General features: G+C 71.8%; 120 protein-coding genes, 1 tRNA gene and 1 pseudogene. 43 read left to right on the top strand and 79 right to left on the bottom strand.

All coding sequences use genetic code 11. The annotated features are described in order from the left end of the window. Positions 1-606: 606 nt before the first annotated feature. A pseudogene (locus tag IE247_RS17985) lies at positions 607-1,194 on the top strand (transposase); the annotation flags it as partial. A 637-nt stretch (positions 1,195-1,831) separates the two neighbouring features. Continuing rightward, complete coding sequence (locus IE247_RS17980) at positions 1,832-2,548, top strand: hypothetical protein (RefSeq protein ID WP_190124165.1); 717 nt, start codon at positions 1,832-1,834, stop codon at positions 2,546-2,548. A 15-nt stretch (positions 2,549-2,563) separates the two neighbouring features. On the opposite strand, the gene IE247_RS17975 is transcribed toward IE247_RS17980, so the two are convergent. Continuing rightward, on the bottom strand, positions 2,564-2,833 hold the full coding sequence (locus tag IE247_RS17975; RefSeq protein WP_190124164.1) for a beta/alpha barrel domain-containing protein: 270 nt from the start codon (positions 2,831-2,833) through the stop codon (positions 2,564-2,566). Between the two features lie 54 nt (positions 2,834-2,887). After that, a complete protein-coding gene (locus tag IE247_RS17970; protein ID WP_229869186.1) occupies positions 2,888-4,126 on the bottom strand; it encodes a CynX/NimT family MFS transporter in 1,239 nt (412 codons plus the stop codon). A gap of 190 nt (positions 4,127-4,316) precedes the next feature. Here IE247_RS17970 and IE247_RS17965 point away from each other — a divergent pair, with 190 nt between their 5' ends. Continuing rightward, on the top strand, positions 4,317-5,153 hold the full coding sequence (locus IE247_RS17965) for a helix-turn-helix transcriptional regulator (RefSeq protein ID WP_190124162.1): 837 nt from the start codon (positions 4,317-4,319) through the stop codon (positions 5,151-5,153). 306 nt (positions 5,154-5,459) lie between these two features. On the opposite strand, the gene IE247_RS17960 is transcribed toward IE247_RS17965, so the two are convergent. Both IE247_RS17960 and IE247_RS17955 read right to left on the bottom strand, forming a co-directional pair. Then, complete coding sequence (locus IE247_RS17960) at positions 5,460-5,648, bottom strand: hypothetical protein (RefSeq protein ID WP_190124161.1); 189 nt, start codon at positions 5,646-5,648, stop codon at positions 5,460-5,462. Positions 5,649-6,027: 379 nt separating this feature from the next. Beyond that, positions 6,028-6,771 (bottom strand): dienelactone hydrolase family protein, encoded by a 744-nt coding sequence (locus IE247_RS17955; protein ID WP_190124160.1) that lies wholly within the window; start codon positions 6,769-6,771, stop codon positions 6,028-6,030. 277 nt (positions 6,772-7,048) lie between these two features. Between IE247_RS17955 and IE247_RS17950 the strand changes: the two genes are divergently transcribed. From IE247_RS17950 to IE247_RS17935, 4 genes are read left to right on the top strand one after another with little or no spacing between them, the layout of a single operon-like run. Then, on the top strand, positions 7,049-8,932 hold the full coding sequence (locus IE247_RS17950; protein ID WP_190124159.1) for an FAD/NAD(P)-binding protein: 1,884 nt from the start codon (positions 7,049-7,051) through the stop codon (positions 8,930-8,932). Beyond that, a complete protein-coding gene (locus IE247_RS17945; protein ID WP_190124158.1) occupies positions 8,933-10,249 on the top strand; it encodes a putative PEP-binding protein in 1,317 nt (438 codons plus the stop codon). Next, entirely contained in the window at positions 10,239-10,799 is a 561-nt protein-coding gene (locus tag IE247_RS17940; protein WP_190124157.1) for a hypothetical protein, read from the top strand. Before IE247_RS17945 ends, IE247_RS17940 begins: the two co-directional genes overlap by 11 nt. Before the next feature lie 16 nt (positions 10,800-10,815). Further along, positions 10,816-11,328, top strand: a complete 513-nt coding sequence (locus IE247_RS17935) for a hypothetical protein (protein ID WP_190124156.1) — start codon at positions 10,816-10,818, stop codon at positions 11,326-11,328. Positions 11,329-11,375: 47 nt separating this feature from the next. On the opposite strand, the gene IE247_RS17930 is transcribed toward IE247_RS17935, so the two are convergent. The 7 genes from IE247_RS17930 to IE247_RS35025 form a co-directional block, all read right to left on the bottom strand. After that, complete coding sequence (locus IE247_RS17930; protein ID WP_190124155.1) at positions 11,376-12,446, bottom strand: LLM class flavin-dependent oxidoreductase; 1,071 nt, start codon at positions 12,444-12,446, stop codon at positions 11,376-11,378. A gap of 3 nt (positions 12,447-12,449) precedes the next feature. Then, the gene (locus IE247_RS17925; protein WP_190124154.1) at positions 12,450-13,316 is read right to left on the bottom strand and encodes an ABC transporter substrate-binding protein; all 867 of its coding nucleotides are present in this window, start codon (positions 13,314-13,316) and stop codon (positions 12,450-12,452) included. After that, entirely contained in the window at positions 13,313-14,092 is a 780-nt protein-coding gene (locus IE247_RS17920; protein ID WP_190124153.1) for an ABC transporter ATP-binding protein, read from the bottom strand. The genes IE247_RS17925 and IE247_RS17920 overlap by 4 nt, the downstream gene beginning before the upstream one ends. Next, complete coding sequence (locus IE247_RS17915; RefSeq protein WP_190124152.1) at positions 14,089-14,919, bottom strand: ABC transporter permease; 831 nt, start codon at positions 14,917-14,919, stop codon at positions 14,089-14,091. The genes IE247_RS17920 and IE247_RS17915 overlap by 4 nt, the downstream gene beginning before the upstream one ends. After that, positions 14,916-15,929: an ABC transporter substrate-binding protein gene (locus tag IE247_RS17910; protein WP_229869184.1), complete on the bottom strand. Its 1,014-nt coding sequence runs from the start codon at positions 15,927-15,929 to the stop codon at positions 14,916-14,918. Before IE247_RS17910 ends, IE247_RS17915 begins: the two co-directional genes overlap by 4 nt. Beyond that, a complete protein-coding gene (locus tag IE247_RS17905) occupies positions 15,926-16,963 on the bottom strand; it encodes an ABC transporter substrate-binding protein (protein WP_190124151.1) in 1,038 nt (345 codons plus the stop codon). Before IE247_RS17905 ends, IE247_RS17910 begins: the two co-directional genes overlap by 4 nt. A gap of 179 nt (positions 16,964-17,142) precedes the next feature. Continuing rightward, entirely contained in the window at positions 17,143-17,250 is a 108-nt protein-coding gene (locus IE247_RS35025) for a putative leader peptide (protein ID WP_373305575.1), read from the bottom strand. 313 nt (positions 17,251-17,563) lie between these two features. On the opposite strand from IE247_RS35025, the gene IE247_RS17900 reads away from it, so the two are divergent. Beyond that, positions 17,564-18,310: an IclR family transcriptional regulator gene (locus tag IE247_RS17900; protein ID WP_229869183.1), complete on the top strand. Its 747-nt coding sequence runs from the start codon at positions 17,564-17,566 to the stop codon at positions 18,308-18,310. A 135-nt stretch (positions 18,311-18,445) separates the two neighbouring features. Here the strand turns inward: IE247_RS17900 and IE247_RS17895 are convergent, their stop codons facing one another. The 15 genes from IE247_RS17895 to IE247_RS17825 all read right to left on the bottom strand — a co-directional run bounded on the left by IE247_RS17895 (position 18,446) and on the right by IE247_RS17825 (position 56,588). Further along, complete coding sequence (locus IE247_RS17895) at positions 18,446-20,935, bottom strand: esterase/lipase family protein (protein WP_190124149.1); 2,490 nt, start codon at positions 20,933-20,935, stop codon at positions 18,446-18,448. A 207-nt stretch (positions 20,936-21,142) separates the two neighbouring features. Then, entirely contained in the window at positions 21,143-21,958 is an 816-nt protein-coding gene (locus IE247_RS17890; protein WP_190124148.1) for an alpha/beta fold hydrolase, read from the bottom strand. Continuing rightward, the gene (locus IE247_RS17885) at positions 21,955-26,550 is read right to left on the bottom strand and encodes a non-ribosomal peptide synthetase (RefSeq protein WP_190124147.1); all 4,596 of its coding nucleotides are present in this window, start codon (positions 26,548-26,550) and stop codon (positions 21,955-21,957) included. The genes IE247_RS17890 and IE247_RS17885 overlap by 4 nt, the downstream gene beginning before the upstream one ends. A gap of 98 nt (positions 26,551-26,648) precedes the next feature. After that, a complete protein-coding gene (locus IE247_RS17880) occupies positions 26,649-26,876 on the bottom strand; it encodes an MbtH family protein (RefSeq protein WP_190124146.1) in 228 nt (75 codons plus the stop codon). A 77-nt stretch (positions 26,877-26,953) separates the two neighbouring features. Then, positions 26,954-28,690 carry an ABC transporter ATP-binding protein gene (locus IE247_RS17875; protein WP_190124145.1) on the bottom strand — a complete coding sequence of 579 codons (1,737 nt, stop codon included), beginning with the start codon at positions 28,688-28,690 and terminating at the stop codon, positions 26,954-26,956. Beyond that, the gene (locus tag IE247_RS17870) at positions 28,687-30,636 is read right to left on the bottom strand and encodes an ABC transporter ATP-binding protein (protein WP_190124144.1); all 1,950 of its coding nucleotides are present in this window, start codon (positions 30,634-30,636) and stop codon (positions 28,687-28,689) included. The genes IE247_RS17875 and IE247_RS17870 overlap by 4 nt, the downstream gene beginning before the upstream one ends. Then, positions 30,633-31,832 (bottom strand): MFS transporter, encoded by a 1,200-nt coding sequence (locus IE247_RS17865; protein WP_190124143.1) that lies wholly within the window; start codon positions 31,830-31,832, stop codon positions 30,633-30,635. Before IE247_RS17865 ends, IE247_RS17870 begins: the two co-directional genes overlap by 4 nt. Positions 31,833-31,944: 112 nt before the next feature. Further along, complete coding sequence (locus IE247_RS17860; protein ID WP_190124142.1) at positions 31,945-32,964, bottom strand: ABC transporter substrate-binding protein; 1,020 nt, start codon at positions 32,962-32,964, stop codon at positions 31,945-31,947. 35 nt (positions 32,965-32,999) lie between these two features. Next, entirely contained in the window at positions 33,000-33,833 is an 834-nt protein-coding gene (locus tag IE247_RS17855) for an SDR family NAD(P)-dependent oxidoreductase (RefSeq protein WP_190124141.1), read from the bottom strand. Further along, a complete protein-coding gene (locus tag IE247_RS17850; RefSeq protein ID WP_190124140.1) occupies positions 33,820-39,768 on the bottom strand; it encodes a non-ribosomal peptide synthetase in 5,949 nt (1,982 codons plus the stop codon). The genes IE247_RS17855 and IE247_RS17850 overlap by 14 nt, the downstream gene beginning before the upstream one ends. Before the next feature lie 43 nt (positions 39,769-39,811). Continuing rightward, on the bottom strand, positions 39,812-40,984 hold the full coding sequence (locus IE247_RS17845) for an acyl-CoA dehydrogenase family protein (RefSeq protein ID WP_190124139.1): 1,173 nt from the start codon (positions 40,982-40,984) through the stop codon (positions 39,812-39,814). Then, complete coding sequence (locus tag IE247_RS17840; protein ID WP_190124138.1) at positions 40,977-47,291, bottom strand: type I polyketide synthase; 6,315 nt, start codon at positions 47,289-47,291, stop codon at positions 40,977-40,979. Before IE247_RS17840 ends, IE247_RS17845 begins: the two co-directional genes overlap by 8 nt. Further along, the gene (locus tag IE247_RS17835) at positions 47,288-48,670 is read right to left on the bottom strand and encodes a SidA/IucD/PvdA family monooxygenase (RefSeq protein ID WP_190124137.1); all 1,383 of its coding nucleotides are present in this window, start codon (positions 48,668-48,670) and stop codon (positions 47,288-47,290) included. The genes IE247_RS17840 and IE247_RS17835 overlap by 4 nt, the downstream gene beginning before the upstream one ends. Before the next feature lie 113 nt (positions 48,671-48,783). Next, complete coding sequence (locus IE247_RS17830) at positions 48,784-55,482, bottom strand: non-ribosomal peptide synthetase (RefSeq protein WP_190124136.1); 6,699 nt, start codon at positions 55,480-55,482, stop codon at positions 48,784-48,786. A gap of 233 nt (positions 55,483-55,715) precedes the next feature. Next, positions 55,716-56,588: an aspartyl/asparaginyl beta-hydroxylase domain-containing protein gene (locus IE247_RS17825; protein ID WP_190124135.1), complete on the bottom strand. Its 873-nt coding sequence runs from the start codon at positions 56,586-56,588 to the stop codon at positions 55,716-55,718. 625 nt (positions 56,589-57,213) lie between these two features. Between IE247_RS17825 and IE247_RS17820 the strand changes: the two genes are divergently transcribed. Both IE247_RS17820 and IE247_RS17815 read left to right on the top strand, forming a co-directional pair. Beyond that, the gene (locus tag IE247_RS17820) at positions 57,214-57,849 is read left to right on the top strand and encodes a GNAT family N-acetyltransferase (protein WP_190124134.1); all 636 of its coding nucleotides are present in this window, start codon (positions 57,214-57,216) and stop codon (positions 57,847-57,849) included. 143 nt (positions 57,850-57,992) lie between these two features. Next, positions 57,993-58,610 carry a phosphatase PAP2 family protein gene (locus IE247_RS17815; protein ID WP_190124178.1) on the top strand — a complete coding sequence of 206 codons (618 nt, stop codon included), beginning with the start codon at positions 57,993-57,995 and terminating at the stop codon, positions 58,608-58,610. Positions 58,611-58,641: 31 nt separating this feature from the next. Here IE247_RS17815 and IE247_RS17810 read toward each other — a convergent pair whose 3' ends face one another. The 20 genes from IE247_RS17810 to IE247_RS17715 form a co-directional block, all read right to left on the bottom strand. Beyond that, entirely contained in the window at positions 58,642-59,967 is a 1,326-nt protein-coding gene (locus IE247_RS17810) for a glutamate-1-semialdehyde 2,1-aminomutase (RefSeq protein ID WP_190124133.1), read from the bottom strand. Positions 59,968-59,974: 7 nt separating this feature from the next. Then, positions 59,975-60,526, bottom strand: a complete 552-nt coding sequence (gene rfbC, locus IE247_RS17805; protein WP_190124132.1) for a dTDP-4-dehydrorhamnose 3,5-epimerase — start codon at positions 60,524-60,526, stop codon at positions 59,975-59,977. Continuing rightward, a complete protein-coding gene (locus IE247_RS17800) occupies positions 60,523-61,767 on the bottom strand; it encodes a polysaccharide pyruvyl transferase family protein (protein ID WP_190124131.1) in 1,245 nt (414 codons plus the stop codon). Before IE247_RS17800 ends, rfbC (IE247_RS17805) begins: the two co-directional genes overlap by 4 nt. After that, entirely contained in the window at positions 61,764-62,729 is a 966-nt protein-coding gene (locus IE247_RS17795) for a glycosyltransferase family 2 protein (RefSeq protein ID WP_190124130.1), read from the bottom strand. The genes IE247_RS17800 and IE247_RS17795 overlap by 4 nt, the downstream gene beginning before the upstream one ends. Further along, positions 62,726-64,036, bottom strand: coding sequence for an MATE family efflux transporter (locus IE247_RS17790; protein ID WP_190124129.1), 1,311 nt, complete (start codon positions 64,034-64,036; stop codon positions 62,726-62,728). Before IE247_RS17790 ends, IE247_RS17795 begins: the two co-directional genes overlap by 4 nt. Further along, a complete protein-coding gene (locus tag IE247_RS17785) occupies positions 64,033-65,316 on the bottom strand; it encodes a DUF4910 domain-containing protein (protein ID WP_190124128.1) in 1,284 nt (427 codons plus the stop codon). The genes IE247_RS17790 and IE247_RS17785 overlap by 4 nt, the downstream gene beginning before the upstream one ends. After that, the gene (locus IE247_RS17780) at positions 65,304-66,329 is read right to left on the bottom strand and encodes an NAD-dependent epimerase/dehydratase family protein (protein ID WP_190124127.1); all 1,026 of its coding nucleotides are present in this window, start codon (positions 66,327-66,329) and stop codon (positions 65,304-65,306) included. The genes IE247_RS17785 and IE247_RS17780 overlap by 13 nt, the downstream gene beginning before the upstream one ends. Before the next feature lie 3 nt (positions 66,330-66,332). Then, entirely contained in the window at positions 66,333-66,980 is a 648-nt protein-coding gene (locus IE247_RS17775; protein WP_190124126.1) for a PIG-L deacetylase family protein, read from the bottom strand. Then, positions 66,977-67,786, bottom strand: a complete 810-nt coding sequence (locus IE247_RS17770; RefSeq protein ID WP_190124125.1) for a glycosyltransferase family protein — start codon at positions 67,784-67,786, stop codon at positions 66,977-66,979. Before IE247_RS17770 ends, IE247_RS17775 begins: the two co-directional genes overlap by 4 nt. Positions 67,787-67,799: 13 nt before the next feature. After that, entirely contained in the window at positions 67,800-69,035 is a 1,236-nt protein-coding gene (locus IE247_RS17765; protein WP_190124124.1) for a class I SAM-dependent methyltransferase, read from the bottom strand. After that, entirely contained in the window at positions 69,032-70,309 is a 1,278-nt protein-coding gene (locus tag IE247_RS17760) for a glycosyltransferase (protein ID WP_190124123.1), read from the bottom strand. The genes IE247_RS17765 and IE247_RS17760 overlap by 4 nt, the downstream gene beginning before the upstream one ends. An 8-nt stretch (positions 70,310-70,317) precedes the next feature. Next, positions 70,318-71,577 (bottom strand): O-antigen ligase family protein, encoded by a 1,260-nt coding sequence (locus IE247_RS17755; protein ID WP_190124122.1) that lies wholly within the window; start codon positions 71,575-71,577, stop codon positions 70,318-70,320. A gap of 8 nt (positions 71,578-71,585) precedes the next feature. Beyond that, positions 71,586-73,541: an alginate lyase family protein gene (locus tag IE247_RS17750; RefSeq protein WP_190124121.1), complete on the bottom strand. Its 1,956-nt coding sequence runs from the start codon at positions 73,539-73,541 to the stop codon at positions 71,586-71,588. After that, positions 73,538-75,739, bottom strand: a complete 2,202-nt coding sequence (locus IE247_RS17745) for a bi-domain-containing oxidoreductase (RefSeq protein ID WP_190124120.1) — start codon at positions 75,737-75,739, stop codon at positions 73,538-73,540. Before IE247_RS17745 ends, IE247_RS17750 begins: the two co-directional genes overlap by 4 nt. Positions 75,740-75,764: 25 nt before the next feature. Next, positions 75,765-77,690 (bottom strand): asparagine synthase (glutamine-hydrolyzing), encoded by a 1,926-nt coding sequence (gene asnB, locus IE247_RS17740; protein WP_190124119.1) that lies wholly within the window; start codon positions 77,688-77,690, stop codon positions 75,765-75,767. Between the two features lie 3 nt (positions 77,691-77,693). After that, a complete protein-coding gene (locus IE247_RS17735; protein WP_190124118.1) occupies positions 77,694-79,271 on the bottom strand; it encodes a Wzz/FepE/Etk N-terminal domain-containing protein in 1,578 nt (525 codons plus the stop codon). Next, a complete protein-coding gene (locus IE247_RS17730) occupies positions 79,268-80,686 on the bottom strand; it encodes a Wzz/FepE/Etk N-terminal domain-containing protein (protein WP_190124117.1) in 1,419 nt (472 codons plus the stop codon). The genes IE247_RS17735 and IE247_RS17730 overlap by 4 nt, the downstream gene beginning before the upstream one ends. Beyond that, positions 80,683-81,972 (bottom strand): glycosyltransferase family 4 protein, encoded by a 1,290-nt coding sequence (locus IE247_RS17725; protein WP_190124116.1) that lies wholly within the window; start codon positions 81,970-81,972, stop codon positions 80,683-80,685. Before IE247_RS17725 ends, IE247_RS17730 begins: the two co-directional genes overlap by 4 nt. Beyond that, positions 81,962-83,278, bottom strand: coding sequence for a nucleotide sugar dehydrogenase (locus IE247_RS17720; RefSeq protein ID WP_190124115.1), 1,317 nt, complete (start codon positions 83,276-83,278; stop codon positions 81,962-81,964). The genes IE247_RS17725 and IE247_RS17720 overlap by 11 nt, the downstream gene beginning before the upstream one ends. 85 nt (positions 83,279-83,363) lie before the next feature. Then, complete coding sequence (locus IE247_RS17715; RefSeq protein WP_190124114.1) at positions 83,364-84,842, bottom strand: sugar transferase; 1,479 nt, start codon at positions 84,840-84,842, stop codon at positions 83,364-83,366. A gap of 830 nt (positions 84,843-85,672) precedes the next feature. Here IE247_RS17715 and lysA point away from each other — a divergent pair. From lysA to IE247_RS17695, 4 genes are all read left to right on the top strand, one after another. Next, positions 85,673-86,962 (top strand): diaminopimelate decarboxylase, encoded by a 1,290-nt coding sequence (gene lysA, locus IE247_RS17710; RefSeq protein WP_190124113.1) that lies wholly within the window; start codon positions 85,673-85,675, stop codon positions 86,960-86,962. A 177-nt stretch (positions 86,963-87,139) separates the two neighbouring features. Continuing rightward, positions 87,140-88,348 (top strand): MFS transporter, encoded by a 1,209-nt coding sequence (locus IE247_RS17705; RefSeq protein WP_190124112.1) that lies wholly within the window; start codon positions 87,140-87,142, stop codon positions 88,346-88,348. Positions 88,349-88,461: 113 nt separating this feature from the next. Next, a complete protein-coding gene (locus IE247_RS17700; protein WP_190124111.1) occupies positions 88,462-89,139 on the top strand; it encodes a tetratricopeptide repeat protein in 678 nt (225 codons plus the stop codon). Between the two features lie 6 nt (positions 89,140-89,145). Further along, on the top strand, positions 89,146-90,420 hold the full coding sequence (locus tag IE247_RS17695; protein WP_190124110.1) for a glycosyltransferase: 1,275 nt from the start codon (positions 89,146-89,148) through the stop codon (positions 90,418-90,420). A gap of 20 nt (positions 90,421-90,440) precedes the next feature. Here IE247_RS17695 and rfbD read toward each other — a convergent pair whose 3' ends face one another. The 4 genes from rfbD to rfbA all read right to left on the bottom strand — a co-directional run bounded on the left by rfbD (position 90,441) and on the right by rfbA (position 93,973). After that, complete coding sequence (gene rfbD / locus IE247_RS17690; RefSeq protein ID WP_190124109.1) at positions 90,441-91,388, bottom strand: dTDP-4-dehydrorhamnose reductase; 948 nt, start codon at positions 91,386-91,388, stop codon at positions 90,441-90,443. Then, positions 91,385-92,359: a dTDP-glucose 4,6-dehydratase gene (rfbB, locus tag IE247_RS17685; RefSeq protein ID WP_190124108.1), complete on the bottom strand. Its 975-nt coding sequence runs from the start codon at positions 92,357-92,359 to the stop codon at positions 91,385-91,387. Before rfbB ends, rfbD begins: the two co-directional genes overlap by 4 nt. Then, positions 92,344-92,967 carry a dTDP-4-dehydrorhamnose 3,5-epimerase gene (gene rfbC / locus IE247_RS17680; protein WP_190124107.1) on the bottom strand — a complete coding sequence of 208 codons (624 nt, stop codon included), beginning with the start codon at positions 92,965-92,967 and terminating at the stop codon, positions 92,344-92,346. Before rfbC (IE247_RS17680) ends, rfbB begins: the two co-directional genes overlap by 16 nt. Positions 92,968-93,043: 76 nt before the next feature. Continuing rightward, positions 93,044-93,973, bottom strand: coding sequence for a glucose-1-phosphate thymidylyltransferase RfbA (rfbA, locus tag IE247_RS17675; RefSeq protein ID WP_190124106.1), 930 nt, complete (start codon positions 93,971-93,973; stop codon positions 93,044-93,046). Positions 93,974-95,418: 1,445 nt separating this feature from the next. Between rfbA and IE247_RS34375 the strand changes: the two genes are divergently transcribed. After that, entirely contained in the window at positions 95,419-95,634 is a 216-nt protein-coding gene (locus tag IE247_RS34375; RefSeq protein ID WP_229869182.1) for a hypothetical protein, read from the top strand. 95 nt (positions 95,635-95,729) lie between these two features. Here the strand turns inward: IE247_RS34375 and IE247_RS17665 are convergent, their stop codons facing one another. Continuing rightward, positions 95,730-98,576, bottom strand: coding sequence for an AfsR/SARP family transcriptional regulator (locus tag IE247_RS17665; protein ID WP_190124105.1), 2,847 nt, complete (start codon positions 98,574-98,576; stop codon positions 95,730-95,732). 97 nt (positions 98,577-98,673) lie between these two features. On the opposite strand from IE247_RS17665, the gene IE247_RS17660 reads away from it, so the two are divergent. After that, positions 98,674-100,239, top strand: a complete 1,566-nt coding sequence (locus IE247_RS17660; RefSeq protein ID WP_190124104.1) for an MFS transporter — start codon at positions 98,674-98,676, stop codon at positions 100,237-100,239. Between the two features lie 22 nt (positions 100,240-100,261). Here IE247_RS17660 and IE247_RS17655 read toward each other — a convergent pair whose 3' ends face one another. Then, positions 100,262-101,125, bottom strand: coding sequence for a LysR family transcriptional regulator (locus IE247_RS17655; RefSeq protein ID WP_268247207.1), 864 nt, complete (start codon positions 101,123-101,125; stop codon positions 100,262-100,264). Positions 101,126-101,771: 646 nt separating this feature from the next. Here IE247_RS17655 and IE247_RS17650 point away from each other — a divergent pair. From IE247_RS17650 to IE247_RS17615, 8 genes are all read left to right on the top strand, one after another. Then, positions 101,772-109,001 carry a non-ribosomal peptide synthetase gene (locus tag IE247_RS17650; protein WP_190124102.1) on the top strand — a complete coding sequence of 2,410 codons (7,230 nt, stop codon included), beginning with the start codon at positions 101,772-101,774 and terminating at the stop codon, positions 108,999-109,001. Position 109,002: 1 nt separating this feature from the next. Next, the gene (locus IE247_RS17645; RefSeq protein WP_190124101.1) at positions 109,003-110,199 is read left to right on the top strand and encodes an FAD-dependent oxidoreductase; all 1,197 of its coding nucleotides are present in this window, start codon (positions 109,003-109,005) and stop codon (positions 110,197-110,199) included. After that, a complete protein-coding gene (locus IE247_RS17640; RefSeq protein WP_190124100.1) occupies positions 110,196-111,110 on the top strand; it encodes an SDR family oxidoreductase in 915 nt (304 codons plus the stop codon). The genes IE247_RS17645 and IE247_RS17640 overlap by 4 nt, the downstream gene beginning before the upstream one ends. A 127-nt stretch (positions 111,111-111,237) precedes the next feature. Beyond that, complete coding sequence (locus tag IE247_RS17635) at positions 111,238-111,762, top strand: flavin reductase family protein (protein WP_229869181.1); 525 nt, start codon at positions 111,238-111,240, stop codon at positions 111,760-111,762. 12 nt (positions 111,763-111,774) lie between these two features. After that, positions 111,775-112,965 carry an acyl-CoA dehydrogenase family protein gene (locus IE247_RS17630; protein WP_190124099.1) on the top strand — a complete coding sequence of 397 codons (1,191 nt, stop codon included), beginning with the start codon at positions 111,775-111,777 and terminating at the stop codon, positions 112,963-112,965. Between the two features lie 87 nt (positions 112,966-113,052). Then, positions 113,053-113,448, top strand: coding sequence for a EutQ-related cupin domain-containing protein (locus IE247_RS17625; protein WP_190124098.1), 396 nt, complete (start codon positions 113,053-113,055; stop codon positions 113,446-113,448). Between the two features lie 15 nt (positions 113,449-113,463). Continuing rightward, entirely contained in the window at positions 113,464-114,807 is a 1,344-nt protein-coding gene (locus IE247_RS17620) for a phthiocerol/phthiodiolone dimycocerosyl transferase family protein (RefSeq protein ID WP_190124097.1), read from the top strand. A 47-nt stretch (positions 114,808-114,854) separates the two neighbouring features. Further along, positions 114,855-116,261 carry an amidase gene (locus IE247_RS17615; RefSeq protein ID WP_190124096.1) on the top strand — a complete coding sequence of 469 codons (1,407 nt, stop codon included), beginning with the start codon at positions 114,855-114,857 and terminating at the stop codon, positions 116,259-116,261. A 1-nt stretch (position 116,262) separates the two neighbouring features. Here the strand turns inward: IE247_RS17615 and IE247_RS17610 are convergent, their stop codons facing one another. The 10 genes from IE247_RS17610 to IE247_RS17565 form a co-directional block, all read right to left on the bottom strand. After that, complete coding sequence (locus IE247_RS17610; RefSeq protein ID WP_190124095.1) at positions 116,263-117,486, bottom strand: helix-turn-helix transcriptional regulator; 1,224 nt, start codon at positions 117,484-117,486, stop codon at positions 116,263-116,265. After that, complete coding sequence (locus tag IE247_RS17605; protein ID WP_190124094.1) at positions 117,483-118,808, bottom strand: cation:proton antiporter; 1,326 nt, start codon at positions 118,806-118,808, stop codon at positions 117,483-117,485. The genes IE247_RS17610 and IE247_RS17605 overlap by 4 nt, the downstream gene beginning before the upstream one ends. A gap of 44 nt (positions 118,809-118,852) precedes the next feature. Then, positions 118,853-118,924, bottom strand: a tRNA-Ala gene (locus IE247_RS17600). 13 nt (positions 118,925-118,937) lie between these two features. Beyond that, the gene (locus tag IE247_RS17595) at positions 118,938-120,485 is read right to left on the bottom strand and encodes an amino acid adenylation domain-containing protein (protein ID WP_190124093.1); all 1,548 of its coding nucleotides are present in this window, start codon (positions 120,483-120,485) and stop codon (positions 118,938-118,940) included. Positions 120,486-120,504: 19 nt separating this feature from the next. Next, positions 120,505-121,230, bottom strand: a complete 726-nt coding sequence (locus IE247_RS17590; protein ID WP_190124092.1) for a thioesterase II family protein — start codon at positions 121,228-121,230, stop codon at positions 120,505-120,507. 99 nt (positions 121,231-121,329) lie between these two features. Continuing rightward, positions 121,330-122,301 carry a chlorinating enzyme gene (locus IE247_RS17585; RefSeq protein WP_229869180.1) on the bottom strand — a complete coding sequence of 324 codons (972 nt, stop codon included), beginning with the start codon at positions 122,299-122,301 and terminating at the stop codon, positions 121,330-121,332. 49 nt (positions 122,302-122,350) lie between these two features. Continuing rightward, positions 122,351-122,614, bottom strand: a complete 264-nt coding sequence (locus tag IE247_RS17580; RefSeq protein ID WP_190124091.1) for a phosphopantetheine-binding protein — start codon at positions 122,612-122,614, stop codon at positions 122,351-122,353. 296 nt (positions 122,615-122,910) lie between these two features. Further along, on the bottom strand, positions 122,911-123,897 hold the full coding sequence (locus tag IE247_RS17575) for a hypothetical protein (RefSeq protein WP_190124090.1): 987 nt from the start codon (positions 123,895-123,897) through the stop codon (positions 122,911-122,913). Positions 123,898-124,010: 113 nt separating this feature from the next. Further along, positions 124,011-125,264 (bottom strand): right-handed parallel beta-helix repeat-containing protein, encoded by a 1,254-nt coding sequence (locus tag IE247_RS17570; protein ID WP_190124089.1) that lies wholly within the window; start codon positions 125,262-125,264, stop codon positions 124,011-124,013. A gap of 193 nt (positions 125,265-125,457) precedes the next feature. Further along, entirely contained in the window at positions 125,458-126,504 is a 1,047-nt protein-coding gene (locus IE247_RS17565; protein ID WP_190124088.1) for an amino acid ABC transporter permease, read from the bottom strand. Between the two features lie 773 nt (positions 126,505-127,277). On the opposite strand from IE247_RS17565, the gene IE247_RS17560 reads away from it, so the two are divergent. The 9 genes from IE247_RS17560 to IE247_RS17520 all read left to right on the top strand — a co-directional run bounded on the left by IE247_RS17560 (position 127,278) and on the right by IE247_RS17520 (position 136,596). After that, entirely contained in the window at positions 127,278-128,213 is a 936-nt protein-coding gene (locus IE247_RS17560; RefSeq protein ID WP_190124174.1) for an ABC transporter substrate-binding protein, read from the top strand. After that, a complete protein-coding gene (locus IE247_RS17555; protein WP_190124087.1) occupies positions 128,210-129,163 on the top strand; it encodes an amino acid ABC transporter permease in 954 nt (317 codons plus the stop codon). Before IE247_RS17560 ends, IE247_RS17555 begins: the two co-directional genes overlap by 4 nt. After that, complete coding sequence (locus IE247_RS17550) at positions 129,160-129,948, top strand: amino acid ABC transporter ATP-binding protein (protein ID WP_308433243.1); 789 nt, start codon at positions 129,160-129,162, stop codon at positions 129,946-129,948. The genes IE247_RS17555 and IE247_RS17550 overlap by 4 nt, the downstream gene beginning before the upstream one ends. Before the next feature lie 38 nt (positions 129,949-129,986). After that, entirely contained in the window at positions 129,987-130,976 is a 990-nt protein-coding gene (locus IE247_RS17545; protein ID WP_190124086.1) for an ABC transporter substrate-binding protein, read from the top strand. An 87-nt stretch (positions 130,977-131,063) separates the two neighbouring features. Then, complete coding sequence (gene ssuE, locus IE247_RS17540; protein WP_190124085.1) at positions 131,064-131,621, top strand: NADPH-dependent FMN reductase; 558 nt, start codon at positions 131,064-131,066, stop codon at positions 131,619-131,621. Between the two features lie 77 nt (positions 131,622-131,698). Then, complete coding sequence (locus tag IE247_RS17535; RefSeq protein ID WP_190124084.1) at positions 131,699-132,784, top strand: LLM class flavin-dependent oxidoreductase; 1,086 nt, start codon at positions 131,699-131,701, stop codon at positions 132,782-132,784. Between the two features lie 92 nt (positions 132,785-132,876). Further along, positions 132,877-134,097, top strand: coding sequence for an LLM class flavin-dependent oxidoreductase (locus IE247_RS17530; protein ID WP_190124083.1), 1,221 nt, complete (start codon positions 132,877-132,879; stop codon positions 134,095-134,097). A gap of 22 nt (positions 134,098-134,119) precedes the next feature. Continuing rightward, positions 134,120-135,523: an NtaA/DmoA family FMN-dependent monooxygenase gene (locus IE247_RS17525; protein WP_190124082.1), complete on the top strand. Its 1,404-nt coding sequence runs from the start codon at positions 134,120-134,122 to the stop codon at positions 135,521-135,523. Further along, on the top strand, positions 135,520-136,596 hold the full coding sequence (locus IE247_RS17520; RefSeq protein WP_190124081.1) for an LLM class flavin-dependent oxidoreductase: 1,077 nt from the start codon (positions 135,520-135,522) through the stop codon (positions 136,594-136,596). Before IE247_RS17525 ends, IE247_RS17520 begins: the two co-directional genes overlap by 4 nt. On the opposite strand, the gene IE247_RS17515 is transcribed toward IE247_RS17520, so the two are convergent. Next, positions 136,591-137,613 carry a Rossmann-fold NAD(P)-binding domain-containing protein gene (locus IE247_RS17515; protein ID WP_190124080.1) on the bottom strand — a complete coding sequence of 341 codons (1,023 nt, stop codon included), beginning with the start codon at positions 137,611-137,613 and terminating at the stop codon, positions 136,591-136,593. The genes IE247_RS17520 and IE247_RS17515 overlap by 6 nt on opposite strands. Positions 137,614-137,697: 84 nt before the next feature. Between IE247_RS17515 and IE247_RS17510 the strand changes: the two genes are divergently transcribed. Next, positions 137,698-138,288, top strand: coding sequence for a TetR/AcrR family transcriptional regulator (locus IE247_RS17510; RefSeq protein WP_190124079.1), 591 nt, complete (start codon positions 137,698-137,700; stop codon positions 138,286-138,288). A 27-nt stretch (positions 138,289-138,315) separates the two neighbouring features. On the opposite strand, the gene IE247_RS17505 is transcribed toward IE247_RS17510, so the two are convergent. Next, positions 138,316-138,858 (bottom strand): class I SAM-dependent DNA methyltransferase, encoded by a 543-nt coding sequence (locus IE247_RS17505; protein WP_190124078.1) that lies wholly within the window; start codon positions 138,856-138,858, stop codon positions 138,316-138,318. 283 nt (positions 138,859-139,141) lie between these two features. Between IE247_RS17505 and IE247_RS17500 the strand changes: the two genes are divergently transcribed. The 4 genes from IE247_RS17500 to IE247_RS17485 all read left to right on the top strand — a co-directional run bounded on the left by IE247_RS17500 (position 139,142) and on the right by IE247_RS17485 (position 143,403). After that, positions 139,142-141,235: an APC family permease gene (locus IE247_RS17500; RefSeq protein ID WP_229869188.1), complete on the top strand. Its 2,094-nt coding sequence runs from the start codon at positions 139,142-139,144 to the stop codon at positions 141,233-141,235. Between the two features lie 63 nt (positions 141,236-141,298). Then, entirely contained in the window at positions 141,299-141,763 is a 465-nt protein-coding gene (locus IE247_RS17495) for a MarR family winged helix-turn-helix transcriptional regulator (protein WP_190124076.1), read from the top strand. Positions 141,764-141,770: 7 nt separating this feature from the next. Further along, positions 141,771-142,598: an ABC transporter ATP-binding protein gene (locus IE247_RS17490; protein WP_190124075.1), complete on the top strand. Its 828-nt coding sequence runs from the start codon at positions 141,771-141,773 to the stop codon at positions 142,596-142,598. Further along, positions 142,558-143,403: an ABC transporter permease gene (locus IE247_RS17485; RefSeq protein ID WP_190124074.1), complete on the top strand. Its 846-nt coding sequence runs from the start codon at positions 142,558-142,560 to the stop codon at positions 143,401-143,403. Before IE247_RS17490 ends, IE247_RS17485 begins: the two co-directional genes overlap by 41 nt. 68 nt (positions 143,404-143,471) lie before the next feature. Here IE247_RS17485 and IE247_RS17480 read toward each other — a convergent pair whose 3' ends face one another. Beyond that, entirely contained in the window at positions 143,472-143,975 is a 504-nt protein-coding gene (locus IE247_RS17480) for a histidine kinase (protein ID WP_190124073.1), read from the bottom strand. A gap of 227 nt (positions 143,976-144,202) precedes the next feature. On the opposite strand from IE247_RS17480, the gene IE247_RS17475 reads away from it, so the two are divergent. Next, on the top strand, positions 144,203-145,084 hold the full coding sequence (locus IE247_RS17475; protein WP_190124072.1) for a LysR family transcriptional regulator: 882 nt from the start codon (positions 144,203-144,205) through the stop codon (positions 145,082-145,084). A gap of 76 nt (positions 145,085-145,160) precedes the next feature. Here IE247_RS17475 and IE247_RS17470 read toward each other — a convergent pair whose 3' ends face one another. The 7 genes from IE247_RS17470 to IE247_RS17440 all read right to left on the bottom strand — a co-directional run bounded on the left by IE247_RS17470 (position 145,161) and on the right by IE247_RS17440 (position 153,855). After that, positions 145,161-146,624 carry a class I adenylate-forming enzyme family protein gene (locus IE247_RS17470; RefSeq protein WP_190124071.1) on the bottom strand — a complete coding sequence of 488 codons (1,464 nt, stop codon included), beginning with the start codon at positions 146,622-146,624 and terminating at the stop codon, positions 145,161-145,163. A 43-nt stretch (positions 146,625-146,667) separates the two neighbouring features. Next, positions 146,668-147,516, bottom strand: coding sequence for a DUF6282 family protein (locus IE247_RS17465; RefSeq protein WP_190124070.1), 849 nt, complete (start codon positions 147,514-147,516; stop codon positions 146,668-146,670). Beyond that, entirely contained in the window at positions 147,516-148,181 is a 666-nt protein-coding gene (gene leuD, locus IE247_RS17460; protein WP_190124069.1) for a 3-isopropylmalate dehydratase small subunit, read from the bottom strand. The genes IE247_RS17465 and leuD overlap by 1 nt, the downstream gene beginning before the upstream one ends. Before the next feature lie 31 nt (positions 148,182-148,212). After that, positions 148,213-149,619: a 3-isopropylmalate dehydratase large subunit gene (gene leuC / locus IE247_RS17455; RefSeq protein WP_190124068.1), complete on the bottom strand. Its 1,407-nt coding sequence runs from the start codon at positions 149,617-149,619 to the stop codon at positions 148,213-148,215. A gap of 65 nt (positions 149,620-149,684) precedes the next feature. Next, positions 149,685-150,374 carry a class I SAM-dependent methyltransferase gene (locus IE247_RS17450; protein WP_229869178.1) on the bottom strand — a complete coding sequence of 230 codons (690 nt, stop codon included), beginning with the start codon at positions 150,372-150,374 and terminating at the stop codon, positions 149,685-149,687. A 44-nt stretch (positions 150,375-150,418) separates the two neighbouring features. Then, positions 150,419-152,242, bottom strand: a complete 1,824-nt coding sequence (leuA, locus tag IE247_RS17445) for a 2-isopropylmalate synthase (RefSeq protein WP_190124067.1) — start codon at positions 152,240-152,242, stop codon at positions 150,419-150,421. Between the two features lie 275 nt (positions 152,243-152,517). Beyond that, complete coding sequence (locus IE247_RS17440) at positions 152,518-153,855, bottom strand: aminotransferase-like domain-containing protein (RefSeq protein WP_190124066.1); 1,338 nt, start codon at positions 153,853-153,855, stop codon at positions 152,518-152,520. A gap of 284 nt (positions 153,856-154,139) precedes the next feature. Between IE247_RS17440 and IE247_RS17435 the strand changes: the two genes are divergently transcribed. Continuing rightward, entirely contained in the window at positions 154,140-154,787 is a 648-nt protein-coding gene (locus IE247_RS17435; RefSeq protein ID WP_190124065.1) for a LysE family translocator, read from the top strand. Between the two features lie 20 nt (positions 154,788-154,807). On the opposite strand, the gene IE247_RS17430 is transcribed toward IE247_RS17435, so the two are convergent. The 3 genes from IE247_RS17430 to IE247_RS17420 form a co-directional block, all read right to left on the bottom strand. Beyond that, positions 154,808-155,221 carry a hypothetical protein gene (locus tag IE247_RS17430; RefSeq protein WP_190124064.1) on the bottom strand — a complete coding sequence of 138 codons (414 nt, stop codon included), beginning with the start codon at positions 155,219-155,221 and terminating at the stop codon, positions 154,808-154,810. 125 nt (positions 155,222-155,346) lie between these two features. Next, positions 155,347-157,350 carry a WD40 repeat domain-containing protein gene (locus IE247_RS17425; protein ID WP_190124063.1) on the bottom strand — a complete coding sequence of 668 codons (2,004 nt, stop codon included), beginning with the start codon at positions 157,348-157,350 and terminating at the stop codon, positions 155,347-155,349. Positions 157,351-157,465: 115 nt separating this feature from the next. Further along, complete coding sequence (locus tag IE247_RS17420) at positions 157,466-159,124, bottom strand: hypothetical protein (protein WP_190124062.1); 1,659 nt, start codon at positions 159,122-159,124, stop codon at positions 157,466-157,468. 190 nt (positions 159,125-159,314) lie between these two features. On the opposite strand from IE247_RS17420, the gene IE247_RS17415 reads away from it, so the two are divergent. Beyond that, positions 159,315-161,423, top strand: coding sequence for a restriction endonuclease (locus tag IE247_RS17415; RefSeq protein WP_190124061.1), 2,109 nt, complete (start codon positions 159,315-159,317; stop codon positions 161,421-161,423). Between the two features lie 40 nt (positions 161,424-161,463). Here IE247_RS17415 and lpdA read toward each other — a convergent pair whose 3' ends face one another. Continuing rightward, positions 161,464-162,864, bottom strand: coding sequence for a dihydrolipoyl dehydrogenase (gene lpdA / locus IE247_RS17410; protein ID WP_190124060.1), 1,401 nt, complete (start codon positions 162,862-162,864; stop codon positions 161,464-161,466). Positions 162,865-163,141: 277 nt separating this feature from the next. Here lpdA and IE247_RS17405 point away from each other — a divergent pair, with 277 nt between their 5' ends. Further along, a complete protein-coding gene (locus IE247_RS17405) occupies positions 163,142-163,540 on the top strand; it encodes a DUF6281 family protein (protein ID WP_190124059.1) in 399 nt (132 codons plus the stop codon). Here IE247_RS17405 and IE247_RS17400 read toward each other — a convergent pair. Continuing rightward, positions 163,524-164,267, bottom strand: coding sequence for a 2-phosphosulfolactate phosphatase (locus IE247_RS17400; protein WP_190124058.1), 744 nt, complete (start codon positions 164,265-164,267; stop codon positions 163,524-163,526). The genes IE247_RS17405 and IE247_RS17400 overlap by 17 nt on opposite strands. Positions 164,268-164,447: 180 nt before the next feature. On the opposite strand from IE247_RS17400, the gene IE247_RS17395 reads away from it, so the two are divergent. Continuing rightward, the gene (locus tag IE247_RS17395) at positions 164,448-165,257 is read left to right on the top strand and encodes an alpha/beta fold hydrolase (RefSeq protein ID WP_190124057.1); all 810 of its coding nucleotides are present in this window, start codon (positions 164,448-164,450) and stop codon (positions 165,255-165,257) included. A 4-nt stretch (positions 165,258-165,261) separates the two neighbouring features. Here IE247_RS17395 and IE247_RS17390 read toward each other — a convergent pair whose 3' ends face one another. Beyond that, positions 165,262-166,581: an MFS transporter gene (locus IE247_RS17390; protein WP_190124056.1), complete on the bottom strand. Its 1,320-nt coding sequence runs from the start codon at positions 166,579-166,581 to the stop codon at positions 165,262-165,264. Positions 166,582-166,618: 37 nt separating this feature from the next. Next, on the bottom strand, positions 166,619-167,950 hold the full coding sequence (gene guaD, locus IE247_RS17385) for a guanine deaminase (RefSeq protein WP_190124055.1): 1,332 nt from the start codon (positions 167,948-167,950) through the stop codon (positions 166,619-166,621). Positions 167,951-168,158 lie beyond the last annotated feature (208 nt).

The following is a 168,158-nucleotide window of genomic DNA, read 5'->3' as shown; positions in this document are numbered from 1 at the left end:
GCCGGACTCCACCTCGCCGCCATCCACATCTGGTCAGCAAGGTGATCGCTAAGAAACGGCCTAACCGCGATGGTGAAGGACTGCGCATGCGCGTGGTGCCAGTAGATGCACGTAACCAGGTAGTCCTGACCCGAGGCGTTTCCAACCTGCTCTGCGAGCATTCCCAAGCTGGCAGATCGTCGTGAAACAGGCCCGGACTGCGCTTGAGCTGGATGCCCCGTTGCCCCGTCGGCGTCGATCGACCGTGATGACGTCGACTCCGACGAACGCGACGATCTTGGTGACACCGAAGAGTGTAAATGCTGAAGGTGGTGCAGTGGCCGTCGCGCCTGCGGATGACTTTGGCCTCCAGCCCTTGAACCGGCCGACATGCAAGCTGTTGCCGTCGCGGACTCCGCCTGCAGTAGGCCCCGGAGATAGCGGGTGATCGCTAACTCCGCATGCCCATCGTCTACTTCGAGATCGAAGAGCGCTGGCCGGGGTTCGGCGTGTGTGCGATAGGTCGGTTTGGGTTTGCCCCAGAACGCGAAGACCGCGTGCGCATCGCGGTCACTGTTGACGATCAGGATCTCGTCCGGGCCGGCGAGCTTCAGCAGGAGGTCGCCCGCCCGCCCGGCCGTAGCCGGGCCGTCCCGTCCCGGCTACGGCGGTTTGGGACCACCCGCGCTGCCCCGCTACCGCGAAGCCGCCAGAGCACTGACCTCGTTTGCCGATGCCAGCACCCTCTTCGAGTCGGTCACCTGGCGGCAGGGCAGCAAGGGTGCGATGACCTCGCGGTTCGCCGTCCTCGAAGTGCGGCCTTCGGGCAAGGAAGCCGCCCGCACCGCCCAGGAGCGGGCCGGCGGACGCAGCCGGTGGGACGGTGTGCTGCCTCTGCGGACCCTGCTCGTCGAGCAGCCCGAAGAAGCCGCTGGGCCGACCGGCTACGGGATGAGCAACCTGCCGGCCACGACCCCGATCGCCGACCTGGTGCGGTGGGCGAAGGCGCGCTGGCGCGTCGAGCACGACTACCGAGAGCTCAAGCACGGCCTGGGCCTGGACCACTTCGAGGGCCGCACCTGGCGCGGCTGGCACCACCACGTCACCCTCGTCACCGCCGCACAGGCATTCCTCACCCTCAGGCGGCTCGACCCAAAAGCACACATGCCGGTCCGACCCTCTACCAGGCCCTCGACACGCTCCAGGACCTGTTGAGGTGCTGGACCGGGCACCTGCTCCACCTGTGGTCAACCCCTCACCACACGTAGAAACAGACCGAGAACCTAGCGAAGCACCAGTAGCACGCGAGGCAACCAGCCGGGCAGGGAGGCGCCCGCGCACCGACCCGTGAAAACGGACGTCCATGCGGGCACGACGGTGTTGTCCGTCGCGCCTACGCGCGACCACGGATGGCAACCCCCATGGTGGGGATGCAGCAGGTTCCCCGGCCGCATCACTGAGGCACCCGCGGCCAAGGCCGGGCGAGGGGGCAGCTGTTGGGGCCGGGAGATACGCAGAACGCGCGAAGTGGTCCGCCTGCGCCCCAACAGGCAGCTCATCACGCCAGTCGGCCGTCAGGATCGAGACTGCGGCTCCCAACCTCAGTCCCTCTGTGCTAAATTCCTAGGCAAGCTAGGGCTTTCCGGACGTTGAAGTTCTGGCCTATGGCCGATTGGTGTAATGGTGTGCGAATTCGTGCCGGTCGTTTCGCGCGATAACACGCTCGCCTGGCGAGAGTTCCTCGGTTCGATTCCGGGGTCGGCAGAGTTTATCTAGCATGGTAGATTCTGCCGACTTCGGCAATCAAGCATGGGGGGAACCCTTGGATCGCGCGAAGCTGCATAGTGCGCATGTGCGTAACGCGGTGGCTCTCGAAACATCTTTCGAGGTGGCTAGCCGTTCTTGCAAGGAAGCAATCAGGCATGGTGAGAAGCATGAGATTGTTGCGCTGACTCGAACTTGCGCACTTCTCCTCGGTGCCACTCTCGAAGATCGCCTAATGGCGATCATTAGCTCGCCCTACTTCCCTGAAGATGGCGAGCGGCGCGTCATGCAAGAGCGAAATGTGCTTGGTATGTGGAACCAGGTTCTCGTTGAGGCGTTTGCTGTCCGATACAAGGTGCCTCGCTCTAAGGTTCCCTCCGCGCTGCCGTACACCAGTGCTGCCTACTTCTCCGGCATGAAGTCGGTCCTTGACCAGTGGATGGATCCACTTATTAATGTGCGGAACAGTCTGGCGCACGGGCAATGGATTGTCGCCTTCAACGAGCAACGCAATAACGTAAACCAGGATCGGACCAAGCGTTTGAACTCTCTGACGTTGTGGCACCTTCGCCTGCAGAGCAATATGCTGAAGCATCTGGAGCGGCTAATCTTCGATCTTACAGTCACTCAATATGCTTTTGAGCGAGATTTTGATAAGCATTGGGCAAATCTTAAAGCTGCCCAAACTCGGATTTCTGTAGATAGATCAAAGGAATGGGAGCTCCTGCTTCGACGTCGCCATCAGAGAGGGAAAAAGTATGCCGGGCGGAACTATACTCGACTTACGGAAGCCGGAATTATCTAGTATTTTTCTTTCTCTTCAGGGTGGGCAGAGCGGCTTGGTGTAATCTGGTATGGCCTCATAAGGCCTATCCAGCCCATCTGTCAGTACCATGGCTGCGCCTCCGGCCAGCTTCTCGCGGCCGGCAGCGATCTCGGCCCGGCGCTGCAGCACGGCACCGACGGCTTCTGGAGTCATCCGGGCGTTGCGTGACTCCGCCCTGCGCCGCAAAATCTCCGGGCGCACCTCGGCCATACGTGCCCGCAGGTCCACACGGACTCCGGCGACGATCTCGGTAAGTATGCTCATCTGTCAACACTCTCCCCCGTTTGTGGTTCATGAGATCCCCCGCCTTCCGGACGATCAGTGCTCAGGTGACGGGGCGCTTTCTGGCACCGAAAGGGCCCGGTCGGGCTCCCGAACCTCGGCCGACCGCACCGTGCCGCGTCCGGCCACCAGCGAGACCACCGTCTGACCGGCGGCGGCGACGCACATGAACGCCAGCGGTGCCTGCCAGCCGGAACTGACTGTGTGCAGCAGCCCGAAGACCACCGGCCCGACGGCGGCCAGGAGATAGCCGATCGACTGGGCCATCGCCGACAACGCGCCCGCCCCGGCCGCATCTTGGGCCCGCATGCCGAGGAACGCCAGCGCGAGTACGAGACAGGCCCCGCCGCCCAGACCGAGGACGATGCTCCACAGCACCGCCAGGCTCGGGGCCACCAGGAGACCGAGGTAGCCGAGAAGCATGATGGCCGAGCAGATCGTCGCCAGTGCCCGCTGGTCGCCTGCCCAGCGCAGCGCGCCCGGCACCGCCAGGCTGGTGAGCACCGCGACCGCCTGGAACAGGAACAGCAGCCATCCCGCCGAGGCTGCGCTGATCCCATTGTCCTGGAAGACCTGGGGCAGCCATGTCACGACGACGTAGAAGCCGAGGGACTGCAGCCCCATGAACGCCGTGACCGCCCACGCCAGGCCGGACCTCCAGGGCAACTGATGCGGCCCACGAACCGCCCGCGAGGCAGGCGGCGCGGTCCGCATCTGGGGAAGCCACAGCAGCACGGCCACCAGCGCGGTCAGAATCCAGCAGCCCAAGGCGGTGTACCAGCCGCCCGGAGCGACCTCACTGATCGGCACCGCCACTCCGGACGCCACCGCGGCCACACCGCCCATCACCGTGGCATAAGCACTGGTCAACAGCCCTACTTTGGTGGGGAAGTCACGTTTGATGAGGCTTGGCAGCAGGACGTTCCCCACCGCGATGCCCGCTCCGATCAGCATGGTGCCCGCGAACAGACCGACCGTCGAGGGCGTCCATCGAACCGCGATCCCCAGTGTCAGCACGACGAGTGCACCGCCGAGGAGCCGCTCGCTTCCCCACCGTGCGGCAAGCCGGGGCACCATCGGAGACAGTGCGGCGAACGCCAGCAATGGCAGCGTGTTCAGCAAGCCGAGCACAGCTGGGGTCAATCCCAGGTCGGCCTGTACCTGATCCAGCAGCGGCCCGACACCTGTCAGGCTCGCCCGGAGGTTGGCCGCGGCCACGAGCAACCCCCAGACAAGCAAGACCTGTCCGGAACGCCGTGTCGATTTGTTCTCCATGACCATCATCATCAGGGCCGCGATGAGGCTTAACGAGGCCCTACTGAGGCTAGCCCTCGCAGGGCCATCCTCCGCGCCGCGCGATGAAGGGGCGAGATCCGCGCGGACAGCCTCAGGCCATCCGGATATCACCACAGGCAGTCTCGGCGAGCCACCCCAGCCCGCCCGTCAGCACCGGTAGCCTGTCGATATGGGGACACCGTTGGGGAAGTTCATTCGGACCAAGCGGGACAGCATCCAGCCGGAATGCCTGGGTCTGGAGAGACTCGGCCGCCGCCGGTCACCTGGGCTGCGCCGCTTGGACCTCGCCACCCGAGCCGGAATCAGCGTCGAGTATCTTGCCCGTATGGAGCAAGGGCGTGACCGCAACCCGTCGCCCGCAGTGATCAACTCGCTTGCCGACGCACTGTGCCTCAACTCTCCCGAGCGCCAGCACCTGCGCTACCTCGCGAAGATCGCCAGTGACGAATGTTCGGTCCTGGTCAGGCCCGTGCCACCGTCTCGGCGCGTGCGGCCGTCCGTCCTGCAGACACTCAGCCTTCTCGAACCCGGCGTCGCCGTTGTGACCAACCGGCTCGGTGACATCCTCGCCCACACCACGGGCTATCAGTCGATCACCAGAGGCACCGGGCTGCTCGACGTCGCCGAGCCGAACCTCAACATCTACTTGTTCACCGACCCTCGTTCTCGGACGTTCTTCGCAGACTGGGAAGACATCGCGGACGAGTACACTTTCGACCTGTGGCAGGCGCCGTCCCTTCAGAACCTCGAATGGCTCATCTCAGAGCTCACCCCCCTTGCCGGGCCCGAGTTCACCAACCGTCTCTTCCGTCATGCAGTACCGCGCCGCGGGGCTCTCACACTCAACCACCCGGACGGGCACCGTCTGCGACTTCTCCGTGAGACGCTCGAAATGCCCATGGATGCTCAGCAGCTCACCATCTTCCTTCCCGAGTGCGAGGAGACGGCCCAGGCCATCGACCAGCTCCAGAGACAACCCCTGGGGTTCCTGCGGTCCGTTCAGTGACCCGGTGACGCCACCTCCTCGCACCAGTTCCAGCAGAGAGGACGGCAGCCGGTCAGGTTCGCCTCCTTCTCGGCGATGCGGAACATCAGGGCGTGAGCCCCGATGCCCAGGGGGCCGAACTGAGTCTGGCCGGTGGCGGTGTAGTGAAGGACCCTGCCCGGGCAGAAGACGTCTGAGGCTGGAGAGAGCCGCCGTTCACCGCGGACCTGCTCTGGCGACATGAACCCGGCGATCCGATCACGGCTCTGGTCCGGGTGAGGAAACCATCGAAGCCGCCAGCACGTCGCGGGACGGAGTTGTCGCGCGTCACGCACAGCGCGATTGGCGCACCGGGGAGACGAAAATGCCGTGCCCCTTGACGTAGTCTTGGCCGCCGGCCGCCGGTGTGCGGTGCTCGGTCGCCGTGGTGTCGGCGATGCCGAACGGGTCACGGACAAACTGATCTCGCAGCTCGGTGTAGCCGCCCGTGGTGCTCACAACCTCCCACTGGATCACCGCGTAGAGTCGGCCCCACCCGGCTCCGCAACCAACTGGGGCCAGGGGCTGACGAGGCCACACTCCAGGAGCTCTCCAGGGTCGCGCGTGATTGGGCCCTCGAATGGGGAGAGGAGCGTCCGCGAGATCTGTGTGTCGTACTGACGACCGGTGACGCCGGAATGCGAGCCGTGTACGGTCCGGGATTCGGCTCCACATCGAAGCCCAAGTACCTTCTCACCCTGCGTGGAGATTTTTCGTTCCTCACGGACTCCGGCACCTCACGGAACGGAGTCTGGGCCGCTCTTTTCCTTTCGGTCGACTCGCCGCACATCACCGGGTACACGGTGCGCCCCGCCGGCGACGTCCCGTCGTACGACCTGGGAGAGCTGGGGCGGGTTCACCTCCTCTGAGGCTGCCCCTCCGTCACGGGCAGGCACTCGGCGAGCAGGTCGACGACATCGCGCCAGGCTCGCCGCGCGTGCCGCGGGTGGTGGCCGACGCCGGGGACGACGGGGTGGTCGACCGGCGGGTGGTGGAAGGCGTGCAGGGCGCCGCCGTAGACCGTGAGGCGCCAGTCGACGCCCGCGGCCTGCATCTCGGCGGTGAAGGCTCGCTGTTGGGCGGGCGGCATGATCGGGTCTTCCGACCCGACCCCGGCCCACACCGGGCAGCGGATGCGCGCCGCCTCGCCCGGTCGGCCCGTGGTCAGCGCGTTGACCGTCCCGATCGCGCGCAGGCCGACGCCGTCGCGGCCGAGTTCCAGCCCGACGGCGCCCCCGGTGCCGTAGCCGACGGCGGCGATCCGGTCGGGGTCGGTCCGCGGTTCGGCGCGCAGCGCATCGAGCGCCGCATGGCCGATGCCACGCATCCGGTCGGGGTCGGCGAGCAGCGGCAGGCAGCGGGCCAGCATCTCCTCGGGGTCGCTCAAGTAGCGCCCGCCGTGAAGGTCGAAGGCCAGCGCCACGTATCCCAGCTCGGCGAGAGCGTCGGCCCGGCGGCGCTCGACGTCGCTGAGCCCCGTGCCCTCCGGTCCGAGCAGCACCGCGGGCCGGCGGCCGGCGCCGGCCGGGAGCGCCAGGTGCCCGATCATCGTCAGGCCGTCGGCCGGGTACTCGACCGTACGTGTCGAAATCGTCGTCATGGGACTGGACTGTAGGGATCGTGGAGCCCGGTCCGGCCACTGTTCTGCCGCGGGCAGAGCGCGCGCCCTCCTCCGGCGCCCTCCTCCGGCGTCCGCCGCGCGCGGGAGGCGCGGGCCGTGTTCGCGTCCGCGGTGCCGTTGATCGTTCTTGGGGAGGAAGAGATCGCCCCGGCCCGTTCCGTACTTGTTTCGTGGGGCGGCATACTCCGTCAACGGACCTTCGCCCGGCGTAAGACAGCAGCGTCGGGCTCCCATCACCCAACGGGGCGGTTTCCTCATGTATCGAACACGTACACGCCCGAGAGTGCTCATCGTCGGTGCTGGTCTGGGCGGCACCGCCACAGCGATCCGCTTGCTCCGCTTCGCGCGCGCACCGCTTGAGATCGTTCTGCTCGAACGGCGATCCGAGTACCGGTCCGCCGGTGTCGCCTATCACCGTGACGGCAACCCCTGGGACCATGTGTTCAACATCCAGGCGGGGCGGATGTCGGTGTTCCGGGAGGATGTCAACGACTTTGTCCGCTGGGCCAACCACGAGGCCGACCGCCGGGACTGGCCGACGCCCTGGGCCGAGCTGGAGTTCAGCGAACAGGGCCCGGCGCCCCGCCGGATCTTCCAGGACTATCTGATCGACCGGCTGGCCGAGGCGAGACGGGAGGCATGTCCCGGCGTCGTGCTCGTCGAGGCGGACGGCGAAGCGGTCGACGTGGAAGTGCGCGGGCCGGGAGTCGAGGTGACGGTGCGGCATCCGTCCGGCACGGGCCCGCAGGACGGGCCGGGCCCGGAGCCGACCGTCATCCGTGCCGAGCACGTCGTTCTCGCGACCGGGCTCGAACTCAGGGAGCCGCCCTTCGCCGCCGAGGTGCTCACGCACTCGTCCTTCGTACGGCACCCGTACTCCGCCGACGGAGTCCGGAAGCTCGCGGCGCTCCCGCCCGGGGCGACCGTCGCGATCGTCGGATCCGTGCTGAGCGCGTACGACTCGGCGGGACTGCTGCTGCGCCAGGGGCACACCGGTCCCATCCATCTGATCTCCAGGACCGGGACGCTGTTCCGGACGTACCCCGAAGACCATGAGCACGGGGTGTTGCGACTGCCCTGTCCGAAAACGCTGCTGGAGCCCTACCGGAATCGGGAGGAGTTCCTCGCCCGGGTGCGGAGCGAGTGGGAGGCGGCGTGTGCGACGGTCGCCCGGGACCATCCCGAGGTCGCCCCGGCGGTGGTCGCGGAGCGCGTGACCAAGGCGTGGGAGCCGCATCTTCCGCAGGCCGTCGAGCAGATACCCACCAAGGAACTGCGCGCCCTCCTGGACGAGTTCAGCACCGCGATAGCAGCGCTCCGGGTCGGTGCCGTGGAGTACACGATGGAGATCATCGAGCGTGCGATGCGCCCGGCGGACGGGGCGGTGAAGCTGGTCGTCGGCAAGGTGGAGGGGGTCACACCGGCGGAGTCCGGGCGGCTGGCCGTGTCGATCGCGGCCCCGGGGAGGAAGCGGACCATCGAAGCGGACCTGGTGGTGTCCAACTTCGGCAGGGAGTGGGACTACCGCAAGGTCGGCCAGTCGCTCTGGGGAAGTCTCCTCAGAAGGGGGATCGCGATACCCCATGAGCGCACCGGGCGCGGCCTGAAGGTCGACGAACGGGGGACGCTGCTGAGCCGTGACGGCGAACCGACGGGCCCGATCTCCGCGCTCGGTGTGCTGAGGGAGGGTGACGAGATCGTGCGGAACGGCCGAACCGGCGCATTCTCGTTCAATCTCGCCGCCATCAAGAACCATTCCATCGTGGTCGCCGCGCGGGTGATCGAGCGGCTGGAAACACCTGAGGACGATCTGCTTCACCTCGAAGCGCGATCTCCGGGCGAGGTGAGCAACATAGAGGAAGCGGAACGGGACCGATTCAGGGAGGCTGTGGTGCTGGAGGTGAGGAGGCTGGCCGCGTTCACTCGGCATGAGCGGGAATTGCTCGATTCCCGGCTGGACGCCTGCGTCCGTTCCTTGGGCGGACTTCCGACCCTCCCGGTGGACAGCCCCCGTCGCGAACGTCTGACGAGGGCTGTCGTCAACAGGGCCGCAGTCGAACGACTCATCGACGTCTCCGTGACTCCACGGCAGCTGCGTCGGCAATTGGGGATAGAGAACGCCGAGAATATGGAGGATTAGTTGAACGGGCGACGGGTTCAGGGATCTCTATTGGCCGGCGGCGGGCAGGGTGTTCTCCGAGGCATCTGCAACCGCACAAGAAGACCACTTGAGGGATCAATCCTCGTCGCCCCTTCCCTCGAAGCGGGACTGTACGAAGCGATCGTGGCCGCGAGCGCGGTCGTCTGTGGTTCGGGTGGAATGACCGGGCATATGCAGTCCATCTGCCGCGGCAGGGGAATACCCGTGCTCCGTGTCGACGAGGCCGATCTGGCCGATCTGGTCGGCGAGGTGATGCTGGATCTGGAGAGCCAGTCGGTCATCATCGGGGCCGTCAGGAGCACGGGGACTCCCTCGCTGGACGATCTCGGCTCGGCATGCGCGGTCATCGCGGACCTCCAGGACATCCACACGATCAACTCGTGCGGGCCGAACGCGAAACGGGTCGACTCCTTCTTCATCAGGGAGGAGTTCCTCTGCCTGGCGGCGGGCCTGCGCCCGCTCGACTCGCTGAACGGCGGCCCTGCGGAGATCACCGCCTACGGGAGGGCCGTCGCGGACCGGCTGTGCGTCTTCGTCCAGGCGCTCCTGCCCGATCAGCGGCTGGTCCTGAGGCTTCTCGACCTCCGCTCCGACCACGCCGCCGCCGTCACCGAGCGGGCCTCGGTCCCGGTCGAGCCGAACCCTGAGATGGGTCTGCACGGCGCACGCTGGCTGCTGGGGTCGGCCGCCTACCGGGACGCGCTGCACGCGGTGCTCGACTCCCTGCGCGAACGGCTCGGCGAAGAGGCGGCCCGGGTGCACCTCTCGGCTCCGTTCCTCAACGACGAGAGGGAGTTCGCCAAACTCAGGGCGCACCTTGAGTTACCGGCCGATGTGCCCCTGTCCGCGTTCATCGAGACGCCTGCCGCGGTGCACGCCACCCCGGCGATCTGCGCCGCGGGCGCGAGCGAGCTGTTCATCGGCATGAAGGACATGGTCCAGTTCTATCTGGCGGCGGACCGGACCAACCACCTGGTGGCCGACGTCTACCAGACCCGGCACCCGGCCGTCATGGACGGAGCGCTGAGGGTGGTGGAGTCCGCGCGGGCCGCGGGCACCCCGGTGAGGGTGTTCGCCCTGGGCGCGGACCTCGCCCACTATCTGGAACGCCTGCCGGATCCGGACGGCTACATGATGTGCACCGCCGAACTCCGGCAGGTGCTCCTCCAGCCGGACCCCGACCCGGCGGCGGTCCCGGGCGGAGTCCAACTGCGCACGCAGGAAGAAGGCGTGACGCGCGGCCGACTGCTGAAATGGTCCCTCGACCTGGACCACGGAGGTTCCCATGTTGGCTGACACCGCAGCGCCGAGCCGGATACGTACCGGTATCGGCATCCTCAACAGTCGACTTCACAGCATCGGGTTGAAAATCTTCGCCGTCATCGTGCTGGCCCACTGGGCGGAGCACCTCACCCAGGCGGTCCAGATATATGTGATGGGCTGGCCGGTGCCCGAGGCCAGAGGTGTTCTCGGGATCCCGTTCCCCTGGCTGGTCACCTCGGAGTGGATGCACTACGGCTATGCCCTGCTCATGCTGGTCGGCTTCATCCTGCTGCGTCCGGGATTCACGGGCAAGTCGCGCACCTGGTGGAACGTCACCCTCGGCATACAGGTCTGGCACCACTTCGAACATCTGCTGCTGCTCATCCAGGCGCTCTCCGGCGCGTATCTGGCCGGCCGCGCCGTGCCCACGAGCCTTATCCAGCTCGTCGCGCCGCGGGTGGAACTGCACCTGTTCTACAACGCGCTCGTCACCATTCCCATGGTGATCGCCATGGTCCTGCACGCACGGGCGGACCGGGCGGACAACGCGGCGGCCCGTTGCGCCTGCGCGGTGGAGAGATGACCGGGAAGCGGACCCGATGACCGGGCCGCGGACCCGGCGGCCGTCGGGCTTCGTGTCCCTGCTGCTGCTGATCACGGCATGCGCGCTGCTGGCGGTCACACTGCCCAATCTGGGCAACGCGATACGCGCGGCGACGGCCGACGGTACCCCGGGGACCTTCACCGCGAGGGGGCTGTCCTGCGTCAAGCATCCGGGACACGAGACATGCGAGTGGAACGGATCGTTCCGATCCGTCGACGGCACCATCCTGCGCGAGCCGGTCAAGATGTACGGGAGCGACCGCGGCTCGCTGGCGGCCGGCCAGCGGGTCGCGGCTCTCGACGTGGGCGCTCCGGGACGGGTCTACCGCCCCGGCGGATCCCGTGAATGGATCTTCACCGGCCTTCTGATCGTCGGCGCGATCGGCATCCTCGTCCTGCTGGCCAGGCGGCACCTGATGCCGCCGCCCGCTGCTCCGAGGGGCGGTCCGGCGACCGCCGGCCGTCCGGTGGCGGCCCCGCTGGGCAAGGCCCCCTCCGGTCCGTCGTAGCGGCTCCGGGGCCGGGTACGGCTCCGGTCGAGTCTCCGGTTCCGCTGCTATCGCCGGACGCCCAGTGCCGGGAGAACCGTCTCCGCCACTCGGTAGGCCTCCTCCAGCAGGGGGTTGCCCGACAGGATGAAGGTGTCGACGCCGAGGGACTCGTACTCCGCGAGGCGTTCCACGACCTGGGCGGTGGAGCCGACGACCGCCGTGCCGGGGCCGGGGCGGAACAGGCTCATGCCCGGCCAGATGTTGCGGTGCTCCTCCAGGTCGCGGGCGTGGGCGGGGATTCGGCCGCCGTGCCGGAACTGGCGCTGCCAGCCGACGCCGTCCTCGGTCGCCTTCGCGCCGAGCTGCCGGGCGTAGGTGGCCTCGCTGGTGACCTTCAGCAGTTGGTCGGCCGCGGCCCATGCGGCGTCCTCGGTGTCCCGGACGATGAGATGGACGCGCAGCCCGATCCGGAGGGACCGCCCGTACGCGGCGGCCCGTTCGCGTACTCGGTCGAGTTTCTCCTTCAGCAGGTGCGGCGGCTCGGCCCAGGTGAGGTAGACGTCCACGTGCTCGGCGGCCATCTCGATCCCGGCGGGGGAGGAGCCGCCGAACCACAGGGGGATGTGCGGCTCCTGGACAGGGGGGAGTTCGCGGAGTCCCGCGCCCGCGTCGCGCAGATCGTAGTAGCGGCCCTTGTGGTCGAACACCTCGCCCGCGGTCAGCCGCTTCACGATCGACCAGTACTCGGCGCTCAGCGCGTACCGCTCGTCGTGCTCGACGTGCAGGCCGTACTCCCGCAGGGACGCGGTGGAGCCGTTGACGACGTTGAACCGCAGCCGTCCGCCGAACAGGGTGTCGAAGGTCAGAGCCATCTTCGCGAGCAGGGTCGGGGCGATCAGCCCCGGGTGGACGGCCAGCAGCGGTTTGAACCCGGGACCGGTCGACGCGGCGAGGGCGCTGCCCAGTGTCCATACGTCGTGCAGATCCGTGGCCAGCAGCGCGCCGCTGTACCCGAGCTCGTCCACGGCCCCCGCGAGCCGCTGGAGGTAGCCGAGGTCCACGGGGCGGCGGCCCTCGGGCTCCCAGGGGTAGGGGCCTTCGCGGGGGATGATGTACCAGAGGAATTCGGAGGTCATCGGTCAGCCCGCCGTACCCGCGACGGCGTGGGCGGCGGTGACCGCGCGAGGCAGGAATCCCGCGCGGTGCAGGATGTCGGCGGCTTCCTGCTGCTCGGCGAGGAACGCCTCGGTGACCGGTTCGATCCGCCGGGGCAGGGTGGCGAGGGCCCTCTCCCAGTCGTCGACGGAGCCCCCGAGGTCGCCGGCGGCGATCCGGGCCGCTTCGCCGGGGTGGGCGGCGGCCCAGTCGTCGGCCCGCTGGAGGGCGGCGACCAGGGCGGCGACGACCTCGGGGCGTCGCTCGGCGAAGTCGCGGCGGGCGAAGAACACGGAGCGGTCCGCGATGACGTCGCCGGAGCGCAGCAGGACGCGGGCGTCGCCGGACCGCAGGGCTGCGGCGAGGTCGGCGCCCTGGGTGACCCAGCCGGTGATCGTGCCGTCCGCGAGGAGCCGGGCGCTGTCCGGTCCGGCGCTGGCGGGGGTGATGTCGGCGCCGTAGGAGAGCCCGGCGAAGTGGAGTGCCTTGGCGAGCAGATGGGTCTGCCAGGACCCGATGCCCAGATGGACGGTGCCGCCCTTGAGACCGGCGATGTCGTGGACCGGTCCGTCCGCGGCGACGAGCAGGGCTCCGTGGTCGGGGCGGGGCGCGGAGACGGCGGTGTAGACGATGTCGTGGCCGTCGGCCTGCGCGCTGATCGGCGGGGTGGAGCCGGTGCCGCCGAAGTCGAACACCCCCTCGCTCAGCAGGGCGCCGGTGGCGACTCCGTCGGTGTAGTGGTGGAAGACGACGGTCTCACCGAGAGGCGCGAGGGCCCGCTGGGCGTGGTCGAGCCGCGAGAGATGGGTCAGGGTCGGGTTGTTGGGGTGGACGCCGATGGTGACGGTCATGACAGGGTCGCTCCAGTGGGGGAGGGGGCGGACGGGTGTGTCTCGTGTGCGGGGGACGCCGGGTCCCGGTGGATCTCCTGGTGCACACCGAGGTCGCCGAGGAGACGGCGGCGCAGTGCCGCGAAGGCCGGGTGCGCGGGATCGCGGGGATGGTCGATGCCGACCGGCGCGTCGGTGACCAGACGTCCGTCGCGCAGCACCGCGACCCGGTCCGCGAGCCGGACGGCCTCGTCGACGTCATGGGTGACCAGCAGTACGGCGGGCCGGTGGCGGCGGCACAACTCCCCCACGAGGTCCTGCATCCGCAGCCGGGTCAGCGCGTCGAGCGCGGCGAACGGCTCGTCCAGCAGCAGGAGTTCGGGTCGGCGTACCAGGGCGCGGGCGAGGGCGACCCGCTGCGCCTCCCCGCCGGAGAGGGTGCCGGGCCAGGCGTCGGCGTGCGAGCCGAGTCCGACCTCGCGCAGCGCCCGCAGCCCGGTCTCCCGGGTGGCGGCGCCGCGCGGCATGGCGACGACGGTGTTGGCGAGGACCCTCTTGGAGGGGACGAGCCGGGGTTCCTGGAAGACGATGGTGCGGACCTCGGGCACCAGGACCTCGCCGCCGTCGGAGCGGTCGAGCGCGCCGAGGATACGCAGGAGAGTGGTCTTGCCGCTGCCGCTGGCACCGAGCAGGGCGACGAACTCCCCCCGCGCGATGGTCAGATCGAGACCGTCGAGAACGGCCCGCTCGCCGAAGACCCGGCGCAGTCCGCGTACCTGTACGGCGGTGTCGCTCATCGGAGGGCCCCCTGTCCGCGCCACGGCATCAGGAACCGCTCCAGGAGCCGGACGATGCCGTCGGCGGTGAGCCCGAGCAGGGCGTACACGAGGATGCACACCGCGAGGACGTCGGTCCGGGCGTAGGCCTGCGCCTGGGACATCAGATAGCCGATGCCCGCGGTGGCGTTGATCTCCTCGGCGGCGACCAGCGCGATCACGCTCAGGGTCATGGACAGCCGCAGTCCGGACAGCAGCGACGGCAGCGCGCCGGGCAGCACGACCTCGCGGACGAGGGCGAGCCTGCCCATCCCGAAGGAGCGCATCGCCTCCAGGAGTTTGCGGTCGGTTCCCCGTACCCCGCCGGCGGTGCTGACGTACATGGGGAACGTCGTGGCGAACGCGATCAGCAGGATCTTCGCCGTCTCGGTGATCCCGAACCAGACCATGAACAGGGGGACCAGGGCGAGGAAGGGGATGGTCCGCATCGCCTGGAGGGAGGAGTCGAAGAGTTCGTCCCCGGATCTGCTGAAGCCGGTGACGACTCCGAGGACGACGCCCGCGACCAGTCCCAGCAGCAGCCCGGTCCCGGAGCGGGTGAGCGAGGCGGCGAGGGCGTCGGGCAGTTCGCCGCTGCCCCACAGTTCGCCGACCGCGCGGACGACGTCGGGGGGTCCGGCGAGGATGTCGGGGGTGAGCAGTCCGGTGGCGGACGCGGTCCACCAGGCGCCGATCAGCAGGAGCGGGCCCAGTGTCCGTACGGTGAGGGAGACGGCTCTCGGCCTGTCGCCGGGCAGATCGGGCAGCGGGGTGACGAGTTTCCCGGCCGGCCGGGTCGCGGTGCTCATCCCAGGGCCTCGGCATCGAGGATGTGGGGCTTGATGTCGACCGGCTGCTTGAGCACCTTCTGGTCGAGGTAGAAGTCGGCCACGGACTCGAAGCGCCTGATGGCGTCGGCCGTGATCGGCTCGACGGTGCCGCCCTCGCGCAGGATCCGGAGCTGGAGTTCCCTGGCCGTGCCGGTGACGGCGGTCGGGCCCCGGTCGGTGAAGACATTGACGTACTTCTCCGGGGCGGCCTTCTGCGCCGCGCTGCCGGTGCGGAGGTAGTCGTAGAGGGCTTTCACCACCTTGGGGTGCTTCTCGGCGAAGCCGGTGCGCACGGCGTGGAAGCTGTAGTTGTCCGAGCCGAGGGCGGCTCCGTCGGCGACGAAGCGGGAGTCGCCGCTGCCCAGTTCCGCCACGGAGTAGGCGGCCCAGGAGGCCCAGGCGTCCACCTGCCCGGTCTTGTAGACGGAAGCCGTCTGGTCGGGACGCAGATAGACGCGCTCCACCTCGCCGGCCGGGACGCCGTGCCGGGCCAGTGCCTTGAGGAGGAGATACTCGCCGGTGCCGCCCCGGTTGACGGCGACCTTGCGCCCGGCGAGATCCTTGACGGTGCTGATCCCGGAGTCCTTCCGGACGAGGATGCCCTCCCCGGCACCGTCCGGGGTGACGGTGCCGAAGAGCTTGAACCCGGGTTTCTGGGTGAGGGCGGTCACTCCGGAGGTGATGGACCCGGTGGCGATGTCCAGCTGTCCGGCGTTGAGCGCCTGGGCGGCGGGGGCGAACGGTCCGGCGCTGCCGGTCCACTCGACGCGGGCCCCGGCCCTGGCGAGCGCCCTGCCGAGGCTGCCGTCCTTCTTGCCGAGGGCGAGGACGCCCGAGTTCTTCGGGTCGGGGATGCGGACGACGACGGTGTCCTCGCCTCCCGCCGTCTTCTCCCCGGCGGTGCCGCAGGCGGTGAGCGGGAGAAGGACGGCGGTGGCGGCGGCGAGGGCCGCGGCGGTGCGCACGGCCCGGCGGGTCAGGGGATTCACTGGCGGTCCTCGGCGGTGTCGGCGGTGACGGTGTCGGTGGCGGGGCGGGGGGTCAGGCCCGCCGCTCGCCGGAGGGGTTCGGGGGCGGCCCACTCCCGTATGTCGACGGGGGCGGAGAGGAACCCGTGGGCCCGCAGGGCGTGTTCCTGCCCGGCGAGCAGGTCGAGGCGTTCGTCGGACAGGCCGATCCGCAGATCGCGGTGGCCGCGCGCCCGATAGGCGCCCGCTACGCCCGCGGCGCCCGCGCCGGTCTCCCGGCTCAGCACCCGGGCGAGGCCGTCGGGGTGGTCGGCGGCCCAGCCCGCCGCCCTGACGAGGACCGCGAGGAAACGGGTGACCAGCTCGGGATGGTCCTCCAACAGGCTCTCGCGGACGGTGATCGGACGGGGGGTGCCGTTGTTGACACGGGTGCGCCGGTCGGGGTGGTCGTCCAGCTCCACGGCGATCCGCGCGCCGTGGCGGGCGGCGGCCTCGACGGCGGTGGCCCCCTTGGCGTACACCGCGTCGACCGTCCCGGCGCGCAGGGCGTCCAGTTCCGCGGACCACTGGTCGGCGTGGGCATCGGCGGGTACGTCGACGAGGACGGCGTCGTCGAGGGTCAGCCCGGCGGTGGACAGCGCGCCCTCGAAGCCGCGCAGGGCCATCGCCCGCCAGAAGTCGATCGGCAGCGGATACCGGGGGACGGCGAGCCGCCTGCCCTTCAGGTCCCCGGCCTCCTGGACGGCGGAGTCGGCCGCGACAAGCACCACCTGGCGTTCCTCGATCCAGGTGAGGCCGATGAGCCGGGTGGGCTCACCGCGCGACCGGGTCCACAGGGCGGGGACATTGCCGCCTTCGCGGAACAGGCCGTCCAGCGCGTGGGTGTAGTGGTGGTCCCGGGCGGTGGTCGCGGGTGCGTTCTGGAGTGAGGCGACGGTGATCCCGTCGCGGGCGAACTCGTCGGCCAGCCAGCCGAGATCGGCGGCGATCCCGGTGGCGGTGGGCACGGGGCAGCGGGTGAACCACAGGGTGGCGGGCAGTGCGGAGTGCGTCATGGGCCCTTCTCGGCCGGAGAGACGGCGGTGCCCGGTGGGATGCCGGGGAATGCGCGGTACGTCGCGGGACGGATGCCGGAACGGCGGACGCCGACGGGACGCCGCCCGGCCCGGCGAGTGCGTCCGCTCGGGGGGCGTCACACGGCGGGGCGGGGCGGGGCTGGGCCGGGTCGCCGGGGTCAGCGACAGCCGGAGCTGGCGACCCGCACCAGGTCGATGTGGCGACGGCTGCTGAGGGCAGGCGTCACCGAGGGCAGCAGGGCGGTGAAGGTCCGGCGGACGGTCACGGCGGTGCTCCTCTCGACAGGCGACGGGGTCGGTGCGCAGACTCTGCCACGGCCCTTGCCTCAGGGACAAGCCGCTTCCCACATCGTGGTACATCCGGCCTCGCCCGCACACTCCTCGAATGTAGCCCCTTGCACGGCTCCAGCCCTTGGTTTCGGGCGAGTTGACTCAGGCGCCCGGGTCAGGAAAGGCTGCCACATCATGGGAAGCTCATTCGACGAAGCCCCGAACGCCCCACGTCCCGCCCGGCGTTCACGGGCCACCGCGCCACCGGCTGCCCCCGCGGCCCCGGCCGCCCCCACTGGATCACAGGCCGTGAGCCGGGCCCTCGGCGTCCTGAACTGCTTCCGCGACAACGGAACCCCGCTGAGCGCCTCGGACATCGCCCGCCGCACAGCGCTGTCGGTCTCGACGGCCCACCGGCTGGCCCGCACCCTGGTGGCGGCCGGATTCCTCGAACAGGACGCCCACACCGCCCGCTACCGCCTCGGCCCCGCCGTCACCGAACTCGGCCAGCTCTCCTACCACCAGCGCGGACTGCACCTCACCGTCCCCGAACTCGCCGACCTCGCGGCACGCACCGGGGCCACCGCCGACCTCGCCCTGCGGGACGGCGTCCACGCGCTGATCCTCGTCGGCGGTTCCGTACGCCACGACACCGGCATCGGACTCCGCCGGCCGCTCCACTCCACCGCGCTCGGCAAAGTCCTCCTCGCCTGGCCCGGCGGCGAGGAGGACCCGGTCGGCGCGCTCCCCGGGCTGGACGCCTTCACCGACCGCACCATCGTCGACCCGCGGGCCCTGCGCGCCGAACTCGACCGCGTGCGCGAGCGGGGCCACGCCGTCAACGACGGCGAGTCGGCACACGGCGTCCGCACCCTGGCGGTCCCGGTGTTCGACCACACCGAACGCGCCCGCTTCGCCCTCGCCCTGCGCGCGACCCCGGCCGTCCTCACCGACGAACGACTGCCTTGGCTCGCCGACCAGGCGCGCGCCTGCGCCACCGCGCTGGAGGTCCTTCTCCTTCCGCCGGCCGAGCGCCGCGCCCCCGCCCGGCCGTGACCGGGGGAGTGCTCATGCCCGCATACCGGGAACGGACGGCGAGGTGCCCGGCTTGCTCACGCGGCTCCCGGCGGACGGTGACACTCTGGTCGCTGGTTCCCATCGGGCTCCCAGGAACAGTGTGGTGTCTCCGAGTCAGGTGAAGAGATGTTCGTCTGCCTCGACGTATCCGAAACCTTGAAGCATGCGGACGAGGGCGCGCCGTAGCAGCAGTTGCCGTTCTGTTTTTTCCAGCATCGGAGAAGCGGTGATCGTCACTGCCATCTCGCACAGCGGACTGCGATCGGTCGGCCCCAGCGTGCTGAGGTCGATCAGAGTAGCGAGGTCGGGACGGGGTCGATCGTGGGGTCCTTCCGCGCTCAGACGCAGCTCAATCGTGGGTGCACCTGCCCACTGCTTGGCCGTGATGTCACAGGTGGCCGCCGGCAAAACGTTCGCGGCTGTAAGCCAGGCTGCTTGCAGAAGTGACTCAACCTCCTTGAGCGTCAGCGTGGTCGAGGTACCCGAGGGGAGAAGCGATGCCCAGGCGGCGGTGTCCTGGATCGTAACCTCAGCACAGGTCACTGTCTCCGACGACTGAGGCGCGTTCGGCAGAGAGGCCATGACCGCCCCGGTCAAGGCCTGCCGTCCATCAGAGGTGGCGATGGTCGCCGAGTAGCTGATGGAGTCGATCGCGTTGCGGTGCGGTCCCGGGTTCCAGTGATCCAGGGGAAGCTGTGCTCCCCTGCTCAGCGACAGCGTGGCCACCGTGAGCGCGAGGCGACTGAGGCGGAGTCCGGCCTGGAGATCACGGCGGCGAGCTGTGGTGATGGCATCCGGTGGGGTGTCCCAGGGCAGCGTTACGACGACTCGGATCCGCAACTGGGGTGCAGGCTGGGCGGCGGTCCAGTTCATGGCGGAACGTGTCAGATTGAATCCCAGCCCCACCTTGGGTTCCCATCGCCAACAGTGCTGGGCCAGGACAAGCGAGCCGGGGCCCCAGCTGCCGCCTTCGAGAGCGATGCGCTGTATGTCCGGGCCGAGTACTGCGGGGTCGGTCCCTGCGGCGGTGGGATATCCAACAGCGGCGAGCGGGTCGCTGTCTGCTGCTGAGCGCCCGGCGCTCACGAGGGCGTTCCAGAGCAGCTCACTCACGGCCATGGCTCGACCGTTTCTCAGGACGAGCGCCCAACCATGGCCGGAAGTATCGGAGTTGGCGAAGTGTTGCACGGCGGTCACGCCGGATAGATATGCCTCGGCGGTCGGAGCCCCGAGCCCCGCCGACTGCAGTTGCTCGTACGCCATGCCCAGCTCGCGTTCGTACCTCGGAAGCCCTTGGCCGACACGTAGCTTTGGGGCGATCGCGTCACCCGCTGTCGGGGAATCGGCAAAGAGTGAGGGGGAATTCGTGGCAGTGAAGGCGGCAGCCTGTTCCGGTGCGAGCATGCGCTCATTGAGGAGGCACAGGAGGGCGTCGTAGGAATGGAAGAAGGCGTCACGGAGTGTATGCAGGCGCTGCTCGTCCTTACCGCGCTGGTGCTTGCTCAGGACGAAGGTCCAGGCGTCTTCTCTCTCCTTTGCCGGCAGAACCTCAAACGCTCCGGAGTCGACACGGTCGGCGAAGAGAAGGTCAATCAGCGCTTCACTGAGCTTCATGACGGCTTGACTGCAATCCGTTGCTGCTTGGCGCAGCTCAAGATCATTGAATTCGAGGGGGTCGTTCCGGAAAGCATCGGCCGCCTCGTGGAAGAGCCGGTTGATTCGGCCGCTGACGACGAAGAAGTGCTGGGTGCGCAGTGTCTTGAGCCAGTCGGCACAAGGAGGCAGAACGTCCAAGATCCGATTGGCCTTTGCGCTGTCTCCCCATGGCCCGAGTGGTGGCTCAATCGGAGAGGGGCTCAAGGCGACAGTGTCCGGGGCTGCGGGGTCTTCCTGCCGCTGGGCGTCCAGAAGATGCTTCCGAAGAACGACGTAGGCGGCGTCCTGATGTGATGTGGGTCTGATGATGGTGGAGTGGTCTCCCGGCAGCGTGAAGACATCGGGGAAGACTCCTTGAGCGGAGGCACGAGGGACAATATTGTCCGCGTCTCCGCCGAAGACCCAGAACGGGATGCGGCACGAGGATGAGCCGGTCGCCTCCGCTCGGACGATCTGGTTGAGGACTGTGCGTTGGGTATCCTTCACATCTGGATTGAGCGGTGCCAGTGCGCATACTTGAGGGTTCCTTCGCCACCATGCGCGGCGGAGCGGCAACATGAAGTCGGAGCCGTCATTCGGGCACGCGAAGAGCATGACGCTTCGGATTCTGGTGAGTTCCTTTCCTCGCCCCTCGTTGATCATCTGCGCGAGGTACCGTTGCACGACCAGCCCGCCTTGACTGTGACCGACAAGGACCAACCGATCGTGTGTCGACATTTCGTAGCGCAAGAACGTCTTTAGGCGCCCCGCGAGATCGTTGTAGTCAGCGGTGCGACGGTCAGGTCGAAAATGGCGGAGTTTGGGTGATGCATAACCCAGTCTTTTTACCGTGATCGAAGCCAGCTCCTCGTCGGATGCCAGGAGTCGAGCGAACGGATCCCATGTTTTCTCCGACGAGAAGAGTCCATGGACGAACACCACTCCGAGACTGATGGTGTCTACGCTCACTGTGCCTCCACATGTTCCCAACGGTGCCTACGCGTTGCTTATTGTTCCGCACCGATGGCTGAGGCGGGCGTCTTCGACGAGAGCACGAGAGCCCTGCGTGGGGCGTCCGTTTTCACGGTGCGACCCACGCAGGGCGGATGTCCTCTCCTGCCTGGCTGAGGGACGCGCGATGGAGAAGCCGCTGCGGTCAGCCGGGCCCTTTCGGCGTCAGCCGCCGGTCAGGAAGTCGACCAGGATCCGGTTCACCTCGGCGGGGCGTTCCAGATAGCCGAAGTGCCCGGTGTCGGGGACGACTTCGGAGCGGGCGCCCGGTATGGCGTCGGCGATCTCCGCGCCCAGCTCCGGCGGGGAGAGGCGGTCGTCGGCGAAGGAGACCACCAGGGTCGGCGCGGTGATCCCGGCGAAGGCGGAGACGCTCGGGGGGAAGCCGGTGAGGGCTGCCGCGAACTGGGCGCGGACTCCGGCGGACGGGGTGGCGGGGGTCATGCCCAGGATGGCGAGCCAGTCCTCCGCCTCGATCTCGTCGCGGAGACTGGCGGGGGAGAGATTGGCCAGGGCGCCCAGGGCGGCACGCGCCTCGGTGGGGAGGGCCACATTGTGGTCGTGCAGAGCGATCTGGGCCTGGGAGAACACGGTGAGGGCCGCGTCGGGGCGGCCGCGTGTCGCCAGCAGGGCCAGCCGGTTCACCAGGTCGGGGCGGTGCAGCGCGAGCTGCTGGGCCACTCGGGCGCCGAGGGAGGTCCCCACCACATGGGCGGGTCCCTGGGCGACCTTCTCGATCAGGCCGGCCAGATCGTCGGTGAGATCGTCGAAGGTGAACCCTTCGGGGCAGGGCGAACTGCCGCCGACGCCGCGGGCGTCGAAGACGATCACGCGGAGGCCCGCCGCGACCAGGGCGGGCACCTGGTGGGCGCGCCAGACCCGGCCCGGGGAGCCGGCGCCCATGGCGAGTACGACGGGGTCCCCGCTGCCGAACTCCTCGTAGGCGAGGGTGATTCCGCCGAGTTCGATGGTCTCTGTCATGCGCCGTTCCTCTCGTTCTCCGCGACGGCGGCGGCGAGCGCGTCGAGCGCTCCCCGCCACAGCGCGGCCAGTTCCTTGATGTCTTGTTCGTCGCAGACGCCGGGGTCGTACCGCCACAGCGCCTCCACCACCGGCCCGTCCGGCCCCGGGTGGATCGCGCACACCAGCTCCAGCGGATACGGCTGGGCCGCGTCCGGCTCGCTGTCCTCGGGGAAGACCGCGCGGAGCGCGTCGTCGACGACCAGCGTCCACGGCCGGTCCTCGGCGGCGGTCACCACCTGGTCCAGCCGGCCCAGATAGCTGAAGAGCACCTCGGCGGGGACCTCGGCCGACTCGCCGAGCAGACCGTGGTCGAATCCGCCGCACGGCACCGCCGTCAGCTCTTCCGCGACCTTCTCCAGCAGCCCGAGCGCCGCCCGGTGGTCCTCGGCCGCGCCCCGGGGCGTCAGCCGGTTCCGCGCACCCGTGCCCGAGTCCAGGACGACCGGGTGGAAGACGTTGAACCAGCCGACGGTACGGGAGGTGTCCACGGGGCGGTCCAGGAAGGGGCCGACGAGATCGTCCCGGCGGCCGTGCCCCTCCCGTACCACGGTGAGCCCGCTGTCCGCCGGATGGCCGTGCCGCTCACGCCAGCCGGCCTCCGCGAGCGCGACCGCCGTGAGCAGCGCGTTCTCCGGGGTGGTGCGCGCGGAGCGCAGCAGCGCGCCGGTCGTGGCCGCGTCCGCCGTCACCCGGTGCGACACCAGCCGCCCCCGGGTGTGGACGGCCGGGTCGGCACTCCGGCGCGCGATCCTCGGCGCGCGCTCGAACTCCCGCGCCACCCCGGCCCAGTGGGGCAGCTGATCGCGCGACTCGGAGCCGCCGGCCCGCGCGGCCAGCGCCCGGGACCACTCGGCCATGGTGGTGCCCTCCGCGAGCAGAGGGTCCGGGGACCCGTGGGCCGCGGCGAGATCCTCCAGCAGGACGCGCAGGGAGACGATGTCCACCACCGCGTGGTGCACGGCGAGGAAGAGCCGGGCCACCCCGGTCCCCGTCTCCCGCAGGAAGACCCCCGTCATCATCGCGCCGGTCTCCGGGTCGAGCCGCTCCCACACCCGATGGGCGCTCTCCAGGACCACCGGCGGGGTCAGCCTCGGATGCTCCTCCGCCACCAGGACGCGGGGCACGGCGTCCGGTTCGGCCGGGACCAGGGCGAGCCGGCCGTCCGCGTCGAGCACGGTACGGGCGGAGAGCTGCGGATGCGCCGCGCGTACGCGCTCCAGCGCCCGGGCGGTCTCCTCCGCTGTGATGCCCGGGGGCAGGGCGATCAGCTGGGACTGCGCGAATCTCCGGTAGGAGCCGAGCCGCCGCATCCAGTCCAGCGCCGGGGTGCGCACCGGTTCGGAACCCGTCTCCCCGGGGGCGGCCGCCGACGCCGCCGCCGCGGTCACCGCGCGGGCCACCTCGGCCGGTGTGCGGTGGACCGCGATCTGCCGGGGGGTGCACTGGAGCCCGGCCCGGCGCAGTTCGCCGACGAGCGAGATGGTGGCGATGCTGTCCATGCCCCGGTGGAACATGTCGTCGTCGACGCCCAGGTGGGGCTCGTCCAGCAGGGCGCGAGCCGCCGCGAGCACCGTGCGCTCGGCGTCGGTCGCGGGCGGCCGGGAGGCTTCGGGGGAGTCCCCGCCGCCCGTGGGGCGCGGCAGGGCCCGCAGATCCGCCTTGCCGTTGACCGTCAGCGGTACGGAGTCCAGCTCCACCCACCGGGCGGGCACCATGTAGTGCGGAATACGCCGGGCCAGATCCTCCCTCAGCTCCACCGGGTCGAGCCGCCCGCCCGCGGAGCGCACCTCCTCGGCCGCCACCACATAGGCGACCAGGACACGCCCGCGCGCCTCCGGCTGCGCCACCACCACGGCCCGGGCGACATCGGGCCGGGTCTCCAGCGCGGCCACGATCTCGGCGAGTTCGATCCGGTAGCCGCGCACCTTCACCTGGTCGTCGGCGCGGCCGAGGAAGACCAGCCGGCCGTCCGCGTTGCGCCGGACCACGTCCCCGGTGCGGTAGAGCCGCTCCCCGGTGACCGGGTCCGGTACGAACCGCTCCGCGGTCAGTCCGGGCCGGGCCTGGTAGCCGCGCGCCACCTGGAGCCCGCCGAGGTACAGCTCGCCGCGCACCCCGACCGGCACCGGCCGCAGATCCGGGCCGAGCACCTGGGCGGACGACCCCGGCGCGGCACCGCCGATCTGAGGCTCCTCGCCCGCCACGACGAGCGCGTTGACGGCCTCCACGGTGATCTCCGTCGGGCCGTAGAAGTTGTGCACCCGGGTGCCCTTGAGTCCGGCGAGTACGTCCCAGGCGCTGCGGGGGATGTCCTCGCCGCCCAGCGCCAGGATGGACAGGGGGCAGTCCTCGCCCTCGATCAGCCCGGCCTCGGCGAGCCGGCCCAGCATCGAGGGGGAGGTGTCCAGCATGTCGACCCGGTGCTCGCGGATCCCCCGCACCAGCCGGTACGGATCGCGCTGGTCCTCCTCGTCGAAGAGGACCACGGTGTGCCCGCTGAGCAGGGCGAGCTGCGGCTGCCAGCTCGCGTCGAAGGCGAACGACCAGCCGTGACCGACCCGCAGCACCCGCTCGGGGTCCTCCAGCACGGGAGCGTAGATCTCCTCCCGGTGCGCCTCCAGCAGCGTCAGCAGCCCCCGGTGGGTGGCGATGACGCCCTTCGGCTCGCCCGTGGAGCCGGAGGTGAACACGGTGTGCACCGCCTGGTCCGCGGCGGTGGTCCCGGTGAGACGCCCGGTGTCCGGTCCGCCCGCGGCGGGGGCCTCGTGGCCGGTGGCGCAGCGCTCGCCCGACCACCACTCCTGCTCGCCGGGCTCGGCGACGAGCACCTGGGCGCCTGCCAGTTCGACGATGGCGGCGTTGCGTTCGCGGGGCGCGGAGAGGTCGAGCGGTACGAGGACGCCCCCGGCCTTCAATACGCCGAGCAGGGCGACGAAGAAGGCGCGGGTGCGCGGCAGCGCCACGGCGACCCGGGTCTCGGGCCCGACGCCGAGGGCGCGCAGCCGGTGGGCGACCGAGTTGGCCCAGCGGTCCAGCGTCCCGTAGTCGAGTTCGCCCTCGGCGTCGATGACGGCGGTGCGCCCGGGGTGCCGGTCCGCGGCCCGTTCGAAGGCGCGGTGGACGCCGTGGTCGGCCGGGTCGGCTGGCCGGCCGACGCCGGGTCCCTCGGCCAGCGCCCTCAGCTCGGCGGCCTCCCCGGGGAGCAGGGCGTCCAGCTCGCGGTGGGTGCGCCCGGGGTCGCGGGCGATCTCCCGCACCAGGTGGAGGAAGCGTTCGGCGAGCCGTCCGGCGTCCAGCCCGCCGAGGAGGGCGTCGACATGGTCGACGTTGACGTACAGCCGGTCGTCGAGGAGGAACGGGACCACGGTGAGCGGGTAGTGGGTGTAGCTGTCCATGAGGACGGGCGACATCGTCACACCGCCGCCGAGGTCCAGGGTGTCCCTGGCCGTTCCCTTCGGCGTGTTGTGGAAGATCATCATGGTGTCGAAGAGGTCGCCCGCGCCGGCCTCCCGCTGGATCTCGCTGAGCCCCACATAGCCGTGGGCCCGCTGCTCGGCGGCGTCGCGCTGGACGCGACGGCACAGCTCGCGAAGCGTTTCGCCGGGCCGGAGCGTGACCCGGGCGGGCACGGTGTTGATGAAGAGCCCGATGGACGACTCGATGCCCCGGACCTCCTCGGGGCGGCCGGACACGGTCACCCCGAAGGTCGTGTCCTCGCGTCCCGTCAGCCGGTGCAGCAGCACCGCCCAGGCCACCTGGGCGACGGTGTTCACGGTGAGGTTGAGCGACCGCACCCGGGCGAGGAGCGTGTCGAGCTCCGGCCCTTCCATGGAGCGCATGGTGAGCCGGGGCAGCGGGGCGACGCCGGGCGGCGCGGTGCCCGCGACCACCGTCGGCTCGTCCACCCCGGCGAGCATCTCGCGCCATCTGCGCAGCGAGCCCTGCCGGTCCTGCCGCTGGAGCCAGCCGATGTACTCGGGGTACGCGGGGGACGCCTCGACGGGTTCGCCGCCGTCCTCCTCGTAACGGTCCGCCAGCTCCCGCCAGAACAGGGGCACCGACCAGCCGTCGAGCACGATGTGGTGGAAGACCACCAGCAGCCGGTGGTGGCCGGGGGCGAGCGCGGCCAGCGTGGCGCGCAGCGGGGGCCCCTCGACCAGGTCGAAGGGCTCGTACTGCGCGGTGCGCACATACGACTGGAACTCGGGGGCGGTCATCTCCACCTCCCGCCAGGGGAAGTCCACCTCGGCGGGGACCAGCTGCACGGGGTGGGGCAGCCCCTCGTCCCAGAAGCGGGCGAGCAGATGCGGATGCCGGGCCAGTACGGCGGTGAGGGCGCGCCGGAGCCGTTCGGTGTCCAGCGGCCCGTGGAAGTCGGTCAGTACGGCTATGGAGTAGATGTCCGCCGCGCCGTCGGTCTCCGGCTCCCCGGCGTCGCCGGGCGGGCGCTCCGGTGTGCCGTGGAGCATCCTGTTGAGTGAGTACAGCCCCCGTTGCAGGGGGCCGAGTGCCAGGACGTGGGCGATGTCCTGCTTGCCTCTGGGGGCCACCGGGTGTTCCTCACCTGTCGCTGATGTGCGGTCGTTCATGGGCGGGTGCGCGTTCCTGGGCGGGGCCGGCCGCGGGGTGCCGCGGCCGGCCGGGACGGTCAGTGGGCCGCGGTGTCCGCTGCCATCGCCTCGCGCAGATTCAGCGGGCGCATGTCGGTCCAGTTGTCCTCGATGTACTGGAGGACCTCGGCGCGGGACGCCTCGCCGAAGACGGTCCGCCAGCCGGGCGGCACCTCGCGGAAGGCGGGCCACAGGGCGTACTGCTCCTCCTCGTTGACCACCGCGTGGAATCGGCCGTTCTCGTCGTCGAAGGGGTTCGTGGACATGGTGCGTTCTCCTTTGAGGGGATGAGTGGTGGTCCGGCGGCGGGCCGGGGTGGATCGGGTGGATCGGGTGGATCGGGTCAGCGGGGGGTGAGCTTCCAGGAGTCCGCCTGCTCCCGGAGTTCCACGAAGCGGCGGTAGGTGCCGTCGTGCTCCATCAGCTCGGTGTGGGTGCCCGACTCGGTCACCCGGCCCTCGTCGAGGACGATGATGCGGTCCGCGCCCCGGACGGTCTGGAGCCGGTGCGCGACCACGAGAACGGTCCGGTCCTCGGCGAGCCGCGCGATGGCCTGCTGCACCAGCCGCTCGTTCTCCGCGTCGAGGGAGGAGGTCACTTCGTCGAGCAGCACGATCGGCGCGTCCTTCAGCAGGGCGCGGGCGATCGAGACCCGCTGCCGCTCGCCGCCCGACAGGGTGGAACCGCCCTCGCCGACCCGGGTGTCCCAGCCGTCCGGCAGCCGGCCGACGATCTCGTCCACCCGGGCCAGCCGGGCGACCCGCTCCAGCTCCTCCCGGGTCGCCCCCGGCCTGGCCAGCAGGATGTTGTTCTCGATGGTGTCCTCGAACAGATACGGGTCCTGCGAGACCAGCGACAGCTGGCGCATCAGCGCCTCGGTGCCCAGCTCCCGGATGTCCCGGCCGCCCACGAGCACCGTGCCCGCGCCGGGCTCGGGGTCGTAGAAGCGGGCGATGAGGGAGAGGACCGTGGACTTGCCCGCGCCGGAGGGTCCCACCAGCGCGGTCAGCGTGCCCGGGGCGGCGCTGAAGGACAGCGAGCGGAGCACCGGCCGGCCGGGCTCGTAACCGAACTCCACCTCGCGGAACTCGACCGTGGGAGCGCCCGCTGGGGCGGCCTCCGCGGGCTCCGCCAGCGGCTCCACGGAGAGTACCTCCTGGAACCGGCGCATGCCGACCGCCGCGATCCGCAGCCCGCCCGCGACCTCCGCCACGGCGGTGAGCGGCTCGACGAACCGTACCGCGAGCACCATCACGGCCAGCAGGACCGCGATGTCCGCGTCCCCCGCGAGGGACAGATGCACGACCAGGGCGAGCACGGCCGTCAGCACGGTCTGGAGGGCGAGGAAGAGGGGGGCGCTCGCCGCCGAGCTGCCGATCACCATCCGGCGGGCCTGGGCGTCCTGTTCGGCGAAGGCCGCGCCCAGCGGGCCGCCCTCGTCGGCGCCGCGGCCGTAGGCGCGCAGCACCGGCTGCTGGGTGGCGTACTCCAGGACCTGTGCCGAGGCGCGGTTGGTGCCCGCCTCCCAGTCGTTCTCGACCCGCTCGATCACCCGCAGATACAGACGGTACGCGAGGAGCGGCAGCGGGGCGCCGATCAGCAGCGCGAGGCCGATCTCCCAGCGTATGACGAGGGTCACGGCGATGATCGTGGCCGGGGCGACGAACGCGGTGATGACCGGGGCGACGAGATGGGCGGGGGCGGTGGCCACGTCGAGGGCCGTCTTGGTGACGAGCCGGTTGACCTTCGCGGAGCGGCCCGCGCCGAACCAGCCCAGCGGGATGGTGGTCAGCGTCTCGCCCAGCCGGGTGTGGAGCAGCCGCAGCAGCCGGCTGGACAGCTCGCCCGAGCGCAGATGGTTGCGGAGGATCAGCACATGGTGGACGAGGACGAGACCGGCGAGGACGCCCGTCCAGGTCCAGGTGCGCCCCCAGTCCTCGGTGAAGACGGCGCTCAGCAGGGGGATCAGGGTGCAGCCGGCCAGGGCCTGGAGGACCGCGGCGGCGGTGATCCGCAGGAGCAGGGCGCGCAGTTGGCGCTTTCCGGTGTCGTCGAGCAGGGCGTGCAGGTCGCGGATCATGATGCTGCGGGTCCTTCCCGGCGGTCGCCGCGGTCGTCGTGGTCCGTCTCCCGTTCCCCGGCGGGGTCCGGAAGCGACGGGGTTTCCCCCTCCGAAGCGGCCGGAGCAGCCGGTTCCCCGGTGTGGGCCGCCCACAGCGCCGGGTAGAGCCCGCCGCCCCGGAGCAGTTCCTCGTGGGTGCCGCTCGCCGCGATCTCGCCGCCGTCGAGGACGACGATGGTGTCCGCGTGGCGGACGGTGTGCAGCCGGTGCGCCACCACCAGCACCGTCTTGTCGGCGGCCAGGGCGCTCAGCGCCTGCTGGATGCTGGCCTCGCTGTCGGGGTCCACGGCGGAGGTCGCCTCGTCGAGGATGAGGACGGGCCGGTCGGCCAGGATCGCCCGGGCGATGGCGATGCGCTGGCACTCGCCGCCCGAGAGGGTGGCGTCCTCGCCGACGACCGAGTCCAGGCCCTTGGGCAGCCGCTCGATCACCTCCGCGACATGCGCGGCGCGGGCCGCCCGCAGCACGTCCTCGTCGCTCGCGTCGGGCCGGGCGAGCCGGATGTTGTCGCGCAGGGACATCCGCAGCGGGGTGGTGTCCTGGAAGACGAAGCCGACGTGCTCGTACAGGTCCGCGAAGGGCAGCCGCCGCAGATCCGTGCCGTCGACGGTGATCCGGCCGCCGGCCGGGTCCTGGAAGCGCGCCAGCAGTTTCGCGAGCGTCGACTTGCCGGAGCCGGACGGGCCGACCAGGGCGGTCATCGTGCCGGGGGCGAGGGTGAGATCGATCCCGCGCAGCGCGGAGGTCTCGCCGTAGGAGAAGTCCACCGACTCGAAGCGGATCGTGGAGCCGGCCCTGGAGAGCCGGGGCCCGTGCGGGACCGAGGAGAGCTCCGGCTCGGCGAGGATCTGCCGGACCCGGTCGGCCGCGCCGCGCGCCGCGAGCAGCGCGTGGTAGTTGAAGCCCACGGCCAGGACGGGCGCGGGGATGGCGAGTCCCAGCACGATGAACGGCAGCAGCTCCAGCGGCCCGTCGAGCCAGCCCGCGTTCAGCAGGGCCGCGCCCGCCGCGGTCGTGGTCAGCAGCAGGGTCATCGGGGACAGCGCCAGCTCCATGAAGGTCGCGCCCGCCGAACTCGACCGCATCCACTCGTAGTGCTTGCTGTCGAAGTCGTCCGCGGCCTCCCGGTAGGACCGGTGGGCGCGCCCGATGGTGCCGAAGGACTTCACCTCGGTGATGCCGTCGACGAAACCGACGGTCACCGAGCCCAGCCGGCCGAGGGAGCCCGCGTACTCCACCATCTTCTCGGTGGTGCCACGGGTGGCGATCCTCAGTCCGAGCATGCCCGCGAGGACCGGCAGCAGGGTGACGGCCGTCATCAGCGGGTCGGTCAGCAGCAGATAGCCGAGGATGGTCACGGGGACCACGACGGCGGTGGTGAGTTCGGTGACCGAGTGCGCCACCAGATGGTGCAGCGCCCCCACGTCGTCCTGCACGGCCTTCTTCACCAGGCCCGAGTTGCGCTCGGTGAACCAGCCCAGCGGCACCCGGCCGAGCCTGCGCACCACCGAGCGGCGGACCGAGGACCCCAGGCGCACATCGGCCAGATGGGAGACGGTCGCGGCCGCGAGGGTGAGGACCAGGCGCAGGGCGAGCGCGCCCGCGGCGATCCCCGCCGCGGTCCACGCGGCGTCCTCGTCCACGGCCCCGCCGCTCACCCCGGGCAGCAGCACCCCGGCCAGCTCGACCAGGCAGATCAGCGGGACGACGCCCGCGAAGGCGGCGACGGCCGCGAGGGCGGCGCTGACGCCGAGCGGCCCGCGGACCGGGCGCAGCAGCGCGCCGAGGGTCGCGGGGGCGTCGGCGGGCGGTACGGGGGCGGCCGGTGCCGCCTTCGCGGGCGGGTCCTCCTCGTGCCGGCCGGCCGGTGCGGAGGCGCCTGTATCGGTGATGGTCGGGCTCACTGGGACGCTCCTCGCCGGTCGTCGGCGGCCTGGGGTACGGGGGCGGCGGGCGGCTGCCGGAACGCGAGGGTGATCAGCCCCAGCGCGAGCAGGGAGGTGACGGCGGTGGCGACGGGCAGCCAGCCCGGGCCCGCCTGGGAGACGATGACTCCGCCGAGCGCCCCGCCGATGGCGATGCCGAGGTAGCCGAAGCTCGTGTTCAGGGCCAGGGCCTGGGCGGTGAGTTCACCGGCGACCTGGTGCAGCCGGGTCTGGACGGCGGGCGAGCTGAGGTAGGCGAGCGCGCCCCAGAGGGCCACCAGCGGCAGGAAGAGCGCCGTCGGGACGGGCCGCAGCCACCACAGCGCGGCCAGGGTGAGCATCACGGCGGTGAACGCGCCGAGGCCCAGCCGGATGGTGCGGTCCGCGCCGAGCCGGTCGGTGGCGAACCCGCCCGCGAAGACGCCGACGGTCCCGGCGACGCCGAGCACGGCGAAGACGAGGCCGCGCACGCTGTCACCGGCGCTGAGCAGGCTCTGCAAATAGGGGACGAGATAGGTCAGCAGCATGATCGAGCCCATGATCGCCACTCCGCCGCCGGTGAGGGCGAGGGAGATCGGCCGGGCGGACAGCGCGCGGACCTGCTGCCGCAGGGGGAGCGGGACGGTCGGCTCGGTCGCGGGCAGGAAGAGGGCGACGAGCACCAGACTCAGCGCGCCCAGGCCCGCCATCGTGCCGAAGGTGGCCTGCCAGCCCAGGCCGGTGCCGATCCAGCTCCCCAGCGGCACGCCGAAGGCGATGGAGCCGGTGACGCCGATCGCCAGGACCGACAGATACCGTCCCCGGCGCTCGGCGGGGGCCAGCTCGGCGGTGCTGGCGAAGATCAGCGGAGTCGCCGCGGCGGCGGCCAGGGCGGCGGCGACGCGCAGCCCCACCATCACCGCGTACGAGTCGGTCGCGGTGGCGGCCAGATTGGCGGCGGTGAAGACGGCCAGCGCGCTCAGCACCACCGCGCGCCGGGCGACATGGGACAGCAGCAGTCCGGCCAGGGGTGTGACGAGCGCGATCGTCAGCGAGAACACCGTGACGAGCTGGCCGGCGACGGCCTCGGAGACCGAGAGCCCCTCGGCCACCTCGGGGAGTATCCCCGCGATCACATGATCGTCCGTGTAGAACGTGAATATCGACAGGAACAGCGCGACGAGCCACATCGGCATCGCGGTTCCTTTCCCCTCTGCCACCAATTCTCCCTGACCGGTATGGGTGTGCGGTAAATGGATCTCGACGGACCGCGGTGCCCCGGAGCGCTCCGGGGCACCGCGGGACCGACTACTTCGTCGTCTCGGAGAGATAGGTCTTCCAGACGTCCTGGACGGTCTTCTGCGAGGTCAGCTCACCCTGTCCGGAGGCGAGCGTGTTCAGGTCGTACGCGGACGCGTAGAAGGCGAATCCGGACATGCCGTACCAGATGTCGGCGTCCGGGATGACGACCTCGCCCTTCAGCTCCTTGAAGGTCGGCTTCTTCTGGAGCGCGGCCGGGTCGTAGTAGGCCCCCTTGGGGATCACGATCAGCTCGGCGTCCTGCTCGGACAGAAACTCCGAGGACAGCGGCACCGAGTAGCCCTTGACCTCGCGCCGCTGGAACTCGGGGCGGGTGAATCCGGCCTCGGCGACCAGGGTGGAGATCGGCACGTGCGGGGGCATGGTGAAGTCGTTCTGCCCGAAGGAGTTGCCGAGCAGGGAGAGCGTCTCGTCGCCCTTCTCCGCCTTGTTGGCCTCCGCTGGCTTCTTCAGGAGCGCCTCCGTCGCGGCGATCTGCCGCTTGCCGATCTCCTCCTTGCCGAAGTAGCCCGCGGTGTTGGCGACGATCTCGCGCCAGGTGCCCTCGATGGGCAGGACGACGGTGGGCGCCAGCTTGGTCAGCTTCTTGTAGCCGACGCCCGCCGGCCCGGCCGCCCCGGTGCCGACCATCAGGTCGGGTCCGTCGACGGTGAGCTTCTCCATGGCGGGGAGGGTGCCGACCGTCACATCGCGCACCTCGACGCCCCCGGCCTCAAGGATCTCCTGGGCGCGCGGCTGGGCGCTCGCCTTGTAGACGACCTTGGGCTTGATGCCGAGGGACAGGAGGGTGAGTCCGGCGACCTCGTCCAGCGCGACCACGGACTTGGGCGCGGTCGGCACGTTCAGGGTGCCGAGCGCGTGGGTGACGCTGCGGGTCGTCTTCTCGGCGGGAGCCTTCTCCCCGCCCTTGCCGCCGTCCGCACCGTCCTTCTCCGACGACGTACCGCAGCCGCTGAGGAGCAGCGGGGCCACCAGGGCCGCTGCGACAAGGACACGACGCTTGCTCATGGTTCTTCTTCTTTCGCTGATTCTTCTTGCTTGTTCTACGCGCGCGCGCCGGCGTTGCCGAGCATGCGGTTCACCCGCTGGGCGAGTGCCCTCGGCAGCCGGGAGACCGCGGCGATGAACGCCTTGTTGCGGATCCCGGGCATCGAGAACGTCTTTCCTCTTCGGAGGTCCACGAGGCACTGGTCGACGACATCGTGCGGATCCATCCACCAGCCGTCGCCGACCGTCCGCACGTCGATGCCCGCCCGTGCGTGGAACTCGGTGCGCACGAAACCGGGGGCGAGGACCATCACCCGGGTGTTCGTGCCGCGCAGGGCGTGGCTCAGCCCCTGCGAGAAGTAGAGGACCCACGCCTTGGAGGCGGCGTAGGTCGATCCCCGCCCCGGCACCAGGCCGGTGATGGAGGAGAGGTTGACGACCGTTCCGCCGCCGTTCTCCAGCATGTGGGCGACGGCGGCCCGGGTGAACTCCTGGGTGCTGGTGACGTTGACCGCGAGCTGGGCGTCCAGCGCGGCGCTCTCCACGGACCAGAAGGATCCCGAGACGCCGAACCCGGCGGCGTTCACCAGGAAGTCGACGCCCCGCCCGAGACGCTCCACGACGGCGCGGCGGTCGGCGGCGGACGCCAGATCGGCGGGCAGCACCTCACAGCGCGTCCCGTACCGCCCGGTCACCCGCTCGGCGACGGCCGACAGCCGGTCCCGGTCCCGGGCGACGAGCACCAGGGAGTAGCCGCTTCGGGCGAGCCGGTCCGCGAAGGCCGCGCCCAGGCCCGAACTGGCCCCGGTGATCAGGGCGTACCGCTCCCGTACCGGTCCGCGGACCCGGACGTACGCCTGCGGCCCCTCGGCCGGTTCACCGCTCGTCATCGCCCTCGCCCCCCAGATAGGCGTCCAGCTCGTCCTCGCTCAGCTCGGAGACCTCCCGGTACAGACCGGCGATCTCCTCCAGCCGGCCGGGGTCGGCCTCGGTGCGGCGCAGCAGGGCCGCGAACTCGGCGGCGCTGCGGGTGGAGAAGATGCCGCCGGGTCTGATGCGGGCCCCGGGCAGGATCGCCCGCAGGTCCAGCACCACCCGTGAGACGACCAGGGAATCGCCGCCGAGCAGGAAGAAGTTGTCGTCCGGCAGGACCCGGTCCACCTCCAGACGGCGGCTCCACACATCGCGGACCAGCCACTCCAGCGCGCCGTCGGACGAGCCGTCGTCGGCCGCCGTCTGTTCGCCGCTGTCGCCGCCCGCGTGCTCGCTCTCGTACGCGCGCAGCAGCGCGGCCCGGTCCACCTTGCCGTTGCGGCTGGTGGGCAGGGTGGTGACGGCGATCAGGCGCTGGGGGCGGAGCGCGGGCGGCAGCCCGGTCATGACCCAGCCCTGTACGGCGCGCGGGTCGACGCCGTCGGCCAGTACCACGAAGGCGACGAGCGCGCGCACCGTGCCGGGCACCGGCCCCGGCAGCGGGAGCACCGCCGAACGGCGCACCCCGGGGAGGCCGTTGAGGAAGGCGGTCACCTCGCCCGGCTCCACCCGGTGGCCGCGGATCTGCACCTGGTCGTCGGCGCGGCCGATGAACTCGATGAGTCCGTCGCGGAAGCGTCCGAGGTCGCCGGTGCGGAAGAACACCTCGCCGGTGTCCGGGTCCGTGCCGTGGCGGTCGCGGGAGATCCCGTCCGCGGTGAGGTAGCCGGGCGTCACCCCCACACCCGAGACGACCAGTTCGCCGCTCGCCCACGCGGGCCGGTCCCGGAAGTCGCCGTCCACCACCCGGTAGTACGTCCCGGGGATGGGCCGCCCGTACGGGACGGTCGACCAGTCGGCGCCGACGGCGTCGGGGCCGTCCACCTCGTGGGCGATGTTCCAGCCGGTGGTCTCGGTGGGACCGCCGATGCTCACCGGGCGCACCTCGGGTGCGGCCGCGCGCAGCCGGTCGAGGAGCGGCAGGGGCACCCAGTCGCCGCCGGTCAGCACCCGTCGCAGCGACGGCAGGGCGGGCGCGGCGGCGGTGCCCGCGCCGTCGAGCAGCATCTCCACCACGGCGGGCGCGGCGCACAGCGAGGTGACCTCGTGCCGGTCGACGGCGCGCGCCCACTCCTGGGCGTCGGCCTCTTGGCCGCGTCCCGCCACGACGACCGTGCCGCCCGCGCCGAGCATCACGAACAGGTCGAACAGCGAAAGGTCGTGGTGGAGGGAGGCCACCGCCAGGGAGGTGTCCGTCTCGTCGAGGCCGAGACGGTCGATGGTGTGCTCCACACAGTTGGCGAGGCCGTCGAAGGTGATCGGCACGCCCTTCGGCTCGCCGGTGGAGCCGGAGGTGAACAGGACGTACGCCCACGCGGATCCGGACCGGCCGGCCGGTCCGCCGGGCCAGGGGGTACGCCAGGACGCGCCGTCCGCGGCCGGACCGGCCCCGGCGTCGACGCGGAGCACCCCGGAGGGGACCAGCGCGCGGGTCGCCGCGTCGGTCACCGCGACCCGGACGCCGGCCTGCCGCAGCACGGCGGCGATCCGCTCGGGCGGCAGCTCGGTGTCCAGGGGCAGATAGGCCCGGCCGGTCTCCATGACGCCGAGGCAGGCCGCGTACTGCCGCCAGCCGCGCCGCACCAGGACCGCCACCGGTTCGCCGGACTCCCCGGCGGCTCGCCCGAGCGCGTCGGCGACGTCCAGCGCGACGGTACGGGCCGCAGCCGCCAGCTCGCCCCGGGTCAGGGCGGTGTCGCCGTCCACCAGGGCGGGGGCGTCGGCGTCGCTCAGGGCCCGCTCGCGGATCACCGTGTGCGGCGGCAGGCCGCGCGCGATGCGCGCGGGCCCCTCGCCGCGCTCCCGGGCCACCGTCTCCCCGACGGCCGCCACCGGAGGCTCGGACCAGGCGGAGACGGCGTCGCCGAGGGCCTCCAGCTGCGCGATCAGCAGCCGGAACACCCCGTCGACGACGGCCGGCGGGAAGAGCTCCTCCACCACGTCCCAGTTGAGCACCAGGGACCCGGCGCGCTCGCGCAGCAGCAGATCCATCCACACCTGGGGGGTCTGGCTGAGCGCGTAGGTCTCCCGCAGCCGTCCGTCGAAGATCTCGTCCACGCCGTCGCCGACGCCGAGTTCACTGGTCATGACCACGGGCGCGAGCGCCTCGGTGACACCGCCGTTGCGGCGGATGAGCTCCCGGGTGACGTCCATGCCGGTGAAGTGGCGGTGGTCCAGATCGTCGAGCAGCCGGCGCTGTACGCGGGCCGCCAGCCGGTCGAAGGCGGCGACGCCCGAGGTGTCGACCTCCAGCAGGGTGAAGGAGGCGCACTCGCCGACGATGTCGTCGACGCCGGGGTGGACCGGGTAGCGGCTCATGCTCGGCACATTGAGCAGGAACCTGGGGTCGTCCGCCCACTGCGCGAGGGCCCAGGCGTAGGCCCCGAGGACGACCGCGGTGGGGGTGAGGCCTCGGTGGGCCGCCTCCGCGCGGATCCGCGCCCAGCGCTCGGACGTGAGGGTGTGACGGCGGTTGACGAAGACCGGGGCCGCGGCCCCCGCCGGGTCCCGCAGCAGCGGCATCCGGGGGCCGGAGGGCAGGGTCTCGATCCGCTTCCGCCAGTACTCCGCCGCCCGTTCGAACTCGGGCTGCTCACGGAGCCTGGCCACCGCCGCGACGTACTCCCGGAAGGTGGGCGCGCCGGGGGCGGGGGCCAGGTCGCCGCGGAGCGCGGCGGACCAGTCGTCGAAGATCACCTGGATGCCGCGGGCGTCCGCGAGCAGGGCGTCGATGCTGACGCACATCCGCAGCCCGCGTTCGGGCAGCCGGATGAACACCACGCTGAACAGGGGGAAGACCCCCGGGGGACGGCTCTCGTGGGAGAGCCGGTCACGGACCGCGGCGGCGGCCCCCGGGTCGGCCACGGCGTCGACGATCTCGCAGACGTACGGAGTGATGTCCTCGGACCGCAGCACCCGCTGGGTCATGTTCTGCTCGTCGAAGACCGTCCGCAGCATGTCATGACGGTCGATCAGCCGCCGCAGCGCCTCCTGGACCTCCTCGATCCGGACGCCGGGGCCCTCGCGGTCCCCGTCCGGGGCCGCCTCCTCGCCCTCGTACTCCAGATAGAGATGGCAGGCCACCCCGCCGCCCTCGATGTCGCCGCCGCGTCCGATCAGATACGCCTGCTGCTGGTCGAGGAGGTCGAAGGGCTCGTACCGCTCGGCGGGCCGGGGCCGCAGGACCGGCTCGGTCTGAGGCGCGGCGGGGGCCGCCGACCGGGAGTCGACCAGCGCGGCGAGGGCGTCGAAGCGCGAGTGCTCGGCGACGTCGGGCACATTGAGCCGGATGCCCAGCCGCCGCCGTACGGCGGACGCGACCTGGATCGCGGTGAGGGAGCTTCCGCCGACCTGGAAGAAGTCGTCCTCGTCGGCGACCTCGGCGACTCCGAGGATCTCGGTCCAGACGGCCGCCAGTTCGGCCCGGGGGCCGGTCCGCGGGGTGCCGGAGGTCTCGGCGGGCAGCGCGGTGTGGTCCGGCAGGGCGGCCTTGTCCACCTTGCCGCTGGGCGTCAGCGGCAGGGCGTCCAGCAGGACCACCGAGGACGGCACTATGTACTCGGGCAGCGAGGCGCCGAGCCGCTCCCGCAGCCGGGCGGCGAGACCGTCCCCGGCGCCACGCGGTACGACGTACGCGACCAGGACATTGGTCCCGGACGCGCCCTGCCGGGCGACCGTCGCCGCGTTGGCGACCTCCGCCTGGTCCAGCAGCCGCGCGGTGACCTCGTCCGGCTCGACCCGATGGCCGCGGATCTTCGTCTGGGCGTCGGCGCGCGCCACATAGGCGAGCCCGCCGTCCGGCAGCAGCCGCACCAGGTCGCCCGTGCGGTACATCCGCGCGCCGGGCGCGCCGAACGGATCGGCGACATAGCGTTCCGCCGTCATCCCCGGGCGGTTCAGATAGCCGCGCGACAGCTGGGGGGCCGCCGCGTACAGCTCGCCGACCTCGCCCGCCGGGACCGGGCGCAGCCGGGAGTCGAGGACATGCGCCCGGCAGGTGTCGAGCAGCGGCCCGAGCGCGACCGGGCCCTTGGCGTGTCCGCGACCCCGCCGGGGCAGCGGGTAGGCGGTGATGACATGGCTCTCGGTGGGGCCGTAGTGGTTGTGCAGGGTGGTGCGCGGATGGGCTTCGAGGAAGCGGTCGACGCCGTCGTTCATCACCAGCGGCTCGCCCGACTGGTAGATGTGGCGCAGCGACGGCAGCGCGACACCGCTCTCGCCGGCCGCCCGGCACATCTCCTGGAGCATCACCTGCGGGCAGAAGAACTCGGTGACCCGCTGCCGGGCCATCAGCGCGACCAGCGCCTCCGGGTCGGTGCGCTCCTCGTCGCGCGGGAGCACCAGGCACTTGCCGGCGGCGAGCGCGGTGAGGATCTCCTGGCTGGCGACGTCGAAGTTGAGGCTCGCGAACTGAAGCACCCTCGGCTCGGTCTCCGCCGTGGCCGTACGGGTGTGCCAGTCCACCAGATTGCCGATGGCGCCGACCGTGTGCACCACGGCCTTGGGCGTGCCCGTGGAGCCGGAGGTGTAGAGGACGTACAGCGCGTCGTCCTCGCCCGTGGCGGCCCACTCCGGGTCCCCCGGCAGACCGTCCGCGTCCGCGAGGTCGATCGCGGACGTGGTCCCCGTCCCCGTGCCCGTGTACGGCGCGAGGGTCGTCCCGTCGCCGATCACCGTGTCCACGCCCGAGTCGGCGGCCATGAAGGCCACCCGCGCGCGGGGGTAGGCGACGTCGAGCGGCAGATAGGCCCCGCCGACCCGCACCACGGCGATGACCGCGGCGATCGCGTCGACGGACCGCGGCAGGGCGATGCCGACGGTTGAGCCCCGGCCGCGGCCGTGCTTGCGCAGCAGCGCGGCGATCTCCGCGGAGCGCTCGTCGAGCGCCCGGTAGGAGACGACGGAGTCCCCCGCCAGGATCGCGGGCGCGTCGGGGGTACGGGCGAACTGCCGGGCGATACGGGCGGGCAGCGTGATCGCCTCCGGCGCGGGCGGGCGCTCGCCGCGCACCAGCCGGCCGACGAGACGGTCCACGTCCTCGGGCGGGACGGAACGGATGTCGTGATCGACGACGACCGTCCCGTCCGCGCGCACCTCGACCGCCAGCGGATAGGCGTGCCGGGGGTCCTCGCTGTGCTCGGCGACGCCGACCTCGGCGTCCGGCCCGGCGGCGTCGGCGGGGATCGCCCGCACCCAGGGCCGGTCGAGCAGCAGGGAGCCGCCGAGCGGGTCCGGCGCGGACGGCGCGGGGGCGTCCGCCCCCAGGACCGTGCGCACCTCGCCGGGGCTCACCGCGGGCATCAGCGACCGCAGCCACTCGGCCGTGTCCCCGGCGACCTCGGCCTGCGGGGTCACCTCGACACGCCGCCGGCTCGGGTAACGGGCGGCCTCCTGACCGGGGGCCGCGGGCACGGCGGGGAACGGCGCGTCGCCGGGCCCGTCCGGCAGCGCCACCCGGGCGCACAGTTCGCGCGCCGCCTCGTACGGGAGGAGGGCGAGGCCCGGTGTGCGCGGGGCCGCCACCGAGACGAGATCGAGGGCGCCCCGGCCGTCGGCGGGCGCGGGCATCCGCACCACCCGCAGGGTCCAGCCCTCGCCCCGGGCGAGGGCATCGTGCCACTGCGCCGACTGCACCTCGCGGAACGCGGCGAGCGCCGCCGCCTCCCCGCGGCCGGTGAGATCCACCAACCCGGCGGCCCCGGGCGACTTGCCCGGACCCGCCGCGTCCACCCACCGGTGCGCGGGCACGGCGCCCCGCACCCGCAACACGATATGGGTCACTGGTGTCCCCATGCTCAGACCGCCTCCGTACGATGACGTGACACGAACGTGCTCCTCAGAAGATCGAAAGGTCGAGCGGGGCGCCGGTGAACCGCTCGCCCAGCGCCTCGGCGCTGGACACCCCCCGCGGTGGATGGAAGGCCAGCGCCCGGGAGGCGGAGACCAGATACGCCACCTCCGGTCCCGTGACGAAGGCGAGCCCGCCGAGCAGCTTGGCGATCCGGGCGCACAGATCGGGCAGCCGCTCCTCCACGTACAGCCGGGCCAGCAGCGCCTCGGTCATCGCCGTCTCGGCGGCGACCCCCGAGTCGAAGGTGGCCGCCGCGCGCTCGCAGGCGCTGCGGCACACGAACAGCTCGGCGGCGAGTTCGCCCAGCGCGCGGCGGTCCACCCGGGGGGCGCTCGCCGCCCGGTCGAACAGCGACTGGGCGGTGCCCAGATAGGTGCCGCAGGCCAGCACCTCGAACCAGGTCCAGGCGCGCACCTGGAGCTCGTCCATGCCCCGTTCGGGGCGGCCGCCGGGGATCACCATCGCCGCGGGGATGTGCACCTGGTCGAGGACGACCTCCTCGCTCTCCGCCGCGACGAGGACCGGGCTGTGCCAGAACGGGCGTACGCCGACGCCCTCGATGGCGGCCGGAATGACGGCCAGGGCGACCGTGCCGTCCTGCTCGTCGTCGGAGCGCACCAGGACGCTGCTGGTCAGGATGTCCATGGACCGGGCCAGACTGCACGGCTTCTTGGAGCCGTCGAGGACATAGCCGCCGTCCTCCTGGCGGGTGGCGGTGGTACGCGGCACCAGCGCGTCCGAGCCCCGGCGGGCCTCGGAGGAGGCCGAGGCGAGGAGATGGTCGCGCTGCGCCACCGACGCCAGCAGCGCCCACTGGGGGGCGTCGTCGCCGACGTGGACGCGCAGATACTCCACGAAGGACACCACCGCGAGGTGGTGCATCATCGTGCCCACGCCCAGCGACGGGGAGAGCGTCGCGAGCGCCGACTGGACCCGCAGGGCGTCACGGCAGTCGAGCCCGTGGCCGCCGTGGCGCGCGGGGATCAGCAGTCCCGGCCCCTTCGCTTTGCGGAACAGGTCCAGGACCGGACTGCCCTCGCCCTCCAGCTCCATCAGCCCGATGCCTTCGAGCTGTGTCACCAGACCCGGCAGCAGAGCGTCCGTGAAGGCCGCGTCGGCCTCCGTGAAGGCGCTCAGGCGCCGTCGCTGTTCACTCATCGCCGTACTCCTCGCTGTGCGCGGTGACCGCCGCCGGGGCCGGGGTGACCGGATGGTCCGCCGGACGGTCGGGGTGTGGTGGGTTCGTCGCGGCCGGGGCGGCCTTCGCCCCGGGGCCGCCGGATGTCGTGCCGAGCGCCCGCTCCACCCACTGGGTGAGGGCCAGCGGGGTGTTGTGCGTCCCGAAGACCTGGACGGGGACGGTCAGCCCGAGGGCGTCCCGCAGCCTTCGGCGCAGATCGACCGTGGTGAGCGAGTCGAGTCCCAGCTCGGTGAAGCTGTGATGGCGGCGCTCGCCGGCCTCGGCCGGGCTCAGATGCAGCACCTGGGACACCGCGGTCAGCACCGCCGTGTCCGGGCGGGGGGCCGCCGTCGGCGTAGCGTCCTCGACCGCCTCGACCGCCTCGACCGCTTGGGTCACCGGTGCCGGGGCGGGCACGGCGGGTACGCCGGGGCTGATCCAGAACCGGCGGTGGGCGAACGGCGTCGGCGGGAGGTCGGCCGGTTCGGCGACCGGTCCGCCGAAGGTGTCCGCCGTCCAGCCGACCGGCACCCCCCGGGTCCAGGCCAGCGCGACCGAGGAGAGGAAGTCGCGGTGGGAGCCGTGGTCGCGCCGCAGACTGCCCAGCACGACCGTGTCCGCGCCGTCCGCCAGCCCGTCCAGGGTGGCGGTGATCGGCGAGGTCAGCACCTCGTGCGGGCTGATCTCGACGAACGCGGTCCGCCGCGAGCCGGCCAGCGCCGCCACCGAGCGGGCGAAGCGCACCTCGCCCCGGAGGTTCTCGTACCAGTAGGCGGCGTCCAGTTCGGCCCCGGAGAGCCGGGCCGCCCGGGTGGTCGAGAAGAACGGGATACGCGCCTCGCGCGGGGAGATCCCGGCGAGGGCGGCCGTCAGCTCGGCCTCGACGGGCTCGACCATGGGGGAGTGGGAGGCGTAGTCCACGGCCACCATGGCGGTCCGCGTCCCCGCCGCCGCCAGCCGGGCGACGAGCGCCCGTACGGCGTCCACCGGACCCGAGACCACCGTGCTGCCGGGGCCGTTGACGGCCGCGACCGCCACCCCGCGCTCGCTCGCCGGAGCCTTCGCCAGCTCCTCGCGCGCCACCGGCCCGTCGAGGCCGATGACCGCCATGGCGCCGCTGCCCGAGAGCCGGGACAGCAGCCGGGCCCGGACGGCGACCACGCGGGCCGCGTCCGCGAGATCGAGCGCCCCCGCCGCGCAGGCGGCGGCCACCTCGCCCTGCGAGTGGCCCATCACCAGATCCGGGACCACGCCCGCGGCGCGCCACAGATCCGCCAGGCCGACCATCGTCACGAACAGCGACACCTGGATCGCTTCGAGGCCCCGGGCCCGTTCGCTGTCGTCCGCGCCGCTCAGCAGGTCGGGAATGGAGAAGTCGACATACGGGGCGAAGGCCTCGGTGCTCGCGGCGACACTGTCGGCGAACACCCGCGACTCGCGCAGCAGCCGCCGTCCCATCCCGGCCCACTGGGAGCCCTGGCCGGGGAAGACGAACGCCACGGCGCAGTCCCCGCGCACCTCCCCGAACGCCACGTGCTCCGCGCCCTCCCCGCGCCGGGCGGCGTCCAGCCCGGCGAGCAGCCCGGCCCGGTCGGCCGCGACGACGGACGCGCGGTGCGGCAGCGAAGCCCTCCCGGTCGCGAGCGTCAGCGCGGCTGCCGCGAGCGGCCGCCCCGCCGTGCCGGAGTCCTCGGCGAGCGCCGTCCGTACCCGCGCCAACTGGGCGCGCAGGGTGGCGCGGTCACCGGCGGACACGACGAACGGCAGAGCGGGGGACTCCGCCGGTACGGAGGTTTCCCCGGCCTGCGGTACGGAGGTCCGCGGTACGGAGGTCCGCGGTACGGAGGCGGCGTCGGCTTCGGCGGGCCGACCGGCCCCCGTCGCCGGGCCGGTCGCGTCCTGGCCCGGCTCCTCGATCAGCAGATGCGCGTTGGTGCCGCTCATGCCGAAGGAGGAGACGGCCGCCCGCCGCACCCGCGCCCCGCGCGGCCATGCCACCGGCTCCTCCGGAAGCCGTACGCTCTCGGGCCACTCGACCTTCGGCGTCGGGGTGTCCGCGTACCGGGTCGCAGGCAGCCGCTCCCCGTGCAGGGAGGCCACCATCGCGATCAGACCGCCTACCCCGGCCGCGGCCTGGGTGTGCCCGATGACCGACTTGAGCGAGCGGAGCAGGACCGGCGCGGCGGCGCGGTCCCGTACCCCGTAGGTGTCGATGACGGCCTGCGCCTCCACCGAGTCGCCGAGCACCGTGCCGGTGCCGTGCGCCTCCACCACGTCCACGTCCTCGGCCCGCAGACCGGCGTCGGCCAGCGCCCGGGCGATCACCCGGCGCTGGGCGGTGCCGCTGGGGGCGGTCAGCCCGTTGCTCGCGCCGTCCTGGTTGACGGCGCTGCCCCGGACGGTCGCCAGGATCCGCAGCCCACGGCGGCGCGCCTCGGAACGGCGTGCCACGACGACGACTCCCGCGCCCTCGCTCCACACCGTCCCGTCGGCCGAGGCGGAGAACGCCCGGCAGCGGCCGTCGGCGGAGAGCCCGCCCAGACGCTGGAACTCCTGGAACATCTTCGGCGTCGACATCACCGTCACCCCGCCGGCCAGCGCCAGTTCGCACTCCCCGCGCAGGAGGGAGGCGGCGGCCAGATGGACGGCGACCAGCGAGGAGGAGCAGGCGGTGTCCACGGTCAGCGCGGGCCCGGTGAGCCCCAGCTGATAGGCGACCCGGCCGGAGAGGACCGCGTTCGAAGCACCGGTCAGCTCGTGTCCGCCCAGATCGTCGCCCGCCTCCCGGGCGGCCGTCGCGTAGTCCCCGGCCATGGCGCCGAGGAAGACCCCGACGTCCTGCCCGTGGAGCGACTTGGGGTCGCACCCGGATCGCTCCAGCGCCTCCCAGCACAGCTCCAGGGCGATCCGCTGCTGCGGGTCCATCGCACGGGCCTCCCGGGGGGAGATCCCGAAGTGGGCCGCGTCGAACCCGGCGACGTCCGCCAGGAATCCCCCGTACCGGGGGAAGGGGCCGGACGCGGCCCAGGCGGGACCGCGGTCCTCGGGGAATCCCCCGAGCGCCTCCCGGTCGGACAGCGCCAGCTCCCACAGCTCCTCGGGGGAGGAGACCCCGCCCGGATAGCGGCAGGCCATGGCGGCGATCACGACCGGATCGCCGTCGGCCGCGCCCTGTGCCGCGGGTGCCGGCGCCGACCGGGAATCCTGCGGCTCCGGTACGGGCAGGGGCTCGGCCAGCCGGGCCGCGAGGGCGGCCGGGGTCGGGTGGTCGTAGACGAGGGAGCTGGGCAGCTCCCGCCCGGTGCGCGCGGAGAGTTCGGCGCGGAGCTCCAGCCCGAGCAGCGAGGTCATACCGAGGTCGGAGAGGGTGTCCGTCGCGTTCACGGAGTGCGCGGGGCGGATGCCCAGCACCTCCGCGACGGTGGCGAGGACGAGCCCCAGGACATCGCCGCCGGACGCCGCCGGGGCGACGCGAGCGGGAGCCGGCATCGGGGCCGGAGCCGGCATCGGGGCCGGAGCCGAAATCGGGGCAGGAGGGGCAGCGATGGCGGGGGCGGCAGGGGCGGCGGCGGGGGCGGTGTGCCCGCCCGGCCAGTACCGCCGGCCGGTGAACCGATGGGTCGGCAGTGCCGCCCACGGGCCGTCGCCGAGCCCGGGCAGCCGCGCCCAGTCCACGTCGTGCCCCTGGACGTGCGCGAGCACCAGCGCGTCGAGGAACGCCCCGTACCCGCCGGAGCCGTCCCCGAGCAGCGAATCGGCCGCCGGGACACCGCCGTCGGGGGTCCGGACGGCGGCGCGCGCCATCGCGGTCAGGGTCGCGCCGGGGCCCAGCTCCAGGAAGAGCGAGGTGCCGGAGTCGGCCAGCCGCTCCAGACAGTCGCCGAAGCGGACGGTGCCCCGGACATGGTCCACCCAGTAGTCGGCGGTGCGCAGCTCCCCGCCGGTGGCGAGAGCACCGCTCACATTGGAGAGCACCGGCACGGTCGGGCGGCCGTGGTCAATGTCGGCGGCGACGGCGCGGAACCGTTCCAGCACCGGGTCCATATGGGCCGAGTGGAAGGCGTGGGAGACCTTGAGCACCCTGGTGCGGTGACCGAGGTCGCCCAGCGCCCGGGCACAGGCCAGCGTCGCCGCGCGGTCACCGGAGAGCACGGTGCCCGCGGGCCCGTTCACCGCGGCGACCCCGGTCCCCGGGTGGCCGGCGGCCACCGCGCGGACCGTCTCCTCGGACGCCTCCACCGCCACCATCACCCCGCCGGGGTCGGCCTGGGCCATCGCCGCGCCCCGCGCGAGGACGAGCCGCACCGCGTCGGGCAGCGTCAGGATGTCCGCCGCGTGCGCCGCCGCGAGTTCGCCCACCGAGTGGCCGAGGAGCGCGTCGGGGACGATCCCCAGCTCCGTCACGCTCCGGTAGAGGGCGGTGCCCACGGCGAACAGCGCGATCTGGGTGTGCTGGGTGGCGTGCACCGGGGCCGAGGCCGCGTCGCCCTCGGGCGCCGGGTCGAACACGAGCCGGTGCAGGGGGAGTTCCATCAGGGGATCGGCGACGGCCGCGACCGCGTCGAAGTGCCGCGCGAAGGAGGGGAGACGGCGGTACAGCTCCGCCCCCGCCCCCGGGCGCTGGCTGCCCTGCCCCGGGAAGAGGAAGGCGGTACGGGCCCGCGCTCCCACGCCGTGCCGGACCGCCCGGTCCCGGCCGCCCTCCGCGACGGTACGCAGCCGCGTCCGCAGCTCGTCCGCGCCGCGCACGGTGAAACCGGCCCGCACCGACAGCCGCGCCCGCCGGTTGGCGAGCGTACGGGCGACCGCCGACGGTCCGTCCGTACGGCCGTCGTCCGTCGCGGTCGCGGCCCACTCCTCCAGCGCCGCGGCGCCCAGCCGCAGCGACTCCTCGCTCCCGGCGGACAGCACCACGGGGACGGGGACGAGGTCCCCGTCCTCCGTCCGGGCGGCGTCCGCCGCTTCGGACGGATCGCCCGTGTACCGGCCGAGCACCACATGGCAGTTGGTGCCGCCCATGCCCACCGAGCTGACGCCCACCGCGCTGCCGTCGCGCAGCGGGACCGCCCGCGCCGGAACCTCGATGCCCGCCGCCGCGAGCCGGCGCGCCGTCGCCCCGCCCCGGTGCCCGGCCGTGCCGGGTACGACGCCGTGCTCGGCGACCAGCACCGCCTTCACCAGCCCGAGCAGACCGGCCGCGCCCTCCAGATGGCCCGCGGTCGTCTTGACCGAGCCCACCAGGAGCCGCGCCGGGCCGCTCGCGCCCTCACGCCCGCTCCCGCTCTCGCTCTCGCCTTCTCCGAACACCCGTAGCAGGGCCTCGGCCTCCACCCGGTCGCCGACCGGGGTCCCGGTGCCGTGGAGTTCCACGTACCCGAGCCCGTCCGGCTCCACCGAAGCGGCCCGGCACGCCCGCCGGAGCGCCCGCGCCTGTCCGTCGGCGGTGGGGACGACCAGCGCCTCGCCGCCGCCGCCGTGGGTGACGGCGGTGCCCCGGAGCACCGCGTGGATCCGGTCCCCCGCTTGTACGGCGTCGGCCAGCGGGCGCAGCACGACCGCCGCGCCGCCCTCCCCTCGGACATAGCCGTCCGCTTCGTCGTCGAACAGGGTGGCCGTCCCGGAGGGGGACTGGCCGCCGAAGGAGGCGGTCGCCGTGGCCGCCTCGGTGGACAGATTCAGATTGACCCCGACCACCAGCGCGGCCGAACAGTCGCCCGCCCGCAGTGCGAGCACCGCCTGATGGACGGCGACCAGCGACGAGGACTGCCCGGTGTCCACGACCACACTCGGCCCGCGCAGCCCGAAGGCGTGGCTGATCCGGTTCGCCATGACCGACGGCGACCAGCCCGCCAGGGACGAAGGACCGATCGGACCCAGCCGTCCCGCGGCGTGCTCCATCGCCCAGTCCGCGCCCATCGAGCCGACGAACACACCGAACTCGGTGTCGCGCGGGGCCCGGGGAATCTCCCCGGCGTCCTCCAGGGCGGCCCAGCCCAGCTCCAGCGCCCAGCGCTGGTGCGGGTCCATCGTCGTCGCCTCACGTTCCGTCACTCCGAACAGCTCGGCGTCAAAACGCGCCACGTCGTCCAGGTACGAGCCCCGGACGGACCGCTCCAGCAGTCCGGCCGGGACGGCACGCGGGTCGAACCGGCCGTCCGGCGCCCGCCCGTCGGCGCGGCGGCCGTCCAGCAGCAGCCGCCACAGCTCCTCGGGCGACCGCGCGCCCGGCACCCGGCAGGCCAGCCCCACGACGGCGATGCCGTCACGGGTGTCCCACTCGCTCATGCCTCACCGCCGCCGAGGGCCGCTGTGGAGACCAACGCGTCGCCCGCCGACCCGGGCTCCGGGTCCGTCGAGACGGCCCGCACCCGGCGGGCCGCGCCCAGCACCCGGTCCGAGAGCAGACCCAGCGAGCTGAGGTTGGCGAATCCGGGGCCCTGCTCGTACCCCGCGAGGGTCGGCAGCAGCAGCCGGGGGACGACTCCTTCGAGGCCGAGGTCCTCGCCGATCCGCCGCTCCAGCGACCGCACCCCGTCGGTGGCGTCGCCGATCGCGCGCTGGACCGCCTTGCGGGCCACCGTGCCGAACAGCTCCAGGAACCAGTCGGGGCGCGCCCCGGTGGCGTCGATGACGACGTCGAACCGCAGCACGCGGTCCGCGCGGCCGGGGTTGCTCAGCACCAGCTCCGTCTGGCCGCCGTCGCGCCGCAGGGACACCACGGTGCCCTGCCGGTGCTCCACCCGGGCGTCGGTGGTGATCGCCTCGATCGCGCGGGGCGAGAACACCCCCCGGTCGGTGCGCGAGATGACATCCCTGCGGTCCTGCTCGGACAGCTCGCGCCAGCGCTCCGGCCGGGAGTACAGGGCGTTCTCGAAGTAGCCCTCGCCCCGGCTGTAGACCACCGGCTGCGGGCTGATCACTGTGGTCGAGCCCGCGTGCTCGTGCATCAGATACTCGGTGATCGCCGCGGCCGTCTCGCCGCCGCCGACCACCGCCACGCTCGGCTCCGGGGCGTCCGTGTCCAGGCCCCGCCGCCAGAAGTCCTCCACGCTGCGGGTGGCGTCGCCGGAGAGAACACCGTCGTGGGGACCCGGACCGCTGATCATCATCTGGTCCAGAAGGAGCACGGCCTCACCGCCGTCCACTCCCTCGACGGTGACCTCCCACTGGTCGCCGGAGATCTCCAGCGCGCACACCGTGCCGCGGACCAGGCAGAAGTCCATCCGGTCCGCGGCCCAGCGGAGATAGGCGGCCCAGGTGGAGTGGCGGGGGCTGGGCCGCCCGCTGTCCACCCAGGTGGCGTACTCGCCGCGCGAGACCAGGTATCCGGCCCAGCTGAACCGCTGCATCCGGGCGTTGACCTCGGCGGTCAGCGGACCGTACGCGTCGGCGGCGTACGGGAATCCCAGATCCTTCTCGGGGCTGGTGGAGAGCCGGGGACGGCCGTTGGTGCGACCGCCCACCGCCGTCCAGTTGGCCCCCACGCCATGGGGTTCGACGACCACCACGCGCGGGACCCGGACGCCCAGCTCGCGCAGGACCTGACTCTTGGCGGCCGTCGCCAGCGCCTTCGGTCCGGCCCCGACGACACCGAGCAGACCGTGCGGGTCGCGGCGGCCGGTGCCGAAGCGACGGCTGGCTTCCTCCAGGGAGAGCGGCTCCATCGATTCAGTGCTCCAGGCTTCTGTCAGAAGGGGTTCGGGTGGGAAGGGACACGGGCGCGGCGGCCCGTGCCGAGGGGCCGGGCCGGGTGCCCGGCCCGATCGGGGAGCGCATCTCAGCCACGCCCCCAACTGCCCAGCAGGGCCTGAAGGGTCTCGGTGTCGAGCCCCGAGGCCTCGGTCGCCGACACCGGCGCATCGGCCGGCCGTACGTCGGCGCGGGCCGCGTCGGCGGCCGCCGCCCGGTCGCAGGCCGCGGCCAGCTCGGCCACGGTCGGGTGCTCGAACACCATCTGCGCGGTCAGCGGCAGCCCCCGGGACCTGGCCCGGCTGGCGAGCTGCACCGAGATGATGCTGTCGCCGCCCAGGGCGAAGAAGCCGTCGGTGCGCCCGACCTCCTTGGCGTCGAGAACGTCCTCGAAGAGGGCGGCCACCGTCTCCTCGGTCTCGCCGCGCGGCGGCTCGTGCGCACCGTCGGTGCGCACCTCGGGCTCCGGCAGCGCCGGCCGGTTCAGCTTCCCCGAACCGGTCAACGGCATCGCGTCCAGCACCGTGATCACCGACGGGTGCAGATACGAGGGCAGTTCCCCGGCCAGCCGCCGCCGCACCGAGGCGACCACGGCGTCCGGGTCGGCCGTCGGATCGGCGAGCGTGATGTATCCGGCCAGCGTGGTCGAGCCGTGCACCTCATGGGTGCGGGCCGCCGCCGCGGCAACCTCGGGCGAGGAGCGCAGCGCCGTCTCGATCTCGCCGAGTTCGACCCGGATGCCCCGCAGTTTCACCTGGTGGTCGGTGCGCCCGCCGAACACCAGCCGTCCGTCCGCGCTCCACATCGCCCGGTCGCCCGTGCGGTAGAGCAGCTCCCCGGGACGGGAGGCGTACGGGTTGGGCAGGAAGCGCGTGGCGGTCAGCGCGGGCCGCCGCCAGTAGCCCCGGGCCACCTGGTGGCCCGCCGCGTACACCTCGCCGGGCACGCCCACGGGACAGAGATTGAGCCGGGCGTCGAGCACCAGCACCCGGGAGCCGTCGACGGGGGTGCCCAGATGCAGGCCCTCCTCGTGCAGCCGGCCGCGCACCACTCCGCCGCTCAGCTCGGTGGCGCCGTAGTTGTTGATGATCTCGCTGTCGGGCGCGGCGGCGCGCAGCCGCTCCAGCAGCGCCTCGGTCATCGGCTCACCGCTGGTCACCCAGCGCGGCACCGAACGCACCGCCTCCGGCGACTCGGTGAGCAGGGCGTTGATCGCCGTGGGCACGGCGGTGACCTGGCCGATCGGGTTGCCCTCGATCAGCCGGACCAGACTGCCCACGTCACGGGCCTCCTGCTCGTCCGCGAGCAGCAGCTCGGCCCCCGCGATCAGACCCGCGAGGATCTCGCACCCGCCGTCGTGGAAGCTGAGCCAGCCCTGGCACAGCCGCACATCGGGCGAGGCGATCGGATAGCGCGCGGGCTGCCAGGTGAGCCGGGCCGCGTAGGCCCGGTGGGTGCCGATGACGCCCTTGGGGACCCCGGTGGAGCCCGAGGTGTAGAGGAAGTACGCGATGTTCTCGCCGCGCGCGCGGCGGGAGACCTCGGCGGGCAGCCGCTCGGCGGGCTGCGCGGCGAGCGCCGCGACCACGTCCGGGGCGTCGAGCGTCACCCGGGGCGAGGCGGCCGAGTCGGGCAGCTCGACCGGGGCGTCCGAGCGGGTCACCACGGCGACCGGCGCCGCGTCCTCGATCATGAAGGCGAGCCGCTCGGCGGGCAGCCGCATGTCGAGCGGGAGATAGGCGGCCCCGGTCTTCACCACCGCGAGCAGCGCCACCACCATGTCCACCGACCGGGGCACGGCGATGGCCACGAACCGCTCCGGGCCCGCGCCGCGTTCGATCAGCAGCCGGGCGAGCCGGTCGCTGCGCTCGTGGAGCCGTCCGTAGTCGATGGTCTCGCCCGCGCAGTCCACCGCGGTCCGCACGGCGGCCCCCGGTTCGCGGAGCATGCTCCGGCTGCGCTCGATCAGCTCCGGGAGGGTCTCGGCCCGGTCGGCCGCGGCCCGCGGGCCGCGGCTCCACTCGTCGAGCACGAGCCGGCGCTCTTCCGCGGGGACCAGGTCGAGTTCGTGCAGCCGCCGGCCCGGGTGCTCGGCGAGGGCGGTCAGCACCAGGCCGAGACTGTCGGCGAGCCGGGTCACCGCGTCCTCGTCGTAGAGGTCGCGGCGGTAGATCATCTCGCCGTTCCAGCCGCCGGTGGCCGAGTCGGGCTCGAAGTTGACCGACAGGTCGTACTTGGCGGTCGCGGTGTACTGCGGGACCAGCCGCCACTGAAGGCCCTCGGTGCGCCGCTGGACCGACTCCTCGTCGCGCAGCTGGACCAGCACCTGGAAGAGCGGGCTGACGCTCAGCGAGCGTTCGACGCCGACGGCGTCCACGACCTGCTCGAAGGGGAGTTCGGCGTGCTCGTAGGCGTCCACCGCGCGCTCCTTGGCGCGGGTGACGACCTCCTCCAGGGTGGGGTCGCCCGACAGGTCGTTGCGTACCACGAGAAGGTTGACGAACAGGCCCACCACCTCGTCCAGCGCCTCGTCGGGCCGGTTGGCGACCGGAGTGCCGAGGGGGATGTCCTCGCCCGCTCCCCGCAGGCCCAGCAGTACGGCGACGGCGCTCTGCAACACGATGAAGGGCGTCGCCCCGGTGCGTTCCGCCAGCCGCTCGACGGCGGTGCGCACCCGTGCGTCGAACGCGAGGGGAACGATCCCTCCGGCGCTGTCCGCCTGCGCCGGGCGGGCCCTGCCGAGCAGGACGGAGGTGTCCTGCGGCAGATCGGCGAGAGCGGTGCGCCAGAACGCGCGGAGCTCCTCCGGGTCCCGGTGGCCGGCCGTGTCCGGGGCGGTGCCCGCGAGCAGTTCGCCCTGCCGGACCGCGTAGTCGGCGTACCCGAAGGGCAGCGGCGGCAGCACGGGCAGCCCGTCCGCGCCCGCGCCGCCCCGGAGCGCCTCGTACGCCCGGGTCACGTCCGCGACGATCACTCCGGCCGACACCTCGTCGCAGACGATGTGGTGGACCAGCAGCGACAGGACGTGCCGCTCGGGGCCGACGCGCAGCAGGGCGGCGCGGAAGGGGCGTTCGGCGGCGAGGTCGAAGGGGTGCTCGGCGGCCTCGGCGAGCGCGCCGGACACCTCGTCCTCGGTGAGCTCGGTCAGGGGCAGTTCCACCCCGTGGTCGGCCAGGACCCGCTGATGGCTGACGCCGTCCCGGTCGGGGAAGACCGTCCGCAGGGACTCGTGGCGGCGCAGGACCTCCTCCAGCGCGCGCCGGAGCAGCGCCGGGTCGAGCGGCCCGTCGATCCGCAGCGCGATGGGGACGTTGTAGGTGGTGCCGTCCTCCTCGATCCGGTCGACGAACCAGACGCGCTGCTGGGCGGGGGAGAGCGGCGGCTCGGCCGGCCGGGGACCGTACACCGGAGCCTGGTGGGCCGGGGCGGGCGCGCTCGTCGTGACCAGCCGGGCCAGCGCGGCCGGGGTGGCGCGGGTGAAGGCGTCCCGGACGCCGATGCGCACCCCGAGGTCGCGGCGGACGCGGGAGATGAGCCGCGTCAGCAGCAGGGAGTGGCCGCCGAGTTCGAAGAAGGAGGTGTCCGCGCCGATGCGTCTGCCGCCGACCGACGGCGCGCCGTCGATCTCGGTGACCGGGCTCGCGGCGCTCTGCCCGGGGGTGTCCGCGCCATGGGTGAGGAGTTCGGCGAAGAGCTGGGCGATCCGCCGCTCCGCGCCGTCCGCCACCGGCCGGAAGGCGGTGGACTCGTCGGCGGGGGCGTCGGGCAGCGCCCGGCGGTCGGTCTTGCCCGCCGGGGTCAGCGGCAGGGCGTCGAGGACGACGAAGGCGCTGGGCACCATGTGCGCGGGCAGCTCGGCGGCCAGGCGCGCCTTCACTCCCTCGGCGATTCCTCCGGCGTCCGGCTCCGTGCCGTCCGCGGGGGTGAGATAGGCGACCAGACGGCGGCCCGTGCCCCCGTCCTCGCGGACCACGACCACGGCCTGTCCGACCAGGGGGTCGGCGCGGAGCGCGACCTCGATCTCGCCGGGCTCGACCCGGAAGCCGCGGATCTTGACCTGGTCGTCGGCGCGGCCGATGAACTCCAGCTCGCCACTGTCGGTGAAGCGCGCCAGGTCGCCCGTGCGGTAGAGCCGGGCCCCCGGGGTCAGCGGGCTGGGCACGAAGCGCTCGGCGGTCAGGGCGGCGCGGCCGAGATAGCCGCGCGCCAGCGAACTGCCCTCGATGTACAGCTCGCCCACCTCGCCGAGCGGGGCGATCCGCAGATCGGCGTCGAGGACGAGTGCCGTATTGCCCCACTTCGGGGTGCCGATGGGGACGGTCCGGTGTCCCTGGGGGGCGTTGACGGCGTAGCCGGTGACGGACTGGGTGGTCTCGGTGGGCCCGTAGAAGTTGCCCAGGCCGAGCCGCCCGTTCGCACCGAAGCGCGTCCGCACCCGGTCCGCGAGGTCCCCGGGGAGGGCCTCGCCGCCGACGGGCAGCCAGCGCAGCGAGGGCAGCCGTGCCTCCGGCGCGGCGGTGGCCAGATAGTGCAGGAAGCTGGGGACGGCGTGGACGACGGTGGCGTCCAGCTCGGCGAGTTCGGCGAAGAGGGCGTCGAGGTCCCGCTCGACGTCGGGACTGGCCACGAGGACCTCGCCACCGGCGGCCAGCGGTCCGAAGAGTTCGCCGACGGAGACGTCGAAGGCGGGCGAGGCGAGCTGGAGCCAGCGCACGTCCCGCAGCTCGTCATGGGTGGCGGCGAAGTGGGAGAGCAGCCACTCCAGATGGTCCCCGAGGGCCGCGTGGCTGGTGCCGACGCCCTTGGGACGGCCGGTGGAGCCCGAGGTGTAGATGATGTACGCGAGATTCTCCGGCCGCAGCGGGCGCACCCGGTCCCGGTCGGTGAGGTCGCCCGCCCCGGCGAGCGCGGAGACCTGCGCGTCAAAGGCGGGCGAGGTCACCACCGTACGGGGCACGGTGGTGGACGGCACCGAGGCGTCGGTCACCGGGGAGGTGAGGAGAAGGCGCGGACCGGCGTCGGCCAGCAGCCGGGTCAGCCGCTCCTCGGGGTGGGCGACGTCCAGCGGGAGGAGGACCGCGCCGGACTTCAGCACACCGAGGGCGACGGTCGCCGCGGCGAAGGAGCGCTCCAGCGCGGAGGCCACCACGTCCTCGGGGCCGATGCCCTGTGCGGCGATCCACCGGGCCACCGCGTTCGCCCGGTCGTTGACCTCGCCGTACGTCATGGTGCCCTCGGCGCCGCGCAGCGCGACCGCGTCCGGGTGCAGCGCCGCACGGCTCTCGAACCGCTCCACCACACCGGGTGTCGGGCTGTCGAGCGGCGCGGCCGTGCCGTGGGCGAGGATCGTCCGGCGCTCCTCCGCGGTGACCAGGCTCTGGTCGCCGAGGGGCACATCGGGGTCGCTCAGCCCGGCGAGCAGGGTGCGCCGGGTCGACTCGACCAGGGAGAGGGCGGTCTGCTCGCCGACCGCCTCGGGGATGTGCTCGAAGCGGATCACCCAGCAGCCGTCGGACTCCTGACGGGCCATCACCGAGAGGGGGGCCTGCGCGATCCCGGTACGGGCGTCGAGGGACGCCGACCCGACCCCCGGGAGGCGCAGCCGCGGCCCGGCGCTCTCGATGCCGAAGCTGACCTCGACCGGCTGCACCCGGCCCGAGGCCCCGAGCAGCCGGATCGCCTCGTCGTACTCCAGATCCTGGTGGTCCAGCGCCTCCACCACGACCCGGCCCACCGAGCCGAGCGCGTCGCGGAAGGTGCGGCGCGGATCGGTGTCGAGGACCAGGAGGAGCACATTGCCGAAGTAGCCGATGGTACGAGCGGTGTGTCCGCTGTCCCGCCGCAGCACCGGGGTGCTGATCAGGGACCGCTCACTGCCCGTGTGCCGGCGCAGCGCGGCGGCGAAGGAGGTGAGAAGGACGGTGAAGGGAGTGGTCCCGGCGGTACGGGCGAGCGCGTCCAGCTCGGCGGAGCGCGCCGCGTCCAGCCGGACCTCGACCGCCTTCGCCTCGGCGGTCTGCTGATCGGCCGCGGTGCGCCGGTCGAGCCCCGCCGCGCCCGAGGCACGGGTGGTCAGGGTCTTCGCCCAGTGCCGTCGCAGGGAGGGCAGTGTGTCGCGGATCTCGCGCTCCACGGCCCGGGAGGCCTTCGGGTACGAGGTCGCCGGCGCGGGCCGGGCCCCCTGATAGGCGGCGGCCAGGTCCTCGAAGAAGACCTCCCAGCAGGCGTCGTCCCAGGCGATGTGGTGCACCACCAGCAGCAGGACGTGCCGGTCGGGCCCCTCGGCGTACACGGTGACCCGCAGCGGATGGCCGCTCTCCAGGTCGAAGGGGGTGCGCAGGCCCTCCAGCACCAGGGCGTCGACGTCCGCGCCGCGTGCGTCGGCCTCGGTCAGCGCCACGGTGTCGGGCAGATCGGGGATCGCGTGCAGCTCACCGGAGTCGGTGAGCGCGTAGCGGGTGCGCAGGATCTCGTGGTGGGCGACGACCGTACGCAGGGCGGCGGCGAGGGCCGGGAGGTCGAGCGGGCCGTCGAGGCGCAGTGCCGCGCCGACGTTGAGGGCCGCCCCCGTGGGGTCGCTCGCGTGCTGGAGCCACAGACGCTGCTGGGCCGTGCTGGTGCCGGTCGGCGCGCCGGGCTCGGCCGGCGCGTCCTGGGCGGGGGTTCCCTGTGGGGTCGCTCCCTCGCCGGCCCGGTCGGCCAGTCCGCTTGCGGCGATGCGTTTGCGCAGCGCCGCGAGCCGCCGTTCGTGATCGTCCCTGTCCCTGGCCGTGTTGCGCGTACCCACGTGCCCTCCCCTGTCAGTGACCGGCCGCGGTGGCCGGTCGTCATCGTTCGTCATCGGTCCTGCTCCGGGCGGTTCCTCGTGGCGCGGCGCCCGGTGCGCCCCACCGCACCGGCCCGCTGCGAGAGCCCGCCCGCTCCCGTTCTCGCCCTGATCGCCGCCGTCCGCCGTCCGGCGCCGGCCGCGCTGTCACGCGCGGGTCCGGCGCCGGAACGGCCTCTGCTCACGGCCTGGGCTCACCCCCAGGAGTTGACGGTGAAGCGCTCGCTCAGCGCGCGGGCGCCGATGGCGTACTCGCGCAGTTCGCCGGCCTTCTCGACGAGGAGTTCATCGCCCGAGGAGGCCGCGATGTCGGCCAGCCAGCCGTAGGTCTCCTCCGCGGGCACGTCGTAGCTGAAGTGCACTTTGGAGAGGAGGAAGAGGAATTCCTTGAAGTTCGAGCGGTCGACGACCTGCCCCAGGCCCTTGATGGCGTCCAGCCGGTCCGCCGGAAGGGCGGGGCGCTCGATGATCCGGGCGTCGGTGGAGGGCTGGTAGCGGGAGGCGTCGCGGAAGATGTCCTTCTCCTCGTACGCGCCGTCGAAGGCGAAGTCCACACAGAGCATCTGGCGGCTGTTCGGGGAGAAGTTGGCGGCCGCGTGGACCGAGCCCGCGTCCAGGAACCAGATCTCGCCGGGCCGCATGTTGATGACCGTGTCGTCGTTGGAGTGCAGGGCGGCGGGGTTCTCCTCCAGGAAGATCAGTACCCGGAAGTACTGGTCCGCGTCCCGGTCGAGCTCCACGAAGTCCCGGTGGGGGATGACGACCGCGTCCACGAGATTGCGGGTGCGCACCATCTTGATGTGATCGGTGTTGAAGGTGCTCTCCACCAGTTCACGCAGGTAGGAGCAGTGTTTGCCGTGCTCGGTGAGCTGGGCCGCCAGGTCGGTGTCGCGGTAGAGGTCGTCTCCGGCGTCACCGGTGCTGTTCCACAGGGGCAGGTTTTTCCAGTACCCGTTGCTGAACTCGTCGTAGCCCTCTTCGCCGCGGGGCAGCGAGGCGAGGTATTCGAGATCCCTGGACAGGAGCGTCTCGTCCAGGTCGATGCGTCCCAGGATGTGTGATCTCAAGACCGACATCACCTTTCGAAATCGTCTTGCGGGTCCGGTGGGTGGTCACCGTCGGGCCCGCACAGGTCAAGTACCGCGGACATGCCTCGCTCCGCGACGTCCCCCAGGGGTCTTTCCGTGCGGTTCCCGCGGTGCCGCCCCAGGAAGGGCGGCGCGGCGGAGACCGCGATGCGTTGTGGTGTTGGGGGTGTGCCGCGTGGGGCCTACCGGTCCGGCATCGACCCACGTTGGGCGGGTCGATGTGGCTTGAACGTTATGCGTGACTTGAATGTATGGCAAGGCTTACCTAAGTTGATCTTCAATATGACACGTACATCACACCCGGCGCAACCCGGGGGTGTGACGGGGGCCACTCGCAACTGGCCCTGGAGTGTGACGCCCTGACATAAGGTCGCCCACGGCGGAGTGACGGTGATCTCGTTGTCGTCCCGCCCGCCCGCCTGGAACAATCCCGGGAGCGAAGCCGACGGAGCCCCTCGCCGGGGCCCGCCCCGCGCTCGGCGTACCGCCGCCCGCGCCATGGGCCGCGCCTCGCGTCCCCACCCCACCCGGACGCGGCCGCGCCCCGGGTCGGCCCATGCCCGAACCCCACCCGACACAGCCGTACCGACCGTGGAGTATCACGTTGAATCCGACCGAGACCTATCCGGTCCTGCCCCGCTACGTCACGGACGGGCTGCCCGCCTCCTGGCTGGAGGTGCCCGCCCCGCCCACCGGCTTCACCCGGGGCGATCTGTTCTACCGGCCGGTTCGGGCGGACGGCCCCGACGTACCGATGATCTGGGAGTGGATGAACCGGCCCCACACCGCGAAGGGATGGGAGTACGACTGGCCCCTGGAGCGCTGGCAGGCCCACATCGACGCACAGCTCGCCACCGGCTACTCCCGGCCGATCATCGTGGAGCAGGACGGGCGGCCCATCGCCTACATGGAGTTCTACCGGATGGCCCAGGACGTCGTGGGGCACCACTACCGCGCCTCGGCGCACGACCTGAGCATGCACCTCGCGATCGCCGACCTCACCGACACCGGGCGCGGCCTCGGCAGCCGGATCATCGGAGAGGTCACCGACGAGTTCTTCCTCCGGGACCCCTACTGCAACGCCGTGGTCTACGAGCCCGACGCGGCGAACGCGGCCTCCCGCAGGATGATCGAGAACAACGACGCCGCCTGCCTCGGCGAGGTCCAGGTCCGCCACCGCAGGATCGCGCTCTACGCCAAGGCGCGCCAGGGCCACCCCCTCCCGCGCATGGAGGCCTGAACCCCGGCGTCCGCCGGGCATTTCCCCGATGCGCCGTCGGCCCGGCTGCCCGGCCCGTACGCTGACGAGCCGGTCGGGTCGGCGGGAGGCGGTCGGTGACCAGAGCGCGGAACACGGGGCACGCGGTGCTGCCGCCGTCGCCGATGCGCGTATGGCTCGGGCTGACCGGGGCCCTCGCCGCGCTGACGGTCGTCGTCCTCGGGGTCCGGTACGCCGGTCAGGGCCGCCCCGGCGCGGTGGACACCTGGGTCCAATCGGCGGCGGGGGGCGACCGGCCGAGGTGGCGGCGGCTCGCGCTGGCCACGGACTTCCTGGGGGAGCCCCTCGGAGCGGCGGTGCTGGTCGCGGCCGTGGTGACGGGATGTCTGCTGCTCCGGCGGCCGCGCGCGGCGGTGCTCGTCGTCGCCGGAGCGGGCCTGTCCGTGGGCGCGACGAAACTGATCAAGCCCCTGGCGGGACGCACCATCCACGACGGGCATCTGTCCTACCCGAGCGGGCACACCGCCTTCCTCACCGCGCTCGCGCTCATGGTGGCCCTGCTCGTGGCCGGCCGGCTCGGCCTCGGCAGGACGGGCGGCGCCCTGCTCGTGCTCGGCGCGGCGCTCGCCGCCGGGGCCGCCATGGGCTGGGCGCAGATCGCTCTGGGCGCGCACTATCCGACCGACGCGCTCGGCGGCTGGTGCACCGCGCTGGCGGTGGCACCGGCGACCGCGTGGCTCGTCGACCGGACGGCCGACACCGGCCGCCCGGAACGCCGCTGACGCCACTGACGTCACATCACCTGACGCCGCATCACACCCGGCGGCGGAAGACGGGCTTCACCGGCTGCCCGCCCAGCCAGGGGGCGGGGTCGGCGGCGTCCAGCGCCTTCCGGTACACCGCGCAGGCCCGGGCCACCGCCTCCACGGTGTGGTCGATGTCGGCGTCACTGAGCGCGTCGCTCACCACGAAGGAGGGGGCGAGCACCCCGCCCGCGAGGAGCTGACGCAGAAACAGGGTGCGGTACGGCTGCGAGGGCCGCAGGTTCTCGTCGAGGGTGGCGAAGACCAGATTGCTGGCCCGGCCCCGGACGACGAGGTGGTCGCCGACGCCCATGGCGGCGGCGGCCTCGCGGACCCCGGCGGCCAGCCGCTCGCCGAGGGCGTGCAGCCGCGCGGTGACGCCCTCCTCGGTGTAGGTGCTGAGCACGGCCATCGCGGCGGCCAGCGAGTGCGTCTCCGCGCCGTGCGTGGTGGACAGCAGGAACACCCGGTCGCCGGAGTGGCGCAGCCCGCCCAGCTCCATGAGATCGCGCCGCCCGGCCAGCGCCGAGACGGCGAACCCGTTGCCCAGCGCCTTGCCGAAGGTGGAGAGGTCGGGAACGACCCCGTACAGACCCTGGGCGCCCGCCTCGGACCAGCGGAAGCCGGTGATCATCTCGTCGAATACCAGGACGCAGCCGTGCCGGTCGGCCAGTTCGCGCAGACCGGCGAGATACCCGGGCGGGGGCTCGGTGTGGGTGGCGGGTTCGAGGATCAGACAGGCGATCTCGTCCCGGTGGCGGGCGAGCAGCTCCTCGGTGGCGGCCAGGTCCCCGTAGGGGAAGGCCACGGTCAGCTCGGTGGTCGCCGCCGGAATACCGGCGGACATCGGCGTGGTGCCGATGAACCAGTCGTCGACGGAGTAGAAGGGATGGTCGCCGCAGACGGCCACGCGCGGGCGTCCGGTGGCGGCGCGGGCGAGGCGCACCGCGGCGGTGGTGGCGTCGGAGCCGTTCTTCGCGAACTTCACCATCTCGGCGGTCGGCACGGTGGCGAGGAAACGCTCCGCCGCCTCGACCTCCACGATGGACGGCCGGACGAAGTTGCTGCCGCGGTCCAACTCCCGCCGCACCGCCTCGATCACGCGCGGATGGGTGTGGCCGAGGCTGACCGACCGCAGGCCGGAGCCGTACTCGACATAGCGGTTGCCGTCGATGTCCCACACATGGGCGCCGCTGCCGCGGCTGATGACGGGGGCCAGATTCTCGGGGTACTGGTCGTCGCCCTTGGCGTAGGTGTGCGCGCCCCCCGGGATCAGGGCGTGCAGCCGCTCGTTCGCCAGCCGCGACCGGGGCAGGAGGAACTCTTCGGTGTCCACGCGGACCTCACCCTTCCTTGTGCTTCAGGATCTCGGCGAGGCTCGGCGCCTCCCGGTCCCGCCGGGACATCGACACGGCCGCCAGCGGCCAGGGAATGGCCAGCTCCGGGTCGTCGAAGGCGATCGTCACATCCTCGGCCGGATCGTGCGGGCGGTCGATCCGGTACGAGGTGTCGGCGGTCTCGGTCAGCGCCTGGAAGCCGTGCGCGCACCCCGCCGGGATGTACACGGTCCACTGCGTCTCGTCGGACAGTTCGAAGAAGGCCCGGCTCCGGTACGTCGGCGAGTCGGCGCGCAGGTCCACGACGACGTCGAAGATCCTCCCGTACGAGCAGCGCACCAGCTTGGCCTCACCCGCTCCGGAGCGCAGATGCAGACCGCGCAGCACCCCCCGGGCCGAGCGGGACACGCTGTCCTGGACGAAGGCGTCCGGGTCGAGGCCCACCGAGCGGACCACGTCGGCGTCGAAGGTGCGGCAGAAGAAGCCGCGCTCGTCGGCGTACGGGGTCGGCTCGAACAGATACGCGCCGGCGATCTCGGGGACTTCGGTGACCTTCATGGAGCCTCTCGCGGAGTGTGGGTGCGGGCGTTCGCCGGGAACACGGCGGCGGTCAGGGCGGTGAACTGGCGCTCCAGCTCCCGGGCGGCGATCAGATTCCGTTCGACGAGGGTCCGCCGCAGCTCCGCCGCGCTCTTCTCCAGCGCCCGGAACTGCTCAAGCAGCCGGTCGGCGTCGACCTCGCGAGCCGGGTGGCGGTACTCGTCCAGCCCCATCCGGGCCATGAGGGCGTCGCTCTTCGCCGCGTAGCTGAGGGCGAGCGTCGGCGTGCCGGACTTCAGCGCGCAGACCAGATTGTGGTAGCGGGTCGCCACCACGGCGTCGGCCGCCGCCATCTCCTTCATCAGGTCGGCCAGCGAGGCCGTTTCGGCGGCGGTGACCAGCGGTGAGTCCACCGCGCCGAGGATCGCGTCGACCACCGTCGCGTCGGCCTCGTCGCCGATGAGCAGCCGGACCGGTCTGCCGTCCTCGGCCAGCGCGCGGACGAAGCGGGTCGTCCCGTCGAGATAGCGCCGGTGGATCTCCCCGGCCCGGGCGCGGTCGTCGTCGCCGCCGTGGAAGTCCATGACGCCGACGCAGACCGGGCCCGGCGCGTCCGGAGCGTCCGACGGGCCCGGGGAGCCCGGGGGAGTGCCTGCCCGGGGGGTCGGCAGGGCGAACGCGAGATCCGGGTGGACCTCGTCCCGCGCGGTGTCCACCCCCATCGCCCGCATCGCCTCGCGGGACAGCTCGTCCCGGTACGACCGGTACGCGGCCAGCCGTGCCGACCAGCGCACCAGGGCCCGGGTGGGCCGGCTGCCGATCGCGGCGGCCCCGACGCCGACCAGCGCGACCCGGGTGCCGAACAGCCGGCCGCTCGCGCAGAGCAGGAACAGCGAGTACGGGAAGCCCCACGGCCGCAGCGGCAGCGTGGCCTCCAGGACGCCCATGCCCGGCACGATCACCACCTCGTGCCCGCGCACCCAGGCGGCGGTGCGGAAGACGTCGACGAGTTTGCCCAGCCCCTTCCCGGCGATCGCGCCCGCACGCGACGCGGTCCGGTACTCCCCCCGGTACCAGTGCAGCCGCGTCGCCGGAATCCGGTACCGGGCCGCGACGACCTCGGGCCCGCCGCACAGCGCGTCCACCACCGCCTCGGGGTGCTCGGCGCGCAGATACCCGAGCACGGCCTCCAGCGAACCGTCGTTGCCGAGGTTGCCGGAGCCGAGCAGGCCGAACACCCCGACGCGCACAGGCGTCACACCTGCCTCCCCGTACGGTTCTCACGGCCCGCGACGAGGTCGTCGACGGAGACCGTGAGCAGCCGCGGATCCACCGGGGCGCGGTCCTCGACCCGCTCGCCCGCCCCCGGCCTGGCCCGGCTGGCCGCCCAGGCGGCCAGATGGCGGTAGCACGCGCGCCGGTCCGCCGGGGACAGCGGCGCCCGCCGGATCGCCGAGACGAAACCCCAGACGTACTCGGCGAGCAGCCGGGGCGTCGGGTGCAGCGGCCCCGCCCGGCGCGGATCGAGATTGACGCACCGGGAGCGCTTGCCCGGGTTCGCCCGCTCGGCGCGGGTGGGGTGGTCGCGGCGGAAGTACAGCAGCTCCGGCACCTGGTGGAAGGGCCCGTGCAGACCGATTTCGGCGACGAACGTCCGGTCCGCGTGGTGGTAGCTGTCGTGCGGCTTCACCCGGCGCAGCACATCGGCCCGCATCACCCCGTAGAAATCGTCGCCGCCGGGCTCGAACAGCATGCTGCGGAAGCGCTCCGGCGCGTACGGCGAGTCGGTGGCGAGTCCGTACTCGTACGGGACCTTCACCCGGCCCTCGCCGTCGATGACCGCCTGGCCGCTGTGGGCGAGGATCACCTCCGGCCGCTCGTCCAGCGCCTGAACACAGCGCCGCAACAGATCCCGGGCGTACAGGTCGTCGTGCGAGGCCCACTTGAACAGCTCGCCGCGGCACTCGGCGAACACCCGGTTGTGGTTCGGCGCGGCCCCGATGTTCCGGGGCAGCCGGAGGTACCGGACGCGTGAGTCCCGCGCGGCGTACCGGCGGCAGATGTCCTCGGTCCCGTCGGTCGAGGCGTTGTCGGAGACGACCAGCTCGAAATCCTCGTAGGTCTGGCCGAGCAGGGCGTCCAGCGCCTCGGCGAGATACTCCTCGCCGTTGTACACGGGCAGTCCGATGCTCAGCCGGGGAATGCGGCGAGACACAGTCATGACGTCCTCACTTCAGTGATCGATGCGCGTTGGTCCTCACGCGGGCCCGACCCCCCCTGCCCCCCCCACCCGGCCGAGCCGGCGACGGCGGCGGCGGCCCCGCCCCAGGCGGAGCCGACCGTGCCGGCGGCGCCCGCCCCGCCGAGTCCGCCGCCGACGTAGCAGGCGGAGGCGAAGAGCTGGCAGCGCAGACCGCGCCGGGCCGCGGCGAGCGCGCGCAGCCCGGCCGCCGCGCCGACGCCGAGGCCTGCGCCCGCGACGCCGAGCGTGGCCGGCACGATCAGCTCCGAGGCCGAGTGCCAGACGCCGCCGAGGACCAGTTCGCCGAACCGGTCGGGCACCAGCAGCAGCGCCGCGCCCCAGAGCAGCGCGGCGACGGCCTGCCCGCCGCCGAGCAGGAGACAGAACAGCCGCAGCCGGTGCGGGGCCGCTCGCAGCACCCGTGCCGCCTCCGCGACGGTGACCAGCGACAGCCCCATCAGCACGGCGAGGAACGGGCCGAGCAGCAGCTCCGCCCCCCGGACCACGCCCACCGCGCTGACCCCGACGATCAGGCCGAGGCCGTAGGCCCGTAGCTGGGCCGCGCCGCTGACACCGACGTTCTCGACCAGATACCGGTAGCCGAGGTCGCGGTGGTCGCGGAGCCAGGCGCGCGCCCCGGCCGGCCGGGGCCGGATGCCCGACTGGAGGCAGCCGTACCCCGCCGCGACCGCCGCGGCCGTGCCCCAGGCGAACACGAAGGCGACCACGCTGCCCACCCGGGCGGCCACCAGCAGCGCCGGAATGAGCGCGATGCCCCCCAGAAGGTCGTTGACGAAGGCCTTCCGCCCGGTGCCCGCGGCGAAGAACGAGAACCGCCAGGCGTCCTGGAGCAGCAGCCCCGGCAGTACGACGCCGAGCGCGGCGAACGCGGGCCCCGCGCCGCCGCCGAGACTCACCCCGGCCACCAGGCACACCGCGCCCGCGGCGGCGCCGACGCCGAGCGCGGTGCCCGTCGACCGGGCCGCCGCGGCGCGCCAGGAGGCGACCGGCACCCCGCTGAAGCGCACCATCAGCGGGTCGGTGGACACCCCCCGGGAGACGCTGAGGACCACGCCGTAGGTCACCCAGGCCAGGCTGAACAGGCCGAACGCGGCCAGCCCCAGCGAGCGGGCCACATAGACGCCCACCGCGAAGTTGGTCATGCTGCAGACCGCCTGATCGGCCAGTCCCCAGGACATCCGGCCGGCCAGGGCCCGCTTGGCGCTCGGCCGGGTCCGCCCGGCCGGGGCCTTCGTCCTCTCCCTCCCGGTGGGCATCGGTGTCATGCCTTGATCAGCCCGGCCGTGTCCAGGGCCCCGGCCGCGGCGGCGACGGTGTCGAACGGCAGCCCGGACCGCTCGGCGACGTCCAGCAGACCGTGTTCCCCGTCGGAGAGGCTGAGCACCCAGAGCATGGCCAGCTGCGCCTGTTTCGCGTCGCTGCGGCCGCCGAGCGAGTCGTACAGACCGCGCCGTCCCAGCTGCGGTTCGCCGTAGGGGCTCAGATTCAGATACCGCCGGTTGCGGTCGAGTACGCCGAACGCCTCGCGGCAGACGGCGAGGGTGTCCGCCATCGCCCGGGGGGAGACGAAGTCCGGGTTGTCCGCAGAGGTGTGGTACTCGGGGTACCCGGCGTACGGGGTCCGGCTGAGCGAGCCCACGCCGAGATCGAACCCGGGCGAGCAGAACTGCCGCTCGTCATAGCCGTACGGAGTGAACTCATTGACGCTGTGCGGGCGTTCGGAGGCGGCCAGCACATACCGCATCACCCGGTCGATCTCCGCGTCGCCGCGTCTGCTCTGCTTGTACGTCAGCCGCCCCGGGTCCCCGGCGCAGGCCAGCACCAGCCCGTGCTTGACCTTCTCCACCCGCTCCGCGTTACGGGCCAGCCAGGTGATCGCGCCGATGGTGCCGGGCGCGAAGATGAACCGGTAGGTGTAGTACGGGGTTTCCTCCGCCAGCGCCCTGGCCAGGAACGCCGCCACCGCGATGCCGGCCAGATTGTCGTTGGCGAGCGACGGGTGGCAGACATGGCAGGAGACGATCACCTCGTCGGAGACCTGCCCGGGGACGACGTGCTCGGCGTAGGTGAGATGGCCGTCCGCGAGCGTGGAGTCGACGCGCACCTCGTAATCGCCCTCCGGCAGCGCGTCCAGGGTCTCCTGGGACAGACAGAACCCCCATTCCGGCCGGTAGTAGCTGGTGCGGTACGGCACCCAGGCAGGGTGCTCCGGCAGGGTGTGCAGATGCCTGCGCAGCTCGGACAGCGGCATGGTCGCCGACACCGGCACGCTGTAGCCGAGCACATGCAGACTGGACGCGGCGAAGTCGACGACCCGCTTCCCGGTGGCGTCGGCGATGTACGCGTCCCGGATGTTCCACTCCTCGGGCACCGTCCAGTCGAGCACCGGCGTCCCGGTCGGCACCTCGTGCACCTGGAGCGGAATGTACTCGCCGACGATTCTCAGGGTGGCGCGCACCCCGTCGCCCGTGATGCTCCGGCAGAGCGGGTACAGCCGCTCCACCAGCGCGTGCATCTCTTCGCCGACCCCGGTCACCGGCGCCACCGCAGGGTCTCGTCGACGGCGCCGGACTCGGACGCCGCACGCAGCACGGCGAGGCGGGTGAAGCGCCGCTCGAAGTCCTCCGAGGTCAGCCCGTGTTCCCGGTAGGCGTCGGCGAGTTCGAGCGCGCCCCGCTTCACCGTCCACTCGCAGTCGAAGCCGGGGATCGCGGCCCGGAAGCGGGCGAAGTCCACCCGGTACGACCGGGGGTCCGCGCCGTTCTCCCCGGTGATCACCACCTTCGCGCCGGACACCGCCTCGGCGACCTGCTCGGCGATCTCGGCGACCGTGACGTTGTTGATCTCGCTGCCGATGTTGAACGCCCGGTCGTGCACCGCCTCCCTCGGCGCGGTCAGCGCGGCAGTGAAGGCCCGCGCTATGTCGGCGGCGTGCACCAGCGGCCGCCAGGGGGTGCCGTCGGAGAGCACCAGCACCTCGCCGGTCAGCAGCGCGTGGCCCACCAGGTTGTTCAGCACGATGTCGGCGCGCAGCCGGGGCGAGTGGCCGAAGGCGGTGGCGTTGCGCAGGAACACCGGGGTGAAGTCGCCGTCGGCGAGCGCGTGCAGATCGTCCTCCACCCGCACCTTGGACTCCGCGTACGGGGTCACCGGGCGCAGCGGGGCGTCCTCGGTCACCAGCCCGTCGCCGCCGGAGGCGCCGTAGACCGAGCAGGTCGACGCGTACAGGAAGCGCCGCACCCCGGCGTCGCGGGCCAGCCGGGCCAGCCGCACGGAAGCGTGGTGGTTGATGTCGTAGGTGAGGTCCGGCGCCAGCGCTCCGAGCGGGTCGTTGGAGAGCGCCGCCAGATGGATCACGGCGTCGACCCCGGCCAGGTGTCCGGCCGTGATGTCGCGCAGATCCACCCGGTGCCCGGGCGGGTCCTCGGGCGGCGGGCCCAGCACACAGTCGGCGAACAGGCCGGAGTCCAGCCCGACGACCTCGTGTCCGGCGGCCGTGAGCACCGGGGCCATCACGGTGCCCAGATAGCCCTGATGTCCGGTCAGCAGCACGCGCAAGGTTCATTCCCCCAGATCGAGAGTGAGTTTGGTGACGGCGAACGCCTCGGCGTAGCGCGTGTGGCATTCGATGCCGCGGATCCGCGCGAGGCCGAGGAAGGCTTCCCGGTCGTACCAGGGCCGGTGGTGTTGCGAGGGGTAGTGCTCCTGGAGCAGCCGCGCCTTCTCCTCGGCGGCCTCCGGCGACAGCGGCTGGTACGCCGCCGGACGGCCGAGATCGCCGTCCCACTTGACGATCTCGTAGCCGAGTACGAGGTGGTCGCGGAACGCGGTGGACATCAGCTTCGCCAGCCCGCGGTGGTCCTGGTGCGCGTCATCGGTGCGCGGGGCCAGCACGAGATCCGGCTCGGTCCGCGCGCGCAGCTCCTCGACCGCGGTTTTGGCCTCCTCCCACCGGGCCGGCAGCCGGCCGTCCGGCAGCTTGAGCACGGTCAGCCGCAGATCGGCGCCCGGGCAGAAGGCGGCGAGCGCGGCCCGCTCCTCCTCCTCCCGCTCGCCGCCGCCGCCGGAGAGCACCAGCGCGTCGACGCGGACGCCCGGCCGGGCGAGGCACATCGTCAGCAGTGTGCCGCCGGCCCCGATGGCGATGTCGTCGCAGTGCGCGCCCACCGCGACGATCCGCTCCAGCCGTCCGGCCCCGAGCCGGATCACGCGGTCCTCACGGCGCTGCCCGCCCTCGCGCCGTCCCGCTCCCACACGGCCCACGGGCGGTCGCCCCGGGCGTAGGCGGCGTCCAGCGCGGCCCGCTCCTTCACGGTGTCGGTCGGCTTCCAGAAGCCGCGGTGCTGGTGCGCCACCAGCCGTCCGCGCTTGGCCAGCTCGGCGCAGCCGTCGGCGACCAGGTCCCCGTTCTCCGGGATGTGGTCGAAGACCTCCTGACGGAGGACGAAGTAGCCGCCGTTCTCCCACAGCGGCAGTTCGCTCACCGGGGTGATGCCTCCCACCAGGCCGTCCTCGCCCAGGTCCACACAGTGGAACGAGGACTGCGGCGGCACCACCAGCATCGACGCGCCGGCGTCGCGCCGGGCGAACCGGTCGATCATCTCCGGCAGCGGGGCGTCGGTGAGCACATCGGCGTAGTTGGCGAGGAACATCTCGTCGCCGTCCAGATGGTGCCGCACCCGGCGCAGCCGCTCCCCGATCGGCGACTCGATACCGGTCTGCACAAAGGTGATCGTCCAGTCGGCGATGTCGGTGGACAGCAGCTCGGTCCGCCCGTTGGACAGCACGAAGTCGTTGGACGTCGTCTCCTCGTAGTGGAGGAAGTAGTCCTTGATGTGATGGGCCCCGTAGCCCAGGCACAGGATGAACTCCGTGTGCCCGAAGTGCGCGTAGTAGCGCATGACATGCCAGATCAGCGGCCGCGAGCCGACCATCGCCATCGGCTTGGGTATGTCGTCGGCCGCTCCGCTGCGCATGCGCAGCCCGTAACCGCCGCAGAAAAGGACGACCTTCATGCTGTGACCTCTTTCACGCTGTGCCCTCGACAATGCTCAGTTCCGGGATGGGGAAGACCAGCCGGCCGCCCCAGGCGTGCACGAACGACAGCTGCTCGACCAGCTCGGCCCGCAGATTCCAGGGGAGGACGAGCACATAGTCCGGCCGGTCGGCGGCTATCCGCTCGGGCGGCAGGATCGGCACCCGGGTCCCCGGGGTGAACCTGCCGTGCTTGTACGGGTTGCGGTCGACGGTGTACGGGAGCAGATCGGGCCGGATGCCGCAGTGGTTGAGCAGGGTGTTGCCCTTGCCCGGGGCGCCGTAGCCGACGACCGTCTCGCCGCGCTCGGCCGCCTCGACGAGGAACCGCAGCAGGTCCCGGCGCACCTTGGCCACCCGGGCCGAGAACTCGGTGTACCCGGACAGCTCCTGGAGCCCGGCCGCCTTCTCCCGGTCCAGCACCTCGGCCACTCGCGCGCTCGGCTCGCCGGCCGCCTCGGCCGGCCGGGCCCACAGCCGGACGGAACCGCCGTGCGTGGGCAGCAGCTCGACGTCCACGAGGGTGAGCCCGCCGCTCGCCAGTGCCCGGGCCGCGGAGGCGACCGTGTAGTACTGGAAGTGCTCGTGGTAGATCGTGTCGTACTGGTTCTCCTCGATCAGCGTCAGCAGATGCTGCACCTCGATGGAGACCCAGCCGTCGTCGGCGACCAGGGCGCGCAGCCCCCGGGTGAACCCGACCACGTCGGGGATGTGCGCGTACACATTATTGGCCACGACCAGGTCCGCCGGGCCGTGCCCGGCGCGGACGGCCGTGCCGGTGGCCGGGTCCAGGAACTCGGTGAGCGTGGGCACACCCGCCTCCCGCGCCGCCGCGCCGACGTTCACCGACGGCTCGATGCCGAGGCAGCGGATCCCCCGGTCCACCAGATGCCTCAGCAGATACCCGTCGTTGCTCGCGACCTCGACCACGAAGGCGTCGGGGCCGAGCTCCAGCCGCCGCACGGCGTCCGTGACGAAGACGCGCGCGTGCTCCACCCAGGAGGTCGAGTACGAGGAGAAGTACGCGTACTGCGTGAACGTCTCCTCCGGGGTGATCAGCGGAGGGAGCTGCGCGAGCCAGCACTCGGTGCAGACCCGCAGATGCAGCGGGTACGTCGGCTCCGGTCCGTCCAGTTGGTCCGCGGCGAGGAAACTCTCGCACGGCGGGGTCGCTCCAAGATCGACGACGCTTGCCATCGCCGTCGAGCCGCAGAGCCGGCATCCTGTCATCTACTGCCCCCATCCCTGCCCGCGCGGGTGTCCCGCCGCGAGCCAGTGTTCTTGTCCCCGATCGGCGGCGGGCCGTCCCCGCCGCCGGACCGACCCGCGATCGCGGTGCGGTACTCCTCCACCAGACGCTCCAGCCCGACGGCCGGGCTGAAACCCCGCTCGTAACGGTCCCGGGCCGCCCGGCCCATCTCCCGGTTGCGGACCGGATCCGCCGTGATCCGGCGCAGACAGGACGCGAGCGAGGCGGGATCCCCCGGCCGGTGCAACAGCCCGGTCACCCCCTCCTCGACGAGTTCGACGAATCCGCCGTGACCGGCGGCGACGGCCGGGACCCCCGCCGCCATCGCCTCCGCGACCACCAGCCCGAAGGTCTCCAGGGCCATCGAGGGAGCCACCACGGCGACCGCCCGCGCGAGCGCCTCCCGGCACTGCGCGGGGGTGTACAGCCCGGCGTACCGCACATCGTCCCGGCCCGCCGCCCAGGCGGTCACCTCCCGCTCCAGCGGCCCCGCCCCGGCGATCACCAGCGGCACGCCCACACCGCCCATCGCGGCGATCGAGTCCCACGCGGCCATGAGCGGCCGTACGCCCTTGGCCTCCGCGAGCCGGCCGAGAAAGAGCAGATGCTCACCGGCGTCCGCCCGGCGCGTGCCCGGATCGGGCACGAAGTTGTGCTTCACCGCCAGCCGCTCCGGCGGCATCCCGGACCGCACCAGGATGTCCCGCTGTGCCGCGGAGATGCAGAAGAACCGCTCCACGCCGGACTGCCAACGCCGCCGGTTGACGAGCAGACCGACCGCCAGAGGCACCGTCGCCAGCCGGGAGTTCCGGTAGCAGCCGTGCCGGACGGCGGGCAGCGAGGCCGCCGTCCCGACGCACTCGGTGCACTGCCGGCCGTCCCGGTGCAGTGTGCCGGGCGGGCAGACCTGGGTGTAGTTGTGCAGCGTGGCGACGGCGGGCACCCCGGCGTCGGCGCAGGCGGCCAGCACCGCGGGCGACAGCAGCGGGAAGACATTGTGGATGTGCACCACATCCGGCCGTTCGGCCCGGAGCCGGGCCGCCAGCTCCGTGCGGACCGCCGGGTTCCATGGCACCAGGAGCGGCACCGCGACCTTCCCCGGCAGGGACCGGGCGGCGATGTCGTCGCTGCGCCGTTCGAAGATCCCGACCCGGTGGCCGCCCGCGCGCAGCAGCTCCACCTCCTGGTCGACGACCATGTTCTCCCCGCTCGGCTGTGCCGAGGAGTAGCGGTTGTGCACCACGAGGACGTGCATGCCGGGGGTCACCTCCCGTCCCGCGACCATCGCGGGACCTGTCGTCGAGGGGTTTCGGGCGCCGGGAGGGACACGGCGGGGGCGGGCGCCGCCAGCAGCGAGGCGGCCAGCGCCAGATGCAGCAGATACGGCGAGGCGTCGCCCAGTCCGGCCTCGGTGTACGAGGAGATCGCGCAGTAGCTGATCAGGAAGATCGCGCAGGCTCTCGGCAGCGACGGCGGCCGCAGCAGCGCGACGCCGCCCAGCACGAGGACCATCGCCGCGACGAGGGCGAGGCCCACCAGCCCCTGTTCGAGATAGACGGCCAGCCAGCTGTTGTCGATCGGCAGCCCGCCGAACGACTTGTCGCCCAGGCCCACCCCGAACAGCATCTCCGCGGTCGTCCGCTCCTCGGCCAGCAGGGCGTCCCAGACCTTGGCCCGGCCGGTGAGATTGGAGAGGTTCTCCTGACTCTGTCCGCGCAGGAACCACGTCTGGAGCGCGGACATGAACGCGACCGCGGCCACCGTCGCGCACAGCACCCCCCAGACGAAGAACCGGCGGGCGGCGGCGCTGGTCAGCACGAGCGAGCCGATCGCCAGCGCGAGCCCGACGAGCATCCCCACCGTGGCCGTCCGGGTGTGGGTCAGCGCGAGCAGGACCAGCGACGGCACGATGATCACCGCCGCGCTCGTCCTGTCGGTCCGGCGGCCCAGGACGAGCAGCGCGGTGAGCCCGATGATCACCGCGGCGTACTGTCCGATCTGCGGCGGGGTGAGCGGCCACAACGCGCCCACCAGCCGCCCGCCGTAGTACTCGGGCATGGCCGTGCCCGGTGAGACGAGCAGCCCCGCGGCCGCCGTCCCGAGCACCGCGAAGTACAGCCGGACATGGTGCCGGACGAAGGTCATGCTCCCGTCCCACCAGCGGCTGAGCAGCCACAGGGTGCCGATGAAGAGAGCCAGCCGGGTGCAGCGGAACAGCGCGCCGAACCCGGACTCCAGGATCCCGCTGGAGATCACACTCGGCACCAGCAGCAGGGTGAGCAGGAGCACGAAGGCGCTCGGCCGGATGCGCAGCCGGAGATTGAGCGCGAGCGCCAGCGCGAACGCGGCGACCAGCGCGCCCATGGTGACCATCTGCATCAGGGAGCGGGGCAGCGGAACGACGGTCTTCGCCCCGGCCGAACCGAGGGTGTTGAGGATCAGCAGCCCCCAGACGGCCCCGACCGCCCTCGGGGTGCCCGCGGGGCGCGATTGCGGCCCGCCCGTCCCACGCTCGATGCCCATGCCCGCGCCTAACCCCGGAACCTGAGCACGGTGGTGAACTCCCCCGACAGTGCGGTGCCGTCGGCGAAGCCGGTGCCGATCAGCGCCGTGGCGGGCTCCTTGCGCCCGAAGCCGGGGGAGTACCAGCCGAGCGGCGGATCGCTCTCGCCGCGATGCGCCCGCCAGGACAGCTGCGCGGGCAGTTCGAGCACCGCGGAGCGGTCCTCGCCGTCCCGGGTCCAGGTGAGCCGCGCCCGGTTCCCCTCCAGCTCCGCGGCGATCGCCGGGCCGAGGTGGAAGGCGAGCCGCGCGGCCCGGCGCGGGCCGCCGCGCACCTCGTCGATCACGCGCAGCTCACGCGTCCCTGCGGTCAGCTCCACCCGGCGGCGGTGCACGGAGCCCCGGTAGCCGTCGTGCTCGGCGCACCAGCGGGCCACGCTCTTCCCGGAGGCGTCCGCGGCCAGGACGCGGCTGCGGGCGTGCCGGGTCCACAGGAACGGGCCGCCGGAGCCCGACTGGTCGGCGCCGTCCAGCTCCAGGGTGTTGTGGCCGAGGGTCGACCGGAAGTACCGCCGCCACTCGGGCTGCCCGTGGTAGCAGAAGGTCCCCGGGTCGGCGAGCACATCGACCCCGTCGTGCCGGACCTCCACGGACAGCGCGTCCGCGTGGGCGTGCGCGGCGATGGACAGGAAGCCGTGCGGGCCGCCGTCGCAGCGGCACCAGATCTCCCCCGGGCCGCGCAGGATGGTGAGCCCCGCGTCGGCGAAGTGCGCCGGGCGGCTCGCCGGGCGGGCCGCGGCCGGCGCCGAGGGCCGGATGAGCGCGGCCAGCAGCGGGGTGCGCACATCGGTGCCGGTCACCGCGGGCCACCAGGCGAGCCGGCCGAACACGGCGTCCCCGGTGGCCAGCAGCGAGCCCCAGCGGTCGGTGCCCGCGCCGTCCACCACCAGACCGTGCCCGTCGTCCGCGTCCCCCTGGCGCGGCGGCCGCAGCCGGCCGTCCACGACGGCCGCGAGCGCGTCGGTCATACGCAGCAGCACCAGCCGGACGGACGGCGGGACCGGCACATCGGCGGCGTCCGCCTCGGCGACCGCCGCCAGGCCGAGTTCCAGCACGAGCCCGTGGTACTCGGTGGCCAGCTCGCGGTTGAGACCGGAGCCGAAGGTGTTGCTCCGCAGATGCCGTTCCAGCGACCGCAGGCCGTCGGCGCGCCAGCGCGCCGAGGCGGGAAACCAGCCGAACGCGCAGGCCGCGGCGGTCTGCCCGGCGGCCTCGGCGATGATGTGGTTGTTCGCCGACGACCCCCGGCTGGGGAGGGCGGCCAGCCAGCGCTGATGGTGCCAGATCTGCCGCAGCGCCACCGGATTGGCCTCGAACAGCCCGGCCGCGCCCGGCCAGCCGTCGAGCAGCCGGCGGATCCACACCCAGGAGAGCAGCCGGATCCCCAGCTCGATGCCGCTGATCCAGTGCACCCCGCGCAGCGGCGGGTTGACCGCCCACCACGACCGCAGATGCTCGGCGACCCGCTCGGCGTACCGCTCGTCCCCGGTGACCGCGTAGGCGGCCGCGAGCACGGTGAGGTACTGATGCCGGGACGGCTCCCAGATCTGCTTGATGTCCCCGACCGCCTCCTCGTCCCGGTAGGGCACGTCGAAGGCGTAGCCGGACGGGGCCCGCCGTCCGGTCCTCGGGTCGTACCACCAGTCCGGGGCGGCCAGATCGTCGCGGCCGACCCCGAAGAACTCGGCGTGCCCGGCCATCAGCCGGTCCGCCTCACCGACGAGGCGCTTCACGGCGTCCTGCGGCACCGAGGCGATCGTCCCCGCGGGCAGTACCGAGGTGAACCGGGCGCCGGTCACGCGCGGGCTGTCGGGCACCGCCGACCGCCACCGCCGTCTGCGCACCGCGTCGCCCACCCGGCCGCCGACCTCCCGGGGTCCCATCCGGGACAGCCGCCGCACATACCAGCCCGCGCTCGTGGTCATCGCGCCCTCGCCAGCGTCACCGGCGCGCCGCCGGTCAGGGCGGTCCGTACGGCGAGGGTGGCCGCCGTGGTGGCGACCAGCGACTCCAGCGGCACCGGCATCGGCCCGCCGGTCCGCACGGCCCTGACGAACGCGGCCAGCTCGGCGGACTGGCCCTTGTCCCGGGCCCTGGGCAGCCGCGAGCTGACCCACCGGCCGCGTCCGGCCCCGCCGTCCGAATACACCGAGGCGCGGACGAAGTCGTCGAGCTTCAGCACCTTGCCGTCCGCGACGAGGTCCAGCGTCTCCTTGGGGAAGCCGGCCGCGCCGCTGGTGACATAGCCGATGGTGGCGGTGGACCCGTCCGGGTAGCGCAGCACGACCTGAAGGTCCTCGTCGCCGGAGGCGGCCACCGCGTACACCGAGACCGGGTCGGCGTCGAGCAGCCAGCTCACCGTGTCGATGAAGTGCCCGCCCTCACCGGCGAACCGCGAGCCCTCGGTGCCCTGCCGGAGATACCAGCTGCCGTGCCCGAGACGGCCCGCGTTGACCAGATAGCGCACGCTCGCGGGCCCGCTCCGGACCCCGAACCGCTTCCTGGCCTCCTGGAGCAGCGGCGCGAACCGGCGGTTGAAGCCCACCTGGAGCCGGTCGTTGCCGGACTCCTCCACCGCCGCGACCACATCGGCCAGCTCGTCCTGGTCGAGGGCGAGGGGCTTCTCCACGAACACCGCCTTGCCCGCGAGGAGCGCCTTGCGGGTCAGCTCGGCGTGCGAACTGTGCCGGGTCACCACGAACACCGCGTCGATCGACGGATCGCCGAGTACGGCGTCGAGATCGGTGGTCGCCCGGGCGAAGCCGAACTTCCGCCGCGCGTTCGCCGCGGAGAGCGCCGTCGTGGTGACGACCGTCGACAGCGTGACACCGTCGCGCTCCGCCAGGTGCGGCAGCAGCATCGACGTCGCGTAGTTCCCCGCGCCGACGAACGCCAGCCGCACCGGAGCCTTGGCGGACCGGGCCGGGACAGAGGCCTCGCCGCGTCGCACCGGGGGCACGGTCACCGCCGGGGCCGCCGCCTCCCCGTCCTCCTCCGGGCCGTCGGCGTACTGGAACAGCACCGCCACGGCCTTCAGCTCGCCGTCCTTCAGACTCTGATACGTCTTGACGGCGTCGTCGAAGCCGGCGATGTGCGAGATCAGCGGCTCCACATCGACCCGGCCCCGGGCGAGGAGATCGAGGAAACACGCCAGATTGCGGCGCTCGGTCCAGCGCACATAGCCGATCGGGTAGTCCCGCCCCTCGATCTCGTACTCCGGGTCATAGCGCCCCGGGCCGTACGAACGGGAGAACCGGACGTCGAGTTCCTTCTCGTAGTACGCGTTCCACGGCAGGTCCAGACGGCACTTGCCGATGTCGACGACCCGGCCCCGGTCCCGGCTCAGCCGGGCGGCCAGCTCCACGGGCTGGTTGCTGCCGCCGCCCGCGGCCAGATACACCTGGTCCACACCATGACCGTCGGTCAGCTCGGCGACGGCGGCCTCCACCTCGGAGGACGCCGGATCGCCGCAGGCCACGGCGCCCAGCCGCGCGGCGAGCGCACAGCGCTCCGGGTCGGGGTCGACCCCGACGACACGGACCCCCGAGGCGGTCAGCAGCTGCGCCACCAGCTGCCCGATCAGCCCGAGGCCGATGACCAGCGCCGTCTCGCCGAGCTGGGGCTCGCCCTGCCGCAAGCCCTGGAGGGCGATCGACCCGACCGTGCCGAAGGCCGCGTGCCGGGACGCGAGACCGTCCGGCACCGGGGCGTAGAGATTCTTCGGCACCCAGTTCAACTCGGCGTGCAGCGCGTGCTCATTGCCTGCGCAGGCCACGAGGTCGCCGGCCTTCACATCGTCGATCCCGTCGCCGACCTGCTCGACCACCCCGCACAGCGAGTAGCCCAGCGGGGTGTACGAGTCCAGCTTGCCCATCACCTTGCGGTAGGTGGCGGGCACCCCGTTGACTGCCACGCTCTGCATGACCTTGGCCACCTGGTCCGGCCGGGAGCGGGCCTTGCCCACCATCGACATCCCGGCCTCGGACACCTTCATCAGCTCGGTCCCGGTCGATATCAGCGAGTGGACGGTGCGGACCAGCACCCCGCCCGGCTTGCACCCCGGCACCGGTACGTCGAGCAGCGCCAGCTCGCCGCTCTTGTAGTTCTGCACAACCTGTTTCACCCGAACTCCAGTTGTTCTCAGCCGTCTAGTGAGCGCTCTGGCCGGAGCCAGAGATCGCGTCGCGGTACCAGTACTCAAGGGTCAGCACATGCCACAGATGCTTGGAGAAGTCCCGCTGCCCGGCGGCGTCCTCGGCGACGAGCCGCGCCAGCGCGTCACGGCGCAGAAAACCGGAGCTCACGAGCACCCCGTCGTTCACCACCTCGCGCACCAGCGGTGCCAGATCCCGGCTCATCCAGGCCCGCAGCGGGGCGCTGAACAGGCCCTTGGGCCGGTACACGATCTCCCGGGGCAGGACCGAGACGGCCGCCTCCTTGAGGGCGGCCTTGCCCTGCCGTCCGACGATCTTGCGGTCGCCGGGCACCGCGAACGCCGCCCTGACCACCTCGACGTCCACGTACGGCACCCGTACCTCCGTCGACGCGGCCATGCTGGACCGGTCCGTGTAGGCGAGGTTCAGACCCGGCAGGAACATCCGGGCGTCGGCCAGGCACATACGGTTGACGAAGTCGTCGAGGCCGTTGTCCTGATAGACGTCCGCGTGCTCGGTCAGCACGTCCTCGACCGTCCCGGCCAGGTCCGGACTGACCAGGCCGAGCAGCTCGTCCTGGTCGTACATGGTGTAGCTGCGCCGGAACGCGGTCTCCTCCGGCAGATCGGCGAAGGAGAGGAACCGCTTCGCGAAGCGCACCGACCGGTACCCCCGGCGGGACGTGGCGACCGGCAGCCGGTCCACGGCCCCGGAGATCCCGCGCCGCAGGGGCCGCGGCACCCGCTGGTAGCGCAGCGCGAGCAGGTTGGCCAGATGCTTGCGGTACCCGGCGAACAGCTCGTCGGCGCCCATCCCCGAGAGCATCACCTTGACCCCGGCCTCCCGGGCGGCCGAGCAGATCAGAAAGGTGTTGATCGCGGCGGGGTCGCCGATGGGCTCGTCCAGATGGTGTGTCATCCGGGGCAGCAGATCGAGCACGTCCGGAGCGATCTCGATCTCCCGCAGATCGACGCCGAACCGCTCGGCCACCCGTCGCGCGTAGCGCAGATCGTCCGGCATCGCCTCGAACCTGGCGTCCTCGGCGCGGAACCCGATCGTGTAGGCGGAGATCCCGGGCCGGTGACGGGCCGCCAGCGCGGTCAGCCAGCTTGAGTCAAGCCCGCCGGAGAGGAAGGTCGCCACCGGTACGTCGGAGAGCAGATGCCGCCGGGTCGACTCCTCGACGACGGCGGCCAGATCCGGCCGCTCACCGGCGAGGGCTCGCTCCCGGCCCTCGGCGGCGACGTCCCGGAGGTTCCAGTACTGGCCGCGCTCCACCCGGCCGTCGGCCCGGCACCGCAGCCAGCTCCCCGGCGGCAGCTTCTCCGCCTCGCGGAACGCGCAGCGCGAGTCCGGCACCCAGTAGTACAGCAGCGAGGCGACCAGCGCCGCGTGGTCCACCTCCAGCGACCCGCCGGTCGCGGCGGCGAGCGCCTTCAGCTCGGAGGCGAACATCAGCCCCGTGCCGCGCCGCAGCAGAAACAGCGGCTTGACGCCGAGCTGGTCGCGGGCGAGCACCAGATCACCGGTCCGCTCGTCGAAGACCGCGAACGCGAACATGCCGCGCAGCCGGGGCAGACAGTCCGTGCCCCAGCGCCGCCAGGCCTCCAACAGCACCTCGGTGTCGGAGGTGCCCCGGAAGCGCGCCCCGGCGGCCGTCAGCTCGGCGCGGAGTTCGGGCGCGTTGTACAGCTCGCCGTTGTACGTGAGGGCGAGGCCGCCCGAGACCATCGGCTGCGCGCCGGTCTCGGACAGATCGACGATGGCCAGCCGGCGGTGCCCGAGGTGCACCTCGCCGTCACCGGCGGGGTGGCTGTACCGGCCCGCCCCGTCCGGGCCCCGGTGGGCGAGGACATCGGTGAGCCGGTCGGTCACGACCTTCCCGTCCGGCCACTGGTACGTGCCTGCGATGCCACACATGTTCTACCGTGCCTCCTGGTCACTGTCGGGGACCAGCGCGGCCGGCGTCGACGGCCGCTCCGTTCGCGGCCGGCCCGTCCCGTTGTGCCGGGCCGGCCGCTCGGTCAGCGGCCGGCTCGTCCCGTTCTGCCGGGCCGGCCGTTCCTGGGGGCCGCGCGGCGCGGTGTACGGCCCGTCCCACAGCGTGCCGTCGGTCCGGTCGCCCGGATCGGCGTCGATCAGCACCACACCGATCACCGATACGCGCTGGTCGGCGAGTTGCCGCGCCACGGTGTGCAGCCAGGCGGCGCTGGCGTGCCCGGCGCGTACGACGAGCACGGTCCGGTCGCCGAGGTACTGGAGATCGGTCCACGCCGTGCCGGGCGCGACCGAGCCGACGCCGAGCCCGCGCGACTGATGCGCCACGGTCGCGGCCTTGTCGCCGCCGACCACGGTCGGTCCGTCCGGCTTCCGGCGGGCCTTGGTGAGTTCCGGGCCGGGCAGACCGTCGACGACGACCACCGGCCCCGGCCCCTCGGCCCCCAGCGCCTCGGCGAGGTTCAGGGCGATCACGCTCGTGGAGCGCGCACAGCCCAGCTCCAGCAGCGACACCGGTTCCGCCGAGCCGCGCACGGCGCGGACCAGGGTCGTCGTGAGCCGCTCCCGTGCCGCGAGGGTCCGCCCGCGCTGCCACGGCCCGGCCGGCCGATGGGGCGGACGGCGCAGCTCCGCGATGACCGAGGCGCCCAGGTTCGCCGCGATCTCCCGGCGCAGTACGGGACGGTCCGCCACCGCCGTACCGATCGCGGCCAGCGCGAGCCCGAGCCCGAGTCCGAGGACGAGCCCGATCCCGGCGCTGGTGACGGCGGCCCCGGCCAGGGAGTGCCGCACCGCGCGCGGGGCGTCCACGATCTGGGTGCCGACGACGACCTGGGGCGTGCCGGTGCGCGCCTCCGCGGCGCGCCGGTCGAACTCGGCGATCCGTGAGGTGAGTTCGGCCCGGCGGGCGAAGAGCGACTCGGCGCTCGCCGACGCTTTCGGGTCGCTTCCCGGCGGCCGGTCCCCGATCGCCTTGTTGACCTGGGTCAGCTCGTCCCGCATCCGGTCACGCTGGTCGAGCAGGGCCTGGGACTCGGCCTTCGCGGCTTCCCACATCCGCCGCACATGGTCCGCGACGAACGCGTCGGCCAGCGCCTTGGCCCGGGCCACCGCCTCCGCCTCGGTGTCGGCCGTCACATCGATCTGGAGCAGATTGTTGGTCAGGCCGGTACCCCGGTAGTCCGCCATGAAGTCTTCGGGTCTCTCCGCCGACTTGAGGGACTCAAGGGCCTTCTCGGCGATCCGGGTGGTTCCCAGCAGGGCGACATCGGTGCGGATCAGCGTTCCGCTGTCGTTCGGCTGGTCCTCCCGGTGCGCGACCAGCACCTTGGTCACCGCGCTGGGCGGCGGTGGCAGCAGGACGGCCACCGCCGCGCCGGCCAGCAGCCCCAGCAGCGCCAGGGCGCACCAGAGACGGCGGCGCCTGCGCACGGCGACCACCAGCGCCTGAAGGTCCAGCAGCGGGGTGGCTGTCGCCGACTCCGAAGTCGTGCTCGTCGTCACACCGGCTCTCCCGTCCCATGGCCGCTCGCGTGGCCGCTCGCGTGGCCGCTCGTGCCGCCGTGAACCGCGAGCGCCGGAGCGGCGCTTTCCGGAGGACGGCCCGCGGACCGTGCCGGACGGGCCCGGACCGCGCAGGCGAGGACGACGCCGACGACCTCGTGCCCGCCGTCCGCGCACGCCCCGGCGACACCGGCCAGCTCTTCCGCGGTCCAGCTCCCCGCGCTGAGCACGACCAGGGCCCCGGCCTCGGCGTCGCGGTCCGGCACCATCGGCCGGTCCACCGAGACCTCCACCACCCGCAGCACGGGATCTCCCCCGGAAGGGTCGCTCCCCGCCTCGGCGACGAGCAGCCCGGCGGCCCGGCGCGCGATCTCGTCGCCGTCCACCACCAGGACCAGCAGCCGCCGGGGCCCCGGCAGCCGGTCCTGGAGACGGGCGCACACCCGCCGGTAGCGGATCCGCCGGTCGGCCTCGTCGCCGGAGGCCCGCGGGGTCGGCAGGTCCCACCGGGTGTCGACGCCCAGCAGCCCGCGGACCCGGGCCCGCGAGCCATGGCCCCCGGGCCGGTGCGCACCCCGTTCACCGGGCACGTCGACGGTGCCCAGCAGCGTCGAGCCCAGCGCCGCCGCGATCTCCGGTTCGGTGCGCGGCCGGCGGTTCACCCGTGCGGCGGCGAGATGGCCGACGACCGTGAGCAGGAAGAACAGCAGTGCCCCGGCGGCGATGAGCTGCACCCTGGTCGGCGGCGCCTCGGCGGTCGGCCGGGCGGCCGGGCCCATGACGACCATGTTGGCCCTGCCGGAAGCGGGGTCGGCCCGCTCCAGCTTCTTCATGGCCTCCTCCAGCGAGGTGCGCAGCTTCGCGAGCGAGGTGCGGGCCTGCACGCTCTCCACGGTCCGCCCCGGATCGGCCGCTTGCGCCAGGTCCGTGATGCGGCGGTCGGTCTCCGCCACCTTCCGCCGCAGCGCCTCGGTCCCCTTGGCCGCCTCGGACTCCGCGCTGTCGCCCGAGACCCGCGCGGCGAACGCGACGAGTTCCCGGGCCACCCGGTCGGAGAGCCGCTGCGCGCGCTCGGGTGTGTCGGCCGTGCCCGAGACCGTGATGATGTTCCCGTCGGCGGCCTGGGCGCTCACCCGCTCCCGCAGCTCGCCGCCGCCGAGGCCCGTCCACCCGAGCGCGGCGGCCGCGCGGTCGACCACCGCCGAACTGGTCGCCATCTCCACCTGGGTCAGCAGCTCGCGCTCCTCCCACTGCCCCGGCAGCAGTACCGATGCCGAGGCCGTGTAGCGCGGCGGGAACAGCGCCGAGACGCCGTAGCCGACGAGCGCGCCCACCACGGTGAGAACGGTGAGAAGCCGCCGTCGCCGACGGAGAATCCGCCCGATCGTGACCAGGCGTATCGTGTCATCGCTCAACGGCGCGGCCACTTCCCTGTTCTGACCGGGGCGTCCACGTCCGCCGGCACCGGCGCGCGGTCGCGGCAGGCGGCGGCGTAGGCGGCGAGCAGCGAGGCCTGCGAGTTCCGCCAGGAGAGCCGGCCGCTGATCCGTTCCTTGCCGATCTCGCCCATCCGGGCCCGCTTCTCCGGGTCGTCCAGCAGCATCGCGATGAGCCCGGCGAATTCGGCCTCGTCGTTCGCGGCCGCGTAGACGGCGGCGTCACCGGCGGAGACCCGAGCCTCCCGGAGGTCGAACGAGACGATCGGCCGGCCCATCGCCATGTACTCCAGGACCTTGTTCATGGTCGACACGTCGTTGAGGGGATTGCGCGGGTCGGGGGAGAGGCACACGTCCGCGGTTGACAGATAGCGCACCAGGTCGGCGTCCGGGACCCGCCCGGTGAACCGCACCTGCTCATCGAGCCCGAGCCGCCGGGACAGCTCGACCATCGCGTCGAAGGCGTCCCCGGCGCCGACGAACACCGCGTGCCAGTCGGTCCGCCCCAGCTCGTCGCGTAACTTCGCGAGGGCGCGCAAGGCGTAGTCGACACCGTCCTGAGGGCCCATGACACCCAGGTAACAGAGCAGATGAGGCTTGCCCCGCTTCAGCTCCGGTTCGGGCGGTACGGGCTGGAACCGGTCGGTCTCGGGCGCGCTGCGCACCACGAAGACATCCTCCGGCCGCCGTCCGCCCCGGCGTATCGCGACATCCCGGTAGCTCTCGTTCGTGGCGAGCACGACGTCCGAGGCCCGGTAGGTCAGCCGTTCCAGCGCGCGCACGGCACGGTAGAGCAGATCCTCGCCCCGGCCGAACCGGGAGAGATACAGCTCGGGCACCAGGTCGTGCTGGTCGAAGACGAATCGCGCGCCACGCCGCTTCAGCCACAGCGCCGGCAGGAACAGCAGGTCGGGCGGGTTGCAGGCATGCACCACATCCACCGGGCCGACCTTGCGGGCCAGCCGGGCGGTGTGCCACAGCGCCGTTCCGTACTCCCGCAGATAACCGGCCGGCCCTCCGGTGGCCGCGCGCAACGGGTAGCGGAGGATCCGCACCCCGTCGATCTCCACCTCCGGCTCCGTGTCCCGCTTGCTTCCCCGGGGGCAGATGACATGCACCTTCCAGCCCGCGTCGCGCAGCGTCCTGCACTCCTGCCACACCCGCCGGTCGAACGGCACCGACAGGTTCTCCACCAGGATCAGCGCGCGCCGCTCCGCGGGCCGGCCGCCACCGGTTGTCTCGTCGAACGATGTGTCACCAGGCAAGGCCCACGTACCCCGGTTCGGTCCGGCGCGCATCCGCGTCGGGAAGGTGGATGAGATCGATGAGCACGGGACCGTCGCCATGGGGCAGGGCCGACAGCACGGCCGGATCCCTGGTCCCGATCAGACACACCTCGGCGTGCTCCAGCACCTCGTCGACGGATTCCGTGAGCAGCTGCGCGAGGTGCGGCAACCGGGTCTCGATGTACTCGCGGTTCGCGCCGAGCAGCCGGGAGAGGCTCACATGGGCATCGTGGATCCGCAGGTCGTACCCCTTGCCCAGGAGCGTCTCCGCCAGTTGCACGAGCGGGCTCTCACGGAGGTCGTCGGTGCCGGGTTTGAAGGACAGACCGAACAGGCCCACCCGCCGTCTGCCGGTGCGCTCGACCAGCTCCACCGCGCGCTGGAGATGCGCGGAGTTGGAGGTCAGCACATTGGAGAGGATGGGCACCGAGACATCGGCCCGCTGCGCCGCGTGGACCAGACTGCGCAGATCCTTGGGCAGGCAGGAGCCGCCGAAGGCGAAGCCGGGCCGCAGATAGGCGGGGCTGATGTTCAGCTTGCGGTCGGCCAGGAACACATCCATCACCTGGTGCGAGTCCACCCCGAGGGCCTGGCACACCGCGCCCATCTCGTTCGCGAAGCCGATCTTGAGGCCGTGGAACGCGTTGTCCGCGTACTTGATCGCCTCGGCCGTCGGGACCGGCACCCGGAACACCTCGCCGGGCAGGCCGTCGTAGAGCGCCGCCACCACGTCGCCGCTCGCCCGGTCGAGTTCGCCGATGACGGTCTTGGGCGGGTCGAAGAAGTCCCGCACGCTCGTGCCCTCGCGCAGGAACTCCGGGTTGACCGCGACCCCGAAGTCCACCCCGGCCGTGCCGCCGGCGTACTTCTCCAGGATCGGCACCAGAAGCTTCAGACAGGTGCCCGGCAGCATGGTGCTGCGGAACACGACGGTCTGCCGCCCGCCCCGCTCGGCCAGCGCGGTGCCGATCTGCTCGGTGACCCGCTCCAGATAGGTGGTGCACAGACTGCCGTTGGGCTCCGACGGAGTGCCCACGCAGATCAGCGACACCTCACTGCCCATGATCGCCTCGCGGACGTCGCCGGTGGCGCGCAACGCCCCGCTCGCCACGACCTCGGCGATCAGCTCGCCGATCCGTTCCTCGACCACCGGGGCCCGGCCCTCGTTGACCAGGTCGACCTTCACCTGGTTCACATCCACCCCGATGACCTCGTGGCCCATGCCGGCCAGGCACGCGGCCGACACACAGCCCACATAGCCGAGCCCGAAAACGCTGATCCTCATGCCCCGTCCCTCTCCCCAGGCAGGCCCTCCCGGCCTGCGGTCCGCGCGCCGTCGGCAGCAGCACCCCGCCGCGGTCCCCCGCGCATCAGTACGCCCCCTGTCCGCAGACCACCGCACGCAGCGTCTTCCACAAGATCACTGTGTCCAGGGCGAGCGACCAGTCCTCCACATACCGCAGGTCCAGCCGGACGGCCTCCTCCCACGGCAGATCGCTGCGCCCGCTGATCTGCCACAGCCCGGTGAGTCCGGGCTTGACCAGCAGCCGCCGCCGGATGTCCGGGCCGTACGCGGCGGACTCCTCCGGCAGCGGCGGCCGGGGGCCGACGAGCGACATCGATCCGGCGAGCACATTGAAGAGCTGCGGCAGCTCGTCGATCGAGTACCGGCGCAGCACCGCTCCCACCCGGGTCACCCGCGGATCCCGGCGGAGCTTGAACAGCAGCCCGGCGCCCTCGTTGCGGTCGGCCAGCCCGGCACGAGCCCCGTCGGCCCCGGCGACCATGGTGCGGAACTTGAGAATGGTGAACTCACGGCCGTCCTTGCCGACCCTGCGCTGGCGGTAGAACGCCCCGCCCCGGCTGTCCGTCAGCACGAGCAGTCCGACGAAGAGCATCAGCGGCGCGAACAGGATCAGCAGGATCGTCGCGCCCATCCGGTCGACGACCGCCTTGACCGCCCGGGGCGCCCCGGTGAAGGTCGGCATGCTGACCCGCAGCAGCGGGATCCCGAGCACCGCGTCGACGTGCAGCCGCGGGCCGGCCACCTCCATCAGCACGGGGGCGACGACCATCTCGGCGTCGCTGCCCTCAAGGTTCCAGGCCAGCCGCTGGAGCCGGTCCGGCGACCAGTGCGGATCCGGGGTGACCGCGACGACACGGTAGCCGTCGCGGCGTACGTGGTTGGCGACGTCCGCCAGCCGCCCGACGACCGGCACTCCGTCCACCTCGTCGCCGTCGGGCCCGAGGCCGTCCGTCGTGCACACCCCGTCCACCCGCCAGCCGAGATGCGGGAACTTACGGGCCCGGGCGATCAGATCGCGCACGGTGGCCGGGCTTCCGGCGGCGAGCACCGGTCGCAGACACCGGCCCTCCTTCCGCTGTCTGTGCAGCCAGAGCCGGAGCAGATAGCGCGTGACCATGGTGACGAGCGCGATCGCGGGGATCGCGACGAAGATCCAGAGTTTGATGTTGCGCGAGGTGAGGGCGATTCCGCCGAGCGCCAGTACGACGACCGCCGTGAACAGCGAGCGTCCGAGCCGGCGGAATTCCTCGGCCCCCTGGCCGAGCACGGCCGGGGTCCACGACCGGTTCACCGCGAGCGCTCCCAGCACCAGCAGCTCGGTGCCGAATGCGAGAATTCCCCATTTCTCGTGCCAGTCGGCCGCGTCCCGGGCCCCGAAGAAGCTGCCGATCGCCGCCACCACGAAGGCGGTGGCCACCGTGTCGCTGGTGATCACGGTACGGCGGTACCGCTCCTCCCAGTCGATCGCGGGCTGACTGATCGCCCCGTTCGCCAGACGCCCGCGCGCTGACGGGAACGGGCTGACTAATTCCCCCTGCTCCACAGAACCCCCCAGGTCACCAGTGGTTCGACGTGCTCGCACAACACGGCTGCTCCCCGGGAGACCCCCGCCCCCCGCGCTGTTCCTCCCCTTCGGGGCCCCCGCCCCCCGCGCATGACGCACCGCTTGTTCCCGTACCGTTTGAACACCCCGCCCCGGCGGCGGCGGACTCACGTGTCCTGCCGGGCTCTCGGGATGCGCGGAAGCCGTCGAAGTCCCGAGGTGCTCCCCGCACCCGGGCCCCATCGGGCTCCAAAGAATTGATCACCCCCACAGCTGGGGGACACGACTGCTGGCTGTTCGTGTGGCTGCTCGTACGAGTGTTCGTGGCGCCGGATCTATAGATCATTACTGTTCGCTTTGTGCCCGAACAGCTGAAGCACGGTCAATCTAGACCATCGGGGCCAGCGTGAGGAGGGGATGTGTGCAATTTGTGCTCAAGCTTTGAGGCCGGTTCAACCGATCAATGATCATTCAGGGTGTCTTGATCAAGAAGGCGTACCTTGCGACCTGCGCCGATGAGGGATCTCAGGGTCGCCGAACCCGGCCAACACGCCCTGTGCAAAGGCTTGTTGATGTTTCTGTGGTCGGCCGAAAAGCGTGCAGACCACACTCTTGAAACCGCCTCTCCTTCCCGTCCCCGAGGGCTCGGTCGCCGGCTTCGAGGAGTACGGGAGCGGACCGGGCCGGCCGGGGTCCGCCGGGCGGCCCGCGGCCCGCTTCCTGCGGCGCGGTGAGACCATCCGTCCGCAGTACGGACAGCTGAGCGGATTGTGCGCCGCTTGGAAGAGGATTTTCGGAGTTGCCCTCATGATCGGCGAGAAGGACTGACCATGACCTCTGTCTCCGCTGCCCCTCCCTCCCGCACGGGGGAGCTTCCCGGATCCCTCGACGGGCCGAGGCTCGCCGAAGCGGCCGCGGAGCACGGCACTCCGCTGTGGGTCTACGACGCCGCCACGATCCGGGCGCAGATCGCCCGGCTGCGGCGGTTCGACGTGATCCGCTTCGCCCAGAAGGCCTGCTCCAACGTCCACATCCTGCGCCTGATGCGCGAGGAGGGCGTGCTCGTCGACGCGGTGTCGGAGGGCGAGATCGAGCGGGCCCTCGCGGCCGGCTACCGGGTCGACGGGGCGGACGAGCCCATCGTCCTCACCGCCGACCTGCTGAACCGGTCGACGCTGCGCCGCGTCGTCGAGCTGCGCCTCCCGGTCAACGCGGGCTCGCCGCAGATGCTCGACCAGATCGGCGAGGCGTCCCCCGGCCACCCGGTCTGGATCCGCGTCAACCCGGGCTTCGGCCACGGGCACAGCCGCAAGACCAACACCGGCGGCGAGCACAGCAAGCACGGCATCTGGCACGAGCGCCTGGAGGAGAGCCTCCGGCTGGTCGACAAGCACGGGCTGGACCTGGTGGGTCTGCACATGCACATCGGCTCCGGGGTGGACTACAGCCATCTGGAGTCGGTCTGCGAGACCATGGTCAAGCAGGTCCGGCTCGCCGGACGGGACATCCGGGCCATCTCGGCGGGCGGCGGCCTCTCCGTGCCGTACGCCCCGGGCGACCCGGAGATCGACACCGACCGCTACTTCGCGCTCTGGGACGCCGCCCGCCGCGAACTCGTCTCCGAGCTGGGCCACCCCGTCCGGCTGGAGATCGAGCCCGGCCGCTTCCTGGTCGCGCAGTCCGGTGTCCTGGCCGCCGAGGTGCGCGCCCAGAAGCCCATGGGCAGCAACTACTTCGTGCTGGTCGACGCGGGCTTCAACGATCTGATGCGGCCCGCGATGTACGGCAGCAGCCACCGTGTCTCGGTCCTGGGCGCGGACGGCCGATTCCGCGCCGAGGAGTCCCGGGACACGGTCCTGGCGGGCCCGCTCTGCGAGTCGGGGGATGTGTTCACCCAGATCGAGGGCGGCGATGTGGAGTCCGTACCGCTGCCCCGCACCGAGATCGGCGATCTGGTGGTGTTCCACAACACCGGCGCGTACGGCGCGAGCATGTCCTCGAACTACAACTCCCGGACCCATATCCCCGAACTCCTCGTCGACGGGGACGAGACCACGGTGATCCGCCGCCGGCAGACGATCGCCGAGATGCTCGCGCCGGAGCTCGACCTGAAGGTCTGACCCACCGGCCCGCGCTTCCCGCGGGCGGACGGCGGCGTATCCGGCGGCGGATCCGGCGGTGTGCGCCGCCGCTTCGGGCTCCGGCCCGTGGTGTGTGGGGGCCGGATGGCTGGTCACCGCCCGGGACGCCGGGACCGGTGCGGCGGATTCCGGCGGAGCGGGCCGTACGGTGCCCGCATGGCCGCACCTCACCCCGACAGCCGCCGCCCCGGGTATCTCGCCGCGGCGGCGGTGTTCGCCGTGGGCATGGCGGGCACCACGCTGCCGACACCGCTGTACGGGATCTACCGCACCCAGATCGGGTTCTCCGAGCTGATGGTGACGGTGATCTTCGCCGTGTACGCGGTCGGCGTCATCACCTCCCTCCTGCTGGCGGGCGACTACTCCGACCGGATGGGCCGCCGCCCCGTCATCCTGTGCGCCCTCGGGCTCGCTGCCGCCGCCGATCTGTGTTTCCTCTTCGAGGCCGGTCTCCCGGCGCTCTTCGCGGGCCGGCTGCTGTCGGGGTTCTCGGCCGGGCTGCTCACCGGCGCGGCGACCGCCGTCGTCCTGGAACTCGCCCCGCCGGGCCGCGCGGCCCGGGCGGGGTTCGCCGCCACGGCCGCGAACATGGGCGGCCTGGGCTGTGGCGCGCTGCTGGCCGGAGTGCTCGCGCAGTACGCTCCGGCGCCGTCGCGACTGGTTTTCGCGGTGCATCTGGCGCTGCTGGCCGCGGCCTGCGCCCTCGCCCGGCTGCTGCCGGAGACCGTCGCGGGTCCCCGGCGGCTGTCCCCGGGCCGCCCCCGGGGGATGGCCGTGGCACCGGAGGCACGAGGGGTGTTCCCCTCGGCGGCGGTCGCCGCTTTCGCGGGCTTCGCGCTGCTCGGGCTCTTCACCGCCGTCGCCCCGAGCTTCGTGGCCGAGACGCTGGGGATCGACGATCTGGCCCTCTCCGGCGCGGTGGCCTTCTCCGCCTTTCTCGCCTCCACCCTGGGACAGTTGCTGACCGGGCGGCTGGGGGTGCGCCGGTCGCTGCCCGCCGGGTGTCTGATCCTGGTGGCCGGGCTCCTCCTGGTCGGCGCGTCCCTCGTGGCGGAGCGGCTGCCGCTGCTGCTGGCCGGTGCGCTCGTCGGCGGCTTCGGCCAGGGGCTCGCCTTCCGGGCCGGTCTGACGGCGATCGGCGCGGCCGCGCCCCCCGAGCACCGGGGCGGCACCATCTCGGCGTTCTTCGTCGTCGCGTACGCCGGTATCGCCGTGCCCGTGGTGGGGGTCGGCGCGCTGACGCTCGTGCTGGGACTGCGGAACGCGGGTCTGGTCTTCACGGCCGTGGTGACGGTCCTCGCCCTGGGCGTCGGCCTGTATCTGCTCCGCCGTCCCCCGACGGGCGAACCATCACCAACCCGGTGATATATACGTACATTCGGGTGGTCTACGGGAACCGGGCCCTCTGAGAGATGACGGCACGGCGGGCACATCGTTACCTTGACCGCCGTATACCACATCTACCCGAACGGTGATAAGTGAGAAGAATCTGGACGGGGGTAGGAGCGGCACTCGCGCTCGCCGCCGGCGCGGGCCTCTGGGCCGTCACGACGGATCCGGACCCGGCCTCGCAGGACGCCGCGTTCGACAATCTGAACGGCAACAGGCTCAAGACCGACGCCTTGTTGGAGTCCGGTCTGCTACAGGTCCGCTACCAGGACATCCCCCATGCGAAGGCCACCTTCGAACGCGTTCTGGAACTGGATCCGAAGAACAAACTCGCCTGGTACAACCTCGGCGTCCTCGCCCAGAACGAGGGCCGCCGGACGGACGCCCACAAGGCCTACGACGCGGCCCTGAAGACCGACCCGTCGTACACCTCGGCGCTCTTCAACAAGGCGCTGCTGCTGAAGACGAACGACCCCGACAAGGCGCTCGCGCTCCTGCGGCGGGCCGTCGCCGCCGACCCGAAGGCGTCCACCGCCCACTTCCACATCGGCGAGACGCTCGCCCTGAAGGGCCGCGACGAACAGGCGCGGGACGCCTACCGCCGGGCCGTCGAACTCGACACCTCCCTGCGCTCCCAGGTGCCGGAGCCCTATCGGGAGCCGGGCGACGCCGGTCCCCCGCCCGCCGAGAGTGCCGAGAGCGCCGAGAGCGCCGAGAGCGCCGAGAGCGACGAGAGTGCCGAGAACTCCGAGACCCCAGAGAGGTAGCCGCAGATGACGTCGACCGAGACACCCGCGTTCTCCGTCTTCACCCCCAGCCACCGGCCGCGATTCCTGGACGAGTGCCTGGCGACGCTTCAGGCGCAGTCCCGCCCGGACTGGGAGTGGATCGTCCTCCTCAACAACGGCGCCCGGTGGCGGCCCGAGCGGCCCGACGAACGGGTCCGCGTGGAGATCGCCGACGAGATCCGTGGCGTCGGCGCGACCAAGCGCAGGGCCTGCGAACTCGCCCGCGGCGAGATCCTGGTGGAACTCGACCACGACGATCTGCTGGCCCGCGACTGTCTGGCCGAACTGGGCAAGGCGTTCGACGAGAACCCGGACGCCGTCTTCGTCTACAGCAACACCGCCCAGATCACCGAGGACGGCGGACGGGACGACTCCCGGTTCAACGAGACGCACGGCTGGCAGTACGAGGAGGTCCTCGTCGACGGCCGGCAGCTGCTGGCCGCCAAGACCATGGCCCCGACGCCGCACAACGTCTCGTACATCTGGTACGCGCCCAACCACGTCCGCGCGTTCCGGGCGGAGGCCTACCGGCAGGTCGGCGGCTACGACGCCACCCGCTCGGTCCTGGACGACCAGGATCTGATGTGCCGCCTGTTCCAGGCGGGCGACTTCCACCACATCGAACGCTGCCTCTACCTCCAGCGCATGCACACGGAGAACACTCAGCGCGACGCGGAGGTCAACGCGCACATCCAGCGCGAGACCGTCGCCCTCTACGACAAGTACGTCGAGGCCAACGCCCTCGCCTGGAGCCGACGCCACGGGCTGCTCGCGCTCGACCTCGGCGCGGCCCACCGTAAACCGCCGGGCTATCTGGGCGTGGACCAGTACCCGGGGGAGGGCGTGGACATCGTGGCGACGCTGCCCGAACGGCTGGATCTGCCGGACAACTCGGTCGGCCTGATCCGCGCGGTGGACTTCCTGGAGCACGTGCCCGCGAAGGTGCCGCTGATCAACGAGTTGTACCGGCTGCTGGCGCCCGGCGGAATGCTGCTGACCACGACGCCCAGCTCGGACGGGCGCGGGGCCTACCAGGACCCCACGCACGTCGCGTTCTACAACGAGAACTCCTTCTGGTACTACACGGACGATCAGTACCGGGCGTTCGTCCCCGAGATCGAGGCGCGCTTTCAGAGCTCCCGTCTGGTGACGTACTTCCCCACCGAGTGGCACTCCTCGAAGAACATCTCCTACGTGGTGGCGAACCTCATCGCCATGAAGGAGGGCACCACACGCTGCGGCGGACCCCTGCTGGTCTGAGACGGCGCCCGGCCCGGCCCTCACCCTCGCGACAGGGTGAGGGCCGCGGCACGGGCGGCGGCGGCCGGCTCCGCGAACCGGGGCAACTCCAGGGCCGCCGCCAGCTCGTCCCGCCAGTCCGGCTGGCGGGACACCCCCGCGCGCACCCACCCGCCGTGCCCCAGCACCCCGTACACAGGCCGCGCCGCAGGCCTCGGAAACGCCGCCGAGCCCACTGGACGCAGCCGCTCCGGATCGAGCCCGCTCAGCCGGTACACCTCCCGGGCCAGCCCGTACCAGCTCGTGCGCCCCGCCGCCGTACCGTGGTAGACGCCCGCCGGGGCCCGCCCGGCCAGCGCGGCCCGGCCGAGCCCGGCCAGCTGCCGGGCGAGCGCCGCCGACCAGGTGGGCTGACCGTACTGATCGGCGACCACGTCCACGGTCGCCCTTACACGGGCGAGTTCGAGCATCGTGGCCACGAAGCTGCGCCCGTGGGCGCCGTAGAGCCAGGCGGTACGCACGGTGTAGCCGGTGCGCGGAAGCAGTTCGGCGACCATCCGCTCTCCCAGCAGTTTGCCCCGGCCGTACGCGTTGAGCGGCCCGGTCGGCGCGTCCTCGGCGTACGGCCGGCCTGCGCCGCCCGGAAGGACATAGTCGGTGGAGACATGCAGCAGGACCGCCCCCGTCTCGGCGCAGGCCCGCGCGAGATGCCCCGTACCCGTGCCGTTGACGGCGGTCGCGGCGGCCTCGTCCGCCTCCGCGCCGTCCACATCCGTCCAGGCGGCGCAGTTGACGACCACACGGTGCGCGGCGACGGCGGCGCGCACGGCCCGCGGGTCGGTGATGTCGAGTTCGCCGCGGGTCCGCCCGGTCACCTCGGCCCGCGGATCGGCGGCGAGTTCCGCCAGCACGTCCCGGCCGAGCATCCCGCCCGCGCCGGTCACCAGCCACGCCGTCCTCGCGTCCGCCCCCGCGTCCGCCCCCGTCATACGCGCTCCGCCCCGGCCCTCAGCGGCTCCCACCAGCGGCGGTTCTCCCGGTACCAGCGGACCGTGGCCGCGAGGCCCTCCGCGAACGGGACCCGCGGCGCGTAGCCGAGCTGTTCCCGGATCTTGCTGTCGTCCAGCGAGTAACGCAGATCGTGGCCCTTGCGGTCGGTCACCGGGGTGACCCGGTCCCAGTCCGCGCCGACGGCGTCGAGAAGCAGTCCGGTCAGCTCGCGATTGCTGACCTCGGTCCCGCCGCCGATGTGGTAGATCTCCCCGGGCTTGCCTCGGCGCAGGGCGAGTTCGATGCCGCGGCAGTGGTCGGAGACATGCAGCCAGTCGCGGATGTGGCGGCCGTCGCCGTACAGGGGGACGGTCCTGCCGTCGATCAGACGGGTGATGAACAGCGGGATGACCTTCTCGGGGAACTGGTGCGGCCCGTAGTTGTTGGTGCACCGGGTGATCACGACGTCCAGACCGTGGGTGCGATGGTGGGCGAGGGCGAGGAGATCGGCCGCGCCCTTGGTGGCGGAGTACGGGGAGCTGGGCGCGAGCGGCCACTCCTCGCTCCACGAGCCCTCGCTGATCGAGCCGTACACCTCGTCCGTCGACACCTGCACGAACCGGCCCACCCGATGGCGCAGCGCCGCGTCCAGCAGTACCTGAGTGCCGACGACATTGGTGCGGACGAAGGGCCCGGCTCCCTCGATCGACCGGTCCACATGGGACTCGGCCGCGAAGTGCGCGACGGCGTCCTGACCCGCCATCACCTGGTCGACCACATCGGGATCGCAGATGTCGCCGCGGACGAACCGGTACCCGGGACGGTGCGCGACGGAGGCGAGATTCTCCTCGACCCCGGAGTAGGTGAGCGCGTCGAGGACCGTGACCCGCGCCGTCGGATCCGCCCGCAGCCAGCCGCGGACGAATTCCGAACCGATGAAACCGGCCCCGCCGGTCACGAGGAGACGCATGCTTCTCCCCGGGTCGCGGACCGCAGCCGCCGCCGATGGGCGAGGCACTCCTCATGGGTGGGCAGCAGACCCCGCAGCCGGGCTTCCGCCAGTGTGGGGGCCGAGGCGTCCTTGTCGGACAGCTCCGGGACGATGTCGTCGGGCCACGCGATCCCCAACTCCGGATCGAGCGGGTGAATCCCGAACTCCCGGTGCGGGGCGTACCCCTCGGAGCAGAGATAGACCACGAGGGAGTCCTCCTCCAGCGCCATGAAAGCGTGGCCGAGGCCCTCCGAGAGATACACGGCCCGGTGCTCCCGGTCGTCCAGGCGCACCGCCTCCCAGGCGCCGAAGGTCGGGGAGCCGGTGCGGATGTCCACCACCACGTCGAGCACCGCCCCGCTGACGCAGGTCACATATTTGCCCTGCCCCGGCGGGACCGCCGCGTAGTGGATCCCCCTCAGGACGCCGCGCCCGGACCTGGAGCAGTTCGCCTGCTCCAGACGGAGCGGATGACCGGTCGGCCCATGGAACCGGTCGGCCCTGAACCACTCGTGGAAGCGTCCTCTCCGGTCCGTGAACACCTGTGGGCTGTCCACCCAGGCGCCTTCGATACCCAGTGGTCTCACCTGTCGCGTTCCTTTCGTCTCCGCCGACTCTCCGGCTTCCCGACTCTCTCCGGCTTCCCGGCTCTCCGGCTTTCCGTCAGACGGTCGCCACGGGCTGCCCCTGAGATCCGCCGTCCCGAGGCGATACGACGGCGCACTCGGCGTCCTGGTCCAAGAGGTCCAGCAGATACTGTCCGTATCCACTCGCGAGGAGCGGACGGGCCAGGGCGCGGAGCCGGTCGTCGTCGATCAGACCGACCCGCCAGACCGCTTCCTCCACACAGCCGATCTTGAGGCCCTGGCGCTCCTCGACGACCCGGACGAACTCCGACGCCTGGACCATGGAGGCGAAGGTCCCCGTGTCCAGCCAGGCGGTGCCCCGGTCGAGCCGGGTGACCCTGAGTTCGCCGGCCTCCAGATAGGCGCGGTTGAGATCGGTGATCTCCAACTCGCCGCGTGCGCTCGGCCGCAGTCCGCGGGCGATCTCCACGACGCGGTGGTCGTAGAAGTACAGCCCGGGCACGGCGTACCGGGACCTCGGACGGGCGGGCTTCTCCTCGATGGACAGCGCCCTGCCGGCGTCGTCGAATTCGACGACGCCGTAGGCCGAAGGGTTCGCGACCTGATAGGCGAAGACATGGCCCCCGCGCGTCCGGCCCTCCCGTGCCAGCCGGGCGCTCAGCCCCGAGCCGTGGAAGATATTGTCACCGAGGATCAGTGCGACGGATTCGTCCCCGATGAAATCGGAACCCAGCAGAAAAGCCTGGGCGATTCCTTCCGGGCGCTCCTGCGTCGCGTAATCGATACGCAGACCGAGCTGACCGCCGTCGCCGAGCAGTGAGCGGAACTGCTCCTGGTGTTCGGGGGTCGTGATGACCAGAATGTCGCTCACCCCCGCCAGTACCAGCGTGGAGAGCGGGTAATAGACCATCGGCTTGTCGAACACCGGCAGGAGCTGTTTGGAAACGGAACGGGTCAGCGGCCAGAGCCGCGATCCGGTGCCGCCGGCCAGCAGAATTCCACGCATGGGCGGTCAGGGGCGCGGTGCCCGCGCGGGCCCGCTCCCGTCCCCCTTTCGGTCCGTATGTGCGATTTCCCGCAAGGTCACCGTAGAGGAAGCGTTACGGCCTCCGTATTCCGACACGCAAATACCGCCGCTTCACCGCTTTGCGTCTCCATTCGGGTGGTGTTTTCCGTCCGTCGCGAGCCGTGTACGCGCCCGGCCTCTGTGTCTGCCGAAGATGACCCGGTTCATATGAACGTCGCACAAATGATCCGTCGGGGTGAAATTTACCTGGGCGGTGGCTGTGCGGGGCCCCGGGCCGCCCTTCACCAGGCGGCCGGAGGGCCTGTCTCCGCCATTTCTTCGCGAAAGGAATTCTGGTGAACCGTAAAACCATCGGCCGTAACCGGGTGAGAGTCATCACCGCGGTCTCGGCAGGTACCTTGGCCGCCGTGCTCAACGTCGCGCCGAGCGCGGTGGCCGTCGCCGATGCCGTCGAGCGCTCGGGCGATCGGCACAGCCTCGGCCTGCCGGGGCCGAACGGGGCCATGACGGCGAGCGGGCAGGGCTACGAGCTCGACCGGCAGGGGGGCGGCGACGGAGGCAAGGGCCCACGGGGTCCACAGGGTCCCCAGGGCCCGCAAGGTGCCACCGGCGCCACCGGCTCGCAGGGTGCCACCGGTGCCACCGGGCCTCAGGGGTCCCAGGGAGCGAACGGCACCAACGGCACCAACGGCACGCAGGGACCTCAGGGTGCCAACGGTGCGAACGGAACGAACGGCACCAATGGCGCTCAAGGGCCTCAGGGGTCCCAGGGCGCGAACGGTGCCAATGGTGCTAACGGTGCTCAGGGTGCCAACGGTGCGAACGGAACGAACGGCACCAACGGCGCTCAGGGACCTCAGGGATCCCAGGGCGCGAACGGCGCTAACGGAACGAACGGCACTAACGGCGCTCAGGGCGCTCAAGGTGCTAACGGTACGAATGGTTCTCAGGGTGCCAATGGAGCCCAGGGGGCCACTGGCGCGCAGGGCGCAAACGGCACGCAGGGACCTCAGGGCACCCAGGGTGCCAACGGCACGCAGGGCACCAATGGCGCTCAAGGTGCTCAGGGCGCACAGGGGTCTCAGGGTGCCAACGGGACCAATGGCGCGCAGGGTGCCAACGGAGCCCAGGGACCGCAGGGCACCCAAGGCACCCAGGGCGTGAATGGGACGAACGGCGCACAAGGTCCCCAGGGTACTCAAGGTGCCAACGGAACCAACGGAACAGACGGCGCTCAGGGGGCCCAGGGCGCAACCGGACCCCAGGGCACTCAGGGCGCGAACGGCACCCAAGGAACTCAGGGAACTCAGGGAACCCAGGGCACGCAGGGTGCCACCGGAGCGCAGGGTCCGCAGGGCCCGGCGACGCTGAGCACCTATGTCATCAGGGGGCCCCAGGCCGTCCCGGTGCTCATCGGCGTGGGTGTGACGTCAACGGCCAACTGCCTGGCCGGTGACGTGGCCACGGGCGGCGGCTATGACACCTTCGGGCTTCTCAGCGCGATCAACGTCATCGAGAACGCGCCGATTCCCAAGGCCGCCGGTACCCAGGCCGGGCCCGCCACCGGATGGCAGACCCAGGCCTCCGTCACACTCCTCGGCGGCGGGTTCCAGTCGTATGTGGTCTGTGTGGACCAGTAGTCCCGGCTAGTCACGGCCGGAATTGCCCATCGGTGTGGTGGAACCGCCTGAGGCGGTTCCACCACACCAGCCGCTCCGTCCCGCGACGGCGGCGGTCAGGCCCGGGGAACGAGTTCCAGCTCCGCCAGCTCTGCCAGTGCCTCCGCGGCACCGGCGGCGGGGCCCGATGAGCGGCTCTTGGCCAGGGCGCGGTTGAGATGGCGCTTGGCGGCTTCCCGGTCGCCGTCGAGACGTGCGGCGAGCCCCAGACCGATTTCGGCGCGGATCTCGCCCCGGTGGTAGGCCCGTTCGGCGGAGACGGACAGCGCGCGCTCGTACAGCTCCGCCGCCCGCCGTGCGTGGCCGCCGGCCAGGGCGGTCTGACCGAGCCAGCTCAGCGCCTCGACGACCTCGGTCCACAGCCCGAGTTCCTCGGCCACCAGAAGGGCTTCGCGGTGGAGCCGTTCCGTCCGCGCGTGGTCGCCGTTGCGTTCGGCCGCGAGCGCCAGTGACCGGGTGGCCCGGAGCTGCCCCCAGCGGTCTCCGACCTCGTGGAACAGCGCGGCACCCAGTTCCGCGTGGGATTCGCCCCGGGCCGGGGAGTGGCCGGCGAGTTCGACCAGGGCGGCGGCCTCGCCCCAGTGGTCCCGGGCGGCGCGCGCGCCGGCGAGGCTCGCCTCCACCAGACGCAGCCCCTCGTAGTGGCGGCCGTGGCCGGTCAGACCGGTGCCGACGAACCATTGCAACCGGGCCCGCAGCACCGGATCGCCGAGACCGGCCGTCGGGTCCGCACCGGCCGGGACCGGTGCGGCGTCGACCGGTGAGGTACGCAGTTCTATTCCGGCCAGCCAGGCCCGCGCCGTCCGGCGCGCGGCCGGGGCGCTCTCGCCGTCGGCGGTCAGCGCCGCCTGGAGCGATCTGCGGGCCTCGGTGAGCCTTCCGCGCAGGAACCAGTACCACGTCATCGCGTTCACCAGCCGCAGCGCGTGCCCGGCGTCGTTCCCGGTGACCGCGAGGTCGAGGGCGCGGCGCAGGTTGATCGTCTCCGCGTTCAGCCGCTCCAGACAGTGCCGCTGGTCCGGGCCGCGCAGCCGCTCGCTCTGCCGTTCGGCCAGTTCGGTGTAGCACCGTACGAACCGTGCGCGGACGGCGGCCGTCTCACCTGCCTCCGCGAGCCGTTCGGCGCAGTAGGCGGCCACCGATTCCAGCAGCCGGAACCGGCCCGCCTCACGGACCACCAGCGAGCGGTCCACCAGCCGCGACAGCAGGTCGGGCACCCGCTCGGCGCGCAGCTCCCGGTCGGCGCACACGGCCTCGGCGGAGGACAGGGTGCAGCCGTCGGCGTGCACGGCCAGCCGCCGCAGCACGATCCGCTCGTCCTCGGTGAGCAGCTGCCAGCTCCAGTCGAGCATGCCCCGCAGCGTCTGCTGCCGGGCGGGCAGCCCGCGCGCCCGCACCTCGGGCGGGGTGAACCGGCCGTCCAGAGAGGTGGCGAGCTCTTCCGGGCTCAGGGTCCGCAGCCGGGAGGCCACGAGCTCCAGCGCGAGCGGAATGCCGTCCAGCCGACGGCAGATGGCGGAGACGGCCGGTGCGTTCTCCGCGTCGAGAGTGAAGCCGGGAACCGCGGCCGCCGCCCGCTCCACGAACAGCTCGACGGCCCCGGACCGGGCCACCGCTCCGGGGTCGGTGTGCTCGGGCAGTGCCAGCGGAGGCACCGGGTGCACCACCTCGCCGGGGATCCCGAGGGCTTCCTGACTGGTGACCAGCAGACGCCCACCGGGCACCGTCGACAGTACGGCTCCGGCGAACGCGGCGACCGGCTCGACCAGATGCTCGCAGTTGTCCAGCAGGATCAGCAGGCGCTTCTCGGCCACCGCCCGGCACAGCCAGCCCACCAGATCGTCGAGGCTGGGCTCCGAGGCGGCGGTGTCGCACAACCCCAGTGTCGTGATGACCCGTTCGGCGATGTCGTCGGGGTCCGACGCCCCGCCCAGACCGGCCAGCTCGACCAGCCACACGCCGTCGGGGAACCGTTCCGCCATGTCGTGCGCCGCGGCGATCGCCAGACGCGTCTTCCCGACCCCGCCGAGGCCCGTGAGCGTGACCAGCCGGGTGTTCGAGTCCGAGTTCAGCCGGGCCCGCACCTGGCCGACCGCCTCCTGCCGGCCGATCAGCGAGGTCAGCGGGGTGGGCAGATTGGTACGGCACGACAGCGACTCGACGGTGGGCGGGGCCAGATGCGGTTCCTGGCGCAGGATCGCCTCATGCAGCGCGGCGGCGCCCGGTCCGGGCGACACCCCCAGCTCCTCTTCCAGGTGGAACCGCAGCTCCTGGAAGCTCTGTAACGCGTCGCCCTGTCGTCCGGACCGGTAGAGCGCGCGCATATGGGCCATGCGCAGCCGCTCGCGCAGCGGATGCCGCGCCACCAGTTCGCCCAGTTCGGCGGCGAGCGCGGTGTGTTCGCCCAGGGTCAGCCGCACTTCGGCGTGGTCCTCCAGGACGGCCAGGCGCAGCGCCTCCAGCCGGGCGATCTCACTGTGGGCGAAGAGGGATTCGGCGACATCGGCGTAGGCCGGGCCCCGCCACAGCGCGAGCGCGTCGGCGAACAGGTCTCCCTTCACCGCCGGCTCCTCGTGGGCGCGGGCGCGTTCGGCCAGCTCCTGGAAGCGCACCGCGTCGACCGTGTCGTCCGCCAGCAGCAGCCGGTATCCCGCGGGCTCGCGGATCACCCGCTCCCGGCCCAGCACACGGCGGAGTTGGGAGACCTTGGTTTGCAGTGTGTTGACCGACCCGTCCGGCGGATTGCCCGCCCACAGGTCCTCGATGAGACGGTCCGCCGGCACCGGTCCGCCTCCGTGGATCAGCAGACTCGCCAGCAGGGCGCGCACTTTCGCTTCGGGAACTTTGACTGGCAGCCCCGCGGCGTCCCAGACGGCCAGCGGGCCGAGCACCTCGTAGCGCATGGTCGCAGTGTATCGCCGCGGGACCGTCAGGAAATCGTGCGCGACGGTCGGCACAGTGGCCTCGCATGTTCTGGAACCCGAAAAGCATGGGAGTGCAATGAGCGCGACGACCGTACGCAGAGCCGGCCCCCGGGAGTGGGGAGGGCTGGCCGTACTCTCATTGCCCACCGTGCTGCTCGGCCTCGATGTTACCGTGCTGTATCTCGCGCTTCCCTCGCTGGCGGAGGATCTGCGCCCGAGCAGTACGGAAGCGCTGTGGATCATGGATGCCTACGGCTTCCTGATCGCCGGCTTCCTGATCACGATGGGCACGCTGGGCGACCGGATCGGACGCCGGAAGCTGCTGATGATCGGGGTCGCGGCCTTCGGCGTCGTCTCGGTGGTGGCGGCCTACTCCAACAGCACCGAACTGCTCATCGCCTCACGCGCGGCGCTGGGGATCGCCGGTGCCACGCTGATGCCGTCCACTCTGTCCCTGATCAGCAATATGTTCGCCGACGCGCGTCAGCGTTCACTGGCGATCGGTGTCTGGGCGACGTGTTTCGCGCTCGGCATGGCTCTGGGGCCGGTGGTCGGCGGCGCGATGCTGGACCACTTCTGGTGGGGTTCGGCGTTCCTGCTCGCGGTCCCGGTCGCGGTCGTCCTGCTGGTGGCCGCACCGCTGTTGGTCCCCGAGTACCGTGCGCCGCAGAGCGGCCGGTTCGACCTGCTCAGCGTTGTGCTGTCGCTGGTCGCGATCCTTCCGGTGATCTACGCGGTGAAGCGGTTCGCCAAGGAGGGCCCCGACCTCTCCACGGTCGCCGCCGTGATCGTCGGTGTGGTGTTCGGGGCGCTGTTCGTCCGGCGTCAGGGCAGCCTGGAGAGCCCGCTGCTGGACATGCGGCTGTTCGCCAACCGCACGTTCAGCGCCGCGCTGAGTGTGCTGCTCGTCGGGCTGATCGGCGTCGGCGGCTCGATGCTGCTGATCACGCAGCAGCTTCAGCTGGTCGAGGATCTGCCTCCCGTCGAGGCGGGCCTGTGGTTCGGGCCGCCCGCGCTGATGATGTTCGTGGCCGCGATCGGGGCGCCACTGGTCGCGCGCCGGGTGCCGCCGGGAATCGTGGTGGCGGCGACCCTGACGCTGTCGACGGTCGGGTACGTACTGCTCACCCAGGTGGACGCCACGGGCGGCATCGCCCTGATCGTGATCGGTTTCGGGCTGGTCTATCTGGGACTCGGGGCGATCGCGGCCCTGGGCACGGATCTGGTGGTCGGAGCGGCCCCGCCGGAGAAGGCCGGTTCGGCCTCGGCGATGTCGGAGACCGTGCAGGAACTGGGCCTCGCCCTGGGTGTCGCGATCCTCGGCAGTCTGGCCACCGCCGTCTACCGCGGCGGCATCGACGACAAGATCCCCGCCGGCACGCCGAGCGAGGTGGCCGAAGCGACGGGCGACAGCCTCGCCGGCGCGTCCTCGTTGGGGAATCAGATGCCCGTCGGCCTGCTTGAGCAGGCCAAGGAGGCGGCCACCTCCGGGTTGAACATCGCGATGCTGGTCGCCGCTGTCGGCTGCCTGGTGCTCGCGTTCCTGTCGGGTGTGGTGCTGCGGCACATCGGCGTCATCGGCGGCGACGAGCCGGAGGCCGACCAGGCCGTTCCGGAGGAACCCGCCAGGTCGGAAGTCTGAGAACGGGGAATCCGCTCCTCGGCTACTCGGTGACCTCGGCCACCACGTTCAGCGCCAGCTGGATGAAGGAGCGCAGGGCCGGATGCTGATTGTTGGACGCCCAGACGAGATAGACCGGGACGGGCGGCGCGTCCTGGATGGGTAGATAGCTGATTTCCGAGTGCGGGTGCATCCAGGCGGTGGAGGCCGGCGTCACCCCGATGCCGACGCCGGCGGCGATATAGGTCTGCCAGTCGTCGATGGTGTCCACCTCCACCGCCACCACCGGCTTTCTGCCGTCCCGCCACAGTTCGAGATTGGTGGTGCCGGAGAACGAGTTGATGACCAGCGGATATTCGGCGAGATCCGGCAACCGGATCTCGCCTTTCCCGGTGAGCGGACTGCCCGCCGGGATCGCGGCGACCCGGGGCTCCATGAACAGCAGTTCCTCGTGGAGGCCCCGGCCCTGGGTGGGGATCCGCATGATGGCCACGTCGCACAGGCCGCTCGTGAGCCCGCCCGTGGGATCGTCGACCCGTTTCAGACGCACCATCACATCCGGGTTGAGATCCTGCCATCGGCGCAGTATCTCGCTGGTGTACGCACCGGCGGCCGACCAGGCGTAACCGATGCGCAGGGCACGCACATGGTGCGCGTCCGAGCGCATGGCGTCGTCGAACGCGGTGACGGCGGCGTCGGCCTTGGCACAGAACATCTTGCCGGCCACCGTGGGCCGCACCCCTTCCGCGGAGCGCTCCAGCAGAAGCTGTTTCACATGCCGCTCCAGCTCCGCGAGCCTGCGGGAAACCGCGGACTGGGCCATGTGCGACCGGGCGGCCGCTTTCGAGATACTGCCTTCGTCGATCGCCATGAGAAAAGTTCTCAGATGGTGAATTCCAACGGTCATAGTGCTGTTCTCCGTTCACGGAGGAAATCACAGGTGGCGTGCGGAATCCTTTCCGATGTGGATTCGATGGCGACGGGGGAGAGTGTCGGGGCAGGGAGCGGTCGCGCAGAACGGAAAAGTCTGTTTCGCTCACATATTTACCATGGACCCGTAACACGATGAACGGTGGTAACGATAGATCGACCGGCGTTGTACAAGGCAAGGAAGAATGTAAACCCGGCGGCCTGTTTGGCTTGAATGCGACAGTGCCCGCAATCGGCATTTCCCGGGCCTACCTGCTGGTTTCATTGCCGAACAAATTATTCCGCATTCGGTGCGGATGGCTCATTTTCCCGTTCCGTGACGGGGCGGCGCCAGGGCGGGTGGCGCGTCGGCGCGGCCGGTCGTTCGCCCGTGGTCTGCCACGTACTGAGGGAGGCGCGGCCGCCTCGTACCGGAGCGCTCGCGCCCTGTGCGGCCGTCAACTCGATTCTACAGGGCGGGCCGTCGGGCCCCGGCCGCCCGTGCGGCGGAGCGGCCGGTGGCTACGTATTCGTTTGAAAACCCTACTCGATCACGTAGTGGCCGCAAAAGATATTTCTGGCCTAGCCTGACCGCAGGAGTTGCCTATTTCTCGTACGAATGGCAGGCGAAGGAGCGGCGTTCCATGGGGATCACAGCTGAACCCAAGATTATCGAATTGACCGGCCATCAGCGCGACATCTGGACGGCCGAGGCGCGATCGCCGGGGAACTGTCAATTCAATGTGCTGGTCCACGAGCGGCTCGGGGGCGATGTGGACAGGGCGCTGCTCGGCGAATGTCTCGGCCGCGCGTTGAGCGGACACGACGCCTTCCGATTACGGTTCGGCGAGGACGGCGACGGAATTCCCCGGGTCTGGCGCGTCTCCGAATCCCCGGACAACCGGCCGCCGTCGTTCGAGACCGTCGACCTCTCCGGCGAACCCGATCCGCACCGCGCCGCGCGGGCATGGTGCGAAAACGAACTGGGCCGGCCGCTGGACGTGAGGGGCGGGCCGTTGTTCCGGGCCACTCTGCTCATCGAGGGGCCGACCGCCGTTCATCTCGTCCTCACGGCGCACCACATCGTGACCGACGCCTGGGCGCTGAATTCGATGACCTCGCGGATACTCTCCGACTACCGCGCCCGCACGGCGCGGCAGGACGGCCCCCCGGCCCGGCGGCCGGCCGACGCGCCCTCGTACTGGGAGTCCATTCAGGAACTCAACTCGCCCTTCCACGACACGGAGCGCGAGAACGACCGCGCTTTCTACCGGAACTATCTGGCGGGGGTCTCGCCCGCGCTGTTCCCGCGGACCGGCGCGGGCCGGCCCGGCCGGGGCCGATACTCCTTCACCGTCGGCGAGGAGACCGTCGGGCGAATCCTTGAGGCGGGGGCGTCCCCCTTCCCCTATCTGCTCTCGGCGCTCGCGGTATGCCTCGGGCGCGTCCACCAGGAGGACGAGGTCGTCCTCGGTGTGCCCTTCGCCAACCGCCGCACCGACGAGGAGCGCGCGACGGTCGGCCAGTTCGCCAATAACCTGCCGCTCCGGATCCCGGTGGAGGGCGACCGGTCCCTGATCGATCTCGCCGAACGCGTCCGTGACCTGGTCGGCGAACTCAAGGAGCACGAGCGGCTCCCGTTCGGCGAGATCCTCCGGGAGGCGCCCACCCAGGGGGCCGACGGACGCCGGCTGTTCGATGTGACCGTTTCCTATCTGCGGTTTCCCCGGCCGCCGGAGATACCCGGCATCGCCCGGACGACCACCATCATGGCCCCCGTCCACGCCGCCAACGCCCTGTCGGTCATGGTGCAGGCATTCGACGACGAGCCCGGCCTGCGCGTCGACCTCGACTACGCCGACGATGTGTTCGACGGACACCTCACCGCGCGGGCACTGGCCGGGCACGTCCAGGAACTTCTGCGCCACGGACTGGAACTGCGGGAACTGCCGCTGCGGGCGCTCCCCATGCTGACCGGCGAGGAGTACGAGGACATCGTGCGCCGCCGCCAGGGCGACCTGGTGCCCTACCCGAGGGAGAAGACGCTGCACCAGCTCTTCACCGAGCAGGCGGCGCGCACCCCCGGGCTGACGGCCGTGGTCGACGACGCCTCCGGCGCCACACTGACCTTCGCCGAACTGGACCGGCTGTCCAACCAGGTGGCGCGGGCGCTGCGCGAGCACGGCGTCGGCCCCGGCGAGAGGGTCGCCATCCTCGCGGAACGCGGCCCGGAGCTGCTTCCCGGACTGCTCGGCATCCTGAAGGCGGGCGCCGCCTATGTGCCCGTCGACCCCGGCTACCCGCCCGCGCGGATCCGGCTGCTCCTGGAGGACTGCGGGGCGAAACTGGTCCTGCGCGGCGGAAACGAGATCGGGGACCCGCGAACCGATGCCCCGGTGCACCGGATATCCGAGCTGTACCGGGGCTCCGCCGAGCCGCTCGGCCCCACCTCGGGCTCCGGCGACCTCGCCTATGTCATCTACACCTCCGGTTCCACCGGACGCCCCAAGGGCGTCATGGTCGAACACCACTCGGTGGGCAACCGGCTGATGTGGATGCAGCGCCGCTATCCGATCGGCCCCGGCGACACGCTGTTGCAGAAGACGCCCATCTCCTTCGACGTATCGGTGTGGGAACTGCTGTGGTGGAGCGTCCGGGGGGCCAGGGTGGTGCTGCTGCCGCCGGGAGGGGAGAAGGACCCGAGGGAGATCGCGCGCGTCGTGCGCGAACACGGGGTGAGCGTCGTCCACTTCGTCCCGTCGATGCTCGGCCCGTTCCTCGATCTGCTGGAGGACGGCCCGGACCGCCCCGGCGACGTCGACTCCCTGCGGTATGTGTTCTGCAGCGGCGAAGCGCTTCCGCCGGAACGCGTCGCCCAGTTCAACCGGATCCTCGGCGACCGCGACGCGCCCCGACTGGTCAATCTCTACGGACCCACCGAAGCGGCGGTCGATGTGACCGCCTTCGACTGCCCGCCTGCGTCCCGGGGGCCGCTCGCCCGGGTGCCCATCGGCCGCCCCGTGGAGAACACCACGCTCTATGTGCTCGGCCGGCACGGCGGACCGCAGCCCGTCGGCGTCCCGGGGGAGCTGTGCATCGGCGGCGTCCAGGTCGCCCGGGGATATCTCAACCGCCCCGAACTGACCGCCGAGCGTTTCGTCAAGGATCCTTTCAGCCCCGGCGGCCGTCTCTACCGCACCGGTGACCTGGCCCGGCTGCTCGCCGACGGCACCGTCGAGTTCCTCGGCCGCGCCGACGGCCAGGTGAAGATCCGCGGCAACCGGGTCGAACTGGGCGAGGTGCAGAACGCGCTGGTCGCGCTGGACTCGATCCGCGACGCCGTGGTCGTCGACCACCGGCCCGGCGGCGGACGGGGCCCGGTCCTCGTCGCCTACTGCACGGCCGACGAGGACCTCGACCCCGGCCGTCTGCGCTCGGCCCTGGCCGAGGTGCTCCCCGGCTACATGATCCCGGCGCACTTCGAACGGCTCGCCGCACTGCCCCTCACACCCAACGGCAAGGTCGACCGCAAGGCGCTCCCCGCCCCGGCCGCCGACGCGCCCGACAGCGCGGACGGCGAGCCGCGCAACACCCGCGAGGCCGTGCTCGCCGACATCTGGGCACAGGTGCTCGGGACCGGCCGGGTCGGCGTCCACGCGGACTACTTCGTGATCGGCGGGGACTCGATCAGCATGCTCCGGGTGCGGGCGCTGGCGGAGAAGGCGGGCATCCGGTTCACGATGGACGACTTCGTCCGCAACCCGACCGTGGCGGCCCTGGCGGAGCGCGCCGAGATCTCCACGGGCCCGGTGCCCGGACCCGAGGACGGGGGCGATTTCGCCGCGCTCCGCCCGTTCGGACTGGTCTCCCACGTGGACCGCGCCCGCCTGGAGGCGTACGAGGACGCCTACCCGCTCACCCGGCTCCAGCTCGGTCTGCTGTTCCACAGCCGGGAGAAGAAGAACTCCACGACGTACAAGGACGTCTTTCAGTACAGCCTCGCCGTGCGATGGGAGGAATCGGCCTTCCGGACGGCCTTCGACCGACTGGTCCGGCGCCATCCGGTTCTGCGGCTGTCCTTCGCGCTCGCCGGGCACTCCGAGCCGCTCCAGATCGTCCACCCCACGGCCGAGGGCGGGCTGACCGTCGCCGACCTGCGCGGTTCCTCCGCCGACGAGGCCGGGGCCGCCATCCAGGAGCATGTCGGGGAACGGCTTCGGCACGACTACCGGTTCGACCGCGCGCCGCTCTACCACTTCCGGGCCTTCGTCCTGCCCGACACGGTCGAACTGGTCTTCAGCTTCCACCACGCCATCCTCGACGGCGGCAGCGTCGCCAACCTCGTCTCCGAACTCCTCAGGGACTACGGCCATCTGCTGGGGCTGAATCTCGAACCGGTGCCGGACACCGTGCCGCCCTCGGCCGCGCGGCACGTCGCCGAGGAGCGCGCGGCCGTCGAATCGGCGGAGAGCCGGGCCTACTGGCGGCGTGAACTGGCCGGTTCCACCCAGCCCCAGCTGGAGAGCTTCCGCCCCCACGAGGCACCGGGGACGGACGACCGCACGGAGCGCGATCTGCGGTTGCCCGCCGATCTCGCCGAAGCCGTCCGCGCCACGGCGCGCGACCGGCAGGTCCCGGTGAAGTCGATCCTGTTCGCCGCGCACATCCTGCTCCTGCGCGCCTTCTCCGGCCAGAGCGACATCACCACCGGACTGGTGACCCACGGCAGGCCGGAGGCCGACGGCGCCGAGCGCGCCTGCGGGCTGTTCCTCAACACCCTGCCCCTGCGCGTCGACGCGGCGGCGGCCACCTGGTTCGACGTCGTGGGGCGCGTGGTGGACCGGGAACGGGAGAGCTACCCGCACCGGCGGGTGCCGCTGTCGGTCATCCAGGAGGACCTCGGCCGTCCGGCGCTCGCCGACACCCTGTTCAACTTCGTCCACTTCCGCCAGCTCGGCGAGGTCTTCCGGACACCGGGGCTCGCCAGCCGAGGCTTCACGGTCTGGGAGGAGACCAATTTCTCCCTGGTCGTCAACGCCATGGTCGACCCGGTCGACGAAGGGATCCGGCTCCGCCTCCAATTCTCCGGCCGGTCGTTCACCCCCACCCAGGGGGAGCTGTACACCGAGACATATGTAAGCATTCTGCGGCGGCTCGTCGAACAGCCCGACGGCCCGGTCGAGTTCGGCTTCCTCGCGCCCGCCCCGGTCGAGCGGGCCGAGCCGGCCAGGACGAATGTGGTGCGCGCCTTCGAGGAGAGGGCGCGCCGCTCCCCGCACACGGAGGCGGTGGCCTCCGACGGCCTCGTATGGACCTACGCGGAGCTGGACCGGATCGCCACCCGGATCGCCGTGAACCTGCTGGACTCGCGGGTGCGCCCCGGCGAGCGCGTCGGCGTCGCCATGGGCCGCACCCCGCAGACCGTCGCCACGATGCTGGGCATCGCGAAGGCCGGCTGCTCGGCGATGCCGCTGGACACCGCCTACCCGGTGGCCCGTCTGCGGGCCATGACCGAACAGGGCCGGCCGGCCTGCGTCGTCGTCGACGAGGCACACCGGGACCTCCTCGAACCCACGGTCCCGCTGGTCCCCTACGAGTCCCTGTCCGGCGGCGACGGCACGGCCGAACTGCCGGAGATCGCCGAGGACGACGAGGTGTATCTGCTGTTCACCTCGGGCTCCACGGGACGGCCGAAAGGGGTGTCGGCACCGCACAGCTCGCTCGCCAACCTCGTGGCCTGGCAGAACGGGATCCCGAGCAGCGCCGTGGACAGCCGGACCCTTCAGTACGCCCCCCTCAGCTTCGACGTCTCGTTCCAGGAGCTGTACGCCACGCTGTGCGGCGGGGGCACACTGGTCCTCGTCGGCGAGGAGATGCGGCGGGACATGCCCGGGCTGCTGCGGCTGATCGACCGGGAGCGCGTGGAACGGGTCCATCTGCCCTATGTGGCCCTTCAGCAGATGGCGGAGGCCTCCGACACCCTCGGCCTGGTCCCCCGGAACCTGCGCGTTCTGTGCTCCTCGGGCGAGCAGCTCCGGGTGACGGACGAGATCCGCCGCTTCTGCGCCTCCCTGGACGATGTGCTGCTGGACAACCACTACGGCCCCACCGAGACCCACGCCGGAGCCTTCTACGAGATGACCGGCGACCCCCGCTCCTTCCCCGCGCTCCCGCCGGTGGGCCGACCCGTCCACGGGGCCCGGCTGCTGGTCCTGGACGCCGGGAAGCGCCCGGTCCCGGTCGGGTGCCGGGGCGAGATCTACATCGGCGGAGCCGGTCTGGCCAGCGGCTACGCCGGACGGCCCGATCTGACGGAGGAGCGCTTCAGCACCGACCCGGCCGGGGGCGGACGCCTCTACCGGACCGGTGACGTCGGCATGGTGCTGCCCGACGGGAACGTGGTCTGCCTCGGCCGCGCCGACCGGCAGGTCAAGATCCGCGGCTATCGGGTCGAGCCGGCGGAGATCGAACTGGCCGTCACCGGAGCCTCGTCGGACGACCTCGACAAGATCACCGACATCGCCGTGGTCGCCCGGCGGAACGCGGCGGGCGACGCCTTCCTCGCGGCCTTCCTGGTCGGCGACGCCGAGCGCGTCGACCTGGACGGGGTGCGACGGCACCTCCGCGCCCAGCTCCCGGAGTACATGGTGCCCGCGCACTTCACCTGGCTGCCCGCCATTCCGCTCACACCGAACGGCAAGCGCGACGAGACCGCCCTGCGCGAAACACCGCTGGTCCGGGAGGAACGCACCGGCCGGGTCGCCCCCCGGGACGCCCATGAGCGCGCCCTGGTGGAGATGCTGGCCGATCTGCTCCAGGTGCCCGAAGTGGGTGTGCACGACAACCTGTTCGACCTCGGGGCCTCCTCGATCACCGCGATGCGGCTGGTGGTGCTGGCGGAGGAACGGTTCGGCACCGCGATCCCGCTGTCGGACTTCATCGTCGCCCCCACCGTGGCCGAACTGGCCGACCGGCTCCGCGCGACGGGCACCGCGCCGTCCGGATTCGACCCGCTGGTGGCGATCCGGCCCGAGGGCACCCGGCCGCCGCTCTTCTTCGTGCACCCCATGGGCGGCAATGTGCTCTGCTACGTCCCCTTCGCCAAACACCTGCCGCCGGACCAGCCCTTCTACGCCTTCCAGGCGGCCGGGACGGACGCCGGCACCGAGCCGGTACGCGGCATCGAGCGACTGGCGGCCGACTACATCGAGGCGATGCGCCGCGTCCGGCCGACCGGGCCGTACCACCTCGGCGGCTGGTCCTTCGGCGGATTCGTCGCCTTCGAGATGGCCCGCCAGCTCCACGCCGCCGGAGAGGACGTCGGTTCGCTGACCCTGCTCGACACGACCGCGCTCAACCCGGGGCGGCGGCCGTGGACCGATGACGAAGCCCTGCTCGGCTGGTTCTTCTGGGAACTGCTCTGGCTCCAGCACGGCAGCGCCACCGCCGGGGACCTCCTGCCGCCCGGCCTGACCACACTGGACGAGAAGTTCGAGTTCATGACCGCGCTCGCCATCGACGAGGGCGTGCTGCCCGCGGGCAGCGGCGACGCCGTCGTGCGCCGGCTGTTCCGGCTGTACGAGGTGAACTGGCGCGCGGCCTTCGCGTACCGCCCCGAGGTGGTCGACCACGACGTGGTGCTCGTCCGGGCCCGGGACGCGCTCCCCGGCGTACTGCTGGAGATGCACACCGCCATCGACAGCATGCACGCCGACCCGGCCAACGGGTGGCGGGAGCGCACCACCGGCCGGCTGTCGGTGGTCGAGGTCGAGGGCGACCATCTCACGATCATGGAAGAGCCGAGGGTGTCCGACATCGTCGGCAGGGTCCTCGGCTCCATCGAACTCCGGGCGAGCGAAAGCGGGAAGCGCTGACATGAGCGGGAAAAGGACGGCCATCGTCGTCGGTGCGGGGATCGGCGGACTGACCACGGCCATCGCGCTGCGGCGCGTCGGCTTCGACGTCGAGGTGTACGAGCGGGCCCCGGAGCTGCGGGCCGCCGGATTCGGCCTCTCCGTGATGAGCAACGCCACGGCCGCGCTCGCCACCCTCGACATCGACCTCCGCCTGGAGAAGCACGGCCGGGTGATGGAGACCTACCACGTCAAGGATTCGAGAGGCAGACTGATCCGGGAGTTCCCCTTCCCGGAGATCGTCCGGAAGCTCGGCGTCCCGTGCGTGTGCATCAGCCGGGCCGATCTGCTCACCGCGCTGCTGGACGCGGCGGCCGACATCCCCATCACCCTGGACGCGGCCGCCGAAGGGTTCGAGGTGACCGGCGACCGGGCACGGGTCCGGTTCGCCGGCGGCCGGTCCGCCGAGGCCGATCTCCTGGTCGGCGCCGACGGATTCAACTCGGCGATACGCCGGCAGCTCGCCGGGCCGGACGAACCCGCCCACGACAGCGGATACATCGCCTGGCTCGGCATCACCGAATACAGCCACCCGAGGTTCCCTCCCGGCTCCGTGGTGCACTTCTGGGGCGACGGAATGCGATTTGGCCTGGTCGACATCGGCCGGGGCCGCCTCTACTGGTGGGGCACGAAGAACATGCCGCTCCAGGAGTCCAGCACCTGGGGCGGCGGCAAGGCCGGGGTGCTGGACTCCTACTCCGGCTGGCCGGACGAGGTCCGCGAGGCGATCCGGGCGACACCGCCCGCCGATCTGCTCACCCTGAACACCCGCGACCGCCCGTTCCTGCGGCCCTGGGGCACCGGCCCGGTGACCCTGCTCGGGGACGCCGCCCACCCCATGCTCACCAGCCTCGGCCAGGGCTCCGCCATGGCGATGGAGGACGCCGCCGTCCTGGCCCGGCATCTGCGGCACGCCCCGGACGTGCCGCGCGGACTGCGCGGCTACGAGGCGGCACGGTACGACCGGACCCGGACGATCGTCGAAGCCACCCGGTCGATCAGCGACTTCGAGCAGTCACAGGGCCCCGTGCGCCGCAGGATCCGCGACGCGTACTTCCGGCTGATGCCGCACCGGACGCTGGTGGGCAAGCTGGAGCCCGCGCTGACCTTCCCCGGCGCGGGCCCCCTCCCCGACGAATTCGAGAGGTGGAACCGATGAGCGGACCGGCGGTACGCGGAAGTCTCCCGGCGGGCGGAGCTGTCCTCGTCACGGGCGCGTCCTCGGGACTGGGCCGGGAATGCGCGCTGGAGCTGGAGAACCGGGGCTTCCACGTCCTCGCGGGGGTCCGGCGGAGCGAGGACGGGGAGAAGCTCGTCGGCGAGTCGCTCCGCGGCCGACTGCGCTACGCCGTCGTCGACATCACCGACGACGCGTCGGTACGGGCTTCGGCCGAACTCGTCGAACGCGAGTACGGCGGGCTGCGCGGCCTGGTGAACAACGCCGGAATCTGCGTCCCCGGCCCGCTGGAATGCGTCGACAGCGACCAGCTCCGCCGACAGCTCGACGTCAATGTGGTCGGCCATCTCGCGATGATCCGCGCGCATCTGCCGCTGCTGCGCCGGTCCCGGGGGCGGATCGTCAACATCACCTCGGGACTGGGCAAGGCCGCCGTTCCCTACCTCGGGGCCTACGCCGCGGCGCAGTTCGCCAAGGAGGCGATGAGCGACGCCCTCCGCCGCGAACTGACGCCCACCGGTGTGCGCGTGTCGACCGTGGCGCCGGGCGCCATCCTCACACCGATGTGGGACAAGGTGTCCGAGGCGGGTGAGCGGCTGCTGCGCGACGCGCCCGCCTCGGTGGCCGAGCTCTACCGCACCTCCTTCGGGGCGTTCCTGGAGGGAAACGGGCAGCAGTCGATGAAGAGCGGGACCACGCCCGAGGATTTCGCCCGCACGGTCGCCCGCGCCCTGACCGACGTACACCCCCGCACCCGCTACTGGGTCGGCGCCGACGCACGCAGGATGGGCCTGTGGGCGCGGCTGCTTCCCGATTCCCTGCTGGACCGCCGTTTCAGCGGGATCACCGCTTCCGTGAGAGCGCCCGAACGGGCCGACTACGCATTCGAGTAGTGCCGAATGGATTCACTGGACGCGTCCCGAGCCCATGGATAGCGTACGCAGCGTCGAAGTAATCGACGGAATGCGGACGAATACTCCATGAAAGGTTCCCGCTCCATTCGCACTCTGGGGAGAAAGAATGGTTTCGGAGCGAGAGTTCAAGGATTTCATGGCCGGCGTCTGCACTCCGGTCGCGGTGGTCACGGCGATGGCGGACGGCCTGCCCCACGGGACGACCGTCGGCTCGCTCACCTCGCTGTCCCTGTGTCCGCCCATGGTGACCGTCGCACTGGACCGCCGCTCCAGGCTGCTGCCGAGGATCCGGCGGACCGGGCGATTCGGGGTGAACCTGCTCGGCGCCGGGCAGGACGGCGTCGCGGGCGTCTTCGCCTCCCCGACCGCCGACCGGTTCGACCAGGTCGAGTGGTACGCGGACGAGGGTCTGCCGCGGCTGCGCGACGCGCCGGGCTGGCTCGTCTGCCGCCCGCGGCGGTTCGTCGCCGGCGGGGACCATCTGCTGCTGCTCGGCCTGGTGGACCGCGTCTCCGGCGCCAAGGGCGCGGCCCCGCTCGTTCACGGTCACCGAATGTTCGGCACGCATTCTGCTTTCACTCGGAGAAATCACCTGTCCATCACCGATCAGATCGCGGCATTCGCTCGCTGAGGTGGAGACCCCATGACTGACACCCGAACACATCAATCGTCCGATCTGCTCCGCGGCGCGCGCGAACTGATTCCGCTCCTCGCGCGCAACGCGGAACAGGGGGAGCGCGACCGCAGGCTTTCCGAGGAATCCGTCCGGTCCCTGGCGGACGCCGGAATGTTCAAGCTCTCCGTGCCCCGGCGGTACGGCGGTCACGAGGTGCCCCTCCGCACCCTGATCGATGTGTCCGCGACCCTCGCCGAGGGGGACGGCAGCGCCTCGTGGCTGGTCTCGGTGTGCAACTCGGTGGCATGGATCGTCAGCCTGTTCCCGGAACAGGCGCAGGACGAACTCTTCGGCGCGGACCCGGAGGCGAAGGTGACCGGTGTGCTCACACCGAGCGCCACCGCCCGGCGGGTCGAGGGCGGCTTCCGGGTCTCGGGCCGGTGGGCCTACGGCTCCGGCGCCTGGCACGCCGACTGGGCCGTGGTCGGCTTCCCGGTCCCGGACTCCGCGGGGCAGATCGTCGACCAGGGCATCGCGCTGATTCCCGCCGCCGACTACAAGGTGGAGGAGAGCTGGTTCGTGGCGGGCATGCGCGCCACCGGGAGCAACTCCCTGGTGGCCGAGGACGTCTTCGTACCGGAGCACCGGGTCCTGTCCGTGCCGACGGCGATGGCCGGCGACTACCCGGTCCAGCGCTCCGGCGGAAGCCTCCCCCGCTCGGCCTTCGTGCAGTTCCTCACCGCGGCCCCGCTGGTGGCCCCGCAGCTGGGGATGGGCCGCGCCGCGCTGGAGCTGGTCAAGGCCAGGGCCGCCGACAAGGCCGTCACCTTCACCTTCTTCGAGAAGCAGCGCGACTCGACGGCCTTCCAGCTTCAGATCGCCGAGGCGACACAGAAGATCGACTCCGCGCATCTGCACGTCCACCGCGCCGCCGACGACATCGACGCGGCGGCCGCGCGCGGTGAGGCCCTCGCCCCCTTGAGCCGGCTCCGGGCACGGTCCGACCTCAGCTGGGCGGTCGGGCATCTCAGCGAGGCGATCGACATGCTGCTGACCGCGCACGGCGCGGGCGGTTTCGCCGACTCCAGCCCGCTTCAGCGGATCTGGCGGGACTCGGGCGTGGCCGCCCGGCACGCGATCCTCCAGCCCGCGATGATCAAGGAGATGTACGGCAAGGCGCTGCTCGGCGTCGAGGAGCAGATCTCTCCGCTGGTCTGACGCGCGGAGACCGGAGGGACCAGAGGGACCAGAGGCACCGGCGAGACCGGCGAGACCACGACTGGACACCACGGACAGGAGACGGCCATGGCCGCGCGCACGTACGACACCGAGCAGGCGAACTGGCAGCAGTTCGCCGACACCCGTATCTACATAGGCGACCTCGCCGACGACGGGATCCCGAAATCGATGGGCGCCGGATTCGCCCTGCTGCACCCCGGCGACGTCATGGAATGGGTCCCCAGTTACGACGAGTTCATCGTCGTCCTGTCCGGCAGGTTCGCCGTGGACTTCGAGGGCGGCTCGATCTCCGCCGGACCGCACGAGCTGGTCTGGGTGGAGCAGGGCGAGCCGGTCGCGTTCCGGGCCGACGGCGAACGGGTCCTGATCGCCTTCGGCACCAACCCGCCGTGGCAGTCCACCGAGGAAACCCGGGCGAGCGCGGCCATGTTCCGGCCGCTCGCCGGATCGCCCGTCGACTGACCTCCAGGAGCGCACATGTCCACCACCCCCATGCCCCTCCAGACGCTGCGGCGGGAACTGAGCCCGCTGGAGCGCTGGTACTGGATAGCCGACCAGATAGCACCCCTGAACGTCATCGGGCGGGTACGCCTGCACGGCCCGGTCTCCCGATCGTCCTTGCGTTCGGCGCTGAACCGGCTCCAGGCCCGCCATCCGCTGCTCCGGGTGGCGATCGAGGCCGACGCGACCGGGCGGGAACCCCGCTTCACCCCGGTCGACGACCGGCCCGTACCGCTCGACCACCGCACCCTTCGACCGTCGGCGGACGCCGAGGACGCATGGGCGCGGGTCGTCGACGCGGAGCTGGTCAACGGCCCCGTCGACTGGCGCACCGGACCGCTGGCCACGGCCACCGTGCTCAGCGGCCCGGGACCCGACGGCGAGGCGCACGACCTGATCCTGAGCCTGCCGCACGTCATCGCGGACGGGACCACCGTCCTCTCCCTGCTGCGGCAGTGGGCCGAACTCGCGGCAGGACACGCCGTCGAACCGCGTGCCGTGCTGCCCGCGACCGAGGATCTCTTCCCGGCCGGGCACAGCGGCGCGGCGGGGGAGGCACTGGCGAAGGCGAAGGCCGAGCGGGACGAGAGCGACCTGAGACGGCTGGGCGCCCGCCGTGTCGACGCCGACCGGGCCGTGCCCTTCGAGCGCCGCCGCACCCGCTTCCTCCACCGCTCGCTGGACGCCGAGGCGCTGGACCGGCTCGCCCGGGCCTGCCGTGCGCACGGGGTTACGATCCACGGCGTGCTCGCCGCCGCGATGGTGCGCGCGGTCGCCGCGGACGCCGGCGCCGCCGACGAGGCGTGGTACTCGATCGGCTCCCCGGTCGACTTCCGGGGCGACCTCGACCCGCCGGTGGACCCGGACGACGTGGGCAGCTATGTGGCGACCATTCCCTCCCTGGTCCAGTACGAGAGAGCCCGTCCGCTGTGGGAGACGGCGCGGGGGATCAGCGAGGACCTCAGGGCCCGCAAGGCGCGGGGCGAGCAGTTCTCCATGATCCGCATGATCGGGGTCTCCGGGCCGGACCGCCTGGCCGACAGCCTCCCCTTCGTACGGCATCTGGACGAGAAGGGACCGATCAATTTCTCCCTCTCCAACATCGGCCGGTTCCCGTTCCCCGACACCATCGGCCCCTGGCGGATGACGGGCGCGCAGTTCATCGCCTCGCTCTCGGTGGTCGGCGCGTTCGTCGCCACCGTCAACTCCAGCCACCACCGCCTCGTCTGGAACTTCACCCACGCCGAGGGAGTCGTCTCGGACGAACGCGCGGCGAGACTCGCCGACAGCTGTGTGGAGACCGTACTGGCCCTCATATGAGCCGCCGCCCGAAACCCGAGCCCGAAACCGCAGGGGAGCAGCCGTCGATGGAATCGCCGATCTTCACGCCCGCGAGCGAACTCCGCAGTCTCATCCGGGACAAGGAACTCTCCGCCGTCGAAGTCACCGAAGCGGTGCTGGCGCGCCTGGAGGAGGTGAACCCGCTGCTGAACGCGGTGGTCGCCGTCCGGGCCGAGGGCGCTCTCGCGGACGCCCGCGCCGCGGACGCGAAGCCGCCTGAGGAGCACGGTCCGCTGCACGGGATCCCGTTCACCGTCAAGGACGCCAACGAGGCGGCGGATCTGCCGGTCGCCTACGGATCGCTCCCGTTCACCGGCTACCGGCCGGGCTTCGACAGCGAGGTGGTCGCCCGGCTCCGGCGGGCGGGCGGCATTCTGATCGGCAGCACCAACATGCCGGAGTTCGGGCTGCGGATCACCACGGAGAACCGGGCGTTCCCGGCCACCCGCAACCCCTGGAACACCGCGTACGGACCGGCGGGCTCCAGCGGCGGCGCGGCGGCGGCCGTGGCGGCCGGCATCGCCCCGCTCGCCCTGGCCGCCGACGGCGCGGGCTCGGGGCGGGCGCCCGCCTCCGCCTGCGGGATCGTGGGGCTCAAACCCACCCGGGGGCGCACCCCGTGGGCCCCGGCCACCCAGGAGCAGTGGGCGGGATATGTCGTCAACGGCCAGATGGCCCGTACCGTCCGCGACGCCGCCCTGATGCTCGACGCGACGGCGGGCCCGGTCGCCGGGGAGCCCTACGGACTCCCCGGACCGTCCGGTTCGTTCCTGGCCGCCTGCGACCGGCCGCCGGAGCGCCTGCGGGTGGCGTACACCGCCACCCCGCCCCACGGCACGGTCGTCCCGGAGGTGCGGGAGATCTTCGAACGGGCGGTCTCGGTCTTCGCCGACCTCGGGGCCGAGACGGTCGAGGCCTCGCCCGACCTCGGCGGGCTGCTCGACCCCCTGCTGACGGTCATCGCGGCGAACGTGGCCGCCATGGTCCGCGGCGTACCGCGGGAGCGCCTGTCCGAACTGGAGCCGACGACCCTCGACGTCGCCCTGCACGGCGAGCGGCTCGGCGCCGCCGACTACTCCTCGGCCGTCGCCGCCGCCCAGAGCCGGGCGGCCGGGATCATACGCTTCTGGACACGGTTCGACGTCCTGCTCACCCCCACCCTCACCGTGCTTCCCCCGCCGCTCGGGACGGCTCCGGCCGGCCAGGGGTTCACGGAGCGGTGGCGCGAGTACGCGGACTGGCTGGCCTTCGCCTATCCGTTCAACATCACCGGACAGCCCGCGATCTCGCTCCCCGCGGGACGGGCCGCGCGGAATCTGCCGGTCGGCGTCCAGCTCGTCGGCGCGCCCGGGGCCGAGGCCCGGCTGCTGGGCCTGGCCGCCGCCTTCGAACGCGCCCGGCCGTGGGCGGACGAGCCGCCCCGTCTCGGATGACTCACCGGGGCAGCCCCTCCAGCCGGATCTCGCGCAGCAGGGCGATGCGGGAGTTCACACCGACCTTCCGGAACAGCTTCTTCAAGTGGTAGTTGACGGTGTGCGGGGAGATCTCCAGCCGTCGGCCGATCTGCTGATTGGTCAGCCCCTCGGCGACCAGCCGGACGATCTCGTACTCCTGGCCGTTGAGATCCGGCGGCCCGGCGGGCGCCGCCGGCCGGGCCCCGGGCAGGGGCTCCGGCCGGGCGGCGGCGGCCACCTGCCGGCGCAGCGCCTGCCGCAGCGTGGCCGGCACCGAATCGACGACGAGTCGCCACAGCAGCTCATTGGTGAAGCCGACCCGCGCGTTGTCGACGGTCAGCACCCCGGTGGTGAAGGTCCGGTCCAGGATCAGCAGCAGTGTGGACGGCGACATGTGCAGGATCGGGAGAAGGGCGTCGACCGTGCTCTCCCGGCCCAGCACGGCCGCCACCCGCAGGAGCTGGCGGCACTGGTCCGGGTACTCCTGGAGCATGGTCTGGAGGAGGACCCGCAAGCGCTGCGGAATGCGCTCCTCGACCAGCTCCGCCTCATGGACGCCCACCCGGATCGTCCGCTCCTCGCGCATTCCCTCGACCAGCTCCACCAGCAGCTTCGGGTGCCCGCCCGCGCGGTTCAGCACCCGGGCGAGCGGGGGAGCGGGGGGTACGCCCAGGATGTCGACGGCCACCTGGAGCGACGCGGGGGCGCGGAGCGCGTCGAGCGTGATCCGCTCGGTGTGACCGATGGAGCCGGCGAGCAGCGCGTCGATGCTTCGCGAACCCGTACCGCGCCGGCGTGCGACCAGCCAGACCACCTTGCTGCCGCGCTGGGCGTCCCGCCGGGCGAGCAGCGCGTCGCTCGCCCTCTCTCCCAGGAAGTGGGCGTCGTCGATCACGATCAGCCTGGGCCGGTCGGCCGCTTCGTCCCCCGTCGTACCGGACTCTCCGGGCGGCCCGGAGAGCGGGAACTGATGACGGATCACATAACCGAGCCGCTCCGCCGCAGTCACGCACTCGTCCAGGAACCTGGTCTTCCCGGAACCGGGCGGCCCCTCGACCACCACCAGGGCGCAGCCGCCCCCGACGCCGAACTCCAGTGCCCGGAGCACGCGCGCCAGCTCGTTCTCACGGCCGCGCAGCGGCAGCCGGAGCGGGAGCGGTGCGACGGGCATGGACAGGCCCTCCCTCGTGTCGGTCGCCGTCATTGGACCGCCCCCTTCCCGATCTGTTCCGCGGGCCGCCGCACCACCGGCGAACCCGGCTCGGCGTCACGGTGGAACCGGCTCAGCAGCGGTCCGGTCATCAGCGTGGTGACCACGGCCATCACGACCATGGCGGTGAACAGCCTGGTGTCCAGCGCGCCCAGACTCAGCCCCACATTGAGGACGATCAGCTCGGTCAGCCCCCGCGCGTTGAGCAGGATGCCCAGCACCATGGACTCGCGGCCACTCGCCCCGGTGAGCCGGGCCGCGCCCGCGGCCCCGAGGAATTTGCCCGCGCAGGCCACCGCGACCACCGCCAGCACCATGACGAAGCCCTGGCCGCCGAGGGTGGAGAGGTCCACCGAGAGCCCGGTCACGGTGAAGAAGACCGGGAGCAGCAGCAGACTGGTCTGGTCGATGCGCTCCGGCACCTCGGGCGCGGTCACATCGATGTGGCGGCGGGGCACGACGGTGCCGAACAGGAACGCGCCGAACACCGCGTGCAGCCCGATCTGGTCGGTGACCCACGCACTGGCCAGCAGGCCGGAGCAGAGCGTGACATGGACGATCATGCTGTTGCCCGCCCACCGCCGCTCCGGGGCCAGCAGCCAGGCCAGCGCCGGTCGTGCCACGTAGATCATCGCCAGTACGAACAGCAGCGCGCCGACGATGGTGCGCCCGAACGACCAGGCTCCGCCGGCGGTCACCATCGTGGCGACCACGGCGAGCACGCTCCAGGCGATCACATCCTGGATCGCGGCGCTGAGCAGGGCCACCGTGCCCACCCGGTGCTTCTGGAGGCCCCGTTCGATGATGATCCGGGCGAGGACCGGGAAGGCGGTGATGGACATCGCCGCGCCGAGGAAGAGCGCCGGGCCGAGCACGCCGTCCGTCCTCAGCTGGCTCTGGTCGAGCCAGGGGAACAGCAGCAGCGCGAGGGCGGCCCCCATCGCGAACGGCAGCGCCACCGAACTCAGCGACACCAGCGCGATGTGCCTCCCGACGCCTTTCACATGAGAGAGGCTCAGCTGATACCCGATGCCGAACATGAAGAGCACCAGGCCCAGTTGGGCGAGCACTTGGAGGTACGGCCGGGCCTCGGGAGGAAAGAGCAGCTCGGGCAGGTCGCCGGGGAGCAGCCCGAGCAGACTCGGCCCCAGGGCTATCCCGGCGACGATCTCGCCCATCACGGCGGGCTGCCTCACCCGTTTGGCCAGGGTGACGAAGAGGAGAGCGGTGAGCAGCAACAGGGCCAGGTCCACCAGGACGATTCCGGCCACGCTACCGCTCTCACCGGCGCTGAGGGCTGGGACATGCGTCGACACTTCTACTCCTACCTTCTCGAAAAGCCGGCACGGCCGAAGTCGTCTGGTCGGGGCGGCCGGGATCGAACCGACTGCGTCTCGCTCGGCGAGAAGGTGTGCCGCTCACACGCGCCCCGTCGAGGAGGGCGGTCAGAGCCCTCGCGTCAGCGCCTTCCGGTCGACCTTGCCGCTCGGGGTGAGCGGCAGGCCCGACGGCAGGCTCCGCACCGAGGACGGGATCATGTGGTCGGGCAGCCGGGCCGACAGGCTCCGCCGCACCGAGGCGGCCACCACCTCTGCGCCCCGCGCCGGAACGCAGAACGCCACCAGCTGCTTGACGCCCGCCGCGCCCTCCCGCACCACCACGGCCGTGTCGGCCACCTCCGGCAGGGCCCGCAGCCTCGCCTCGACCTCGCCGATCTCCACCCGATGGCCCCGGATCTTCACCTGGTCGTCCAGCCGCCCGAGGAACTGGAGGGTGCCGTCCGGCAGCGTCTCGACGAGATCGCCCGTCCGGTAGATCCGTCCTCCGCCGGCCACCCCCGCCACCGTCCGGAATTTCGCGGCGGTCGCCTCGGGCCTGCCCAGATAGCCCCGCGCGAGCACCGGGCCGCCGATGCACAGCTCGCCGGGGACGCCGGGCGGCCGCGGCCGCAGCCGCTCGTCCAGCACATATGCCTCGGCCCCGGTGATGGGACGGCCGATGCCGGGGCGGTCCGGCCACAGGCGCGGATCGCCGCCGAGTTCGAGAGAGGTCACCACATGGGTCTCCGACGGCCCGTACTGGTTCACCAGCACGGCGTCGTCCAAGTGCTCGAACAGGGCGCGCACCGCGGGGGTCACCTGGAGCTGTTCGCCGGCCGTGATGACCTCGCGGAGGGAGGCCGGCCACGCGCCGACCGCGCTCGCGTGCTCCGAGATCGCCTGCAACGCGACGAACGGCAGGAACATCCGCCGTACCGAGGCGTCGTTCATCAGCTCGATCAGGGTCTGGCAGCTCCGCCGTGCCGCGTCGTCGACCACCACCAGTGTTCCGCCGGACGCCCAGGTGCTGAACATCTCCTGGAAGGACACGTCGAAGCTCAGCGCGGAGAACTGGAGGGTGCGGTCGCCGGTGCCGCAGGGGGACTGCCCGCACTGCCAGTCGATGAGGTTGGCCAGCGGGCCGTGGGGCATGGCCACGCCCTTCGGTGTCCCGGTGGACCCGGAGGTGTAGATCACATAGGCGAGGGAGTTCCGTCCGAGCGGCGGTGCCGCCGCAGTACGGGGCGTGTTCCCGGCGGCCGACAGGGCGTCGTCGAGCACGGTGGCGCGGGTGCCGTCCGGCAGGGGAATCCGGCCGGCGAGCGTCCTGTCGGTCAGCAGGACCTCCGCGCCGCTGTCGCGCAGCATGTCGGCGAGGCGCGCGTCGGGGTAGGAGGGGTCGAGCGGCACATAGGCGCGGCCCGCCTTGAGCACGCCCAGCACCGCCACGGCGATGCCGAAGCCGCGGCCGAGGAAGACCCCGACCGGCCGGTCGGCGTCGCCCCCCGAGCGCAGGGCCAGGGCCAGCCGGTCCGAGTCGCGCCCCAACTCGCCGTACGAGAGCTTCTCGCCGCCGTGGACCACGGCGGGCAGATCGGGGTGGAGATCGCGCCTGGCCTCGAACAGTTCATGAGCGAACAGCGGTCTTCCGGTGGATTCCCGTGCATCGGTCAACGGTTGCTCCCTGGCTGGATCAGGTTCGGGATCGCGCCGGTTCGGTGATGACCGACTCGATCTTCGCGGCGAGGGGTTCGGCCCCGGCCGATTCCAGATACAGATGGCCGCCGGGGAAGGTGAGGGTGGTGAGCGGCTGTACGCTGCTCCACTGCCACGGGGCGGTGTGCTCGTCGCCGAACGCGTCCGCTCGCCCCCGGCAGACGACGACGCGGCTCTCGGTCACCGTCCTGGACCTGGTGCGGACGAACGAGTCGCAGATGTCGAAGTCGGCCCGCAGCAGGGAGACGGCGCGCGCGGCGATGTGCGGATCGCGGAGCGCACCGGCGTCCAGCGCGCCGTACCGCGCGGCACGGCGCAGCACCTCCTCGTCGGAGGCGGGAGTCTCGTCCTCGGCGAACAGCGGCGAGGCGAGCCGCGGGGCGAGATTGGCGGAGGCGAAGAGGACCCGGCAGCGCGGCCCGCCGCGCCGCTCCAGGGCCGCCGCCACACCGAGTCCGAGGTAGGCGCCCATGCTGTGGCCGAAGATCGACAGATCGGTTTCGGCACCCGCTTCACGGACCAGCAGGTCCGTCAGATCGCGCACCGCCTCGTCGGCGGTGTGCAGGGTGGGCTCGCGCCAGCGGCGGCCGCGGCCGGGAAGTTCGATCGCCACCGGCCTGATGTGGTCGGGCAGCAGCCGGATCAGACGGCGGAACACGGCCGCCGAACCGCCGGCATGGTGGAACAGGGCGAGCACGGCCATCGGTGCGCCTTCCGGGTCTGGGGGAGGGGCACCGGAGCGGCGTGACCGGTGACGGGGTTCGACCGGTCACGCGGCCCCGGGCGGACGGCGGCGCGGTCGTCAGCTGCCGGCGGGCCGTGTGAAATCCCACGGGGTGAACGTGTAGTCCCGCCGGCTCCGGTCGGTCAGCCGGTTGATGCCGTGCTCGTCCTTGCCCGAGACGAGCACGGAGGCGAAGTTGTCCAGCGGGATCTTGCCGCCGTACTCGGCGACGTCCTCGGAGTCCGGGTAGACCTTGACGCTGGTCGGGACGTACCGGGTCGCGAACCCCATGCGGTAGTCCTTCTTGCTGCCCGTGTGCGGCAGTGAGCCGTGCATCAGCGTCGACCAGAAGATGACGCACTCGCCCGGCTGCATGACCAGGGAGAAGGCCTGCGACTCGTCGGGACGCCAGTCGGGGTCCTTCTGGAGCTGGCGGTAGTCGTAGCCGAAGAAGCCGCGCTTGATGCTGTCCTTCTCCAGCTTGTTGATCGTTTCCGGGTTGTAGGACATGCCGAGGGACTCGTCGTAATTCATCACCCGGTGGGTGCCCGGCATGAGCTGGAGACAGCCGTTCTCCCTGGTGGAGTGGGTGAACGCGGTCCAGGCGGTGATCGTGCCGCCGAAGGCGGGCGCGTCGTTGACCGTGGGCCACTGGATCTGGGGACGGCCGCTGGCGTTGCCGAACGTCGACGCCTGGTGCCAGTCCGTCCCCTCGTCGCCCTGGTACTTCGGGAAGAACTCGGTGCGCCAGCAGAGCAGGTCCGGACCGAGGATGGAGGACACCCGCTCCGCGATGGCCCGGTTCATGATGTGCTCGCTGAGCAGATCGATGTCGAGGTGCCGGTCGTAGTTGGAGAGGTTGGTGACGGCGCCCAGCGAGTTCTCCGGATAGATCGCCAGGGAACGGTCCGGAATGGCCCGGCGTATCTCGTTCCAGCGCTTCTCCATGTCCTCCGGCTCATACACCTTGAGCGGCCCGATGAAACCCTGCTCCTTGAACTTGGCGAGCTCTTCGGGGGTCAGTCGGAAGTCGGAAATCTGATCACTCACGGCTACTCCAGCTTCTGGTTGGAATGGGCATGGTGAACGAGGTCGCGCGTTATGCGGCGGGCTGTCCGGTCATACGGGTGTGGAGTTCTGTGATGGTCTCGCCGATGGATTGTTCGAACAGGGTTCTGACGTCGAGTTCGTGCCCGAACCTCTGCTGAACACGCACATTGATGTTCATGGCGAGGAGTGAGTGGCCGCCCAGGTCCAGGAAGTTGTCGGCCAGGGACGCGTCCGGAGCCTCAAGGAATTCACCCACCCAGTCGACGAGCAGCTTCTGTAGTTCCTGGAGATCACCGGGGACAGAAACGGTCATTTCTTCCTTGCTCCTCTCATTGGGTCTCGTACGAGCATCCCGCGAGGATTGCCAAGTGAGCCGACCGGATATTCGCGGACGCCCTTTTGCGGCTCTGCGCACATACACACGGTGCCTTGCGAGTTCGACTCTATAGCGGTTGTCGCGATGAGTGGTAATGCCAATCGCTTGGGGGGTATGCGCCAAGAACATGCGTCTCTCCCGCCCCTCACGGGTCACCCGACACAACAGACGCCGCCGTGCGCCCGACCACGTGTGAGTGGTGGGGCGCACGGCGGCGCCTGTTGTGGGGCGGGTCAGCGAGCGGGCGAGAACTTCACGATCCAGTCGGAGTCGCGGAAGTGAGTGGACACCCCGTTCCCCACCTGGGTCTTGTCGGGCGGTCCGGAGCTGGGGAACAGCGACGGCGCGACGCCGCGCCCCAGCTTCTCCTTCCAGGCGACCGCCCACTTCTCAAGCTTCGGGAACGCCTCCCGAACCGCCGTCCGGTTGACGAAGTGGTACTTCTGGTGAATGAAACCCTTCCGGATGTCTTCATCCGAAAGCTTTCCCGCGTCCTTCAGCTCGTCCCATTTCTGCCGGGCCTCGGCCACCATCACATCGGACGCGATGTGGAAGTCGCCGTCGCTGGGTCCCACCGGCAGTCCCTTCTCGTCGAGCGCCCCCAGCTTGTACAGCGTTTCGAACGGCCGTCGGGCCGGGCGCTCGTCGGGGGGTGTGGAGCCCATCCATGTCCGGAGCCTCTCCAGCGCGGCGGGCTGTCCCGCCAGCTCCGCTTCGGTCGGGAAGTTCTTGTGGCGGCCCGAGAAGAAGAACGCCCAGGATCCCTGGAGCCGTACGTCGTAGTCCTGGGGGCGCTCGCAGGCCGAGCACAGGGCCTTGAACAGGTCCGAGGACATGTCCTTGAACTGCCGCGGATTCGTGCCCAGCGGGGCCTGATAACGACGCCACCACTCGACCTGCTGCCAGGTCAGCCCGAGGAATGCCAGATCCCGGGGCCGGATCGCATATCCCGTGTCGTCGTGCGGCCACCCCCGGAGCCCCAGGCGCTGACTTCCCGTGACCCTGCCGTCGGCGTCGATGAGCCCCTTGGTCTCGGCGTCCTGACGCCTCTTCGCGAAGGCGGCGTCCTGGTCGGCCGGCGCGATCGCCCGGACGGTCCGTCCGGCGACGCTCCCGCCGGCCGACGAGGGGGGCGCCGCCGCGGTCGGAGCGACCGAGGGACCCAGGAGAACGAGAGCGGCGGCGGCGAGCACTCCCAGTCTTTGACGCTGACGTGACACCCTTTACCTCCAGCGGAACTGCCTCGTGGCCCGCGCTGCTCGCGGGCCACCCGCCGGGTCAACGTCCGCCCCGCCGCGCAGGACACGGTCCTGGCCGGGGGAGCGCAGGGGACTCAGGGAGCGCAGACGACGCGCATGCACTGGCCGCTCTGGGCGTTGTTGCCGGCCCGGTTGCCCCCGCCGTCGATGTTGCCCGGGTCGGCGTAGATGCCCCAGCTCTTGTTGTCGCGGGCGGTGTTGCCCTGGAGGGTGTGGGCGGCCTTGGAGACGAAGATGCCGTCGCCCTTGTTGGCGTTGGCGGTGTTGCCGATCAGCTGATTGCCGGTCCCGGGGGCCGCGTCCCCGGTGATCTGGATGCCCCGTGAGTTGTTCTGACTGGCCTGGTTGTTCTGTAAATTATTGTTGAGGGAGAGCCCCAGGCTGATTCCGGTTCCGGTGGTGTTGCTCGCGATATTGGAATGGACCACATTGTGGTGGGAGGAACTCAGCTCGATACCGCCGGTGTTTCTGCTGACGTCGTTGCCGGTGATGGTGTTGGAGTGCGACGCCTGGAGGGCGATTCCGCTGTCGCCGCTGCCCTGGAGCGTGTTGGAGAGCAGCCGGTTCCCGGTGGAGTCGGAGACGGTCAGCCCGGCGTCCGCGCTCTGGGCGGACGAGTTGCCCTGGACGAGATTGGTGTTGGAGCCGAGCCGCAGGACGATCGCGCCGTCGCTGCTGTTGGCGATGGTGTTGGTCAGCAGAGTGCTGTCGCTGGAGCCCTCCAGGACCAGGCCCGCGCCCCCGCTGCCGGTGATCCGATTGCCTTCGACGCGGTTTCCGGCGGATCTCTGGACGAAGACGCCCCCGCCCTGGTTGCCGGTGATCGTGTTGTCGAGGACCGTATTGCCGCCCGATCCGCCGGTGATCGTGACACCTCTGTGCGACTGCCGGTCGATGAGGTTGCCGCGCACCCGGTTCCCGCTGTGGGCGCTGTTGAGTTCTACGCCGGAGAATTCATTGAGCTGGACGGTAAGTTTTTCGACGGTATTTCCGGCCGTGCCGGTGTTGAGCCGCACTCCGTGGTCGAATTGCTGCACGAGCGCCTGAGCGCTGCCGCTGTTGGTGACGGTGACGTTCGCGAACCCGTCGTTGCGGATCCCGGATCCCAGGCCGACTCCGTCGACGGTGCGTCCATTGAGGTCGATGGTGATGCCGCCGGCCCCGACGACCAGACCGTCGCCGGGGCAGTTGAGCAGGTCGGCGGCGAGGACGACGCTGGTCGTGACCGTCTGGCCGCAGGAGAGCGGCGCGGCGTGCGCCGCCGTCGCGGGCACGGTGCCCAGCAGCGCGGCCGCTCCCGCCACCGCGAACCACCTTGAACGGATCATGTCAAGTCTCCTTCTGGAGTGGATTCGCCCACCGGCCTCACGGGCCGGGCACGGACCCTTGAGAGCTGTGCGACGGGACGGATGATCCGACCCGCCTTCAGCCCAGGGTTGAGCGAAAACCTTCCGAAGGCCATAAGCGCGCGAAGAAATGACCTGAGGTCGTGTCTTCGAAGACGCTCTCCAGGGAGCGTCTTCAAGCGGTCGCCCTGTCCAGCCGGGCGCGGAGCGCGGACAGCCGGGCCCGGATCCGCTGTGGAGGAGTGGGCGGCAGCGCGCGGGCCGAGCCGCGCGCGTAGTACCGCTCGACATAGAACTGCCCCGTGCTGAGCACGGTCGTGACGGCGATGTACCAGAGGGTCGCGACCATCAGCAGCGGGATGACCTGGTAGGTCTGGTTGTAGACCAACTGCACCGAGTACAGCAGGTCGTGCACGGCCAGCACGCTGACGATGCTGGTGCCCTTCAGGGTGCCGATCAGCATGTTCCCGGCGGTCGGCACGATGGAGCGCATAGCCTGCGGGATGACGATCCGGTGCAGGGTGCGCCGTCTGCCGATGCCCAGGGCCTGGGCGGCCTCCGTCTGGCCGGATTCCACGGAGAGGATGCCGCCGCGCACCACCTCGGCGGCGTAGGCGGCCTCGTGCAGGGTCAGACCGATGACGGCGGTGAGGGTGGGGCCGAGCAGATTGACCGTCGTGACGGTGAGGAACTGGGGCCCGAAGGGGACGCCGATGCCGAGCGTCGGGTAGAGCGCGCCGATGTTGAACCAGAACAGCAGCTGCACCAGCAGCGGGGTGGACCGGAAGATCCATACGTAGCCCCAGCTCAGCGTGCGCAGCACGGGGTTGGCGGAGAGCCGCATCACGGCCAGCGGAATGCCGATCAGGAAGCCGAGCACCATCACCGCACCGGTCAGCCACAGGGTGAGCAGCAGCCCGTCGAGCACGGCGGTCGTGGTGAAGTACCGGCCGACCACACTCCACTGGAAGGCGGGGTTGCGGACGACGGAGTTGACCGCCATCGCGAAGACCAGCAGCGCGACGGCGGCCGTCAGCCAGCGGCCGACATGCCGGCGCGGCACGATCCGGGGCGGATCCCCCTCGGGGAACGGGCGGCCGGGGGCTCCGGGGGCTCCGGGCTGCTTCGGGAGCGGGACGGAAACGGAATCTGAAACGGAATCGGAAGCAGAAACGGAGGCGGTGATTCGTGAGGGATCGGTGGTGTCGGACGGCGAGACCATCAGGAGGCTCCAGGGGAGGGGCGCCCGCGGGCGACGGCGGCCACCCGGCGGCGCACATTCGTGAAATGCCGCGCGGACACGGCGCGGTGCAAGGGGGCATGACTGGTCCGGCGTCATCGTGATCACCGCGTCCCTCAACGCGGCCGGTGCGGCTGCCGCGCACGGCGGAGCCCGTCCGGTCTCGATCGTATGCGCCCGACGCACACAGGTGTCAACCGCACGGAGAAACCTCTCAACGTCGGCGTATTACCCGGGACATGGTTGACGAGAAGCGAGATGTACTGCTCAATTAGTTGCATGATTGCCGAGCAGCGCCTGGTCACCCGTGATCACATCGACTTCGGTCGGGTGTGGTCCGCGGCGTGTTGCGCCTGACGCGGCAGTAGGCCCTTCGACCGGCCCTTCCCTCCTTCGGCGAACCCGTCGCGGGCCGGATCCCGCCTTCGCGGCACCTTCGCGCGCATGCGCCGAGCACGCGCCGAGTCCGTTGCGACAAGGGTCCCGCGAGCTCTGATCCGCGCCGCCGCCCCATCGCGCCCGAGGCCCGTGCCCCGGCGTCATCACACCCCGCTCACCATTCGGTTCCCAGCCCCCTGAAGCGCTGTCGCACCCGGCCGCGCCGAGGGCTGCTCCGCCGCGCCCGAGCGCTGCCCGCAGCGCGGCGGACCAGAGGATTTGAGAGAAGGCGATCTCCCGTGCCCGTGGAGTTCCTTGGCGTCGCCGCCGCCGGCGACGGCTCCGAAACGCGCCCGCGCCCCGACACCTCCGTACGAGTGCGCCGCAGAACGGGGCGGCGCGTCGCCGCCGCCCTCGCGCTGCTGCCCGTACTCGCGCTGACCGCCTGCGGCTCCGGAGACGCCCCCGGGGCCGAGCAGGCGGGCGGCCGGTCGGCCGACGACCCGGTCGCCGGCGTACGCGAGGTGGAATCCGTCGCGGCCCTGCTGCCCGCCGAGGTCCGCGAGGCGGGCACCCTGCGGATCGGCAGCTCCGTCGGAACCCCGCCCGGCGCCTACTACCCGAACGGCTCGGACAAGCCGCCCGAGGGCCAGGACATCGACATCGCGGACGCGGCGGCCAAGGTCCTCGGCGTACGGCTGGAGCGGCAGGACGCCTCCTTCGAGACGATCCTCCCCGCCCTCGGCAGCGGCAAGTACGACCTGGGCACCGGAAACTTCGGCGTCACCACCGAACGCCTGAAGACGATCGACTTCGTCACCTACATCAACGACGGCCAGGGCTTCGCGGTGAAGAAGGGCGGCACCGCGCTCACGAAGAAAGTCACCGACCTCACCCGGCTCTGCGGACTGACCATCGGCACCGGGGCAGGCACCACCTTCGAGGCGACCCTCACCGCACGGAAGGACGTGTGCGCCAAGGCGGGGAAGAAACCGTACGACGTGAAGGTCTACTCCGAGAACGGGGCCACCCTCACCGCGCTCCAGCAGGGCCGGATCGATGTGATCATGTCGACCATCAACGGCCTGCGCCACCAGGCGGCACAGCCCGCCTCGCGGACCACCTTCCTCGGCGAGTACCACCGCCTCGACGTCGGCTTCGCCTTCAAGAAGGGCTCCCCCCTCACCGAGGCGTTCCAGGCCGCCGTCAACGAGCTGATCCGCAACGGCACATACGCCCGGATCCTCAAGAAGTGGGGCACCTCCGCCTCCGCGACCGACACCTCGCGCATCAACCCGCCCGAGCACACGTGACGACTGAGCGCAGAGCCCTCAAGATCGTTCCCGCCCGCCACTACACCCGCTGGGCCGCGGCCGTCGCCGTGACCGTGCTGGTCGCCCAGTTCGCGCACGGGCTGGTCACCAACCCGGTCTGGGAGTGGGGCGTCTTCAGCGAGTACGTCCTGTCCGAAACGATCGTGGACGCGGTGTGGGTGACCCTCCAGCTCACCTCCTACGCCACCGTGCTGGGCTTCGTCCTGGGCACCGTCCTGGCCTTCATGCGGCTGTCTCGCAGCCCGCTGCTCCAGACCGTCGCCTGGACCTACATCTGGATCTTCCGGTCCATTCCGATGATCGTCCAGCTGGTGTTCTGGTTCAACCTCAGCGCCCTGTACGAGAGGCTGGGCGTCGGCATCCCGTTCGGCCCGGTGTTCTGGTCCGTCGACAGCAACAGCCTGATCGGCACCATGGGCGCCGCCATCATCGGGCTGACGCTGCACCAGGCCGCCTACGCCGCCGAGATCGTCCGGGGCGGCGTCGTCGCCGTCGACCACGGACAGCTGGAGGCCGCCGCGGCGCTGGGCATCCCCCGGCTGCGGCAGATCCGCCGGATCGTACTGCCGCAGGCCATGCGCGCCATCCTGCCCACCGCGGGCAACGAGATCATCGGCCTGCTCAAGGGCACCTCGGTGGTCTATGTGATGGCCATCGGCGAGCTGTTCTACCAAGTGCAGGTCATCTACGGCCGCAACGGCCGGGTGATCCCGCTGCTCCTGGTCGCCACCGCCTGGTACGTGGTCCTCACCTCCCTGCTGTCGATCGCCCAGTACTACGTGGAGCGGTACTTCGCCCGGGGGGCGAACCGCACCCCGCCGCCCACCCCGATCCAGCGCGCCCGCCGCTTCGTACGCACCCTGCGCACCGCGGCCTCCCGGCGCGACCAGCCCGTCATCCCCCCAAAGAGAATGGGAGACAGCCGATGAGCGACCCGGCGCCGGCCGCCGACGGCGAGGTGATGGTGGACGTCCACGGCGTGCACAAGAGCTTCGGCGCCCTGGAAGTGCTGCGCGGCGTCGATCTGCGGGTCCGCACCGGCGAGGTCACCGTGATCCTCGGCCCGTCCGGCTCCGGGAAATCCACGCTGCTGCGCACCATCAACCACCTGGAGAAGGTCAACCGGGGCTGGATCAGCATCGACGGCGAACTCATCGGCTACCGCCGCTCCGGCGACAAGCTGCACGAACTGAAGGAGAAGGACGTACTGAGACAGCGGACCCACATCGGGTTCGTCTTCCAGAACTTCAACCTCTTCCCGCATCTGACCGTGCTGGAGAACCTCGTCGAGGCCCCCGTCTCCGCGCTGCGCCGCCGCCGCAAGGAGGCGGAGGAGACCGCCCGCCGACTGCTGGAGCGGGTCGGGCTCGCCGACAAGACCGACGTCTATCCACGACAGCTCTCCGGGGGCCAGCAGCAGCGCGTGGCCATCGCCCGCGCACTCGCCCTCGAACCGAAGGTGCTGCTGTTCGACGAGCCCACCTCGGCGCTCGACCCGGAACTGGTCGGCGAAGTCCTCGACGTCATCAAGGACTTGGCCCACACCGGAACCACCATGATCGTCGTGACCCATGAGATCGGCTTCGCCCGCGAGGTCGCCGACACCGTGGTGTTCATGGACGGCGGTCTCGTCGTGGAGCAGGGCCCGCCCGCGGCCGTACTGGACGATCCGCGGCACGAACGCACCCGCGCCTTCCTCTCCAAAGCCCTCTGACCGACACCCTCCCCTCTCCACAGGCAAGGAGCGCGACCATGCCCGCCTCGACCGTCCGCCACACCACCACAGCCGTGCTGGCACTGACCGCCGCCCTCGTCCTCGCCGCGTGCGGCAACCCCTCCGACGACGGCGGCGGCACGACCGAAGCGGAGTCCACCAGGGGCACCGGCACCAGGATCAATACGAGTCCCGACCAGAACCGCGTCACCACCGGCAAGGTCGACTCCATCGCCGCCAAGCTCCCCGAGAGGATCCGCGAGAGAGGCACCCTGGAAGTCATCGTCTCCTCCGGCTCCAACGCCCCCCTGATCTTCCACGCCAGCGACAACAAGACCGTCATCGGATCCGAGCCCGACATCGCCCATCTGGTCGCCGATGTGCTCGGTCTCGAACCGCGTCTGAACCAGGCCTCCTGGGAGAACATGTTCGTCGGCCTCGACAGCGCCAAGTACGACGTCGGCTTCAGCAACATCACCGACACCGAGGAGCGCAAGGAGAAGTACGACTTCGCCACCTACCGCAAGGACAACCTGGGCTTCGCGGCGAAGAAGGGCAGCGGACTGAAGGTCACCGGGCCCAAGGACGTGGCCGGCCGGACCGTCGCCGTGAGCAGCGGGACCAACCAGGAGAAGCTGCTGGTCGAGTGGAGCGCGGAGGCCGTGAAGGCCGGTCTGAAGCCAGTGGACATCAAGTACTACCAGAGCGAGAGCGACACCTATCTCGCCCTCCAGTCCGGTCGCATCGAACTCTTCGTCGGTCCCCACCCGAGCGCCGTCCACCAGGCGGCCGCCACGGGGAAGAGCGAGGTCGTCGGCACCTACTCCGGGGGCGGCGCCACCCTCCAGGGCCTCATCGGGGCCACCACCAAGAAGGAAAGCGGCCTGGTCGAGCCGCTCGCCGACGCGCTCAACGAGATCATCCGCAACGGCGCGTACGCCAAGGTGCTCAAGCGCTGGGGCCTGCCCGACGAGGCCGTGTCCAAGTCCGAGATCAACCCGCCCGGACTGCCCAAGGGCGGCCAGTAGCACCCGTCCGGGTACACGGGAGACCGCTTCGCCGGCGGTCTCGCACCCGTGACCCCCGCCCCACCCCCATGCTCCCTAAGGATCCCCATGGCCACCGTCCTGTCCGTCTCCGGAAGTCCCTCCGCCGACTCCCGCACCGCCCGTCTGCTGCGCCATCTGGACCGCCGGCTCACGGCCCAGGGACACGAGGTGATCCCCCTGGACGTCCGCACCGTCCCCGCCGAGGCGCTGCTCGGCGCCGACTTCCGGCACCCGGCGATCGTCCGGGCGACCGAGCTGTTCGACCGCGCCGAGGGAGTCGTCATCGGCACCCCCATCTACAAGGCCGCCTACTCGGGGGTGCTCAAGTCGCTGCTGGACCTGTTGCCGCAGTACGCCCTGGCGGGGAAGACGGTCCTGCCGCTGGCGACCGGCGGGACCCAGGCGCACGTCCTGGCGATCGACTACGCCCTGCGCCCGGTGCTCAGCTCCATGGGCGCGGGGCACATCGTCCCGGGCTGGTTCACGCTCGACAAGGACATCGCGGTGGGCGACGACGGCACCGTGACCGTCGCCCGGGGCGCGGCCGAGGCCCTCGAACAGGTCGTCGACCGGTTCTCCGCCGCCCTCGGCAGCCGTACGGCCCGGCTCGCGGCCGCCGGATGAGCGCCGCGGCCGTCGCCCCGGCCGCCGCCGACGACCGCGCACGAGCGAGCGAAGACGATCGAAAGGCGTGAGTCTCCATGAGTCTCACCTTCCACTGGTTCCTGCCCACCAACGGCGACAGCCGCCATGTCGTCGGGGGCGGCCACGGCACCCCGGTCACCGCCACCGGCGGTGACCGGCCGCCGAGCGTCGGATACCTCACCCAGATCGCCCGCGCCGCCGAGGACCTCGGCTTCACCGGCGTACTGACCCCCACCGGCGCCTGGTGCGAGGACGCCTGGCTGACCACCGCCATGGTCAGCCAGCACACCGAACGGCTGAAGTTCCTCGTCGCCCTCAGACCCGGCTTCCTCTCGCCCACCCTGGCCGCCCAGATGGCGTCCACCTTCCAGCGCCAGACCGACGGCCGGCTGCTGCTCAACGTCGTCACGGGCGGGGAGAGCCCCGAACAGCGCACCCACGGCGACTTCCTCGACAAGGACGGCCGGTACGCCCGCACGGGCGAGTTCCTCCACATCGTCCGCGCGCTGTGGGACGGCGGGACCGTGGATCTGGCGGGCGAGCACCTCCGCGTCGAGGGCGCGCGGCTCACCCGGGTGCCCGACCCCGTGCCGGAGATCTACTTCGGCGGCTCCTCGCCCGCCGCGGTAAAGGTCGCCGCCCGCCACGCGGACGTCTACCTCACCTGGGGCGAGCCGCCCGCCGCCGTGGCCGGGAAGATCGCCCGGATCCGGACGCTGACGGAGAAGGAGGGCCGGAGCATCCGCTTCGGCATCCGCCTCCATGTCATCACCCGCGACACCTCCGCACAGGCCTGGGCCGAGGCCCGGCGGCTGCTCGACGGCTTCGACCCCGCGACCGTCGCCGCCGTACAGGCCGGGCTGGCCCGCAGTGAGTCCGAGGGCCAGAAACGCATGCTCGCCCTGCACGGCGGCGGCCGGGAAGGGCTGGAGATCCACCCGAATCTGTGGGCCGGCATCGGCCTGGTGCGCGGCGGGGCCGGCACGGCACTGGTCGGCAGCCACACCGAGGTCGCCGAACGGATCACCGAGTACCACCGGCTCGGCATCGACGAGTTCGTGCTCTCCGGCTACCCGCACCTGGAGGAGGCCTACTGGTTCGGCGAGAACGTCCTGCCGCGCCTGGCCGCCAGAACCTCATAGCGGTCCCCGACCCGCCGCCGGGCCTCCTCGTACTCCGTACGCACCAGGGCCCGCGATCACATACGACGACCGACCAGGAAGGCACCCACCCCGTGTCCGCACTACCCCCTCTTCACCTCGCCGTGGCGCTGGACGGCGCCGGCTGGCACCCGGCCGCGTGGCGCGAGCCGGCCGCCCGGCCGGGCGAACTGTTCACCGCCCGCCACTGGGCCGGCCTTGTGGCCGAGGCCGAACGCGGCCTGCTCGACTTCGTCACCATCGAGGACTCCCTCGGACCGCAGTCCTCGCACCCCACGGAGCCCGACGACCGCACCGACCAGGTGCGCGGACGGCTGGACGCGGTGCTCGTCGCCGCCCGTGTCGCACCGCTGACCCGGAACATCGGGCTGGTGCCGACCGCGGTCGTCACCCACACCGAGCCCTTCCACCTCTCCAAGGCGATCGCCACCCTGGACTACGTCAGCACCGGCCGCGCGGGACTGCGGATCCAGGTGACGCCGAGGCCCAACGAGGCCGCGCACTTCGGCCGCCGTACGATCCCGGCCCTCGGCGCGGAGGACGTCGGGGACGCCGAGGAGTGGGACACCCCCGCCGCGCGGGAACTGGTGGACCGGCTCTTCGGAGAGGCCCGCGACTACGTCGAGGTGGTGCGGCGGCTCTGGGACAGCTGGGAGGACGACGCGGAGATCCGCGACGCCGCCACCGAGCGCTTCATCGACCGCGGCAAACTGCACTACATCGACTTCGAGGGCCCCCACTTCAGCGTCAAGGGCCCTTCCATCACCCCCCGCCCGCCCCAGGGACAGCCCGTCGTCACCGCGCTCGCGCACCAGAGCGTCCCGTACCGACTGGTCGGCGGCTCCGCCGACATCGGCTACATCACCCCGTACGACAACGACCAGGCCCGCGCCGCCGTCGCCGAGATCCGTGCCGCCCAGGACGCGGCGGGACGGGTATCGGAGCCGCTGCACATCTTCGGCGACCTGGTGGTCTTCCTGGACGGCGACCGCGCGGCCGCCGAGGACCGCAAGGCACGGCTGGACGGCCTCGCGGGCGAGGTCTGGAGCAGCGACGCCCAGGTGTTCACGGGGACGCCCGCGGAACTCGCGGATCTGCTGCTGGAGCGGCGCGAGGCCGGTCTGAGCGGCTTCCGGCTGCGCCCCGGGGTGATCGGACACGACCTGGAGGGGATCACCCGGGGGCTCGTGCCCGAACTGCGCCGCCGAGACGCCTTCCGGCACGCCTACGAGGCGGACACCCTGCGCGGGCTGCTCGGACTCGCCCGCCCCGCCAACCGCTACACCGCTGTCTGAAGCGGGAGGAGTCGACAGAACCATGAGCGAGAACCCGACCACGGGCGCGTCGGCCACGGGCAGGCCCCTGAAGCAGATCCATCTCGCCGCCCATTTCCCAGGCGTCAACAACACCACCGTGTGGAGCGACCCGAGGGCCGGCAGCCACATCGACTTCAGCTCCTTCGCGCACTTCGCGCGGACCGCCGAACGCGCCAAGTTCGACTTCCTCTTCCTCGCCGAGGGACTGCGCCTGCGCGAACAGGGCGGACAGATCTACGACCTGGACGTGGTGGGGCGGCCCGACACCTTCACCGTCCTCGCCGCACTCGCCGCCGTCACGGAGCGGCTCGGTCTGACCGGCACCATCAACTCCACCTTCAACGAGCCCTACGAGGTGGCCCGCCAGTTCGCCAGCCTCGACCATCTCTCGGGCGGGCGCGCCGCCTGGAACGTCGTCACCTCCTGGGACGCCTTCACCGGCGAGAACTTCCGGCGCGGCGGCTTCCTCCCGCAGGAGCAGCGGTACTCCAGGGCGCAGGAGTTCCTGGCCACCGCCAACGAGCTGTTCGACTCCTGGCGCGGCGACGAGATCGTCGCCGATCAGGGGTCCGGCGTCTTCCTCAAGGACGCGCGGGCCGGGGAATTCGCCCACCGGGGGGAGCACTTCGACATCGCGGGCCGCTTCAACGTCCCGCGCGGTCCGCAGGGCCGCCCGGTGATCTTCCAGGCCGGGGACTCCGAGGACGGCCGTGAGTTCGCCGCGTCGAGCGCCGACGCCATCTTCAGCAGGCACGACACCCTGGAGGCGGGCCGGGAGTTCTACGCCGACGTCAAGGGACGCCTGGCCCGTTACGGCCGGGCCCACGACGAGCTGCTCATCATGCCTGCGGCGACCTTCGCCCTCGGCGACACCGACGCCGAGGCGCGGGAGATCGCGCACGAGGTACGGCGCAGCCAGGTCAGCGGCCGGACCGCGATCAAGTACCTCGAACACGTCTGGAACCGGGATCTGTCCGGCTACGACCCGGACGGCCCGCTCCCGGACATCGACCCGGACCCCGGCGAGAACACCATCGCCCGGGGCCGGGCCAGCGTACGGATGTTCCGCGACCCGCTCGCCGTCGCCAAGCAGTGGCGCGAGCGCGCCGCCGCCGAGAAGCTGTCGATCCGCGAACTGGTCATCGAGACCACCGGCCGCCAGAGCTTCATCGGCTCCCCGGCCACCGTCGCCGAGGCGATCGACACCCTCGTCCAGGCGGACGCCGCCGACGGCTTCATCCTGGTCCCGCACCTCACCCCCGGCGGCCTGGACGAGTTCGCCGACACCGTCGTCCCCCTGCTCCAGGAACGCGGGGTGTTCCGCCGCGAATACACCGGCACCACACTCCGTGACCATCTCGGCCTGGCGCATCCCGAGCCGGAGCCCCCGCGGGCGGCATCATGAGATTCCTGGCCATCACCCTCATCGTGCACGCCCCCGATCCGGTGACCGGCGTCCAGAAGACCACCCGCGAGCGCTTCCGTGAAGTCGTGGACAACGCGCTGCTCGCCGAGGAGCTGGGGTTCGACGGCTTCGGCGTCGGCGAACGCCACGAGCGGCCCTTCATCTCCTCCTCGCCCCCCGTCGTCCTCAGCCACCTCGCCGCGCTCACCTCCCGGATCCGGCTGTTCACCGCCGTCACCACCCTCAGCCTGCTCGACCCGGTACGCGCGTACGAGGACTACGCGACCCTCGACCATCTCTCCGACGGCCGTCTCGACCTGATCATCGGCAAGGGCAACGGAACCGCTCAGCGCGAGCTGTTCCGGGTCACCCCCGAGGACCAGTGGGACCGCAACTTCGAGGGCTACGAACTCTTCCGCCGGATCTGGCGGCAGGACAGGGTCAGCGCCTCCCCGCGCTTCCGTCCCGGGCTGACGGACGCCGAGGTCTGGCCGAGACCCCTTCAGCGGCCCATTCGCGTCTGGCACGGCAGCGCGACCAGCCCGGACTCCGTCGACCTCGCCGCCCGCTACGGAGATCCGCTCTTCTCGGCCAATGTCACCCATCCGATCCAGCCGTACGCCGAACTGGTCCGCCACTACCGGGAGCGGTGGGAGCACTACGGCCACGACCCGGCGCTGGCCGTCGTCGGCGCGGGGACGGCCGGCTACTGCGCCGCCCGCACCTCGCAGGAGGCCGTCGCCGCGTACCGGCCGGTCTTCGAGGGCCAACTCGCCCTCCAGAAACGTCTGGGCCTCGAACCGGTCTTCGCCACGCTGGAGGACTTCGTGGAACGCAGCTCGGCGCTGATCGGCAGCCCCCAGCAGATCGTCGACAAGGTCCACCGCTACCACGAGCGGCTCGGGCACAGCGTGCTCCATCTGCACGCCGACGCGGCCGGTCTCAGCGAGGCCCGGCACCGTGCCTCGCTCGAACTCTTCCAGTCCGACATCGCCCCGCCGCTGCGGCGGGACATCCCCGACCCGCCGTTCGACTGGGCCCCGGTTCTCCCGGGGCCCGGCCTCACGTCATAGCCGGCCGTGGCCGCCCGGCGCGTCGACGAAGACGCCGCCGATCTCCGCCAGCCTCTCCATCGCGTACGCCGGGTCGATCAGCGACTCGGGTGTGTGGATGCCCGGCGGGACGGCCTCGCCGCGCAGGCCCAGCAGCCGTTCGGCGCCGAGCGCCATGCCGAGCGCGGTCAGGGGGCGCTGCCCCGCCGGGTGGACGAGACAGCGGCTGATGCTGAACGGCGCGCCCGCCGAATCCGTTCCGTCGAGGTCGATCCGGACCTCGACGGGAGCGGGTTCGCCGTCGCTCCGCCCCGGGGACGCGCCGAGGGCGAAGTCGAAGCGGACGTTCGGCGCGCCCGTCGCGAGGGCGAGGCTCGTCACATCGAGGACGGCGATGCTCTGCCCGGGGCGGACGGTGCCGTCGAGAAGGGGGACATCCGCCTGGGCGTCGGGGCCGTTGACCCAGGTGAAGACGGAGTCGCGGCGCACCAGCCCCGCCGTTGTGGCGGTGGACCAGCGCTCCAGATCCGCCGCTCCCGCGGGTCCGCCGGTGTCCAGCTCGTCCAGTACGGCGCCGATCCGGACGGTGTCGACCCGGCCGAACTCCCGGGCCGAGTACAGCGCCGCGAGGGTGGCACTGCCGGCGCACCAGTGGCTGGCCATCAGAATCGGCGAGGCGCTTGCCCGCTGGGTGCCTGCGACGACCTCCGGCGCTATCTCCACCAGGCCGCTGGAGACGCTGAGATACGGCAGCCCGCGCTGCTGCGCGTAGCGCAGTCCGTGCAGGCGTTCGTCCCACAGCGCGGCGACCACCGCCGAGTGGTCGCGGCCGGGCGGCAGCCCGAGATCGCCCCGCCGCAGGTCGACGGTGACGGCTGTCGCGGTGCCGAGCTCGTCGGCCACCCGCCGGGCGCGGTCGAGGTCACGGCCCGCGATCGTCAGCGGCAGCGTCGGGTGCCAGCGGCGCAGAAGGGCGGCGGTCCCCGCGCCGGCCTGGCCCGAGCCGCCCAGAATCAGTACTGATTTCGGCTGTCCCATGGTGGGTTCCTCTCGCTTCCATCAAGTTACATTTTGTAGCCTACGTTTTGTAACATAGCTTGGGGCGAGACGCGAGGGAGGACCATGGCCACCACATCGACCCGGCTGTCCAAGCCGGCACGGCGGGAGCAACTGCTCGACACCGCCGCGGCGATCGTGCGCGCGCGGGGCGCCGACGGACTCACCCTGGTCACCCTCGCCGAGGCGGCCGGGGTGAGCAGACCGATCGTGTACGACCACTTCGGCACCCGCCCCGGCCTTCTGCTCGCACTCCACCGACGGCTCGACGAACGCCACCGGGCCGCCGTCGCCCGCGCGCTGGAGGCCGCCGCGACCGCCGCCCGCGAGGTCGCCCGTGCCATGAGCACCGCGTACTTCGCCTGCGCCACCGACATGCCGGAACTCGCCGCCGTCTCCGCCGCCCTGAAGGGAAATCCGGACATGGAGGCGGTCCAGCACGAGCTGCTCGACAGCTATGCGGCCATGATGGCCACCGCCCTCGCGCCGTACTCCGACCTCCCGGCCGAAGCCCTCCGGCTGCGCTGCGCCGGCATCCTGGGCGCGGCCGGGGCGATCGCCGCCGAACTGAACCGGGACCGTGTCACCGCCGCCGACGCGATCACCGCGCTGACCGACGTGATCGTGGGCGCCATCGCCACCGGGGCCGGCCGCTAGGTCGGCCCGGCCCGGGCCGGTGGCCGGTCAGGGGCGGCGGTGCACCGAGACGGCGTACTCCCCGCCGGTGTAGGGGGCGCGGGACCAGGTCGCGTATCTGGCTTCGAGGACGAGTCCCGCCGTACGGCAGTGGGCGTCGTAGTCGCGCAGGGTGTATCCGCGGTCGAGGGAGAACCCCGCGACGAGACGGCCCTCGGGCCGGACATGGCGCGCGACCCCGGCGACCAGGGCCTCTTCCGTTCCCGGCGGGGTGAACAGGGGGACATTGCCCGCCATCACCACGACGTCGAAGGAGAGCCCCAGATCGAGGCCGGCCAGATCGTGCCGGTGCCAGGTGATCCCCGGTGCCAGCCGACGGGCGGTGGCGAGCATCGACTCGTCGATGTCCACGCCGGTCACGGCGATTCCGTGCCGCGCCAGTTCGACGGCGACCCGGCCGGTGCCGCAGCCCGCGTCGAGGACGGTCCGGGGGGCGAAGGAGCGCACGAACACGGCCTCGCCGTGGACGTCGCCGCCCTCGGAGGCGATGCGGTCGAACCGGGCCTGGTACTCGTCGCCGTTCCACGTCATGGGACCACCCTCGCACAGGCGCCCTCCCGCCCCTGAGGCCCCCGGCGGCGGCCGGGCCGCGGGGGCTTCGCGGGCCGGACGAAGGGATCGCCGGTTCCCATGTCGGAACCTGCCCGGTCCCGTGCCATCGGTCACACTGCGTGTTGTGACGGATGCGGATGCGCGAAGGGGCCGAACCGTGAACGCGGAGGGTCCGCCCGGCCCGGCGGCGGCGGAGTCGGCCGCGCTGGGCGCGGAGCAGCTGCGTGTGCTGCGGAGAGTGGGGCGGGAGTGGGGCAGGGTGATGGCGGCTCCCGAGGTGTGGCGCCGGGCCCTGCCGGTGGATCCGGATCTCGGGAGGTTCCCGCCCGTGGCGCAGCTCCGGTCCGCGGGGTCGGGCCGGATGGTGCGCGTCTCCGCCCTGGGGCCGCGCGCGGCAAGGGACGAAGACGGTACGGAGGGGGCGCCGACGGGGGCGGCGGTACGGATCCGGCGTGTTCTGCTGGGGGTGCCGCTCAAGAGCTCCGCGGTCGTGACCGAGCGGATGCGCAAGCTGCTGGCACTGCCCGTGCTCTCCGCCGACGCGCTCTCCTCGGTCGCCTACGGCCCGGAGGCGATGCTCGCGGTCCTGGTCCTGGCCGGTACGGCGGGGCTCGCGTACTCGCTCCCGGTCGCCGGGGCGATCGTGTTCCTCATGTTCGCGGTCGGGCTGTCCTACCGTCAGACGATCCGGGCCTATCCGCACGGCGGCGGCTCGTACATCGTCGCGAGCGACAATCTGGGCCGGACGCCCGGACTGGTGGCCGCCGCCGGGCTGATGACCGACTACATCCTCACCGTAGCCGTGTCGATCGCCTCGGGGATCGCGGCGATCACCTCGGCACTCCCCTCGCTGGCCCCCGCGACGGTGCCCCTGGGCGTCGGGGCGATCCTGCTTCTCCTGGCGGGGAATCTGCGCGGAGTCCGCCAGGCGGGAACGCTGTTCGCCGCCCCGACCTACGCTTTCGTCGCCGCCATGTTCGCGCTGATCGGCTTCGGCCTGGCGGACGCCGCCGGCCGGGGGTTCGAACCGAGGCCGGCCGCGCTGCCCGCGGTCACCGAGACCGTCGGGCTGCTGCTCATCATGCGGGCGTTCTCCTCCGGCGCCACGGCGATGACCGGAATCGAGGCGATCTCCAACGCGGTACCGGCGTTCAAGCCCGTCGAATGGCGCAACGCCCGCACCACCCTGACCTGGATGGTGGGGCTGCTCATCGTGATGTTCACGGGAATCGTCGTACTCATCCACCTCGCCCAAGTGGTGCCCGGCGCGCAGGAGACCACGCTCTCCCAGCTCGCCCGTCTGAGCTTCGGCACGGGATGGGGGTACGTCTTCGTCCAGGCGGCCACCGCGGCGGTACTGCTGCTGGCCGCGAACACCGCGTACAACGACTTCCCCCGGGTCCTGTCCCTGCTGGCACGCGACGGCTACGCCCCACGGGTCTTCCTGCGCCTGGGCGACCGCCTCGCCCACAGCAACGGGATCCTCCTGCTCTCGCTGGCCGCCGCGCTGGTCTTCGTGGCGTTCGACGGTCTGACCGGGGCGCTGATCCCGCTGTACGCCGTCGGAGTCTTCCTCGCCTTCACGCTCTCGCAGGCGGGGATGGTCGTCCACTGGTGGCGGCTGCGCGACCGCCACTGGCGCAAGAGCCTGTTCTTCAACGCCACCGGTGGTCTGCTGTCAGCGGTGGTCTTCATCACCGCGGGCATCAGCAAGTTCACCTCCGGGGCATGGGTGGCCATCGTCGCCGTCGCCCTGTTCCTCGTGGTCACCACCCGGATCCGCCGCCACTACGAGGCCGCCCGCGAAGCCCTGCGGCTCCACCCGCATCTGATCGAACTGCCCGCGCACAGCCCGGAGGGGCCGTCGGCGTCGCCGGAGCGGCGGCTGCCCGAAGTCGCCGGAGGGCGTACGGCGACGGCGGCCGGGAACGGGGAGGACGAGGAGCTTCCGGAGGAGATCCAGCACCTCTCGGTCGTCGCCCTCGCGACCCTCGACCTCGCCGCCATGCGCACCCTCGCCTACGCGGCCTCGCTCCAGCAGCCCGTCCTCGCCCTGCACATCAGCCTCACCGAGGAGGAGGCCCGGCGCTTTCGCGACTACTGGACCCTCTGGGGCGACCATCTGCCCCTGGAGATCGTCGTCTCCCCCTACCGGGCCGTCGTCGCCCCGCTCGTCCACTGCATCGAGGGACTCCACCGGCAGCACCCCGGCCTCACCCTGACCGTGATCCTCCCGGAGATCGTCACCAGCCGGAGAAGCCATCAATTCCTCCACAGCCGCACGGCTTCCCGCCTGCGCCGCGCGCTGCGCCCCCTCCCCAAGATCGTCATCACCACCGTGCCCTTCCATCTGTAGTCTCGCCGTCGGCGCGCGCCCACCCCTGCCGGTTACCTCTGAGTGAGAGGTAATATGGGATATATGTCAGATATGGGGCTGGTGCGGGAGTGGGGCGACCTGCTGACCGGCGTCAACCGACTGGTACGCCGCGGTCTGCGCGGCGCTCAGAGCGGCCCGCCGATCCCGGTGGCCCAGGCCGAACTGCTGCGGCTGGTGCTGATGAACCCAGGCATCCGGGTGTCGGCCGCGGCCGAGGAGCTGCGCCTCGCCGGGAACTCCGTCTCGACCCTGGTCCGGCAGCTGACCGGGCTGGGACTCCTGGTCCGGGAACCGGACCCCCGGGACGCCCGTGCGGCTCTGCTGCGCATCACGCCCGCCGCGGCCGAACGGCTGCGGGAGTGGGACGACCGCCGGGCCGCCCTCTACCGGGAACAGTGGCGGCGGCTCTCCGCCGAGGACCGAACCGCCCTGGCGGCTTCCGTTCCGGCGCTGCGCAGACTCGCCGCGCAGCTCCAGGAGCACACGCGCACGCATGGAGGGAAGTGACCCGGCCATGACCGACAGCGCCGTCGAATGCACCGGACTCGTCTACCGCTTCGGTGCCACACGCGCGGTGGACGGAGTGGACTTCTCGGTCGCCGGAGGCGAGGTGTTCGGTCTGCTCGGCCCCAATGGCGCCGGCAAGACCACCACGATCAGGGCGATCACCACACTGCTCCCCGTCCGGGCCGGGATGATCCGGGTCTTCGGGCACGATGTGACCAAGGAGAAGATCGCCGTACGGAGGCTGCTCGGCTATGTCCCCCAGCAGCTCTCCGCCGACGCCGCCCTCACCGGGCGCGAGAACGTCACCCTCTTCGCCCGGGTGTACGACGTACCGCGCGGGGAACGCGCGCGCCGGGTCGACCGGGCGCTCGAAGCCGTCGGTCTCGCCGAGGCGGCCGGCCGGATGGCGGGCACCTACTCCGGAGGGATGGTCCGCCGGCTGGAACTCGCCCAGGCCCTGGTCAGCTCGCCCCGGCTGCTGATCCTCGACGAACCGACCATCGGTCTCGACCCGATCGCCCGCACCACCGTCTGGGAGCGCCTCGGCGAGGTGCGGTCCGCCACGGGGATGACCGTTCTCGTCACCACCCACTCCATGGACGAGGCCGACCGCTACTGCGACCGGCTCGCCCTCATGCACCGGGGGAGGATCCGCGCGCTCGGCACCCCGGCGGACCTGAAGTCACGGCTGGACCGCCGGACTCCTGAGGCCCGCCCGGCCACGCTGGAGGACGTCTTCCGGCACTACGCGGGCAGCGGCCTCGACGACGACCGCACGGGAGGCGAATTCCGCGATGTGCGCAGCACCCGCCGTACGGCGTCCCGCCTCGGCTGAACCGGCCCCTCTGCCCGTCGAGCCCTTCAGGGTGCACAGCGGCTGGGCCGTACTGCCCTCCCGGGTGGCCGCGATGTGCACGGTGGAACTCCAAAAGCTCCGCCACGACCGGACCGAGCTGTACACCAGGGCGATCCAGCCCGCGCTCTGGCTGCTCATCTTCGGCGAGACCTTCACCAGGATCGGCGCGATCCCCACCGGGAACGTGCCCTACCTCGACTTCCTCGCCCCGGGGATCATCGCCCAGTCCGCCATGTTCATCGCCATCTTCTACGGCATCCAGATCATCTGGGAGCGGGACGCGGGGGTGCTCAGCAAACTCCTCGTCACCCCCACTCCCCGGGCCGCGCTGGTCACCGGCAAGGCGTTCGCCGCCGGGGTGAAGGCGCTGATCCAGGCCGTGGTCGTGATCCTGATCGCCGCCGCGCTGGGCGTCGCGCTCACCTGGAACCCCCTGAGGCTCGCGGGGGTGGTGCCGGTGGTGGTCCTGGGGTCGGCGTTCTTCGCCTGCCTCTCGATGAGCATCGCCGGCGTCGTGCTCACCCGGGACCGGCTGATGGGCATCGGCCAGGCGATCACCATGCCCCTGTTCTTCGCCTCCAACGCCCTCTACCCGATCGCGCTGATGCCCGGCTGGCTCCAGGCGATCAGCCGGGCCAACCCCCTGAGTTACGAGGTCGACGCCCTCCGGGGCCTGCTCATCGGCACCCCGGCGCATCTGCCGCTCGACTTCGGCGTGCTCGGTCTCGCGGCGCTGGCGGGCATCGTCTGCGCCTCCGCGCTGATGGGCCGCCTCGCCCGCTGATCCCCGGCCCGGACGGGTACGGAACCGGCCGAAGGTCCCGAGGTCCCGTTACCGGCCGAAGGCCCCGTTCAGGACGGCGGCCGGGGCTCCCCGGCCGCCTTCTCGGCGGAGCGCACCCGCGCGGCGAACTCCTTGGCGGGCATGCGCTCCAGCGTGCCGCCGTGGCGTTCGGCGAGGTCGTCGCCCGGTCGGGGGGAGGACTCGTGCAGCTCCACGACGAGCAGGGAGGCGCCCTCGTCGACACGGCTGCTCAGCACGATCAGACCGGCCCCGCCCTCCAGCGCCTGCCGGTTCTCCGCCGCGCCGCCGAGGGCGGCGCCCGCCGCCGTGCCCAGGAACACGCCCATCGGCCCGCCCAGCAGCCCGAGCAGCCCGCCCACGAGACCGCCGCCCGCCGTCGCTCTCCCGGCGCCTTGGACATGGCTCTCCGGCACATCGAGCAGACCTTCGGCCGACCGCTCCACGAGCGCCGCCTGCCGCAGCCCCGGAAGGCCGAGAGCTTCCTCGTAGGCCGACCGGCCCGCGGCCCGGTCGGTGAACGAGATCAGCAGCATCTGGTGGCTGTCCGTCATGCGCGTTCCTTCTGTGACATACCGGGGTGCTCTCCCCGGCCCTCCCAGTGGAACCCCTGCCCGGGCTCCCCGCCACAGGGAGAGATCATCCGCTTCCCCTTCCGTGCCGCCCCTCGGCGGCGGCCGGAGCCGTCCGGGCGCGAGTGCGCACGGCCGCACTCCTTTCCGCCGTCGGGCGCGGACGGAAGCCGTTGGGCCGTATTCCCCTGCTTGGTAACGTCGTTGGCATGGAGTTGCGGACTCTTGAATACTTCGTCGCGGTCGCGGAAGAGGGATCCTTCACCAAGGCCGCCGCTCGCTGCCACGTCGTCCAGCCCGCCATCAGCCAGCAGATCCAGGGCCTGGAGAAGGAGCTGGGCGAGCCCCTGTTCGAACGTCTGCACAGACGGGTTGTGCTCACGCGCGGCGGTATCGCCCTGCTGCCGCACGCCCGGGCCTGTCTGGCCGCCGCGGCGGCGGCCGTGGTGGAGTTCGAGGACCGGTCCGGTCTCCTCGGAGGGTCTCTCACACTCGGCACGGTCGGAGGTCTCGAAGGCACCTGTGTCCCCCATCTGCTGGGGGAGTACTACCGCCGCCACCCCGGCGTGGCGGTGAACCTCGTCGGGGCGTCGAGCCCGTCGCTGCTGGCCGGGGTGCGCGACGGGAGCCTGGACGCGGCGGTCATGTCGGCCCCCAGGGAGGATCTGTCCAAGGTCATCGGGAGCCGTGTCCTCCTGCGGGACTGGATCGTCGCGGCCGTGCCCGCCGGGAGCAGATCGGCGGACCGGCCGATGACCCTCGACGAGGTGTCCGAGACCCCCATCATCACGTACGGCACCGACAGCGGTGTCCGCGGATTCATCAGCGACGCCTTCGCCGCGGAAGGACTGCGCTTCGATGTCGCCTATGCGACGAACAATGTGGCGCTCCAGCTCGCGCTGGTCGTGGAGAACGTCGGAATCGCCCTGGCCCCGTACTCCAGCCCGGTGCTGTTGGCCAGTGAGAAAGTCACCGTGATTCCGCTGGATCCGCCCATATCGTTCCACAAGGTCTTCGTCTGGCGGTTGGAGAGGAATCTGAACGCACCGCTGAAGGCTTTCCTCGACATGTGGGCGGAACTGGCCGCGTGACGATGCCGGGGCCCGGACCCGGACCCGGACCCGGACCCGGACCAGGGTCCGGGCCCGGGCCCGGGCCCGGGACATGTCACCGCGCGCGCTGCGGGGACCAGTACCGCCGGACGAGTGGCTTGTCCGGCTTGCCCACGACGGTGCGCGGTACGGATTCCACCTCGCGCACCGCGCCCTGGAGGCCCAGTTCGCGCAGGAGGGCCTCGACCTGGGCGACCGCCGCGCCGGGCGCGGAGTCCGGCGACGCCCGCACGACGACCAGGACGTCCGGTGCGTAGACCTCCGGATCGGCGGTCAGACTGACGCAGTCGGCGGCCGCCGGGCACCGTTCGGTGATCATGGCGTCGAGGACGGGGGCGGGGAGCGGGCCGCTCGCGGACCTGATGGCGTCGGTCGTCCGGCCCAGGATGCGGTACGAGCCGTCCGGGGCGCGCTGGGCGATGTCGCCGGTCCAGAACTCCCCGGCCCGGAAGGTGGCGGCATTGGCCTCGTCGTCGTGGAGATATCCCTCGCTGGTGCAGTCGGAGGCCAGCACCAGGACGCCCAGATCGGGTCCGGAGTCCTCGCCGAGGGGCGCGAGCCGGGCCCGTACACCCCCGACCGGGACCATGCCCGCCTCGCTCTGCACGATGTCGGCCATGTTCCCGAGGCCGAGACCGAACTCGGTCGAGCCGTAGACCTGCCTGATGCGGATGCCCAGGGTCTTCGCCGCGGACCTCATCAGCGCGGGGCTGACATAAGCGCCCCCGCACAGCGGCCTGCGCAGGGCGGGCAGCTCGGTCGGCGCGGAAGCGGCCGCCCCCACCAGGTCCTCGTAGTGGTTGGGGAGCGCGCTCATCATGGTGACGCCGAACCGCGAGAGCTGTTCGAGCAGCTCGGCGGAGGGCGTACGGGGGTCGGCCAGGATCAGCCGGGCGCCGGCCAGCAGAGCGGCGAAGACATGCAGATCGGTGGCGTGGGCCACGTCCAGGGTGTGACGGCAGAAGACGACGTCGGACTCCCTCAAGCCGATGTCGGCCACCCAGCGCAGACGTTCGCGCACGAACGGCCCCTGCTTCCAGGACACCAGCTTGGGCAGCTTGGTCGAGCCGGAGGTCCACAGCCTGCGGAAGACCCGGTCCGCGTGGCCCGTCGACAGCGACGGTCCGGAGGGGGCCCCGGTGACCGGGAGGGCGGCGAGATCGACGCGCGGCGGGGCCTGCTCCCCGGCCCCGGGGTGCCGGGACCCCACCCAGAGCACCGGTTCGGTGAGGGTGAGCACACGGGCGACGGCGGCCCGGTCGAAATCCGCCAGTACGGGTACGTAGCTGGCGCGCAGGGCGGCCACCGCGAGGATGAACGCGACATAGTCGGGGGTGTTGGGCAGCCCGTGACAGACCACGGTGTCCCCGGGGCGCACCCCCCGCGCCCGCAGCCCCGCGCCCATGCGCTCGGTGCGCTCGATCAGCTGTGCGTAGGTGAGGCCTCGGCCGTCGACGGTTTCCAACGCCGGTGCTTCGGGTCGGCCGGCGGCGATGCCTCGGACGGTCTCGAACAGCATGGGACGTTTCCCTTTCCTCGCTGGTGAGCCGGGGTTCGATGGGTCAGGGCAGCAGTAGCTGCCTGGACGTGGTGGTCATGAGGGTGGCCGCGGCGTCCGCTCCGACGCGCCGCTCCAGTTCTCGCAGCCAGGGGGCGACGGCCTCGGCCGGCCGGGGATGGTCGGTGTGCCCCATGTCCCCGCCGAAGACCAGCAGGGGGAGCGGATAGCCGGCGGTCAGCCCGAGGCTGGAGTCCTCCGGAGGGCAGAGCCGGTCGGGAACGATGCCCAGTTCGCAGTGGGCGCCGAGGGCGCGGAGCGCGTCGGCGGTCTCCTCCCGCCAGCGCATGAAGGCCAGCTTGGGATGGTTGACCAGCAGCCGCCGCACCCCGCGCCGCCGGGCCTCGGTGAAGATCACCAGCGTCTCGGCCGCGCTGAGATGGCCGCTCGCCAGCACCAGGTCATGGGCCGCCACGGCGTCGAGGACATCGTGCCACTCCGGGCGCAGCCGCCCGCCGTCGGCCACGTCGACGGGGCGCAGCCCGACCTTCCGGAGATTGGTGAGCTCCGGTGCCGAGGAGGCCATCGCGGCCCGGTGGGTACGGGAGGAGAGCGTCGGCAGCCACACGATCCGGCCGCCGAGCCCCGCGGCGACCTCGACCGCGTCGGGGCTGGCCCCGCCGACACAGCTGTTGAGCACCACCCCGCCGTACACGCCCTCCCCGGCCGCCGCGGCCCTTTCGGCCGTGCTGCCCTCGTGGGCCTTGAGGACCACGGTGGTGAATCCCTCGGCCCGCATCGCCGCGACCGTCTCGCGGTCGTCGCCGTGCCGGGGCAGCAGACTGGGGGAGGAGTGCACATGCAGGTCGGTCATTCCGCGCGCCCAGTCGGGCAGCGCCGGGGAGTCGCTCATCAGGTGCCTTCGGTGCCTTCGGCCTTCACGGCTCCGGTCCGGGACGGGCTCCCGGCGCCGGGGCTCCCAGCCTGTCCGACGGGCAGCCATGGCGCGCGCGCTCGTTCGTAGGCGCTGATGCTCGGGCCGAGGCTCAGCGCGAGGTCGAGGAGTTCGAGACCGTTGACCAGCCGGTGATGGGCCAGATCGTCGAGCCGGAACGGCGCGCCGGCCACCCCGGCGGCCGGGCAGCCGAGCGTCCGGCCGACGACGTCGATCATGATCTCGGCGTACGGATCCCGGGTGGTGGCGCGGAGAAGGGATTCGGCGACGTCCGCGCTCACCTGCGCGGGGACGAGACCGGCGTTGGGCAGATTGTTGCGGAAGATGTCGCCGAACCCGGGGGCGACGACGGCGGTGAACCCGAAGTCGCGCAGCGCCCAGGCCGCGTGTTCGCGGGAGGAGCCGCAGCCGAAGTTGGGCCCGGCGACCAGGATGGTGGCCCCCCGGCGCTCGGGCCGGTTGGTGATGAAGGAGGGATCCTGTCGCCACTGCGAGAAGAGCCCCTCCCCGTAGCCGGTACGGGTGGTCTTCTTGAGCCAGGCGGCCGGGATGATCTGGTCCGTGTCGACATCGGCTCTGGCCAGGGGCATGCCCCGGCCGGTCAGCGCGGTGAGCGGTTTCATCGAACACTCCTGACGGGGCGGCGGCGGCCGCTCAGACGAGGTCGTCGGCGGCGGCCAGATGTCCGGCCAGGGCGGTGGCCGCCGCGGTCTCGGGCGAGACGAGGTGGGTACGCGCGCCGGGGCCCTGGCGGCCCTCGAAGTTGCGGTTCGAGGTGGAGGCGCAGCGCAGACCGGGCGCGACGGTGTCCCCGTTGATGCCGACGCACATGGAGCACCCCGGCGAGCGCCATTCGAAGCCGGCGGCGGTGAAGACCCGGTCCAGCCCCTCCGCCTCCGCCTGCCGCTTGACCAGCGCGGAGCCCGGCACGACCAGCGCCCGTACCGAGGAGGCGATCCGGCGGCCCCGGAGGACCTCCGCGGCCGCGCGGAGGTCCTCCATGCGGCTGTTGGTGCAGGACCCGATGAACACGATGTCGATGGGGATGTCGCGCATGGCCGTGCCCGGTGTCAGCCCCATGTACTCCAGCGCGCGCTCGGCGGCGTTCCGCTCGGCCGGGTCCGCCATGCCCGAGGGGTCGGGCACCGCGGCGTCGACCGAGGTGGTCTGCCCGGGGTTGGTGCCCCAGCTCACCTGCGGGGCGATCGCCGACACATCGACGGTGACCTCCCGGTCGAAGACGGCGTCGTCGTCGCTCCGCAGCGTCCGCCAGTGGTCCAGGGCCCGCTCCCACAGACGTCCGCGAGGGGAGCGCTCCCGCCCTTCGAGATAGCGGAAGGTGGTGTCGTCCGGGGCGATCAGCCCGCTCCGCGCACCGGCCTCGACCGCCATGTTGCAGACGGTCATCCGGCCCTCCATCGAGAGCGCCCGGATCGCCGCGCCGCGGAACTCGACGAGCGTCCCGACCCCGGCCCGGGTGCCGGCGCGGGCGATGACCGCGAGCACCAGGTCCTTCGCGGTGACTCCCGGGCGTACGGTTCCCTCGACCGTGACCGCCATCGTGCGCGGTCTCGCCGTACGCAGCGTCTGGGTGGCCAGTACATGCTCGACCTCGCTCGTGCCGATGCCGAACGCGATCGCCCCGAACGCCCCGTGCGTCGCGGTGTGGCTGTCGCCGCACACGATGGTCATACCGGGCTGGGTCAGCCCCATCTGCGGGCCGATGACATGGACGATCCCCTGCCCCGGGGAGCCGAGGGGGTGGAGCTCGATGCCGGCCTCGCGGCAGTTCCCGGCCTGGAGCAGCAACTGCCGTGCCCCACCCGCGTCGACGGCCGGCGCGCCGCCGCCGCCGTCGATCAGGGTCGGCACCTGATGGTCGGCGGTGGCCACACAGAGATCGGGACGCCTGACCACGCGTCCCGCGCTCCTCAGCGCTTCGAACGCCTGGGGCGAGCTGACCTCGTGGAGCAGATGCAGATCGATGTAGATCAGATCGGTCTCGCCCGGCTCGACGAGGTGTCGCTCCCAGATTCTGTCGACCAATGTGGTGCGGTTCATGACCGTTCCTCACTCTCCGAGGGGTACGCCCGCGCTCCGGCCGCTCCTGCCGCCGCCGGGGCGGGTCAGGGAGCGACCCAGCCCGCGTAGGTCGCGAAGCGCCAGTCCTTGGCCAGGCAGTCGACCTCCGCGAAACCGGCGGCCCGGAGCCATTTCAGCTGGGTGTCCAGATCGATGGGAATGTCGAACTTCATCCGCTCCCGGCCCGCCTCCCACTCCGCCTCGGGCGTGCCGGAGCGGACCACATGGGCCTCGTGCATCCGGTCGTACATCGCCTCCAGCCACGGCCGCGCACCCAGCAACTGCTCGACATGGACGAACACCCCGCCCGGGTTGAGACTCTCCCGGATCCGTCCGAACAGCCGCCGCTTCCCCTCATGGGGCAGATGGTGAATGGCGAGACCGGAGACGATCGCGTCGAACCGCCCCCGCGGCAGCGGGTCCTCCAGATCTCCCACCAGCACCTTGACCCGCTGCTGGGACGCGAACCGCCCGCGCGCCTGGGAGAGCATCAGCTCGGACCGGTCCATCAGCGTCAGTTCGGCGTCGGGAAGCCTCTCCAGCAGCCGGGCGCTGAGCAGTCCGGTGCCCGCGCCCAGGTCGAGGATGCGCGGCCGCTCGTCGACCGTCATGACCACGGTCTGGACCGCGCTGTCGTACAGGAGGTCGAAGGACGGGATCAGCTGACGGCGCAGTGAGTCGAAGGTGCTCGGGTCCCACAGGTCGTTTCCCCGAACGGTGAAGTTCTGCGACACGGTGTCTTCCGTTTCTTCGGAGGGTCGGGCGTTTCTTCGGACGGTCAGGCGAGATGGGCGCGGTTCAGGGCGGCGAAGGCCGCCCGGAGGGCAGCGGTCTCCGGGTCCGGGGCCGTGCCCACACCCCAGTGCCGGCTGCGGACGGGCTGCTCCCGGTCCTTGAGGGCGATCCAGGCCTCCAGATGGACCACGGCCCGCCCGTCGGGGCGACCGGGCGTCCGGTCCTGGACGTGGTTCACCACCCGCAGCTGCGCGCCGAGGGCGGACAGCGCGTCGGTGAGGGCGTCGAGCGGGGTGGCCCCCGGGGCCACCAGCTCCGTCTTGTCACCGTGGAGAGCGACGGTGAAGAGATGCGAACCGCCCGGGCCGCCGACGGGCCCGTGGTGGCGGAGGAGGGCGAGCGGCCCGTCCGGGGCGATGTAGGCGTCGTGGAACATCTCCCACAGCCGGCCGGGGGAGACCTCCCCGCCCGCCCGCTCGGTGAACGCCTGCACCAGCCGCGAGAACTCCGTCCGCAGCCCCGGGGGCAGATCCACGGAGTGCTCCGACTTCATCACATGGGCCGTGCCGCCCTTCCCCGACTGGGAGTTGACCCGGACCACCGCCCGGTAGTCCCGTCCCACGTCCTTGGGGTCGATCGGCAGATACGGCACCTGCCAGGGAGGCTGTGCCGCCGTGCCGCCCCCGGGCGGCCGTCCGACGGCGGCCTGGGCCGCCAGCCCCTTGCTGATCGCGTCCTGGTGGCCGCCGGAGAAAGCCGTGAACACCAGCTCACCGGCGTAGGGGTGGCGCTCGTGCACCGGCAGCCCGGTGCACTGCTCCATCGTGCGGCGGACACCGTCGATGTCGGAGAAGTCGAGCTGGGGGTCGACCCCCCGGCTGAACAGATTCATGCCCAGGGTCACCAGGCACACATTGCCGGTGCGCTCCCCGTTCCCGAAGAGGCACCCCTCGATCCGGTCCGCCCCGGCCAGCTGCCCGAGTTCGGCCGCCGCCACCGCCGTACCCCGGTCGTTGTGGGGATGCAGGGAGAGGATCACCGAGTCCCGCCGCTCCAGATGGCGGCTCATCCACTCGACGGAGTCCGCGTACACATTCGGCGTCGCCATCTCCACCGTGGCCGGCAGGCACACCGTGGCCGGGCGCTCGGGAGTGGGCTGCCAGATGTCCATCACCTCGTTGCACACCTCCGCGGCGAACCCCAGCTCGGTGCCGGTGTACGACTCCGGCGAGTACTGGAGACGGAGATCGGCCGAGGACCGCTCGGCGTGCGCCGCGACCCGGCGCGCCCCCGAGGTCGCCAGGGCCTTGACGCCCTCGCGGTCCTGCCGGAACACCACCCGCCGTTGCAGCGAGGAGGTGGGGTTGTAGATGTGGACCGTCGCCTTCGGCGCGCCGGCGACGGCCGCGAAGGTGAGGTCGATCAGCTCCGGACGGCAGGGAGTCAGCACCTGGATGCGTACGTCCTCGGGCACGGCGCCCTCGTCGATGATCGACCGGATGAACGCGAGATCGGTCTGGCTGGCCGCGGGGAACCCGACCTCGATCTCCTTGAAGCCCATGCGCACCAGCAGATCGAAGACCCGTCTTTTACGGGCGGGCGACATGGGATCGACGAGCGCCTGGTTGCCGTCGCGCAGATCCACGGCGCACCACATGGGAGCGCGGGTGGCGACGGCTTCGGGCCAGGTCCGGTCGGGCAGTGAGATCGGTTCGACCTCGTCGAAGTAGGGCCGGTACCGGTGGGCGGGCATCCTGCTGGCGCGCTGGGTGTTCCAGCCGGCCGGCGGCCGGGCCAGGGCGGTGACCGGGGAAGGAGGAGGAGGGGGAGGGGGAAGGGGAAGAGAGACGACCTGCCGAGGGTTCATGGAAGCTCCTTGTCGTGCTGACGGGCGCTCCGGCTGAGCTGTCGGGAGAAAACGGCATGGCGAATTCCCCGACAGTGAAAGGGAAGGGGGCCGAGACTTGTCCGCGCTGCTGCCCCGGTCGACCGAGACCGCCCTTGTAGGGCTTGCCGACAAGTCTCCCGCCCCGGCGGCCGTCAGACCAATACTGAGAGCTGCTGGCACCGATCACGGACACTGATACGTGGATCGGCCCGGCCGCGGGCCGTGGGGAAACGGCCCGCGAGAGCGTGGCGCGGTCAGTCGGTGACGAGGTCGTCCGGGGCGGAGCGGGCGAGTTCGGCGAGGGTGGCGAGGGCGCGGGAGAGCACATCGGCGCGGGGTGAGGCCAGGCCGACCCGGATCGCGTTGGGGGCGCGGTGGCGGCCGACGGTGAAGGCGGCGGCCGGGGCCACGCCGATGCCGTGGCGGGCGGCGGCGGCGACGAAGGTGTCGGCGCGCCAGGGGCGGGGCAGCTCCCACCAGCAGTGGAAGGAGCGGGGGTCGCCGTGTACCGCGAACTCGCCCAGCAGCTCGGCGGCGATGCCCTGGCGGACGGTGGCCTCCCGCTGCTTGGCGCGTACCAACGCGCGTACGACACCGTCGCGCTGCCACCGTGTGGCGGCCTCCAGGGCGAAGCGCATCGGCGCGCAGCCGCCCGAGCGCAGTGACGCGGCGACGGGTCCGGCGACGGCGGCGGGTGTCACCGCGAACCCGAGGGTCAGCCCGGGGGCGATGCGCTTGGACAGGCTGTCGACGAGGACGGTCCGCTCGGGGGCGAACGCCGCCAGCGGCGGGATCTCGTCGCGGAGGAAGGCCCAGACGGTGTCCTCGATCGCATGGATCCCCAGCCGCCGCAGCACCTCGGCCAACGCGCGCACGCGCTCTTCCGGCATGGTGAGCGACAGCGGATTGTGCAGGGTCGGCTGGACGTAGACGGCGCGCAGCGGGCCGCTTCGATGAGCCTCCTCGACGGCCTCGGGGACCAGCCCCGACCCGTCCACGGCCAGGGGTACGAGGACGACCCCGAGCCGGGCGGCGATGGCTTTGACCGCGGGGTACGTCAGCTCCTCGACGCCCAGTCGGGCGCCGGGCGGCACGAGTGCGGCGACGGCCGCCGCGATGGCCTGCCGTCCGTTCCCGGCGAGCAGCACCCTGGCCGGGTCCGGCCGCCAGCCGCCGCGTGCGAGCAGCTCGGCCGAGGCCTCGCGGGCGGCGGCGACGCCGGCCGGGCCGACCGGCGTCAGCGCGGACTCCAGGGCGCCGGGGTGCAGCAGTTCCCCCAGCCCGGCGGTCAGCAGTCCGGCCTGTTCGGGCACCACGGGGTAGTTGAGTTCCAGGTCGATCCGGCTGTCCGCCGGTTCGGTGAGGACGGCGGCGGTGGGGCGGGAGGCGGCGCGTACGAAGGTGCCGCGGCCGACTTCGCCGACCGTGAGCCCGCGCCGGGCCAGCTCCTGGTAGACGCGGGTCGCGGTCGAGTTGGCGATCGAGTGCCGCCGGGCGAACTCCCGCTGCGGGGGCAGCCGGTCGCCAGGCGCCAGCCGTCCCGTACGGATGTCCTCGGCCACCGAGTCGGCGACGCTCCGGTAGTCACTCATGGCGCTCCTCCCATTCCCGTCCCGGAATCTAAACATGGAATTGCACCGAGGGCAATATTGAATATTGATCTGAGGCAATGAATCGATTTACACTCCGAATCGCTCCGGACTCGGCTCTCTGCGGCCTTGGCGGGCGCGCCCGGCCGTCGAGGAAAGGACCAGTTGGATGGATGTGGCCATCTCAGTGCGGCGGGATCGGAGCATTCCCGCAATACCTCGGTGCAATCGATGGGACTTCTCCTTGAGTGCACCGATACGGGACCGTGTGCGAAGGGGAGGCCTCCGTGGTTGAGTCGAGCGCCGTCCTCGGTGTGGTGACGGTGGCCCTGGGGATGGTGCTCACCCCCGGACCGAACATGATCTACCTGGTCTCCCGCTCCATCACCCAGGGGCGGCGGGCCGGCGTCATCTCGCTCGGCGGGGTCGCCGTCGGTTTCATGATCTATCTGCTGACCACGAACCTGGGTCTGTCGGTGCTCTTCGTCGCCGTGCCCGAGCTGTACACCGTCATCAAGCTGGCGGGCGCGGCCTATCTCGCCTACCTGGCCTGGAGCGCGCTGAAACCCGGGGCCGCGTCCGTCTTCGCCCCCCAGGACATTCCGCACGACTCTCCGCGCAGGCTGTTCACGATGGGGCTGATGACCAATCTGCTCAATCCGAAGATCGCCATCATGTACATCTCGCTCATACCGCAGTTCGTCGATCTGGAGGCGGGGAGCGTGCTCCTCCAGGGCTTTCTGCTCGGCGCGAGTCAGATCGTGGTGGCCGTCTCCGTCAATCTCTCCATCGTCCTCGCGGCCGGTTCCATCTCCGTCTTCCTCGCCCGCCGCCCCGGCTGGCTCAAGGCGCAGCGCTATCTGATGGGCGCGGTACTGGGGGCCCTGGCCGTCTCGCTGGCCTTCGACACCTCGGTCCCCGCCTCGGTGAGCTGACCGCCCCCGGGCGCGGTCCCTCAGGAGCCCTTGGGCGCGGTGAGCAGCGCGACCACGGCCGGCACGGACACCGCCAGCAGCGTCAGCGGCAGCCATGCCACCGGCCACATGTCGCTGTCCTCGGGCATATGGGTCAGGAAGGAGACGAGCATCAGGGCCGACACCGGGGTCCCGACGGCGAGCCCGGTCCAGAGCGCCGTCACCCCCAGACGGCTCAACAGGCAGGAGAGCGCGAGCATCACCAGGGCCAGCGAGAGAAAACCGAGCACGGTGACCGGCGTGGTCTCGTCGATCCCGCCGGGCTCCGCCCTGTTGCGCAGGTCCCAGGGGATGCACAGCGCGTACGCACCGGCGCTCACCGCCGAGGCGGCGGGCGCGGTGAGAACACGGCGGCGGCCGGCGGCCGGACGGGCGAGGGAGGGTTTCCTGGGCATGGACGTGTCCTGTTCCGGTCGTGGACGAGCCCGCCCCTCCCGGCGGCCCGCGAACGGGTCTCCGGAAGGGGCGGGCGGAGGCTGACATCCTCTCAGGAACCCGAAGTGCCCCAGAACATCCCAGGTCAGCCGGTGAAGGTGAAGTAGGTCCACGCCCCGTGCGTGGTCGTGTTGAGCGAGTCGCCGGACTCGCCCCTGAGATACGAGGAGCGCACCCGCATCCGGTCACCGGCCTTGTGGGGGCCCTCCAGCTTCACCCTGGAGACCCCGGCGCTGTCCAGCAGGAAGTCCTCGGCGCTCAGGTCCAGCCACTGGCCCTTGCGGTTCAGCTCCAGGGAGAGCCGCTGGGCACGGTCCTTGTGCGCCGTCATGGTCGTGGTGAACAGCGGGTTCTTGGAGCGCTTGAAGTAGTGGTACGTGACTCCGTCCAGCTTCCCGGTCCGGTCGTGGCCGCTCGCCGCGGTGACCACCTTGACCTGGGTGCCCACACTGGTCCCGGCCGTCCTCGGCGCGCTGCGCGAGTCCCCGTCGTACACCGCCGTGACGACGGTGTCCCGGGTCAGCCGTGTCGTGGCCGACAGCTCTCCGTCGGCGTTCACCCTGCCCGAGACGAGCAGCTCGCGGGCCCGGTCGGGGCCGGCGGGGTCCGCGTACAGCTTTAGCGTGCGGTTCTTGTGCGTGCGCCCCAGCCGGGCGGTGAACTCCACCGTGCTTCCGTAGGCGTAGACCTTCTTGCTCTGGGTCACCGACAGGCCCGGGGTCCAGCGCGACACCTCCACGGTGTCCGACCCCGACGCGGGGTGGTGCGCCGGGCCGCCCGCGTAGCTCACCCGGTAGGTCACCGGACCGCCCGACTGCGGGGTGTCCCGGAGGGAGAACGAACCGTTCGCGTTCACCTTGGCCCTGCCGACGGGGACGCCCTTGGGGGACTCCGCGTCGGTACGGGTCACGGAGACCTCGGTGCCCGCCGGGAGCGGCACGCCCGCGGTGAGGGCGCCGGTGACGGTGAGTTCGGTGGCGCGGCTCGACTTCGCCGGGGCGTCGACGGTCAGCTCCGGGAACGACAGGGCCAGATCGGCCAGCACCCGCAGGTTGTGCTCCCCGGTGCTGTTGTCCCGGCTCACCGCGAAGAGCCGGCCGCCGCCCGGCTCCCAGGCCAGCGCGCCGGTGCCCAGGGTGTCCGGCGGCGAGCCCGCTTCCCGGCCGGGAAGGTCGTACCGCCGGACCGGCTCGGTCCGACCGGGCAGGAAGACATGGATGTCGGGGCCCTCCGGCGAATCGGTGCCCGCCGCCACGGTGCCGTCGGCCCGGACGGCGACCGCGACGGCGGGGCCCGTGGTCGAGTGGGCGCCCGTCCGCACCAGGTCCGAGGTGCGCCGGATCTGGTGGCCGCCGGTCCGCTGGGCGGTGATCAGATGGGAGCCGTCGGGGGTGAAGGCCATCTCGGTGAGCGCCCCCGGAGCCGGCTGAGCCGCGACGGTCCGCACGGCCCCGCCGGACACGTCGAACACCTTGAGCGTCTCGCCGGACGACGAGTTCGGCGACGTCCCCGCGACGGCCAGCTTCCCCGTACGGCCGGGAGAGGCGGCGAGTTCCGCATTGGTGTAACCGGCGCCGGGGTCGAGATCGTAGGCGGTGCCGGCCTGGGGCCCCGACAGCTTCAGATAGCCGAAGTTGCCGCCGCCATGACGGTACTTGTAGCCGAACCAGACCTTGCCGTCCGCGTAGGCGAGACTCCCCGGAGTGCGGTCGTACAGATAGTGCATGTCCTTTTTGGCGCCCGTCTCCGCCTCGATGGAGACGATGGAGTTCTCCCCGGCCGCGGAGGCGAAGACGAGCTTGGAATCGTCGGAGATGGCGAGGTCCTGCACCTGGTTCACTCCGCGGACCGTGTTCACCACGGTGCCGGAGAAGTCCGTGACGGTGACGGTGCCGTCCGAGGGAGAGGCGATGAAGATCCGCTTGTGGGTGTCGCTCACGAGGATGTCGCTCACGGACGAGATCGGCAGAACGGCGAGCGGATCGGCCGAAGCCGAAGCCGAAGCCGTGCCCGCCGTGCCCCCGACGAGCGCGGCCGAGCTGAAGAGAACGGCGAGAGCCGTCGCGGTGGAGATGGTGCGTCTGCGCACAGTGATGTACCCCCCAGTTGGAACGCGTGGGACAGGCCAGGAGCGCGCCGCGTGCCGTCCGCGACGGCGCGCCCGAGCGCCGCACGGGCCATCGCCGAGCCATGCCCCTGACACATCACACGGTAATATTCCATCGGCACAAGGCAGTTGTGCAGGCCCGTGATGGCGGCCCCGGGGGAGTGCCGACGTCATCGGCGAGCGCCTCGCTGGACGGCCACTGGGGAACGTAGCGCGCGAAGAAGCCGATCCGGCTGTCCTCGTCCTCCGCGAGCGGAGCGAGCAGCCGCAGCCGGGTACGCGGGTCGTGCTCCATCGCCAGATCCAGCGCGGCCCGTCTGATGTGCCGGGCGCGCCCCGGCGCGAGGAGGCCCGCGAGATAGTGCTCGCAGAGCGTCTCGGCGTGCCAGATGAAGTGCCCGGCCGCGTGGCGCACGACCGCTGGGTACGGATCACTCAGAAAGCCGCCCAGGCCGGACGTCTCTCCGAGTCGGCGCAGCCCGCCCAGGGCCAGGGCCCTGACCCCGCCCTCGTGCTCCCGCCCGGTGAGCCGCCGCAGCAACTCGGCGTCCTCGGAGGCCGCATGGCGGATCAGCCCCGCCAGCGCGGCAGGCGGCACCGCGCCGGAGCCGGAGCAGAGCGCCCGCAGCAGGGCGAGCGGGTCCCGGCCCGCCGCCGACAGCTCGCGGTACGCCGCCCGCTGGACCACCGGCGCGGGGTCCAAGAGATGCGCCCGGAGCTCCGACCCCCGCCCGGTGTCGCGCAGCGCGCCGACCCCGGCGGCGCGCACCCCCGGGAAGGGGGCGGTCAGCAGGGCGTCCAGCAGCCCGGGCCGTCCCTCGCGGGCGGCCAGGACGACCGCTTCGGCACAGCTCTCGCGAATCGGCCGGTCCCGGCTCGCCGAGGCGATCTCGGTGATCTCGTCCAGGGAGACCAGTCCCTCCCGGAGCGCGGTCCGCAGCACGAGGGAGCGGATCGCCCGCTCGGGGTGGTCCATCACCAGCGCGACCGTCTGGGCCGGGGACGGCAGCCGGTGCCGGAGCGCGTGCTCCACCGCCGTCCGGCGGATCGTGGAGTTCGGGTCGGTCAGCGCGATGTCGAGCACGCGCTCCGTGGGCAGCAGCCGGGCCGCGAGCGCGTGAGTGACGGCGGCCCGGCGCAGACCCTCGTCCGGGTCCTCGCACGCCCCCACCGCGACCTCGTCGCCCGCGCCCTCGCCGAGGTCGGCGCGGAGCCGCTGCCACGCCCAGCCGCCGTGTCGGCGCATCGTCAGCAGCAGGGCGAGGGGCAGCAGTTCCCGCAGAACGGCCGCCGGGAGAGCGCTCAGCTCCCCGTCCAGCAGGGTGCGCGCCGCGTCACGCACGGCGGCGTTGTTGTCCGCGGTCCGGATGAGCAGCAGCGGGAGCACTTCCGGCCGTCCGGCGGCCTGTTGGACCGAGCGCTCCCGCACCCGGGGGTCGCCGCCGGCGAGCCCCAGCGCCAGCTCCGGCTCGGCGGGGGGAGAGTGAGACCAGGACACCTCGCCGTCGCTCCGCCAGGAAGGGGCGGCGCTCCAGTCCCATATCTCCTTGCCGTCGAACCAGCGCATACCCACCCGTATCGTCAGCCGGCCGGACCGGCTCCGGTCGGCCGGCGTGTACAGCGCGACCGAGCTGTCGAGCCGCTCCCACTGGGCCGGGCCGGCCACGTCGAACACCCGCGCGAGGGGCTTCCCGTACAGAAGGCGCTCATGGGGGTCGAGGAAGACGGACGGTGAGAGGGGCGGCAGCCGTTTCATGACGGCACTTTAGAGCAGGGAAACCGCTCCCACCTGCGAATATTCTCCCCCGAGCCCGGCCCGGACGCCATCCGCCCGAAGATCGCGGGACCCGGGTCGAGAGGGGGCGGCTGTGCGAAAATGACCTTTCGGGGGACACGGGTTTTGGTGCGGCTGGGGCTTCGACGCCCCGGGGGGAGGGGAGCGCGGAATGAGTCGTCGCTCCAGTGGACTGGCCGGGGCGTGGGCGGAGGCCCAGCGGCGGCAGCAGCGCGAACGGGAGGCCGGATTCCGGGAAGCGGAACGGGCGCGGCTGGACCGGGAACGGCAACAGCGGGCGTATCAGCGGGACATGGCGCGGCGCGACCGCGAGCAGCGGGCCGCGTACAAGCAGCGCCGCGAGGCGGACGCCCGGGCGCGCACGGACGAGCTGACGGCGAGGGTCGCGGCGCTGACCGGGCTGCTGGCCGCCGGCTGCCGGGGACCGGCCTTCCGCCCCGCGCTGCTGACCCGCCCGACGGACATCGAGCCCTTCGCCCCCGGCGGGCTGGCCCGCCCCGTCCCGATGCCCGACCCGGGCGCCTACCGGGCCCAGGGCGGCTGGGGCCGGCGGGCGCGCGAGGCCGAGCAGGAGGCGCGGGAGCACTACCAGCGCGATCTGTTCGCGGCGCGGGCCGCCGAGGCCCAGCGGCTGCGCCAGCTGGGCGACTACCAGCGGCAGTACGACGCGTGGGCGGCGGCCCGGCTGGCCGAGATCCGGCGGCACAACGACGGGATCGCCGAGATGACGGAGGTGCTGCGGACCGGGGACCCGGAGACGGCCGTCGAGTACTTCTCCGCCGCGCTCTACGCCTCGGCCGCCTGGCCCGAGGGGCTCCCGCGCCATGTGGAGGCGGCCTTCGACGCCCCGGCCCGGCAGCTGGTCCTCAACTGGGAGCTGCCCGGGTTCGACGTCATACCCGAGACCAGGTCGGTGCGGTACGTGGCCTCCTCCGACGAGGAGAAGGAGAGCCCCAGACCGATGACCCAGCGCCGGGCGCTCTACCGGGACACCGCGGCGCAGTGTGTGCTGCTGGTGCTGAGGGAACTCTTCGCGGCGGACGGATTCGGCCTGCTGGACTCGGTGACGGTGAACGGATTCGTCGACGACGTCGATCCGGCGACCGGCCGCCGCACCCATGTCGTCCTCTGCGCCGTGACGGTAGCCCGCGCCGACTTCGCCCGGCTGAATCTGGCTCAGGTGGGCGCGGTGGAGTGCCTGGAGGGGATGAGCGGCAGGCTCTCCGCCAAGCCCGATCTGCGGGCGGCCGTACGGCCGGGACGGCTCCCGGAGGACGTCGGCGTCGGGGTCGTCTCGCACGGCGGGGAGGACGAACCGGATCTGCTGGAGATGGATCCGATCGCGTTCGAGGGGCTGGTCGCCCAGCTCTTCCGGGCCCGGGGCATGGAGGCGGTGACCACCCGGCGCTCCAACGACGGCGGGGTCGACGTGGAGGCCTTTGACCCCGACCCGATCAGCGGCGGCCGGATCATCGTCCAGGTCAAGCGGTACCGCAACACCGTGCCCCCGAGCGCGGTACGCGATCTGTACGGCACGGTCCAGGGCTCGGGCGCCAACAAGGGTGTCCTGGTCACCACCTCCGGCTTCGGCCCGGGCTCGTACACCTTCGCCAACGGCAAGCCGATGACGCTGATCTCCGGCCCCGAGCTGGTGGAGCTGCTGGGCCGGCACGGCCTCCCCGGCCGCCTCGGCCCGGCGGGCACGCCCGCGACGGCCCCGGCGGCCTCGGCACGCGCCGCCGCCACTCCCGCTCCGGACGACGGGGCGGACGACGACGCCAATGTGCTGGGGATGTTCTGGTCGGGCGCGGTGGCGCTCGACGTGTGCGCGCTGGTCTGCCGGGGCGGCCGGGTGCTCGGCGACGACCACTTCGTCTTCTTCAACAACCCCCGGACCCCGGACGGAGCCGTCGCCGCCGTGCCCGGCTCGGCGACGGGCGACCGGGCCGCGATCCGGGTCAGTTTCGACGCCCTGCCCACGGCCGCCGACCGGCTGGTGATCGCGGCGGCCGTGGACCCCCTGGTCAACCCCGACGCCGATCTGTCCGGCTTCACCCGGGCCGGAATCGTGCTGCGCGACGCCTCGGGGGCCGAGCTGGACCGGCTGGCGGTCTCGGAGGGCCAGCCCGGGGAGACCGCCCTCGTCCTCGGATCCTTCCGCCGCCGGGCGGGCGGCGACTGGGACTTCGTGATGGGCGGCAAGGGATACCCGGGCGGCCTGGAGGCCCTGGTCGTCGAGTACGGCATCGAGGTCGCCTGACCCGTCCGCCCGTCCGCCTGCCTGTCCGCCGCCCCGCCGGCTACATGTTGATCATGTGGCCGGCGAGGCCGTGGACCGCCTCCTTGACGGCCTCGCCGAGCGTCGGGTGCGCGTGGACGTTACGGGCCAGCTCGGTGACCGTCAGATCCCACTGCTGGGCGAGCGTCAGCTCCGGCAGCAGCTCCGTGACCTCGGGGCCGATCAGATGCGCGCCCAGCAGTTCCCCATGGCGCGCGTCGCTGATCACCTTGGCGAAGCCGGCGGTGTCTCCCAGGCCGTGCGCCTTGCCGTTGGCCATGAACGGGAACTTCGCGACCCGGACGTCGAAGCCCCGGGCCCGCGCCTGTGCCTCCGTCCAGCCGAAGCTGGCGATCTGCGGCTGGCTGTAGGTCGCCCGGGGGATCATCACATAGTTCAGCTCCTGCGTCTCCGCGCCCGCGATGGTCTCGGCCGCGACGATCGCCATGGCCTCCGCAGCGTGGGCGAGCATCAGCTTGGCCGTGACATCGCCGATGGCGAAGATGTGCGGCACCGAGGTACGGCAGCGGGCGTCGACCTCGACCGCGCCCCGCTCGGTCAGCCGCACCCCCGTGTTCTCCAGGCCGAAGCCGTCGACCCTCGGCTGAAAGCCCATGGCCTGGAGCACTCTGTCCGCCTCCAGCACCCGCTGCTGATCCCCGGTGGAGACGGTGACACGGACCTTGTCGCCGGACTCGTCGATGCCGACCACCCGCGTCGAGGTGAGCACCTCGATTCCCAGCCGCCGGTACCGCTTGGCGAGTTCGGCCGACACCTCCTCGTCCTCCAGCGGAGCCATCCGGTCCTGGAATTCGACCATGGTGACCTTGACGCCGTAATTGTGCAGCACATAGGCGAATTCGATGCCGATGGCACCGGCCCCCGCGATGATGATGCTCTCCGGCAGCCGCTCGGCGAGGATCTGCTGCTCGTACGTCACCACCCGGTCGCTCAAGGACGTCCCGGGCAGCAGCCGAGGGCTCGCACCGGTCGCGAGGACACAGTGCCCGAACGTCAGATCCCGCACGGTGCCGTCGCCGCCGGTGACCCGCAGGGCATTCGGGCCCGTGAACGATCCGCGCCCCTCGAACTGCGTGATCGCGTTCTTCTTCATCAAGTAGTGGACGCCCTTGACCCGGCCCTCCGCCACGCGCCTGCTGCGCCGGAACGCGGATCCGTAGTCGAAGGAGAGAGTGCCGTCGACCGTGATGCCGAAGGTCTCGGCCTCGTGCGTCAGCGTGTGGGCGAGTTCCGCGTTGCGCAGCAGCGCTTTCGAGGGAATGCATCCGACGTTGAGGCAGACGCCGCCCCAGTAACGCTCCTCGACGATGGCGACGCTGAGCCCGAGCTGGGCACTGCGAATGGCCGCGACATACCCCCCGGGGCCGGCGCCGAGAACCACTACATCGAAGTGCGTTAACAAAATCGCTCCTTGGAGACATGGGCATCTGGAACAGGGGCGCGGCGCGAGAACCGGCACCGTCGGGTACGCCCTTGATCAATGACGATCGACGACTGAATCGTCACCGTGCGGCAGCCCCGGCGCAACGTGATGACGACCACAGGGGCGTCCCCGCCCGGGTGTCGCGCGGCCGGGGGAACCGTCTCGTACGACATCACGTCGAAGCGCGGAAGATCCGGGAAGACCCGGTCCGTGTGATGTCTACCGAGAGGCCGAAACGATGAACGGTGCTGTCCGCATGGGGCGGAACAGATATGTGAGGGCGCTCCTGGTGACGGCCGTCGCCGTCGCCGTCGCAGGGTGCACCGAGGAGTCGTCCTCGCCCGACGGGGGCGGGGCGGCGGCGGCCTCCTGCGCGTATGTGATGCGCTTCGCCGACCGTACCTACCAGAACCAGGACAAGGTGAAGTTCGAGGTCGGCGACAAGGTGGGCACGGCCTACTCGATCCCCTGCAACGACACCGGTCAGGACAGTCCGCAGGACCCCGTGACCGAGTCGGTCGCGTACGCCGTCGAAGGACTCGACCCCGACGTCGCCGTCGCGATCGGCGACTCCCCGGAGGACGCCCTCTTCTTCTCCCTCGGCATGGGCGGGGAAATGCCCGCCGAGGTGGAGAAGTTCATCGCCCGCCGCTGAGGTCCGCCGCCCGGCCGGTCCGTCCACCGGCCGGGCCGCGCGGCGGGCGGACTTCTTCGGCATACGGGCGCAGGACCATGAGGGAGTCCTCCGGGGACGCCACCATGGCGAAGGGAAAACGGTCGAGCTCCAGACAGAGCGCGACATCATCGGGATGGGCCCCTTGACGCACCCCCTCCGCCAGCTCGGCGGCGGCGCGCGACCCGGCGGCGCGGCGGAGGTACCCGGCGGCGTCCGTTCCGGCCCCGGCGGCTCTCCGGGCGATGTACTGGGCGCAGGCCAGATCCTCGTCGGCCCGCCCGTCCTCGCCGGTGACCACGAAGGTGACGCTGTCGCTCGCGCGCGTCCGCAGGAGCCGGGCCGTCGCCTCCGCCACCACGAACCCGGCGCACAGCACCAGCGACGCGTCCTTGACCGCGAGAGCGCCGACCGTCCCCGCCGTGGTCTTCTGTACGACGGTCCGTCCCGCGAGGTCGGCGGAGCGCAGCAGGGCCGGCGAGTTGACCAGGTCGAACCCGGGCGCGGGCGGCCCGTCCTTGAGCGCCACCCGGTCCGGGTGGCGGGCCTTGAGGGCCAGTGCCTCCTCCAACGACTCGGCGAGAAGGATTTTCTCCGCCCCCCGGGCGAAGGCCCAGGCGGCCACGGTGAAAGCACGCATGACGTCGACCACGACGGCCACGGACGGGGTCTCGGTCAATTCGGCGGTGCCGATGAAACGGGTCTCCATCCGGAGATGATCGCTTCCGCCCGCCCCGAAGCGGCCGGAGAGTGTCCCACCTCACACCGCCGGTCCTGAATCGACCGTCCCGAATCGCCGGTACGGGAGATGACGGCCGGCCGCCCCTCCCGGCAGCATGGTGACCCCGCCCCCGACCGGGGCGGCGGGAGACGACCGCTGGAGGCACCCATGGCCGTGAGCCGTACGGGGACGGGCCCGGCCGATGGCCACCGCGCGCTGGTGCTCCACCATTCGCCCGCCGCTCCCCGGGCCGCCGTTCTGCTGCTGCACGGAGGCCGCGCGGACGCCCTGGAGGCTCCCCCCGCGCTGGATCCGCCCGCCCTGCGGATGAGGCCCTTCGCCTCGGCCGTCGTCCGCGCGGCCCCGCCCGGCGTGCTGGCGGTCGGCCGGGTGCGCTACCGCCACCGGGGGTGGAACGGCCCCCGCGAGGACGCGGTGCACGACGCGCGGCAGGCCCTCCGGGCGCTCCTCCACGAGACCGGGACCGAGACCGGGACCGAGGCCGGGACAGGGACCGACGCTGAGGCCGTGCCCGTGCCCGTGCCCGTGCCGGTGGTGCTGGTGGGCCACTCCATGGGCGGGCGGGCCGCCCTGAGGCTGGCAGGGGATCCCGGGGTGCGCGGCGTCGTGGCCCTCGCGCCCTGGTGCCCCCCGGGCGAGACCGTCGCCCCGCCGCGCGACCGCCGGGTGATCGCCCTCCACGACCCGGCCGACCGGGTCACCGCCGCCGACGACACCTGGGCTTATCTGGCCCGCGCGGCCGATGAGGGCGCCCACACCCTGGGAATCCGGATGCCGAGAGGCGGCCACAGCATGCTGCGCGACGCCCGGTCCTGGCACCGGATCACCACCTCCCTCACCCTCGGCCTGCTCGGCCTGGCTCCGCTCCCCGTCCCCCTCACGGATCCCGGCGGCCCTCCGGGCGTACCGCTGCCTGCCCGCCGGGTCCTCGACCGGATCGACGCCGTCACCCGCTGACTTCTCACCGGCGGGACGCGCCCGCCGTCTCCTTGATGAAGAAACCGGCGAACGCGCCCAGCACCAGCAGGATCGGCATCATCAGCAGCGCGTGACCGTAGTCGGCGAGCTGGGGGACGGCCGGCAGGATCTTGCCGGGGACGGCTTGCAGCACGCCGCCGATGATGAAGCAGACGCCGTTGACGATGGCGGCCGAGCTGCCCACCAGCGCCCCGGGCACGGACTCCCCGGCGACCGTGAAGCCCAGCATGTGCGCCCCGGCGAAGAGACCGACGGCGAACATGGTGACCACCGAGACGCTGTTGGTCTCCGTCGGCAGATAGATCAGCAGACTGATCGCGGCGGCCTGGAGGAGCACCCCCACGACGGCCGGGATCCGGCGGTTGTTCCAGTGGTCGGAGAGGAGATTGAACAGCGGCGCGCCGATCGCGAGCCCCAGCCACGAGACGGCGGTCAGCACGGCGGCGAGGGAGCTCTCCGCCCCCCGGGCCTCCATCACCCGGGGCCCCCACAGCACGCCCATGGCGAGCATCGACCCGAAGGACACCCCGGCCAGCACGGCGGAGAGGACCACATTGCGGTTGCGGAAGCACGCGCCGAGATCACGGAAGACGCTGGAGAGCAGCGGCGGCTTCGCGGCGGCCGAGGCCCGCGCCAGCTGCTCGGGACCCGGCGTGGGATTCCGTACCAGCAGGGCGAACAGCACGATCAGCACGACCCCCGCCGCGCCGAAGCCGTTCAGGAGCTGCTGCCAGGTGACGAGTTCCAGCTGCCAGGAGATGGCGGGCTGGCCGAAGGCTGAGCCGAGCGAGGCCAGCGACTGCACCAGGCCGAACATCAGGCCGTAACGGGCGGCGGGGAACCACTGGCCGCCGATGTAACCGGCCCCGACGAAACCGAACGAGGAGCCGACGGCGAGCACGATCTGGGCGGCCACCAGGGTGCCCATGCTGTCCGTCTGCGCGTACAGGAACGCGCCCGCGGTGACGAACGCGACGGCGACCGTCAGCAGCGGGCGGGAGCCGAAGCGGTCCAGCAGCGCGCCGGAGAAGAACTGGCAGAGCGCGAACGCCCAGGTGTAGATCGACCCGGCCAGACCGATCTGGGCGACCGTGAGGGACGCCGTGTCCTGGATCTCGGGGGAGACGACCGCGTAACCGGTCTGGATGGCGAACAGCCAGACGACGAAGACCGTGCACAGCGCCCAGACGATCCAGGCCTCGACCCCGCCGATCGTCCGGTGCGGCCCGTGCAGGAAACGGGCTCCGGGATGCTTCTTGTACTCGGTCCCGCCGCCGCTCGCGGCAGCCGTGGTGTTCGCCATGACGGTCTCTCCTGTGGGCTCGGGCCCGGGCCGATGGTCAGGCCGAGGCGGACGGCGTGTCCCGGTCGTGGGCCAGGACACCGGCCACATAGGTGGCCCGTACCGCCCGGTCGTCCCCCATCACCGCCAGCGTGAACAGCAGCTCCTCGATGTCCTCGACACGGGAGGTCCGCTGTGCGAGCAGGGGGGTGGCCCGGGGGTCCAGTACGACGAAATCGGCCTCGTGCCCCGATGCGAGGGAGCCCACCCGGTCCCCGAGGCCCATGGCCCGCGCGCCGCCGAGGGTCGCGAGGAAGAAGGCCTTGACGGAGTCGAGGGGGTAGTTCGCCAGCTCGGCGACCTTGTACGCCTCGTTCATGGTGGCCAGCAGCGAGAAGCTGGTGCCCGCGCCGATGTCGGTGCCGAGACCCACCGTCATCGGATGCCGGGAGTCCTTCGCGTCGTGGACGTGGAACAGACCGCTGCCGAGGAAGAGATTGGACGTCGGACAGTGCGAGACCGCCGTGCCCGTCTCCGCGCACCGGTCCCGCTCGCGGCGGGTCAGATGCACACCGTGCGCCAGGACCGCCCGGGGGCCCAGCAGCCCGTAGTGGTCGTAGACATCGAGATAGCCCCGGCGCTCGGGGAAGAGAGCGCGGACCCAGGAGATCTCGCCGGTGTTCTCCGACACATGGGTGTGCATCAGCGCCCCGGGGTGCTCGCGCCACAGCGCGCCGGCGGCCTCAAGCTGCTCGGGGGTGCTGGTGGGGGCGAATCGCGGAGTGATGGCGTACAGATTGCGGCCCGTGCCGTGCCACCGCTCCAGCAGCGCCTTGGAGTCGTCGTAGCCCGAGCGGGGGGTGTCCAGCAGCGCGTCGGGGGCGTTGCGGTCCATCAGCACCTTGCCGGCGGCGATCCGCATGTTCCGCCGGGACGCCTCCTCGAACAGCGCGTCGACCGACTGCGGATACACGGCGCAGAAGGTGAGCGCGGTCGTCGTCCCGTTGCGGAGCAGCTCGTCGCAGAACGCGGAGGCGACCCGCCGCGCGTAGCCGGCGTCGGAGAAGCGCTGCTCCTCGACGAAGGTGTAGTGGTTCAGCCAGTCGATCAGCTGGGAGCCGAAGGCGGCGATGATCCCGGTCTGTACGTAGTGCGTGTGGGTGTCGATGAACCCGGCGCTGATCACATGGTCCGGGTAGTGCGTGGGGGCGAGGCCCGCGGGGAGCCGGTCGGCCAGCTCCCGGTAGCCGCCCGAGGCGGTGATGATCCCGTCCTCGCAGATCAGCAGCCCGTCGCTCTCATGGACGAAGACGTCCTCGCGGGGGGAGAGGAAGGGATCGCCGCGGAACCAGATCATCGGGCCGCGCACCGCGGTCACCCTTGATGCCATCGACGCCTCCGGAACCGGCTCAGCAGATGCCGCCAGTCGACCCCGCCGTCACCGGTTCGGCATCCGGAGTAACCCGAACGAGTGATGGTGTCCGCTGTCGCGCCCCCGGGCGTACGAGAGGGCCGCTCCGGGCCCCGGGGCGGGGATCCCGGGGGGGGCGCCCCCCGGGGGGACGCGGGCGCCCGGGGGCCCCCCGCGGGGGGGGGGG

The sequence above is a fragment of the Streptomyces inusitatus genome (assembly GCF_014651115.1).
Lineage (GTDB): Bacteria > Actinomycetota > Actinomycetes > Streptomycetales > Streptomycetaceae > Streptomyces > Streptomyces amakusaensis.
The sequence above is the reverse complement of the archived record's forward strand: the minus strand, read 5'-3'. Positions and strand labels throughout refer to the sequence as shown.

Coding starts and splice junctions, on each gene's coding strand:
- IE247_RS17790 (WP_190124129.1), bottom strand. CDS start 64,036: ATGACACCGATGCCCACCGGGAGGGAGAGGACGAAGGCCCCGGCCGGG.
- IE247_RS17615 (WP_190124096.1), top strand. CDS start 114,855: ATGGAATCGCCGATCTTCACGCCCGCGAGCGAACTCCGCAGTCTCATC.
- IE247_RS17395 (WP_190124057.1), top strand. CDS start 164,448: ATGGCCGTGAGCCGTACGGGGACGGGCCCGGCCGATGGCCACCGCGCG.
- leuD (WP_190124069.1), bottom strand. CDS start 148,181: ATGAAACCGCTCACCGCGCTGACCGGCCGGGGCATGCCCCTGGCCAGA.
- IE247_RS17495 (WP_190124076.1), top strand. CDS start 141,299: ATGTCAGATATGGGGCTGGTGCGGGAGTGGGGCGACCTGCTGACCGGC.
- IE247_RS17660 (WP_190124104.1), top strand. CDS start 98,674: ATGAGCGCGACGACCGTACGCAGAGCCGGCCCCCGGGAGTGGGGAGGG.
- IE247_RS17935 (WP_190124156.1), top strand. CDS start 10,816: ATGACCGGGCCGCGGACCCGGCGGCCGTCGGGCTTCGTGTCCCTGCTG.
- IE247_RS17430 (WP_190124064.1), bottom strand. CDS start 155,221: ATGCCCAGGAAACCCTCCCTCGCCCGTCCGGCCGCCGGCCGCCGCCGT.
- IE247_RS17845 (WP_190124139.1), bottom strand. CDS start 40,984: ATGAGTGAACAGCGACGGCGCCTGAGCGCCTTCACGGAGGCCGACGCG.
- IE247_RS17535 (WP_190124084.1), top strand. CDS start 131,699: ATGAGTCTCACCTTCCACTGGTTCCTGCCCACCAACGGCGACAGCCGC.
- IE247_RS17520 (WP_190124081.1), top strand. CDS start 135,520: ATGAGATTCCTGGCCATCACCCTCATCGTGCACGCCCCCGATCCGGTG.
- IE247_RS17635 (WP_229869181.1), top strand. CDS start 111,238: ATGGTTTCGGAGCGAGAGTTCAAGGATTTCATGGCCGGCGTCTGCACT.
- IE247_RS17440 (WP_190124066.1), bottom strand. CDS start 153,855: ATGAGTGACTACCGGAGCGTCGCCGACTCGGTGGCCGAGGACATCCGT.
- IE247_RS17795 (WP_190124130.1), bottom strand. CDS start 62,729: ATGACTGTGTCTCGCCGCATTCCCCGGCTGAGCATCGGACTGCCCGTG.
- IE247_RS17765 (WP_190124124.1), bottom strand. CDS start 69,035: ATGACAGGATGCCGGCTCTGCGGCTCGACGGCGATGGCAAGCGTCGTC.
- IE247_RS17580 (WP_190124091.1), bottom strand. CDS start 122,614: ATGACCGTTTCTGTCCCCGGTGATCTCCAGGAACTACAGAAGCTGCTC.
- IE247_RS17400 (WP_190124058.1), bottom strand. CDS start 164,267: ATGGAGACCCGTTTCATCGGCACCGCCGAATTGACCGAGACCCCGTCC.
- rfbD (WP_190124109.1), bottom strand. CDS start 91,388: ATGACGGGGGCGGACGCGGGGGCGGACGCGAGGACGGCGTGGCTGGTG.
- IE247_RS17850 (WP_190124140.1), bottom strand. CDS start 39,768: ATGGGGACACCAGTGACCCATATCGTGTTGCGGGTGCGGGGCGCCGTG.
- IE247_RS17590 (WP_190124092.1), bottom strand. CDS start 121,230: ATGGCCGTGCTCGCCCTGTTCCACCATGCCGGCGGTTCGGCGGCCGTG.
- IE247_RS17835 (WP_190124137.1), bottom strand. CDS start 48,670: ATGGAGCCGCTCTCCCTGGAGGAAGCCAGCCGTCGCTTCGGCACCGGC.
- IE247_RS17930 (WP_190124155.1), bottom strand. CDS start 12,446: ATGACCTCCGAATTCCTCTGGTACATCATCCCCCGCGAAGGCCCCTAC.
- IE247_RS17865 (WP_190124143.1), bottom strand. CDS start 31,832: ATGCCGATGTGGCTCGTCGCGCTGTTCCTGTCGATATTCACGTTCTAC.
- IE247_RS17965 (WP_190124162.1), top strand. CDS start 4,317: ATGGGGACACCGTTGGGGAAGTTCATTCGGACCAAGCGGGACAGCATC.
- IE247_RS17920 (WP_190124153.1), bottom strand. CDS start 14,092: ATGAGCGACACCGCCGTACAGGTACGCGGACTGCGCCGGGTCTTCGGC.
- IE247_RS17940 (WP_190124157.1), top strand. CDS start 10,239: ATGTTGGCTGACACCGCAGCGCCGAGCCGGATACGTACCGGTATCGGC.
- rfbA (WP_190124106.1), bottom strand. CDS start 93,973: ATGCGTGGAATTCTGCTGGCCGGCGGCACCGGATCGCGGCTCTGGCCG.
- IE247_RS17880 (WP_190124146.1), bottom strand. CDS start 26,876: ATGTCCACGAACCCCTTCGACGACGAGAACGGCCGATTCCACGCGGTG.
- lysA (WP_190124113.1), top strand. CDS start 85,673: ATGACCTCTGTCTCCGCTGCCCCTCCCTCCCGCACGGGGGAGCTTCCC.
- IE247_RS17475 (WP_190124072.1), top strand. CDS start 144,203: ATGGAGTTGCGGACTCTTGAATACTTCGTCGCGGTCGCGGAAGAGGGA.
- ssuE (WP_190124085.1), top strand. CDS start 131,064: ATGGCCACCGTCCTGTCCGTCTCCGGAAGTCCCTCCGCCGACTCCCGC.
- asnB (WP_190124119.1), bottom strand. CDS start 77,690: ATGTGTGGCATCGCAGGCACGTACCAGTGGCCGGACGGGAAGGTCGTG.
- IE247_RS17705 (WP_190124112.1), top strand. CDS start 87,140: ATGGCCGCACCTCACCCCGACAGCCGCCGCCCCGGGTATCTCGCCGCG.
- IE247_RS17860 (WP_190124142.1), bottom strand. CDS start 32,964: ATGAGCAAGCGTCGTGTCCTTGTCGCAGCGGCCCTGGTGGCCCCGCTG.
- IE247_RS17720 (WP_190124115.1), bottom strand. CDS start 83,278: ATGAGGATCAGCGTTTTCGGGCTCGGCTATGTGGGCTGTGTGTCGGCC.
- IE247_RS17565 (WP_190124088.1), bottom strand. CDS start 126,504: ATGGTCTCGCCGTCCGACACCACCGATCCCTCACGAATCACCGCCTCC.
- IE247_RS17505 (WP_190124078.1), bottom strand. CDS start 138,858: ATGACGTGGAACGGCGACGAGTACCAGGCCCGGTTCGACCGCATCGCC.
- IE247_RS17665 (WP_190124105.1), bottom strand. CDS start 98,576: ATGCGCTACGAGGTGCTCGGCCCGCTGGCCGTCTGGGACGCCGCGGGG.
- IE247_RS17485 (WP_190124074.1), top strand. CDS start 142,558: ATGTGCGCAGCACCCGCCGTACGGCGTCCCGCCTCGGCTGAACCGGCC.
- IE247_RS17950 (WP_190124159.1), top strand. CDS start 7,049: ATGTATCGAACACGTACACGCCCGAGAGTGCTCATCGTCGGTGCTGGT.
- IE247_RS17955 (WP_190124160.1), bottom strand. CDS start 6,771: ATGACGACGATTTCGACACGTACGGTCGAGTACCCGGCCGACGGCCTG.
- IE247_RS17465 (WP_190124070.1), bottom strand. CDS start 147,516: ATGAGCGACTCCCCGGCGCTGCCCGACTGGGCGCGCGGAATGACCGAC.
- IE247_RS17905 (WP_190124151.1), bottom strand. CDS start 16,963: ATGACGCACTCCGCACTGCCCGCCACCCTGTGGTTCACCCGCTGCCCC.
- IE247_RS17620 (WP_190124097.1), top strand. CDS start 113,464: ATGTCCACCACCCCCATGCCCCTCCAGACGCTGCGGCGGGAACTGAGC.
- IE247_RS17420 (WP_190124062.1), bottom strand. CDS start 159,124: ATGAAACGGCTGCCGCCCCTCTCACCGTCCGTCTTCCTCGACCCCCAT.
- IE247_RS17500 (WP_229869188.1), top strand. CDS start 139,142: ATGGCGGCTCCCGAGGTGTGGCGCCGGGCCCTGCCGGTGGATCCGGAT.
- IE247_RS17695 (WP_190124110.1), top strand. CDS start 89,146: ATGACGTCGACCGAGACACCCGCGTTCTCCGTCTTCACCCCCAGCCAC.
- IE247_RS17925 (WP_190124154.1), bottom strand. CDS start 13,316: ATGACCGTCACCATCGGCGTCCACCCCAACAACCCGACCCTGACCCAT.
- IE247_RS17525 (WP_190124082.1), top strand. CDS start 134,120: ATGAGCGAGAACCCGACCACGGGCGCGTCGGCCACGGGCAGGCCCCTG.
- IE247_RS17480 (WP_190124073.1), bottom strand. CDS start 143,975: ATGACGGACAGCCACCAGATGCTGCTGATCTCGTTCACCGACCGGGCC.
- IE247_RS17640 (WP_190124100.1), top strand. CDS start 110,196: ATGAGCGGACCGGCGGTACGCGGAAGTCTCCCGGCGGGCGGAGCTGTC.
- IE247_RS17390 (WP_190124056.1), bottom strand. CDS start 166,581: ATGGCGAACACCACGGCTGCCGCGAGCGGCGGCGGGACCGAGTACAAG.
- rfbB (WP_190124108.1), bottom strand. CDS start 92,359: ATGCGTCTCCTCGTGACCGGCGGGGCCGGTTTCATCGGTTCGGAATTC.
- rfbC (WP_190124132.1), bottom strand. CDS start 60,526: ATGAAGGTCACCGAAGTCCCCGAGATCGCCGGCGCGTATCTGTTCGAG.
- IE247_RS17625 (WP_190124098.1), top strand. CDS start 113,053: ATGGCCGCGCGCACGTACGACACCGAGCAGGCGAACTGGCAGCAGTTC.
- IE247_RS17890 (WP_190124148.1), bottom strand. CDS start 21,958: ATGACAGAGACCATCGAACTCGGCGGAATCACCCTCGCCTACGAGGAG.
- IE247_RS17550 (WP_308433243.1), top strand. CDS start 129,160: ATGAGCGACCCGGCGCCGGCCGCCGACGGCGAGGTGATGGTGGACGTC.
- guaD (WP_190124055.1), bottom strand. CDS start 167,950: ATGGCATCAAGGGTGACCGCGGTGCGCGGCCCGATGATCTGGTTCCGC.
- IE247_RS17770 (WP_190124125.1), bottom strand. CDS start 67,786: ATGAAGGTCGTCCTTTTCTGCGGCGGTTACGGGCTGCGCATGCGCAGC.
- IE247_RS17875 (WP_190124145.1), bottom strand. CDS start 28,690: ATGATCCGCGACCTGCACGCCCTGCTCGACGACACCGGAAAGCGCCAA.
- IE247_RS17750 (WP_190124121.1), bottom strand. CDS start 73,541: ATGACCACGAGCGCGGGCTGGTATGTGCGGCGGCTGTCCCGGATGGGA.
- leuC (WP_190124068.1), bottom strand. CDS start 149,619: ATGAACCGCACCACATTGGTCGACAGAATCTGGGAGCGACACCTCGTC.
- IE247_RS17760 (WP_190124123.1), bottom strand. CDS start 70,309: ATGCACGTCCTCGTGGTGCACAACCGCTACTCCTCGGCACAGCCGAGC.
- IE247_RS17655 (WP_268247207.1), bottom strand. CDS start 101,125: ATGACCGTTGGAATTCACCATCTGAGAACTTTTCTCATGGCGATCGAC.
- IE247_RS17470 (WP_190124071.1), bottom strand. CDS start 146,624: ATGCTGTTCGAGACCGTCCGAGGCATCGCCGCCGGCCGACCCGAAGCA.
- IE247_RS17650 (WP_190124102.1), top strand. CDS start 101,772: ATGGGGATCACAGCTGAACCCAAGATTATCGAATTGACCGGCCATCAG.
- IE247_RS17970 (WP_229869186.1), bottom strand. CDS start 4,126: ATGGAGAACAAATCGACACGGCGTTCCGGACAGGTCTTGCTTGTCTGG.
- IE247_RS17915 (WP_190124152.1), bottom strand. CDS start 14,919: ATGAGCACCGCGACCCGGCCGGCCGGGAAACTCGTCACCCCGCTGCCC.
- IE247_RS17855 (WP_190124141.1), bottom strand. CDS start 33,833: ATGACGAGCGGTGAACCGGCCGAGGGGCCGCAGGCGTACGTCCGGGTC.
- IE247_RS17570 (WP_190124089.1), bottom strand. CDS start 125,264: ATGATCCGTTCAAGGTGGTTCGCGGTGGCGGGAGCGGCCGCGCTGCTG.
- IE247_RS17755 (WP_190124122.1), bottom strand. CDS start 71,577: ATGGGCATCGAGCGTGGGACGGGCGGGCCGCAATCGCGCCCCGCGGGC.
- IE247_RS17840 (WP_190124138.1), bottom strand. CDS start 47,291: ATGAGCGAGTGGGACACCCGTGACGGCATCGCCGTCGTGGGGCTGGCC.
- leuA (WP_190124067.1), bottom strand. CDS start 152,242: ATGAACCCTCGGCAGGTCGTCTCTCTTCCCCTTCCCCCTCCCCCTCCT.
- IE247_RS17975 (WP_190124164.1), bottom strand. CDS start 2,833: ATGAGCATACTTACCGAGATCGTCGCCGGAGTCCGTGTGGACCTGCGG.
- IE247_RS17415 (WP_190124061.1), top strand. CDS start 159,315: ATGAGTCGTCGCTCCAGTGGACTGGCCGGGGCGTGGGCGGAGGCCCAG.
- IE247_RS17405 (WP_190124059.1), top strand. CDS start 163,142: ATGGGGCGGAACAGATATGTGAGGGCGCTCCTGGTGACGGCCGTCGCC.
- IE247_RS17645 (WP_190124101.1), top strand. CDS start 109,003: ATGAGCGGGAAAAGGACGGCCATCGTCGTCGGTGCGGGGATCGGCGGA.
- IE247_RS17515 (WP_190124080.1), bottom strand. CDS start 137,613: ATGGGACAGCCGAAATCAGTACTGATTCTGGGCGGCTCGGGCCAGGCC.
- IE247_RS17545 (WP_190124086.1), top strand. CDS start 129,987: ATGCCCGCCTCGACCGTCCGCCACACCACCACAGCCGTGCTGGCACTG.
- IE247_RS17815 (WP_190124178.1), top strand. CDS start 57,993: ATGCGCGTATGGCTCGGGCTGACCGGGGCCCTCGCCGCGCTGACGGTC.
- IE247_RS17630 (WP_190124099.1), top strand. CDS start 111,775: ATGACTGACACCCGAACACATCAATCGTCCGATCTGCTCCGCGGCGCG.
- IE247_RS17490 (WP_190124075.1), top strand. CDS start 141,771: ATGACCGACAGCGCCGTCGAATGCACCGGACTCGTCTACCGCTTCGGT.
- IE247_RS17610 (WP_190124095.1), bottom strand. CDS start 117,486: ATGACGGCGACCGACACGAGGGAGGGCCTGTCCATGCCCGTCGCACCG.
- IE247_RS17510 (WP_190124079.1), top strand. CDS start 137,698: ATGGCCACCACATCGACCCGGCTGTCCAAGCCGGCACGGCGGGAGCAA.